The organism is Paeniglutamicibacter sulfureus (genome assembly GCF_030512175.1).
GTDB lineage: Bacteria > Actinomycetota > Actinomycetes > Actinomycetales > Micrococcaceae > Paeniglutamicibacter > Paeniglutamicibacter sulfureus.
Window position 1 is genome coordinate 2,407,752 of sequence record NZ_JAULBL010000002.1, and the last position, 230,686, is coordinate 2,638,437.

At 65.0% G+C, this 230,686-nt stretch carries 205 protein-coding genes, 4 tRNA genes, 1 other RNA gene and 1 riboswitch (2 of these 211 only partly in view); of the genes, 125 read left to right on the forward strand and 85 right to left on the reverse strand.

Going from position 1 to position 230,686, the window contains the following annotated elements; all coding sequences use genetic code 11:
- A protein-coding gene (gene thiC, locus Q2T94_RS17600) for a phosphomethylpyrimidine synthase ThiC (protein ID WP_302266457.1) crosses the window boundary here: on the reverse strand, positions 1–1,618 show its 5' portion. 167 nt of this gene lie to the left of the window's left edge; only the first 1,618 of its 1,785 coding nucleotides appear in the window; it begins with the start codon at positions 1,616–1,618; the stop codon falls past the left edge of the window.
- Positions 1,619–1,630: 12 nt separating this feature from the next.
- Positions 1,631–1,738: riboswitch (TPP riboswitch) on the reverse strand.
- 526 nt (positions 1,739–2,264) lie between these two features.
- On the opposite strand from thiC, the gene rplS reads away from it, so the two are divergent.
- The 15 genes from rplS to Q2T94_RS17675 all read left to right on the forward strand — a co-directional run bounded on the left by rplS (position 2,265) and on the right by Q2T94_RS17675 (position 18,388).
- Positions 2,265–2,624 (forward strand): 50S ribosomal protein L19, encoded by a 360-nt coding sequence (gene rplS / locus Q2T94_RS17605; protein ID WP_264269703.1) that lies wholly within the window; start codon positions 2,265–2,267, stop codon positions 2,622–2,624.
- A gap of 60 nt (positions 2,625–2,684) precedes the next feature.
- Positions 2,685–3,374: a signal peptidase I gene (lepB, locus tag Q2T94_RS17610; RefSeq protein ID WP_302265988.1), complete on the forward strand. Its 690-nt coding sequence runs from the start codon at positions 2,685–2,687 to the stop codon at positions 3,372–3,374.
- Positions 3,375–4,459: 1,085 nt separating this feature from the next.
- Complete coding sequence (locus tag Q2T94_RS17615) at positions 4,460–7,429, forward strand: Ig-like domain-containing protein (protein ID WP_302265989.1); 2,970 nt, start codon at positions 4,460–4,462, stop codon at positions 7,427–7,429.
- Positions 7,430–7,600: 171 nt separating this feature from the next.
- Complete coding sequence (locus Q2T94_RS17620) at positions 7,601–8,146, forward strand: hypothetical protein (protein ID WP_302265990.1); 546 nt, start codon at positions 7,601–7,603, stop codon at positions 8,144–8,146.
- 194 nt (positions 8,147–8,340) lie between these two features.
- Positions 8,341–9,057: a signal peptidase I gene (lepB, locus tag Q2T94_RS17625; protein WP_264269699.1), complete on the forward strand. Its 717-nt coding sequence runs from the start codon at positions 8,341–8,343 to the stop codon at positions 9,055–9,057.
- Positions 9,054–9,794, forward strand: coding sequence for a ribonuclease HII (gene rnhB / locus Q2T94_RS17630; protein ID WP_302265991.1), 741 nt, complete (start codon positions 9,054–9,056; stop codon positions 9,792–9,794). The genes lepB (Q2T94_RS17625) and rnhB overlap by 4 nt, the downstream gene beginning before the upstream one ends.
- Positions 9,791–10,111 carry a DUF2469 domain-containing protein gene (locus tag Q2T94_RS17635; protein WP_217388199.1) on the forward strand — a complete coding sequence of 107 codons (321 nt, stop codon included), beginning with the start codon at positions 9,791–9,793 and terminating at the stop codon, positions 10,109–10,111. The genes rnhB and Q2T94_RS17635 overlap by 4 nt, the downstream gene beginning before the upstream one ends.
- A 508-nt stretch (positions 10,112–10,619) precedes the next feature.
- A complete protein-coding gene (locus Q2T94_RS17640; protein ID WP_302265992.1) occupies positions 10,620–11,825 on the forward strand; it encodes an SH3 domain-containing protein in 1,206 nt (401 codons plus the stop codon).
- A 2-nt stretch (positions 11,826–11,827) separates the two neighbouring features.
- Entirely contained in the window at positions 11,828–12,511 is a 684-nt protein-coding gene (locus Q2T94_RS17645) for a hypothetical protein (RefSeq protein WP_302265993.1), read from the forward strand.
- A 297-nt stretch (positions 12,512–12,808) separates the two neighbouring features.
- A complete protein-coding gene (locus tag Q2T94_RS17650) occupies positions 12,809–14,203 on the forward strand; it encodes an SH3 domain-containing protein (RefSeq protein WP_302265994.1) in 1,395 nt (464 codons plus the stop codon).
- Between the two features lie 2 nt (positions 14,204–14,205).
- On the forward strand, positions 14,206–14,862 hold the full coding sequence (locus tag Q2T94_RS17655) for a hypothetical protein (protein ID WP_302265995.1): 657 nt from the start codon (positions 14,206–14,208) through the stop codon (positions 14,860–14,862).
- Positions 14,863–14,917: 55 nt separating this feature from the next.
- Positions 14,918–15,118: a hypothetical protein gene (locus tag Q2T94_RS17660; protein WP_302265996.1), complete on the forward strand. Its 201-nt coding sequence runs from the start codon at positions 14,918–14,920 to the stop codon at positions 15,116–15,118.
- A 116-nt stretch (positions 15,119–15,234) separates the two neighbouring features.
- Positions 15,235–15,885 carry a hypothetical protein gene (locus Q2T94_RS17665; protein WP_302265997.1) on the forward strand — a complete coding sequence of 217 codons (651 nt, stop codon included), beginning with the start codon at positions 15,235–15,237 and terminating at the stop codon, positions 15,883–15,885.
- Between the two features lie 596 nt (positions 15,886–16,481).
- On the forward strand, positions 16,482–16,841 hold the full coding sequence (locus tag Q2T94_RS17670) for a YraN family protein (RefSeq protein WP_302265998.1): 360 nt from the start codon (positions 16,482–16,484) through the stop codon (positions 16,839–16,841).
- A complete protein-coding gene (locus Q2T94_RS17675) occupies positions 16,838–18,388 on the forward strand; it encodes a YifB family Mg chelatase-like AAA ATPase (RefSeq protein WP_302265999.1) in 1,551 nt (516 codons plus the stop codon). The genes Q2T94_RS17670 and Q2T94_RS17675 overlap by 4 nt, the downstream gene beginning before the upstream one ends.
- Positions 18,389–18,412: 24 nt before the next feature.
- On the opposite strand, the gene Q2T94_RS17680 is transcribed toward Q2T94_RS17675, so the two are convergent.
- From Q2T94_RS17680 to Q2T94_RS17695, 4 genes are all read right to left on the reverse strand, one after another.
- Complete coding sequence (locus Q2T94_RS17680; RefSeq protein ID WP_302266000.1) at positions 18,413–19,075, reverse strand: ABC transporter permease; 663 nt, start codon at positions 19,073–19,075, stop codon at positions 18,413–18,415.
- Positions 19,072–19,809 (reverse strand): ABC transporter permease, encoded by a 738-nt coding sequence (locus Q2T94_RS17685; protein WP_264269690.1) that lies wholly within the window; start codon positions 19,807–19,809, stop codon positions 19,072–19,074. Before Q2T94_RS17685 ends, Q2T94_RS17680 begins: the two co-directional genes overlap by 4 nt.
- Positions 19,806–20,873 (reverse strand): ABC transporter ATP-binding protein, encoded by a 1,068-nt coding sequence (locus Q2T94_RS17690; RefSeq protein ID WP_302266001.1) that lies wholly within the window; start codon positions 20,871–20,873, stop codon positions 19,806–19,808. The genes Q2T94_RS17685 and Q2T94_RS17690 overlap by 4 nt, the downstream gene beginning before the upstream one ends.
- A gap of 139 nt (positions 20,874–21,012) precedes the next feature.
- A complete protein-coding gene (locus Q2T94_RS17695; protein WP_302266002.1) occupies positions 21,013–21,939 on the reverse strand; it encodes an ABC transporter substrate-binding protein in 927 nt (308 codons plus the stop codon).
- 423 nt (positions 21,940–22,362) lie between these two features.
- Here Q2T94_RS17695 and Q2T94_RS17700 point away from each other — a divergent pair, with 423 nt between their 5' ends.
- The 3 genes from Q2T94_RS17700 to Q2T94_RS17710 all read left to right on the forward strand — a co-directional run bounded on the left by Q2T94_RS17700 (position 22,363) and on the right by Q2T94_RS17710 (position 25,336).
- On the forward strand, positions 22,363–23,646 hold the full coding sequence (locus Q2T94_RS17700; protein ID WP_302266003.1) for a DNA-processing protein DprA: 1,284 nt from the start codon (positions 22,363–22,365) through the stop codon (positions 23,644–23,646).
- Positions 23,647–23,800: 154 nt separating this feature from the next.
- Positions 23,801–24,700, forward strand: coding sequence for a tyrosine-type recombinase/integrase (locus tag Q2T94_RS17705; RefSeq protein WP_436836849.1), 900 nt, complete (start codon positions 23,801–23,803; stop codon positions 24,698–24,700).
- 132 nt (positions 24,701–24,832) lie between these two features.
- Positions 24,833–25,336, forward strand: a complete 504-nt coding sequence (locus Q2T94_RS17710; protein ID WP_071215384.1) for a DUF3145 domain-containing protein — start codon at positions 24,833–24,835, stop codon at positions 25,334–25,336.
- A 230-nt stretch (positions 25,337–25,566) separates the two neighbouring features.
- On the opposite strand, the gene Q2T94_RS17715 is transcribed toward Q2T94_RS17710, so the two are convergent.
- The 6 genes from Q2T94_RS17715 to aceE form a co-directional block, all read right to left on the reverse strand.
- Complete coding sequence (locus Q2T94_RS17715; RefSeq protein ID WP_264269686.1) at positions 25,567–26,805, reverse strand: beta-ketoacyl-[acyl-carrier-protein] synthase family protein; 1,239 nt, start codon at positions 26,803–26,805, stop codon at positions 25,567–25,569.
- A gap of 247 nt (positions 26,806–27,052) precedes the next feature.
- Positions 27,053–27,298 (reverse strand): acyl carrier protein, encoded by a 246-nt coding sequence (locus Q2T94_RS17720; RefSeq protein ID WP_217388104.1) that lies wholly within the window; start codon positions 27,296–27,298, stop codon positions 27,053–27,055.
- A 98-nt stretch (positions 27,299–27,396) separates the two neighbouring features.
- Entirely contained in the window at positions 27,397–28,452 is a 1,056-nt protein-coding gene (locus tag Q2T94_RS17725) for a beta-ketoacyl-ACP synthase III (protein WP_302266005.1), read from the reverse strand.
- Positions 28,453–28,466: 14 nt separating this feature from the next.
- On the reverse strand, positions 28,467–29,390 hold the full coding sequence (locus Q2T94_RS17730; RefSeq protein WP_302266006.1) for an ACP S-malonyltransferase: 924 nt from the start codon (positions 29,388–29,390) through the stop codon (positions 28,467–28,469).
- A gap of 77 nt (positions 29,391–29,467) precedes the next feature.
- On the reverse strand, positions 29,468–30,733 hold the full coding sequence (locus Q2T94_RS17735; RefSeq protein WP_264269683.1) for a PucR family transcriptional regulator: 1,266 nt from the start codon (positions 30,731–30,733) through the stop codon (positions 29,468–29,470).
- A 215-nt stretch (positions 30,734–30,948) separates the two neighbouring features.
- Positions 30,949–33,696 carry a pyruvate dehydrogenase (acetyl-transferring), homodimeric type gene (gene aceE, locus Q2T94_RS17740; protein ID WP_264269682.1) on the reverse strand — a complete coding sequence of 916 codons (2,748 nt, stop codon included), beginning with the start codon at positions 33,694–33,696 and terminating at the stop codon, positions 30,949–30,951.
- A gap of 332 nt (positions 33,697–34,028) precedes the next feature.
- Between aceE and Q2T94_RS17745 the strand changes: the two genes are divergently transcribed.
- From Q2T94_RS17745 to lepB (Q2T94_RS17785), 9 genes are all read left to right on the forward strand, one after another.
- Positions 34,029–34,445 carry a DUF3052 domain-containing protein gene (locus Q2T94_RS17745; protein ID WP_372342892.1) on the forward strand — a complete coding sequence of 139 codons (417 nt, stop codon included), beginning with the start codon at positions 34,029–34,031 and terminating at the stop codon, positions 34,443–34,445.
- Between the two features lie 3 nt (positions 34,446–34,448).
- The gene (locus tag Q2T94_RS17750; RefSeq protein ID WP_264269681.1) at positions 34,449–34,940 is read left to right on the forward strand and encodes a redoxin domain-containing protein; all 492 of its coding nucleotides are present in this window, start codon (positions 34,449–34,451) and stop codon (positions 34,938–34,940) included.
- 118 nt (positions 34,941–35,058) lie between these two features.
- A tRNA-Val gene (locus tag Q2T94_RS17755) sits at positions 35,059–35,131 on the forward strand.
- Between the two features lie 710 nt (positions 35,132–35,841).
- Positions 35,842–37,800 carry a hypothetical protein gene (locus Q2T94_RS17760; protein WP_302266007.1) on the forward strand — a complete coding sequence of 653 codons (1,959 nt, stop codon included), beginning with the start codon at positions 35,842–35,844 and terminating at the stop codon, positions 37,798–37,800.
- A gap of 1,259 nt (positions 37,801–39,059) precedes the next feature.
- On the forward strand, positions 39,060–40,049 hold the full coding sequence (locus Q2T94_RS17765; protein WP_302266008.1) for an AfsR/SARP family transcriptional regulator: 990 nt from the start codon (positions 39,060–39,062) through the stop codon (positions 40,047–40,049).
- Positions 40,050–40,189: 140 nt separating this feature from the next.
- Positions 40,190–40,855 (forward strand): response regulator, encoded by a 666-nt coding sequence (locus Q2T94_RS17770; RefSeq protein WP_302266009.1) that lies wholly within the window; start codon positions 40,190–40,192, stop codon positions 40,853–40,855.
- A gap of 193 nt (positions 40,856–41,048) precedes the next feature.
- Positions 41,049–42,209, forward strand: a complete 1,161-nt coding sequence (locus tag Q2T94_RS17775; protein WP_264269677.1) for a sensor histidine kinase — start codon at positions 41,049–41,051, stop codon at positions 42,207–42,209.
- A gap of 437 nt (positions 42,210–42,646) precedes the next feature.
- The gene (locus tag Q2T94_RS17780) at positions 42,647–44,131 is read left to right on the forward strand and encodes a multicopper oxidase family protein (RefSeq protein WP_302266010.1); all 1,485 of its coding nucleotides are present in this window, start codon (positions 42,647–42,649) and stop codon (positions 44,129–44,131) included.
- Positions 44,132–44,166: 35 nt separating this feature from the next.
- Positions 44,167–44,628: a signal peptidase I gene (gene lepB / locus Q2T94_RS17785; protein ID WP_302266011.1), complete on the forward strand. Its 462-nt coding sequence runs from the start codon at positions 44,167–44,169 to the stop codon at positions 44,626–44,628.
- Positions 44,629–44,634: 6 nt separating this feature from the next.
- Here lepB (Q2T94_RS17785) and Q2T94_RS17790 read toward each other — a convergent pair whose 3' ends face one another.
- Positions 44,635–44,967, reverse strand: a complete 333-nt coding sequence (locus Q2T94_RS17790) for a hypothetical protein (protein WP_302266012.1) — start codon at positions 44,965–44,967, stop codon at positions 44,635–44,637.
- Positions 44,968–45,505: 538 nt separating this feature from the next.
- Here Q2T94_RS17790 and argE point away from each other — a divergent pair.
- The 3 genes from argE to Q2T94_RS17805 all read left to right on the forward strand — a co-directional run bounded on the left by argE (position 45,506) and on the right by Q2T94_RS17805 (position 48,267).
- A complete protein-coding gene (gene argE / locus Q2T94_RS17795; protein WP_302266013.1) occupies positions 45,506–46,678 on the forward strand; it encodes an acetylornithine deacetylase in 1,173 nt (390 codons plus the stop codon).
- 50 nt (positions 46,679–46,728) lie between these two features.
- Positions 46,729–48,003, forward strand: coding sequence for an MFS transporter (locus Q2T94_RS17800; RefSeq protein WP_302266014.1), 1,275 nt, complete (start codon positions 46,729–46,731; stop codon positions 48,001–48,003).
- Between the two features lie 191 nt (positions 48,004–48,194).
- A tRNA-Val gene (locus Q2T94_RS17805) sits at positions 48,195–48,267 on the forward strand.
- A 167-nt stretch (positions 48,268–48,434) separates the two neighbouring features.
- Here the strand turns inward: Q2T94_RS17805 and Q2T94_RS17810 are convergent.
- Positions 48,435–48,620: a CsbD family protein gene (locus Q2T94_RS17810; RefSeq protein ID WP_264269670.1), complete on the reverse strand. Its 186-nt coding sequence runs from the start codon at positions 48,618–48,620 to the stop codon at positions 48,435–48,437.
- Positions 48,621–48,914: 294 nt separating this feature from the next.
- On the opposite strand from Q2T94_RS17810, the gene Q2T94_RS17815 reads away from it, so the two are divergent.
- From Q2T94_RS17815 to Q2T94_RS17830, 4 genes are all read left to right on the forward strand, one after another.
- Positions 48,915–49,430, forward strand: a complete 516-nt coding sequence (locus Q2T94_RS17815; protein WP_264269669.1) for a gluconokinase — start codon at positions 48,915–48,917, stop codon at positions 49,428–49,430.
- A 62-nt stretch (positions 49,431–49,492) separates the two neighbouring features.
- Complete coding sequence (locus Q2T94_RS17820; protein ID WP_302266015.1) at positions 49,493–50,896, forward strand: GntP family permease; 1,404 nt, start codon at positions 49,493–49,495, stop codon at positions 50,894–50,896.
- A 40-nt stretch (positions 50,897–50,936) separates the two neighbouring features.
- Entirely contained in the window at positions 50,937–51,710 is a 774-nt protein-coding gene (locus Q2T94_RS17825; protein WP_302266016.1) for an SDR family oxidoreductase, read from the forward strand.
- Positions 51,700–52,737, forward strand: a complete 1,038-nt coding sequence (locus Q2T94_RS17830; protein WP_302266017.1) for a zinc-binding dehydrogenase — start codon at positions 51,700–51,702, stop codon at positions 52,735–52,737. The genes Q2T94_RS17825 and Q2T94_RS17830 overlap by 11 nt, the downstream gene beginning before the upstream one ends.
- 103 nt (positions 52,738–52,840) lie before the next feature.
- On the opposite strand, the gene Q2T94_RS17835 is transcribed toward Q2T94_RS17830, so the two are convergent.
- Positions 52,841–53,566: a FadR/GntR family transcriptional regulator gene (locus Q2T94_RS17835; RefSeq protein WP_302266018.1), complete on the reverse strand. Its 726-nt coding sequence runs from the start codon at positions 53,564–53,566 to the stop codon at positions 52,841–52,843.
- 212 nt (positions 53,567–53,778) lie between these two features.
- Here Q2T94_RS17835 and gnd point away from each other — a divergent pair, with 212 nt between their 5' ends.
- Positions 53,779–55,218: an NADP-dependent phosphogluconate dehydrogenase gene (gene gnd / locus Q2T94_RS17840; RefSeq protein WP_302266019.1), complete on the forward strand. Its 1,440-nt coding sequence runs from the start codon at positions 53,779–53,781 to the stop codon at positions 55,216–55,218.
- A 166-nt stretch (positions 55,219–55,384) separates the two neighbouring features.
- Here the strand turns inward: gnd and epsC are convergent, their stop codons facing one another.
- The 3 genes from epsC to msrA form a co-directional block, all read right to left on the reverse strand.
- Positions 55,385–55,969 (reverse strand): serine O-acetyltransferase EpsC, encoded by a 585-nt coding sequence (gene epsC, locus Q2T94_RS17845; protein WP_264269663.1) that lies wholly within the window; start codon positions 55,967–55,969, stop codon positions 55,385–55,387.
- Positions 55,970–56,096: 127 nt separating this feature from the next.
- Entirely contained in the window at positions 56,097–57,032 is a 936-nt protein-coding gene (cysK, locus tag Q2T94_RS17850; protein ID WP_264269662.1) for a cysteine synthase A, read from the reverse strand.
- A gap of 95 nt (positions 57,033–57,127) precedes the next feature.
- Complete coding sequence (gene msrA, locus Q2T94_RS17855) at positions 57,128–57,670, reverse strand: peptide-methionine (S)-S-oxide reductase MsrA (protein ID WP_302266458.1); 543 nt, start codon at positions 57,668–57,670, stop codon at positions 57,128–57,130.
- Positions 57,671–57,874: 204 nt separating this feature from the next.
- Between msrA and Q2T94_RS17860 the strand changes: the two genes are divergently transcribed.
- The 3 genes from Q2T94_RS17860 (at position 57,875) to Q2T94_RS17870 (ending at position 61,947) form a co-directional block, all read left to right on the forward strand.
- Positions 57,875–59,017: a Nif3-like dinuclear metal center hexameric protein gene (locus tag Q2T94_RS17860; RefSeq protein ID WP_436836838.1), complete on the forward strand. Its 1,143-nt coding sequence runs from the start codon at positions 57,875–57,877 to the stop codon at positions 59,015–59,017.
- Between the two features lie 189 nt (positions 59,018–59,206).
- Positions 59,207–60,985, forward strand: coding sequence for an HNH endonuclease signature motif containing protein (locus Q2T94_RS17865; protein ID WP_302266020.1), 1,779 nt, complete (start codon positions 59,207–59,209; stop codon positions 60,983–60,985).
- A gap of 221 nt (positions 60,986–61,206) precedes the next feature.
- The gene (locus Q2T94_RS17870; RefSeq protein ID WP_302266021.1) at positions 61,207–61,947 is read left to right on the forward strand and encodes a zinc ribbon domain-containing protein; all 741 of its coding nucleotides are present in this window, start codon (positions 61,207–61,209) and stop codon (positions 61,945–61,947) included.
- A 402-nt stretch (positions 61,948–62,349) separates the two neighbouring features.
- Here the strand turns inward: Q2T94_RS17870 and Q2T94_RS17875 are convergent, their stop codons facing one another.
- A complete protein-coding gene (locus Q2T94_RS17875; protein WP_302266022.1) occupies positions 62,350–63,138 on the reverse strand; it encodes a YaaA family protein in 789 nt (262 codons plus the stop codon).
- Between the two features lie 124 nt (positions 63,139–63,262).
- Here Q2T94_RS17875 and rnpB point away from each other — a divergent pair.
- The 5 genes from rnpB to Q2T94_RS17900 all read left to right on the forward strand — a co-directional run bounded on the left by rnpB (position 63,263) and on the right by Q2T94_RS17900 (position 67,125).
- Positions 63,263–63,628: RNase P RNA component class A (gene rnpB / locus Q2T94_RS17880), an RNA gene on the forward strand.
- Positions 63,629–63,899: 271 nt separating this feature from the next.
- Positions 63,900–64,112: a hypothetical protein gene (locus Q2T94_RS17885; protein ID WP_264269657.1), complete on the forward strand. Its 213-nt coding sequence runs from the start codon at positions 63,900–63,902 to the stop codon at positions 64,110–64,112.
- A 65-nt stretch (positions 64,113–64,177) separates the two neighbouring features.
- The gene (locus Q2T94_RS17890; RefSeq protein WP_302266023.1) at positions 64,178–64,495 is read left to right on the forward strand and encodes a hypothetical protein; all 318 of its coding nucleotides are present in this window, start codon (positions 64,178–64,180) and stop codon (positions 64,493–64,495) included.
- The gene (locus tag Q2T94_RS17895) at positions 64,480–65,481 is read left to right on the forward strand and encodes an alpha/beta hydrolase family protein (RefSeq protein WP_302266024.1); all 1,002 of its coding nucleotides are present in this window, start codon (positions 64,480–64,482) and stop codon (positions 65,479–65,481) included. The genes Q2T94_RS17890 and Q2T94_RS17895 overlap by 16 nt, the downstream gene beginning before the upstream one ends.
- A gap of 183 nt (positions 65,482–65,664) precedes the next feature.
- Positions 65,665–67,125: a glyceraldehyde-3-phosphate dehydrogenase gene (locus Q2T94_RS17900; RefSeq protein WP_264269654.1), complete on the forward strand. Its 1,461-nt coding sequence runs from the start codon at positions 65,665–65,667 to the stop codon at positions 67,123–67,125.
- A 128-nt stretch (positions 67,126–67,253) separates the two neighbouring features.
- Here the strand turns inward: Q2T94_RS17900 and def are convergent, their stop codons facing one another.
- The 5 genes from def to Q2T94_RS17925 all read right to left on the reverse strand — a co-directional run bounded on the left by def (position 67,254) and on the right by Q2T94_RS17925 (position 69,437).
- Entirely contained in the window at positions 67,254–67,826 is a 573-nt protein-coding gene (gene def / locus Q2T94_RS17905) for a peptide deformylase (RefSeq protein WP_302266025.1), read from the reverse strand.
- Between the two features lie 72 nt (positions 67,827–67,898).
- Positions 67,899–68,117, reverse strand: a complete 219-nt coding sequence (locus tag Q2T94_RS17910) for a hypothetical protein (RefSeq protein WP_264271223.1) — start codon at positions 68,115–68,117, stop codon at positions 67,899–67,901.
- Positions 68,118–68,290: 173 nt separating this feature from the next.
- Positions 68,291–68,366 (reverse strand) — tRNA-His (locus tag Q2T94_RS17915).
- Between the two features lie 140 nt (positions 68,367–68,506).
- A complete protein-coding gene (gene orn, locus Q2T94_RS17920; protein WP_302266026.1) occupies positions 68,507–69,124 on the reverse strand; it encodes an oligoribonuclease in 618 nt (205 codons plus the stop codon).
- A gap of 106 nt (positions 69,125–69,230) precedes the next feature.
- Entirely contained in the window at positions 69,231–69,437 is a 207-nt protein-coding gene (locus tag Q2T94_RS17925; protein ID WP_302266027.1) for a hypothetical protein, read from the reverse strand.
- Positions 69,438–69,695: 258 nt separating this feature from the next.
- On the opposite strand from Q2T94_RS17925, the gene mptB (Q2T94_RS17930) reads away from it, so the two are divergent.
- From mptB (Q2T94_RS17930) to Q2T94_RS17955, 6 genes are all read left to right on the forward strand, one after another.
- A complete protein-coding gene (mptB, locus tag Q2T94_RS17930; RefSeq protein WP_302266028.1) occupies positions 69,696–71,420 on the forward strand; it encodes a polyprenol phosphomannose-dependent alpha 1,6 mannosyltransferase MptB in 1,725 nt (574 codons plus the stop codon).
- On the forward strand, positions 71,417–73,027 hold the full coding sequence (mptB, locus tag Q2T94_RS17935) for a polyprenol phosphomannose-dependent alpha 1,6 mannosyltransferase MptB (RefSeq protein ID WP_302266029.1): 1,611 nt from the start codon (positions 71,417–71,419) through the stop codon (positions 73,025–73,027). The genes mptB (Q2T94_RS17930) and mptB (Q2T94_RS17935) overlap by 4 nt, the downstream gene beginning before the upstream one ends.
- Before the next feature lie 68 nt (positions 73,028–73,095).
- A complete protein-coding gene (locus tag Q2T94_RS17940; RefSeq protein WP_264271294.1) occupies positions 73,096–74,421 on the forward strand; it encodes a glycosyltransferase family 87 protein in 1,326 nt (441 codons plus the stop codon).
- A gap of 188 nt (positions 74,422–74,609) precedes the next feature.
- Positions 74,610–75,254 (forward strand): DUF6431 domain-containing protein, encoded by a 645-nt coding sequence (locus Q2T94_RS17945; protein ID WP_302263213.1) that lies wholly within the window; start codon positions 74,610–74,612, stop codon positions 75,252–75,254.
- 86 nt (positions 75,255–75,340) lie between these two features.
- Positions 75,341–76,858 carry a DDE-type integrase/transposase/recombinase gene (locus tag Q2T94_RS17950; RefSeq protein ID WP_302263214.1) on the forward strand — a complete coding sequence of 506 codons (1,518 nt, stop codon included), beginning with the start codon at positions 75,341–75,343 and terminating at the stop codon, positions 76,856–76,858.
- Positions 76,855–77,667, forward strand: coding sequence for an ExeA family protein (locus Q2T94_RS17955; protein WP_302263215.1), 813 nt, complete (start codon positions 76,855–76,857; stop codon positions 77,665–77,667). The genes Q2T94_RS17950 and Q2T94_RS17955 overlap by 4 nt, the downstream gene beginning before the upstream one ends.
- 393 nt (positions 77,668–78,060) lie before the next feature.
- On the opposite strand, the gene Q2T94_RS17960 is transcribed toward Q2T94_RS17955, so the two are convergent.
- Together Q2T94_RS17960 and Q2T94_RS17965 are read right to left on the reverse strand one after the other, a co-directional pair.
- Positions 78,061–79,527, reverse strand: coding sequence for a DUF2079 domain-containing protein (locus Q2T94_RS17960; RefSeq protein WP_302266030.1), 1,467 nt, complete (start codon positions 79,525–79,527; stop codon positions 78,061–78,063).
- Positions 79,528–79,573: 46 nt separating this feature from the next.
- A complete protein-coding gene (locus Q2T94_RS17965; protein WP_217388294.1) occupies positions 79,574–80,206 on the reverse strand; it encodes a uracil-DNA glycosylase family protein in 633 nt (210 codons plus the stop codon).
- 480 nt (positions 80,207–80,686) lie between these two features.
- On the opposite strand from Q2T94_RS17965, the gene Q2T94_RS17970 reads away from it, so the two are divergent.
- From Q2T94_RS17970 to Q2T94_RS17985, 4 genes are all read left to right on the forward strand, one after another.
- Positions 80,687–81,493: a DUF2637 domain-containing protein gene (locus Q2T94_RS17970; protein WP_302266031.1), complete on the forward strand. Its 807-nt coding sequence runs from the start codon at positions 80,687–80,689 to the stop codon at positions 81,491–81,493.
- A 205-nt stretch (positions 81,494–81,698) separates the two neighbouring features.
- Positions 81,699–82,964, forward strand: coding sequence for a GTP pyrophosphokinase (locus tag Q2T94_RS17975; RefSeq protein WP_367281558.1), 1,266 nt, complete (start codon positions 81,699–81,701; stop codon positions 82,962–82,964).
- Positions 82,965–83,150: 186 nt separating this feature from the next.
- Positions 83,151–84,752: an ABC-F family ATP-binding cassette domain-containing protein gene (locus tag Q2T94_RS17980; RefSeq protein ID WP_264271230.1), complete on the forward strand. Its 1,602-nt coding sequence runs from the start codon at positions 83,151–83,153 to the stop codon at positions 84,750–84,752.
- Positions 84,753–84,976: 224 nt separating this feature from the next.
- Entirely contained in the window at positions 84,977–85,444 is a 468-nt protein-coding gene (locus Q2T94_RS17985; protein WP_302266032.1) for a GNAT family N-acetyltransferase, read from the forward strand.
- Between the two features lie 16 nt (positions 85,445–85,460).
- Here Q2T94_RS17985 and Q2T94_RS17990 read toward each other — a convergent pair whose 3' ends face one another.
- Genes Q2T94_RS17990 through Q2T94_RS18000 form a run of 3 tightly spaced genes read right to left on the reverse strand, consistent with a single transcriptional unit; the run spans position 85,461 to position 87,310 of the window.
- Positions 85,461–86,393, reverse strand: a complete 933-nt coding sequence (locus Q2T94_RS17990; protein ID WP_302266033.1) for an SURF1 family cytochrome oxidase biogenesis protein — start codon at positions 86,391–86,393, stop codon at positions 85,461–85,463.
- A gap of 6 nt (positions 86,394–86,399) precedes the next feature.
- On the reverse strand, positions 86,400–86,669 hold the full coding sequence (locus tag Q2T94_RS17995; RefSeq protein ID WP_264271233.1) for an acetone carboxylase: 270 nt from the start codon (positions 86,667–86,669) through the stop codon (positions 86,400–86,402).
- Positions 86,666–87,310, reverse strand: coding sequence for a DUF3099 domain-containing protein (locus tag Q2T94_RS18000; protein WP_302266034.1), 645 nt, complete (start codon positions 87,308–87,310; stop codon positions 86,666–86,668). Before Q2T94_RS18000 ends, Q2T94_RS17995 begins: the two co-directional genes overlap by 4 nt.
- Before the next feature lie 293 nt (positions 87,311–87,603).
- On the opposite strand from Q2T94_RS18000, the gene fabG reads away from it, so the two are divergent.
- The 3 genes from fabG to Q2T94_RS18015 all read left to right on the forward strand — a co-directional run bounded on the left by fabG (position 87,604) and on the right by Q2T94_RS18015 (position 90,469).
- Complete coding sequence (gene fabG, locus Q2T94_RS18005) at positions 87,604–88,323, forward strand: 3-oxoacyl-ACP reductase FabG (RefSeq protein ID WP_302266035.1); 720 nt, start codon at positions 87,604–87,606, stop codon at positions 88,321–88,323.
- 541 nt (positions 88,324–88,864) lie between these two features.
- Complete coding sequence (locus Q2T94_RS18010; protein ID WP_302266036.1) at positions 88,865–89,329, forward strand: GatB/YqeY domain-containing protein; 465 nt, start codon at positions 88,865–88,867, stop codon at positions 89,327–89,329.
- Between the two features lie 393 nt (positions 89,330–89,722).
- Positions 89,723–90,469: an SDR family oxidoreductase gene (locus tag Q2T94_RS18015; protein WP_302266037.1), complete on the forward strand. Its 747-nt coding sequence runs from the start codon at positions 89,723–89,725 to the stop codon at positions 90,467–90,469.
- 153 nt (positions 90,470–90,622) lie between these two features.
- Here the strand turns inward: Q2T94_RS18015 and Q2T94_RS18020 are convergent, their stop codons facing one another.
- From Q2T94_RS18020 to serB, 3 genes are all read right to left on the reverse strand, one after another.
- The gene (locus Q2T94_RS18020; RefSeq protein WP_302266038.1) at positions 90,623–90,904 is read right to left on the reverse strand and encodes a hypothetical protein; all 282 of its coding nucleotides are present in this window, start codon (positions 90,902–90,904) and stop codon (positions 90,623–90,625) included.
- A 246-nt stretch (positions 90,905–91,150) separates the two neighbouring features.
- Complete coding sequence (locus Q2T94_RS18025; RefSeq protein WP_302266039.1) at positions 91,151–92,848, reverse strand: VanW family protein; 1,698 nt, start codon at positions 92,846–92,848, stop codon at positions 91,151–91,153.
- A gap of 160 nt (positions 92,849–93,008) precedes the next feature.
- Positions 93,009–93,917 (reverse strand): phosphoserine phosphatase SerB, encoded by a 909-nt coding sequence (serB, locus tag Q2T94_RS18030; protein WP_302266040.1) that lies wholly within the window; start codon positions 93,915–93,917, stop codon positions 93,009–93,011.
- Between the two features lie 202 nt (positions 93,918–94,119).
- Here serB and Q2T94_RS18035 point away from each other — a divergent pair, with 202 nt between their 5' ends.
- The 5 genes from Q2T94_RS18035 (at position 94,120) to lplAB (ending at position 98,244) form a co-directional block, all read left to right on the forward strand.
- On the forward strand, positions 94,120–94,905 hold the full coding sequence (locus Q2T94_RS18035; protein WP_302266041.1) for an ABC transporter ATP-binding protein: 786 nt from the start codon (positions 94,120–94,122) through the stop codon (positions 94,903–94,905).
- 85 nt (positions 94,906–94,990) lie between these two features.
- Positions 94,991–95,794 carry a sulfite exporter TauE/SafE family protein gene (locus Q2T94_RS18040; protein ID WP_264271243.1) on the forward strand — a complete coding sequence of 268 codons (804 nt, stop codon included), beginning with the start codon at positions 94,991–94,993 and terminating at the stop codon, positions 95,792–95,794.
- The gene (locus Q2T94_RS18045) at positions 95,794–96,693 is read left to right on the forward strand and encodes a TrmH family RNA methyltransferase (protein ID WP_302266042.1); all 900 of its coding nucleotides are present in this window, start codon (positions 95,794–95,796) and stop codon (positions 96,691–96,693) included. The genes Q2T94_RS18040 and Q2T94_RS18045 overlap by 1 nt, the downstream gene beginning before the upstream one ends.
- Positions 96,694–96,825: 132 nt before the next feature.
- Positions 96,826–97,083 carry a type B 50S ribosomal protein L31 gene (locus Q2T94_RS18050; RefSeq protein ID WP_264271245.1) on the forward strand — a complete coding sequence of 86 codons (258 nt, stop codon included), beginning with the start codon at positions 96,826–96,828 and terminating at the stop codon, positions 97,081–97,083.
- A gap of 93 nt (positions 97,084–97,176) precedes the next feature.
- Positions 97,177–98,244, forward strand: a complete 1,068-nt coding sequence (gene lplAB, locus Q2T94_RS18055; RefSeq protein WP_302266043.1) for a lipoate-protein ligase LplAB — start codon at positions 97,177–97,179, stop codon at positions 98,242–98,244.
- 70 nt (positions 98,245–98,314) lie between these two features.
- On the opposite strand, the gene mtnN is transcribed toward lplAB, so the two are convergent.
- The 5 genes from mtnN to Q2T94_RS18080 all read right to left on the reverse strand — a co-directional run bounded on the left by mtnN (position 98,315) and on the right by Q2T94_RS18080 (position 102,637).
- Positions 98,315–99,085 (reverse strand): 5'-methylthioadenosine/S-adenosylhomocysteine nucleosidase, encoded by a 771-nt coding sequence (mtnN, locus tag Q2T94_RS18060; RefSeq protein WP_302266044.1) that lies wholly within the window; start codon positions 99,083–99,085, stop codon positions 98,315–98,317.
- The gene (locus Q2T94_RS18065; protein WP_302266045.1) at positions 99,082–99,549 is read right to left on the reverse strand and encodes an S-ribosylhomocysteine lyase; all 468 of its coding nucleotides are present in this window, start codon (positions 99,547–99,549) and stop codon (positions 99,082–99,084) included. Before Q2T94_RS18065 ends, mtnN begins: the two co-directional genes overlap by 4 nt.
- 188 nt (positions 99,550–99,737) lie before the next feature.
- A complete protein-coding gene (locus tag Q2T94_RS18070; RefSeq protein ID WP_302266046.1) occupies positions 99,738–101,111 on the reverse strand; it encodes an NAD-dependent succinate-semialdehyde dehydrogenase in 1,374 nt (457 codons plus the stop codon).
- A 122-nt stretch (positions 101,112–101,233) separates the two neighbouring features.
- On the reverse strand, positions 101,234–101,950 hold the full coding sequence (locus Q2T94_RS18075) for a VOC family protein (protein WP_302266047.1): 717 nt from the start codon (positions 101,948–101,950) through the stop codon (positions 101,234–101,236).
- Between the two features lie 33 nt (positions 101,951–101,983).
- A complete protein-coding gene (locus Q2T94_RS18080; RefSeq protein ID WP_302266048.1) occupies positions 101,984–102,637 on the reverse strand; it encodes a dihydrofolate reductase family protein in 654 nt (217 codons plus the stop codon).
- Between the two features lie 149 nt (positions 102,638–102,786).
- Here Q2T94_RS18080 and Q2T94_RS18085 point away from each other — a divergent pair, with 149 nt between their 5' ends.
- Complete coding sequence (locus Q2T94_RS18085) at positions 102,787–103,218, forward strand: VOC family protein (RefSeq protein WP_264271252.1); 432 nt, start codon at positions 102,787–102,789, stop codon at positions 103,216–103,218.
- A 50-nt stretch (positions 103,219–103,268) separates the two neighbouring features.
- Here the strand turns inward: Q2T94_RS18085 and pepN are convergent, their stop codons facing one another.
- Positions 103,269–105,926, reverse strand: coding sequence for an aminopeptidase N (gene pepN / locus Q2T94_RS18090; protein ID WP_302266049.1), 2,658 nt, complete (start codon positions 105,924–105,926; stop codon positions 103,269–103,271).
- Positions 105,927–106,216: 290 nt separating this feature from the next.
- On the opposite strand from pepN, the gene Q2T94_RS18095 reads away from it, so the two are divergent.
- On the forward strand, positions 106,217–108,655 hold the full coding sequence (locus Q2T94_RS18095) for a PEP/pyruvate-binding domain-containing protein (protein WP_302266050.1): 2,439 nt from the start codon (positions 106,217–106,219) through the stop codon (positions 108,653–108,655).
- A 37-nt stretch (positions 108,656–108,692) separates the two neighbouring features.
- Here Q2T94_RS18095 and Q2T94_RS18100 read toward each other — a convergent pair whose 3' ends face one another.
- The 3 genes from Q2T94_RS18100 to soxR all read right to left on the reverse strand — a co-directional run bounded on the left by Q2T94_RS18100 (position 108,693) and on the right by soxR (position 112,752).
- Positions 108,693–110,207, reverse strand: coding sequence for an SDR family NAD(P)-dependent oxidoreductase (locus Q2T94_RS18100; RefSeq protein WP_264271255.1), 1,515 nt, complete (start codon positions 110,205–110,207; stop codon positions 108,693–108,695).
- Between the two features lie 482 nt (positions 110,208–110,689).
- Entirely contained in the window at positions 110,690–111,499 is an 810-nt protein-coding gene (locus Q2T94_RS18105; RefSeq protein ID WP_302266051.1) for a PspA/IM30 family protein, read from the reverse strand.
- Between the two features lie 770 nt (positions 111,500–112,269).
- Positions 112,270–112,752 (reverse strand): redox-sensitive transcriptional activator SoxR, encoded by a 483-nt coding sequence (soxR, locus tag Q2T94_RS18110; protein WP_302266052.1) that lies wholly within the window; start codon positions 112,750–112,752, stop codon positions 112,270–112,272.
- 54 nt (positions 112,753–112,806) lie between these two features.
- Here soxR and Q2T94_RS18115 point away from each other — a divergent pair, with 54 nt between their 5' ends.
- Complete coding sequence (locus Q2T94_RS18115; protein WP_302266053.1) at positions 112,807–113,592, forward strand: VOC family protein; 786 nt, start codon at positions 112,807–112,809, stop codon at positions 113,590–113,592.
- A gap of 393 nt (positions 113,593–113,985) precedes the next feature.
- On the forward strand, positions 113,986–114,630 hold the full coding sequence (locus Q2T94_RS18120; RefSeq protein ID WP_302266054.1) for a maleylpyruvate isomerase family mycothiol-dependent enzyme: 645 nt from the start codon (positions 113,986–113,988) through the stop codon (positions 114,628–114,630).
- 97 nt (positions 114,631–114,727) lie between these two features.
- Here the strand turns inward: Q2T94_RS18120 and Q2T94_RS18125 are convergent, their stop codons facing one another.
- Together Q2T94_RS18125 and Q2T94_RS18130 are read right to left on the reverse strand one after the other, a co-directional pair.
- On the reverse strand, positions 114,728–116,791 hold the full coding sequence (locus tag Q2T94_RS18125; RefSeq protein ID WP_302266460.1) for an acyl-CoA dehydrogenase family protein: 2,064 nt from the start codon (positions 116,789–116,791) through the stop codon (positions 114,728–114,730).
- A gap of 131 nt (positions 116,792–116,922) precedes the next feature.
- Positions 116,923–117,636, reverse strand: coding sequence for a TetR/AcrR family transcriptional regulator (locus Q2T94_RS18130; protein WP_264271260.1), 714 nt, complete (start codon positions 117,634–117,636; stop codon positions 116,923–116,925).
- 69 nt (positions 117,637–117,705) lie between these two features.
- Between Q2T94_RS18130 and Q2T94_RS18135 the strand changes: the two genes are divergently transcribed.
- From Q2T94_RS18135 to Q2T94_RS18150, 4 genes are all read left to right on the forward strand, one after another.
- Positions 117,706–119,004 (forward strand): acetyl-CoA C-acetyltransferase, encoded by a 1,299-nt coding sequence (locus Q2T94_RS18135; RefSeq protein WP_264271261.1) that lies wholly within the window; start codon positions 117,706–117,708, stop codon positions 119,002–119,004.
- A 2-nt stretch (positions 119,005–119,006) separates the two neighbouring features.
- A complete protein-coding gene (locus Q2T94_RS18140) occupies positions 119,007–120,344 on the forward strand; it encodes a 3-oxoacyl-ACP reductase (RefSeq protein WP_302266055.1) in 1,338 nt (445 codons plus the stop codon).
- Positions 120,341–121,249: a MaoC/PaaZ C-terminal domain-containing protein gene (locus Q2T94_RS18145; RefSeq protein ID WP_302266056.1), complete on the forward strand. Its 909-nt coding sequence runs from the start codon at positions 120,341–120,343 to the stop codon at positions 121,247–121,249. The genes Q2T94_RS18140 and Q2T94_RS18145 overlap by 4 nt, the downstream gene beginning before the upstream one ends.
- Before the next feature lie 89 nt (positions 121,250–121,338).
- Positions 121,339–122,283 carry an alpha/beta hydrolase gene (locus Q2T94_RS18150; RefSeq protein ID WP_302266057.1) on the forward strand — a complete coding sequence of 315 codons (945 nt, stop codon included), beginning with the start codon at positions 121,339–121,341 and terminating at the stop codon, positions 122,281–122,283.
- A 33-nt stretch (positions 122,284–122,316) separates the two neighbouring features.
- Here Q2T94_RS18150 and Q2T94_RS18155 read toward each other — a convergent pair whose 3' ends face one another.
- Positions 122,317–123,537, reverse strand: a complete 1,221-nt coding sequence (locus tag Q2T94_RS18155) for a glycosyltransferase (protein WP_264271265.1) — start codon at positions 123,535–123,537, stop codon at positions 122,317–122,319.
- A 356-nt stretch (positions 123,538–123,893) separates the two neighbouring features.
- Here Q2T94_RS18155 and Q2T94_RS18160 point away from each other — a divergent pair.
- The 3 genes from Q2T94_RS18160 (at position 123,894) to Q2T94_RS18170 (ending at position 126,687) form a co-directional block, all read left to right on the forward strand.
- A tRNA-Leu gene (locus Q2T94_RS18160) sits at positions 123,894–123,976 on the forward strand.
- 165 nt (positions 123,977–124,141) lie between these two features.
- Positions 124,142–125,467, forward strand: coding sequence for a M20/M25/M40 family metallo-hydrolase (locus Q2T94_RS18165; RefSeq protein ID WP_302266058.1), 1,326 nt, complete (start codon positions 124,142–124,144; stop codon positions 125,465–125,467).
- A gap of 95 nt (positions 125,468–125,562) precedes the next feature.
- Positions 125,563–126,687, forward strand: coding sequence for an acyl-CoA dehydrogenase family protein (locus tag Q2T94_RS18170; RefSeq protein WP_302266461.1), 1,125 nt, complete (start codon positions 125,563–125,565; stop codon positions 126,685–126,687).
- A gap of 31 nt (positions 126,688–126,718) precedes the next feature.
- On the opposite strand, the gene Q2T94_RS18175 is transcribed toward Q2T94_RS18170, so the two are convergent.
- Positions 126,719–126,973: a DUF5703 family protein gene (locus tag Q2T94_RS18175; protein WP_372342955.1), complete on the reverse strand. Its 255-nt coding sequence runs from the start codon at positions 126,971–126,973 to the stop codon at positions 126,719–126,721.
- Positions 126,974–127,081: 108 nt separating this feature from the next.
- Between Q2T94_RS18175 and Q2T94_RS18180 the strand changes: the two genes are divergently transcribed.
- The 3 genes from Q2T94_RS18180 to mshC all read left to right on the forward strand — a co-directional run bounded on the left by Q2T94_RS18180 (position 127,082) and on the right by mshC (position 129,583).
- Entirely contained in the window at positions 127,082–127,273 is a 192-nt protein-coding gene (locus tag Q2T94_RS18180) for a hypothetical protein (protein WP_377700389.1), read from the forward strand.
- 97 nt (positions 127,274–127,370) lie between these two features.
- Positions 127,371–128,195: an undecaprenyl-diphosphate phosphatase gene (locus Q2T94_RS18185; RefSeq protein WP_264271268.1), complete on the forward strand. Its 825-nt coding sequence runs from the start codon at positions 127,371–127,373 to the stop codon at positions 128,193–128,195.
- 110 nt (positions 128,196–128,305) lie between these two features.
- The gene (mshC, locus tag Q2T94_RS18190) at positions 128,306–129,583 is read left to right on the forward strand and encodes a cysteine--1-D-myo-inosityl 2-amino-2-deoxy-alpha-D-glucopyranoside ligase (protein WP_302266060.1); all 1,278 of its coding nucleotides are present in this window, start codon (positions 128,306–128,308) and stop codon (positions 129,581–129,583) included.
- A gap of 108 nt (positions 129,584–129,691) precedes the next feature.
- Here mshC and Q2T94_RS18195 read toward each other — a convergent pair whose 3' ends face one another.
- On the reverse strand, positions 129,692–130,642 hold the full coding sequence (locus Q2T94_RS18195) for a PAC2 family protein (protein WP_302266061.1): 951 nt from the start codon (positions 130,640–130,642) through the stop codon (positions 129,692–129,694).
- 73 nt (positions 130,643–130,715) lie between these two features.
- On the opposite strand from Q2T94_RS18195, the gene Q2T94_RS18200 reads away from it, so the two are divergent.
- From Q2T94_RS18200 to Q2T94_RS18285, 18 genes are all read left to right on the forward strand, one after another.
- Complete coding sequence (locus tag Q2T94_RS18200; RefSeq protein WP_302266062.1) at positions 130,716–131,435, forward strand: HAD family hydrolase; 720 nt, start codon at positions 130,716–130,718, stop codon at positions 131,433–131,435.
- Positions 131,432–132,559 carry a site-2 protease family protein gene (locus Q2T94_RS18205; RefSeq protein ID WP_302266063.1) on the forward strand — a complete coding sequence of 376 codons (1,128 nt, stop codon included), beginning with the start codon at positions 131,432–131,434 and terminating at the stop codon, positions 132,557–132,559. Before Q2T94_RS18200 ends, Q2T94_RS18205 begins: the two co-directional genes overlap by 4 nt.
- Positions 132,560–132,621: 62 nt before the next feature.
- The gene (locus Q2T94_RS18210) at positions 132,622–133,716 is read left to right on the forward strand and encodes a tRNA (adenine-N1)-methyltransferase (protein ID WP_264271272.1); all 1,095 of its coding nucleotides are present in this window, start codon (positions 132,622–132,624) and stop codon (positions 133,714–133,716) included.
- A 137-nt stretch (positions 133,717–133,853) separates the two neighbouring features.
- On the forward strand, positions 133,854–135,587 hold the full coding sequence (gene arc, locus Q2T94_RS18215) for a proteasome ATPase (protein WP_264271273.1): 1,734 nt from the start codon (positions 133,854–133,856) through the stop codon (positions 135,585–135,587).
- 14 nt (positions 135,588–135,601) lie between these two features.
- Positions 135,602–137,182, forward strand: coding sequence for a depupylase/deamidase Dop (dop, locus tag Q2T94_RS18220; RefSeq protein WP_302266462.1), 1,581 nt, complete (start codon positions 135,602–135,604; stop codon positions 137,180–137,182).
- Between the two features lie 101 nt (positions 137,183–137,283).
- Positions 137,284–137,469: a ubiquitin-like protein Pup gene (locus tag Q2T94_RS18225; RefSeq protein WP_264271274.1), complete on the forward strand. Its 186-nt coding sequence runs from the start codon at positions 137,284–137,286 to the stop codon at positions 137,467–137,469.
- Positions 137,466–138,263, forward strand: coding sequence for a proteasome subunit beta (prcB, locus tag Q2T94_RS18230; protein ID WP_302266064.1), 798 nt, complete (start codon positions 137,466–137,468; stop codon positions 138,261–138,263). Before Q2T94_RS18225 ends, prcB begins: the two co-directional genes overlap by 4 nt.
- Positions 138,264–138,974: a proteasome subunit alpha gene (gene prcA, locus Q2T94_RS18235; RefSeq protein WP_302266065.1), complete on the forward strand. Its 711-nt coding sequence runs from the start codon at positions 138,264–138,266 to the stop codon at positions 138,972–138,974. It abuts the gene before it with no gap.
- A 6-nt stretch (positions 138,975–138,980) separates the two neighbouring features.
- Positions 138,981–140,348: a Pup--protein ligase gene (gene pafA, locus Q2T94_RS18240; RefSeq protein WP_264271277.1), complete on the forward strand. Its 1,368-nt coding sequence runs from the start codon at positions 138,981–138,983 to the stop codon at positions 140,346–140,348.
- Between the two features lie 138 nt (positions 140,349–140,486).
- Positions 140,487–141,446, forward strand: coding sequence for an FKBP-type peptidyl-prolyl cis-trans isomerase (locus Q2T94_RS18245; protein WP_302266066.1), 960 nt, complete (start codon positions 140,487–140,489; stop codon positions 141,444–141,446).
- Between the two features lie 37 nt (positions 141,447–141,483).
- Positions 141,484–141,879, forward strand: a complete 396-nt coding sequence (locus tag Q2T94_RS18250) for an FKBP-type peptidyl-prolyl cis-trans isomerase (RefSeq protein WP_302266067.1) — start codon at positions 141,484–141,486, stop codon at positions 141,877–141,879.
- 119 nt (positions 141,880–141,998) lie between these two features.
- Positions 141,999–143,954, forward strand: coding sequence for a helix-turn-helix transcriptional regulator (locus Q2T94_RS18255; protein WP_302266068.1), 1,956 nt, complete (start codon positions 141,999–142,001; stop codon positions 143,952–143,954).
- 2 nt (positions 143,955–143,956) lie between these two features.
- On the forward strand, positions 143,957–144,316 hold the full coding sequence (locus Q2T94_RS18260) for a hypothetical protein (RefSeq protein WP_377700394.1): 360 nt from the start codon (positions 143,957–143,959) through the stop codon (positions 144,314–144,316).
- A gap of 35 nt (positions 144,317–144,351) precedes the next feature.
- On the forward strand, positions 144,352–144,576 hold the full coding sequence (gene tatA / locus Q2T94_RS18265) for a Sec-independent protein translocase subunit TatA (protein ID WP_264271282.1): 225 nt from the start codon (positions 144,352–144,354) through the stop codon (positions 144,574–144,576).
- 6 nt (positions 144,577–144,582) lie between these two features.
- Positions 144,583–145,419 (forward strand): twin-arginine translocase subunit TatC, encoded by an 837-nt coding sequence (gene tatC, locus Q2T94_RS18270; protein WP_264271283.1) that lies wholly within the window; start codon positions 144,583–144,585, stop codon positions 145,417–145,419.
- 72 nt (positions 145,420–145,491) lie between these two features.
- Positions 145,492–148,290, forward strand: coding sequence for a DEAD/DEAH box helicase (locus Q2T94_RS18275; protein ID WP_302266463.1), 2,799 nt, complete (start codon positions 145,492–145,494; stop codon positions 148,288–148,290).
- An 82-nt stretch (positions 148,291–148,372) separates the two neighbouring features.
- On the forward strand, positions 148,373–149,992 hold the full coding sequence (locus Q2T94_RS18280) for an amidohydrolase (protein ID WP_302266070.1): 1,620 nt from the start codon (positions 148,373–148,375) through the stop codon (positions 149,990–149,992).
- A gap of 532 nt (positions 149,993–150,524) precedes the next feature.
- Entirely contained in the window at positions 150,525–151,253 is a 729-nt protein-coding gene (locus Q2T94_RS18285) for a polyprenol monophosphomannose synthase (RefSeq protein ID WP_302266071.1), read from the forward strand.
- A gap of 89 nt (positions 151,254–151,342) precedes the next feature.
- Here the strand turns inward: Q2T94_RS18285 and Q2T94_RS18290 are convergent, their stop codons facing one another.
- The 6 genes from Q2T94_RS18290 to zapE form a co-directional block, all read right to left on the reverse strand.
- A complete protein-coding gene (locus Q2T94_RS18290) occupies positions 151,343–151,702 on the reverse strand; it encodes an RNA polymerase-binding protein RbpA (RefSeq protein ID WP_264271286.1) in 360 nt (119 codons plus the stop codon).
- Between the two features lie 180 nt (positions 151,703–151,882).
- Positions 151,883–152,815, reverse strand: coding sequence for an SPFH domain-containing protein (locus Q2T94_RS18295; protein ID WP_264271287.1), 933 nt, complete (start codon positions 152,813–152,815; stop codon positions 151,883–151,885).
- Between the two features lie 58 nt (positions 152,816–152,873).
- A complete protein-coding gene (locus Q2T94_RS18300; protein ID WP_264271288.1) occupies positions 152,874–153,341 on the reverse strand; it encodes an NfeD family protein in 468 nt (155 codons plus the stop codon).
- Positions 153,342–153,498: 157 nt separating this feature from the next.
- Positions 153,499–154,359 carry a methyltransferase domain-containing protein gene (locus Q2T94_RS18305; protein WP_264271289.1) on the reverse strand — a complete coding sequence of 287 codons (861 nt, stop codon included), beginning with the start codon at positions 154,357–154,359 and terminating at the stop codon, positions 153,499–153,501.
- Positions 154,360–154,542: 183 nt separating this feature from the next.
- Complete coding sequence (locus tag Q2T94_RS18310; protein ID WP_302266072.1) at positions 154,543–155,208, reverse strand: peptide deformylase; 666 nt, start codon at positions 155,206–155,208, stop codon at positions 154,543–154,545.
- Positions 155,205–156,413 (reverse strand): cell division protein ZapE, encoded by a 1,209-nt coding sequence (zapE, locus tag Q2T94_RS18315; protein ID WP_302266073.1) that lies wholly within the window; start codon positions 156,411–156,413, stop codon positions 155,205–155,207. The genes Q2T94_RS18310 and zapE overlap by 4 nt, the downstream gene beginning before the upstream one ends.
- Positions 156,414–156,900: 487 nt before the next feature.
- On the opposite strand from zapE, the gene Q2T94_RS18320 reads away from it, so the two are divergent.
- Both Q2T94_RS18320 and Q2T94_RS18325 read left to right on the forward strand, forming a co-directional pair.
- On the forward strand, positions 156,901–157,332 hold the full coding sequence (locus Q2T94_RS18320) for a TnsA-like heteromeric transposase endonuclease subunit (protein WP_302266074.1): 432 nt from the start codon (positions 156,901–156,903) through the stop codon (positions 157,330–157,332).
- A 177-nt stretch (positions 157,333–157,509) separates the two neighbouring features.
- A complete protein-coding gene (locus Q2T94_RS18325) occupies positions 157,510–157,809 on the forward strand; it encodes a GNAT family N-acetyltransferase (protein ID WP_302266075.1) in 300 nt (99 codons plus the stop codon).
- A 152-nt stretch (positions 157,810–157,961) separates the two neighbouring features.
- Here the strand turns inward: Q2T94_RS18325 and Q2T94_RS18330 are convergent, their stop codons facing one another.
- On the reverse strand, positions 157,962–158,459 hold the full coding sequence (locus Q2T94_RS18330; protein ID WP_302266076.1) for a hypothetical protein: 498 nt from the start codon (positions 158,457–158,459) through the stop codon (positions 157,962–157,964).
- A 944-nt stretch (positions 158,460–159,403) separates the two neighbouring features.
- Entirely contained in the window at positions 159,404–159,667 is a 264-nt protein-coding gene (locus Q2T94_RS18335; RefSeq protein WP_302266077.1) for a hypothetical protein, read from the reverse strand.
- Between the two features lie 371 nt (positions 159,668–160,038).
- On the opposite strand from Q2T94_RS18335, the gene Q2T94_RS18340 reads away from it, so the two are divergent.
- The 5 genes from Q2T94_RS18340 (at position 160,039) to Q2T94_RS18360 (ending at position 164,563) form a co-directional block, all read left to right on the forward strand.
- Positions 160,039–160,581, forward strand: coding sequence for a GNAT family N-acetyltransferase (locus Q2T94_RS18340; RefSeq protein WP_302266078.1), 543 nt, complete (start codon positions 160,039–160,041; stop codon positions 160,579–160,581).
- A gap of 161 nt (positions 160,582–160,742) precedes the next feature.
- Entirely contained in the window at positions 160,743–161,342 is a 600-nt protein-coding gene (locus Q2T94_RS18345) for a class I SAM-dependent methyltransferase (RefSeq protein WP_302266079.1), read from the forward strand.
- Positions 161,343–161,713: 371 nt separating this feature from the next.
- A complete protein-coding gene (locus tag Q2T94_RS18350) occupies positions 161,714–162,100 on the forward strand; it encodes an iron chaperone (RefSeq protein ID WP_302266080.1) in 387 nt (128 codons plus the stop codon).
- A 145-nt stretch (positions 162,101–162,245) separates the two neighbouring features.
- Positions 162,246–163,391 carry a glycosyltransferase family 4 protein gene (locus Q2T94_RS18355; RefSeq protein ID WP_302266081.1) on the forward strand — a complete coding sequence of 382 codons (1,146 nt, stop codon included), beginning with the start codon at positions 162,246–162,248 and terminating at the stop codon, positions 163,389–163,391.
- 374 nt (positions 163,392–163,765) lie between these two features.
- The gene (locus Q2T94_RS18360; RefSeq protein WP_302266082.1) at positions 163,766–164,563 is read left to right on the forward strand and encodes an SGNH/GDSL hydrolase family protein; all 798 of its coding nucleotides are present in this window, start codon (positions 163,766–163,768) and stop codon (positions 164,561–164,563) included.
- A 134-nt stretch (positions 164,564–164,697) separates the two neighbouring features.
- Here Q2T94_RS18360 and Q2T94_RS18365 read toward each other — a convergent pair whose 3' ends face one another.
- On the reverse strand, positions 164,698–165,258 hold the full coding sequence (locus tag Q2T94_RS18365; RefSeq protein WP_302266083.1) for a GNAT family N-acetyltransferase: 561 nt from the start codon (positions 165,256–165,258) through the stop codon (positions 164,698–164,700).
- Between the two features lie 451 nt (positions 165,259–165,709).
- Between Q2T94_RS18365 and Q2T94_RS18370 the strand changes: the two genes are divergently transcribed.
- From Q2T94_RS18370 to Q2T94_RS18415, 10 genes are all read left to right on the forward strand, one after another.
- The gene (locus Q2T94_RS18370) at positions 165,710–166,339 is read left to right on the forward strand and encodes a biotin transporter BioY (RefSeq protein ID WP_302266084.1); all 630 of its coding nucleotides are present in this window, start codon (positions 165,710–165,712) and stop codon (positions 166,337–166,339) included.
- Complete coding sequence (locus Q2T94_RS18375) at positions 166,336–167,424, forward strand: class I adenylate-forming enzyme family protein (RefSeq protein ID WP_302266085.1); 1,089 nt, start codon at positions 166,336–166,338, stop codon at positions 167,422–167,424. The genes Q2T94_RS18370 and Q2T94_RS18375 overlap by 4 nt, the downstream gene beginning before the upstream one ends.
- Positions 167,411–168,535 carry a thiolase family protein gene (locus tag Q2T94_RS18380; RefSeq protein WP_302266086.1) on the forward strand — a complete coding sequence of 375 codons (1,125 nt, stop codon included), beginning with the start codon at positions 167,411–167,413 and terminating at the stop codon, positions 168,533–168,535. The genes Q2T94_RS18375 and Q2T94_RS18380 overlap by 14 nt, the downstream gene beginning before the upstream one ends.
- Entirely contained in the window at positions 168,532–169,224 is a 693-nt protein-coding gene (locus tag Q2T94_RS18385; RefSeq protein ID WP_302266087.1) for an energy-coupling factor ABC transporter ATP-binding protein, read from the forward strand. The genes Q2T94_RS18380 and Q2T94_RS18385 overlap by 4 nt, the downstream gene beginning before the upstream one ends.
- Entirely contained in the window at positions 169,218–169,829 is a 612-nt protein-coding gene (locus Q2T94_RS18390) for an energy-coupling factor transporter transmembrane component T (RefSeq protein WP_302266088.1), read from the forward strand. The genes Q2T94_RS18385 and Q2T94_RS18390 overlap by 7 nt, the downstream gene beginning before the upstream one ends.
- Positions 169,826–170,152, forward strand: a complete 327-nt coding sequence (locus Q2T94_RS18395) for a CHY zinc finger protein (RefSeq protein WP_264271752.1) — start codon at positions 169,826–169,828, stop codon at positions 170,150–170,152. Before Q2T94_RS18390 ends, Q2T94_RS18395 begins: the two co-directional genes overlap by 4 nt.
- Before the next feature lie 196 nt (positions 170,153–170,348).
- A complete protein-coding gene (locus Q2T94_RS18400; RefSeq protein ID WP_302266089.1) occupies positions 170,349–170,906 on the forward strand; it encodes a dihydrofolate reductase family protein in 558 nt (185 codons plus the stop codon).
- Positions 170,907–171,088: 182 nt separating this feature from the next.
- A complete protein-coding gene (locus Q2T94_RS18405; protein WP_302266090.1) occupies positions 171,089–173,503 on the forward strand; it encodes a hypothetical protein in 2,415 nt (804 codons plus the stop codon).
- Between the two features lie 67 nt (positions 173,504–173,570).
- The gene (locus Q2T94_RS18410; RefSeq protein WP_302266091.1) at positions 173,571–173,954 is read left to right on the forward strand and encodes a DUF3054 domain-containing protein; all 384 of its coding nucleotides are present in this window, start codon (positions 173,571–173,573) and stop codon (positions 173,952–173,954) included.
- A 57-nt stretch (positions 173,955–174,011) separates the two neighbouring features.
- Complete coding sequence (locus tag Q2T94_RS18415; RefSeq protein WP_264271748.1) at positions 174,012–174,290, forward strand: Lrp/AsnC family transcriptional regulator; 279 nt, start codon at positions 174,012–174,014, stop codon at positions 174,288–174,290.
- 348 nt (positions 174,291–174,638) lie between these two features.
- Here the strand turns inward: Q2T94_RS18415 and trpD are convergent, their stop codons facing one another.
- Entirely contained in the window at positions 174,639–175,691 is a 1,053-nt protein-coding gene (gene trpD / locus Q2T94_RS18420) for an anthranilate phosphoribosyltransferase (protein ID WP_302266092.1), read from the reverse strand.
- A gap of 146 nt (positions 175,692–175,837) precedes the next feature.
- Here trpD and ctaE point away from each other — a divergent pair, with 146 nt between their 5' ends.
- From ctaE to qcrB, 4 genes are all read left to right on the forward strand, one after another.
- The gene (gene ctaE, locus Q2T94_RS18425; RefSeq protein ID WP_336245038.1) at positions 175,838–176,476 is read left to right on the forward strand and encodes an aa3-type cytochrome oxidase subunit III; all 639 of its coding nucleotides are present in this window, start codon (positions 175,838–175,840) and stop codon (positions 176,474–176,476) included.
- A 66-nt stretch (positions 176,477–176,542) separates the two neighbouring features.
- Positions 176,543–177,331, forward strand: a complete 789-nt coding sequence (gene qcrC, locus Q2T94_RS18430) for a cytochrome bc1 complex diheme cytochrome c subunit (RefSeq protein ID WP_264271745.1) — start codon at positions 176,543–176,545, stop codon at positions 177,329–177,331.
- A gap of 68 nt (positions 177,332–177,399) precedes the next feature.
- The gene (qcrA, locus tag Q2T94_RS18435; protein WP_264271763.1) at positions 177,400–178,443 is read left to right on the forward strand and encodes a cytochrome bc1 complex Rieske iron-sulfur subunit; all 1,044 of its coding nucleotides are present in this window, start codon (positions 177,400–177,402) and stop codon (positions 178,441–178,443) included.
- 3 nt (positions 178,444–178,446) lie between these two features.
- On the forward strand, positions 178,447–180,123 hold the full coding sequence (gene qcrB, locus Q2T94_RS18440) for a cytochrome bc1 complex cytochrome b subunit (protein ID WP_264271744.1): 1,677 nt from the start codon (positions 178,447–178,449) through the stop codon (positions 180,121–180,123).
- Positions 180,124–181,717: 1,594 nt separating this feature from the next.
- On the opposite strand, the gene Q2T94_RS18445 is transcribed toward qcrB, so the two are convergent.
- The 6 genes from Q2T94_RS18445 to Q2T94_RS18470 form a co-directional block, all read right to left on the reverse strand.
- A complete protein-coding gene (locus Q2T94_RS18445) occupies positions 181,718–182,503 on the reverse strand; it encodes a GntR family transcriptional regulator (protein ID WP_264271742.1) in 786 nt (261 codons plus the stop codon).
- A gap of 160 nt (positions 182,504–182,663) precedes the next feature.
- Entirely contained in the window at positions 182,664–183,065 is a 402-nt protein-coding gene (locus Q2T94_RS18450; protein WP_264271741.1) for a cytochrome c oxidase subunit 4, read from the reverse strand.
- Positions 183,066–183,067: 2 nt separating this feature from the next.
- Positions 183,068–184,786: an aa3-type cytochrome oxidase subunit I gene (gene ctaD, locus Q2T94_RS18455; protein ID WP_264271740.1), complete on the reverse strand. Its 1,719-nt coding sequence runs from the start codon at positions 184,784–184,786 to the stop codon at positions 183,068–183,070.
- A gap of 6 nt (positions 184,787–184,792) precedes the next feature.
- Positions 184,793–185,668 carry an aa3-type cytochrome oxidase subunit II gene (gene ctaC / locus Q2T94_RS18460; RefSeq protein WP_436836839.1) on the reverse strand — a complete coding sequence of 292 codons (876 nt, stop codon included), beginning with the start codon at positions 185,666–185,668 and terminating at the stop codon, positions 184,793–184,795.
- Positions 185,669–185,873: 205 nt separating this feature from the next.
- The gene (locus tag Q2T94_RS18465) at positions 185,874–186,248 is read right to left on the reverse strand and encodes a HesB/IscA family protein (RefSeq protein WP_264271738.1); all 375 of its coding nucleotides are present in this window, start codon (positions 186,246–186,248) and stop codon (positions 185,874–185,876) included.
- A 108-nt stretch (positions 186,249–186,356) separates the two neighbouring features.
- Positions 186,357–187,766, reverse strand: coding sequence for a dipeptidase (locus tag Q2T94_RS18470; RefSeq protein WP_302266094.1), 1,410 nt, complete (start codon positions 187,764–187,766; stop codon positions 186,357–186,359).
- Positions 187,767–187,836: 70 nt separating this feature from the next.
- Between Q2T94_RS18470 and Q2T94_RS18475 the strand changes: the two genes are divergently transcribed.
- The gene (locus Q2T94_RS18475) at positions 187,837–188,418 is read left to right on the forward strand and encodes a DUF3043 domain-containing protein (protein ID WP_264271736.1); all 582 of its coding nucleotides are present in this window, start codon (positions 187,837–187,839) and stop codon (positions 188,416–188,418) included.
- Positions 188,419–188,617: 199 nt separating this feature from the next.
- On the opposite strand, the gene Q2T94_RS18480 is transcribed toward Q2T94_RS18475, so the two are convergent.
- Positions 188,618–189,709, reverse strand: coding sequence for a quinone-dependent dihydroorotate dehydrogenase (locus Q2T94_RS18480; protein WP_302266095.1), 1,092 nt, complete (start codon positions 189,707–189,709; stop codon positions 188,618–188,620).
- 60 nt (positions 189,710–189,769) lie between these two features.
- Here Q2T94_RS18480 and Q2T94_RS18485 point away from each other — a divergent pair, with 60 nt between their 5' ends.
- Positions 189,770–190,969, forward strand: coding sequence for an alpha/beta hydrolase (locus Q2T94_RS18485; RefSeq protein ID WP_302266096.1), 1,200 nt, complete (start codon positions 189,770–189,772; stop codon positions 190,967–190,969).
- 10 nt (positions 190,970–190,979) lie between these two features.
- Here Q2T94_RS18485 and Q2T94_RS18490 read toward each other — a convergent pair whose 3' ends face one another.
- The 3 genes from Q2T94_RS18490 to leuA all read right to left on the reverse strand — a co-directional run bounded on the left by Q2T94_RS18490 (position 190,980) and on the right by leuA (position 194,381).
- Positions 190,980–191,810, reverse strand: a complete 831-nt coding sequence (locus Q2T94_RS18490) for an isoprenyl transferase (RefSeq protein WP_302266097.1) — start codon at positions 191,808–191,810, stop codon at positions 190,980–190,982.
- Positions 191,807–192,559, reverse strand: a complete 753-nt coding sequence (gene recO / locus Q2T94_RS18495) for a DNA repair protein RecO (protein WP_302266098.1) — start codon at positions 192,557–192,559, stop codon at positions 191,807–191,809. Before recO ends, Q2T94_RS18490 begins: the two co-directional genes overlap by 4 nt.
- A gap of 82 nt (positions 192,560–192,641) precedes the next feature.
- Positions 192,642–194,381 (reverse strand): 2-isopropylmalate synthase, encoded by a 1,740-nt coding sequence (gene leuA / locus Q2T94_RS18500; protein WP_302266099.1) that lies wholly within the window; start codon positions 194,379–194,381, stop codon positions 192,642–192,644.
- A 389-nt stretch (positions 194,382–194,770) separates the two neighbouring features.
- On the opposite strand from leuA, the gene Q2T94_RS18505 reads away from it, so the two are divergent.
- Entirely contained in the window at positions 194,771–195,253 is a 483-nt protein-coding gene (locus tag Q2T94_RS18505) for a Rossmann-fold NAD(P)-binding domain-containing protein (protein ID WP_302266100.1), read from the forward strand.
- A gap of 87 nt (positions 195,254–195,340) precedes the next feature.
- Here Q2T94_RS18505 and era read toward each other — a convergent pair whose 3' ends face one another.
- From era to Q2T94_RS18525, 4 genes are read right to left on the reverse strand one after another with little or no spacing between them, the layout of a single operon-like run.
- Positions 195,341–196,312 carry a GTPase Era gene (era, locus tag Q2T94_RS18510; protein ID WP_372342869.1) on the reverse strand — a complete coding sequence of 324 codons (972 nt, stop codon included), beginning with the start codon at positions 196,310–196,312 and terminating at the stop codon, positions 195,341–195,343.
- Entirely contained in the window at positions 196,309–197,619 is a 1,311-nt protein-coding gene (locus Q2T94_RS18515; protein ID WP_264268924.1) for a hemolysin family protein, read from the reverse strand. The genes era and Q2T94_RS18515 overlap by 4 nt, the downstream gene beginning before the upstream one ends.
- Positions 197,619–198,092, reverse strand: coding sequence for an rRNA maturation RNase YbeY (ybeY, locus tag Q2T94_RS18520; protein ID WP_302266101.1), 474 nt, complete (start codon positions 198,090–198,092; stop codon positions 197,619–197,621). The genes Q2T94_RS18515 and ybeY overlap by 1 nt, the downstream gene beginning before the upstream one ends.
- Positions 198,089–199,204 (reverse strand): PhoH family protein, encoded by a 1,116-nt coding sequence (locus Q2T94_RS18525; RefSeq protein WP_302266102.1) that lies wholly within the window; start codon positions 199,202–199,204, stop codon positions 198,089–198,091. The genes ybeY and Q2T94_RS18525 overlap by 4 nt, the downstream gene beginning before the upstream one ends.
- A gap of 425 nt (positions 199,205–199,629) precedes the next feature.
- On the opposite strand from Q2T94_RS18525, the gene Q2T94_RS18530 reads away from it, so the two are divergent.
- The gene (locus Q2T94_RS18530) at positions 199,630–200,511 is read left to right on the forward strand and encodes a GerMN domain-containing protein (protein WP_302266103.1); all 882 of its coding nucleotides are present in this window, start codon (positions 199,630–199,632) and stop codon (positions 200,509–200,511) included.
- Positions 200,512–200,614: 103 nt separating this feature from the next.
- Here the strand turns inward: Q2T94_RS18530 and Q2T94_RS18535 are convergent, their stop codons facing one another.
- From Q2T94_RS18535 to hrcA, 3 genes are read right to left on the reverse strand one after another with little or no spacing between them, the layout of a single operon-like run.
- Positions 200,615–201,418 carry a 16S rRNA (uracil(1498)-N(3))-methyltransferase gene (locus Q2T94_RS18535; RefSeq protein ID WP_302266104.1) on the reverse strand — a complete coding sequence of 268 codons (804 nt, stop codon included), beginning with the start codon at positions 201,416–201,418 and terminating at the stop codon, positions 200,615–200,617.
- Entirely contained in the window at positions 201,415–202,548 is a 1,134-nt protein-coding gene (gene dnaJ / locus Q2T94_RS18540; RefSeq protein ID WP_302266105.1) for a molecular chaperone DnaJ, read from the reverse strand. Before dnaJ ends, Q2T94_RS18535 begins: the two co-directional genes overlap by 4 nt.
- Before the next feature lie 49 nt (positions 202,549–202,597).
- On the reverse strand, positions 202,598–203,611 hold the full coding sequence (hrcA, locus tag Q2T94_RS18545) for a heat-inducible transcriptional repressor HrcA (RefSeq protein WP_264268930.1): 1,014 nt from the start codon (positions 203,609–203,611) through the stop codon (positions 202,598–202,600).
- Between the two features lie 280 nt (positions 203,612–203,891).
- On the opposite strand from hrcA, the gene Q2T94_RS18550 reads away from it, so the two are divergent.
- Positions 203,892–204,746 (forward strand): DUF3097 family protein, encoded by an 855-nt coding sequence (locus tag Q2T94_RS18550; RefSeq protein WP_302266106.1) that lies wholly within the window; start codon positions 203,892–203,894, stop codon positions 204,744–204,746.
- 200 nt (positions 204,747–204,946) lie between these two features.
- Entirely contained in the window at positions 204,947–205,360 is a 414-nt protein-coding gene (locus tag Q2T94_RS18555; protein ID WP_302266107.1) for a DUF4870 domain-containing protein, read from the forward strand.
- Positions 205,361–205,451: 91 nt separating this feature from the next.
- Here the strand turns inward: Q2T94_RS18555 and hemW are convergent, their stop codons facing one another.
- On the reverse strand, positions 205,452–206,681 hold the full coding sequence (gene hemW, locus Q2T94_RS18560; protein WP_302266108.1) for a radical SAM family heme chaperone HemW: 1,230 nt from the start codon (positions 206,679–206,681) through the stop codon (positions 205,452–205,454).
- Positions 206,682–206,683: 2 nt separating this feature from the next.
- Positions 206,684–208,528 (reverse strand): translation elongation factor 4, encoded by a 1,845-nt coding sequence (gene lepA / locus Q2T94_RS18565; RefSeq protein WP_264268934.1) that lies wholly within the window; start codon positions 208,526–208,528, stop codon positions 206,684–206,686.
- Positions 208,529–208,662: 134 nt separating this feature from the next.
- Between lepA and Q2T94_RS18570 the strand changes: the two genes are divergently transcribed.
- Positions 208,663–209,238 carry a type II toxin-antitoxin system PemK/MazF family toxin gene (locus tag Q2T94_RS18570; RefSeq protein WP_302266109.1) on the forward strand — a complete coding sequence of 192 codons (576 nt, stop codon included), beginning with the start codon at positions 208,663–208,665 and terminating at the stop codon, positions 209,236–209,238.
- Between the two features lie 50 nt (positions 209,239–209,288).
- Here Q2T94_RS18570 and Q2T94_RS18575 read toward each other — a convergent pair whose 3' ends face one another.
- A complete protein-coding gene (locus tag Q2T94_RS18575) occupies positions 209,289–210,317 on the reverse strand; it encodes an AraC family transcriptional regulator (RefSeq protein WP_302266110.1) in 1,029 nt (342 codons plus the stop codon).
- A 226-nt stretch (positions 210,318–210,543) separates the two neighbouring features.
- Between Q2T94_RS18575 and Q2T94_RS18580 the strand changes: the two genes are divergently transcribed.
- Both Q2T94_RS18580 and rpsT read left to right on the forward strand, forming a co-directional pair.
- Complete coding sequence (locus tag Q2T94_RS18580; protein ID WP_302266111.1) at positions 210,544–212,388, forward strand: FAD-dependent oxidoreductase; 1,845 nt, start codon at positions 210,544–210,546, stop codon at positions 212,386–212,388.
- A 315-nt stretch (positions 212,389–212,703) separates the two neighbouring features.
- Positions 212,704–212,964, forward strand: coding sequence for a 30S ribosomal protein S20 (rpsT, locus tag Q2T94_RS18585; protein WP_264268938.1), 261 nt, complete (start codon positions 212,704–212,706; stop codon positions 212,962–212,964).
- Positions 212,965–213,762: 798 nt separating this feature from the next.
- Here rpsT and holA read toward each other — a convergent pair.
- The 3 genes from holA to Q2T94_RS18600 all read right to left on the reverse strand — a co-directional run bounded on the left by holA (position 213,763) and on the right by Q2T94_RS18600 (position 218,346).
- Positions 213,763–214,761 carry a DNA polymerase III subunit delta gene (gene holA, locus Q2T94_RS18590; RefSeq protein WP_302266112.1) on the reverse strand — a complete coding sequence of 333 codons (999 nt, stop codon included), beginning with the start codon at positions 214,759–214,761 and terminating at the stop codon, positions 213,763–213,765.
- Between the two features lie 63 nt (positions 214,762–214,824).
- Positions 214,825–217,383, reverse strand: coding sequence for a ComEC/Rec2 family competence protein (locus tag Q2T94_RS18595; RefSeq protein WP_302266113.1), 2,559 nt, complete (start codon positions 217,381–217,383; stop codon positions 214,825–214,827).
- 759 nt (positions 217,384–218,142) lie between these two features.
- Positions 218,143–218,346: a hypothetical protein gene (locus Q2T94_RS18600; RefSeq protein WP_302266114.1), complete on the reverse strand. Its 204-nt coding sequence runs from the start codon at positions 218,344–218,346 to the stop codon at positions 218,143–218,145.
- Positions 218,347–218,405: 59 nt separating this feature from the next.
- Between Q2T94_RS18600 and Q2T94_RS18605 the strand changes: the two genes are divergently transcribed.
- Positions 218,406–218,630, forward strand: a complete 225-nt coding sequence (locus tag Q2T94_RS18605) for a hypothetical protein (protein WP_302266115.1) — start codon at positions 218,406–218,408, stop codon at positions 218,628–218,630.
- A gap of 445 nt (positions 218,631–219,075) precedes the next feature.
- Here Q2T94_RS18605 and Q2T94_RS18610 read toward each other — a convergent pair whose 3' ends face one another.
- From Q2T94_RS18610 to Q2T94_RS18635, 6 genes are all read right to left on the reverse strand, one after another.
- The gene (locus Q2T94_RS18610; protein ID WP_302266116.1) at positions 219,076–220,281 is read right to left on the reverse strand and encodes a Fic family protein; all 1,206 of its coding nucleotides are present in this window, start codon (positions 220,279–220,281) and stop codon (positions 219,076–219,078) included.
- Between the two features lie 769 nt (positions 220,282–221,050).
- Entirely contained in the window at positions 221,051–221,833 is a 783-nt protein-coding gene (locus Q2T94_RS18615; RefSeq protein WP_302266117.1) for a ComEA family DNA-binding protein, read from the reverse strand.
- A gap of 102 nt (positions 221,834–221,935) precedes the next feature.
- The gene (locus Q2T94_RS18620) at positions 221,936–223,126 is read right to left on the reverse strand and encodes a DegV family protein (RefSeq protein WP_302266118.1); all 1,191 of its coding nucleotides are present in this window, start codon (positions 223,124–223,126) and stop codon (positions 221,936–221,938) included.
- 22 nt (positions 223,127–223,148) lie between these two features.
- The gene (leuS, locus tag Q2T94_RS18625; RefSeq protein WP_302266119.1) at positions 223,149–225,665 is read right to left on the reverse strand and encodes a leucine--tRNA ligase; all 2,517 of its coding nucleotides are present in this window, start codon (positions 225,663–225,665) and stop codon (positions 223,149–223,151) included.
- Positions 225,666–225,926: 261 nt separating this feature from the next.
- Positions 225,927–227,441 (reverse strand): glycerol kinase GlpK, encoded by a 1,515-nt coding sequence (gene glpK / locus Q2T94_RS18630; RefSeq protein WP_302266120.1) that lies wholly within the window; start codon positions 227,439–227,441, stop codon positions 225,927–225,929.
- A 72-nt stretch (positions 227,442–227,513) separates the two neighbouring features.
- Entirely contained in the window at positions 227,514–229,220 is a 1,707-nt protein-coding gene (locus tag Q2T94_RS18635) for a glycerol-3-phosphate dehydrogenase/oxidase (RefSeq protein WP_302266121.1), read from the reverse strand.
- A gap of 197 nt (positions 229,221–229,417) precedes the next feature.
- On the opposite strand from Q2T94_RS18635, the gene Q2T94_RS18640 reads away from it, so the two are divergent.
- Complete coding sequence (locus Q2T94_RS18640) at positions 229,418–230,422, forward strand: alpha/beta fold hydrolase (RefSeq protein WP_302266122.1); 1,005 nt, start codon at positions 229,418–229,420, stop codon at positions 230,420–230,422.
- A gap of 54 nt (positions 230,423–230,476) precedes the next feature.
- On the opposite strand, the gene Q2T94_RS18645 is transcribed toward Q2T94_RS18640, so the two are convergent.
- Positions 230,477–230,686 carry the 3' portion of a primosomal protein N' family DNA-binding protein gene (locus Q2T94_RS18645; protein ID WP_302266123.1) on the reverse strand. The gene runs 1,839 nt beyond the window's last position, so the window shows 210 of its 2,049 coding nt (coding positions 1,840–2,049); its start codon lies beyond the right edge, outside the window — the gene reads right to left on this strand; the stop codon is at positions 230,477–230,479.

Consider the following 230,686-nt stretch of genomic DNA (forward strand, 5'->3'; position numbering starts at 1 on the left):
ACTTCGGCCCGCACATGGAACAGAAGTGCGCGGTCTTGGCCGGTTCTGCGGGCAGGGTCTCGTCGTGGAACGACTCGGCCGTGACCGGGTCCAGCGACAAGGCGAACTGGTCGCGCCAGCGGAACTCGAAGCGTGCCTTGCTCAGCGCGTCGTCGCGTTCGGACGCCCCCGGATGCCCCTTGGCCAGATCCGCGGCGTGGGCTGCGATCTTGTAGGTGATCACGCCGGTCTTCACGTCGTCCTTGTTGGGCAGCCCCAGGTGTTCCTTGGGCGTGACATAGCAGAGCATCGCGGTGCCGTAGCGGGCTATCTCCGTGGCGCCGATGGCGCTGGTGATGTGGTCATAACCGGGCGCAATGTCGGTGACCAACGGACCAAGCGTGTAGAACGGAGCGCCCTCGCACAGCTCCTGCTGGCGCTCCACGTTCTCCCGCACCAGGTGGAAGGGGATGTGCCCGGGGCCCTCGACCATGACCTGCACGTCGTACTTCCAGGCGCGCTTGGTCAGTTCGGCCAGGGTGTCCAGCTCGGCGAACTGCGCTGCGTCGTTGGCGTCGGCGATGGACCCCGGGCGCAGACCGTCACCCAGGGAAAACGCCACGTCGTACTTCGCGAAGATCTCGCACAGCTCGTCGAAGTGGGTGTAGAGGAAATTCTCCTGGTGGTGCGCCAGGCACCAGCCGGCCATGATGGCCCCGCCGCGCGAGACGATGCCGGTCACGCGGTTGGCCGACAGCGGCACATAGCGCAACAGCACGCCGGCGTGGACGGTCATGTAGTCGACGCCCTGTTCGCACTGCTCGATCACGGTGTCGCGGTAGATTTCCCAGGTCAGTGCGTTGGCTTCGCCGTTGACCTTTTCCAGTGCCTGGTAGATCGGGACGGTGCCGATGGGCACCGGGGCGTTGCGGATCAGCCATTCGCGGGTGGTGTGGATGTCATCGCCGGTGGACAGGTCCATCACGGTGTCGGCACCCCACTGGGTGGCCCACTGGAGCTTGTCCACCTCCTCGGCGATGGAGCTGGTGACCGCCGAGTTGCCGATATTGGCATTGATCTTCACCAGGAACGCCTTGCCGATGATCATTGGCTCGGACTCGGGGTGGTTGATGTTTGACGGGATGATGGCCCTGCCCGCAGCGACCTCGCTGCGCACCAGTTCCACGTCGCAGTTCTCGCGCAGCGCCACAAAGCGCATTTCGGGGGTGATGATTCCCCGGCGGGCGTAGTGCATTTGGGTCACGCGTTTTCCGGGTTCCGCGCGCCGCGGCTGGTACCGTGCTCCCTTCCATTCGGCCGATGCCGCTCCTCGACGCAATGCGGACTTGCCGTCATCGAGCAGGTTCCGCTCCCGACCGCCATAGGCCTCGGTGTCCGAACGATCCGCGATCCACTCGCCGCGGAAGGGCGGCAAGCCCACGACCGGGTCACTGCCGGGACCTGCGGTGCGATACACCCGCAGCGGGGCGTTGGCCGTGCCTCCGGGGGATGGCTCCAAGGCGATTTCGGTGACCGGGACCCGGATCCCCGATTCTGCGTCCTCGAGATAAGCCAGGGAATGGGACTTCAGAGACTGGATCTCGGCTGCTTCCGAGGCGTTTTGGACAGGGCTGTGCATTGAAATGGTGTTGCTCAAGGAGTACTCACTTCCTTCGCCGGCATTACCCGGACAGGTTCAACGGTCTCTTGCTGCTTCAGCTCGATCTCAGCCCCTGCAAGGGCACCCGTGTGGTCGTAAGTGAAACTATCACAACATTCAATCCGGCATCGAGTGTGACCTTGCGCACCGGCGCGGTGGGCCCTGGTCCTTTACCGGGCCTCCGCGCTTCTGGTCCCCAAGTGTCGGCGATTACCCCTTCGGGGCCAACCCGGGTGGCTTATCCGGCCTTCTGCGCGGTCAGCGGCAATATTTCCAGTGGAATCTGAACGAGCGGCACCGATTTTATGGGCACAATTCGGCCATGGTGCCGGCGTTCAAGGCGGAGAGCCGAAGCCAATCGAGCTTTGACGGACCTGGCTGTAAGGAAGGAACTTCGCAGCTTGCCCCGGAGTGTGGCAAAATGGATTCTTGGGTCTACTGGGTTCTGCTCCTGCCGCAGGGGGAACGAATCAACAGTCCGACCTACCGCCGATCCGCAAACGGATCGCGGTACCAAGCTCCGGACCGCCACATCTTTCCCTCGACGCCTTCGCGCTTCATGAGGGACAATTACGGTCCGTGTCTAAGGTAGATGACCTGCGGCGTCTGCCTAGGAGATGCATTCATGCGTATTCTCGACTCTGTCGACGCAGCCTCGCTGCGCAGCGATGTCCCGGACTTCCGCGCCGGTGACACCGTCAAGGTTCACGTCAACATCATCGAAGGCAAGAACTCCCGTGTCCAGGTATTCCAGGGCTTCGTCCTTGGTCGCCAGGGCGACGGCGTTCGCGAAACCTTCACCGTTCGCAAGGTCTCCTTCGGCGTCGGCGTAGAGCGTACCTTCCCGGTACACTCCCCGGTTCTGGATAAGGTCGAACTGGTAACCCGTGGCGACGTTCGCCGCGCGAAGCTGTTCTACATGCGCGATCGCCACGGCAAGGCTGCGAAGATCCGCGAAAAGCGCGACTTCCGGTCTGCCAAGTAGCCAGAAAAGCGAGAACCTCTATCCAAGCCGTCCTTCGGATGGCGAGGATGGGGATCCATCGTGGATCAAACTACTGAATCGGAACGTTTTTCCGCTTCGACAAAGCGCCGGTCCCCTTCGAGGGGCTGGCGCTTTGCCGTAGGCGCGCTTGCTGCGGCGGCGGTGATCACCCTTGGCGTTCGCGCCACCGTCGTTGACTTCTTCTACATTGGATCCACTTCCATGGAATCCACATTGAACCCGGGTGAGGGCTTGCTGGTGAACCGGCTCGCCTACAAGGACGCCGAGATCCAACGCGGAGATTTGGTCATCTTCGACGGCCGCGGCTCGTTCCTGCCCTACCAGCGTCCCACTGCCCTGGATTCACTGGCCTGGGCACTGCGCCTGGCCGGAGGTGGTTCGGTCTATGTAAAGCGCGTCATCGGAGTCGGGGGCGACACCGTCAGCTGCTGCGGCCCCGATGGGCGCCTGAGCATCAACGGTGTCCCCGTGGACGAGCCCTATGTCCATGGCGGGGACACACCGAGTGACGTGGAATTCGATGTCCACGTACCAGAGGGTCGTCTCTGGGTCATGGGCGACCATCGCTCGGTATCCGAGGATTCGCGTGCGTTGATGGGCGCGCCAGGTGGCGGCATGATTGACACGGATCGTGTCATTGGCAAGGTGGCCGAAGTGGTGTGGCCACTGGAAAATAAGCGACCCATCGATGGCTCATCCGTATTGGGTGGACTACCCCTCGCCGAATAACCGAACACCACTCCCGCAACACGAAGTGACGGCCGGCAGCCGTCGACTGGCCGTCGGCATCCTGGCAAACCCTCGTTCCGCCCCACCTCCTCGGATGACCAGAATCCTCGGCTTCTCGATGCGCGGCACCATTCACGGAGACGATCAGTCGACCTAATGGGTGTACTCCCCGTGCGATCCGGGACGAACGGGAAGTCTGCGTGCCGGTGGAAACCACAGGCAAGGAACACCCGGAAACGACCGTTGATGTCGCATCGATGCGCTAGGCGGATATCGGCAAACATACCTGCCGAGTAAGAACACTTCGCGACACCGTGTCCGATTGGACTACGAATATAGCCAGGCATCCACCGCGCGAGGCCTGGCCGTGCTGGGCAAGCGAATGAATGCTTCTTTGGGTAAGCGCCGGCTACTTGACTGCCTGCAGGTCACTAGATCTTTCCCCTGCCCACGGCACCCGCATTCTCGGGCAAGGAGCGTTGGAATAATCATGGCCGATCGGCCAAACCGTCTGGCTGGTGCGCGGTAGTCGGTGCTGCCTCGAGCTGGATGGCAACTTCGATTCCCGTCGCCTGGTTGGCGTCAATACTTCGAGATTTCGGGGACATGGAACGGTGCCGTCCAGCAGGTTAGCCGCGTGCATGCGCCCGATTCCCTCAGCCTGTGTCCGGTGTCGAACTTCAAGTATTTCCATAAGGTTTCCATAATTTTCACATTGCGTGTGTCGATGTGAGCCGGCCAGCTTTCCGGCCGTCAGCACAGAAAAATGCACGGATGCCGGGAAATATCCAAAAGTTACGCGGGGAATCGACCGAGTATTGTTCCGGGCGTGTCGCGCCCAGTGACGCCCGTCTCCTTCCTGCCTTGCCGCGGAATCATGCGGAAGTGCAACTGGTTGGTTGACGCATCAATTATTCGAAACGCTGGAGTTTTGGAGCGGCGCTGTTTGTTAGGCGATATGTACAGAGGTTAGGGTTTCATTTTGGTAACACTCATTGCTCGCGGTGTGCCCAATCGGATGTCCCTTGACAGTCGCGGCGCACACAAAAGCGAGGTACCACACCTTGAATTGGGAGACCTCACATATGCACGAATCCTCACGTGCGCTATTGAAGCGCGGCAGCATTGCTGCCGCGACCACGGCGCTGGTGCTAGGGAGCAGCTTCGCTACCGTACCGGCGATCGCCACGACTTCAGTCGCCCCGGAGCCTGCGTCAACGGAGACTTCGGCCGTCACGAGCGCTGAAGCATCACAGGACCAGAGCCAGGCGGCGCTGCCAAGCGGCCTGGAAGCGGCCGTCGAACGCGACCTCGGCATCACCATTGATGAGTTCTACAAGAACGGCGAGCTGAGCTCAGTTGTCGAGTCGCTCTCGAAGGAATTGGGACAGTCGGAACTTGCCGCCGACTTTGCCATCGAGGAGAACAAAATCAAGGTCACGGTGGCTGCGTCATCTCTTGGGGCCGTCACCACGAAACTTGACGAGCTAACCAAGGGCACTGACGTTGAATTGCGCATCGTGACAGAGCCCGAAGCCGAAGCCACGGTCGCGCCCAAAACGGTCGAGACCAAGAAGGCACCGAAGTCGCAGGACCCCACGGCTGCTCCGTCCAAGCTCCCGGTCATTGAGAGCCCGAAGACAGAGGCCACGGCCAAGCCGGAGGTCGTGGCAAAGGCGATGCCCAAGAGCGCCGAGTCGCTGCTCGAGGCATACGTCGAAAGCGTTGACCCGAAGGCCGTTTCCCAGCTTCAAGCGGTCATGAAGACCGGGTCCAACAGCTTTGTCATCCGTACCGGCGGAACCGCCGACGTGGAAGGCAGGAACACATCCGAGACCCCCAAGGCCACGGCCCTGCGGTTCGGCGAGAAGATGACGCCGGAGGAATTCGCCCAGCAATACACCAAGGTCACCATTGAGAAGGCAGAAGGGCCGGCAAAGTCTGCAGCAGCCGGCGATGTGCTCGGCGGCATGGGCTACGGTGCCCGGACAACCGGCACGGCTATCGCGCTGTGCTCGATTGGCTTCAGCGGCTTCAACGCCGACGGTGGCGACGCAGCAATTTCGGCAGGGCACTGTGAGCACGACGGTGACATCACCAAGGTCAACATCATGGAGCACACCGCTCCGAACGAGTTCGAGGGGATCGGCGCGCCCTTGGGAACCTTCGGATTCTCACAGTTCGGCGGACCGGGCAATTCACCGGTGACAGGCTTCGACACTGCAACGAAGATCGAGGACCTGGGCAATGTCGGGACCGACATCTCCGTCATCGACAACATCAACCCGGACCTAACTCTCAAATCCACGGTCACCGACTGGAAGGGTGCCGACGAGCGCGACTCCGGCACCAAGGTGACCGGAGTCGCCAGTGCCGTCATCGGCACCGAAATCTGCAAGTCCGGACGCACCACCGGCTGGACCTGTGGCACCGTGGACGAGGTCGGCATCTTCCTGGTCGGCGGATACAACGGCGCAGACGACGTCCGCGGTGTTCGCGGCTTCGGCATGGCCAACGTGGGCTTGAAGAAAGCCAACGAGGGCGACTCCGGCGGATCGGCCGTTTCCGGCGGCACAGCTGTGGGCGTCACGAGCGCGGTCTCGTCGAACGATGAAGGTCGAGCGTACTTCACCGACATCAAGGACGGGCTGAAGCACGCAAAGGGCTACTCCATCGCCCTGTTCCTCAATGCCCCGGCGGTGGCCTCGCCCTCCAACGGTGCCGACGTCACAGCAGGCTCAACGATCTCCGGCACCGTGGCTGGCGCTCCCTCCGGATCGCACGTCCGGGTCGTCTCCGGCGGCAAGTTGGTCAAGAAGGCCACGGTCACCGCGGGCAAGTTCAGCTTCAAGGTTCCCGAGGACTTCGGCACGTACGACTTCACCCTGCAGACTGTCAACGGATTCAACAAGTCCGTCACCACTGCAGGATCGGTGAACGTCGTGATCGGTGCACCGGTCATCACCACCCCGAAGAACGACGCCACGCTCAACGCACCGGTGTCCACCATCTCGGGAACCGGCGTTGTCGGGGCCACGGTGACACTCGCCGGGGATGCCACGGGCACCGCAACAGTCGCCACAGACGGCACGTGGAGCGTCAAGCTTCCCACCGCGCTGTCTTACGGCGAGTACGCCATTTCGGCCACCCAGGCCAAGGGCGGCGAAACCTCGAAGGCCACCACCAGTTCCTTCAAGGTCCAGCTCGCCGCACCGGCCATCACCGGCCCGGCAAACGGTAAGACCTTCACCGAGGCACAGTCCGTGATTTCGGGAACCGGCGTTGCCGGCGCAACCGTCAAGTTGACCGGTGCCGTCACGCGCGAAGTTGTCGTGGGCAAGGATGGTTCCTGGAGCGTCGAGCTTCAAGAAGGCCTGTCCTACGGATCCCACAGCATCACGGCTGTGCAGAACGTCGGCGAGACCACGTCTACTTCGGTGAAGAGCGACTTCAAGGTCGTACCGGTGGCACCGTCGATCGATTCGCCGACCGATGGCCAAGAGTTCGCCTTCGACAAGGCCCCGAGGACCATCAGCGGTTTCGGCATCAACGGGGCCACGATCAAGGTGAGCCTTGACGGCACCGAACTGTCCTCCGCTGTTGCTGCCAACGGCAACGTCGCAGAAACCGCTAACGCGGCAAGCGGCGAATCCGAGGTTGCCGCAGTCGTGGTCAATGGCGCCTGGACCGTCATGGTCCCGGAGGACCTGGAAGCCGGCGACCACAAGGTCACGGCTGTACAGGTCATTGACGGGGTTGCCTCGGCGGCCATATCGAACACCTTCACCGTTGCCGCGGCACCGAAGCCGGAACCGACCGAAGAGCCAACCGCTTCGCCGGAACCCACGCAGGACTCCGAACCTTCCAAGGCTCCGGTCGTTCCGCAGGGCGAGATCAACGGCAATGACAGCGGCAACGGCGGCAACGGCGGCCTGGCCAACACCGGCGCGAACGCCGTCCTGCCAATTATCGCCGCAGGCGGTGCACTGATGGTTGCAGGCGGGTTCTTCATGCTCTCGCGCCGCAAGAACAACTCCGGACTCCACAGTGCCTAACCACGTGGTCCTCGGCTAGCCGGGACTCGTGAGCGAGGGGGGGTCTTCCGCGGAATTGGTAGTCATTCCGCGGAAGGCCCCTGCTTTTCCCACGCCTCATCCAGCCAACGCCCCGGAACCTCCCTTAGACTCGTCCCACATCAGAAGGTGGTCACTCATTTGAACAACCCCATGGCACGAACCGCACTGGGCGGAGTCGCGCTGGCGGCGGTGCTCCTGCTTTCCGCCTGCGGCAGCGAGACCGGAAGCCCGACCTCCTCCAGCCCGACACCCCCGGCGACACTCAGCGCCACACCGAACGAGAGCCAGGATCCGGATTTGCTCCAACTCAACGAATCACTCAAGGAAACCCTGGGGGACAACTACTCCGAGGGTTGGATCGAGGGGAACAAACTGCACGTTGCAGTCATCGACCAGGCCTCCGCGGCCACCGTCACGGAGGCCGGTGCGGTGGCACACCTGGCGAAGCATTCGGCCGCCGAAATCGAGGCCGCCATCGGCAAGGTCATGTCCTGGCAGCGCGAACAGGGCGGGGACGTCGCCACTGCCATCCACCGCTACCTCCCGTCCGGACGCGACGGCTCCATCACACTCGCCGTCGACTCCGCCCAACTTGCGGGAATCGAGAAGGGGCTCAAAGAAGGCAAGGTCACCGGAGACATCGAGCTGAAGTTTGTGGAATCCGACGGACCGGCAACCCCCGCCAGCTCCGGCTGACAACTCGCGCCCCCAGTGTTCGTGGCGCGCCTTTCGCCCGCCGCAGGCGCGCCACGAACTAACAAGATGCGGAACGCGACGTAGGGTTGTACCTGAGGGACCGTATTTGGGCTTCGGCAGTATTCCGGGGCAGCCAAATCGGAAGCATCCCGCATTGATAGCGAAGACAGAAAATTGAAAGGGCCTTCACCCACGTGAGCCACGCCAGCGACGCAGCCGCAACACCCGATCGACCGCGGAAAAAGCGAAACCCCGTGTGGGCCGCCATCCGCGAAGTCCTGATCATCGTCGTGGTGGCCCTGGTGATATCACTGGTCGTCAAGACATTCTTCTTCCGCGCCTTCTACATCCCCTCCGGCTCCATGGAACAAACGCTGCAGGTCAACGACCGCATCTTCGCCAATCTCATGGCACCGGGTCCGTTCGAGCTCTCGCGCGGCGACGTTGTGGTGTTCCGCGACGAAGAGGGCTGGCTGCCCCCGATCCCTTCCCCGGAGACCAACGCCGTCAGCGATTTCTTCACCTTCGTCGGACTGCTTCCGGACCCGTCCAGCCAACACCTGATCAAGCGGATCATCGGCATGCCCGGAGATACCGTCGAGTGTTGCTCCGCCGACGGCAGACTGAGCATCAACGGCGTGGAAATCACCGAGCCTTACATCTACCCGGGTGACAACCCCTCGGACTCCGAGTTCACCAAGACCGTCCCGGAGGGCAAGATCTGGGTCATGGGCGACCACCGCGGTGCCTCCGCGGACTCCCGCTTCCACGAGGATTTGCAGGACGGCTTCGTCGACCTTTCAGCCGTCGAGGGACGGGCAGCGGTCATCTCCTGGCCGCTGGACCGCCTGGGCGGCATCTCCGGCGAGGACGAGGTCTTCGCCGGCGTCCCTGTGCCGGCGAACCAATGACATCGACTGCACCCACCCTGGAGCATGAACTGGCACTGGCCGCCGCGGGCGGCCACCGGTTCATCGGGGCTGCCGACGAGGTCGGCCGCGGTTCCCTGGCCGGACCCGTCTCCGTTGGTTATGTCGTGATCGACCCGGACGCTTCGCCGCAGCTGCCGGGGGTGCGCGACTCCAAGCTGCTCTCGGCGGCGTTGCGCCACGAATTGGTCCCGACGATCAAGGACTGGGCAGCCTCCTGGGGCGTGGGCCACGCCAGCGCAGCGGAGATCGACGCGCTGGGACTGGTTCCTGCCCTGCGCCTGGCCGGGTTGCGGGCAGCCACCCTCGCGCATGGCGTCCAGGCAGCCGACGCGGTGCTGCTTGACGGAAACCTGGACTGGCTCTCGGCCACCGCACAGCCCACGCTGCTGGATTCCCTGGTTCCCGGTTTCGGAGCCACCCAGGACATCGACGGCCTACAGATTCCTGTGCACACCCTGATCAAGGGCGACTTGCTCGCGCTGTCCATCGCAGCAGCTTCCATCTTGGCCAAGGTCGAACGCGACGCGCTCATGGATGGTTACGATGTGAGCTACCCGGCGTACGGTTGGATACGAAACAAGGGGTATGGCACAGCCGCCCACCGCGCCGGCATCGCCGAGCACGGGGCGTGCGAATACCATCGGAAGACCTGGCAGCTGACACCCAAGGTGCCGGGAATGAACATCGAGTCAGGGGGCGAGGGGAAAACACCATGAGTGCCGAAGACCTGGAGAACTACGAAGCGGAACTCGAGCTACAGCTCTACCGCGAATACAAGGACGTGGCGAACCTCTTTAATTACGTCGTGGAAACCGAGCGGCGTTTTTACCTGGCCAACAACGTTGACCTGAAGACCCGCTCGGCCGACGGCGAGGTCTTCTTCGACCTCACGCTCACCGACGCCTGGGTCTGGGACGTCTACCGCACCGGCCGCTTCGTGCAGTCGGTGCGCATCGTGACGTTCAAGGACGTGAACATCGAGGAACTGAACCGCGTCGATGACCTGTCCATCCCCAAGGAGGGGCTGAACTAGCCGCTGCCGCCACGATCGCCTTGTCCTGGCGGCCTCTGCCCCCGAAGCCATCCCGTCGTGCGCGGGGCGGATTCGGGGGCAGTCTTGTTTCCGGCTCCGGACCGCCCCGCGGACTGCGACGTGCTCGCCCCCCAAGCCCGGCACGCAACTCCCGCCGTGATTCCGCAGGGAGATGGGAAACCGGGTTGGATGCCCGAATTCACGGAGACCTCTTTCCCCGGACCTTCACCCGGCGAATCGCCGTGAAGTCTTCCGGAAAATTCTTCGCGCCATTTTCGGCCGGTCGATCGGACACCGACTCGGGATCCGTCAAAAGATTCCACGTGTAGCGCGTCACCTATCCGGTAATTGCGGACACTTTACCAATAAAGACACATTCGATGGTTGAACTATGGACATCGAGCGGCAACAATAGCGTCTATGCGTCACATCGGTGGTGGGACACGCGCCCTCGTCGGGGCCGCTTCAGCGGCAACGCCCAGAACCGAGAAGGACGAAAACCTACGGGGTGAATCACTTGCAAAAGAAGAAACTCGTCACGGCACTTGCCCTCGCCGTCGCGGTAACCGGAAGCAGTACGGGCTTTTCCGCAGCAACAGTCAATCATGAAGTCGTTGCCGCGCAGGCAGCCACGTTGACGCCACCGACGGAGTTCCATCCCGCCGTGGCAGCCGGCATCGCGGCGAAGAAGGTGAGTCTCAAGAAGGTCAACACCTACAACCTGAACCTGCGGCAGGGCAAGAGCACCGGCACCAGGGTGCTGGTGACGATCCCCAAAAATTCCGCACTCACCGTCACCGAGACCAGTGGAACTTGGAGCAAGACCAACTACAAAGGGAAGACGGGTTGGGTGGCGTCGCGCTACCTGAAGAACGCGCCCGCGGCCAAGGCCCCGGCGAAGCCGCAGAACCAGAAAGTCACCACCTACAACCCGAACCTGCGCCACGGCAAGAGCACCGGTACCAAGGTGCTGGTGGTGATCCCAAGGAACACCACTCTCAAGGTCACGCAGACCAGCGGATCGTGGAGCAAGACCAGCTACAAGGGCAAGACGGGCTGGGTGGCCTCGCGCTACCTGAAGAACGCGTCCTCTTCGACGTCGCCGGCACCCAAGACGACGTACCGCTGGACCACGGCGAACGTGAACGTGCGCAAGGGGCCCGGCACCTCGTACGCCAGCCTGGGCGTGGTGCGTGCCAACGAGCGAGTCACCTACATCAAGACCTCCAAGGGCTGGTCGAACGTGAAATCCTCGAAGGGAACCGGCTGGATCACCAACCGCTACCTGGCCACCGCGGGCCAGCATCCGGTGTCCGTCTACGGGACGCTGCGCAAGGGGCAGTCCGCCTACCACCTGTTGCGCGGGCGAACCGCAAGCGAAACGAAGACCCGGGTGCCCTATTTCAACATGTATCTCAAGCCTGACAAGACCTGGTGGTCGTTCATCATTCCATCCTCGTCGTCCGCCCGTTCGGTGGTCGTGGAGCGCATGGTCATCAAACCGGCCTACTACCATTCGACCTTGGCGAACCTGGACAAGTGGGAACGCTTCGATCCCCGCAAGCCGCTGGCCGACCAGAACTACAACCGCAAACTGGTCACCGACCAGGATGGCAAGAGGTCGTGGGCCTATGTCGGCGCCTCGAAGATCAGCAATTACCTGACCAAGAGCGGGATCCGCGTGACCTCCGGCGACTACTTGAGGAGGTTCTAGCCATGAGGAAGCAGGGCAAGGCCATCACCGCCGTGGCCTCGGTCGCGGTTCTCGTCGGCCTTGGCGCGTGCGGGATCGGGCTGGCGGGCACGGCCAGCGGCGATGCTCTGGAGTCGCCGCCCGATCTTGATGCGGGGCCCGTGGTTGCGGAAACCAACCCCACCGGCGACAAGGTCAAGACGGACAAATTCGACAACGTGGAGAAAGGCCCCGGCGAAAAGGCCGGCCTGGTGCCGACTGGGCCGCCGCCCGGTCATGATGTCGACGCGCGGACCAACAAGAGCTATTTCACCATCGAAGTCACGAACAGTGAAGTGGTGGACCACTGTGACCCCCGTGTCGGCATCGACAAGCTCAAGCCCACGCGCACGGCGTTCCTGGTCCTGGACATCACCGCAACCCTGGACGCCAACATCCCAAAGAACGTCGGCGGAGACGGCGGCGAGCTGTACATGCCGTTGGTGGCGGAGACCTTCTCGGTGGCTGGCTCCAACGGGGCCCCGGACCGCAACGTCACATCGGAAACGGCCTGGGGCTGCTTCGATGACGCCGTGTTGTTGCCTCCGGTGGTCAACCCCGGCCAGAGCGTCACGGGCAAGTTGGTGCTTGACGTGGATGCCGTCACGGGACAGGTCACCTACGACCCCGAGAACAACGGCGGATGGTCGTGGCCGTACGGAGAATAGCCCGGTCAGGACTGAGGGGCCGAGCCGCCCTTTGACCCGAGCTCGGGCGTGAACCTCTCGGCCACCAGGCAGAAGGTTCGATATCCAAAACGCCTTACTCGTCGACTTCGCCGGAGATTTCCCGGTGAAACCCGGATTTCAAACATTCTGACGCTATGATCAAGCGGAAGCATAAAAACTCGATTCGGCGTACGTATGGCGGATCAAGATCCTTCGCACGGGCCACCACCACGGCAGTGCGCAGCATCGAGTGGAACCAGGACCAATGGGGGGATCCGATTGCAGAAAAAGCGAATCATGACGGCGCTGGCACTTGCCGTCGCGGTGACAGGAAGCAGCACCGGCTTTGTATTGCCGGCGGCCGGCCAAGTACACGCTCCGACAACGGGTGCGGCCGGGGCAGCGCCAATGGTCCTGGAGCCAAGCGCGGCTGCGACAGGCATCGCCGCGAAAAAGCTTAACCTGAAGAAGGTGACCACCAATAACCTGAATCTGCGCCAGGGCAAGAGCACCCGGACGAGGGTACTGCTGACGGTCCCGAAGAACACCACCGTCACCGTCACCGAAACCAGCGGCACCTGGAGCAAGACAACCTATAAGGGCAAGACCGGGTGGGTGTCCTCCCGGTACCTCAAGAACGCGCCCGCCGCCCAGAAGACTGCGCCCAAGTCACAGTCGATCGCTCACCGCTACACCACCGGCTTTACCACCCTGCGAAAGACTGCATCCGCCAAGAGCCAGTCGTTGGGTTCCTACCAGCGCCGCGCCAAGGTCGAATTCCTCTCGGCCTCCGGGGCGTGGACCAAGGTCAAGGTTTCAGGCAAGACGGGCTTCATGGAATCCACCCGTCTTTCCAAGACCAATCCCGCCGTGGTCTACCGATGGTTGAAGTCCAAGCAGGTCGTTTACAAGAGCACCAACAACAAGTCCGCAAGGGTCGCCACGGCGGAGAAAAACGCCAAGGTCGAATGGCTGCGCACCGGCACCGGCTGGACCGCCATACGGACCGGGAAGGGCAATGGGTGGGTGCTGACCTCGGCCCTGGCCAACACCGCCATCAAGCCGACTGCCCCCAAAAAACCTACACCCAAGGCCAGCTACCGCTGGACAACGGCGAAGGTGAACATCCGCAAGGGCGCCGGCACTTCGCACAAGAGCCTTGGCTTGGTACCGGCCAACGAGCGAGTCACCTACCTCAAGACCGCCAACGGCTGGTCGAACATCAGGTCTTCCAAGGGCACCGGCTGGATTTCGAACAAGTACCTGGACAAGACCGGCCAGTACTCGTTCGCGGTCTACGGAACGCTGCGCAAGGGGCAATCGGCTTACTACATCCTCAAGGGGAAGACGTCCAGGGAAACCAAGACGACGATCGCCAGCCACAGCATGTATCTGCAGCCGAACAAGACTTGGCTCTCCTACGTCATCCCCAGCAAGAAGGCCTCCGACAAGGTGGTTGTCGAGCGGATGGACATCAAGCCGGCCAGCTACCGGGCCACCGTGGCCAACATGGACAAGTGGGAACGCTTCAACCCCAATAAGCCGCTAGCCGACCAGAACTACAACCGCGTGCTGGTCACCGACAAGGACGGCAAGAAGTCCTGGGCCTACCTGGGATCGAAGAAGATCGGCAAGTACCTGACCAAAAACGGAATCCGCGTAACTTCCGGCGACTATCTGAAGAGGTTCTGACCATGAAAAAGCAGGGCAAGATCGCCACCGGCGTCGTTTCAGGCTTTGCAGCCGTCGGCCTCGCGGCCTGGGGCATAGGGATGGCCGGTGCCGCCAACAGCACGGAGTGGGAGCTCCCCGGCGACCTCGTCGCGGGCCCCGCAATCGCCGAAGTCGATCCGTCCACCGGCTCCGAGGTGAAGACCGACAGGTTCGACAACGTCCAGAAAAAGGCGGGCGAAAAGGCCGGCCTGGTCGATGAAGAGACGAACAAGAACTATTTCACCATCGAGGTCACCAACACCCAGTTGCTGGGCCAGTGCACATCACGCGTGGGGAACCAGAAACTCAAGCCGATGCGCACCAAGTTCCTGGTCCTGGACGTCGAGGCGACCCTGGCAGCCTCCGTCTCCTCGAAGGTCGGTGGCGGGGCACAGGAGCTGTACATGCCGCTGGTCGCCGAGGCGTTCTCGGTGACCACCTCCAGCGGGTCCGCGGACCGCAACGTCACCTCGGAAACGGCCTGGGGCTGCTTCGATGATTCGGTGTTGCTGCCGCCGGTGGTCAACCCAGGCCAAAGCGTCAAGGGCAAGGTCGTCCTCGACGTGGATGCGCTAACCGGGAAGGTCGCCTACGACCCCGAGGACAACGGCGGCTGGTCCTGGCCCTACGGCGGCTAGTCCGGAACCAACTGCCCCAGCGTCCGAGCCAGGCACCAGAAAGAAATCCACGCAAATGACCGAGCAGCCAGGCAAGCCCGACCCCGAGGACCCAAACGGACCGGGGGATGCCCACGGGGAAGAACCCGAACCCAAGGACTTCGGGTTCCTCGCGGGTGGCCACTCTGAGGACAGCTCGCTGTCCTTCGAGTTCGGCGGCGTCGAGCACGACCCGAGGTCGGAAAGCGCGCCTTCGACGCTTCCATCCCCGCCCTGAACGCGGCACTGCTGGACTACGCCCACGCGCTGGAGGACCGCCAGGGACGGATCCCAGATGCCCTGCGCCGGCCAGAGCTGGCACCGGAGCTGTTCGCTGCCTCCCGGGGCGTCCATGTGGCGCTGGCCGAGCTCCTGGCTGCGCACCAGGTGTACACCGGCGAGGGCCTGCCTGAGGTGCCGGCGGATCGGTCCCTCCCGGACGAGGCCCCCGCCCCGGAAGAATGGGCGGCACTGCTCGCCGCCAACGAGTCCACCGAGGATGCCGACGACACGCATTGGCCACGCCCCACCGAGCTCGGTGCAACCGTGGTCCTGGACCGGGTGATCCACCAAACCCCCGCCGAGTTCGTACGGCTGGACACCGCACAGGTCTTCGGCAACGGGGTGCTGCTGATGGTCGACTACGTCAACGTGCGCGGACCGCGCGAAGACGGCCTGATCTGGTTCCGCCGCAGCAACGAACAGCACGGAAACGTCGAGATCTCCCTGCAGCTGGGCAATGCGGCCACGGGCGCGCCGCAGCACTGTGCGCCGCACCGGGCCGACGGGAACGTGGGCCCGCACTGCTACACGCTGAACCACCAATTCTGGATCCATCCCGCACCGGAGGCCGAAGAGCTCACCGGGACCCTCACCGTGCACGACGCGATTGCCGCCGACGGCAGCGCCGAACCCCTGGAGGTCCAGTTCCGGTTGGAGACCTCCGTGCTGCGTGGGGCAGCTGGCCGCATCCGCGCCTTCGAGCCCCGGGAGCCGGGTACGTGAGTCCCGAGCGCTGGGTGCCGGGCACCTTCGCGGCCGGGCCGTTGGCGCAGTGCGGTCAGGTAGAAACGATCACCACGCTGGCGCTGTCCGGTACCTTCGGCTGAGATTCCCACTGCTGTCTTGTTCGGCGACGAACGCAGTTTCGGCGTGGCCGAGCTCAGGAGCGATGCCTTGCGTCGCGGGAACTTCGGGCTTCGTGATTGAACAAGACGATTCCCACCGAAGTGGATTTCGTACTTATCGAGGGATCAGAGGGAAGCTTCCTCGGCGGAGTCTCTCCTGGCTACCGCGGGCTTGGTTCCAGCGGTCCGCAGGAACCTGTAGCTGAAGTAGATGGCTCCTGGCTGCGGCTTGCGGCCACACCGGCATCCTGCCGCTGTGGCCGCAAGCCCCGGGTGAAGACGCATCCCCATCGGTGCCACCCGGGCTACACGGCATGATGTCGCGCTCGCCGAAAGGGGATTCGCGCTTATCCACACCTCTGTCCGGTCGGGCTTCGTTGCCGTGCCAAGGCGCGCACCCTTGAAATCAGGCCGCTCCCGTTCAACCGTCTCCCGACGAGCGACGTGCGGCCCAGAACGGAGAGGAGTCTGCTGATGAGCCATAACCAGGAACTGGGCGCCGCGGGCGAGGAACTTGCCGCGGCCTATCTCGCCGGCGCCGGATACACGGTTCTGGAACGCAATTGGCGCTGCAACTTCGGCGAGCTGGACATCGTCGCCGAAACGGACGGCCAGGTCGTCGGCGTGGAGGTCAAGACGCGCAGCTCGATGGGCTTCGGGCACCCGGCCGAGGCTGTCAACCCGCAGAAGCTGCGCAGGCTCTCACGCCTGGTGCGGCGCTGGTGCGTGACCCACCGCCGCAATCCGCACACCGTGCGCGTGGACGTGGTGGCGATCCTCATGGCGCCGGGGCGCGAACCGGGCATCGAACACCTGATCGGGGTGGAATCGTGAGCCTGGCCCGCACCCTCGGCATCGGCCTGACCGGTCTCAACGGCCAGCTCATCGAGGTGGAAGCCGACGTGGGCAACGGCATCCCCGCCTTCATCCTGCTGGGGCTGCCCGACGCGGCACTCAACGAATCGCGCGAGCGCATCCGCTCCGCTGCCCGCAACTCCGGCATCCCGCTGCCCAACCGCCGCCTCACGGTGAACCTGACGCCCGCGACGCTGCACAAGCGCGGCTCCGGATTCGACCTGGCGATCCTGCTGGCGGCGCTGGCCGCGGACCGGTCCATCGCCCCGGCCCCGGGCGTTGTCTACCTTGCCGAACTCGGGCTTGACGGATCGTTGCGTCCCGTTTCCGGGGTGCTTCCGGCCGTCATGGCGGCCGTGCGGGACGGCTACCCGAACGTCGTGGTCGCCACCGAGAACCAGGCAGAGGCGGAACTGGTTGCCGGGGCCGCGGTACGGTCCTACGCCCACCTGTCCCAGGTGCTTGCCGAATGCGGCGCCGATCCGCTGGATCTCCAGTACCGGGCGCGGCACGACTCGCCCGCGCGGAAGAACGCCGGATGGTCGGCAACCCGAACACCGGCCATGGACCTCTCCGAGGTGGTCGGCCAGGCCCAGGGACGGTACGCGTTGGAGGTGGCAGCAGCCGGCGGCCACCACCTGCTCTTCACCGGGCCTCCCGGGGCCGGGAAGACCATGCTTGCCCAGCGCCTGCCCGGTTTGCTGCCGGACCTTGACGACGCCCAGGCGCTGGAAACCACGGCCGTGCATTCGTTGTCGTCCGGCGGGCGACCCATCAACTCCTTGCTGCGCCGCCCGCCCTTCGAGTCCCCGCACCACAGCGCCTCCATGGTGGCGCTGATCGGCGGAGGCAGCGGCATCCCACGGCCCGGCGCCGCCTCCCGCGCGCATCGAGGCGTGCTTTTCCTGGACGAGGCGCCGGAATTTTCTGCTCCGGCCCTGGACGCGCTGCGCCAGCCGCTGGAATCCGGCGTGCTCACCCTGCACCGGGCAGCCGGCACCGCCAGCTACCCGGCACGATTCCAGCTCCTGCTGGCCGCCAACCCGTGTCCGTGCGGGCGGAACCTGGGTAAGGGCACCGACTGCACCTGTACCCCGATGCAGCGCCGCCGCTACCTGGCCAGGCTCTCGGGTCCGCTGCTGGACCGGATTGACATGCAGCTCTTCGTTCCGCAGCTCTCTGCCCGCGAACTGGCCGGGCGTGGAACCGGCGAATCCTCCGCCGTGGTCGCGGCGCGCGTGGGCGAGGCCCGTGAGGCGGCACGTGATCGGCTCAAGCGCTGGGGTATTGGCACCAACGCGGAAGTGCCCGGATCGATCCTGCGCAACGAGCTGCGACTGCTGACGGCCACCCTGGCCGGACTGAACCGGGCCACGGAGTCGCTGCGGCTCAGTGCACGCGGCTACGACAGGGTGCTGCGCATCGCGTGGTCAATCGCCGACCTGAACTCCCACGCCTGCCCCACGTCGGACGACGTGGATGTGGCCATCCAGCTGCGCCAGCACGGCAAGGGCGACGTGGGATAGCCGCGTTCGCCGAGGAATGCCAACTTATCGGTCGATTGATCGACGGGCAGGGGACACTGCCTTGGCCAGCAGGGCCAGCAATCCGTCGAGCACCAGTGCGAGGCCGGTGACCAGCACGGCACCGACCAGCACCTCGCCGTAGTCGAAGAGGGCCAGCCCGTCGAAGATGTAGCGGCCCAGCCCACCCAAGTTCACGTAGGCGGCGATCGTGGCCGTGGCCACGACCTGCAGGATCGCCCCGCGCATCCCGCCGAGGATCAGCGGCAGCGCCAGGGGAAGTTCGACCTGCAGGATGATCCGCGAATCCTTCATGCCGATGGCCCGCGCTGCATCCACCACCGCGGGCTCGACGTTGGCGACGCCCGCGTATACCCCTGCCAGGATCGGCGGGATCGCGATCAGCACCAGGGCTGCCAGGGGCGGCACCAATCCGATGCCCATCAGGAGCACCAGCAGCGTCATGATGCCCAGCGAGGGAAGCGCCCGCAGCACGTTGGAGGCCGACACCAGGAACACCGTCCCGGTTCCCGTGTGTCCAATGAACAGGCCGACAGGGAATGCGATGACGGCTGCGGCCAGCACCGCGAGAAGGGAATACCAGAGGTGTTCGCCCAGTCGGGCGGGGATACCCGCGTCCCCTGACCAGTTCGCGGCGTCGGCGAAGTAGGAGAGCATCTCGTTGATCATTTGCCCGCCTCCCGGACCGCGGCATCCGGAGCCGCCGGGACGACCGGTTTTTCGCGGCCGTTGGCAGGCCGACGCCTGCCCGTGGACCCTGACGGGGCTGCACCGCTGTGCAGCCAGGGGGTCAGCAGCCGGGCGGCGCCGGCGATGAGGCGGTCAAGGACCAGTGCGAGCGCGAGGATCACAATGATGCCGGCCAGGATCTGGTCGGGGTAGTTGCGCTGGTATCCGGCCACGAACAGCTGGCCCAGCCCGCCGACGCCGATTACGGCACCCACGGACACCAGTGACACGTTTGTCACCGCCGCGACCCGCGTGCCGGCGGCTAGCGGCGCCACGGCCAGCGGCAGATCCACGAACACCCTGCGCCGGGCGCGGGAGTAGCCCAGCGCTTCGGCCGCGTTCAGGACCTCCGGGGCCACCGCGTCCAGCGCGTCAAACACCGTGCGCACCAACAAGGAGGCCGAGTACAGGCTCAGCGCAATGACCACGTTCAACGGGTCAAGGATCTGGGTGCCGATGATCGAGGGAATCACCACGAACAGGGCCAGCGAGGGGATGGTGAAGATCGCGCTGGCCACCGCGGTGATCGCACCCCGGGCGCGCGGCTTGTTCCCGAAGACCAGCCCGAGGGCCAGCGCAACGACCACACCCACCATGGTGGGGACAATGCTGAGGTACAGGTGTTCGAGCGTGAGCGCCCAGGCCTGCCCGGCATTGTCCAGCAGCCACCTCATGCCGGGTTCCGCACGCCGTGGCGCAGGTACGGTGCCAGGTCATCGATGGTCACGCAGGCGGTCGGCACCGAGTCGCCGTTCAGCAACAGTGCCGCCGAGACCGGGGAGGCCAGCACCGCATCAAGTGCCGAGCGCACCGTGTCCCCGCGCCGGACCGCTCCGCCAGCTGCAAACTCCGCCCCCGTGGGATCGATCCATACCGCCCTGCCCTGCGCGGTGTCCAGCCGAAGCTTCCATCCCGGTGCGAGTGTCCCCAGCTCGATCAGGTCGTCGGCGCCGGGGGCGGGAAGCGCGGTGGCCTGCACGTCCTGGAGCGTGGCGAAGGACAGCTGGCGGAAACCGCGGTCCTTGGAGACCATTGAGGCGACAAAGTCGGTGGCCGGCCGCGTGAGGATCTGAAGCGGCGGAGCATATTGGTGAAGAACCCCGCCGGGAGCAAGCACCGCGATTCGGTCGCCCAGGGAAAGTGCTTCGTCGATGTCGTGGGTGACCATCACGATGGTTTTCTTGATCTCCGCCTGGAGGTGCCGGACCTCCTGCTGCAATTCAAGGCGCACGATCGGGTCCACCGCGCTGAAGGGCTCGTCCATGAGCAGGATCGGCGGGTCGGCAGCCAGGGCACGGGCCACGCCTACGCGTTGCTGCTGCCCGCCGGATAGTTGTGCGGGGTAGCGGTTGGCCATCGAAGCGTCCAGCCCCACCCGTTCCATTGCCTCGTATGCCTTGGTGCGGGCCTGGGCCTTGGGGAGTCCCAGCAGGCGCTGGACGGTGGCCACATTGTCCACCACGGTGCGGTGCGGGAACAGGCCTGCATTTTGCAGCACATAGCCGATGCCCAGGCGCAACGTGACGGCCCGGATGTCCGCAACGTCCTGGTCGTCGATGCAGATGCGGCCACTGCTGGGGGTGACCATGCGGTTGATCATGCGCATCGAGGTGGTCTTGCCGCAGCCGCTGGGCCCGACCAGGACGGTAAACGAACCGGTGGGAATTTCCAGGTCCAGGTCGGTCACGGCCTGGGTGCCACCGGGATAGGACTTGGACACTGATTCGAAGGTAATCATTGCTGGTTCTCGGGTCCTATCGGTGGCGGTGCTGCGCGAAAACGGTCAAAAATGGGTTGCTCCCACCGGCGGGAGAGAGCAATTACCCCCGAATCGAACTAGTGTTCTAGTCTTGTCGATTCGGGGGCGTGGTTATGCGTTAGTTGCCCAGCAGTCCCTGGTCTGTAAGCCAAGTGATGGCCGCCTGCTTTGGTTCCACCTTGGCGCTGCCGGAAACCTGCTCGTTGAGCTTGATCAGCTCCTCGGTGCTCAACTTTGCCGAAATTGCATCAAGGGTCTCCACGGCCGTCTCATCGAGCTTGTCCGCGGCGGCCACCGGAACGACCTGCTGCGCAGGGAAGTTGTTCTTGGGATCTTCCAGCACGACCAGGTCGTTGGCCGGGATCGCTGTGCTGGTGGTGAAGATGTTCGCGGCGGTGACCTTGCCGTCGAGCAACGCCTTGACGGTGGCAGGACCGCCGCCATCGGAAATCGGTTCGAACTTGGAGGGCACAAATCCGTAGTTCTTCTCGAGCCCCGGCAGGCCCACGGGACGCTTGTTGAACTCGGGGGGACCGGCCATGACCACCTCGTCGTTGTGTGCCGCAAGGTCCTCGATGGTCGTGAGTGACCACTTGTCGGCGGTGGCACGGGTGACCACCACCGCGTCCTTGTCCTCCGCGGCAGCCGGGGTGAGCATGGTCAGCTTCTTGGCCTCCAGAACCGCAGGAAGGGCCGAAAGGATCGATTCGGGCGAGCTGACATCGGCGTCCTCGTCCAGGGCCAGCAGCAGGTTGCCGGTGTAGTCGGGGATCAGGTCGATGGAACCGTCCTCCAGCGCCGGGATGTAGGCCTCGCGGGTGCCGATGCGGAACTTGGTCTCAACCGTGTACCCCTTGTCCTTCAATGCCTCGGCGTAGAGGTTGCCGATGATCTCGGATTCGGTGAAATCCGCGGAGGACACGACCAGGGTTTGGTCTGTGGCGCCCGATTCATCCGGCGCAGGAGCCGCCGTGGGATTGGAGCATCCGCTGAGAACCAACGAACCGGCCACCACTGACAGGGCGGCGATAAAAGGAAGCTTCATGCGTTTCATGTGTCAGGCCTAGTTCCGTTTCAGTAGTATCTACCGGCGGGTCCGCCTCGGATGCACGTGACCGTCGGTAGGCGGGCTGAACCTATCGTTACCTATTTGGCGTCCGACTAGCAACATCCCGACGCATCCCGCCCACGATATTGTCGAAGCGGCACCGGGCCAGGACCGCCCGCAGAGTGCTTCCACGAGGTTCCTGCCGACTTGCCCACACAGCATTGCAGCCGGATCTAGGTTCCCTGCGTGGTTCCCCAGACCGCGCTTGGACGCCTCCAAGGTTCCTTGGATGGGAGGCACGATGAAGGCAGCACCACAGACGCACCCCCCGGCACCCACGCATCCCCTTCCACGCGCGATACCGGGGACCAAGTGCAAACCCCGCCCGGGAGCATCCAACGAGCCGGAAGCCACGCAGACATGAGCAATGCAGACCCGGAGGTCTTGGCACGCGCCGGCCTCACCCACATCATCGAACCCAACGACCAAACCGGAGCGGCACTCGTGCAGGTCAGCGGAGCGGTGGAAGCGTACCGCATCATCCACGACCACACCGGTCCGGCCCCGGCCCACGAGCAGCAACAGGTCGCCGAACTGCTCGACGCACACGGAGCCAGCCGCGCGAGCCTGCGCCTGGATGCCGGACTCGAACGCTGGCGCCCCCGCGCCGCGCTCGCGGACCCCGAGTCAGACCTCAAGCTCATGTCCACGCTCGGGGGAGGGATCATCCACCCCGGAGACGGGAACTGGCCCCAGGGTTTTGAAGCCCTCGGCCTGGCCGCACCACTGGCCCTCTGGTACCGCGGCACCGGCAACCTCGCCATCCTGCGCGATCCCGCCCGGCTCGCCGCGATCGTCGGATCCCGCGACGCCACCGAATACGGACGCACCGTCACCGCGGAACTGGTCCACGGGCTACGGGCACGCGGGATCTGCATCGTGTCCGGGGGAGCGTATGGCATCGACGCACAGGCTCATCAGGCGGCGCTCGCCGAAGATCCACCCGCCCGCACCCGCCCGGGCGAACCCCTGCTACCTGCCACGATTGCTGTCATGGCAGGGGGATTGAACCGTTTCTACCCGGTCGGCAACGACGACTTGCTCAAGTCCGTCCATCGACAGGGACTGCTCATCGCCGAGGTCGCCCCCGGTGCCACCCCAACGCGCTGGCGGTTCCTTCAACGCAACAGGTTGATCGCCGCGCTATGTGCTGCAACCGTCGTCGCCGAGGCACGCTGGCGCTCCGGGGCGCTGAGCACCGCACGCCACGCGGCGGAAATGGGCCGAGAAGTAGGTGCTATCCCGGGGTCCGTCTTCTCCGCCAACTCCGCAGGCTGCCACCGACTCATCCGGGAGGGCGCGGCCATCCTCGTCACCGACGCCGCCGAGGCACTCGAACTGCTCAAACTCCCCGATCCCGCTCCCGCGGACGTTCAAGCCCAACAGGCAAGCAACGACAGGGAGGAACCCCGGGACTACGACGGGCTGGCGATTCAGGACTTGCTCCTCCTCGACGCCCTGCCCGTACGGTCCCCGCGCACCGCCGACCAGCTGGCGGCGCTCGCCGGACTGGGAATGGGAGCCATCCTCGGAGGACTCTCGCGCCTGTCCACACGCGGACTGGCTGAACGCTCCGGCACCGGATGGATACGCCGCTTTCCCAACGGCAGGGAACCGCAACGCGGAGCTCCGGAACCCCGATGAGACATGCCGGAAGCGCACCGACCGGCGTGGCATCATCGTCCCAGCACGGGGTACGGGAGACAGTAGAGACGTGCCAGAGCCAATCGAACAAACCAACGAAGCCACACGCCTGCCCGCCGAGCTCCAAAGTGCCCGCGACGGCTTCCTGAGATACATGGCCCTGGAGCGCGAACGCAGTGAACACACCTTGCGCGCCTTCGGCAGCGACATCGGCAATCTCTACGCCTACGCCATCCCACGCGGCGCCACGACCTTGGCAGGCCTGGACCTCACCCTCCTACGCGCCTGGCTCATGGCCCTGCAGGAGTCAGGACTCGCCCGCGCCACCCTGGCCCGTCGCTCCGCAACCATCCGCAGCTTCCTCACCTGGGCAGTGCGTGAAGAACTCATCGCCACCAATCCCGCCATCCGGCTGAAATCGCCCAAACGCGAACAACGTCTCCCGCACATCCTTCAGAACAACCAGATCGAACGCATCTTCAAGCCGGTTCCCGTGCCCCAGGGCACACCAGAGGGCAAGGCCCCGGAGCCCACCCGCGAACAGCTCGCGCTCGCCGACCGCGACAAACTCATTCTGGAGTTGCTCTACGCGACCGCCATCCGCGTGGGGGAGCTGGTGTCATTGGACATCAACGATGTCGACCTGGACCGCCGCACCCTACGGGTGATCGGAAAGGGCAACAAGGAACGCACCGTGCCCTTCGGCCAGCCTGCCATGAACGCGGTTGACAACTGGCTGCGGCGGGCCCGACCGGTCTTGCGGACGGACGACTCCGGCCACGCCTTGCTGCTGGGCCGCCGAGGCAAGCGGCTTGACGCCCGACAGGCGCGCCAAGTGGTTTCCGATGCGCTGGCGGCACTGGGTGACACCGCTGCCCGCGGCCCCCACTCACTTCGCCACAGTGCGGCAACGCACCTTTTGGACCGCGGGGCGGACCTGCGCGCGGTCCAGGAGATCCTGGGACATTCCTCGTTGGCCACCACGCAGCTTTACACCCACGTTTCCGTCGAACGGCTGAAGGAGAGCTATCAGCGGGCCCATCCGCGCGCATAATCCGAAGTCATGGTCGAAAGCCGCTGGCCGAACGCCGTATAATCGTGCACAATACTAATCAGGACTTGTTTGACTTCGAATCAGGGTTGTTGACGTTGGGGAAGACGTTCCAACAGCACATCGGAGGAAAGCATGTCTGACGCACTGACCAGGGGCGTACTTTTCGTACACTCGGCCCCCTCAGCGCTGTGCCCGCACATCGAGTGGGCGATCGGTTCCGTTGTCGACCAGCGGACCGATCTGCACTGGACCGAGCAGAGCGCCGCCCCGGGCATGTCCCGGGCGGAAGTCAACTGGACCGGCAAGCCCGGTACCGGTGCTCTTTTGGCGTCCGCACTTCGCGGCTGGGCACACCTGCGCTACGAGGTCACCGAGGAAGCGAGTCCCGGTGTCGACTCGAGCCGTTGGTCCCATACCCCGGAGCTCGGGATCTTCCACGCCACCACCGATGCCGCAGGCAACATCATGGTCAGCGAGGAACGCATCCGCTGGGCTTATGAAAAGGGTGCTGGGGATCCCGCGATTGTCTACCAGGAACTCTCGATTGCCCTCGGCGAGGCCTGGGACGAGGAGCTCGAGCCTTTCCGCTACGCAGCAGAGGGTGCGCCCGTCCGTTGGCTGCACCAGGTCATCTGACCCGTTCTATCCCTGTACCGCCAATGAAGTCATCGACCACTCCTCCTGGTCGATGAGCCAACCGGTGTACTCCTCTACCTGCAGACAAAACGACGCGTAGGGTTTTCACCAGATGAAGTGACGACCGCGAGGTCCGGCTGCAGGCATATACGCAAAGAGCGGTGGCCCGAAGTTCCACGTGAACTTCGGGCCACCGCTCTTTGGTGCCTCAGGCTGCGCCTGCGCGCGTATTAGACGCTTCGGATGGCAACGACGGCATTGTGTCCGCCGAAGCCGAACGAGTTGTTCAGGGCGACGATGGTGCCCTCGGGCAACTCACGCGGCGTGCCGACAACCACGTCCAACGGGATTTCCGGATCCTGGTTTTCCAGGTTGATGGTAACCGGAGCCTTGCGGTGGTACACGGCCAGCACGGCCAAGACCGATTCGACTGCGCCGGAGGCGCCCAGCAGGTGTCCCATCTGCGACTTCGTGGCCGAGACGCATACCTTGTCCAGGTGCGAACCCAGGGCGGCGCGCAGGGCGGTGTACTCGGGCTTGTCGCCCACCGGGGTGGAAGTGGCGTGCGCGTTGACGTGGACCACGTCTTCTGGCTGGATGAGGCCGTCAAACATGGCCGCCTTCAGGGCTCGGGTGGCACCCAGGCCCTGCGGGTCCGGTGCGGTGATGTGGTACGCATCGGCCGTCACCGAGGTGCCTGCCAGTTCGGCGTAGATCGTCGCACCGCGGGCGATGGCATGTTCCTCGGCCTCAAGCACCAAGGCACCGGCGCCTTCGCCCATGACGAAGCCGTCACGGTCGATGTCGTACGGACGCGAAGCATGCTCCGGGTCGTCGTTGCGCTTGGACAAGGCCTGCATGGCGGCAAAGGAAGCCATGGGCATGGGGTGGATGGCTGCTTCGGCTCCGCCGCACATCACCACGTCAGCCTTGCCCGAGCGGATCAGTTCAAGACCGATGTGCATGGCCTCGGTGCCCGAGGCACAGGCGGAAACCGGGGTGTGCGCGCCGGCGCGGGCACCCAGGTCAAGAGACACGGCAGCTGCAGGTCCATTGGGCATCAACATGGGTACTGTCATCGGCAGCACGCGACGCGGGCCCTTTTCCTTCAGGGTGTCCCACGCGTCCAGCAGGGTCCAGACCCCGCCGATGCCGGTGGCGAAGGCCACGGCCAGGCGGTCGTGGTCCATCTCCTCGATGCCCGCGTCCTTCCACGCCTCGCGCGCGGCGACCACGGCGAACTGGGTGGACGGGTCCATGCGCTTCATTTCAACGCGTGAGAGGACCTCGGAGGCCGGGTTGGAGGCCTTGGCGGCAAACTTCACCGGAAGGTTGTAGGTTTCAACCCACTCGTCGGGCAGCAGATGGGCGCCGGAGACACCCTTGAGGGCATTGGCCCACAGGGTCGGAACGTCCCCGCCGATGGGGGTGGTGGCACCAAGGCCGGTGATAACAACTTTGCGAGCCATGTTGAAACTCTCTACTGGTTGGGGGCGAAACGGCTAGCGAGGCTAGCGCGCGATCCAAGCGTCGGACGGTGGCCGAATGGACGGTGTCCGGATTGAATCGGAAATCTGGGGATCGGTGACGAAACCGGTAAAGCTTGTTGGCGTCTCAGGGCCTGCCAACCGGGAAACATGAAGTGAAAACGATGCCTCCCCTTGAAACGTGCTTCCGCGAGGGAACACGCTTCAAGGGGACGCATCACTACTTGGCTTAGACCTGTGCGCCGGCGATGAAGTTCACTGCATCTGCAACGGTCTTGAGGTTCTTGACCTCTTCGTCCGGGATCTTCACGTCGAACTTCTCTTCGGCGTTGACGACGATGGTCATCATCGAGATGGAGTCGATGTCCAGGTCCTCGGTGAAGGACTTGTCCATTTCGACTGCCTCGGTCTCCAGGCCGGTCTCTTCGTTGACGATCTCGGCCAAGCCGGCCAGAATCTCTTCGTTGCTAGCCATGATGGCTCCTTTTCTATGATTGCCGGTACCAAGCCCGACGACTATGCAGACCACAGGTGTGCGGTCCGAATGATGGGTTGTGTCCCTGGAGATAAAGCCTAGGGCAGGACAACGACCTGTGCGCCAAAGACAAGCCCGGCGCCAAACCCAATTTGCAGCGCGAGGCCGCCGGAAAGCTCCGGGTTTTCCTTGAGCATCCGATCCATGGCCATCGGGATCGAGGCCGCGGAGGTGTTACCGGCATTCGCGATGTCGCGGGCGACAACCACGGTTTCCGGAAGCTTCAGTTGCTTCACCATCTCGTCGATGATGCGCATATTTGCCTGGTGCGGGATGAAGGCGACGAGGTCCTCGGAACCGATGCCGGCCTTCTCGAGCGCGAGCTTGGCCATCTTGGCCATCTCCCAGACGGCCCAGCGGAACACGGTCTGCCCGTCCTGGCGAAGGGTCGGCCACAACTGTGCCTCGGTGGCCGCCATCAGGGATGCGCCCTCGGGGGAGGACTCGGCCTGAAGGACCGCATCGCGCAGGTCAAGCTGCGAGTGGGTCATGCTGATGGCGCCCCACTTCGAGCCGTCCGAACCCCAGACCGAGGGTGAGATGCCGGGGATGTCGCTCGGGCCGATGACCACTGCACCGGCGCCGTCGCCCAGCAGGAAGGAGATCGTGCGCTCGTGGTTGTCGATGTAGTCCGACAGCTTCTCGGCACCGATGACCAGCACGTACTCGGCCATGCCGGAGCGAACCAGTGCGTCGCCCTGGGCCACGCCGTAGCAGTAACCGGCGCAGGCGGCGGAAATGTCGAAGGCCGGTGCCGGGGTGGCGCCGATGCGGTCGGCCAGCGCGGCGGCTGCCGACGGGGTGGCATGCGGGAAGGTTACGGTGGAGACGATGACCGCACCAAGCTGGCTGGCCTCGATGCCGGCTGACTTCAGGGCTTCGCGCGCAGCCCCCTCGGCCATGTCCAGTAGCGAGGTGTCAGCCCCGGCGCGGGCGCGGGTCACGATGCCGGTGCGCTGCTGGATCCACTCATCCGAGGAATCGATCCACTGGCACACGTCGTCGTTGGTCACGATGACGTCGGGACGGAAGGAACCCACGCCGTGGATGCGGCTGAATTCGCGCGCGGTGGTTTGGTTCATCACTGCAGTCATGATTCCGGAACTTCCTATGCTTGGGTGTGTTCGAGTACGAAGGCGCGTGCCGCCTCGAGGTCTTCAGGGGACTTCAACGCAAGGGTCGGGATGCCTTTCAGGCCGCGGCGGGCCAGTCCCACCAAGGTTCCTGCCGGCGCAAGTTCGATGATGCCGGTGACTCCCTGTGCGGCGAGCTCCTCCATGCATTTGTCCCAGCGCACCGGACGCGAGACCTGGGCGACCAGCGAGGCAAGGTTCGCTTCGCCACCGGCAACGGCCTGCCCGTCGTAGTTGGACAGCAGCGTGATGGCCGGGTCCTTGGCCTCCAATGTTGCGGAAAGCTCTTGGAGCACCTGCACGGCCGGGGCCATGTGGTGGGTGTGGAAAGCGCCTGCGACCTTGAGCGGAATCACGCGTGCCTTGGCCGGGGGATTGGCTGCAAAGTCCTCGATTTGTTCCAGCGTGCCGGCGGCAACGATCTGGCCGCCTCCATTGGCGTTGGCCGGTGTCAGCCCGGCCGCCAAGATAGCCGCGTTGACCTCTTCGGCGTCTCCGCCCAGGACCGCTGCCATGCCGGTCGGGGTGGCAGCTGCAGCCAAGGCCATGGCGTTTGCGCGCTCGCGCACGAACACCATCGCGTCCTGCTCGCTGAGGGCACCGGCCAGCGCGGTGGCGGTGATCTCGCCGACGGAGTGTCCGGCCAACACGACGTTCGCCGGAAGCTCGTCACCGAAGAGGGCGCGCGCGGCAATGAGGCCTGCGGCAACGATCAGTGGCTGTGCCACCGCGGTGTCCTTGATGGTTTCTTCGTCCGACACGGTCCCGTGGGCGGTCAGGTCACGCTCCGTGATGGCGGAGAGTCCGGCGAGATGTTCGGAAACACCCGGAACCTCGAGCCACGGAGAAAGGAATCCGGGGGTCTGGGAGCCCTGTCCAGGGCACACGATTGCTAGCACTACTCCAGCTTTCCAAAGATGTCGGTCTCGACGGCTGTTTTCGCACACCGACTTGTCGGCGTGCTTTTGTATGAATCCTACAAGGTGGTCGGGCTCTTGCGCGGCACCGATTGCCGCGTTTCGGACAAGATTTCGGTTGTTTCGGCGTCCAGTCGACCCACCACCAACGCGGTTTGCAGCACGAACGCCTCGCGCGGAACCAAGGGATCCCACCCGGTGACGTCGCACACCCTTTTAAGTCTATAGCGCACCGTGTTGGCATGGACGAACAACTCTCGGGCCGTTCCCTCCAGAGAGTGGCCCAGCGACAGATAGCTCGATAGCGTTTCAATCAGGCCGTTTCCAGCTTTGATGAGCGGCTTGTAGATCCCCGAGACCAGCGCCTCGCGCGCCTCGGAGTCGTTGTTCATGACTCGCTCGGGCCAGAGGTCATCGGCATCCACCGGTCGCGGAGCCAGTGGCCAGGCCTTGGCGGCGGCGATGGCGGCGAAGGCTGCCTTGGCGCTGGCGGAGGCTTCCTTGAGCGTCGGGGCCAAGGGACTGTAGACCACCGGTCCTTCGCCGAAAAACGTGGCGAGCCGGTCCAGCCCGGCCCGGTCGGCTTCCACGCCGCCGAGCATCAGGATGGCGCGTTCACCGTGGACACCGACCAGCGAGTCGCGGGCATAGCGGGCTGCCGCGCGGCGGAGTTCACTGACGAATCCCACCTGGGAGGAGGCCGGGGTTGCTCCGATCATCACCAAGATGTTTTCGTGCGACTTCCAGCCCACGGCGGCAATCCTGGAGCGGAGGGAATCCTGGGATTCTCCGCGCATGACGGCATCCACCACCAGTGCCTCGAGCCGCGAGTCCCAGGCACCGCGTGTCTCTGCCGCCCGGGCATACACGTCGGCCGCGGCGAAGGCGACCTCCCGCGAGTAGCGCAGGACCGCCTCGCGCAATTGCGTGTGCTCGGCCTCCGGGGCGATGTCAGGAACCTGGGATTCAACGACCTCGACAATGGTGCGGATCAGTTGGAGGGCCTTTTGCAGGCTGATGGATCGCGTCAGTTCGGTGGGTGCGGCGCCGAAGACGTCGTTGAGCACCCACTGCGGGGAAGTGGTGGGCCGTTCGTACCAGGAGACGAAGGAAGCAATTCCCTTCTGCGCCACCAAGCCCAGCGCCGCGCGCTCTTCGGGCCGCAGTCCCCGGTACCAAGGCAGTGACTGGTCCAGGTGCTTCAGCGCCACCGTGGAGAGCACGCCCAGGTGCTGCTTGAGCCTTTTGAGGGTTTCCGGGCTGGCCTTGGCTTGCCGGAAGGGCCGGATCCGCTGTGCCGGATTCGACGTTTGCTCATCACTCATAGAATGAGCATACGCATCATCACGCCGACGAACTATTTTGTATGTTTCACACAATGACGTTCGACACTTCCGGGGTGCCGAGGCCCGGCGGTGGAGCGCACCGCAGGATCATTCCGGGCAGCCAATACGAGGGCAGACGAAAACGGCGGTGGCGCCGATTTACCCCACGTGTGGGGAAACCGGTGCCACCGCCGTTGATCGGCTACTGCCAGAAGCTAGGCGTCGCCGCCCGCGTTGCCACTGGTGCCGGCGGTGACGTCGTCGAGCTTGTACTTGGCAAAGGCCTGGGCCGGAGCCGAGGCATCGACCTCCCCGCGCTTGGCCAGCATTTGCAGGGTGCGAACAACCACCGAGTGCGCGTCGATCTTGTAGAAGCGACGTGCGGCGGCGCGGGTGTCGGAGAAACCGAACCCGTCGGCGCCCAGGGTGGCGAACTCATTGGGCACGAACTGGCGGATCTGGTCCGGTACGGCCTTCATGTAGTCGGTCACCGCAACGATCGGGCCGGTGGCCCCTGCCAGCTGCTGGGCAACGAACGGCACGCGCGGTTCGGCAGCCGGGTCAAGGAACGACTGCTCCTCGCACTCCAGGCCGTCGCGGCGCAGCTCGTTCCAGGAAGTCACGGACCAGACATCGGCCGACACCCCCCAGTCCTCGGCCAAAATGCGCTGTGCATCAATGGTCCACGGCACCGCCACACCGGAGGCGAGCAGCTGGGCCCGCGGTCCGTCGACGGTGGCCGGGGAGACCTGGTAGATGCCGCCGAGCACGCCGGCAACATCGAGGTTCTCCGGTTCCTTGGGCTGCTGGTAGGGCTCGTTGTAGATCGTGATGTAGTACATCACGTCGGGGTTCTCGTGCTTGCCGCCATACATGCGCTCCAGGCCGGCCTTCATGATGTGACCGATCTCGTACCCATAGGCAGGGTCGTAGGTGATCACGGCAGGGTTGGTGGAGGCAAGGATCGGGGAGTGCCCGTCGGCATGCTGCAGGCCCTCGCCGGTCAGCGTGGTGCGACCTGCGGTGGCGCCCATGATGAACCCGCGGGTCATCTGGTCGCCGGCTGCCCAGAAGGCATCGCCTGTGCGCTGGAAGCCGAACATCGAGTAGAACACGTAGATCGGGATCAACGGTTCGTCGTGCGTGGCGTAGGCGGTGCCCGCGGCGGTGAAGGCGGCAACCGCGCCGGCTTCGTTGATGCCCGGGTGGATCAGCTGCCCGAGCGGAGATTCCTTGTAGGCAAGGACCAGTTCGCGGTCCACCGACAGGTAGTTCTGTCCGTCAGGGTTGTAGATCTTCGCGGTCGGGAAGAACGAGTCCATGCCGAAGGTGCGGGACTCGTCGGGAACGATCGGCACAACGCGCTTGCCGAATTCCTTGTCGCGCATCAGGTCCTTGAGCAGACGCACGAACGCCATGGTGGTGGCGGCCTGCTGCTTGCCCGAACCGCGGGCGGCGACCTCGTAGGCCTTCTCCTCCGGCAGGTGGATTTCCCTGGACTTGGTCCGGCGCGAAGGCACGGCACCGCCCAGGGCCTCGCGGCGTTCCATCATGTACTTGTACTCGGCCGAGTCCTGCTCCGGACGGTAGTACGGAGGCATGTACGGGTCGGCTTCAAGCTGCTCGTCGGTGATCGGGATGCGCAGGTGGTCGCGGAAGGCCTTCAGGTCCCCGAGCGTCATCTTCTTCATCTGGTGCGTGGCGTTGCGGGCCTCGAAGTGGGGGCCCAGGCCGTAGCCCTTGACGGTCTTGGTCAGGATGACCGTCGGCTTGCCCTTGAACTCGGTCGCTGCCTTGTACGCTGCGAAGACCTTGTGGTAATCGTGGCCGCCTCGCTTGAGGTTCCAGATTTCCTCGTCCGTCAGGTTGGCCACCAGTTCCTTGGTCTGCGGTGACTTTCCGAAGAAGTGCTCGCGGACGAAGGCGCCGTTTTCGGCCTTGTAGGTCTGGTAGTCGCCGTCCGGGGTCTGGTTCATGATGTCGACCAGGGAGTTGTCGGTGTCGGCATCGAGCAGGGCATCCCACTCGCGGCCCCAGACAACCTTGATGACATTCCAGCCGGCGCCGCGGAAGAAGGCCTCAAGCTCCTGCATGATCTTGCCGTTGCCGCGAACCGGCCCGTCAAGACGCTGCAGGTTGCAGTTGACCACGAAGGTCAGGTTGTCGAGCTTCTCGTTGGCGGCAAGCTGCAACAGACCGCGCGATTCCGGCTCGTCCATCTCGCCGTCGCCCAGGAAGGCCCAGACGTGCTGGTCGGAGGTGTCCTTGATGCCGCGGTTCTGCAGGTAGCGGTTGGACTGCGCCTGGTAGATCGCGTTCATCGGGCCAATGCCCATGGAGACGGTCGGGAATTCCCAGAAGTCCGGCAGCGAGCGCGGGTGCGGGTAGGACGGCAGTGCATGTCCCTCGCGGGACTTTTCCTGGCGGAACCCGTCCATGTCCTCTTCGCTCAAGCGTCCTTCGAGGAAGGCGCGAGCGTACATGCCGGGGGAGGCGTGGCCCTGGAAGAAAACCTGGTCGCCGCCGCCCGGGTGGCTTTTGCCCCGGAAGAAGTGGTTGAAGCCCACTTCGTACAGGGTCGCTGCTCCGGCGTAGGTGGAGATGTGTCCGCCGACGCCGACCCCGGGGCGCTGCCCGCGGTGCACCATGACGGCGGCATTCCAGCGCATGAAGGCGCGGTAGCGGCGTTCAATCTGTTCATCGCCGGGGAACTCCGGTTCCTGGTCCACCGGGATCGTGTTGACGTAGTCGGTGGTGGTGACCATGGGGACGCCCACGCTCTTGGCGCCAGCGCGCTGGAGCAATGAACGAACAATGTACTGGGCACGCTCGGTGCCCTGGGTTTCGACCAGATCATCGAAGGACTCAATCCATTCGGCGGTCTCCTCCGGATCCCGGTCCGGCAACTGGCTAGTCAAGCCGCTACGGATGTGAGAAATGTGTTCCTCTACAGCCACGTCCATCTTCTCCTCGTTATGGGGTACAGCGGGGACTGCGGGCCGAGCGCTAGATTGCATGCCTCGAACCGCAGTGGCGGTGCAAGCGCCAAAGTTGTGGCCCGTTCCCCAAGGGTGGTTGGTCGCGGACCGCCGATTACACTCTAATGCGCATGGGGACCCAAAACGTATCTGGGCCCTACACATGCGATGATTTGGAGTTAACAGGCAATGCGCCGAGAGACGAAATCAGGTCGAAGTAGTCACTATTTCGGCGTGTTGAAGCCTCTGCGCTTGATGAGAGCGCAAAAAGGGTGTTTGGTTGTAACCAGACGCTTTACAGCAGCAGGAGGAGTGACGTGAGCGACGCCGCACCGGCAAAGCACGAAGCCGCACACAAAATGGGCTTCAAAGACGGGGACCTGATCCAGGAACTCGGGTACGACGACGATGTGGACTTTGATCTGCGCGATTCCCTTGAGGAAGCAGTGGGTTCCGAACTACTGACAGAGGAAGACCACGAGGTTGTGGACGGAATCGTCTATTGGTGGCGCGCCGACGATGGGGATCTTATCGATGCCCTCGTTGATTCGCTGGTCAACCTGGATGAAAAGGGGGTCGTATGGCTCTTGACCCCGAAACCGGGACGAGATGGCCATGTGTCACCCGCCTCGATCCAGGCAGATGCTCCCACCGCAGGCCTCCATGTCACAAACACCGAGGGTGTTTCGGAGGATTGGTCGGCCACTCGACTTGTTGCGCGCCGCAAGAACTAGCGCGTGGAATTATCACATCCGGCAGCGGGGAACATTTCCCCGACGCCTCGGGCCGGTCAAACGGCCCCGGTCTTCGCCCTTCCCAACCAGCACGGTGAACTCATCGAGTCCCGGGCACTGGGCGAGCAGGCCTACTTCCTGGTCTTTTACCCGTTCGCGTTTTCCGCGGTTTGCGGGTCGGAACTTGAAGAGCTGGAACAGGTTCGCGAGGAATTTGCCATACGTAACACCCGCATCATGGGCGTTTCGGTGGATCACAAATACGCATTGCGCACCTACGCGGACCAGGCCCATTTCGGGTTTGATCTGTTGGCCGATTTCTGGCCGCACGGTGCCGTAGCGAAGTGCTATGGCGCATTCAACAACGAGTCCGGCGCGGCAACGCGGCACACGTTCCTCATCCAGAAGGGTCGTGTGGTGGATTCGTTTAGTTCACCCATCCATGAGGCGCGCGCCATCGCGCGCTACCGAGAGGCACTGGACCTACTCACCTAACAGGTGTCGAAGAATTCTTGCGTCTATTCGACAGCTCGGGCGGGTACATTGCCACAGTCATATTCTTGTCACGAACACTTCCGGCGGATCCAAAACCAAACGAATTCAGTAGTGCCAAGGGCCTTTAGCTCAGCTGGTAGAGCGTCACGTTTACACCGTGAATGTCATCGGTTCGATCCCGGTAGGGCCCACTTTAAAAGAGTCATTGCAATATCCATTCGCCAACTCGGCGGAGAGAACGGTTCCCGGTATTTCCGATCCCCGTTGTTACTTCGTTTGCCCTGGCGGAGCCATGGAAGCGACGCGCTTGAGCTGCTCTCCATAGAGGGCGGGGGATTTCCGCGTGCGACCTCAGCCACTCGATAGCCGCGCGCTTCGAGCGACATTGCGGTAGTCCCCGGCGGGTGCGCACGTGGTTCTCGCGCGCGTCCAGACAAAGTCAGTCCACGTGGAAAATCCTCCCACCGCGCTTTCGCGTCGCCACCAGCCTTCGACAAAAGCGACTCCTATCTCATAAGCCCAAGCCGCCTAGGCTTTTCATAGGGTGAGATGGACAGAATCGATTCACGGTCGCACTCGGTAAGCGCAACAGGTGCCACATGCGAAGGCGCAATGAGGCGCGCGATTGCACCGTTAGGGCTCTCCAGCGGATACCCCCCCTATCCGCAGGTCGGGCCTGGCGCCGTTCTCAAAGGGTTGGGCGCAGGCGAGGGTCCCGCTTCCCCAGGCGGGGCCCTCGTTTTCTTGACACCGATTTCCCACTTCGGGGGCATTTCCAGTCGGAAGCCGAGCAGCCACTCCATTCGAAAAGCACGATCGTTCGGTGATTGTGGGCATCAAGGTTTCCCAAGGGTGGGCCATGCACAGTTTGTGTATCTTTTAGCTCGTCCAAGGAGTCGACATGAAATTGAACCATCCCGCATCGTCTGCGCCACGTGCACGCAGCAGGGGATCGCAAAAACCCAGGATCGCGCTGATGGCCATCGGCCTACTGGCACTGGCGACCATTACGCCCGCACAAGCCGCGACCGAAGTTGTGGAGAAGAACCCCGGTGGCATCGTGGCAGTGGGGCCGGTGAATACGGACCACGGCTACCCCAGCTGGTACCAGGACAGCGTCGGCACGCGCGTGGAGTTGTGCCTTGATTTTGAAAACCCATACTGCGGATTCGCCGCCGGGGACATCCCGAACGACGAAGCACCGATCTCGTTCCCAGATAATTTCCCGGAGGAAGCGTTTTACATGCTTGCTTCAACGACATTGGACCTACCGGGCGGCGGACGGGCAGTTCTGGTCCTCGGGCTTGAGGCCGCGTTCGCCAACCAGGTGCAGGCTGGTGACCAGGTAGTCTTCGGACGCCAACGTGTCACAGTGCGAGGGGCAGCTCCAAACACGACCCTGACCTTCAAGCATCCCTATGGTTCAATGACGATCGACACCGACGCTGCCGGTGACGGCAAACTCGTCGAGGACATTTCACCGGCGCAGGGAAACTTCACCACTGCACTGAAGAGCAACATCGGCCCCTTCCTGAGGTGGGATCCGGACACGGCTCCTGCCGCTCCGGAGGGTTACCTCGGCGACCCGGGACAGGAACACACCGTGACGGGAAGCCCCTTTGGCTACAATCAGTTCTCCGTCACCGGTGGTGGGCTGAATTTGTCCACGGACCAATTCTCACTTCAGGGAAAGATTTCCACCAACAAGGGTGTCGAGGGGAAAAAGGCCCTTCTTGAAGGAAACATGATCGATGTATTCGCGTCCAGTGAAGGCACCCAGCTCCAGATAGAAGGCCAAGCGGGCAAGTTCGCAACCACACCCATGGAAACTGATCCGGCAAGCAATCGCTTTTACGCACGTATCAAGTTTGAGGGAGATGCCCCTACCCAAATCAAGATCAGCAACATTGGTGACAAGCCCGTCAGCAATTCCGTCATCGACGTCACCAATCCGCATGGGATCTCGGGCTTGGAGGCCACCTATGACGGCACGATCCTCAACGTTGCCGCGGCCAGCAGGTTCGGCAATGCATTGACCGCCGAAGGCTTGGGGGCCTTGGACCCGGGCGCCACCACCCAAGCCACGCAAAGCGCTGCCTTTGCCGTGTCGGCGCCTCCGGAACGTGTCATCGTCAAGGATTCGACTGGTGCCAAGGCCTCGGTGGATGTCAGCGTTGTGGGCGGTGAAGCGACGCCGGAGGGCCAAGCTCCGATTGCGCCGGCACCTGATCCGGGTCCGGTGCAGGACCCTGCACCGGACCCGGCAGCACCCGCCATTGCACGGGCCACCCCCGAGTCGGCGAGCATCAACTACGGAGGCAGTATCGTGTTGGACGGTTCGACGTCGAGCGGGGCGGACACCTACAAATGGACTCAGGTCTCGGGTATGCCGGTTACGCTCTCGAGCGACACCAGTGCCACGCCGACCGTCACCGTTCCATACTTCGCCAACACCTCGGACACCGCCCCTTCGCCGGTGACAACAACAGAGGTCATCAAGATGCAACTTGTAGTGGGCAAGGAAGACGGCTCGGAGAGCGAGCCGGCAACAGTCGAACTCAACCTCGTCTCCGATAACGTGACGGTAGCCAGCGACGCAAGGCACCGGGTCAACAAGGAATTCAGGTTGACCGGAACCGCCACGCTGTCGGGAGTCACCGGAGCATTGACGCCAGGGTCCAGGGTCATCATCTACAACACCACGCCGGGGGCTCCAGTCGAAAAGATTGGCACGGCTGTGGTGGACGCCACCAACAACTGGCAGTTGAAACTCAAGCCCGGACCAAGTCGACAAGTCACTTCTGTCATGGTCCAATCCACTCGGGGTGGGGTGACCAGCGCCACGGTTTCCGCCAGATAGCGGTAAACAGCGGGCAACAGTGCTTCGCTGCGCACGGAACGTATTACGGACCGTGCGCAGCGAAGCAGCTGTGTGTCCAGCACAGGGCAGCTGGCTTCCCAAGGCGGCGGTAGCATGCGTTCACGGCTTGATCCCGGACTACTGACCGTGGCATCCCGCAACCGAGTCTCCGCAAGCAAGCAAGCAAGCAAGGATGCGTTGCTGGCCTGCCGCCCCCGGTATATTCGTGCCGCAGGCTGATTGCAGTGATTCCGGGCCGCCGGCGGTACGGGACCGGTACCAGGGGCATCGACAACTGGTCCCGGACATGGAACTGCGATCATTGCCAGGGACGACGTGGGTGTCAATTTCGTGGATCCGGAACAAGGGCCACCCCCGGTTTTTTCGATCCAGCCGAGGTCTTCCGGACGACGCCGCCATTGTGGAATGACCACCAGGATTTCGAGGGGTTCAGCAACGTCGATGACGGGAAAGCCCCACCACCACTCGGTGTCCCTCAACCGGCGTGGCGGGAAGATCTGGGGCAGGGACCTGTCGGACGCAGAAGGGCAACTCGAGGTCATGATTGGGCGGCTTTGCAACCGGCGACGTTTGCGCTTTTTATGGGCCAGTCGGTCACTATCGGAGCGCTCCTGAAAACCGCTTCCCAGACACGGTGAATCTAGTTCGGGCGGGAAATCCGATGAGTAACTGATTTGTCCGCGGACAAGCCTAAGGTTCACGCCATGGTCGCGGTCATCTTTGCACGTGAGGACCGGGCGGCTTCACGCTTCCCGGGCAACGTGGAGAATGCCGAAGACTTTGACGTCGAGCCGACGATCCTCTGCGGAATAGGCGACGAGTCGATCCGGGACGGCTCCACGGCCTCCAATCGAATCCGTGGCCCGTACACTCACACCAACGCTGCCGAAGAGCTGTCGCCGGCAAGGCCCTGGACCGCTGGGGAGGTTGGCTCGGCTGGTCAAACATCTGCCCCTCCCGGCGGCCCGGTGGAGGACCGAGTGGACGGGTGGAAGTCCGGTGGCGCTGGTCCTTGCCGTGGCAACCATCGCCTGGCCAAAAACACTTTCCGGGGCAATCTGACATGCCTACAGAGCTGAGGGCCTTGGATCATGCTTGGAAGGACGTGGCGGGCTAGACCGGGCACCCCCCTAAATTAGGGTGTCGAGAACCCCCTCAAGGGGGCTTGTAGTTCAGACGGGACAGAGGAAAATCGTAATTGTTGGACTTGGGGATTTTTCATCTTGGGGAGATAAAAAATGGATACGCTTTTGGGGTTTAGAGGGGATAACCATACCGTTTGGGAAACCGACGGAAAAATCCATGTACAGATCTTGGGGACCCTCAAGGTCCGCATGGGCGATGTCGTATTGGAAGCCGGCGAGGTAGGTGGGCCGAAAGCTCGCCAAATACTGGAAATTCTGCTGTTGCAATTAGGAACTCCGGTCTCCAAGTCACGACTGATCGACATGTTGTGGGAGGGGTCGGCACCGCTTGCGGCAGTTTCAACCCTGGAATCATACGTCTCGGTTCTGCGACGGTGCCTACAGCCAGGACAAGGCAAGAACGGGGTGCTCAGAACCACCACCGGGGGTTACATGCTGGATCCGGAAATGGTCGACCTTGACCTGTCACGCTTTGACAGCCTCATACTCCGAGCCGAAGGTTCCGAACCTAAAATCGCCCTCCCGTTGTTGCGCCAGGCCCTGGCTCTGGCCACCGAACCACTTCTGGGGAGCGAGCTATTGCCTGGGTGGGCCGATGCAGAGCGTTGCGTGCACGCAGCTCGGGTAGCCTCAGCCGGCATACTGGCAGCGCAATTGGCCTTGGAGTTGGGCATGAATCTTGAGGCAATTCGCCTGTCGCAGGAAGTGTTGGATAGGGACAACCTCAACGAGGCGGCATGGACATGCCTGGTCCTAGGATTGGAAGCGGGCGGCAACCCGCTACAGGGTCTGCAAGCGCTCGATGACTGCCGGCGGGTTATGGATCGGGAGCTGGGCTGCTCCCCGGGGCCAGTCCTGCAACAAGCGCAAGAGCGGCTGTTGCGCCTGACCTCGGCAGCTGACGATGACTTCGGACATGTTATTGGTGCATTGCTTTCGATCCAGGAAGTTGTCGCCGGCCATGGCAACAGTGCGTGGCAACATGCGGGAAATGCTGGCAAGGTTCTCGGGTTCAGTCCCCAAGAAGCGGGCAGTGTCATTTTCGGCTACTTGCAACGAGCGCTGGGTGCGGCCTCCGTGTAATCCGGTGGCCGGCTTTTGCCCTCATATCGTCTCGACCCTTGCCACGAACGAACTCATGCGTAGATACTGTCCCTAGGGCCTTTGGCCCAGTGTCAAGCGGCCTTGGGGGGATCGCGCTCATGGGGAGAGCTGTATTGCCAGTGGCAACCGAACAGAGCACCACGACGGGGCAAGCTGCCCGAATCGTGGTGATAGATGACCATCGCACTTTCGCCGAGCTCTTGGCCGCGGCCCTGAATCGGGAGGGTGATCTCGATTGCGTGGGTATGGCCCATGGGGTGCAGGCAGGTGTCGAGCTTTGCTTCGAACTATCTCCGGACCTGGTGATCCTGGATTACCGCTTGCCGGACGGTGATGGCCTTCAGGCGGCCGAGCAGATCCTCGCCCGTGCCCCGGACACGCGCATCGTCATGCTCACCGGCGATCCAAACGTACACGCCATCCAGCGTGCCGCTTCAGTGGGAATTTGCGGATTTCTTCCCAAGGATGGAGCTCTGGACATCCTGTTGGATGTAGTTCGCGGTGTGCGGACCGGGGAATTCGTGGTGGCTCCGGCGCTGCTTTCACGCCTTGATTTTTTGGGACGAAAGACCGTCGGGCCAGGTCCGAGTCTGACTGGTCGCGAGCTTGAGGTGTTGCGGCTCATGGCAGCGGGCCAAGATGTGTCGACGAATGCCCGGGCACTGGGCATCAGCACCCACACTTGCCGCGGCTACGTGAAATCGATCCTTGCGAAACTAGATGCGCATACCCAGTTGGAAGCCGTCGTAGCAGCTACAAAACTGGGTCTGCTGGGGAGCCCCTGAGATGAGGGGATCCGTTGACAGGACGAAGGCCAAAGCCGATACCTCGACCGGGACCCTGGTCGAGGAGGGATCCGCCGTCCGTAGCGCAATCGTCAAATTCTTGGCAACCGGGTTGGTGGTGTTGGCGGTTGTTGCCATCCCGTTCTCCTTCTGGGTCCGGGCAGTGTCCCGTGACCTGGCTCTTGAGGATGCGGTGGAACTCACCCAAAGGCTGGCCGACTACGTCATCAGCCCTGTGTTGGGCGTGGTTCCGGAAGAGCCTGACCCGGAGGTCCTGTCCCGGATTGACACGCGGTTGGCCCCGTGGCTAGCCGACGAATCAATCGTTCGCATCAAGGTGTGGAGCGCGGAGGGAACCATCCTGTATTCAGACAGGAGCGAACTTGCCGGTTCCAAATTCGAACTTGAACCGTGGGCGCGGGAGCTGTTGGCTGGTGGCCCCGGGGTGGCCACCGTGGAAGTGCAGGAGGAAGAAGAAAACCAGTTCGAATCCGGCGACGGCGAACTGGTGGAGGTTTACGTGGCTTCCCGCAGTGCGGGCGGTGTTCCGTTGCTATTCGAGGTGTATTTCGACGACGCTGTCGTGCGCGGTCCCGAGAATCAGTTCCTGCTGGGCATGATCCCTGTTCTGCTGGTCGCTGGCGCGGTTCTGCAGGGCGGGCAATTGATCCCCGGCATCCGGTTGGCCCGACAGGTCCAAAAGCACCAGCGGGAACGCCGTGCCATTCTGCAGCAGGCGATCGACGCTGGAGAACGTGAACGAATGCGGCTGGCCGCCGCGTTGCACGATGACATCATCCAGGATTTGGCTGGCCTAGCCTACGTCTTGGAACCATTGCCCGAGCTGGGACCTAACATTGCGCCGGGGGCGGTGCTGCAAGACACGATTGGGAAGCTTCGAGGGATCACGGCGGAGCTCTATTCCTCTTCGGTCACGGCGGACGAGTTGCCGCGCGCTCTTGGCATTCTCGCCGAGCGCGCCCGCAGCCAGGGAATCCGGACGATCGTCCGAATTGATCACCCCCTGCCATTCGACGACCGGCAATCGACCATGTTCCATCGAATCGCACGGGAGTCAGTGCTGAACGCCATCAAACATTCAGAGGCGAAGAACATGGAACTTCACCTGATGCGACTGGGCCGGAGTTGGGATCTGAATGTCAGCGACGACGGGGTGGGGTTTGGGTCCTCGGATCGGTCCGAGTCGGACCATTTCGGGCTACGTCTGATGGCCGATTTCGCCGAGACGGCGGGCGCACGACTTGAAATTACGAGCACGTTGGACAAGGGCACCAGCATTCGGGTCCGCGTCCCGACAAACGGGGCCTTCGCCAATCGCAGCGTTGACGCCTAAGGTGATCCGGTCCTCCCGAAGATCGTCGGGCAGAACGGTGAACACCCCTTTTACGCGGGTGGCGTCTGACTCGGCTCAGGACAGCGCACAGGAGTATGGCGGAACAACCCCGTGACAGGAACAGCGACCCCGCCATCACGTCGACGAGCAGCGATGGATCCCGCAGCAACCATGGCGTGGACAAGAGGCGAAGTCTCTCGATCGGGCATTCCCAGTCGGCGTCCGAGCCCCTCGTGCATTCATTGGTTTTTCACAAGCTTGTTGGGTCATGCTCGGTGACAGAACCAATGCACGTGCTCGAGTAAGGAACGATCATGCAGCCCTCAAGACGACAAGTCCTGCTGCTAGGTGGAATCGGCGTTCTGGGTGTTGGTGCGGTAGCCACCCCATGGGGAACGGTGGTGGCGAAGTCAGCCAGCCGGCTCAGGGATTCCGACATGCCCAGACCGTATCGGGCTGCTTTTACCCAGCCGCCGGTCTTGCGTCCGTACTCGGTGGGCATCGACCCGGCCGACGGAGCCAAGGTCGAGAACTATGTGGTGACCCAAATGGCGGGAACGGCCAAAATCCTTCCGCGCCTTTCAACACCGATCCTGGGCTACAACGGAATTTTCCCTGGCCCCACCATCGAGGTGGAACGCGGTACCAAGACCACCTTGACGGTTAAGAACAAGCTTCCGGCGACCCACCCCACCCACGGGCACGTGCTTGCCACCTCAACACACCTGCATGGTTCGGCTTCGCTTCCGCAATATGACGGCTACGCCAGCGACGTCACCATGCCTGGTTTCCAAAAAAAGTACTATTTTCCCAATTTCCAGCCGGCACGAACGTTGTGGTATCACGACCACGGCGTGCACTACACGGCCCAGAATGCCTATTCAGGGCTGGCCGCACAGTACCGAATCCACGATCCGCAGGAACGCGGACTGCTTCCGCAGGGAGAATTCGACGTGGGCCTGACCATTACGGATGCCATGTTCGCTGCAAACGGTGCCATGGGATACGACGACAACACACACTCGGGCCTTTGGGGCGATGTCATTCTCGTCAACGGCGTTCCGTGGCCGGTGATGAAAGTGAAACGGCGCATCTACAGGTTTCGGGTGCTCAACGCCAGCATTTCCCGGTCGCTGCGGCTGGCACTCAGTACCAACGACGCCATGACCATGGTGGCCACCGACGGGGGACTAATGCCCGCACCCGTCACCGTCACATCGTGGCGCCACGGCGGCGCAGAGCGGTACGAGGTACTGATCGACTTCTCCAAGTACAAAGTGGGCCAGCGAGTCGAACTGCGCAACCTGTCCAACAAGAACAATGTTGACTACGACAACACCAACAAGGTCATGGCCTTTGATGTAGTGGGCGACCCGGTGGATAAAAGTGACACGACGTGGAACACGGTACCCACCGTACTTGCCCCGAACACTGACGTGATGGGCCTGACCAAGGGGATGGTTGAGCAGAAGCGATACATGCGGGTTGCGCGGGATGACACGACAAACATGTGGACCATCGGGGGATCAAGCTGGGCCGAGGTGATCGCGAGCGGTTACCAGAAAGTTTTCGCCCAGGTAGCGATGGATAGCGTGGAGGAATGGGAAATTGAGAACAAGTCGGGCGGTTGGTTCCACCCGGTACATATCCATCTGGTCGACTTCAAGATCATTAGCCGAAACGGCAAGGCTCCGATGCCGTACGAAGCGGGGCCCAAGGACGTTGTCTACGTGGGGGAGGGCGAGAAGGTGAAGGTACTCATGCGTTTTGGACCACACAAGGGCCGATACATGGTGCACTGCCACAACCTTCCCCACGAGGACCACGACATGATGACGCAATTTCGGGTCGCGCTGAACGCCAATGAGGTCGATGAGCATGATCCGATGACCGCTGCACGCCCGGAATGGGACAACGACTGATGTCCAGACCCGGACTACCAAGGCGCCGCCGTCTCGTGATCCACGCTGCGGCGGCACTTTTTGTAGTGCTGGTCTTGGGTAGGATATTCCTTCTCGAGCCGATCACGATCGCCTCGGACAGTATGAGCCCGCAGGTCAGCGAGGGCGCCCACGCCCTGTTGCTCAAGACCCACGCGACAACGACCAGACCGAACACGGATGACCTAGTGGTATTCAGTGCTCCCGACGATGGAACGATTAGCTTGAAGCGGGTCATTGCCGTGGCGGGGCAGGAAATCGCGATCATCGACGGTGTTGTATATGTTGACGGCGTGCGCCGACTGGAACCCGATATCGACCCCAAAGCCATCGATGCAAGGTATTTCGGGCCGATTCTTGTTGAGCCGAACACGGTATTTGTGCTGGGCGACAATCGGGGCCCCTCGATTGATTCGCGCGACTACGGTGCCGTACCCCTGGGAAATATGCGCGGTCGCATCCTGCACGTGTGGAACTAGCCCGGCCTAGGGATTTGAGTGATGGGCGGTTCCGAGCGCAAGGCGCAGCCGCCCCGGTCCCTCCAGAACCAGCTGTATTGCCTTGTTGGGAATCTCAAAGATGAACGTCACCTGCAAATTTTCGCCCAGCGAGATGATTGCCGACTGCTGGCTGACCCATAGTGGTTCCGCCCTGAAACCGACGATTTCCCCAACGGCGAAGTCTGTTGATTCGAACCGCACGCCTGATGCCTTGCTGGCAGTCAGCTCCAGAAGAACCCGTACGCGATGACCGCCGGAGGCAATCGGCGACTTTAGCGTCGCAACGGGCTCCGGAGGCTTCCAGGAATCCGTTTCCAAGGGGATGATCCCGTGGATCCGCGCCAGACCGCCGTCCAGTGACCCTAGAGCGCCCAACGGCGTGGCGGGCACGTCCGGGGGTCTGAGCAGTCTCGCAGCTCCGACTCCCACCCCGGTCGTTGCCAAGGCCGCCAACGGAACAAGGGCAAAGACAGTGCGTCGCGACGGGCGCCGTTTATCCTGGGCCGGGGGTCCATCCTGATTTATGGCCTGATCGATGCTCATGCCTCGATGGTTGCCGATCAACCATGGGGAAACCCTGATGGACACTTGGCTCGTCCGTCCCCGAGTCATCTGGGCGGGCCTGAAAGTGTTCTCCAGCGTGTCCGTGAATGACTTTGGCGCAAAGCAAGGCAGATTCTTGGCGCCAGACGTGATTCCCGCAACAAGTCGCCATCTGCAAAGCCGAATTGGCCCTCCGGTGTTACCTGCCCGTTCATGCTCAGCAACACCCTGCCCGGAGAATGAGAGACTCTTCGCGGCCCTTTCAGATTTACCATGGGCAATGAGGCCGGCCCCATGAACACCAGGAGAAGCAATGTCACACGCACCCAGCGAAGCGACCATGGCGGAAATCGCGAAGCTGATCGGCTTCGACACCACAAGCCGGGACAGTAACTTGCCCCTGATTGACTACGTTGTCGGGCGCCTTGATGCCCTCGGGATCGATTCATCGCTGGTCCACAACGCCGAGGGCAACAAAGCCAACCTTCTGGCAACCATCCCGGCCGCCGACGGCACCCGCAGCGGAGGCATCGTGCTTTCGGGACACACCGATGTCGTTCCGGTCGACGGCCAAACCTGGAGCAGCGACCCGTTTGTCCCGGAAATCCGGGACGGCAAGCTCTACGCCCGGGGCACCTGTGACATGAAGACCTTTGTCGCCGTGATCATGGCCAAGCTCGAGAGCATCGCCCGGGCAAAGCTGGACGAACCCATTCACCTGGCCTTTTCCTACGACGAGGAAGTAGGTTGCATCGGGGCGGTTGACCTGGTCGCCGCCATCACCGAGGCAGGTTTGAAGCCGCGCGGCTGCATCGTGGGGGAGCCCACCAGCATGCGCGTTGTCCGTGGCCACAAGTCGGTGAACGTCATTCGCGTCGATTTCCATGGCGTCGCAGCCCACTCGTCCCTGACCACCCAGGGCGTCAATGCAATCTCCGCCGCCGCCGAATTCACCGCCTTCGTCGATTCGGCAGCACGGGACTTCGCCCAGGATGGCCCCTTCGACGATGCCTTCATCGTCCCGCATACGACTACGACGGTAAACCAGATCGAGGGCGGCATCGCGGTCAACACGATCCCGGCTGTTTGCACCCTCCACTTCGAGTTCCGCTCGATCGCGGACGACGATCCCATCGAGCTCATCGAGCGTTTCCGCCTCGAGGCCAAGCGCATCGAAACGGCCATGCAGGAGCGGAACCCGGAAGCACATGTTGAATTTGAGGTCCTGGCCAAGACACCGGGTCTGGATACCCCGGAGGAAGCGGGAATCGTCGCCCTGGCAGCCCAGCTGGGCGGCACCGCTAGCCCGGACAAGGCCACCTACGGCACCGAGGCCGGACTGTTCTTCAACGCCGGCATCCCCACGGTGGTGTGCGGTCCCGGCGACATTGCCCAGGCCCATGCCCCGGACGAGTTCATCGCACTTGACCAGATCGTCCAGTGCGAGGCATTCATCGACAACCTGATCGTGGCGCTCAGCGCCTGACCGCGCCGCAGCCCGAGCCCGGTCCTTCACCAACCCCCAAGGAGAAAAACATGGCCAACACCCAAGTGGCCACCCCAGCGCAGCTTTCGGCTGCCAGAAAGGCAGTGGTCAGTTCTTCGATTGGCGCCGCCTTGGAGTGGTTCGACATCATCGTCTACGCGACCTTCGCCGTGGTCATCGCGGAGAACTTCTACCCGGAGTCTGACGGGACCTTCGCCCTTGTGCTCACCTTCGCAACCTTTGCGCTGTCCTACGTCATCAGGCCGCTGGGCGGAATGATCCTGGGCAGCTATGCCGACCGCAAGGGGCGGAAGAATGCACTGACGCTGACACTCATGCTGATGATGGTCGGTACGCTCATCATGGCGGTGGCCCCGACCTACGCCCAGGTAGGCGTGTGGGGTGCGGTGATCATCCTGGTCTCGCGGCTGATCCAGGGCTTCTCCGCCGGCGGCGAGTTCGGCACGGCAACGGCCTTCCTGATTGAAACCGCTCCAAACAAGAAGGCCTTCTACTCGTCGTGGCAGGTCGCCAGCCAGGGCGCATCCATGCTGCTGGCCTCGGCCTTCGGCTATGGCTTGACGCAGTGGCTCTCCGAGGAGGACCTGTACAGCTGGGGCTGGCGGGTACCGTTCTTCGTCGGGCTGCTGATCGGCCCGGTTGGTCTTTACATCCGTGCCAAGCTGGATGAAACCGAGGAGTTCATGCAAAGCGAGAAGGAGCACGCTCCGTTGAAGGCCCTGGTGGTCAACCACTACGGCCGGCTGCTGGCCGGTTCGGCTGTCATCGGCGTCGCCACCATTTCGGTCTACATGATCCTGTACATGCCGACCTTTGCCGTGACCAACCTGGGGATCCCTGCCACCGCTGCTTTTCTTGGCGGCGTCGTTGCGGGTCTTATCGTGCTGATCGGGGTCCCGTTTGTCGGGCATCTTGCAGACAGGGTCGGCCCGGCCAAAGTCATGACCTATGCGGCCGTCGGGGCGCTCTTGCTGGCCTGGCCGTTGTTCCAGCTGATGGTCAGCAACCCGACCGTGCCGGTCATGGTGATTGTCATTGCGCTCCTCGGAGTGATCATGGCCTTCTACTTCGGCCCGATGCCGGCGCTGCTGTCGGCCTTGTTCCCGGCAGCCATCCGCGGAACTGGGCTCGCCGTCACCTACAACGTCGGAGTCACCCTGCTCGGAGGCATCGCGCCCCTCGTGCTCACGTGGCTGTTGAGCATCACGGGTTCCCTGAACGCCCCGAGTCTCTACTACATGGCGATTGCCGTCATTTCCCTCGTGGGTCTCTACTTCGTGCGTAAACGCTACGCGCAGGCGTAGCCAAGGGGGAGGTCGGGCCGCCGGATAGTTCCCTTGGGTACCGTCTGGTGGCCTCGGGCCTGCGCTGGACCGGCTTGTCCGGTTCACGCGATTCGGACGCGCGATTTGCCAAGTCAGGGATGTCTGTATTAGATTATCTTCTTGTTGCAACGCACTCGATCGGAAATATTCCGGGAAAGTGCTTGTTCCAGGGGCCTTTAGCTCAGCTGGTAGAGCGTCACGTTTACACCGTGAATGTCATCGGTTCGATCCCGGTAGGGCCCACACGCAAGATCCCTCGAGGGAATGACGTAAGTCGATTCCCTCGAGGGATCTTTTCGTTAAGCCAAAACATAGCCGGCAATGCGGGCGAACGCTCGAATGCAAAAGTGCTTCGTGGCCCCAGACTTGTCTCGGGGCCACGAAGCACTTGTATTGGGTCGAAGGACTGATTATTTGTCTGTAACGTCCTTGGCAGCATCCTTGACGTGTTCCCCGGCCTGCTTGGCCCTTGCCGCCGCCTGATCCTTGATGCCCTCGGCCTGCAACCGTTCGTTATCCGTTGCGTCGCCAAGTTTTTCCTTGGCTTGGCCGGCGACTTCCTGTGCCTTGTTGCTGATCTTGTCTCCGAGTCCCATGGTGGAATTCCCTTCGTTGATCTTGCCTGGACTCGTTCCACGCTATTAAGTCAACCTTGGCATTAGCTGGGAGCCACGGGGTGTGAACGGAAAGCCAGCTCCGCGGCCTTGGGACCAGGCCCGTGCATCGGCATGTCGGCGCTGATTTTCGCAGACGGAGTACGTTCCGAATGGACTCGGGAAAACACTCGGTTGACACTCGGATGGGCGAGGCCTAGTCTGTATAAATCAGATTTATGTCCGATATCACCATGTTATGTCGGACATTACTTTTGGATCCACGATGGAGTGACGATGAACAGCCTTGCCAACCCGCCCATGATCGTTATGGGAGTTTCTGGATGCGGTAAATCCACGGTGGGCAAGATGCTTGCGGAGGAACTCGGTGCGACGTTCACTGACGGCGACGATCTTCACCCCGCGTCCAACAAGGAAAAGATGGCTGCGGGCCATCCGCTGGATGACGCCGATCGCCAGCCGTGGCTCGCGACCATTGGCCACGCACTTTCCAGAAGTTCCAAAAGCGGCACCCCTGCGATCATCGCGTGTTCCGCACTCAAGCGCAGCTATCGCGACCTGCTGCGTGCCCATGAGCCAGCCACGCTCTTCATCCACCTGCGCGGCCCTGCCGACCTCATCCAGAACCGGCTTGACGAACGCAGCCATGAATACATGCCCTCGACCCTGCTCACCTCGCAATTGAACGCGCTCGAGGCCATCGAAGCTGACGAAGCCGCCATCGAAGTGGACATCAGCCATAGCCCGGAAGACATTGTGGCCCTCGTGGCCAATAACTTGAACTACAAGTAACATCCGGAACCGACCGGTTCCACCCCCATCACCCGACATCCTTATACCTCCGAAGGACAATGATGACCGACGAGTTAGTCATGAACTGGACGCTGGGCACACCTGCGCTCCTCTCCATTGCCGTGGGCGCAATCCTGCTGCTGCTTTTGTTCATTATCAAATGGCGCATCCATGCATTCGTTGCACTCGTGGTCATCTCGCTGCTGACCGCAGTTGCCACCGGCATCCCGGTGGCAGCGGTGATTCCGACCCTCACCGGCGGATTCGGCGGGACGCTGGCCTCCGTCGCACTGCTGGTCGGCCTGGGTGCCATGCTCGGGCGCATGCTCGAGACAAGTGGCGGAGCCGAGGTGCTGACCAATGCGTTGATCAACAAGTTCGGCGAGAAGCGCGCACCGCTGGCGCTGTCCATCGCCTCGCTGCTCTTCGGATTCCCGATCTTCTTCGACGCCGGCCTGGTCGTCATGCTGCCAATCATCTTCACGGTGGCACGCCGCCTGGGTGGCTCCTTCCTGGGCTACGCCTTCCCGGCAGCCACCGCATTCTCCGTCATGCACATCTTCGTGCCGCCGCACCCGGGCCCGGTCGCCGCCTCCGGCCTGCTCGAGGCCAATGTCGGCCTGGTCCTGCTGCTGGGCCTCGTCGTCGCCCTGCCAACCTGGTTCTTCGCAGGCCACCTGTTCGGCAAGTATGTGGGACGGAAGTTCAATATCGCCATCCCGGACATCCTGGCCGGCACCGCCCAGGAGCAGCACGACTTCGCCTCCACGCCGAAGCTGGGTACCGTCGTGACCCTGTTGCTGCTGCCGCTGGTCCTGATCTTCATGAACACCGGCCTGAACACCCTTGCCTCAGCCGAAATCGTGGACAGCCAGGCCCAGTGGGTCCAGATCCTGCGCCTGGTCGGCGAGACGCCGGTCGCCCTGCTGATCACCGTGTTGCTTGGCATGTACCTGCTGGGCTACAAGCAGAACAAGGACAAGACACTCATCGAGACCGTCGTCGACTCGGCACTTGGCCCGGTATGCTCGATCATCCTGATCACCGGCGCCGGCGGCATGTTCGGCGCGGTGCTGCGCGCCAGCGGCATCGGCGACGCGGTTGCCGATTCACTCGACGCCCTCGGCCTGCCGATCATCGTCGCCGGCTTCATCATCGCCGCCGTGGTGCGCGTCGCCCAGGGTTCGGCCACCGTCGCGCTGACCACTGCCGCCGCCATCGTCCAGCCCGTGGTGGTGGGCAACGCAGACCTGAACCAGATTGAGGTCGTGGCCATCGTGCTGGCTCTGGCCGCCGGTTCCGTCTTCGCCGGCCACGTCAACGACTCCGGCTTCTGGTTGGTCAGCCGGTTCTTCGGGATGGACGTCAAGACGACGCTGAAGGTCTGGACCGTGGGCCAGGCGCTGGTCGGCGTGATCGGCTTTGCCATCGCGTACCTGATCTTCGCCGTCGCCGCCGCGTTCTAGTCCCGCAGCTCTTCGAACAACACCCAGGGAAGGAATCCACATGGGCAGCAACCTTTTTGACCTGACCGGGCGCATCGCGCTGGTCACCGGATCCTCGCGCGGCATCGGGAGGGAACTTGCCGCGGGCCTGGCCGACGCCGGGGCCACGATCGTGCTCCACGGCCGCAATGCCGAGACACTGGCGGCCACGGCCGCCGAGTTCGAGTCCCGCTACGGAGCGGACCGCATCTTCTCCTACGCGTTCGACGTGACCGACGCGGACGCCGTGGCCCGGAACATCGAGGCCATCGAGGCCGAGGTCGGACCGCTGCGGATCCTGGTGAACAACGCGGGCATCCAGCACCGCGTGCCGATGCTGGAGCTGGATGTCGCCGACTGGCAGCGCGTGCTCGACACCAACCTGACCAGCGCCTTCCTGGTGGGCCGCGAGGCAGCGCGGGGCATGCTTCAGCGCGGCGAGGGCAAGATCATCAACATCTGCTCCGTGCAGACGGACCTGGCCCGGCCCACCATCTCCGCCTACACCGCGGCCAAGGGCGGGCTGCGCAACCTGACCCGGGCCATGACCGCCGAGTGGGCGTCCGGCGGGCTCCAGGTCAACGGCATCGCCCCGGGCTACATCCACACCGAGATGACCCAGAACCTGGTGGACGATCGAGAGTTCAACTCCTGGATCCTGGGCCGCACCCCGGCCGGACGCTGGGGCACCGTGGCAGACCTGGCCGGCCCCGCCGTGTGGCTGGCCTCGGACGGATCCAACTACGTCAACGGCCAGACCATCTTCATCGACGGGGGAATGACAGTTGTCGTCTAGCACCCCTGCAACCGCCGTGGTGGCCCATGCCGCCGGCGACCTTAGGGTCGAGGCCATCGAGGTCCCCGCGCCGGCTTCGCACCAGGCGCAGATCGCCATCGCCTACGGCGGCATCTGCGGATCGGACCTGCACTACTGGATTCAGGGGGCGGCGGGGGAGTCCATCCTCAAGGCGCCCATGGTCCTGGGCCACGAAATCGTCGGCACGGTCCTCGCCGCGGCCGCCGATGGAACCGGCCCCGCGGCCGGCACCCGCATCGCGGTGCACCCCGCCACCCCCGGCGGCTCCGGCGCACGCTACCCCGTGGAGAGGCCCAACCTCTCCCCGGGCTGCACCTACCTGGGCTCCGCGGCAAGGTACCCGCACACCGAGGGTGCCTTTGCCACAGCGGTGAACCTGCCCTCGCGGATGCTGCGGGAACTGCCGGCGGGGCTTGCGCTGCGCGATGCCGCCTTGGCCGAACCCGCCGCCGTGGCCTGGCACGCTGTCTCCCGCGCCGGCGGGGTTGCCGGCAAGCGGGTCATGGTCATTGGCGCCGGTCCCATCGGCGTGCTGGCCGTTGCGGTGCTCAAGCGGGCAGGTGCCGCTCAAATCATCGCGGTGGACATGTTCGATCGCCCGCTGGAAATCGCCACGGCAGCCGGCGCGACCACCACCTTGAAGGCCGATGACGTCGACGCCATCGCCGAGATCGAGGCCGACGTGGTCATCGAGGCCAGCGGAAACCACCGCGGCTTGGCCTCGGCGGTTCGCGGCACGGTCCGGGGAGGGCGCATCGTCATGGTCGGCCTGCTGCCCTCGGGCGAGCAGCCGGCACTGATCTCGCTGGCCATCACCCGTGAGCTCGAACTGGTCGGTTCCTTCCGCTTCAACGACGAGATCGATGAGGTGCTGGGCGCACTTGCGGACGGCACACTGGACGTCTCGGCCGTCGTCACCCACGAATTCGGTGTCGACCAGGCCCTTGCCGCCTTCGCCGTGGCGAAGGACTCCGCTGTATCCGGTAAGGTCCTGCTGAAGTTCTAACCGCTGCTTTCACGCGGTCAGGTTTCGACATACCGCAAAAAAACATAGGCGCTCCGCCAGACTCCCGTAGGGGATCCGGCGGAGCGCCTTTCGCTTGCGGGTCTTAGGCCTGGGGCTGCGGGAAGAGTCGCGGCCGATCCGCCCACACGCCGCAGATCTCCTGGTTGGTGCGGCGCATGATCAGCTCCATGGATTCCCTCGCCCGGTGTGGCTCGCGGGCGGAAATCGCGTCGGCGACCGCCTGGTGCCAGGCCAGCGCTTCTTCGTGGGGGTGCTCGGGCATCAAGCCAAGTTCGGTGCGTCCCCGCAGCGTCTCGCCGATCGGATTGGCCAGGTTCGCAAACATCTCATTGCCCGAGGCCGCCAACACCAGCGCGTGGAAGCGGATGTCCAGCTCAAGGAAAGAGGCCAGGTCCCCGGAACGGCCGGCATGGCGCATCCGGGCGGCCAGGTTCAGCAGCTCGCCGCAAAATTCCGGCGGCGCGTGCTCTGCCGCGAGTTCGGCTGCCATGGGTTCAACGGCCACGCGCAGCTCGGTCAGGGAGCGCAATTGCGCGCCCTGACCGTCTCCGGCCAGGCGCCAGCGGATGACCAGCGGGTCAAAGGGGTTCCAGTGCTCGGGGGCCAATACCCGGATCCCGACGCGCTTGGTGGAAACCACCAGGCCGGCCGAGGCCAAAACGCGTACGGCCTCGCGAACGACCGACCGGGAGACCCCCAGCTCGCCCTCCAACTCGGATGCCAGGATCACGTCGCCGGCGGGAATGGATCCGTCGACAATGCGGCTTCCGAGATGGTCGACGGCTCGTTGGTGCAGGCTATTGGGCATAAGCCAATCCTATCGGGAATCAACTGCACAAATTTCCCAGTGAACAGGCAAAAAGCCACGTGTTTCCGGGGCAACAAATGGCAACGAGGCGTGTTCTTCTGGCCATGGAGACGCCAGACAAACTAAAGTGGACAGAAGTCACGGAGCCGTGCCCGGCGCTCCTTCGTGCCGGTATTCGCCCGGCCCAGCAAAATCGCAACGATGGAGACTTCATGCCTGCACAGATTGGCGTCACCGGCCTAGCCGTCATGGGCGCAAACCTCGCCCGCAACTTCGCCCGCAACGGATACACCGTGGCGCTGCACAACCGCTCGGTCGCCAAGACCGACGCATTGCTGGCCGCGCACGGCGACGAGGGCGACTTCATCCGCACCGAGACCCTGGCCGAACTCGTCCAGAACCTCGAGACCCCGCGCCGCGTGCTGGTCATGGTCAAGGCCGGCGGCCCCGTCGACTCGGTCATCGATTCGCTTATCCCGCTGCTCGAGGCGGGCGACATCATCATCGACGGCGGCAACTCCAACTTCGTGGACACCCGCCGCCGCGAGGCCGCGCTGGCCGAAAAGGGCCTGCACTTCGTGGGCGTGGGCGTCTCCGGCGGCGAGGAGGGCGCCCTGCTGGGCCCCTCGATCATGCCGGGCGGCTCGAAGCAGTCCTACGACGCCCTGGGCCCGATGCTGGAAAAGATCTCCGCCAAGGCCGTCGACGGCGCTCCGTGCTGCGCCTGGATCTCCACCGACGGCGCCGGGCACTTCGTGAAGATGGTGCACAACGGCATCGAATACGCCGACATGCAGGTCATCGGCGAGGCCTACGATCTGCTGCGCACCGGCGCCGGCATCGAGCCGGCGGCCCAGGCAGCGATCTTCGAGGAATGGAACAAGGGCGAACTCGCCTCCTTCCTCATCGAAATCACCGCCGAGGTGCTGGCCCACACCGATGCCAAGACCGGCAAGCCGCTGGTAGACGTCATCGTTGATAGCGCAGGCCAGAAGGGCACCGGCCGCTGGACCGTGCAGTCGGGCCTGGACCTGGGCTCCCCGATCTCCGCCATTGCCGAATCCGTGTTCGCCCGCGGCCTGTCCTCGCAGCGCGATCAGCGCGCCATCGGCCAGGAAGTCCTTGCCGGCCACGAGGTCGCCGTCGAGCTGGACGAGAACTTCGTTGAAGATGTGCGCCAGGCACTCTTCGCCTCCAAGCTGGTGTCCTACGCCCAGGGCCTGGACATGCTCACCTCCGCGGGCAAGGAATACAACTGGGACCTGAAGCTCGACGAGATCGCCTCGCTGTGGCGCGAAGGCTGCATCATCCGCGCGGCCCTGCTTGCAGACATCACCAAGGCCTACGCAGCGGATGAAAAGCCTGCAAACCTGCTGTTCGCCCCCGCCTTCTCCGAGGCCATCGCCGCTGCCCTTCCGGCCTGGCGCCGTGTGGTGTCCACCGCCGTCCAGCTGGGCGTGCCGGTGCCGGTGTTCTCCGCCTCGCTGGCCTACTACGATGGCCTGCGCCGCAAGCGCCTGCCGGCTGCGCTGACCCAGGGCCTGCGCGACCTCTTCGGTGCGCACACCTACAACCGCATGGACGTTGAGGGGTCGTTCCACACGCAGTGGAGCGGCGACAAGACCGAGATCGAAGCCGAAGACACCCACTAGTCGACACGCGCTTCACCACCACGAGGTGGCGCCACCCGGAATACCGGTGGCACCACCTCGTGGTTTTTTGCGGGCATGTCCGCCGCCCGGAGACGCAAAAAACGGTGCCGGTGCCGCCCCCAAGGGGACCGGCTCCGACACCGCAACTTGTTCGATCAGGCCAGCCCTAGATCCACATGGCCGGATCGATGTATTCGGCCGGATCCACCGCCGGCTTGTGTTCCTCGGCGGTGCGCGGGCGGTTCTTCGCCGGCATGCCGGTGATGATGGAATCCGCCGGGGCATCCTTGACCACCACGGCGTTGGCGCCGATGGCGGAATCCGCGCCGATCACAATCGGGCCCAGCACCTTGGCGCCGGCCCCGATGACCACACGGTCACCGATGGTCGGGTGGCGCTTGACCTTGGCCAGCGAGCGCCCGCCGAGGGTCACCCCGTGGTAGATCATCACGTCGTCGCCGATCTCGGCGGTCTCCCCGATGACCACGCCCATGCCGTGGTCGATGAAGAACCGCCGGCCGATGGTGGCTCCCGGGTGGATCTCGATCCCGGTGAGGAAGCGGCCGGCCTGGGAGAGCAGGCGCGCAGGAAAGCGCGTCCTGGGGTTCTGCCACAGCCGGTGGGTCAGCCGGTGGATCCAGATCGCATGGAGGCCCGAGTACGCCAGGAAGTTCTCGGCCTGCCCGCGGGCGGCGGGATCATGCGCACTTGCCCCGCGCAAGTCTTCGGCTAGTCGGGAAAAGAATCTCAAACCTTGGCCTTTGTTTGTGCGGCGATCCGGCTGTTGGCCGGAAAGCTGCGGGTGAAGCCCGAAGCGGTGCCGGTCGGGGCGTGGGGTTTCCCGCGCGCCCCGACCGACACCGACCGGATCGGCAGTCTTAGCCACGGATGTCGTCGAAAAGCAGCGTGGAGATGTAACGTTCGCCGAAGTCGGGGATCACGGCGACGATGAGCTTGCCGGCGTTTTCCTCGCGCTTGGCGATTTCCAGGGCCCCCCAGACGGCGGCGCCGCCGGAGATGCCGCCGAGGATGCCTTCCTGCGTCCCCAGCGCGCGGGCAATGGCGACCGAGTCGTCGATCGAGGCGTCAAGCACCTCGTCGTAAAGCTCGGTGTCCAGCACCTCGGGGATGAAGTTCGCTCCCAGGCCCTGGATCTTGTGCGGGCCCGGCTTGCCGCCGTTGAGGATCGCAGAATCCTTCGGCTCGACCGCGATGACCTGCAGGCCAGGCTTCTGCTCCTTGAGGAAGCGGCCGGCACCGGTGATGGTGCCGCCGGTGCCGATGCCGGCCACGAAGATGTCGATTTCGCCCTCGGTGTCGTTCCAGATCTCAGGACCGGTGGTCGCTGCATGCACCTCCGGGTTGGCGGCGTTGGCGAACTGCTGCGCCCAGATGGCGTTGTCGGTGGTGGCGACGATTTCCTTGGCCTTTTCCACGGCGCCGCGCATGCCTTCGGAACCCGGGGTCAAGACGATCTCCGCGCCGAAGGCCCGCAGCATCACGCGGCGCTCGGTGCTCATCGTCTCGGGCATGGTCAGCACCACCTTGTAGCCGCGGGCCGCTCCCACCATGGCCAGGGCGATTCCGGTGTTGCCGGAGGTGCCCTCGACGATGGTGCCGCCCGGGCGCAGGTCCCCGGAGGCCTCGGCGGCGTCAACGATGGCAACGCCAATGCGGTCCTTGACCGAGTTGGCCGGGTTGTAGAACTCCAGCTTCACGGCGATGTTGCCCGGCAGCCCGGCACCCAGTCGGTTCAGGCGCACCAGCGGGGTGCGGCCAACAATTTGCGTGACGTCGTTGTAGATCTTCGACATGGTGTCCTTTGTCCTTGGGTGTGGGAGCGGAATGGGCCGTTCAGGCACGGTCCCGTCGGGCAGTGACGCGCCGGGAACCTCAGGTACAAGCCTAGTCAGGACCGCTCGGCGGCGGGTTCCTCGAGCCATGTTGCGTAATATTTCCTGGCCTTGGCCAGTTTCGGGTCGATGATGACCCGGCAGTACCCCTCTTCGGGGAAGCGGTTGTAGTAGTCCTGGTGGATTCCCTCGGCCACGAAAAAGTCACCCGGGACCTCGAAAGCCGTCACCAGCGGATCGGGGTAGAGCTCCCCGAACTTCAGCGCGCTTTCGCGGAAAATCGACTCCTGCGCGGCGTCAAGCGGGTACATCGCCGAGCGGTACTGGGTGCCGACGTCGTAGCCCTGGCGGTTGAGCGTCGTGGGGTCGTGGGTGGTGAAAAACATGTCGAGTATGACCTCGTCCGGAACGACGGCGGGGTCGAATGTTACGGCAACGGCCTCGGCGTGTCCGGTATTTCCGCCGCAGACCGAGCGGTAGTTCGGGGCGGGATCGGAACCGCCGGTGTATCCGGACACCACCGCGTGGACCCCGCGCGTGCGCTGGTAGACGGCATCGAGGCACCAAAAACAGCCGCCGGCCAGCACAAAGGTGGTCAGCTCCTGACCGGCGGGACCCCGGGTCGTGGGAGAAAAGCGGATCGGTGTGCTGGAAATCGAGAAATCGTTCACATCTACACTCAAGCACAGTCACCGCCAATTCATTCCCGCGGTCCCGATGCCGCCGCCTGCTGGTCACGGCACAAGCGCAAATTGCGGTCAGCACATGAGGGCATTCGGGGCCGATCCGGATACGGTAGATGCATGCAGAGCAATAAGCAGCAGCCTCACGGCATGCGTATCGTCTCCGGGCCGGGATCGGCCGACCAGGAAAGCGCCGGCACCGCCCATACGGAGGCAAATCCCGCCGCCCCCGGCGCCGTGGCGGCCGCATCGCCGCCGTCGAGCATGCCCACGACCGCACCCGGCAACGATTCTTCCCTCGATGCCGCCGCGACGGGCACAGGCGCAGCGGGGCAGGTCGTGGCTTCCGGGAACGCCTCGACCGCCGCGCCTGCCCGGTTCGGCACCGAGACCGAAGAACCGGCATCCGGCCAGATGGAAGCCATGCTGTCCACTCCCACCCTCGGACAGGTGCTGGTTGCCGTCGAGGAACTCTGGCCCGCTTCGCTGGCCGAGGAATGGGACACCGTCGGACCCGTGGTCGGGCGCCCCGAACGCGAAGTCAAGCGGATCATGTTCGCCGTCGATCCCACCCTTGAGGTGGTGGCCGACGCGGTTTCCCGCGGCACCGACCTGCTGATCACCCACCACCCGCTGCTGCTGCGCCCGGTCAACTCCGTGGCCGCCACCGGGTTCAAGGGGGAGGCGGTGCACCTGCTCATCGAATCCAGCTGCGCGCTGGTCACCGCCCACACCAACGCGGACTCGGCCATCGGCGGGGTCTCCGACGTGCTGGCCGACATCTTTGGCCTGACCCAGACGCAACCGCTGGCACCCTCTAGGGACGGGCTGCCCGAGGAAGGCATCGGCCGGGTCGGCATGCTGCCCGAACCGCTGCAGTTGCACGAGTTCGCCTCCCGTGTCTTCTCCGCGATGCCCTCGGTGGCCGGCGGAGTGCGCGTGGCCGGGGACCGCTCAGGGATCGTGCGCAAGGTCGCCGTGTGTGGCGGGGCGGGGGATTCGCTCTTCGATGCCGTCCGTGCCGCCGAGGCCGATGTCTACGTGACCGCCGATTTGCGCCACCACCCCGCATCCGAGGCCCGCGAGGCCGCATTGAACGGCAAGCCCTACCTCATCGACGTTTCCCACTTCGCTTCCGAGTGGCTGTGGCTGCCCACCGCAGCCGACGCGCTGAAGAACGTCCTGCACGATTTGGGACACGATGTGGAGGTCGGCGTCTCGGCCATCAACACCGATCCCTGGGACTTCATTCTCACCCCGTAACCGGTCGAGCCCACCCACCTGCCTCGATGCGGTGCGCGCCCACCACACCCGGATTTCCCGGGCAGGGAGCGCGCACCGCATCTTTTGCATCCGCGCCGTTCGTGCCCGCTTGGACGGCCCGCGGGGGTTATCCACAGAACCCATGCCGGCGCTGGCGGGCACCGATGTCCGGGGAGCACCATGGATCCCATGGACACACCGGCCGGCATCATCGACTCGGCCCTCGCCGCACTCGGTGGGGCTTTGGGGACGGGCACCGTAGCATCTGCCGGTCCCGGCACCCTCGTCGATCCACTGCGTCTGTTGGCCGCCGTCGACCTGGTCGCCCGCCGCCTGCTGGAGCAGGGGGCCGCCTCCGCGGCCGGCTCCCCGGTCCGGGCCGCCGCGTTGGCGCAACTGGCCGAACGCCTCTTCCGCACCGGGTCCTACGGGCAGGTCCTGGCCGCCGGCACCTGCGAGGCCGCCGAGGTGCACACCCTTACCGAAGCGCCGCTGGCCGAAACGAACCAGGTGCTGAAAGACGCGGCCGGCTTTGCCGCCGGCACCAGCGGCCTGCCTGCGGATGCAGTGACCGGCCCCGACCGAAAGCCCCTGCATCGCGACACCGCCGAGTTCCTCAAGAACCAACTGCACCTGAGTTATTTCCAGGCCTCCCACCGCGTTAGCACCCACGCCCGGCTCATGGAGCACAAGGGCCCGGGCGGCACCACGCTGCCGCCGACCTTCCCGCAGCTGGGCCGGGCGCTGGCCGGCGGTTCCTCGGACCCAAAGGTCCTGGCCAACACAGCGGCGAAGCTCGTCGCGCTGGCACCGTCGCTGGAGGCGCAACCGGACCCGGAGAAGGCCCGCACCGCGCTGGAGGAGCAAGTTGCCCGCACCCTGCACACCGCCGACGAGGCCGCGGTCGGCAGGCTCCTGAAGCAGGTTGCCATCGACCTTGAACACACCAGCGTCGAGGGACAGGAGGCCGCAAGGGCCCGATTCGAGGGGCTGCGCTTTCGCTGCCACAAACCCGCCGGGTACATCTGGGAGCTCACCACCGATGCCGAGGGCCACGAAATGCTCTGCACCCTGGCCGACGACCTGAACAATCCCCGTACCGCCTCCGGCACTACCGCCACCCCGGAAACCGTCTCCCAGCCGGCACTCTTTGACGAGGCGGCATTCCCGGGCACGGCAAACGGCGCCGAAGCCATTGAACGCGCCGAGCAGGCAGAAGACGCTCCCGAGATTCCCGCCTGGGCCGTCAACCCCGATGTCCCCGCCGGGCAGCGCCCCCGGGCCGGATTCAACGATGTCGGCAAGCCACTGCCATGCGCCAACCCTTACGGCCTGCCCGAGGACGACCGATACCCCGGCGAGACCCGAGACGAAGCCAACGCCAGGCGCCGCGCCCAACGCCTCTCGGGTGCACTTCTCGAGGCCCTGCGCTCCTGGATGGACCCCGCGGCCGCGCAGCCCGGGATGCCGTTGAACTCCCGCGTCGAATTGTTGGTCATGATCGACTATGCCGCGCTCACCGGGGCCCTGGAAACCGCCGGGTTCACCAGCCACGGGCAGTACATCTCCGCCGCCGCCGCCCGCCGCCTGGCCTGCAACGCCGGGATTACCCCGGTGATCATGGGTGGGGAGGGCCAGCCCCTGGATGTGGGCCGACGCAAACGCTTCTTCACCAAGGGCCAGAGGCGCGCCATCGCCGCCCGCGACCGAGGCTGCGCCAACCCCGGCTGTTCCATGCCCGTCCACCGCTGCGAGGCCCACCACATCAAGTCCTTCTCCGAAGGCGGAAAGACACAAGTCAGTAACGGTTTGTTGCTCTGCATCCGGTGCCACACCGCCTTCCACGCGGGGCACTTCGGCATCCGGGTCGTAGCCGGCATTCCACATGTCGTCCTTCCCGCATCGCGCGACCCGCTCCAAAGACCCAGGCGGAACTGGGTCTTCCATCCCGAAGCCGCAGCCGCCTGAAACTCCACTCCCGCCACAAGGCGAGCCTCCCGCGATGCCGTGCCGCCTGCCGCCGCACCTCCCGACCGTGCCCGGACGGAGCCAGCCACGCCATCGACAGATTCCGGCGGGTCACAATCACCACGAAGTTCCCCGACTGACTAGGGTTGTGCCTAGGCGATCACTGATTGCCCAGGCATACCAGGAACGGCAGCGCCACGGCGCGCACAGCGGAGGACACCATGGCAAAGGCAGCACCGGCGGAACAGCTTCGACTCTTGGACGTGGCAGCGCTCGATTCGCAGGCCACCAAGCTCACCCGCCAGATCGCCGAGGCCACCGCTGATGCACAACTTGCCGCGGCCCAGGTTGCCCTCGAGGAGGCCCGAGCCGCACAGGACGAGGTGCAGATCGAGGTCGACGCCGCAGCAGCAGCACTCAAGGAATCCGAGCTGGCCGTGGAAAAAGTCGTGGCCCACATCGGCAAGGACCAGAAGCGCATCGATGTCGGTGCCGGTACGCACCAAGACCTGATGGCGCTGTCCCACGAAATCGACTCGCTCACCGTCCGTCGAAACGACCTTGAAGACACCGAGCTTGAGCTCATGTCGGCTCTCGAGAACGTACAGGAGCGGGCCGCGCAGGCGCAGGCCCATACCGCCACCCTGGCCAGCGAGCACGCGAAGCACCTGGCGCGCCGCGATGCCGCCCTTGCCGCGCTGCAGGACCAGCTTGCCGAATGCAGGGACGCCCGCGCCACGCTGGTGGCCACCTTCGATGAAACTCTTATCACCATCTACGAAAGGCTGCGCACCCGCAACGGCATCGGCGCGGCCCGCCTTTTCCACGGCACCTCCGAGGCCAGCGGCATTGCTCTGTCCGCGGGCGACCTGGGGGAAATCAAGGCTGCGCCGGCCGACGAGCTGGTCTTCTGCCCCGACACCGGAGCCATCTTGGTGCGCAGCGAAGAATGGGGAGCGTAGTCCACCCCGCGGCCCATGTCCGTGAAAGTGCGCCGCGTTCCGGGCGGCTGCATCACACGCAGATCCGGGTCCGCGACATGGCCGCGTTCCGGGGCACTCTCGGCTGACTGTTCGAGGAACTTGGTTACACGGCTTGGGATTCTGAAGGAAGGCACCAGGCGTCAACCACCTGGCCCGCTCAGTCGGATCGCGCCGAAGGGTCGACGCACTCACGTGGCAGGCCCAGTCCAGCGGCTTTGTTTTGCTCTTTGCCGAGGCACACCCGTATGCGGGTGGCCCGGCACGCTACGCGTCCTATCTGAAGGATTCGGCCAGGTTTGAAATGGAGCTGGTTGCCGATATGCCGGGTACCCATGGACCCGACATCGCCGAACCCGACGCGGCAAGTTCCAATCGCGCAAGCTAGTTTCCGACGGCCTTGAAGGCGTGGTCCTCCGGCAGGATGATGTTCAGCTGGTGCGCCTTGCGTGAGGTGCCGGGCACCAGCTCGGCTTCCCAGCGTTCGCGTGCGGCCTCCAGCAATTCCGTAGGCGTCGCGACCTCGGCCCCTCGGGTGAGCAGATGCGATGCCAGTTCGCCACGGGTGTGCTTGGCGAAGTGCGAAACAACCTTGCGCACGCCCCCGCGCAACTGGAACACCGAGACGCTCACGGAGTTTGAAGCCGGCGGCACCCACGCCGCGGCATAAGTGCTGGAACGGCAATCAACAACCAAGTCGTCGCCGGCCCGCGCGTTGAGGACCGGCGTCAGCTTCGGCTTCCACCAACCGGCAAGCTTGCCGATCTCGGGCAGCTTCACCGACATGGACAACCTGTACGCCGGGATCCGGTCGGCAAAACCCACGGCTCCCCAGAGCGCGGAGATCACCAGGATGCTCGCATCAGCTCGCTCACGCGCCGCGGCTTCCAGTCGTTCATAGCCCAGCGCCTCAAAAAGCACGCCGGTGTATACGGTGTGTGCGGCAGCCGCGGGTTCCGTGTGCAATTCGATGTTCCGCGTGACTTCGGCGACCAGCGACTTGCCCACGCCGAGCACCTCGAGCGCGTCGTCGGCACGCGAAACCTCGGCCAGGGCAGCCAACAGCTGGTGGCGATGCGGCTTCAGCTCCGGGAACTGAAGGGCATCGGCATCAAAGGGGTCGCCATCGCCGGCGGGTTCTTTGCCCTCGGAGGGCGGAAGCAAAATCAACACCGGTCAAGCCTAGTCTTCCGGCACCCGAATTCCTGATTCGACTACGCAGCCAACCACCAGATGGCAGTTTGCCGCCTGTCTGGTGCGGAGAGCAGTGCAAAAGCGACTAGACTTGAATGCTGGACGGGATGGCCAGACGATCGCGTGCCACGCAAGTGGCCCGAGGAACGTCCGGGCTCCACAGAACAGGGTGGTGGGTAACGCCCACTCGGGGTAACCCGCAGGCCAGTGCCACAGAAAATAGACCGCCCGCACTTGTGCGGGTAAGGGTGAAACGGTGGTGTAAGAGACCACCAGCGCTCCGGGTGACCGGAGCGGCTCGGTAAACCCCACCCGGAGCAAGGTCAGACAGACTACTGGGTTGTTCGCTCAATGTAGTCGGGTGGACCGCTTGAGGGTGTCGGCAACGGCACTCCTAGATAGATGATCGTCACCGCGATTCGGGTAACCGACCGCGGCACAAAACCCGGCGTATCGGCCATCCCGTCCACCACAATCCCGTGCCTCCCGGGCGACCCGTGGGAAGTCAGGCTCAACAACTGCACCGAGCTTGGCATCAAGGATCGGCCGCGCGCACGCATTTGACCAACCCGAGGGCGACCGCCACGCTGCCGGCCCTCGTGCAGCCTGCTACCCGGACCACTTCCACGCACAGGCGCCGAACCCAGGGCATCCACAACCTGCAAGTTTCGGTTGAGCAGCGGACGACGCCTGACTAGACTGTCTCCTGCAAAACTCGACGCGTACGAAAGGACAACACCGTGCATCAACTGGACTTGATTCGTGCCGCCGCAGAAGACGTGGCCTCCGCCCGCATTCTCCTGAACGAACGAATCGAAGCGCTCGACGCCATCGTGGCGGCCGCCCTGGAACACGACATCCCGATGGCCAAGGTGGCCGAAGCCGCCCAGGTGGAAGGTCTGGACGAGATCCGGAAATCGCCGGTGTCGGCAGATACCGTACTTGTCGCCTGAACACCCCAGGGGGCCGGAGCACACGCCTCGCCCCGGCACCCCTGCCACAGCATTAGACTCAAGGCATGGAGTGGCTATTCTGGCTGATCGGGATACCGGTGCTGTGCATCGGTTTGCTGTGGGCTGCCTCCAAGTTCACCTTTCCCACCGAAGGCGGGGGTGACGGAGCCTCGGGCTTTTTCGATGCCCTGAACGCCTTCTACCAACCCTCCGGCATGGCCGCCCAACAGGCACGGGAGGAACAAAAACGCCAGGTCCTTGAGTCGGCCCAAGGCCAGGACAAGGACCCCCTTGCAGGTTTCCCGCACCAACCACCCGGCCACCCGCATGAGGCGGCCGACGGTTCCGATGATTCGCCACAGGAACCATGGACCCCGCGATAGTACAAAGCGATAAACGAATCGCGCCGCCGGCCACCCCCATCGAAGTCTCGTGCAGCGACGGGCAGATCCTGTACGGACACGTATTTGAACCGAACGGACGGGCCCCCGACACCTCGGACACGGTTCCGGTCAAGGGCATCGTGGTCATTGCCTGCGCTACCGGCGTGACGGCGCGATACTACCGCCGCTACGCCGCCTTTCTGGCGGAGCACGGCTTCAGCGCCATCACCTTCGACTACCGCGGGATCGGCGCCTCCGCACCCGTGTCGCTGCGCGGATTCCGGGCGCGATGGCATGACTGGGGCCTTTATGACATCGATGCGGTCCTCGGCTGGGCCCGGAACCACCACGTGCATCTGCCCCTGCACTTCGTGGGCCACAGCTTTGGCGGGTTCGGCGTCGGGCTTGCGCCCGAATCCCGCCACCTCACCCGCATCCTGACCGTCGGTGCGCAGCATGCACACTGGCGTGACTACGCGACGGGCCACCGCGCACGATTCATCGCCCGATGGCACCTGGTCATGCCGATGTTGACATTGGCCAGCGGATTCTTCCCGGGCAAGCGCAGCGGATGGCTCGAGGACCTGCCCCGGGGAGTCGCACTGGACTGGGCACGCGGCCGCAAGGACTTCACGTTGAATGCACCGCCCGCCTTGCGCAATAGACTCCGCGCCTCCCAACGTGGATTACAGGCACCCATCCTCGCGGTCGCCACCACCGACGACCCGTACGCCTCCGCGCCGGCGATCGCCCGCACCCTGGCCTACACACCGCACGCGCCGTCCACCACACGTTTCCTGGAACCGGGAGCCTACGGCCAGAAGGGCATCGGGCACTTCGGGCTTTTTCACGACATGCACAAGTCCACGTTCTGGCAGCAGACCTTGGTTTGGCTCGAGCACGGCGTTGATCCATGGGCCACGAAGGCGACTCCGTACCGGAGCCCAGGACGCACCCCGGCGTCCGAGACCCCGAAGAGCCAGTAGGTGTGAGAGACCTCACCGACCCGCACCGTGGATCTCCGCGCAGGCATACTAGAATGGTTTCGGGCCCTAGTGCTCCACGGGGGAATGATCCTGCTACCCCCTGAACAACCGTTTCTGCAAAGGTGCTTTTACGGTAACAACCGGCTTGAGGATCGCCAGCCGGCTGATTTGGAAGGATTTTCAGTGACCCAGCAGTCTGTCGAAGCCCTACAGGAATGGAGCGGGCGCGAAGAGCTCGCCGAGGCCATGATCCCGTTGATCGGGCGCCTGTACCGCAACAACAACGTGGTGACCTCCATTTATGGCCGCAAGCTGATCAACCAGTCGGCCATCAACATCCTCAAGGCACACCGCGTGGTCCGCCGCATCGAAGGCGAGGAGCTGCCCCTTGAGCAGACCATGCCGCTGCTGCAGGCCATCGAAACGCTGGACCTCGGGGCCGTCGCCATCGATCTGGGACGCCTGAACAAGAAGTTCACCGAATCCGGCTCCACCGATCTCACCGCTTTCCTCACCGAGGAACTGGGCGAGAAGGTCGGCAAGTCCGGCGCCACCGACGCCGAGCCCACCGACGTGGTCCTCTACGGTTTTGGCCGCATCGGCCGTCTGCTGGCCCGCATCCTCATCGAACGCGGCGGCTACGGGTTGCGCCTGCGCGCCATCGTTGTCCGCAAGGGCTCGGACGACGACATCGTCAAGCGCGCCTCGCTGCTGCGCCGCGACTCCGTCCACGGTCCGTTCGACGGCTCGATCACCGTGGATGAGGAGAACAACACCATCCTCGCCAACGGAACCCTGATCCAGGTCATCTACTCGAATGACCCGACCACCGTCGACTACACCGAATTCGGCATCGACAACGCCATCGTGGTGGACAACACCGGTCGCTGGCGCGACGAGGCAGGCCTCTCCCAGCACCTGCAGGCCAAAGGCGTTTCCCGCGTACTGCTGACCGCACCGGGCAAGGGCAACCTGAAGAACATCGTCCACGGCATCAACCACAAGGACATCACCGCCGAGGACAAGATCGTCACCGCCGCATCGTGCACCACCAATGCGATCACCCCGGTGCTCAAGGCCCTGAACGACCGCTTCGGCGTCATCCACGGCCACGTCGAGACGGTCCACTCGTTCACCAACGACCAGAACCTCATTGACAACTTCCACAAGGGCGAGCGTCGCGGCCGTTCGGCGGCGCTGAACATGGTCATCACCGAGACCGGTGCAGCCAAGGCCGTGGCCAAGGCCCTTCCGGAGCTCGAGGGTAAGCTGACTGGCAACGCCATCCGCGTTCCCACCCCCGATGTCTCGATGGCGATCCTGAACCTCAACCTTGAGACGGAGACGACCAAGGAAGAGCTCAACACCTACCTGCGCGAGGCATCCCTGGGAGCCGAGCTGCACAAGCAGATCGACTTCATCGATTCACCCGAGGTCGTCTCCTCCGACTTCGTCGGCTCGCGCCGCGCCGGCATCGTCGACGGCCTGGCAACCATCGCCACCGGCAAGAACGCCGTTGTCTACGTCTGGTACGACAACGAGTTCGGTTACTCCTGCCAAGTGGTCCGCGTCCTTGAAACCATGGCCGGCACGCACCCGCTGGCGGTTCCGGCCATGGCCGTGACCGAGCCTGCAGCGGTCTAGCTGGTCCTTCCCCAATCGGGGAATAGAAGCGGGCGCTGCCTTCCGGATAACCGGAAGGCAGCGCCCGCTTCTTGCATGGTGCCCGCATCCATGGCTCCCCGGCGAGGGGATGCGGGAACGGGTTTGTCTCAGTGGCCGAAGGGATCCTCGTCGGTTCCCGGCATCCACGTCAGGTTGGGCACGCCCCAGCCCAGTGACTTCTTGGCCTTCTTCCAGCGCCGCGCCCACTTGTCGTTGAGCTTGTCGACGTAGAGGTAGCCGTCAAGGTGGTCGTATTCATGCTGCATGATGCGGGCGAACCAGTCCGTAGCCTCGAAGGAGATCGCGTTCCCGTCGCCGTCAAATCCCTCGACCCGGGCGTAATCGGCGCGCTTGAGCGGGAAGTTCAGCGCGGGGGCCGAGAGGCACCCCTCGATCTCTTCTTCCGGATCCGGGTTGGCCTGCGAGACCTTTGAGAGGGTCAGGCGCGGGTTGACCACCACGCCGCGGGACGGAGCGCCGTCATCGTTCTCGTACGCGTAGGTGAAGATGCGCAGGCCCACGCCGATCTGCGGGGCAGCCAGGCCCACGCCGTTGGCCGCATCCATGGTGTCGTACATGTCGGTGATGAGTTCGCGCAATTCGTCGTTGAACTCGGTGACTTCCTGCGCGCGCGTGTGCAGCACGGGCTCGCCGTAAATGGTGACCGGACGAATACTCAAGGCTTCTCCTAGGGCTTTCAGGGGGATCGGGTAGGGGGGGAGGGGCGGGGGCGGCCCCCGGGACGATGGGCTTCAGGCGTGGGCGAGCAGCGAGGTGCAGATGCCTTCAGGCCTGTGCTTGCTGGTGATTCCGACGACTGTCGGCAGCTGCGCGGCCAGGAGCGCCTGCGCGACCGGGGTCTCCACGATGTGGCCACCGCTTGCGGTGCCTGGGCGCTGATCGACGTGGCCTTCTGGGGGGAACGGAGCTACACCGGGGCTGCCCGCGACCTCCCACGGAGAGCGGGGCATCCGGCGTTCCCCTCTCCCGGTCCAGGTGGCCGGTGGCGATCTCGCGGACGTGACCGTGGTCTTCACCGAAGATCCTGCGTTCCATCTGCTGGTCCGGCCCTCTCTGCCGTGCGACGACGTGAAGTGTGGTGGAATGACAAAAGCCGCTCCGGAAATTTCCGGAGCGGCTTCATTGGGGTGAGTAACGGGGATTGAACCCGCGACCTTCTGGACCACAACCAGACGCTCTGCCGACTGAGCTATACCCACCAAGTTCGCCCTGAGGCTAGCTGCCCTGCCGGTCGGAATCTCTTCCGAACTGCTGGGCAACGAGAACTATCTTACACATACTTTGAGGTTGAGTGCCAACTCGAAAGCCGCCCTTTGGCATGTGTTGTGCACCACAGTTCCTAATCAGCCGGTCTTTGCGCGATGATCCGGGCCGCTGCGGCCTTCGCCGACGCCGAATCCGGCCCCGGAGCTGGGACCATGACGGTGGCCCGGTAGTACTTCAATTCCTCGATGGAGTCCCGGATGTCGCCCAAGGCCCGGTGGTTGCCGGTCTTGGCTGGTGCCTGGAAGAACGCGCGCGGGTACCAGCGGCGGGCCAGCTCCTTGATCGTGGACACGTCCAGGATCCGGTAGTGCAGGTGTTCGGTGACCTCGGGCATGTCCCGGGACAGGAAGTTCTTGTCGGTGCCCACGGAGTTTCCCGCAAGCAGTGCCTTGTTGGCCTCCGGGGCGTGGGAACGGATGTAGTCCATGACCAGCTTTTGAGCCGCGTCCATCTCCAGGCCGGCGTCCAGCTCGGTGATCAGCCCGCTGGCAGTATGCATGTTGCGCACGAAGTCGCCCATTTGCTCCAGGGCGGCGGCGGGGGGCCTGATCACCACGTCGACCCCGTCACCCAGGATGTTGAGCTCGGCGTCCGTCACCAGGACCGCAACTTCGATCAACGCGTCATGTTCCAGGCTCAGGCCCGTCATCTCGCAGTCGATCCACACAATTTTTTCAGCTGATATAGGCACGGACCCCAATTTACCCGATTCCTTCGCGGGCGGACCGCGGTGCGGCCAGCGGGGGGAGCGGATCCGAAGCGCCCCCCTGGCAGCCGCGTCCACCAAGTTGCGATGTTCAGTGCCTGGCGGAGCTGCCCGTGGCGCTCAGTAGCCACAGCATCACGAAGACGACCAGCAGGGTGCCGGCCAAGGCGATCGAGGCGACGGTGCTCATCCCCAACAACGGGGAAGCAACCCCCAGCAGGACCGAAAGGAACGCACCCCAGCCCAGCAGGGAATGGTTGCGCACCGCACTGCCGACACTCTTTGCACGCCTGCCCACGGGTGTTGCCTCACTTCTGTGATCGATCAATGTTCCGACCCCCAGCCTATGCACCATCCGCGCGCACCAACCCGTTAGCCACGCCCGGTGCTCAGCCGGTGGCAGGTGCCGGCGGCAGGGCGCCGCACTTGCCCTGGCCTGCACCCGCCGACGCGCCCGTGGATGCGCCTACCGGTCCGGTCCGACCGAACAATGTGACCTCGCGCGCACCGGGGCCCGCTTCCGGGTCAAACCCAGCGGGCGATGCTAGGATCGGACTTGATTTTTTACGCGGACTTTAGCGCCCGTGGGCGCCGCCGCGACGCGACCGGACAGCCGGTGCGCAAGCCGAAAACACACCTGGTGGATCCAGCCAAGGTACGACGAATCAGGAGCGGGGCGCAGATGAAAGCGGTGCGATCCTCCGCCGGGACCACTAGCCAGGCGGGTCGCGGGCCGCACCTGTCCCCGCTGATCCAAGGCACCATCGGCTCGATCATGATCATGCTGGGATCCTTCGGTGTCGGCTGGCTCGCCAGTGTCTCCCCGCTGAACCGCTACCCGCTGCTGATCGCGATCCGCACCGACTACTGGGGCGTGGTTGCCGGAACCGTGGTGCTGACCCTGGGGTGTTGGATCCTGTTCCGCGCCTGGCTGCGGCTGGGCCAGCAGCTGGCCGGCTGGCCGGAGGGCTCGCTGCGAACCGTGAAGAAGGCCGTGTGGGCCTGGAGCGTCCCGATGTTGATGGCGCTGCCCATCTTCTCCCGCGACGTCTTCGCCTACATTGGCCAGGGACGACTGGTGGCCGCGGGCCAGGACCCATACGTCGATGGCATCTCCACCATGAACAACTGGTTCCAACTCGGCGCCGACATCACCTGGGCCGAGGACGAAACGCCCTACGGCCCCCTCTACCTGAACGTGGAGTTCTGGGTGAACCAGCTGGTGGGCACGAGCCCGGACCTCTCGGTGTTGATCTTCCGCCTGGTCGCATTCACCGGGGTGATCCTGTGCATGGTCTACGTGCCCAAGATCGCGGCGCTGCACAAGGTCTCCGGTGCCAAGGCCACGTGGATCTCGGTGGCCAACCCGCTGTTCCTGATCAGCTTCGTCGCCAGCGCGCACAACGACTCGCTGATGATCGGCCTGGCCCTGGCCGGCACCTACTACGCGGCCACCCGCCGGGGCGTGCTCGGCGTGGTGCTCATTGCCGCATCCATCGGCGTCAAGCCCATCACCCTGGTCCTGTTGCCTTTCATTGGCCTGCTGTGGGCGGGTCCCGACGCCGGATGGTGGAAGAAAATCCGCTACTGGGCCTATACGCTGCTGCTTGTCTTCGTGATCATGGCCGTCATCGGTTGGGCCAACGGCTACGGCTTCGGCTGGCTCAAGGTCATGCTGGGCACCGGCACCGGTGCCGTCATCTTCGCCCCCGTGGGCGCGCTCAACGCCCTGCTCTCCGGGGCGCTGTCGACCATGGGCGTGCCCAGCGACTGGCTGCTGCCGGCACTGAAGCTCATCGGCCGGCTCGCCTCCGTGGGGCTGGTCCTGCTGCTGATCTTCAAGGGCAAGTCCTCGCACCTGATCCAGCGCATGGCCCTGGCCTTCTCCGCGCTCGTGGTGCTCTCTCCAATCATCCAGCCCTGGTACATCCTGTGGCTGCTGCCCTTCTTCGCCATCACCGGCATCCGCGACGACTGGCAGCTGTTGTGGGTCTATGTCACCACCGCCTTCTTCATCGCCTTTGGCGCCGCGGACCAGCTGTTCATCTGGCAGTTCCTCTCCGACCTGGACCCGTGGGTCAAGCACCTGTCCACCGGGATTTCCTGGGCCGCGATGGCGTACCTGGCGTTCGTGGACCCGCGGACCCGGAAGCTCTTTGTCGCGACGCTGCCGACCCGGTTGGGCGGAGGCGCCGGGCCGCTGCGCACCGGGCGCAGGAGTCCCGGCGCCACGGCGAACGGTCCCGGGCCGCGCGAGGATCCCGAGGTGCCCAACCCGTGAGCAACCCCGCCGGGATCCCGGATTTCCCCGACCTTCGAGCCGGCCGACGCTTCGCCGGCACCACCCGCGCCCTCGAGGCGTTGCGTCAGCGCGGTTCCCGCATCCCCTTGCTGGGCCGGCTGACCGGCGGCGGGGAGAACTCCCCGGACATCGCCATCGCCCAGGGCCTGCTGGCATCGATCATGGTGATGGCCGGGTCCTGGGGCGTGGGCTGGATCCCGAGCTCGCAGGAATCCCTGCTGGCCCGCTCCAAGTTCCTGCTTCCGCTGCGCGTTGAGATGCTCGGGGTCATCATCTGCACGCTGCTGCTGGCTTTGGGCTCGATGCTGCTCTTCCGCGCGTGGCTGCGGCTTCGCCAGCGCGCCGGAGAACCGGGCACCGACCCGGTGGCCTCGATCGCCAAGTCCATTTGGGTGTGGTCGATCCCGCTGCTCTTTTCCTTCCCGATCCTCTCCAAGGACGTCTACTCCTACCTGGGCCAGGGGAGGCTCATGCATGCAGGCCTCTCGCCCTACACCGACTGGGTCTCCCAGCTGCCGGGCTGGTTCGCGCAGGGCTCCGACTCCCTGTGGGCCGAATCCACCTCGCCCTACGGTCCGCTCTTCCTGATGTACGCGCGGTTTGTCTATTTCGTCTCCGGCGGCGTGCCCGAATACGGGGTCATGCTCATGCGCCTGGTGGCGGTGGCCGGGGTCGCGTTGTGCGCCTGGGCGGTGGTGGCCCTGGCCAGGCTCACCGGCCGGGATGCGGCATGGCCGCTGTGGATCTCCGTGGCCAACCCGCTGTTCCTGCTGAACATGGTCGGCGGGGTGCACAATGACGGGCTGATGATCGGCGCCACCTTGCTGGGCTTCGTGCTGGTGGCCCGCAAGCGCCACCTGGCCGGCATCCTGGCGGCCGCCGCGGCCATCGCCATCAAGCCCATCGTGGTTCTGGTCCTGCCCTTCCTGGGCCTGGCGATGGTGGCGCGCAACGCACGAATGGGGAGCAAGATCCGCGCCTGGGTGTACACCGGGGCCGTTGCAACCGCGGTGATGGCACTGCTGGGCGCGGCCTCCGGGCTCTGGTTCGGGTGGATCCCGGCGATGGCAGGCGCCGGATCCGCGGCCTTCCCCTACGCCCCGGTCGGGCTGCTGGGCATGCTCGTCGGCTGGCTGGGCTCGCTGGCGGGCGGGGACCTGGACTTCATTGCCGGCATCGTGTTCTCGGTCTTCCGGCTTGCCTCCCTGGCCATCGTGTTCTGGCTGGCGGTCCGCCGCCCGGCCGGGCCGCCGCTGCTCTACGCCGGCTACGGGCTGGGCGCTGCGGTCGTGCTCGCGCCCATCATCCAGCCTTGGTACCTGCTCTGGCTGATCCCGTTCTTCGCCCTGAGCAGGCGCTACCCGGTGAATTGGGAACGCGCCCTGTACATCCTGTGCCTGCTGGTGCTGCTCTCCGGGGTGGTGGACCAGCTGTCCATCGGCCAGTGGTTCTCCCTGCTCTGGGTGCGGCTCTTCGCCGCGGCCATCTGCCTGGCCTACATGGGCTACCTGGTGTTCATCGACCCCAAGACCGCGGCGATCTTCGGCGCGGACCGCCGCCGGCCGCTGCTGCCGGGCAAGAAATAGCCCCTTCGTCCCCGCAAAACCCCCTCCAAAATCCCGAAGACCCCTAGAAATGAGGCAACCGGATCGTGATGCAACCGGTCAAGAACCTGTTCAACGCCCGTGAGGCCACGCGCCCGATCATCATCGGGCTGCTGGTGCTGACCGCAATCGGCGCGTCCATCGCCGTGCTGACCAAGCAGTGGTGCAGGAGCAACGGGTGGCCCGACGCGGAACAGCACCTGCACCTGTGCTACTCGGACTTCACCCAACTCTTCGGCACCCGGGGGATGGCCGACAAGCTCTTCCCGTACTTCACCGGGCTGCCGGCCGAGCAGGCGCTGGAATACCCGGTCCTGCTGGCCATCCTCGCCGGACTCACCGCGCTGGTGATCCCCGGCATCGGCTTCTCGCCCGAGCGCCAGCTGGCCTATTTCGACGTCAATTCCGCGGTGTCCTTCATCTGCTGGGCGGTCGTCGTGGTGGCCGTCGCCTACGCGGCGCGGCACCGCAGCCGGGACGCGATCATGGTGGCGCTGGCCCCCGGGATCATCCTCACGTCCCAGCTGAACTGGGACCTGTTGGCGGTGATGCTGGCGATGACGGGGCTGCTGGCCTTTTCCCGGAAGCACATTGTGTTGGCCGGGGTGTTGCTGGGCCTGGGCGCAGCGGCCAAGTTGTACCCGTTCTTCCTCTTTGGGGCGATCCTGGTGCTGTGCCTGCGCACTGGGCGGATGCGCCACTTCTGGGTGTCCCTGGCCTCCGGAGCGGTGGCCTGGCTGGCCGTCAACGTCCCGTTCATGCTCACCGCGTTCGACGAGTGGTCCCGCTTCTACACCTTCTCCGGGGACCGCCCGGCAGGCAACTCCTCGATGTGGCTCGCCTTCGTCTGGACCGGGATGGACGGCTCGACGATGTCCTACTTGTCCAACGGCCTCTTCGGGCTGGCCTGCCTGGGCATCGCCTGGCTGGGGCTCACCGCCACGCGCCGCCCGCGCCTGGCCCAGCTCGCGTTCCTGATCGTCGCCGCGTTCCTGCTGCTGGGCAAGGTCTACTCTCCGCAGTTCGTGATGTGGCTGATCCCGCTCTACGTGCTGGCACGGCCCAAGTGGCGCGAGTTCCTGGTGTGGCAGGGCATCGAGGTGTTCCACTGGATCTTCGTGTGGCTCTGGAGCGCCAAGTGGGTCTCCGGGCTGAAGTACTTCGGGGATTCCTGGACGATCGAGATCCTCTACGGCCTGGGCATCGTCGCGCACATGGGCATGCTCGTCTACCTTTGCGTCAAGATCATCGGCGACATCCGGAACCCCGAGCGCGACGTGGTGCGCACCGAGGGTCTCGACGATCCGCTGGCAGGGCCGCTGGAAGGGCTTGAGGACAGGTTCGTGCTGGGGAGCAAGACCGCGAACAGCCGATGATGTGTTGAGCGTCGCGTTGTTTGGGGATGAGCCGTCGAGTTCGGTGCCGATGCAAGGTTTCGACTTGTAGGTCTTGATCTTCGGTTATTGGCGGCGGCAAGCTGACGATAACCAAACTTAAGGCAAACGACCCAGCGCCAGATTTCGAAGGCTGCGCCGGGTCGTTCTAACGCGAAAGAGTCGCGCTAATGATCACGGTAAGTTATGCGCCCGCCGCTGTCGAATCTGATCTGCGTGGCGGCCTCCTTTCATGCCCCGAATGCGCCGGGGCATTGCGTCCGTGGGGCCATGCACGGGAACGACGGATCCGCATGGGAACCGCGGGGCCGTCCGTGTCGGTGTTTTGCCCGTTGCGGGCCCGGTGCACCGGATGCCGGATGACTCATGTGCTGTTGCCGGTTGTTCTGGCGGCACGGAAGGCTGATGAGGCTTTGGTGATCGCCGCAGCCATCGAAGCCAAGGCCCTCGAGGGGCTCGGCCACCGCTCCATCGCGGATCGGGTGGGCCGGCCGGTGAGCACGGTGCGTGGTTGGCTGCGGTCTTTCGGCTCTTCCGCCGCGTCCCTGTGTTCTTGGTTTCGGTCTCTGCTGCTCCGGGACGCGTCGGATGCCGCGTCGCTCTGGCCGCAGTCCGCCCGTGGAATTCTTGCCCAGGCCTTGGGGGTTCTGTTGGCCTATGCCCGGGTGGTGGGCGAGCGTTTTGCGGTCCCGGAAGCCAGTGCGGTTCCTTGGCATGCTGCCGCGTTGGCCAGCGCCGGGCCGTGGGTGTTCAGCGGCACCTGGTGGGTGAAAAGGCTTGCAACACCAATTGGCCCTGATAGGGCGGGGTGTTGATGGGCGAAAGTGGGCAACAAGCATGACCTGCGCCCCGGTGCAGGTGGTGCCGATAAATACCGTTTCCCTGAAAGGACACCGCCTTGATGCCACTTGCCCTGATCCCGGAACAGCGTCCGGAAACCTTCGTTGCAGCCGACCCTCCACCGGCAACACCGGCACCGTCCTCGGCTCCGGTGAAAGGACCGGTGAAACGCAGCGAACGCGCCGAGCAGATCGCCCTGTTCCGCTACCAGCTCATCCGGGAAGCAGCCGATGACCAGCTCGGTGCCAAGGCCCGAGGTGTCATGGTGCGCGCACTGGCCATCCAATACCATCCCTGGCCTTTCGGGGGCACCAAGCGGTTCTCCCGGGAAAGTATCGATCGCTGGATCAAGGCCTGGAAGAAGGACGGCTTTGACGGGTTGAAGCCAACCCAACGCGCCCAAGGCCCGATCACCGAGCCCCGGGTGCTGCTGCTGGCCGAGACCTTGAAGCGGGAGAAGCCTCACCGCACTGCCGCCCAAATCAAAAGGATCATCGCCACCACGCTGGGCGATGCACCCTCGGAAACGACGCTGCTGCGCCACTTCCGGTCCCTGGACATTTCCACCGGCGTTCCCGGGGCCGCCACCGGCCGCTTCGAAACCGAGGAATCCAACGAAATCTGGGTGGGAGATGCCCTGCATGGGCCGCGGATCGAGGGACGCAAAACCTATTTGTTCGCGTTCCTCGATGACCATTCCCGGATGGTGGTCGCCTCCCGGTGGGCCTTCGCCGAGGACACCGTCCGCCTGGCCGCGGTGCTGCGTCCGGCCCTGCAAACCCACGGAATACCACGTCAGGTCTATGTCGACAACGGCAGTGCCTTTGCTGACAAGGCACTTCAGCGGGTCACGGCGAAGCTGGGGATCAGGTTGGTTCATTCGGCCCCCTACCGCCCGCAGGGAAGGGGCAAAATTGAGCGGTTCTTCAATACCGTGACCCAGCAATTCCTGGGTGAAATCACCGTCACCAACCAGCCCTCGCTTCCGGGCACCGGGCAGGGATCGGAGATCTCCACCCTGCAAGAACTGAACGCGCTCTTCACCTCCTGGGTGCAGGTTCTCTATCACCGCACCATCCACTCCACCACCGGGCAAACACCGCTTGAGCGCTGGGATGCCAGCTGGGTCAAACGCACCCCGGTACGCAAATCCCCGGACCAGGTCAGTGAGGCATTCCTCTGGTCCGAGAAACGTAAGGTCACCAAGACTGCCACGATCTCCCTGCTGGGCAACACCTACCAGGTGGACCCGGTGCTGGCAGGAACCCGGGTCGAACTCATCTATGATCCCTTCGACCTGGCCGCCCCCATCGCCGTGCACTCCCACCTGGGAGTCCCGGCCGGAACCGCGACCCTGCTTCAGATTCGTCGGCACGTGCACCCGAAGGCCAAGAATGCGGCCGCCGACCGGGACGCCGGAGCCCAAAACGTTTCCACCGGTATCGATTACCTGCGCCTGCTCGAGGACCAACACAAACACACCATGAGCGGGGCTCCGATCAGCTTCGAGAAACTCGCCACCCCGTCCAGAAACACCGACACCGCCAAAGCGCACCACCGCCAGGAGAACACGCCGTGAGCATCACGTCACTGCAAAGCCATTACGGTTTTTCCCGCATGCCCTTCAGCGCGGACATCCCGCCCCAGGCGCTGCATCCGCACCCCGGGCACCGCGAGGCGATCGCCCGGATCCACTGGTGCATCGGCCAACGCCAAATGGGTGTGATCACCGGGGAGGTCGGTGCCGGGAAAACCGTCGCGGTGCGCGCGGCACTGGCCGGGCTCGAGGCCTCCCGCCACCAGGTCATCTATCTTCCGGACCCGACCATCACCATGCGCGGCATCCATGCCACCATCGTTTCGGCCCTGGGCGGCCAGCCATCCTTCTATTCCGGGGTACTGGCCACCCAAACCGCGGCACTGCTGGCCGGGGAGCTGGACGAGCGTTCCCGCCTGCCGGTCGTGGTCATCGACGAGGCGCACCTTTTGAGCAACACCGAGCTGGAATCCCTGCGCATGCTCACCAACACGGCCCTTGATACCGGGTCCCACTTCGCATTGCTGCTCATTGGGCAACCCACGCTGCGCAGGCGCCTGAAGATGGCCGTCCTGGCCGCGCTGGACCAGCGCATCGGCACCCGTTTCACCCTCACCGGCATGAACCTTGCCGACACAGCCAGCTATATCAAAGCGCATCTCGGTTTTGCGGGCAGATCGGACACGCTGTTCTCCGAGGATGCCGTTACCGCCATCCACCAGGCCTCCCGGGGTTACCCGCGAGCGGTGAACAACCTCGCCGTCTCCGCGTTGATCGCCACCTACGCCGGCAACAAGACCATCGTCGACCAGGCCGCGGCGCAATCCGCGATCACCGAAAACAGCGAATAGGAGCCCGGCACCGACGACGACCACGCCGTCAGCAAGACAACGAATGCCCTGCCGAAACCCCTCGGCAGGGCATTTCCATGGGCGGCTCGTCGTCAAACCCGGTGACGCGAAGATCGTCAAACAACGCGACGGTCAACATGATGCCCGGCAACCGGCCGGCGTAATCCCGGTCTGACCCCACGCTGAACCGGCGGGATGGGATCCAGGACAACCTGGCTCCCATCCCGCTTTTGCGTACCCGGGCGGGCGGCCGGCAGCAGGGCCTGCATTCCGGGGGGACTTTTCCCACGACCCGTATATCGTGGGGAAGTGGTGGGCACCGGCCCGGAAAGCGCGCAGGGGCCGCACCGGTCCGGTGCGGCCCCCGTTGGAAGTCCCTGGCTTAAACTGTCGCTAGCGACCCAGGTACTCCGAGCAGACAGCCGCCACGGGGATGTCGCGGTGCAACACCAGCAGCCCTTCGTCGAGAGGAGCCACTTCCTCGAATCCCAGGGCGTGCGCGCGTTCCAGTGCCTGCGGCGGGCTCAGTGGATCCCAGCCGCCGAGTTCCTGCTCGTTGAAGTCGATGATCATCCAGTTGGAGAGCTCGGTGCCGATGTCCCCGTGCATGCCCACATAGGTGCGGGTGGTCAGGTGCGGCACCAGCGTGTCGGCTGCCTCGACGCACACGCCGTCGGGGATCATCGCCACGGCCCGTTCCTTGGCGGCGACCAGTGTGCCGGGTGCCCAGTTTGCGCCGGTGAGCGTGCGGCCCAACGGGAACACCGAATGGAAGAACAACGTGCCGACCAGCGCGAAAGCCAGCAGCCAGGCCGGTGCAATGACCCGGATTTTTTTCCAGCCGAAGCGCTCCATGAGCTTGCCCAGCACGTGCACGGCGGAGAGGATGAGGATCGGGGCCATGATCGCGTCGTATTGGTACACCGGAGCCCAGGTGTTCAGGCGGTCGTTGAACAGCCGGCTCAGCAGCATCGGCGCACCCAGGATGACGTACGGGGAGGCCAGCGGCAACAGGGCCAGCGGCAGGAAGCTCAGCAGCCACAGCGCGACCTTGAGCTCGTGGTCGAACAGGATGGCGATCGACTGGAACGGGTGGGTCAGCAGGAAGAGGATCGCCGCCCCGGCGCTGGCGCCCAGGGCGGTGTACTGCCAGTAGGTGAATTCACCGGCGGGGGAGAAGAGCGGAATCAGGTAGCTGGTGACAGCCACGTAGCCGCCCAGGCCCGCGGCCGCCAGCAGCGCGGCCTTGGCCCACTGCTTGTGGAAGAGCATGACGATGCCGATGGCCACGATGGTGATGCCCATGTCCTCGCGCACCAGCAGCAGCACGGCGGACAGGCCCACAACCAGCCAGTGGCGGGTGCGGTCGAAGGCCCAGATGATCCACGCCATGACCGGCACGCCGAACGCGACCTCGTGGAATTCCCAGTTCACGATCGCCTGGAACGGCCACCACAGCAGCATCGCCGAGGCGGTGAGCAGGGCGCCGAGGTGCCCGAAGCGCGGCCTGGTGAACAGGTAGACGGGGATCGCGGTGGAAATGAGCAGCAGCGTCAGGACGATGCCCAGCATCCGCGGGTCGTTCCAGATCCAGTAGAACGGTGCCAGCAGCGCCAGGATCGGGTGGAAGTGGTCGCCCAGCAGGTTGAAGTCCACGCCCTTGATCGGCACGATCGGTGCCTTGAACATGGCGTATTGCCGGGCGGCCTGGTCGAAGATGCCCAGGTCGTAGCCGCGGGATTCGAAGTTGGCAAAACGCAGGAAAGAGTGTGCAACGTACAACACCCCCGCGAGGACCATTGCCGTTCCCAGTTGCAGTTTCTGGGCGCGGCTCACGGGAGCGGGGGTGTTGTTGGGCATGGACTCGAGTTTATCCGCAAGTCGCTGCGTGGACGATTCGATGGTGTTACTTGGCGGGAGCCAGACCGGTGCGGGCCATCGCGTCGGCGTAGGCCGCGTAGATTTCCTCAAGGTGGGCTTGCTGGCGCTCCGGGGAGCCGGCAAAGGCGCGCCCGTCCAGCGACTTGACCTTGTAGGTCTTGAATCCGCGACGCCACAGCAGCGGGTTCTGGGTCTTGACCAATTGCTCGGAGAGGCGGTGCGCCTCGGTGCCGTGGGCGATCAGGACCGATGCGCGCGGCACGACCTTGAGCAGACGCAGCAGCGGCTTGAGGCCCGAGGTGATCTGCGGCGGGGTGAACTTGCCGTTGGCCTCGCCCGGGGTGTGCCACGGGTGCACGTTCCACGGCAGGATGTACTCGGGACGCAGCCCCAGCTGCCATTGCATGCCCAGCATGCGCGTGGCGGCTTCCTGCGAGCCGGCGTCGATGAATCCGCTCTCATGGGCCACACCGATGTTGGAGTACAGCGAGATGATCCGCGCCTCCTCGATGTTGTGCATCGGATCCACGTAGGAAACGGAGGTGGCGGGTCGAAGCGCGCGGGTCTCGTCCAGAAGACGGTTGACGGGTTCGATCTGCTCCTCGTAGCGGCGTTCCATGAGGGAGTGTTCGACGTGGTCCGGGGCAATGGCTGTCATGAAGGTGAGGTTCTCCTGCTGGTGGTACGGAGACATGGGGCGTCGTTGCGGGCGCGCGTCATCCAAGGGGCGACGCACGTCCATAACCATGTCAATGCTGCTAGAGCGGGGGGAGTGGGATCGAAGTGGTTCCGGTGGCTGTCATGCCCCAAGGTGAACGCAGGGTTGATCCACGCTTAACAATAGCCGCTCGCGGGCCGTTTGGGCAGGCTCGGCCGCCACGAGCCGAGGGTGATGATTGGCACAGATCCCGCATCGGGGCACACAATCGGTGGGCTTACTTGGTGCTTTCTTCATGGCCCGCCGCCTTGACCGCGTGCTTCCCCGCGGGCCGGACCCGGGGCTGCGCGGTCGGACGGCGCGGGTGCAAGCACATAGGATTGACCGTGGTCGGCCACCGGGGGGAACATGCCGTGGCATGCCCGGAGGGCCACCGTTAGCGCATCACCAGACCCACGATCGATTGAGGCATCCAGCCAAATGAATGAAAAGATCCCGAACGAGCCGCACAAGGCCGTCTTGCGCACCGCGGTGGCTGCGACCGTCGTGATTGCCGTCGGCGCATTCGTATTGTCCTTTGCCGCCCTGACCGACCTTGCCCAGCGCTCGGGCATCGACGAAAACCTGGCCTGGATCTGGCCGGTCATCGTTGACGGCATGATCGTGGCCTCCACGGTGGCCATCGTTGCGCTTAACGGCCACGACCGCCGCGCCATGATCTACCCGTGGACGCTGCTCTTCTTCGGCGCCTTCGTCTCCACGGCAGCGAACTCCGTGCACGCAATCCTGACCGTCGGCGCCATGCAGTCCGACATCCCGCCGGTGGTTTCCGCGCTGGTGGCGGCCATGCCGCCGGTCGTCCTGCTGGCGATCACCCACCTCACAGTGCACATGTACCAGAAGAAGGCAGAAGCCGCCGAGCGTCGCGCCATTGCGTCATACGACGAGGAGGCTGTCGAGGCCGAGAAATACGGGCTGGCCTACGACGACGGCTTCCAGGCTGCCATGAGCGATGCACAGGCAGCCGAGGCCGAACGCCTGGTTGCGGCCAAGGAGCAGCTGGCCGAAGCCACCGCACGGGCCCGGGCCGAGGGCCGTGCCGACGCCGGCAAGAGCGCCCCGGGCGCAAAACCGGCCGCGGCCCCGTCCGCCGGAGCGAAGAACCCGGCCGCCGCTGCTTCCAACGCAGCCCAGGCTTTCCCTTCGGGCAAGGCCCAGGCCATGGATGCCAACGGCCCCTCGCCGCTCTACGACGAGGTTGCCCAATCGCTGGATGCCAAGAACTAGGCACCTGCGCCCACCCGCTGAAGCCCGCGGACCGTTGTTCCAGGGATTTGTCCCCCGCCTCAACGGGCCGCGGGCTTTTCCATGCCCTCCCGCAAGAGGGACAAACTTTGGGACCGCTGCCGCGCCGCCACAAATGACGGGAAGCGGCAGTTGATAAGCTGATCCGTGAGCACCCCCGACCAGCCGTTTTTTGTAGGAGGCACGTGTGGGCACCCCCTGGGAAACCCTTGATGATTCGTTGCGCGACCAGGTTCGGGGCAGCGTTGAACGGTATGCCGCTGCCCGCCCGATGCTGGAACATGTCGCCGAGGCCATGCGCACCCGCATCGAGTCCCTCTTTGAAGAAACCGAGAACACCCCGTTGTTCGTCGTCAGCCGGGTCAAGACCGTCGAGTCCTTCCGTGACAAGGCCTCCCGCATGTTGGTGGGGGAGGAGGGGGAAACCCCCGCGCTGGAGTTCCCCAGCCCGCTGCGCGAGATCCACGACCTGGTGGGAGTGCGGGTGATCGTGAAGCTGCCGCATGAGATCCGCGAAGCGGCGAACCTGATCAAGCGCCGCCGCTCCGACTTCGACTGCCGCTCCGACCGGGAGAAGGACATCGGCTCGGTGGAATCGGGAACCTACGGCTATTCGTCCCGCCACCTGATCCTCAAGACCCGCGGAGAGGAGGTCGTGCGCGACTTCCAGGCGAGGCTCGGCGGGGACACCAAGATCACCGGAAACTTCGTCTTCGAGGTGCAGATCCGCACGATCCTTTCCCACGCGTGGAGCGAGATCGAGCACGACATCCGCTTCAAGAACGCCGAGCCGCGCGCCTGGAGTCCGCACATTGACCGGCAGTTCACCGCCACCGCCGCGATGCTCGAGGCGGTGGAAGACCAGTTCTCCGAGTTGCACGAACGCTTCGAGACCGTCACCGGCTTCTGGGATGCCCAGGGCGAGGGAGCAGTGCCGCTGGGAGCGGCGCGCATCCAGTTCATCTGGCAGACGCTGCTGCCGCACGTGGACAGGAAGTCCGATGACGACTGGGGGTGGGCCGCGGAACTGCTCGCCGCCCACGGACTCGCCCGCACCCGCGAATTTGCCGCGCTGCTCCAACCCAACGTGATCACCTCGGTGCGTGCGGCCCTTGACCACCGCTACTCCCCGGGCCCCGACCGCCTGTTGGACGACGTACTGCTGTGGCACTTCGGAACCACCCACATCGATGCCACCAGCGGAGGGGATGCGCACCGGGCCGATTCACTGCGCCGCCGCCTGGTGCAGATGGACGCGTACCGGATCAAGCAGGCCCAGAACACTCCCGTGCCGGCGCCCGCCGCCGAATTGCCTGCATCGGCGGCGCGAGCGGCGTTGGACGAATCCCAGGCCGAGGCGACAGACGATTCGAAGCCCGATTCGAAGGCTGTGCCCAGGTCCGGTGGCGCCAAGGCAGACCAGCAACCTGCCAAGGGCAACGCCAAGCCCTGAGCATCTCAGATCCCCGGCGGCACCGCACATCGTGTGCCGTCGCGGGGGCTCAACTGCGTCGGATGCGGGCCCCCGGTGTGGAGCCGGCGTGAGATTGAACGCATCATCACACCAAAGGGCTTGTCACCCGCGTAGACTGGGTAGGTTGCCCAGCAGGGCCCCAAAACTTTACCGAAAGGTCTCACAGTGATTTCCGTTGCCGATCTGGAGCTGCGCGCCGGCGCACGCCTTCTCATGGAGGGCGTCTCGTTCCGCATCGACAAGGGCGACAAGATCGGCCTCGTCGGGCGAAACGGTGCCGGCAAGACGACGATGACGCGCGTGCTGGCCGGCGAGTCGTTGCCTGCCGGCGGTGCCGTCACCACCACGGGATCCATCGGCTACCTGCCGCAGGACCCGCGGACCCCCAACATGGAGCAACTGGCCCGCGACCGCATCCTCTCGGCCCGTGGCCTGGACATCATCGTCGGCAAGCTCAAGAAATGCCAGGACGACATGGCCTCGGAGGACGAGGCCGTTGCTGCCAAGGCCATGCGCCAGTACGACCGCATCGAGGCCGAATTCATCGCCGGCGGCGGCTATGCCGCCGAGTCGGAGGCCGCGGCGATCTCCAACAACCTGGCCCTGCCCGACCGCTTGCTCAACCAGCCGCTGTCCACCCTGTCCGGTGGCCAGCGCCGACGTGTCGAATTGGCCCGGATCCTCTACGCGGACGCCGAGACGCTGCTGCTCGATGAGCCCACCAACCACCTCGACGCAGACTCCGTCACCTGGCTGCGCGGCTTCCTGGCCAACCACCAGGGCGGCCTGCTGGTGATCTCGCACGACACCTCGCTGCTTGAAGCCACCGTTAACAAGGTCATCCACCTGGATGCCAACCGCGCCACCATGGACGTCTACAACCTGGGCTGGAAGCGCTACCTGGCCCAGCGCGAGACCGATGAGCGGGCCCGCAAGCGCGAGCGCGCCAACACCGAGAAGAAGGCCACCACGCTGCTCGCGCAGGCCAACAAGATGAAGGCCCGGGCCTCGGGTGCTTCGGCCGCGCAGTCCATGCTCAAGCGCGTGGACCGGCTCATGGGCGGGCTGGACGACGTCCGCGTCGCCGACCGCGTCGCGGCCTTGCGCTTCCCGGATCCGGCCCCCTGCGGCAAGACCCCGCTGATGGCCGAGGGTCTGTCGAAATCCTACGGCTCGCTGGAGATCTTCACCGATGTCTCCCTCGCCATCGACCGCGGCTCCAAGGTCGTCATCCTGGGCCTGAACGGCGCCGGCAAGACCACGCTGCTGCGCATGCTCGCCGGGGTCTCCAACCCCGACACCGGCGACCTGATCCCGGGACACGGCCTGAAGATCGGCTACTTCGCCCAGGAGCACGACACCCTGGACGTGGACCGCTCGGTGCTCGAAAACATGCGCTCGGCGGCCCCTAGCCACATGGGAGATGCGGAGGTGCGCGGCATTCTGGGTTCCTTCATGTTCTCCGGCGACGACGTTTCCAAGCCGGCCGGCGTGCTCTCCGGCGGCGAGAAGACCCGTCTGGCCCTGGCCACCATCGTGGCCTCCAGCGCGAACGTGCTGCTGCTCGATGAGCCCACCAACAACCTGGACCCGGCCTCGCGTGCCGAGATCCTCTCCGCGCTGTCCAACTTCTCCGGCGCCGTGGTCATGGTCTCGCACGACGAGGGCGCGGTTGCAGCGTTGAACCCGGACCGTGTGGTGCTGCTGCCCGACGGCGACGAGGACCTCTGGAACGATTCCTACCTGGAACTGGTCACCCTGGCCTAGTCAGGATTCGGCCCGCCTTTCCCGCCCCTGCCAATGGCAGTCATCGGGAGGGCGGGCTTTTTCACGTCCGCGGCCGGGGGAGCGATGCCGCCGACAGTGCCCGAAGCGCATCGATCCCGCCCCACCTTGCGCGCGGAGCCGGGCAGGGGCTAGCTTCGGTGTACCGGACCCGCTCCACCGGGCGGGTCTGCTGCCACCCCCCCTGCACGCCACTGGACGGAACCATGGACCCCACCGACTGGACTATCGGACCCCCTACGAACCCTTCCGAGCTGGTCGCGGCCTCCGAGCTGTTCGATTTCCCGGTCAGCGAGCACGGGGCCAGGGAGTTCCTGGCCATGCCGGGTCACCGGTTGCTGCTGGCAAGAACCGCCGACGGAACCGCCGTCGGCTTCGTTTCCGGCGTCGTCATGCGCCATCCCGACAAGCAACCGGAAATGTTCGTTTACGAGCTGGGCGTCGCGGAGAGCCACAGGCGCCGTGGGATCGCCGCCGCACTGTTGCGCGCACTGGCACTTGAAGCCTTGGCGCTTGGTTGCACGGGTATGTGGACCGGGACCGAAAGGGGGAATGTCGCTGCCCTGGCGACCTATGGGTCCCTGGGTGCCACGGTGGATGACGAATCGGTGTTCATCCAATGGGCAGCGTTGGCAGAGGCCTTCGTCCCGGGAACGACGTCTTTCAGCGCGTAGGGCCGGCGGCGTGGGGCTAGGAGTGGGGACCGGCCACCCCGGCGTCCCGTGCGGCGGCGGCCTTGCGTTCCAGCTCATCGAGGTAGGCATCCTCGGTGGCCTCGTCGGTGGGGCTGCCGTCGCGGCGGACAAGCTTCTTGGGCTTTCTGCGCAACCGGTGCGCCTGGTGCAGCACCGGTTCCTCGCCGCGCAGCGCGGCCGCCGCCCGCTCCTCGCGGTCCTCGCGGTTGATCCTGGCCTGCTGCTTGGCCGCATAGCCGAAGCCGATGAACACCAGCACGCCGAAGGCGAACCACTGGAAGGAATAGGACAGGTGCGGTCCCTCGTCTTCCTCGGGGCGCTGCAGCTGGGTGGGTGCCGCGGCCGGAGCCGGGTCCTCCAGATACATCAGCCCATAGCTGCCGGTGGCCACGGGGTATCCCAGTTGCCGCTCGTAGGTGGCCAGGTCCACCGAGGCCAGCTGCCCCTCGGGTGCCCCGCGGTCCAGCGTCGGCTCGCCGGCCTTGAGCCGGACCTGGACATCCACGGTTCCCGCCGGCGGCGCGGGGATGGCGTCCGGGCGCCCGGAGTTGTCATTGCCGATGGGCAGGAAACCGCGGTCAACGATCACGGTGGTTCCCTCCAGGGTGCGGAAGGGGACCAACACCTCGTAGCCGGGGCGGGAGCCGGAGATCCGGTTGCGCACCACCACCTGGTCATCGGCCAGATAGCTGCCGCGCAGGGCGACGGGCGTCCATTTGCCGTCGTTGGGCAGTTCCTCGAAGAGACCCTGGGCCTGGGCAAACGGGATCGGCTCGGCGTCGTAGTTCAGCTTCACATGGGAGATCTCGGTCAGGGCGCCTTCACGGCGGTCCATCTGCCATTTGCCCAGGAACGTGAAGGTGGTGGCGAACAGGCACACGAGCAGCAGCCAGCCAATCCAGCGGGTGCTTGCCAGGAATCGATACACGCTTCTTCATTCTCCTTGGGTGCTCGAGCCGGGTGCGGCGTCTTCGAGCGGCAGGCGCTGCTTGAAGAGCAGGCGCTCGGTGAGGTAGTTTTCGAGCCAGTCGGCATGATCGGCACAGGCCAACCAGGTTTTCCGTCGTTCCGGAGTGTGGATCTTCGGGTTGTTCCACAGCAATGCAACGGTGGCGTCGGCACGGCAGCCTTTGCGCGAACATTTCGGGGGCCCGGTGGGGCCCTGGGGCAGGCTGGCGCCTCCGAGTGAATCAAAGATGCTCATGCAGTGCCCCCGTGCCGGTGTCGGCCGGCCGCGGGCTGGCCCGGTTCGGTGGGCTGTTCCGCATCTTCCACGAAGCTCCCGTCGATGGTGGTGGGCGCTTCCTGCGGGTAGGGAGCGTCGACAGCCGCCCAGTAGGCGTCCGACCCATCAGGCTGCGCGCTTCCGGAAGCATCCTCCGTGGTGGCGCGCTCTGTAACGGTTTCGCCGAACTCGTCGAATTCGTAGCTTTCACCTGCAGTCCAGGGGCGGGCAGGGGCCGCTCCCGTGGTGGGTTCGCCGAAGGGCGTTGGATGGGTCTGGTCGTTCCCGGTTTCCGGTGCCGCGGTGCCGGACCCAAGCTGGTGCGGGTCATCGCCCGCGAAGTATTCCGCTGCCGGCTGGCGTTTGGTCACGTCCGCACCGCCGTTGGCGATGACGACGGCGACGTAGGGCAAGACGATGGCGGCGGCGAGGAAGGTCCACTGCAGCCACCCGTGCACGAAGAAGGCAGCAATGAAGCAGGCCAGGCGCACGGACATCGAGATCGTGTATTTGAGCACGCGGGAGTGCTGTTCCACGGTGTGGGACTCTTGCGCCTCGGTGATCCGATGGACCGGTTGGCCCTGGTCATGGTGGTGGTGGTTGTGATGTGGCTCGCTCATGGTTCTTCCGTCGATCCGTTAAGCACCATTGTGTCACCGACTCGCGCCGCCTTACGAATCCTTGCCTTGCCCCCAGGGGAAACTCCGTGCCGGGCCCGACCGGGGGCCGTCCGGCAGGGGGGTGTCCCCTTGCCGGGCAATGGTTTTCCGACTCCGGCTCACAGGTTCAGTGCGCACCGGTCGCTTGAAGATGACTCGCTGAACAGCGGGTACAAGACGGGGTTGGCACGGCTCCGGCTAGAATTGGATGCGCATACCCCCTGCCCACCCCAGAACTTCTTTATGGAGGATCCATGTCCGAAACCCCCACCGGCCGCAGCGTGCTGGTCACCGGAGGCAACCGCGGAATTGGCCTGGCCATCGCCCGCGCCTTCGAAGCCAACGGCGACAAGGTCGCCATCACCTACCGCAGCGGGGAGGTCCCCGAGGGGTTGCTGGGCGTTCAGGCCGATGTCACCGACACCGTCTCCATCGATGCAGCGTTCACCGAGGTTGAAGCAGCCCACGGGCCCGTAGAGGTGCTGGTTGCCAACGCCGGTGTCACGCGCGACATGCTCCTGTTGCGCATGAACGAGGACGATTTCACCTCCGTGATCGACACCAACCTCACCGGTGCGTTCCGCGTCATCAAGCGCGCCTCCAAGGGCATGATCAAGATGCGCAAGGGCCGCGTGGTCCTGATTTCCTCGGTCGTCGGCCTCTACGGTTCCCCGGGCCAGATCAACTACGCCGCCTCCAAGTCGGGCCTGGTGGGCATCGCCCGCTCGCTGACCCGCGAATTGGGGTCCCGCGGCATCACCGCCAACGTCGTGGCACCTGGCTTCATCAACACCGACATGACTGCCGCGTTGCCCGAAGCCACGCAGAAGGGTTACCTGGCTTCCATCCCGGCCAACCGCTTCGCTGAGCCCGAGGAAGTGGCCAACGTGGTGCGCTGGATCGCCAGCGACGAAGCTGCGTACATCTCCGGAGCCGTCATCCCCGTCGACGGCGGACTGGGCATGGGCCACTAGCATCATCCAGCATGCCCCTTCCCCGCTCCGGTGAGGGGGGAGGGCTCGTGCGGTCGCCACACATTCTGTGCTGACCGCACGAGCGGGTCCGCGTGTTTGGTGCCCCTTGACGGGGGAGTATCAGCGAGGGCAGCGGAATCCCGATGCCGAGGCAGAACACCCTTTGAAACGCAGCAGGATCGTGCGGCTCTGACCAGCTTCCAACTCCTGGTCGATGGTTGTTGAAAACCGGCCAATTTTATTTATCTAGGTAAATTTTTGAGTTAGTCAATCTCTTGACTGGGTGCGTCATACACGAAGCTCGCCACCGCTACCTTCATGGAAGACGGGATCTTCCATCGTGATTCCGGAAACAGCCCACGGCAGGGGGACCCGTCAGTGCATCGGAAACGCGGAGCGCTGACGCTGCTTTCCCCAACGCGCCGTCCAACCGATGCGACGTGCTCCGGTTCCACGCCATAAACTGGGGGTGACACCGGCAAACGTACGGGTGCAGCCGCACAGCGTACGAGCCGGGCTACGACGGGAAGAAGAAGCCATCATGGAAAGCCTCAAGGACCGCCTCCGCGCGGACATGACCGCGCACCTCAAGGCCGGGAACAAGGTGGAACTCACCACCGTGCGCAACCTCCTGGGTGAGATCAACACCCGCGAAAAGGGCGGCAAGACCCCGCTCGAACTCGACGACGCTGCGGTGATTTCCTTGCTCCAGAAGGAAGCGGCGCGTCGGCGCGAAACTGCCATGACCTACACCGAGGCCGGCCAGCTGGATCGCGCCGCGGCCGAAGAGCAGGAAGCCGCTGTCATCGAAGGCTACCTTCCGGCGGCACTGACCGAGGACGAAGCCAAGGCGATCGTCGCCGACGTCGTCGCCGAATTGCGCGCAGGTGGAACCGAGCTTGGCATGCGCCAGATGGGCACCGTCATGAAGCAGGTCACCGAAAAGGTCGCTGGCCGCTTCGACGGCAAGGCACTAAGCAACATGGTTCGCGCGGAACTGGCCTAATCGTTTCCACGGGGGAGAGCATCCCAAGGGGGGTGCGCCCCCGTGCCGGGGACAGCAGCGTGGACAGTTCCTGCAACTGCTCCGTGGCGCGGTCGGGGCGATGGCCCCAGGCAAACTCACTCGCGGCGTCCGCGCAAGTGGCGGCATAGGCCACCGGAGGACAAGTCGTTGGGCGCCCGCTACCGCGTCCCCGGACCGGGCCAAGGGGCCCCTGGACTAGACTTGTTTGGAGGATTCCTACAACAGTTCACACCCGTGTGGACTGGCAGGATTGAGAAGGCGGAGCGCACGTGTTGTGTGTTCCACCCAAAGACTTTCACCACCAACACCATAAAAGTGCCGAATCCAGTGCGCGCCGCAGCGCCAGGCCCGGCCTTCACTTTAGGAGCAGCATTGAACGATCTTTCAGCCAAGGGCGCCATCGTCACCGGATCCTCCCGCGGTATTGGTGCCGAAGTAGCCAAGATCCTCGCCGCACAGGGTGCCGGCGTGGTCATCAACTATCGCCAGAAGGCGCCGCGCGCCAACAAGATCGTTGCCGGTATCGTTGAGGCCGGCGGCCGCGCCGTGGCCGTGGGCTCCGATCTGACCACCCCTGAGGGACCGGCCGCACTGGTCGACGCCGCGATCGAGAACTTCGGCTCGCTCGACGTGCTGGTGCTCAACGCCTCCGGCGGCATGGAATCGGGCCTCGGTGAGGACTACGCACTGCGCCTGAACCGCGATGCCCAGGTAGCAATGCTCGAGGCGGCCACCGCGAAGATGGCCCCGGGCTCCCGCGTCGTCTTCGTCACCAGCCACCAGGCGCACTTCATCGACCAGGTCGAGACCATGGACGCCTACGAGCCGGTGGCCCGCTCCAAGCGCGCCGGCGAGTTGGCCCTGCGCGAGTTCATCCCGGCGCTTGAGGCCAAGGGCATCAGCTTTGTGGTCGTCTCCGGCGACATGATCGAGGGCACCATCACCGCGACACTGCTGGACCGTGCGGAGCCGGGCGCCATCGAGGCTCGCCGCGCCGCCGCCGGCAAGCTCTACTCCGTGGTGGAGTTCGGCGGCGAGGTTGCCTCCATGGTCACCGCCGATGTTCCCACCGGCCACACTGAGTACGTGGGCGGGGCCGGCGACTTCCTCAAGAAGTAGTCCCGCCGTCCGGCATCTCGCTCGGGCGCCTATGGGAAAACCGTGCATTTCCACCTTCCCCTGCGAAGGCGGAAATGCACGGTTTTCCTGCTTTCCGCCAGAAAGCGTTTCAGGCGACCGGAGGGAAGTCGCGTGCCGCGGGTCCGCGACGAGTCACTTTCGCGTGATCAGGATCCGCACCAAGGAGCGCAGGCCGAAGATGAACCCACCGAGCGCCAAGGTATAGCCAAAAAACTGGTAGAGCCGTAGGTTCTGCGCCAACATGGGGCCGCTCTCGGATACCACCGGCAAGATACTTCCGAGGATCGCGGCGATGGAAATCCCGGCGATGATGCCCTCGTGGACAAGCCCCGTGAGAAAGCCGCGGTCCGTGGGGGAGGCGAACTGTCGGACGTTCACCTGCAAGTTGCCGTTCTCGATCTTTTCGTTCAGCATGGACAGATTCCGCGGCATGCGCTGCAGACTTGAAATGAACCCGATGGCGTTGGAGGCCAGCAGGTGTGCTCACATGTGGCCCACGCGTCCAGACTACGTGACTCGCTGCTCCGCCGACACGGCTGCCAGGCGTCCCGGGCGGGCAGCGGGAATCCGCAGCGATGCGGTGAATGGAAGAAGGCGGCGTTCCCGTCCCCCGGCCGGGGGGATGGGAACGCCGCCTTCATGGATGCCCGTGGGCCAGGGCTAGGGCTTCTTGCCGCAGATGACCTTGTTCCAGGGCTGATAGGTCCAGGACTTGGTTTCAGCCGGGAGCGTCTTGTCCGGTGCGGTGCGCGTGCGAGTGACGTTGATGGAGAAGCCCTTCTTGCCGCCGCGTTCGGGCTTGCAGTTGGCGGCAGGATTGTACTCTGTCCCCGGGTTGGTCAAGTTGTACTTGGCCGAGGACTTGCTGCCCACCTTCCAGTAATCGGTGCTCCACAGTCGCGTGTTGACCTTCCCGCCGCCGACCCACGCCTCGATCATCACGCCGTAGGGGGTGTTGTTCTTCCATGCCATGTCGACCTGGCCCTCCCAGAGGGTGGCCTCGCGTCCGGCCGGGTAGCGTTCAAACCAGCGGCTGTGCGGCTTGTGCGTAATGTCGTCGTACCCGGCCAGGAACCCGGCGTTGTACATCTGCGTGGAGATCTGCGAGAGTCCGCCGCCCACGGCCTCGGTGGCGAAACCGTTGACGACCACGCCGGAACCGAAGTAGCCATTGGCCGTAGTGATCGGGCCCAGCGCCTTCTCCAGCGAGAAGGTTTCCCCGGGCATGACCAGCACGCCGTTAAGCCGCTTGGAACCGGCATAGAGGTTCTTGGTGCGCACGGTGTCCGCAGCCGGGTACGGTGTGGAGAAGTTCACGATGGCTTCCTTCACACCCAGCTTTTTCGCCTCCGCGGTGGTCAACTCCGGGACCGTGGTGGTCAAGGAGACCTTGGCGGTGCGGTTCTTGGCCTTGGAGGCAGCCAGGACCAGCTGGTCCAGGTTCTTCGAGTCGATGGTGGTGCCGTTCTGGGACGGGATGACCTTCGGCGCCCCGCCGGAGAGCACGATCCTGGCGTCCTTGGCCGTGGACTTGAACCCGTCGGCCCCCTTCGCTGCGGCGGCAACCAGTTTCTCGGTGTCCAAGGACATGGTCACGGCATCGCCGGAGACCTTGAACGAGGCGGCGTCGCCTAATTGCTCGGGGGTCAGCGAGGCGGTGGACTTCCCATCGGTGAGCTTGATCGGGCCGGCCACCAGCGGCTTCGCCGTCTCCTCCAGCGCTGTCTCCAGCGTCTTGGCAGAGGTCTTGGGCTCACTCAGCACGGCGGGAAGTTCCAGCGGCTCCGCCGGGTCGAACCAGGATTCCGAGACGACGCCCACGGAATCGTCCACGTTCAGCACCACCCCGGTGACCGGCTTGGTCAGCACGGGCTTTGCGCCGTCGAAAGCCAGCTTGCCTTCGGCGGTCTTAGTTGCGACCTTGGCTGCCAAGGAATCGAGCTCGGCGCGAAGCTTGGCCTCGTCGACGTTGCTGGCCGGTTCAATCTGCAACTCGCCGGTGAAGCGCTCGAGCAGGGTGGCTGGGTTCAAGTCGAAGCCGACGAGTTCGTCCACGGTGCCCTCGAGATCAATCGAGAGACCGGCGGCGGCCGGGTCGAGGGATTCCTCACGGCCGTTGACCTGCACCGGGATTTCCTGCGCGGTGGCAGGGGTGAGCTTCTCCGCCAGGATCTGGCGTGCCGCTTCCGGGGACAGGGAGCCGACGTTCACCCCGTGGACGGTGGTGTTCGCCGGAATCTGCGAGCCTGCGTATGCCGCAGCCCCTGTGTACAGTCCGCCGGCAAGTACGACGCATGCCCCGCCAATGAGCCAACCACGGTGTGACTTGCGTTCGGGGCCGCGCTTTTTGCGTCCCATGTTTTCACTGTGCAAAACGAATCGTTCTCTTCCATCGGGGGCACGGCCGCGAACCGTGTTGGGGGTTGAGGCGTCCCTGTAACAGGGCTTCGCCACCACCTGCCATTCTACCGGTGGCATCCAAACGAAGGACTAAATAACGGGTGATTAGGGAAAATCGTTATGAGATCCCCACCAAGTCGGCGATGATGTCCAGCCGCGGCAGGTCGATCCTGGCATCCGCGGCTTCACGCAACAGCGGCTTGGCGTTGAACGCGACGCCGAGCCCTGCGGCGCCGACCATGTCCAGGTCGTTGGCGCCGTCCCCGGCCGCGATGGTGTGCTCCATGTCGACCCCGAGTTCGCGGGCCCAGGTGCGCAACATGACTTCCTTGTACGCGCGGTCCACCACCTGCCCGTTGACCATGCCGGTGAGCTTCCCGTCGACGATGACCAGGTCGTTGGCGCGGGCAAAGTCCAGACCCAGTTCGGCCGCCAGCGGATCCAGGATCTGGGCGAAGCCGCCGGAAACCACTGCCACGTGGTGGCCAGCCGCCTTGAAGGCGGCGATAAGTTCGGCCGCACCGTCACTGAGCTCCAGGCGCCCGCGCACCGCATCGATCACCTCGGCATCGAGCCCTGCAAGGGTGGCCACCCGGGCATGGAGCGAGGCGGCGAAGTCCAGTTCGCCGCGCATTGCAGCCTCGGTGACGGCCGCGACTTCGGCCTCCCGTCCGGCGTGGGCGGCCAACAACTCGATGACCTCTTGCTTGATCAGGGTGGAGTCCACGTCCATGACCAGCAGCAACTTTTTCGCACGCACAAGTGCGGCAGGCACCACGGCAATGGCGGAAGTGCGCAGCTCGAGATCCTCCGAGCGGGCCAGCAGGTTGTCCAGCGGGTTCACCAGGGCACGAAGCTGGCGCACCGTCCCGGTGACCTCCCAGCGCGCACCGTTGCGACCGGCACGCTCGAAGGACTGCTCCTTGATCACCGCGTGGCCGGCGGCGGCCAGGGTGCGGCGCAGGCCGGCGGGTTCGGCACACGGCGTGGCGGCTGAATGGAAGACGATGAAGGCGGTGGATTGCATTCGCCTATTCTCCCGCGGCCACACGCGCCCGCCCAAAACGTCGCACGCTTTGTTGCGCGGGATCTTGTCCGACATCACACGCCCATTACGGCCCCGGGACGCCGAGCGGGAACGGGGGCAGCGACGCGCCCGGGGCCCGCCAGCGGCATGTCGGGCACCTTCGGTTGGGTCAAAGACGGGTCACTGGCCTAGTGTTTTACCCATGAATGAAGTGCTGGGCCTCGCCGACGTCTCCGTGGTACGCGGACGCAAAGACTTACTGACTGACATCAACTGGCACGTAAAGGAGGGCGAGCGTTGGGTGGTTCTTGGACCCAACGGAGCCGGCAAGACCACGTTGCTGCAGATCGCCGGTGCCCGGATGCACCCCACCCGCGGTGTTGCGGGAGTGCTGGGCGAGGTACTCGGCGCCGTCGACGTCTTCGAGCTGCGCCCGCGCATCGGCCTTTCCTCCGCGGCCCTGGCCAACCACATCCCCGAGCACGAGAACGTGCTCAATGTGGTGCTGACGGCATCGTATGGAATGACCGGACGCTGGCGCGAGGACTACGAGAAACTGGATGAGCGCCGCGCCTTCTCCCTGCTGCACGACTGGGGCATGTCCACCATGATCAACCGGCCGTTCGCTACGCTCTCCGAGGGGGAGCGCAAGCGCGTGCAGATCGCCCGGGCGCTGATGACCGATCCCGAGCTGCTGCTGCTGGACGAACCGGGTGCCGGCCTTGACCTGGCCGGCCGAGAGGACCTCGTGGCACGCCTGACCGAACTGGCCGGCGACGAGGAAGCACCGGCGATGGTGCTGGTCACCCACCACCTCGAGGAAGTCCCCCCGGGATTCACCCACGCGCTGCTGCTGCGCGATGGCCGCGTGGTCTCCGCCGGTCCGATCACGGAGACGCTGACCGAGGAAAACCTCTCGGAGACGTTCAACACGCCGCTGAGCCTGCGCGCCGAGCGCGGGCGCTACAGCGCCGTCGCCAAGCACTAGCCCAAACCCGCGGCAGCACCGCCGCCGCGGCCATTCGGGCCCTGGCGGACAGCAATAGATCATCAACAGGGGAGCGGTTTCCGGCGTGGACTTGTGGCGCGACATCATCATTTTCTTCGCGGGCCTCTGGGCCGGAACCATCAACACCATCGTCGGATCCGGCAGCCTGGTGACCTTCCCGGTTCTCGTGGCTCTCGGATTCGCGCCGGTCAACGCGGTGGTCTCCAACGCCATGGGACTGGTTGCCGGTGGATTCTCCGGCGCCTGGGGCTATCGACGGGAGGCCGCCACCGTCTGGCGGACGATGCTCAAGCTGGTCCCCGTCTCGCTGGTCGGCGGACTCATCGGCGCCTGGCTGCTGCTGCATCTGCCCGACACGGTCTTCGGCTACGTGGCCCCGGTGCTGATCGTGCTGGCGCTGCTGCTGGTGATCTTCCAGCCACGGCTTTCCGCCTGGGCGAAGGGGCGCCAGGCTGCCAGCGTCGGGGTCAATCCGGACGAAGCCGACAGGACCCGCATCGGGCCCACCCTCTACATCCTGGTGTTCCTCATCGGCATCTACGGCGGCTACTTCACCGCCGCCCAGGGCATCTTGCTGATGGCGGTCTTCGGGATCTTCCTGCACGCCTCCCTGCAGCAGTCCAACGCCATCAAGGTGATCCTGTCGCTGGTGGTCAACCTGGTGGCCGCGGTCTCCTACCTGGTCTTCGCCCCCGAACGCATCCACTGGCCAGTGGTGCTGCTGATCGCGGTGGGCTCGCTGATCGGCGGGTTCATCGGCGCGAAGGTCGGGCGCAAGCTCTCCCCGGGCTGGCTGCGCCTGGTCATCGTGGTCCTGGGATTGGTGGCGCTGGCCAACATGGTCGCCAAGCTCATCGTGGGTCCCTGATGCAGGCCAACCACCAAGCCAACGACCAAGCACCCGGCGCGCAGAACGGGTTCGAGGAAGCGGTGCGCGAGGCAGCCGGCGGGGACATTTCCCGGCGGCTGGTCTTCCTGCACTCGGGTGCGGACCCGCGGGTCCATGACTACGCGGGGCTCTCGGACGCCGCCTTGCGCCAGGTCGCCGATCCGGCCAACGGGCGCTACATCGCCGAAGGCTCCAAGGTCCTGCGCCGGGCACTGGCGGCAGGGCACCGCCCGCGATCCTTCTTCATGGCACCGAAGTGGCTTGATTCACTGCGCGACGTGTTGACCGCGCACCCCGGGGTGCCGATCTTCGTGGGATCCGACGCGGTGCTCGAATCCATCACCGGCTTCCACCTGCACCGCGGAGCGCTGGCGGCCATGGACCGCCCCGAACCGCTGGAACTGGAGAAGGTACTCTCCGGGGCCCGGAGGGTCGCGATCCTCGAGGACATCGTCGACCACACCAATCTCGGCGCCATCTTCCGCTCCGCCGCAGCGCTGGGCATCGACGCCGTGCTGATCACCCCGCGCTGCGCCGACCCGCTCTACCGGCGCTCCATCCGGGTGTCCATGGGCGCAGTGTTCCAGGTGCCGTGGGTCCGGCTGGATGCCTGGCCGGATGGGATGCGGGCCGTGGCCGCCGCGGGATTCGAGATCGCCGCCATGGAACTGACCGCCCACGCCCGGGGCATCGATGAGGTGGCCGCCACCGCCCGCGGGAAATTGGCGCTGGTGCTGGGCACCGAGGGTGCAGGGGTCAGCGACGCGGTGCTGGAGCAGGCCGACCTCCACGTCATGATTCCCATGCGCCCGGGCGTCGATTCGCTGAACGTGGCGGCGGCCTGCGCGGTGGCCTTCTGGGAATTGCGCGCTCGCTAGGCGAACCGTCGGCTGAATTGGAAAATCCTTGTCCCGTTCGGCTACACTGGAACGTCGGCTTCGTGATCCCACGGGCCGGTTTGGCACATTCGGTTGCTGGCAAAATCCAGTGACGTGAGCAAAGGTTTTAGCATGAAGGCTGATATTCACCCGCAGTACAACACCATGGTGTTCAACGACCTCGCCTCGGGCGAGAAGTTCCTGACCCGTTCGACGGCCACGAGCAAGAAGACCATCGAGTGGGAAGACGGCAACACCTACCCGGTTATCGACGTCGAAATCTCCGCCGCTTCGCACCCGTTCTACACGGGCAAGCAGCGCATCATGGACTCGGCCGGCCGCGTCGAGCGCTTCAACGCCCGCTTCAAGGGCTTCGGCGGCAAGAAGTAATTCCGCCTTCACGCCTGCACGCGGGATCCTCCACTTCGGAGGGTCCCGTTGCTGTTTAACCTCCGCCACGGCAAGGTGGATAGGATTGATCCCATGACTCACGGCTACACACATCACGGTGAATACAAGGTTGTCGGCGGCAAGTTGGTTGTCGTCGACCTGCTGGTGCAGGACGGGACGATAGCAGCCGCCTCGCTGAACGGGGACTTCTTCCTGGAGCCCGACGAAGCCCTCTTCGACCTGAACCAGGCGCTGGTGGGCCTGCCGGCGACCGTTGAGCACTCGGCGGTGCGTGACGCCGTCACCGCCGGCCTGCGCGAGGGCGCGGTGATGTTCGGCTTCGACGCCGACGCCGTGGCCCGCACGGTGCGCCGCGCCCTGGGCCACGCCACCACCTGGGCCGACCACAGCTGGGAAGTGCTGGGCCCGGACACCATGCCGATCATCGAGAACGTGGCCCTCGACGAGGTGCTGGCCCGCCAGGTCGCCGCCGGCACGCGCGGCCCGACGCTGCGCCTCTGGGACTGGGAAGACTCGGCCGTGGTGATCGGCTCCTTCCAGTCGGTGCGCAACGAGGTCGACGCGCAGGCCGCGGCCGAGCACGGCATCAAGGTCGTCCGGCGCATCAGCGGCGGCGGGGCGATGTTCATGGAGGCGGGAAACTGCATCACCTACTCGCTCTACCTGCCCTCCTCGCTGGTGGACGGCATGAGCTTCGCCGATTCCTACCCGTTCCTGGATGCCTGGGTCATGGAGGCGCTGGCGACGGTGGGCGTCAAGGCGCACTACAAGCCACTGAACGACATTGCCACTGAGGTCGGGAAGATCGGCGGGGCGGCGCAAAAACGACTGGCAGGAGGCGTGGTGCTGCACCACGTGACAATGAGCTATGACATCGACGCGGACAAGATGCTACAGGTGCTGCGCATCGGCCGGGAGAAGATCTCCGACAAGGGCATCACCTCCGCGGCCAAGCGCGTGGACCCGCTGAAGACCCAGGCCAAGCTGTCGCGGGCCGAAATCATGTCGACGATGGCAGACACCTTCGCCCGCCGGTATTCTGCCACCCCGGGGCGGTTGGACACCCCGACGCGGCAGGCCGCACGCGATCTGGCGGAATCGAAGTTCTCCACCGACCAATGGACCGCGCGCGTCCCGTAGCCACGGTGCGGTGCGGGACCCCCGCTCGACGGGGGGTCCCGCACCGGCCTCGTGGACAGGATCCCCGGTGTCAGGCCAGCGCCAGCTCGGTTTCCTTGCGCGGGGTCCCGGAATCCTGCCAGGACCTCAGGAACGCGGCCGTGATCTCGGCAGAGCGCTCGGCGGCGTCATCGACGTGATCCAGGAAGTCCTCATCGGAGGCCGGACCGCAGAGGTCCGAGATTCCCCGGATGGCCAGGAACGGGGCCCCGAAGGAGGCGCAGGTCTGCGCAATCGCCGAGGACTCCATGTCGGTGGCCAACGCTCCGTCGAACTGCTCCTTGATGACGGCCGAACGTTCGTGCCCGACGAACGAGTAGCTGGACACGACCAGCCCGTGGTGCACGGTGGCCACGATTCCGTGCCCCGGGCTCCCGATGTTGCTCGCGTCGAGGAGGAATCGCGGCGCCGGGTAGGAAGCGGGCATGCCGGGCACCTGGCCGAGCTCGTAGCCGAAGGCGCGCGCATCGGCATCGGCATTGATGTTCACCGAACCGATGACGACGTCTCCCACCCGCACCGAATCGCCCAGTCCGCCGGCGCTGCCGGCGCTGATGACCAAGGGCGCGGGGGCGTCGGGGTCTTCCCGGTTGGCCCGCAGCAGTGCCGCGGTGGCGGCGTTACCCGCGTTGACCAGGCCGATGCCGCCCTGGACGAAGAGTGCGTTCAGGCCCTCAAGGGTTCCGCTGCGCTGGATCGAGTTGCCGACGCGGACAGGTTCGCCCACGGAGGTGGCGCGCGCCAGGAACGGGAGGGTTTCCTCCTCCATGGCGGCGATGACCACGACGTCGATGCCGCTCACGCGGTGACCTGCTCCCAGGCGGCGCGCTGCTCCAGGAACGCACGGGCGGCGTCCTGCGCGCCGGCGAGCGAGTGGTTTTCGCCCCAGCCGCACTGGATTTCGTTGGCGGCAGGGACCTCGGTGGCCTGCAGCACGTCGGTGAGGGTGGCCTCGACGAGGTTGGCCACGGACCCGACATCGGGCTCGCCCTGCATGATGAGGTAGTAGCCGGTCTGGCAGCCCATGGGGGAGAAGTCGATGACGGACTCCGAGTGGTTGCGCGATTTTTCGGCGAAGAGGTGCTCCAGGGAGTGGATCGCCTTCATCTCCAGGTGGGCAACGTTGGGCTGGGTGAAGCGCACGTCATACTTGGTAATGACATCTCCCTGCGGGAGCACCTTGCGGTCGGCGACACGCACGTAGGGTGCGGCGACAGTGCGGTGGTCGAGGTTGAAGGACTCAACGTTCATGCGTTCGGGGTTCATGGTTGCGCTTTCCTGCCGGTGTTTCGACGCCGGGCCGGCTTGTGCCCGGTACTTCCACCATCAATTCTAACCGGCGCGCGGCCGGCCCCCGGAATGCCGGATCACCCGCCGACCGAAAGGCAACCCGCCCGGGGCCTGACCCGGCAGGGGGCCGCCGCGTACATGCAGCCCCCCACTCGACGTTCCCGCTAGCCGCGGAAGGTGACCAGCTTGCGGTTCACGAACTCCTCCATGCCGTATTTGCCCAGTTCGCGGCCCACGCCCGAGCGCTTGACCCCGCCGAAGGGGAGTTCGGCGGCCGACCCGCTGGTCTGGTTGATCGAGACCATGCCGACCTCCAGCTGCCTGGCGATGCCATGCGCCCGGTCCATGTCCTCGGTCTGGATTGAGGCCCCCAGCCCGTAGGCCGAGGCGTTGGCCAGGGCCACCGCCTCCTCGTCGCCGGAGACCTTGTAGAGCACGGCCACCGGGCCGAAGAGCTCCTCGGTGTAGGCGCGCATTTGCGGTGTGACATCGGCCAGCACCGTCGGTGCGAAGAACGATCCGGCGCCCTCCAGAACGGATCCGCCGGCCAGGACCGTGGCACCCTTGTCGATGGCGTCCTGCACCTGCGCGGCAAGACCTTCCCGGGCGGCGGCGGAGGACAGCGGGCCAAGGAAGGTCTCCGGGTGCGCCGGGTCCCCGACCTTGATGCCGCTCACCGCGCCGGTGAAGGAATCGACGAACTCGTCGTAGACCAATTCGTCGACGATGATGCGCTTGGCGGCGTTGCAGGCCTGTCCGGTGTTGCCGAAGCGGCCCATCATGGCCTGCTTGGCCGCTCGGGCGACGTTGGCGTCCTCCAGCACCAGGAACGGATCCGAGCCGCCGAGTTCCAGCACGACCTTCTTCAGGTTGCGGCCGGCGATCTCCGCCACGGCGGAGCCTGCGCGTTCGGAGCCGGTGAGCGAGACGCCCTGCACGCGGTCATCGGCGATGATGTCGGCGACCTGCCCGTTGGTGGCGAAGATGTTCACGTAGGCACCCATCGGGGCGCCGGCGTCGGTGAAGATCTGCTCCATGGCCAGCGCGGATTCCGGGCACTGCGGGGCGTGCTTGAGCAGGATCGTATTGCCGTTCATCAGGTTGGGGGCGGCGAAGCGGGCGACCTGGTAATAGGGGAAGTTCCACGGCATGATGCCCAGCAGGACGCCCACGCCCTCCTTGCGGATCAGCGCGGTGCCGCCGGCGGCGACCTCCAGCTCCTCGTCGGCCAGGAACTTCTCGCCGTTGGCCGCGTAGTAGCGGTAAATCGAGACGGTGATGTCGATTTCCTTGCCGGACTGGAAGATCGGCTTGCCCATTTCGCGGGTGATGATTGCGGCCAGTTCGTCGCGGCGTTCCTCGTAGATGTCCGCTACACGGGTCAGCAGGGCGGCACGCGTGGCGATCGGCGTGGTGTTCCAACTGCCGAAGGCGGCATCGGCGCGTGAGAGCGCGGCCTGGATGTCCGCGTCGCCGGCCGTGGGATACGTGGCTTCGAGAATGCCGGTGGCCGGGTTGGTTACTGCGTAAACACTCATGGGAACTCCTTGGGACGGCAGAACGTGGTTACTGGCCACCGTAATCCACGTGTGCCCCCGATCACCAACCGGCCCGCGGGGCGGCGTCATCCCTGGCCGCCGCCCTCCCGGGTGCAGACTGCCTATGGTGCGGGAAGAACGCAGAATTCGTTGCCGGAGGGGTCTTGGTAGACCCGCCAGGGAATGTCTCCCCAGTCCGGGCGCAATTCCCGCCCGCCGCGTGCGCCGATCCCCGCTGCAACCTCGTCGGGATCGTCGGCTGCCTCCAGCCTCACGTCCAGGTGCATCCTGTTCTTCAGCTCCGACTTGGGCGCGGGCTCCTCGCAGAACTCCAACAGCGGTCCGCGCAGGGAGGGGTGCCGCAGGGTCCTCGGCGCCGCGGCGCCGGCGTCGGTCCACCCCGTCAGCCAGGCCCAGAAGCGTGCGTCCCGTTCCGGGTCGGCCGAATCGATGGGAATGGCAGCGATGGGACCGGTGTCGCGGTGCGCGGTCCGGTCGTCCATGACGCAGAACGCGTTTGACTCCGGGTCGCCCAGCACTACCCAGGGGACGTTGCCCTGCCCGATGTCCAGGTGCCTGGCCCCGAGCCGCAGGGCCTCGGCAACCACTGCGTCCCGTGCCGGGCCGCCGAGCACATCCAGGTGCAGGCGCACGGGATCCGCCGGCGGGTCGGGGACTGGTTGAAAGCAGAGGTCCAGATCGGGTCCGCCGGGAATCGAGAGGCGGGTCTCAAACCCCTCCGGGGAGTCGGTGAGCAGCTCGGCGCCGAGCAGGTCCTGCCAGAAAGTGCCGAGGCGCCGCGGATCCACCGCGTCGAAGACGATGTTTTCCAGGTACATGGGCACAAGGTTACAGCAGGCGTTCGGTGTGCCTCAGGAACGCTGCAGGCGCACGTGCATGGCGCCCTCGCCCTGCTCGGATGCGACCAGCCGATAGCCGTCCTCTGCCCAGTTCCCGGTGAAGAGCGGTTCCCCGGCGCCCAGCAGCACCGGTGCGATGGCCAGGTGCAGCTGGTCGACCAGGCCCGCGGCCACCGCCTCGCGCACGGTGTGCACGCCGCCTCCGATGCGCACATCGCCACCGTTCGCGGCCTTCCGCGCGGCCTCGAGTGCGGCACGGATCCCGTCGCTGACGAAGTGGAAGGTGGTGCCGCCGGCCATCGGCAGGGGATCGCGCCCATGGTGCGTGAGCACAAAGACGTCGTGCCCGAAGGGCGGGGACTCGCCCCACCAGCCGCGCCACGAACGCGCGTCGTCGTCCGCGTCCCAGGGGCCGCGGATGGGGCCGAACATGTTCCTGCCCATGACGGTGGAACCGATGCCCTCGTCCCCGGCCCGCAGCCAGGCATCGTCCTTCCCGGTGCTGCCGCCGGGTTGCCCCGTCCTTTGGTGCCAGTAGGCGGTGCCGAAGATCCACTCGTGCAGCTCCTCGCCGCCCACCCCGAGCGGTTCCTTCAATCCCTGGTTGCTGCCGGCGCCGTAGCCGTCGATCGACAGGCCGAAATTGTGGACCCTCACCAATGACATGGTGCGCTCGCTTTCAAGTCGGTGTTCGATGCCGCCGCGGCCGGCTTCGGCGGCACACGGCCCAGAATACGTTCGGGGCAACCGGGCGGCAAGGGCCGGCGGGGAGAAGGCCTCTTGAATCGGGACCCCGTGCGGAATAGCGTGTGCCCATGGACCTCTCAATTCAAATCACCATCGACAGCGACAACCCGCACAAGCAGGCCGTCTGGTGGGCGGAGACGCTCGGCTGGACGGTGGAGCCCAGCGACCCGGACTTCATCCAGCAGATGATCGACGAGGGCCATGCCAGCGAGGACGAAACCCTGATCTTCGACGGCGAGCTGGCTTGGCGGAGCGGGGCGGGAATCTGCCCGCTGGACCAGCTGGGCAAGGTGCCGCGCCAGCGGATCCTCTTCCAGCTGGTACCCGAACCCAAGACCGTGAAGAACCGGATTCACCTGGATCTTGACCTGGGGGACAGGCACGCGGCACGTGAGAAGTTGCTGGACCGCGGGGCGACGTTCCTGCACGAGGCCAGCCAGGGGCCCTTCGCCTGGTACACGCTGGCCGACCCCGAGGGCAACGAGTTCTGCATCCGGTAGGCGCCGGTGCCATTCCTTGCCGCCCCGGCGGCACGGCGGGGGGGTGGAGGCTAGCCGGCGCCGAGACGTTGGCCGGCGCTGAGACGCTGGGCGGCCAAGGCGCGGGAGAGGTAGTCGCGTTCCTCCAAGAGGATGCGCCGCAGCGCCGCCGGGGCGTCCGGATTCCCCGCGAGCCAGCCGTCCACCCGTGCCATGACCGGGTGCACCGCGTCGTCCCCCAGGTCCTGGGCGGCGGGGAAGAGCCCGGCAATCACGCGGGTGGCCATGCCGATGCTCATCGATTCCCAGATCCCGGCCAGCTCCGGCCAGTACTGCACGTAATACCCGTCGAGCAGCTCCCGGGAGCCCAGCTGGAAGCCAGCCGCGATGGCGGAGACCGCCTCGTTTGACAGTGCCGAGCCATCCGCGTCGCGCCCGGTGAGCACCGCGGTGAATGACGCCTTCTTCACGGCGGGCTCCGGACGCGCGGCCAAGGCCAGCAGGCGGCCGGAGGTGGCCACGGCCGAGGGGTGCGCGGCGGCGTCGGCCTCGAGTCGGGCCAGCGCCGACTCGTCCAGCGTGCCGGAGGCGGCCTTGGCCTGCCACAGCGCCCAACGCAGGTCCTCGTCCAGCTCCAGCCCCGGATGTGGCTGCTCTCCGGCCAGCAGCGCGTCGACCAGTGGCCCGGCGACGCCGCCGCGGGCCAGCACTGCCAGTGCGCGGGCGGCGGCGACCTGCTTGTCGCTGCCCGGCTCCGCCCGGCCGAGCCAGTCGGTGATCGCCTCGGCCAGGGCCGCGCGCTCGGCATCGCGCAGCACCGGGGGAAGGTAATGGGTGATGGCCGTGCGGGCTTGGGTCAGCAATTGCGTGAAGACCGCTACCTCGGTGACCGATTCGGCGTGGGAGCGCACAGCGGCCAGGAAATCGGGGGCCGGCAGCTTCGCATCGCGCACCATGTTCCACAGTGCCGCCCAGCAGCTGGCGCGGGCCAGCGGATCGGACAGCGTGCCCAGGTGCGCCAGCAACGTCGCCAGGGAGACCGGATCGAAGTCCACCATCGCGTAGGTGTCATCGCCGTCGTTGGGCAGGATCAAGTCGGGGCGGGCCTCTCCGAGCAGGAAGGGGAGCGCCACGGTGCTTCCGGCCAGCTCCACGCGGTGGGATGCGGTGCGGGCCAGCGCCCCGTCGACCACGTTGAACAGCCCGACGTCCAGTACGTGCGGGTGGGCGATCGGGGTGCCGGTGATCGGGTCGGTGCCCGACTGCGTGAGCGTCGCGGCGGTGATCTTCGAGTCGACGATGTCCAGCTCGATGCCCAGGCGCGGGACCCCGGCGGTCCTGAGCCAGGCGTCGGACCAGGCGCCCATGTCCCGTCCGGAAGCTGCGGCCAGCGCGGAAAGGAAATCGGCCAGGGTGGTGTTGGAGTATTCGTGGGCGCGGAAGTAGGTGCGCGCGGCGTCGCGGAACGCATCGGCCCCCACGTAGGCGGCGAGCTGTTTGAGCACCGCGGCGCCCTTGGCGTAGGTGATGCCGTCGAAGTTCTGCTTCGCGGCCTCCAGGTCGGCGATGTCCGCGACGATGGGGTGGGTGGATGGCAGCTGGTCTGCCACGTAGGCCCAGCCCTTGCGGCGGTTGGCGAAGGCCACCCAGGCGGTGTCGAATTCGGTGGCCTGCGCGTTGGCCAGGGTGCCGATGTAGTCGGCGAAGGACTCCTTGAGCCACAAGTCGTCCCACCAGGCCATGGTCACCAGGTCGCCGAACCACATGTGGACCATCTCGTGCATGATGGTGTTCGCGCGGGCCTCGTGCTGGGACTCGGTGGCGCGCGAGGTGAAGACATAGTGTTCGGTGAAGGTCACCAGCCCGGGGTTCTCCATGGCGCCGAGGTTGTACTCGGGCACGAAGGCGGAGTCGTACTTGCCCCACGGGTACGGGTAGTCGAAGAGCTCGTGGAAGAAGTCCAGCCCTGCCTTCGTCAGCTCCAGGATGTTCGCCGCGTCGAAGTGCGCGGCCAGCGAGGCGCGGCAGGTGGCATTGAGCGGGATGGCCAGTTCGCTGCCGTCGGGCAGCGTGCGGCTGTAGGTGTCGGTGGCCACGAAGTAGGGTCCGGCCAGCACCGTGGTGATGTAGGTGGAAATCGGCAGGGTGGGGGCGAAGTGCGTGGTGGCGGTTCCGTCGCCGTGCTGGTCCACCCGGACGGGGGACTGGTTGGAGGCCACGTGCCAGTGATGCGGGGCGCGCACGATGAAGGTGAACGGCGCCTTGAGGTCTGGTTGTTCGAAGTTGGCGTAGACGCGGCGGGCGTCGGCCGGTTCGAATTGCGTGTAGCAATAGGTCTGGCCGTCGGCCGGGTCGACGTAGCGGTGCAGGCCCTCGCCGCTGCGCGAGTACTTCGCGTGTCCATCGATGACGACGGTGTTCACCTCGCCATCTCCCGCGGCCAGGCCGTGCAGGTAGATGCGCGAGCCGGCGACGGCTTCGGCGGGGTCCACCGGGGCTCCGTTGAGCGTGATCGATTGGACGGATTCGTGGATGAAGTCGATGAAGGTGCCGGTGGTGCCGTGGACCGTGAAGCACAGCGTGGTCAGCGAGCGGTACCCGGTCACCGAGGGGTCCTGCGCCGTCGAAAGGTCCAGGTCCACCTCACAGGAGACCATGCGGAGGGTGCCGGCGCGCCAGGCGGCCTCGTCGCGTGTCAGGTTTTCATTCTGGCCGGGGGTTCTCTGCATGTGATCCACCAGACCATTCAAACATGAAACGAGCGTTTGACAATGCCGGGCCCCGGAGAGCTTCGCACAACGCGGCGGGGCCGGCGCCCACGGACGAACCTGTCTTTTTGCGGTGCCCTCGGCTAGCTTGAACTCAAACCACTGTCCGGGACTCCCCGGTGGCGCCGGGCCCACGCGGAAACCGGAACGGATTGAGGGTATCGGCATGCTCGAAGGACACAGTGAAGCGGCGCGCCACCGCCGGGAAACGCCGGAGGTGGGCGACCTGAAGGATTTCGGGGCCGGGGATCTTGCCGCGGCCGGGGGGGAAGGGCGCGAACCTGGGGGAACTGCTGCGGATCGGGCTGCCGGTCCCGGCGGGTTTCATCATCAGCACCGCAGGGTTTGCGTCGATGCTCGACGACACCGGGCTGCGGTCCGGGATCTCGGCACTGCTCGATGGCGGGGCCGCGGGACACGACATCCGGACGGCGGTTGGCGCCGTCGCGGTTCCGGCCCCGCTTGCCGGGAAGATCATTGCCGCCTACCGCCGGTTGGGCTCCGGTCCCGTGGCCGTGCGCTCCAGCGCCACGGCCGAAGACCTGCCCGGTGCCGCCTTCGCCGGCCAGCAGGACACCTTTCTGAACGTGACGGGGGAGGCTGCGCTCCTCAAGGCGGTGGTGGCGTGCTGGGCCTCGCTCTGGACGGATCGGGCCATTGCGTACCGGGCGCGCCGGGGCATCGACGAGCGGGGTCTGGGGATGGCCGTCGTCGTCCAGGAGATGGTGCCAGCCGAGGTCGCCGGTGTCATGTTCAGCGCCGACCCGGTAACCGGCCGGCGGGACAGGACCGTCCTGGACGCGGCGGCGGGCCTGGGGGAGTCGGTCGTCTCGGGCCTTGTCACGCCCGAGCACTACGTCCTCGATGCCTCCGGACGGTTGCGGGACTGGAGCCCGGGAGGGGCGGAAACCGTCGTTGAGGCCGCATCCGGCGGCGGAACCAGGCAGCAACCGGGCACGGTGTCCGTCGGCCGGATCCTGGGCAAGGCGCGGCTGGCCGAGCTGGCGGGCATCTCCCGCCGGGCGACCGAGCACTTCGGGACACCGCAGGACATGGAATGGGCGGTGTCCGGGGACAAGGTGCTGGTGCTGCAGTCGCGGCCGATGACCGCACTGCCTCCCGAACCGGTGGTGCTGAACCCCCTGCAGCGGCGGGTGGGACCGTTCTTCATCGAGATGTTCCAGGAACGTCCCTATCCGCTGGATGTGTCCGGATGGCTGCGCTTCGGGATCGTGGGGATGCTGCAATCCATGGCCGGAAGCCTCGGGGTCCGCTTCCCCTCCGTGAGCCAAATGCTCCCCGAGGAGGACGGGGTGGTCAGCCGGCTGGTGGTGCCCTCCCCGCGGCCGACGCTGCGGACGCTGGCGGCCCCAGTCTCGGTGATCCGGCGGGCGCGCCGCTTCGATCCGGCTAATTGGCGGGCGGACGCGCGGTTCGCCTCCTTCCTGGCGGACATCGACGAGCTCAATTCCCGGGACCTGGGGCAGCTGGACTGGGCGGCCGTGGTGGCCTTTGCCCGCCGCGCCCTGCGGGCCACCGAGCTGGTCACCCAGCTGCGGGTGTCCTACCTGCCGGGCGCGTTCCTGCCCCAGCTCGGGCTCCGGGCGATGTTGTTGATCCTGGGCAAGCACCGGCTGGCCTCGGCCTTGATCGCCGGTGCCCCTACCCAGACCTCCCGGGGCAACGAGGTGCTGGAGCACCTGGCCGGCCTGGTCCGGAACGACGTGGACCTGGCCCGGGCCTTTGCCGGGCTTTCGCCCCGGGAGCTGCTGGAGCAGTTGTCGGTCGAGCCGGAGTTTGCCGCCTTCGGCAAGGAGTTCGACGACTTCCTCGCCGAGTACGGCCACCGGGAAACCGTCAGCCTGGTGCTCAGCAGCTCCCCGACCTGGATTGATGCCCCCGCCGTCGTGCTCGGGCTGGTGAAGATGCTTCTGGTCGAGCCTCCCGCGACAACCAACCAAACCGGCGAGGCACTCGAGTCCCTGCTGCGCCACCGGGCCCTGCGCGGCCGCCGGTTGCGCACGTGGGCGCTGGGATCCGTGGAAGCCGCCCGGCGGGGGATGGGGTTCCGGGAAGACAGCCACTTTTACGTGACCATGGCACTGCCGCCGCTGCGCCGGGCGCTGCTGGAGCTGGGAGCGCGGCTGTGCTCCGCCGGCGTCCTGGACGAGGCCCACGCGGTGTTCCATCTGCGCTTCGAGGAGCTCGCGTCCATCGACGGTGCCGCCTCCCTGGCACCCGGGGAGGCGGCACGTTGGCACGGCATCGTGCGTGCGCGATCGGCCAAACGGGAAGAACTTGCCGGTGTCCCGCTGTTGGATCTGGATGCGGCGTTCGCCCCGCGCGCCCCGGAGGGCAACGCATTGCTTAGGGGCACCCCGGCAAGCCGGGGCACCGCCACCGGAACCGTGCGCGTCATCCGGGGGCCGGAAGGCTTCGGTGAACTGCGGGCCGGGGAGATTCTGGTTTGCCCGTACACGAACCCCTCATGGACGCCGCTTTTCCAGCGGGCGGCGGCCGTGGTTGTCGATACCGGTGGCCTGGGTTCCCACACGGCCATCGTGGCCCGCGACTACGGCATCCCCGCCGTGATGGGAACCCGCACCGGCACCAAGGTGCTGGCCGACGGGGACCGCGTCACCGTCGACGGGGGCACCGGACGGATCACCGCGGCCGGCGAGGGCCCCTGACACCTCCCCGGAGCCGGCGCCCGGACCATGCGTCTTCCTACCAGGGGGAGGGTTCGTAGTCCTTCAGGAAGCAGCCGTAGAGGTCGATGCCGCGTTCCCCGTCGACGATCGGCTGGTACACCCGGGCCGCGCCGTCGATCAAATCCAGCGGCGCGTGCCAGCCCTCGGCGACCATGCGCACCTTGGAATCGTGCGGCCGCTCGTCGGTGATCCAGCCGGTGTCCACCGCGGTCATCAGGATCCCGTCGGTCTGCAGCATTTCCTCGGCGCTGGTGCGCGTGAGCATGTTCAGCGAGGCCTTGGCCATGTTGGTGTGCGGATGCCCGGCGCCCTTGTAGCGGCGGGAGAACTGCCCCTCCATGGCCGAGACGTTCACGATGTACTTCCGGTGCGCGTCGCTCGCCGCCAGGGCCGGGCGCAGGCGCGAGGCCAGCAGGAAGGGTGCGGTGACGTTGCACAGCTGCACCTCGAGCATTTCCAGCGCGTCGACATCGCCCAGGATCTGCGTCCAGGAGTTCTCGGTGACCACATCGGGCACCAGCCCGCCGGCGTCGATCGCGGTGCCCGCGGCAATGCGTTCCAGCGAGGCGGATCCGGCGGTCATCGCGAGCTCGGCAACCGCTTGCGCGTCGTAGGTGGTGGGGGTGGCGGGGACCAACAGCGCCGAGTCCTCCAGCCTAAAGGCGCTGGCCAGCGCGCGCGGGTGCTCGGACGGGGGATTGGCCTCGCCCCATACCTCGGGGCCGCCGGCGGCGAACTCGAGTTCGGCCGGCAGTGGCTGGTTCTCGGACTCGACCAGGTGCAGGTAGGAGTTCGAGGTGCGGCGCACGGTCTGTGCGGCATTGTTGATCAGGATGTCCAACGGGCCCTCGGCGGCGACGCGGTCGGCCAGCGAGATCACCTGGGAGGGGTCGCGCAGGTCGATGCCGACGATGCGCAGGCGGTGGATCCAGTCCGCGGAGTCCTCCAGCGCGGCGAAGCGGCGGGCGGCATCGCGCGGGAAGCGCGTGGTGATGGTGGTGTGGGCGCCGTCACGCAGCAGACGCAGGGCGATGTGCATGCCGATCTTGGCACGCCCGCCGGTGAGCAGCGCGCGCTTGCCGGTCAAGTCGGCGCGGGCGTCGCGGCGTTCGCGTCCGGCGGCGGCGCACTCCGGGCACAGGTAGTGGTGGAAGGCATCGACCGTGGTGTAGCGCTGCTTGCAGATATAGCAGCCGCGCGGCTTGATGTACTCCCCGGCGGTGTGGTCCTCGGTCGGCGTGCTCAGATCCAGACCCAGTGTTTCGTCATCCAGGCGCTGCGGGGAGCCCGTGGCGGTGCGTTCAACGACGGCGCGGTCGGCGGCGTTGATGGCAGAGCGCTTCTCGTTCTTGCGGTGCCGCTTGGCGGCCTTGAACATCTTTCCCGTGGCCCGGCGCACGGCAACGTGGCGCTCGTCTTCGGCGTCCAGGCGGTGCACCTGGCCCAGCACCTTGAGGGCGGCCTGGAGTTCGGCGTCGGTAAAAATCTCGTCGTTGCCGGCCGCATCGGCCGCAGGATAATTCTCAGTCATGTCGACATCTAGTCTACCGGCAGCTCTCCCCGTGGCCGGAACGCCTGATTTGGCGGGCACGGGGCAAACCGGTGCAGGCGGTGCGGGCCTATGAAACAACTATTAAAGTGGAAGGTGAGCGAGGCAATCAACGGGCACCTGGCTGCGACCCGGTCATTGCGGAACGCCTCTGCGCAGGACCGGGGCTCCGTCCACACCATCTTCAAGGACGGCAACGAACGCGCCAACGCCTTCGCAGAGGCGACCTTGGTATATACCGAAACGCATCAAGTGGTTTCCAACGTTCGACGCCGAAGGTGGCCACGTTGCCGTTTGGTGGAGACGGCCGGACTTCGCCTGCTCGTTATGCTGATGCCGTTTAGGCCAACGCCATTTGTGTATCCGCCGACGATGCCTTTCCGCTACAGGAAACGTGGCGGATACGAATAGGTCGCATCCGCCACAAACGGGTCCCGACATTGGGCCATGGTCTTCGCGAAGGTTTACTGGTTCTTGGCCTTCAGGGCCGCCAGGCGGGCCTCGATTTCCGAGGGGGCCACGGTTTCGTCGATCGCCGGAGCGGCGGTTCCCTGCTCCAGGATGTTGCTTTCGCCCTTCATCGCCGCCAAACGGGCCTCGACCTCGGTGGCCTCACCCAGGTCCTCGAGGGAAGCGAACTGTGCATCGAGGGAGGATGCGGCGAGTTCCGCCGCGCCGCGCACGCGCGACTCATCGGCGCGGATCTTGGATTCGAACCGGTTGATCTCCGAGGTCGGGTCGTTCATGTCCAGGGCCTTGACCGCGTCCATCATCTGGCCCTGGGTCTTGGCGTTGCGGGCGCGTGCCACCAGCTCGTCGCGCTTGGCAACCAGCTCCTGGCGCTTGGTGCCCATGGTGTTCAGCCCGGTCTTGAGCTTCTCCACGATCTCGCGCTGCGAGGCGATGTTCGGTTCGGCGTTGCTTGCCTGCTTCTCGCTGGCCATTTGGCGCTGGATGGCCAGGGTCGCTAGTTTGTTGAACTTCTCGGCATTGGTGCTGTCGCCGGCTGTGGTGAATTCCTCGGCCTTGTTGGAGGCAGCCAATGCCTTCTGGCCCCACTCGCGTGCATCGTTCAGGGCGATCTTGTAGTCGTCCTCCAGCATGCGCAGGTTGCCGATTGTCTGTGCGACGGCGGTTTCGGCCTGGGCGATGTTGTTGGTGTAGTCGCGAACCTGCTGGTCCAGCATCTTCTGCGGATCTTCGAGAGCGTCCAGCGCAGCGTTGGCGTTGGACTTACCGATTCGAAACAGTCGTGAAAAAATTGAGTTCTTCATGGGGTGTATCGCCCTTTCATAAGCCGCGTTGCATCAATTCTATGCGACGGCTTGAACCGGCCCAACCGAAGACCATTGTTGTTCGTCCGACCCCCAGACCACAGAATGTCAGTCCTTTTCCGAACGCGATCATAGATTCCCACAGCCGACCCCGCGATTCTGGTTCCACGAGTGGAAGGATCCCGGGAAGCGCCATCACGCCCAACTATCCCATAGGCCGCCAACCCGAAAACAACTTGCGAAAGTCTTTCCCACGAGCAGCTTTCTTCCCCGTCCGCAGTTTCGCCTCCACAAATTGAGGCCGGCTCGGCCGTGCCCAGCAACGAGGGTCCCGCCTTTCGGAAACGGGACCCTCGCCTGCGCAGCATCCCCACGCGGGATTGCGCCCGACCCAATTGCGCGGGGTGGGGGGAGTCCGCGCATCGAGCCGAACGGTTTAATCGGTGACCCAACCAGCAGTTCGCAAACCGTGACTGGGATTGTTGTCCCTAATCAGACCGTGAAATCAGCATGACCAATGAACCTTGTGAAAAGCTAGTAATGGTGCCACATCCCCTTCTTGAGGGGGTCACTCAAGCCCTCGGTCACGTGGGAAAACAGGTGTCGCCCCCCCCTATTTGAGGGGCACGGCGCTCCCAAGGCAACAACCCCGGCGGACGCAAAACGACCAAAAGCGCATCGGTTGTTGACTGACGCACTGCGGCGCCGCTCGTCAGGAACTGCAAGTCTGGCAACAGCGACAGGGACTTCCTGAGGGCAGGAGACGGCGTTCAACCGTTGGCACCTTTTCCGTCGTCGTCCACGCTCCTTCGAACCCAACGCGAACCCGGGCCTTCAGATGCCGCCTCGTCTTGAGGATTGAAGAGGTGGCACTTCGCGAGGGAGAGGCAACCGCAGCCGATGCAATCGTCAAGTGATCCTTGGAGTTTTTCCAGCTGGCGGATTCTTTGTGCCACCAAGAGCGCCCAGTGCGTGCTGAGTTGATGCCAATCGTCCTGGGTCGGCGCCTTGTCCGAGGGGAGTTCGGCCAGTGCCTCTGCAATCTCCGCCAGGGTGAGACCTACTCGTTGTCCTGCGGCAATGATGGCCAATCGCCGCAGGGTGTAGCGGCCAAAGACGCGCTTGTTGCCGGCCGTTCGTTCAGAGGTGATGAGGTTTCGAGATTCGTAGTACCTCACGGTAGGCACCGAAACTCCTGCCCTGCTCGCAACTTCACCGATAGGCAGCATGCTCTTGGGTTTGGCGGTGCTCATGTGCTCATGTTGTCAGGCCCCCAGCTTGACCTCTAGTTAGCTTTAGCTAGTTCCATGGTGCGTACGCGCCGCCCGCAAACAACCACTGAGATTGAGGCTGCCCAGGAAACAGCTCGACGCGGGAAGTGTCTCCAGCCGATCAACGCATCCTTCTGCCGCACGAATCAAACCGGATTCATTTGGCTGGAGGTTACGGCCCAAGAATCATCTAACTTCAACGGCATGCCGCAGTACCGATTCCCAACGAAAGGCATTTCACAAATGAAAATCCGAAACGTATCCATCACGGTCAGTGACCTCGCGATGGCAGTGCAGTTCTACCGCGACACCCTGCTGCTGCCGGTCGAATGGACGCCCGTCGGCGCAGATGTCGTCATTGGCTCAAGCCGACTATCGATGGCCGCGGGGGATGGTTTTGACGGCGTCCATCACCTCGCATTCGGAATCCTGCCCTCAGAGTTTGAACGGGCGCACGAATGGCTAGCCCGTCGCGTGTCGTTATTCCAGGCGGACGGCTCCGAGATCATCCCTGGCCCGGATGATTGGAATTCCCGCTCCTTGTATTTTCTCGGTCCCGAAGGCATCATCCTGGAATTCATTGCCCGCGCCGCGGACACGTGCACTGATTCCAGCAAGGGTGACAACCCGAGAATCTTGTCGATCAGTGAAGTCGGCCTCGGCGTTGAAGACGTGCTGGACGCCGTGGCAACGCTGTCCGAGGAGTTGGCCATCCCCAACTTTTACGATTGCTCCAGCACCTTCGCATCCATGGGTGGCCATGATGGTCTCCTGATCGTTGTGCACCGGGAGCGGGTGTGGTTCCCCACGGAATCATCGTGACCAGCCCGGGGGTCCCTCACCGTTCAGATCGAGTCACGAGCGAGTAAATCCCGAGTGGATCCCGCCCCAGGAATTTCGATAATCAGCGGGTAGCTTTCCGTCTCCACTAGATGCTCTCTAGTTTGAGCCATGCGGAGTCGATTCGCCCACGACACGATGGTCAATTGAGAATCACGGGAAGGTCGACAGCCGCGCAGCCCCTGTCGGGTGAGGCGGCGTGAAATGGAACGTTGGTTTACCGTGTGGGCTACCTGTTGGGCGTTCCGAAAACCATGGCTTGTCGGTATCGTGCGGCCTCCCGCCAAGGGAGTTCCGCACGTCGCCGCTGGTGCACGGTGCCGACCTGCGCTCCGCTTTCTTGCCAATCCGGCGCACTGCTGCTTTGGTGGTTCCATGACCCCGCGACACAACCCCGAAGTCTGGCCCGTGGTGCACGACGAGAGGCTGGCGTTGCTCCGCGATCTGGAGAACCTGTCGGCAAAACAGTGGGAGACACAGTCATTGTGCCCAGGTTGGGATGTTCACGACGTACTGGCCCATTTGACCGACTCCGCCAAGACCACGAGGTGGGGATTTATCCGGCGCATGGTCCTTGCGGGCTTCGATTTTGACAAGGACAACGCCGTCGGCATCGCCACGCAGCGGTGCGTAGACCCTGCCCAAACCCTGGCCGGGTTCCGCGATGTGCTCGGGCGCACGAGCACCCCGCCTGCGGCACCGGCCACGCGACTGGTCGAGGCGTTCGTGCATGGGGAAGACATTCGTCGTCCGCTGGGTATGCGCGGCGACTATCCGGCTTCCCCTGTCGCCAAGGCCCTGGCCTACCAACTGCGGACGAGCGTCAAGATGGGCGGCGGGAAGGAACGTGCCGCGGGATACACCTTGGTTGCCACCGACACGACCTTCGGGCACGGTGCCGGCCAGGAAGTTCACGGGAAGGCGATCGCCCTGCTCCTGGCGGTCTCGGGGAGGCCCGTTGCCCCCGACGAACTCACCGGTCCGGGAGCCGAAGCGTTCGTGGAAAGAACGCGCGGCTAGACGCAACCTGCAACAAACCCGAAAGGGCGGCGCGGGCCGGGGCAGTTGCTTGCCCGTTGGTCCGCGCCGCCCTCCCGTCGGGAGCGCGTGCCGGCGACTACTTCTTGGCCGCCTCGTGTGCTGCCTTTTTGGCTGCCTTTTCCCTGGCGATCAGCACCTTCTCATCCACGGGGGCATCCGCGCTGGCGCGCAGCCGACGATAATATTCGGCCGCCTCGTCCTGGCGCTCCTGCTCGGACCCGTCGGCGATCTTCGCCCGAAGGTGCTCTGGGCCATAGCCGAAGGCATCGACCAAACCCTGGGCATGTGGGCGCAATCGGTCCAGCAGGATGTTGATGTATCCGGAAAGGGTGCGGGCACGCTGCATCGACAGGCGTCCGTTCATCAGGTACCAGCCGAGGTTCCCCTCGATCAGGGACAGCGCGTATACGTCTCGCAGCCAGGTCAGCACCGTGCGGGTGCCTGCATCCGTGGTCTGGGCCAGGGCCCGGGTGAAGGCTTCCCAGCGCAGCAGTTCGCCATGCGCGCGGGCAGCGGCGATGAGCGCGTCCTGCTTCTCGTTGAAGGCGGCAGCCGCGGTAGCGCGGTCCTTGGTGGAGACCCCGCGCAACGCGTCGGCGATCTCCGCGACCATGGTGTTGATCCGGTCGGTGAGCAGCGCGCGCTGGTTGGCCTCGTCCTTGAAGAAGTTCGCGCTCTTGCGCTCATCCCCGGTGTCCGCGAAGGCCTGGCCAACCGAGCGCAGCCCGGTGCGGTGCAGTGCTACGTTCTCGGCCTGCTTGACGACGTAGCGGGCCAGGACCCCGGCGTCGAGCTTGCGAAATTCCTGCCCGTAGTCGGTGAGCAGTCGCTTTCCGACCAGCTGCAAGAGTACGTTGTTGTCGCCCTCGAAGGTGACGTAGATGTCCAGGTCCGCGCGCAGGGAGGTGAATCGGTTTTCGCCAATGAATCCGGCGCCGCCGCAGGCCTCGCGGGCCTCCTGCAAGGTGTCCAGGGCGTCCCAGGTGCTCAGCGGCTTCAATGCAGCGGCAAGGGTTTCCAGGTCCTGGCGGTCTTCGTCGGTGTCAGTGGTTCCGGAGAACACCCCGTCGAATTTTTCCAGCAGGTCCTCGTGGGCGAATGAAGCGGCGTAGGTGCGGGCCAGTCGGGGGATCAGCCGGCGTTGGTGGCGCTGGTAGTCCATGATCGTTTCCTCCCGGGTATCCGAGGAGGCGTTGAACTGGCGGCGCTGGTTGGCGTAGGTCACCGCGATCTGCAGGGCGATCTTCGAGGCCGCGGTGGCGGCCCCGTCCAGGGAAACGCGGCCCTGGACCAGGGTGCCGAGCATGGTGAAGAAGCGGCGGCCGGGGGAGTGGATCGGCGAGGAATAGGTGCCGTCCGCGGTGACGTCGCCGTAGCGGTTGAGCAGGTTGGTGCGGGGGATGCGCACGTCGGTAAAGTGCAGCCGGCCGTTGTCGATGCCGTTGAGCCCGCCCTTGAGCCCGTCGTCCTCGCCGCCGACTCCGGGCAGGAAACCGTTCTCGTCGCGGATGTCAACGTAGAAGGCATGCACGCCGTGGTTTACCCCGCCGGTGATGAGCTGGGCGAACACGGTTGCCGCCTTGCCATGGACGCCGGCGTTGCCGAGGTATTCCTTCCAGGCCGCCTTGAAGGGCGTGTTGATCACGAATTCCTGCGTGTCCGGGTCGTAGGTGGCGGTGGTGCCGATGGAAGCGACATCCGAGCCGTGCCCGATCTCCGTCATGGCGAAGGCGCCGGGGATTTCCAGGGACATGATGCCCGGCAGCCACTTGTCGTGGTGCTCCTTGGTGCCCAGGTGCAGCACCGCGCAGCCGAACAGCCCCCACTGGACCCCGGCCTTGATCTGCAGGGACGGGTCGGCGGTGACCAGTTCCTCGAAGCTGGCGACGGATCCGCCGTGGTTGTCCTCCCCGCCCAGGCGCTTGGGGAAGGCGCGGTGCACGGCCTTGGCGTTGACCAGCTCGTGCAGCTGGGAGAAGACGCGTTCGCGGTGCTCGTCCATGCCCAGGCCCGGGATGCCGCGCACGGCCTCGGTGCCGGCCAGGGCGCGGGCTTCCTTGCGGATGGCTGCCCAACGGCCCAGCAGCTGTTCGCCGAGGGCCGCCACATCGACGGTGGCGTCTGCGGTGTCAAGGGTCATTTGTTCCTGGGTCACTGGCGTATCTGCCTTTCGGTTGCGCTGCCCTCGCGGTGCGGGGTAACTGTCTTGGGGTTCGTAGTGGTTGGTGCCGGCGTCTGTGTGTGCCGTTGTCGGCGGCCATGTGGTTGCGTTCAGGGTCGTTCTGCTTGCGCCTGGTGGGCCACGCCGTGCGTGAGCCAGTCGGCAATGCTTTGGGCGAGTTCCTCGATGCCGGGCCGTTCCTTGGTCTCCGGTGCGCGCAGCCACAACTCGCCGGCGGCCCGCACCATGCCGATGGAGGCGCGCGGCCAGAGCTCAAGGGCGGGGCTGGCAAGCTGACCGGGGGCGATTCCCATGTAGGCGTGCATGCGTTCGCGCATCATCGAGGTCAGTTCGTCGAAGAAGTCGTTCAGCGCGCCCTCGCGCATCCGGCCACCGGCACCGGCCGGGTCGGTGAGCACGTCGACCGAGGGGCTGGCGGTGACGAAGAAGTAGATGTTGGGCGAGTTCGAGGCCATCTGCAGGTAGGCGAGCATCATGGCATGCAGGGCCTCGCCGTTGCCGTTTGACTTGCGTCCTGCAGCGATGACCCCGGCACGGAAGCGCTGGATGACGAATTCGCCCACTGCGTGGCGCAAGCCGTCCTTGTCGCCGAAGTAGCGGTAGAACACCGGCTTGCTGGTGTTGGCGTGCGCGGCGATGTCCTCCATGGAGGCGTTGGGCCCCAACTCGTGAATTGCACGCCGGGCGAGCTTGATCAGTTCGATGCGGCGGGCCGTGCGGTGTGCGTCCCAGCGTGCCGAGCGGCGGTCGGTGCCGGTATCGCCCTGCTGTGCCATGGGGACTTCGGTGGTTGGGTTCTTCACGTTACCCAGCGTATCAGGTACGCTGGGTATCAGTAACCCATCTCACATCTGCGCCAGGAGCCCCACAGCATGTCCGAACCATTGCAAGCCATTCGTCCGGCCGTCGTCATCGGCGGGAACCGCATCCCCTTCGCACGATCCAACGGCGCCTATTCCAGGGCCAGCAACCAGGACATGCTCACCGCCGCACTTGACGGACTCATCGCACGCTTCGGACTGCAGGGACAGCGCCTGGGCGCCGTCGCCGCCGGTGCGGTGCTCAAGCATTCCAAGGACTTCAACCTGGTGCGCGAATCCGTGCTGGGCACCTCCCTTTCCGCGCAAACCCCCGCCTACGACGTGCAGATGGCCTGCGCCACCGGCATGGAGGCCATCGGCTCGCTGGCCAACAAGATCAAGCTCGGACAGATCGACTCGGCCATCGGCGGCGGCGTGGACACCACTTCCGATGCACCGATCGCCGTCTCCGACGGACTGCGTGCGGTGCTCATGGATATCTCCCGCGCCCGCTCCACCAGCGCCAAGCTCAAGGCACTGTCGAAATTCCGCCCCCGCGACCTGGCGCCGAACGCACCGGGCACCGGCGAGCCACGCACCGGCCTGTCGATGGGCGACCACCAGGCGATCACCACCAAGGCCTGGGACATCAGCCGCGAGGCGCAGGACGAACTCGCCCTGGCCAGCCACAAGAACCTGGCCGCCGCCTACGACAGGAACTTCTTCGACGACCTCATCACCCCCTTCGCCGGGGTCTCCCGGGACAACAACTTGCGCGCAGACTCCACCCTTGAAAAGCTTGCGACCCTGAAACCCGCCTTCGGCAGGAACCTGGGAGCCGCGGCAACCATGACGGCCGGCAACTCGACGCCGCTCACCGACGGCGCCTCCGCGGTGCTGCTGGGCTCCGAGGAGTACGCCCGCGAAAACGACCTGCCGATGCTGGCGAACTTCGTGGACTTCGAGGCCGCCGCCGTGGACTTCGTGCACGGTGCCGAGGGGCTGCTGATGGCCCCTGCCTACGCTGTGGCCCGGATCCTGAAGCGCAACAACCTCACGCTGCAGGACTTCGACTTCTACGAGATCCACGAGGCCTTCGCCGGCACCGTGCTCTCCACGCTGGCCGCCTGGGAAAACGAAGATTTCTGCAAGAACAAGCTGGGCCTTGACGCTCCGCTGGGGTCCATCGACCGAAGCAAGCTCAACGTCAACGGCTCCTCGCTGGCCGCCGGCCACCCCTTTGCCGCCACCGGCGGTCGCATCGTGGCCACCCTGGCGAAGATGCTTCACGAAAAGGGTTCAGGCCGCGGCCTGATCTCCGTGTGCGCCGCGGGCGGGCAGGGCGTCGTGGCGATCCTGGAGGCACGCTGATCATGGCCGACAAGTACCTGGAGCTCGTGAACGCCGGCTTCACCAAGAAGCTCGCCAAGTCCCTGGGCCTGCCTCGCCCCTCGATCCTGCGCCGCCACGTGCCCGGCGCCCCGTTGCTGCCCGGCCCACTGTTGTTGCTGGGCAATTCGCCCTCCACGCAGGAACTCGCCGACACGCTGCTGGGCTGGGGCCTTGACGTGCGCCGGCACGCCGTCGGGGTGTCCACGCTCGGCGGAATCCTCCTGCTGCTCGACGATCTCGTTGCCCCGGAGGGGCTCTCGGCGCCCATGCTCGCGGCCGGGCAGGCGCTGCGCCAGCTCGCCCCCGGCGGACGCGTGGTGGGCATCAGCCGCGCCGCGCTTTCCACCGACGCACCCGCGGTCGCCGCCGTGCGCCAGGGCATCGACGGTGCATTGCGCTCGGTGGGCCGCGAGTTGCGCGGCGGGGCCACCGCCAACGGGGTCGTGCTCGGCGAGGGCGTTGCCCCCGCCGCACCCTCGGCACTGGCGGCCCTGCGCTTCCTGCTCTCGGGCCGCAGCGCCTACGTCAACGGGCAGTTCCTGGCCATCGACTCTGCCGAGGGGAAACTGCCGGAGGACTTCGGCAGGCCACTGGCCGGGAAGGTCGCCGTGGTCACCGGTGCCGCACGCGGCATCGGTGCGGCCATTGCCGCCACGCTGCACCGCGACGGCGCCACCGTGGTGGTGGTCGATGTCCCGGCCGCGGGTGACGCGCTGGCGAAGGTCGCCAACCAGGTCTCCGGCACCGCCTTGCAGTTGGACGTGACCCGCGCGGACGCCGGGGAGAAGATCATCGAGCACGCCCTGGCGCGGCACGGGCACCTGGACATCGTCATTCACAACGCCGGGATCACCCGCGACAAGCTGCTGGCCAACATGGACGCCGCGCGCTGGGATTCGGTCATCGCGGTGAACATCTCCTCGCAGCTGGCCATGAACGCGGCATTCCTCGCCGCCGACCTGCCGGGGCTGCGCATCGTCTCCCTGGCCTCGACCTCCGGCATTGCCGGGAACCGCGGGCAGACCAACTACGCGGCGTCCAAGGCCGGGGTCATCGGCATGGTGCGGGCCTCCGCACCCGCCTTTGCGGCCAAGGGCGGCGGCATCAACGCCGTGGCGCCCGGCTTCATCGAGACCGACATGACCGCCAGGATCCCGGTGGCCACGCGTGCCGTGGCCAGGATGCTCATGCCCTCGCTGATGCAGGGCGGGCTGCCTGTCGATGTCGCAGAGGCCATCGGCTTCCTCGCTTCCGACGCGGCGGCGGGCATCAACGGACGCACCCTTCGGGTGTGCGGGCAGTCGCTGGTGGGGGCATGAGCGCGCACACGCGGGTGGTGCTCGATGCTTCCCCGTCGCTCGGATCGCTCTATGCCAAGGCCGCCGGCGCGCGGCTTACGGCCCTGTTTCCGGGTTCCAAGCCGGCGGGCGGCGCGCTGCCGGAGGTCGAGCACCACCTGGAGGGCTTGCAGGTCGATGCGGCCAAGCTGGTTGCCTACCAGCGGCTGATGGGGGACACGGTGCGCGATGAGCTGCCCAGCGTGTTCGTGCACGGGACGGTGTTCCCGCTGGCAATGTCGGTGATGGTGCGCGAGGACTTCCCGCTGCCGCTGCTGGGCATGGTCCACCTGGCCAACCAGGTCACCCACCTCCGGCCCATATCGCCGGGCGCCACGCTCTGGGCCACCGCCCGTGCCGTGAACCTGCGCGAGCACCGCGCCGGCACCCAGCTTGACCTGGTGGTCGAGGCCGGCGAGGGTGCCGATGTGGTGTGGCGCGGGGTCTCCACCTATCTGGCACGCGGGGTGTGGCCCGGGGCCAGGCCGAGCGCCCCTGCGGCACCGAGGCCGCCGCGGGACAATCCGGAACGCACGGCGTCGTGGAGGCTTGCCGCCGATACGGGGCGCGCCTATGCGGCGGTGCTGGGCGACTACAACCCGATCCACCTCTCGGCGGCCTCGGCCCGGGCACTGGGCATGAATCGCGCGATCGCCCACGGCATGTACCTGGCCGGGCGCGCGCTGGCTTCAGCGGCACCGCACGGTGTCGGCTATGACTGGGGGATCGAGTTCGCCACCCCGGTGTTCCTGCCCTCGAGCGTCGATGTGGCCATCCGGGTCGGCGAGCGTGAAACGACATTCAGCGGGTGGGGTGCGCGCAGCGGCAAGCCGCACTTCAGCGGATCGGTCGCCGCGCACGGGAAGGTGCCGCCCGCCGGGGACTAGGTCAGGCAACACACCGCGGGCCGGGAACTGGTGGGGGGCTTTGTGGAAGACTCGAGTTGTTCCCGGCCCGTCGAAAGGTGCAGCCCGCCATGCAGAAGCGTCGACCAGTCGAGATCGGCATCGAAGACTACGCGGACTTCCTCCCGCCTGGCAGGCGACTGCCGCTTGTTTCCCCGGACTCGACGTGGTGGTTCTGGAAGAACCATCGGGTCCACCTCTCCAGGTTCAGAAATCCGGACGCCGCGGTGCGCTTGCTTGTCGTCCACGGCGCGGGAGCCCATGGCGCAGCGCTTTGGCCCGTCGCCGCCCTTCTGGCCGGCGGCCGGGTCGACATCACCGCCGTCGACCTGCCGCTGTACGGGAGAACCGTCACGGGATCGCGCCACACGGTGGTGTACGAGGATTGGATCGCACTGCTGGTTGACCTGCTGACGGCCGAGGACGACGGACGGCCCGTGGTGCTCTTCGGTGCAAGCATTGGCGGGTTCCTTGCTGTTCAGGCGGCTGCCGCCTCTCACGGCGTCGCCGCGGTCATCGCCACCTGCCTGCTGGATCCGCGGGATCGGGGGACCCAGGCGGCCCTAACGCGCTTCGGGTCCTTCGCGACGCCCTTCATGCCGTTGCTCTCGTTGGTGAGGGGACCCGTGGCCCGGATCCCGGTGAAGATTTCCTGGATTGCCGACCTGGCGCGCATGGGCCGGGACCCCGCGTTGGGGCGCCTCTGCGCCAGGGATCCACGGGGAGGCGGCGCATGGCTGCCGCTGGGGTTCTTCGCTTCCTATCTGCGGCACCCGCACACCCAGGCCCGAACCGTGCCGCTCGAGGTGCACCTCATGCACCCGGAACTCGATCAGTGGACACCGAAGGCACTGAGCGAGCGCACCCTGCGTACCCTGCCCGGCCCCACCGGCAGCCGGGCGTTGCGCGGTTGCGGCCATTTCCCCCTCGAGGAACCCGGGCTGCAGGACCTTCTGGACGGCCTCGAGGAAGTGCTTACCGACGCGGCATCCGGCCAAGACGCGACGCCGGGCTGAGGGACACGCGGTCCCTCGGGACCGCTTCGGGATTCAGCGACCGCCGGCCGGGCGCAGCATCGCACCGGAATAGGAAGACAGCGCGGCGGCGGCCGTTTGTTCCCAGCCGTGCGCCGCGGCGAATTCGGCAGCCTGCCGACCCAGGCGTCGGCGCAGCGGCTCGTCGGTCGCCAGCTTGGCCAGTGCCACGGCCCACGCGGCAGGCTCGGAACCATCGACCAGGATGCCGGTGCGCCCGTCCTGCACGGCATAGGGCAGCCCGCCAACGCGATGGGCCAGCACCGGGGTTCCGCAGGCCTGCGCCTCGAGGGCCACCAGGCCGAAGGATTCGCTGTAGGAAGGCACGGCCACCACGTCCGTGCTGCGGAAGGCCTCGGCCAGATGCGCGGCGGGCATCGGCAGCGAGAAACTCACCAGGTGCTCCACCGCTTCGGCCTCGACGAGCTTTTGCAGGTTCAGCTCCTTGGACCCCGAGCGCGCCCCGATGACCGAGAGCCTCACGTCCAGGTCGGGCCGTTCGCGGGCGAGGATGCCGAGGGCCCGCACCAGGATCTGTGGGCCCTTGAGCTTCTGGATGCGGCCGGCGAAGAGAACGCGCAGCGAATTCGGCGCGCTCCCGGGGTGCTCGCACACCCCGGGGTTGAAGACGCCGAGGTCCACGCCCGGCTCCACCACGTCCAGCGTTTTCGCGTCGGCGCCATAGAGGTGGATCAATTCCTCGACCTCGGCCGGCGTGTTGGCAGTGAGCCGGTCTGCCTGTTCGCACAAGAGCATTTCGCCGCGAATGCGGGCACCGGATTCCTCGGTCTGCGCCGAGATCTTCTTGACCTTCCCCATGGTGTGCATGGTGTGCACCAGCGGAACCTGCCACGCATCGCGCAGGTGCAGCCCGACGATTCCGGAGAGCCAGTAGTGCGAGTGGATCGCGTCGTAGGGGGCAAGCGTGGCGGCATAGTGCCGGATCGCCAGTGCCACGTCGTCCAGGTGCTCGGCGAGTTCCTCCTTGCTGAGCTTGCCGGCGGGTCCTGCCTGCACCTCGTGGCAGGTGAATCCGGGCGCCACCTCGACGGCGCGGGTTTCACCGGCGCCGCGGACAAAGACATCGACACAAACCCCTTGCTCGGCCAGCGCGAGTGACAGATGGCGGATGTACACGTTCATTCCGCCGGCGTCCCCGGACCCCGGCTGTTCCAGCGGAGAGGTGTGCAACGAAATCATCGCGATGCGCTTGGGAGGGGTCGTGGTTGTGGACATCGGTGCTCGGTCGCCTACTAACGCGCTGGTTGGTTCAAGGGTGCTGGCGTGCCGCCACGTGTGGTGATCGGGCTGGCAAACACCATCATCCTACGCAACGCCACTCACCGCAGAGCCTATTGTCCGAACGGGAGAGAATCACGCATTTGTTCCGATCGATATGACCCTGCTCACAAACTACGCGGTGGTGCGGGGTTTTTCGCCCCAACGGGCGCAAATAGCCTTGTAAACCCGGGGTTTTTAGCCAATGGAACCCCCGAATTGAAGTGCGCCCCAAACCCGTGCTAGAGTCTTATCTCGCCGCGGACAACGGAAACAAAGTTCTTCACGAACTTCTTCCGGTGCAGCGGCCACCAGCGAGGGTGGCGGAATGGTAGACGCGCTAGCTTGAGGTGCTAGTCCACGTAAGTGGGTGGGGGTTCAAGTCCCCTCCTTCGCACGGATCAACCCCCGACCAGACGAAAGTCAGGTCGGGGGTTTTCTCGTACCCGAAGGAACACGCTCGTCGACACGGGCCTATCGCAGCCCCTCGCGCGTTGAACACATACCTCGATAGGGTGGAGGCAGATCGACCCACCACCACGAGAGGCAGAAGGATTCCCCCATGTCAGCTGCGCAGAATGCCCCGGTCACCGTCGTCGCCGAGGATGAGGTTGCCGGCATCTGCCAGGCACTGATCCGGATCGACACCACCAACTACGGCAACAACGAGGGCGCGGGGGAGCGCAAGGCCGCCGAATACGTGGCCGAACTCATCGCCGAGGTTGGACTCGAGGCCACGGTGCTGGAATCCGCACAGGGCCGCGCCAACGTCGTCACCCGCATCGAAGGCACCGACAGGTCGCTGCCCGCCCTGATCGTCCACGGCCACCTGGACGTGGTGCCGGCGTTCAAGGACGAATGGTCGGTGGACCCCTTCGGCGCCGAGATCAAGGACGGAATGATCTGGGGCCGCGGGGCCGTGGACATGAAGGACATGGACGCGATGATCCTCGCGGTGATGCGCGAGATGCAGCGCACCGGCACCCGTCCGCGCCGCGATCTTATCTTCGCGTTCTTCGCCGACGAGGAAGCGGGCGGTGACTACGGAGCGCGCTGGATGGTCGATAACCAACCCGAGCTCTTCGAGGGCGCCACCGAGGCCATCAGCGAGGTCGGCGGCTTCTCCGCCACCATCGACGGCAAGCGTGCCTACCTGCTGCAGACAGCCGAAAAGGGCATCGCCTGGCTCAAGCTCACCGCCGCGGGACGCGCCGGGCACGGATCCCAAATCAACGATGAGAACGCGGTGACCCGGCTGGCCGCCGCCATCACCCGCATCGGCGAGCACGACTGGCCGATCTCCTACACCGACACCACGCGCGCCTTCCTTCAGGGCGTCTCGGAGATGACGGGGATCGAATTCACCGACGACAACCCGCAGGTGCTGCTGGCTGAGCTGGGAAACGTGGCGCGCTTTGTCGGCGCCACCCTACAGAACACGGCCAACCCCACGGTGCTCTCCGCCGGCTACAAGCACAACGTGATCCCCGGGGCCGCCGAGGCGCTGCTGGATGTCCGCACCTTGCCGGGCCAGCACGAACTGGTCATGGAGACGCTGCGCACCCTGGCAGGGCCGGACGTCGAGCTCAGCGCGCTGCACCTTGACCGCGCCTTGGAGGTGCCATTCGCCGGGAACCTCGTCGATTCCATGGTGGCGTCGCTGGGGCGCGAGGACCCGGAAGCGGTGGTGCTTCCGTACATGCTCTCCGGCGGCACCGACAACAAGGCACTGTCCCGCCTGGGCATCACCGGCTACGGATTCGCCCCGCTGCGCCTGCCGGCGGAACTGGACTTCACCGGCATGTTCCACGGCGTCGACGAGCGGGTCCCGGTCGATTCGCTGAAGTTCGGCACCCGGGTGTTGCGCGACCTGCTGACCACCTACTGACAACAGCGCAATATGCCCCCGAAGCACCACCATTACCCGAGCGGAAAGCGAAGAACACACGCGTGAAATCCATCAACGAGGTGCTCGGCACCGAGATGCTCGACCGGTTTCGGGCACGGGCTGCCGGCTACGATGCCGAGAACGCCTTCTGCGCCGAGGACTTCGCCGAGCTCACCGACGTCGGCTACCTGCGGGCCATGCTCCCGGAAGCCCGTGGCGGCTTCGGCTGGGGCATGGAAAGAATGACGGCCGCCCAGCGTCTGCTTGGCACCTATGCACCTGCCACGGCTCTGGCGGTGAACATGCACCTGGTCTGGACGGGCGTTGCGACGCTGCTCGCCGCCCGCGGGGATGACCGCCTGGACATGGTCCTGGACTGGGTGCAGGCGGGGGAGGTCATGGCCTTTGGCGTGTCCGAGGCCGGGAACGACGAGGTCCTCTTCGACTCCGTGACCCGGGCGGTGCCCGACGCCGACGGATCGTACTCCTTCACCGGGACCAAGGTCTTCACCTCGCTGGCTCCGGTGTGGACGCGGCTCGGGGTCTTCGGCAAGCACGAGGGAACCGGACAGGCACAGTTGGTCCACGGCTTCCTGCACCGGGACGCCACCGGGATCGAGATCCCGCAGAACTGGAACACCCTGGGCATGCGCGCCACCCAGTCGAACTCCACCGTGCTGACTGGTGCCCGGGTTTCGGCGGAACACATCCACACCAAGCTGCCCGTCGGACCGGTGCCGGACCTGCTGGTGTTCGGCATCTTCGCCTCGTTCCTCTCACTGACCGCCTCGGTCTATGTGGGGCTGGCCGAGCGCGGCATGGAGCTGGCGGCGGCAAACCCGGCCAAGCGCAGCTCGCTGAAATTCGGCGGACGGACCTACGACCAGGACCCCGACATCAGGTGGCAGGTCGCCGATGCGGGCATGCACGTCCTGAAGCTCGACGCGATGCTGCGGATGACCACGCGCGACCTCGACGACCGGGTGGACCACGGGGGATCCTGGTTCCCGCGGCTGGTCACGCTGCGCACCCAGGCCGGGGACGCCGCCCGCTCCTGCATCGACATCGCCGCCAAGGTCTCCGGGGGCGGGCAGTACTTCCGCGGCTCCGAGCTCGAACGGCTCTATCGCGACGCCTTGGCCAGCCTGTATCACCCCTCGGATGCCGAATCGGCACACTCCACCGTGGCTTCCTGGCTGCTGGGCCCGGTCAAGGAGTAAGGCAGCCGATGCAACCTGGGTGCCGCGTGCATCAGCCGCGGATGTTCAGCGTGGGCTTGACGCGCATGACCCGTCGTCGCATCCAGTACTTTTGGCCTCCGCCCTCGTAGAGGCAGGTGCGCACCAATTCCCACTTGCCGTACTCCGAATGCTCGCGCAGGGCTGCGCGTGCCACCGAGCGATGTTCGCCCGGCAGCGCTGCAATCACCAGGTATTCGAAGAGGTGCTCGGGGTCTCCGGGCATCTGGTCCCGGGGTCGGGCTACGGGGATTTTCTTTTCGATCATGACCCTGTCCATAGTGTGGCTTGTGCCTGTAACGTCGAACACATGAGTACAGACCCGCGTGTTGCCCTCAGTGTATTGATCGGTTGCCTCGAAGAACACCTTTCGGCCGTGGCTGCAAAACGCGGCGCCCAGGACGCCTCGATCAGCTCGGCATTCCTGGCCGTGGCCGATGCCTTTGAGGAGTACGAGGACGCACTCTACGAGTCCTACGAGGAGTTCCTCCCGCTGAGCGTGGTGGAGGAAAGCGACGACGACGATCCGTACGACGAAGACAGCCAGGGGGAACCCGTCACCACGTAGCCAGGCCGGCCATAGCGACTCCGACCACAGTATTAAGTTCGACTCATCATGGAGCGCCAATGGGCCTTGGCGTGCCTTGGTGAAGTAGTGTAGGTACGTGAATTGGTTTGAAGCGGCCTTCCTAGGGCTGATCCAGGGTCTGACAGAATTTCTCCCCATCTCCTCCAGCGCCCACTTGCGCATCGTGGGGGAGTTGCTGCCCAATGCGTCCGACCCCGGTGCGGCGTTCACCGCGATCACGCAGCTGGGCACCGAAACCGCGGTGCTGGTGTTCTTCTGGAAGGACATCGTGCGGATCGTCGGCGCCTGGTTCAATGCGCTACGCGGCCGGGTGCCGCACAGCGACCCCGACGCAAAAATGGGCTGGCTGATCATCATCGGCTCCATCCCGATCGCGGTGCTGGGCCTGCTCTTCGAGGAACAGATCGACACCTCCTTCCGCTCGCTGTGGATCGTGGCGACCACCCTGGTGGTCTTCGGCCTGATCCTGGCGGTTGCCGACTACTACGGCAAGCAGAACCGCGAGCTCACCGCGTTGACCCCCAAGCACGGCATCCTCTTCGGCTTCGCCCAGGCGCTGGCCCTGATCCCCGGGGTTTCGCGCTCCGGCGGAACCATCACCGCCGGGCTGTTCATGGGCTACACCCGCGGTGCCGCCGCCCGCTATTCGTTCCTGCTGGCCATCCCCGCGGTCTTCGCCTCCGGGTTGTACAAGCTGGCCAAGTCCTTCAACGAACCCGGCGTGTACTCGCTGCCGCAGACCGGCCTGGCCACGCTCATCGCCTTCGTGGTCGGGTTCGTCATCGTGGGTTGGTTCCTCAAGTACGTTTCCTCGCACAGCTACAGCCTTTTCGTCTGGTACCGCGTGGCCCTGGGCCTGGCCCTGTACCTCCTGCTGGGCTTCGGTGTGATCAACGCCTAGCAAAATCGGACCCCGAAACCCGGAATAACCGCCGGGTCCGTGGACTTGTTCCAAGTAATTGCATTGCGCCCGGCCACGTTCGGGCAAACACCTAAGAGAAAGGACGCCCCGTGCTTGCATGGTCCGCGCCCACCGTCCCGCATGTCCCGGGAAACGCACCGATCCTTGAGGTGCACGACACCGCCACCGGCCGGCTGAAGGGTACCGCCGACGCCGAGATGTCCAACGCGCCGGCGAGCATCTACGTCTGCGGCATCACCCCCTACGACGCCACCCACATGGGGCACGCCGCCACCTACGTCGCCTTCGACCTGCTGCAGCGCACCTGGCGCGATGCCGGGCGCGAGGTCACCTACGTGCAGAACGTCACCGACATCGACGATCCGCTGCTGGAGCGCGCCGCGGCGACCGGCATGGACTGGCAGGTGCTGGCCCAGGAGCAGACCGACCTGTTCCGTGCCGACATGGAAGCACTGAACGTGATCCCGCCCGAGCACTACATCGGCGCAGTGGAATCCATCACCTGGCTGGTCCCGCTCGTGGAGGAACTCGTCGCCAAGGACCTGGCTTACGCGGTGCCGGGCGAAAACGGCGAGCCGGACGGGGACATCTACTTCGACGCCGCCGCCGCGGCCTCCGACGCCTGGGAACTGGGCACCGTGAGCGGCTATGACCGCGAGACCATGCTCGGCTTCTTCGCCGAGCGCGGCGGAGACCCGGAACGGCCGGGCAAGCGCGACGCCCTTGACCCGCTGCTCTGGCGCGTGGCCCGCGCCGGGGAGCCGGAATGGGACGGCGCCTCACTGGGCGCCGGGCGCCCGGGCTGGCACATCGAGTGTTCGGTCATCGCCCGCCGCTTCCTGCCCGCCCCCTTCACCGTGCAGGGCGGGGGATCGGACCTGATCTTCCCGCACCACGAGTTCTCCGCCGGTCACGCGGCCGCGCTGGACTGCAAGGCGCTGGCACAGTCCTACGTGCACACCGGCATGGTGGGCCTGCACGGCGAAAAGATGAGCAAGTCCCTGGGCAACCTGGTGTTGGTTTCCCAACTGCGTGCCGCCGGCGTGGACCCCGTGGCCATCCGCACGGTGTTGCTGGGCCAGCACTACCGCAGCGACTGGTTCTGGACCGATGAACTGCTCACCCAGGCCCAGGACCGGATGGCCCGCTGGCGCAAGCGCATCGGCTCCACCACACTCACCGAGGCCACGGCCGTGGTCACCCGCATCCGTTCCAAGCTGGCCAACGACCTGGACGCCCCCGCGGCCCTGTCCGTGCTCGATGCCTTCGGCGCCCAGGAACCTCTGGAGGACGACGGCTCGCAAGAGGCCGGCGGGCAGCTGCTCGCCGATGCGCTCGATGCACTGCTGGGACTCAAGATCTCCTAGGTCCCCGTCCGCCGGACAACGGCCGCATGATGAAAAACGCGTCCCCCCGCCCTGTCCCCCCTGCGGGGGCCGGGCGGGGGGACGCGTTGGTGTTGAAGCGCCTGGCTGTCAGTCGCTGGACCCGGGCGTGTCGGGGGCCTGGCCGCCGGTTCCCGGTGTGCCGGGACCTTCTTCCCCCGGCGCACCGGGGCGGTGCCTGCGTTTGAGGTAACGCTCGAACTCGCGGGCGATCGCCTCGCCGGTGGCCTCGGGCAGCTCGGTCTCGTCCTGTGCCTGCTCCAGCTGTTGCACGTAGGCGGCGATGTCCGCGTCCCCGGTGGCCAGCGCGTCGACCCCGCGCTCCCACGCCAGGGCGTCCTCGCCGAGTTCATGCAGGTCCAGGGCCAGCGGCAGAAGCTCCTCCACCCGGTGCAGGATGGCCAGTTGCGCCTTGGGAGAGGGCGGCTGCGCAACATAGTGCGGAACCGCCGCCCAGATCGAGAGCGTGGGCAGCCCCGCGGCCTCGGAGAATTGCGCCAGCACCCCCAGGATGCCGGTGGGGCCCTCATAGCTGCCGGGCAGGGCACCCAGGGCCTCGCAGACCTTCGGGTCGTCGGAAGAGACCGCTGCCTGGATCGGCCGGGTGTGCGGCACATCGGCCAACAGCGAACCCAGCGCCATCACGCCCTGCACGTTTTCCTCCTCGGCGCGCGTGAGGATCTCTGTGATGAAGGCCTTCCACCGGTACGTGGGCTCCACGCCGCGCACCAACAGCAGGTCCACTGGGGATTCGGGCAGCGATGCGCGGTAGATGCGGGTGGTGGGCCACTTGACGACGCGCTTGCCGGCGCCGTTGCGGCGCACCTGCGGGCGGGAGAACTGGTAATCGTAGTAGTCGTCGTCGCCGATGCCAGCGACCTTCACGGCGCCGGTGGCCGCCTTGATGTCCTTGATCGCCGAACTGGCAGCGTCACCGGCATCGTTCCATCCCTCGAAGGCGACCACCATGATGGCCGGGCGCACGGGCCCGGGAATCGTGGAGGCGGCCACCAGGGAGGAAAGTGTCACTGGATCATTCATATCTTCGCTCACATCCTCACCCTAGCGCGCGCACCGGTCGCCGGGGCAAGTGCGCACCCACTAGAATTGGGACATGCCAACCCAGAATCCCGACCCCATGCCCGCGCGCCCCGTGAACTCCCGGATCCAGGGAGTCTTGTGGGACATGGACGGAACCCTGCTTGACACCGAACCCTACTGGATGGCCGCCGAGGCGGCTCTGGTGGCCGAATTCGGCGGCCGGTGGAGCGAGGCCCAGGCCTTGGGACTGGTAGGAAACGCCCTGCCCGACGCCGCCGCCGCGCTCCAGCGCGCGGGCGTCGAGTTGCCCGAGCGCGAAATCATCGACAGGCTCACCGTCGAGGTCCTGGCCGGGGTGGCCCGCCGCGTCGACTGGCGCCCCGGCGCCCTCGAATTGCTGGAGGCGCTGCACAGCGCAAACGTCCCCTGCGGACTTGTCACCATGTCCGAGGAACCGCTGGCCGCCCTCGTGCTGGATCAGCTGCCAAAGAAATATTTCGCTTTCCGCGTCACCGGTGACATGGTTTCCCGCGGCAAGCCGCACCCCGACCCGTACCTGCTGGGACTGGAGAAGCTCGGGGACTTGGTGCCGGACCTTGATCCTTCCCGCGTGGTCGGGATCGAGGATTCCGCCCCCGGCATAGCCTCGGCGGCAGCCAGCGGGATCGTAGCGGTGCTCGTTGAGCACATCGCCCCGGTGCCCGACTCTCCGTCCTGGCAGCGCGTCGAGTCGCTGGCCGGCCTCGACGTCGAATCCCTGGGCGCACTGGCGTCCGTCGGGGTGCGCGCATGAGCGAACCTGCCACCAAGCGCGAGGGGATCCCGCTCGGATCGGTCTTCGGGGTCCCGGTGTCCCTGGCCTGGTCCTGGTTCATCATCACCGGCCTGATCGTGATGGTCTTCGGGCCCACCGTGGCCCGCTCCCGCCCCGACCTGGGGGCCGGCGCCTACCTGGTCGCCTTCACCTACGCGGTGCTGCTGGCCTTCTCCGTGCTCATCCATGAGCTCGCGCACGCCCTGACGGCCAAGTCCTTCGGCTGGCCAGGGGCCCGGATCACCCTGAACCTCTGGGGCGGGCACACCCAGTTCTCCTCCTTCAACGCCACTCCGGGCCGCTCGCTCGCGGTGGCCATGGCCGGCCCTGCCGCCAACTTCGTGATCGCCGGGGCAGGCTACCTGTTGCTGCTGCTCGTCCAGCCAACCGGGGTCGTGTTCCTGCTCTGGGACATCCTGATCTGGGCCAACCTGTTGGTGGCGATCTTCAACGTGCTTCCGGGCCTGCCGCTGGACGGCGGGCGCCTGGTCGAATCGGCCGTCTGGCGCTACACCGGTTCCCAGGACCGCGGCACCATCGCCGCCGGCTGGGCCGGGCGGGTGCTGGTGGTGCTGGTCGTGGGCTGGTTTGTCATCGTCCCGCTGACCCGCAACGAACCGCTGGACTTCCAGGTCCTGATCGTGGCGATCCTGGTCGGCGGGTTCATGTGGGTCGGGGCCTCGCAGGGCATCACGCACGCCAAGCTGCGCCTGCGCCTGCCGCTGGTTTCGGTGCGCGCACTGATGGAGCCCGCCACCGCGATCCGCCAGGACTCCACCCTCGCCGAGGTCACCACGCGCCTGGCCAGCCGCGGCGGACGGGTCATCCTCGTCAATGCGGCCGGCAACCCCGTTGCGGTGATCGACGAGGCAACGCTGCACTCCATCGATGCCGCGGTGCTCGCCCAGACCCCCGCGCTCTCCGCCGCCCGCGCCCTGGACCCCGGCGCCGTGGTCAGCGCCAACGCCGACGGCAGGGCATTGATCGGGTACCTGGCCACGCTGCAGGGCAGCGAATACGCGGTCATCGATGAATCCAACCGCGTCGTCGGGCTGCTGAGCCAGGCGCGCATCGTCGCGGCCATCACCGGCAAGCAGCGCTAGGCGCGCTTCACCGGACACCACACTTCACCACCATCCCAGGACCTAAGGACACAGAACCGAGAATGAGCGACATGCCAGCCACCCCCCACGGCGCCCAGAGCCGCCGCGGCCCCTTCCGCCCCGGCGACCGGGTCCAGCTCACCGACCAGAAGCGCCGGATCAGCACCATCACCCTGACCGAGGGCGGGGAGTTCCACACGCACAAGGGAGTCCTCTTCCACGATGCGCTGATCGGCGCCCCGGAGGGCTCCATCGTGGAGAACACCAACGAGGTCCGCTACCAGGCGTTGCGCCCGCTGCTGAAGGACTTCGTGCTCTCCATGCCGCGCGGCGCCACCGTGGTCTACCCCAAGGACGCGGCGCAGATCATCCAGATGGGCGACATCTACCCGGGCGCCCGCGTGGTTGAGGCCGGCGTGGGCTCCGGTGCCCTGTCCATGTCGCTGCTACGTGCGGTGGGCGATGGCGGCTACCTGCACTCCTTCGAGCGCCGCGAGGAGTTCGCGCAGATCGCCCGCGGCAACGTCGACACCGTCTTCGGCGGCCCGCACCCCGCCTGGGACATCACCATCGGGGACTTCCAGGAGAAGGTCCTCGAAACCGAGGAACCCGGCTCCGTGGACCGCGTGGTCCTTGACATGCTCTCGCCCTGGGAATGCGTCGACGCGGTTTCCACCGTGCTGGCCCCCGGCGGGGTCTGGGTCAACTACGTGGCCACCGTGACGCAGATGTCGCGCACCGTCGAGGCGATCCGCGCCACCGGCCTCTACACCGAGCCCGAGTCCTTCGAGACCATGGTCCGCGGTTGGCACGTCGAGGGCCTGGCCGTGCGCCCGGACCACCGCATGGTCGCGCACACCGCCTTCCTGATCACCTGCCGCCGGCTGGCCGACGGAGCGGTGGGCATCCCGGGCGCCAAGCGCGTGAAGGAGCACACCTACTCGGCCGAGGACCTTGCGACCTGGACCCGCTCGGACGAGCCCGATGCCTGGAACCACGAGGCTCTGGGGGAGCGCGGCGTCTCCGCCCGCAAACTGCGCCGCGCCGCCAAGGACGCCAAGTCGATGACCCAGCGCGGCTCGCTGCCCGAAGGCCAGGAACCGGCTGACGACGTGGACGCCAGCGGCGACACCGCCGCGGACGCCAGCGGGCAGTAGCACGACCAGACCCGCCGTGAGGTCGCGGTCACATTTCCGCCATTGGGCCCCGCCCATGCATAGGATGAGAACAGCAGTGGCGTGTGCCGGCTTACCCCGGCACACGTGTTCCTCGAATTATGTGAAACGGGTGGAAAATGGGCGACGAGACAGATCGCACACGGCTGGAGGGCCAGGTCGCGGCCGCCGAGCGGCAGCTGAACGTGGTGCGGGACAAGAACCGCCTGCTCGATCGGCAGCTCGCCTCGGCGGGAGCCAACAACGCCCGCCTGGTCGCCATGCTGGAGCGCACCCGCGAGGAGATCCTGGCCCTGAAATCGGGGCTGGAGAAGGACGGGGACACCCCCTTCAGCCACGGCACCATCGTCGAACTGCATCCGCGCAGCCAACCCGTCCCGGGCGTGGCGATTTCCTCGACCGGCGTGCAATCTGCCGACATCGTCCAGGGCGGCCGCAAGCTGCGCGTGGGCGTGTCCCCGCTGCTGGACTTCGGAAAACTCGCCATCGGCCAGGACGTGCTGCTCAACGAATCCCTGGTCATCGTCGCCGGACTCGGCTACGAGCAGTCAGGTGAACTGGTCACCGTCAAGGAGGTCCTGGCCGACCACCGGGTGGTGGCCATGGGCAGGGCCGATGACCAGCGCGTCATCCGCCTGGCCGAACCGCTGACCGGGGACATCGTGCGGGTCGGGGACGTGCTGACCCTCGATGCGCGGACCGGCCTGGCCCTGGAAAAGGTGCACCTGTCCGACATGCAGTCGCTGGTGCTCGAGGAGGTTCCGGACATCTCCTACGCCGACATCGGCGGGCTGAGCGACCAGATCGAGGCCATCCGCGACGCCGTCGAGCTGCCCTTCCTGCACCCGGACCTCTACCGCGAGCACGGGCTCACCGCGCCCAAGGGCATCCTGCTCTACGGCCCTCCGGGCTGTGGCAAGACGCTGATCGCCAAGGCGGTGGCGCATTCGCTGTCCGAGCGCACCAACGAACGCAACGGCGACACCGGCACGGCCAAGAGCTACTTCCTGAACATCAAGGGCCCCGAGTTGCTGGACAAGTACGTCGGGGAAACCGAACGCCACATCCGGCTGATCTTCTCCCGGGCCCGCGAAAAGGCGGCCGGAGGAAACCCCGTGGTGGTGTTCTTCGACGAGATGGACTCGCTCTTCCGCACCCGCGGCACCGGCGTCTCCTCCGACGTGGAAACCACCATCGTCCCGCAGCTGCTGGCCGAGATCGACGGCGTCGAACGGCTGGACAACGTCATCGTCATCGGCGCCTCCAACCGCGAGGACATGATCGACCCGGCGATCCTGCGCCCGGGGCGCTTGGACGTGAAGATCAAGATCCGCCGTCCCGACGCCCAGGGAGCCGCGGAGATCTTCGCCAAGTACCTCACCTCCGACCTCCCGCTGCACCCGGACGACCTGGCCGAGAACGGAAACGATCCGGCGGCAACAGTGCGCGCGATGATCCAGGCGACCGTCGATGCCATGTACTCCACCGGGGAACAGAACCAGTTCCTCGAGGTCACCTACGCCAACACCGAAACGGAGATCCTCTACTTCAAGGACTTCGCCTCCGGAGCGGTGATCCGCAATGTGGTGGACCGGGCCAAGAAGTCGGCCATCAAGGCGCTGCTCACCGGCCAGGAGCGGGGGTTGCGCATGGACTACCTGCTCGAGGCGGTCGTGGAGGAATTCCACGAGCACGAGGACATGCCCAACACCACCAATCCCGACGACTGGGCGCGGATCTCCGGGCGCAAAGGCGAACGCATCACCTTCATCCGCACCATCGTTGCGGACAAGAACGGGCGCGGGAAGACCCTGCCGGCCCCGGGGTCCGACGAAACGGGGCAGTACCTGTGAGCGTGCACCGGGTCATGGGCCTGGAGACCGAGTACGGAGTGCTGGCCCCCGCGATGCCCGGGGCCAACGCCACCATGCTCTCGGCCCAGGTCATCAACGCCTACGCGGCCACCATCCGGGAGGCGCGCGGGAAGATCGCCGGCACCCACTGGGACTACACCGACGAGACGCCGCTGAACGACGCACGTGGCTTTACCCAGCCGCGTGCCACCGCGGATCCCTCCCAGCTCACCGACCTGGAACCGGAGCTGGATGCCGAGCAGGTGGCCATGGCCGGCGGGGACGTGACCATTGGCTCCACGCTCTACGAGGGCGGGGACAACGACCACGAAGTGCTGATGAACATGGTGCTGGGCAACGGCGCAAGGCTCTACGTCGACCACGCCCACCCGGAATATTCCTCCCCGGAGACCACCAACCCCTTCGACGCGGTGCTCTACGACCAGGCCGGGGACCACGTCGCCCTGGCGGCGGTGCGGCGCATCGAGTCCCTGGCCGGGCTGCCGGATGTGCACCTGTACAAGAACAACACGGACAACAAGTCGGTGTCCTACGGGGCGCACGAAAACTACCTGATGCCCCGGGAGGTGCCCTTCGACTCCATCGCCGCCGGGCTCATCCCGTTCTTCGTCACCCGCCAGGTCATCTGCGCCTCCGGGCGGGTGGGCCGCGGCATGCTGGGCCAATACCCCGGCTTCCAGGTCTCCCAGCGGGCCGACTTCTTCGAGGCGCAGATCGGGCTGGAGACCACGATCCGCCGCCCCATCATCAACACCCGCGACGAGCCGCACGCGCACTGGGAGAAGTACCGCCGGCTGCACGTGATCATCGGGGACGCCAACCTCGGGCAGGTCTCCACGCTGCTGCGCACCGGAACCACCGCGCTGGTGCTGGCGATGATCGAGGCGGGCACCGTCCCGGCGATTGAGCTGCGCGACCCGGTCGCGGCCCTGCAGGCCATCAGCCACGACCCCACGCTGCGCACCAAGGTGGAGCTAGTTGACGGGCGAAAACTCACCGCGCTTGAGATCCAGTGGATCTACGCCCAGGCGGCGGCCGAGCACAGCGGGGCCACCGATGCCGACGACGAGGCGACCGTGGAGATCCAGCGCCGCTGGGAGGAAACCCTGCAGCTGCTGGAAACGGACATCTTCTCCGCTGCCTCCACCGTGGATTGGGTGGCCAAGTACAAGCTCATGACCTCCTACGCGCAGCGCCACGGCGTGGATTTCTCCGACCCTCGGATCGCACTGATGGACCTGCAATGGGCCGACATCCGCCCGGAAAAGGGGCTCTACCACCGGCTGGCGGCGCGCGGGCTGATGGAAACGCTCTATTCCCCGGCGCAGATCGCCCTGGCCGCAACCAACCCGCCGACCGACACCCGCGCCTACTTCCGCGGGCGGGTGCTGAGCCAGTACCCGGAGCACGTGGTGGCAGCGAGCTGGGACTCGGTCTCCTTCACTGTCCCCGGGGCCCGCAAGCTCGAGCGCATCGCGACGCTGGAGCCGCTGCGCGGCACCAAGGCCCTGGTCGGGGACCTGTTGGATGCGCAATTGTCGATTCACGAGTTCATCGCCACGCTGCGGAGCTAAAGCCCCTACCCAGTGGCAAGATGTAGATACCAGCGAAAACAGTGCCGGGCACCGCAGCGACGGGGCCGGACACGTACGACACGGAAAAGAGCGGGACGGCAATGACACAGGAACAGCACTCGGGACAACGCCGCGAGGACACCCAGGCCCAGGAGACCGAGCAGGAAGTTGCCGCAGCGGCCGGCCAGGACGCCGGTGTGGATGACCTTCTCGATGAGATTGACGGGGTGCTGGAGCGCAACGCCGAGGAATTCGTGCGCGGCTTCGTGCAAAAGGGCGGCCAGTGATCGAGCTCGGTCCCGGTCCCTCCTTCGTGGAATACCTGAACCGGGACCGGCCCGACCTGCTGCCCGGTGCCCCGATCCAGTCCCAGGGCGCTTCCGGCGCCGCGGGGCAGGTGCCCCACGGAACCACCATCGTCGCGCTCTCCTACGCCGAGGGCATCGTGATGGCGGGGGACCGGCGCGCGACCATGGGCAACGTCATTGCCAGCCGCCGCATCGAGAAGGTGTTTGAGACCGATAGGTTCTCGGTGGTCGGCATCGCCGGGGCCGCCGGGGTCGCCATCGACATCGCCAAGCTCTTCCGCGTGGAACTGGAGCACTACGAGAAGATCGAGGGCACCCGGCTCTCGCTGGATGGCAAGGCCAACCGCCTGGCCTCGATGATCCGCGCCAACTTGACCTTGGCCATGCAGGGCATGAGCGTGATTCCGCTCTTTGCCGGCTACGACACCCTCGCCGGCACCGGGCGGATCTTCTCCTTCGACATCACCGGCGGGCTCTACGAAGAGGTGGAGCACCACTCGGTCGGCTCCGGGTCCCCGTACGCCCGTGGCGCGCTGAAAAAACTTTGGCAACCGGACATGGATGCGACGGCCGCGGTGCGCGTGGCCGTGGAGGCCCTCTACGACGCAGCCGACGACGACTCGGCCACCGGGGGACCGGATGCGGTGCGCAAGCTATGGCCCGTGGTCTACGCCGTGGACTCCCATGGGGCCCGCCGCGTGGAGGACGCGATCCTCGCCGAGATGGCACGGTCGATCATTGCCACGCGGACCGATGACGGGAAGGAAGCCTAGATGAGCGCGCAATACTACGTTTCGCCCGAGCAACTCATGAAGGACCGGGCGGATTTCGCCCGGAAGGGTATTGCCCGGGGCCGGGCCGTCATCGTGGCCTCCTGCGCCGACGGCATCGCGCTGATCGCGGAGAACCCCTCCGGCTCGCTGCACAAGATCGGTGAGATCTACGACAGGATCGCCTTCGCCGCTGTGGGCAAGTACAACGAATTCGAGTCCCTGCGCCAGGCCGGGGTGCGCTATGCAGACACCCGCGGCTATTCCTACTCCCGCCACGACGTGACGGGCCGCGGCCTGGCCAGCGTCTACGCCCAGTCCCTGGGCGCGGTGTTCACCGCCGAGGCCAAGCCCTTCGAAGTGGAGCTTGCGGTTCTGGAACTGGGCGAAACGCCGGCACTGGACACCTTGTTCTCGCTGAATTTCGACGGGTCGATCGCCGAGCAGCCCGGCCACATCATCATGGGCGGCGACACCCCCGCCATTCGCGAGGCCTGGAACGGATATTGGGCAGGGAAAGACCTGGCCGCCGCCGGGACCGACGAGGTCATCCGCGCCGCCGCCCTGGTGCTGCCGGGGGTTGGGGAAAGCCCCGAGGACGCCCGGTTGTTGGAGGTCGCGGTGCTTGAACGCGTCACGTCCTCGGGTTCGCACCGCCATTTCCGCCGCCTTGACACACCAACCATTGCCCGGTTCCTGGGCGCAGGGAAGTAGACACACATGGACCGCAGGATCTACGGCATCGAGACCGAATACGGGATCAACTACTCCGATCCCGGGGGCCGTCCGCTCACGCCGGAGGAATCGGCACGTTACCTCTTTCGCCGGGTGGTGGCCTGGGGGCGTAGCTCCAACGTGTTCCTCACCAACGGGTCCAGGCTTTACCTCGATGTCGGTTCGCACCCGGAATACGCCACTGCCGAGTGCGACGAGCTCCGCCAGCTGATTGCGCACGACCGGGCAGGGGAGTCAATCCTCAACGACCTGGTGGCCAGCGCGGAGGAGCGCATGGCCGCCGACGGGTTCAACGGCCGGCTGTACCTGTTCAAGAACAACACCGACACCGCCGGGAACTCCTACGGCTGCCACGAGAACTTCCTGATCCCGCGCAAGCTCGAGTTCGCCCGGCTCGCCGAAATCCTGATCCCGTTCCTGGTCACGCGGCAGCTTATCGCCGGGGCCGGCAAGATCGTGAACATCGACGGTGAACCGCTCTACGCCTTCTCCCAGCGCGCGGACCATGTGTGGGAAGGCGTCTCCTCGGCCACCACCCGGTCGCGGCCCATCATCAACACCCGCGACGAGCCGCATGCAGACGCCGAGTACTTCCGGCGTCTGCATGTCATCGTGGGGGACTCGAACATGTCCGAGACAACCCAGCTGGTTAAGCTCGGGGCGACCGACTTGATGCTGCGGATCATCGAGTCGGGGAAGATCATGGAGGACCTGCGGCTGGAAAACCCCATCCGCTCCATCCGCGAGATCTCCCACGATTTCAACGGCACCACCCTGGTCAAGCTCGCCAACGGCAAGCACCTCACCGCGCTCGCGCTCCAGCGCCGCTTCCTGACACTGGCCACCGACTTCGTTGCCCGCGAGGGAGCACACCACGATCAGGTGCCGGCCGTGCTGGATTTGTGGACCCGCACCCTGGATGCGGTGGAATCGGGGAACTTCTCCGGGATCGACACGGAAATCGATTGGGCCATCAAGCACAAGCTGATCAATTCCTATGCCAACCGCCACCAGCTGGACCTGGGTGCCCAGCGCCTGGCGCAGCTGGACCTGACGTACCACGACATCGACACCAAGCGCGGGCTCTTCCATGTGCTGGCGGCCCGGGGCAAGGTGGCTTCTGTGGTGGATCCGGCGGAGATCGCCTTGGCCGTTGACAACCCGCCGCAAAGCACGCGGGCCAAGTTGCGCGGCGATTTCGTCCGGGCCGCCAAGAACGCGGAGCGGGACTTCACCGTTGACTGGGTGCATTTGAAGCTCAACGACCATCCCGGCCAAACGGTGCTCTGCAAGGACCCCTTCGCCAACGAGGACTCCCGCGTGGAGGCACTGATTACGGCCATGGGCGGCTAGCCCCCCATCCGTCCCGTTGCAGCGTCCAATAAGGAGATTCACAGTTTCGGCCTTTAAGCTGGCTTTAGTCAGGTTCGAAAGCTCACCGCACAGCGTGGGTGTTTCCAGTTCCAAAATCCCCAACTGAAAGTTGATTTCGTGCGCAAAGTAATGGCACTCGTTGCAACGGCCTCGTTGCTGCTGGTGACGGCCTGTGGTTCAACCACCGCGGCATCCAGCGGTGACGTTGCGCCGTTGGAATCGATCAAGGTCACCCCCGGTGCGGATGATTCCTCGGATCCGACCGTCACCTTCGACACCCCGCTGGTTGCCACGGCAACCGGCGCCAAGGTCATCGTCGAGGGCAAGGGCGAGGACATCAAGGAAAACCAGAACGTCAAGTTCAAGTCCATCGCCTACAAGGCCGAGGATGCCAGCCTGCTCGGATCGGGCTTTGCCGGGGAACCGGTGACCTTGCCGACCAACGAGGAATTCAAGGCCCAGCTCCCGGCGCTTTATGAAACCCTCCTGCAGGCCAAGGTCGGCTCCTGGGTCGCCATGGTCGAGCCGGCAGCCGAGGCAGCACCCGCCGAAGGTGCTTCGCCCTCTGCAAGCCCCGGCGAGGCAAAGGCCGAAACCGTGGTTGTCCTGAAGGTCGTGGCCAGCGAGCCGATTCCAGAGGCTTCCAAGAAGCTAGGAGCCGATGAGGTCAAGAAGCTCAAGGACGAAGGATCCCTACCTACCTTCGAGATGAAGGATGAGAAGCCGTCCATCACCATCCCGAAGGACAAGGGAGTTCCTGCAGGCTTGGTCGTTGACGTCGTCAAGGAAGGCACCGGCAAGGTCGCCACTGCCACCTCGGACGTGTCAGCCAATTACACCGGCGTCCGCTGGGAAGACGGCAAGCAGTTCGACTCCAGCTATGACCGTGGCGAAGCGTCCGACTTCAATCTCTCCGGCGTCATCCCGGGTTGGACCCAGGGACTGGAGGGCCTGAAGGCCGGTACGCAGGTCATGCTCACCATTCCGACAGATCTGGCCTACGGGGCGGATGCGGCATCCCAGGGGCGACCTGCGGGACCGTTGGTCTTTTTTGTTGAGCTCAAGGAAGTAAAGTAGCTAAAAGCTTTTAGCAACCAACCGAAAGGATTCCACCATGTCTTTTGGACAGCGTGATTACGACCGTACCAAGCCGGAGATTGAATTCCCGGGCACCGATGCCCCGACCGAACTGAAGATCGAGGACATCGCCGTTGGCGATGGCGCCGAGGTCGTTCCGGGCTCAAACATCTCGGCCCACTACGTCGGTGTGGCATGGTCCACCGGCGAGGAGTTCGACTCCTCCTGGGGCCGCGGCGCCCCGCTGGACTTCCGCGCCGGTGTCGGCCAGGTCATCCAGGGGTGGGACCAGGGCCTGATCGGGATGAAGGTCGGCGGCCGCCGCCGCCTGGACATCCCCTCGGAGATGGCCTACGGCTCCCGCGGTGCCGGTGGAGCCATCGGCCCGAACGAAGCACTGATCTTCGTCGTGGACCTGGTGGCTGTCCGCTAAGCACAGCAATTCGCCTTTGGCCGTGTTTTCCCAAGTTAAACGGGGGAGAACACGGCCAAAGGCCGTTAACGCGGCGTTGCATTGGCTCGGCCTTGTCGCCAAAGGGTAATCTTGCGAGCGTGGCTCAAATTAACTCCGGCGGTCCTTCCCGTGCCGAGAAACTCGTCAGTCTTACCTATGCGTTGATCAACACCCCGCATGGATATTCCAAGCGCGAACTGCGCAAGATCGTCGATGACTACCAGTCGCTGAGTGACGCCGCATTTGACCGTAAATTCGACCGGGACAAGAAAGACCTGCGTGAAATGGGCGTGCCGGTAAAAACCCTCGGCACCGGCTCCGAGGAGCGCTACCTGATCACCCCGGCCAGTTATCGGCTGCCCGAAGTGAGTTTCACGACCGAGGAAGCCGCGGTACTGGGCCTTGCTGCACAGTTGTGGAAGGACACCGACCTGGAATCCTCGGCCACCCGAGCCACTGGTCGGCTATCGGCCGGGTTGGAGGACACCGGCCGCGGGGTACGGTTCACGGAGTATGTTCCCCGATTGCATGCCGCCGGACCGGCGTTTGCCGCCTGCCTTGAGGCAGTCTGGGCACGGCAGGTCCTGTCTTTTGAATACCTGGACGCCCAAGGCCGTGCCAGCGATCGCACCGTGGACGCCTGGGGGATCGGTTCGCGCTTCGGCAACTGGTACCTGGTCGGACTGGACCACGACCGCCAGGACGTGCGCATGTTCCGGCTGACCCGCATCCTCAGCGATATCCGCACTGGCCACCAGCATTCTTCTCGCCCCACTGGATTCTCCATGGCGGACACCTTGGGTGGCCTGAATCCAGACATTGCCGGTGAAAAGGCCCGGCTGTCGGTGGCCAAGGATTCCGGCTGGGCGCTTCGTTCCCGGGCAGAATCCATTTCCCCCGGCGATGACCACGATGTACTGGTGGTGCAATTCCACGACCTGCTGGGCCTTTCGGCCGACGTGGCAAAATTGGGTGCCGATGCCAGCGTGCTGGAACCCGCTTCCCTTGCAACGGCCGTGCGCCGCAGGCTCGAGGGGGCACTGGCCGCCCAGCAGGCGCCCGTACCCGCCTACAAGCTCAGCAAACGACGCAATGTCGGGCGCCCTCCGTCCACCGAGGCAGTCGCCCGAAACCTCGACATCATTTCCTATGTGGCCAAGTTCGGTTCACCTACCGTTGAGCAAACGGCCACCCACTTCGGGTTGACTGAAAAGCAGCTTTTGGCCCACCTGCAGACGATCATGATGTGCGGGGTGCCAAACGGGCTGCCCGATGAATTGATCGACGTGGAATGGGAGGCGGGAACCATCAGCATCAACAATGCAGAGGCCCTCAATGCGCCCATCCGGCTCAGCCTTACCGAGGCCGCGACCATGCTGGCCGGTTTGGCATCGCTGCGCGGACTGCCGGACTTCGAACATGCCCACGCGGTCGACTCGGCCTATGGGAAGCTGCAGGCAGCCGCGGTGGGATTCGAAGGACTGGAATCGGTATTGTCCATTGCCTTGCGCTCAACCGAGGAAAGCGAGATCTACGCTGCCTTGGTGCGGGCCATCCGTGAACACCAGACGGTGGAGCTGACGTACTACAGCGCTTCCAGCGACGCACTGGGTGTCAGGCAGGTCGAACCCATTCGTCTCGTGGAGAACGCGGGCCGGCAGTACCTTCGCGCCTTCTCGGTGCCCAACAACGAAATCCGCAGTTTCCGCATCGATAGGATCCAGTCGGCGACGTTCAGCGGCCAGCAGTTCACCTTTGCCCCGGGTCGGCATGACGACCAGGACGATATCTTCTTCACCCCAAGCCCCACCGACGAGTTGGTTGTCCTGGGCTTCGGTCCTCGCCTGGCTTCGCTCGTGGATGAATTCGCCCCGGAGCAGTGGGCCAAGGGCGCGAATGAAAACATCGCGGAGATTCGCATGACTTCCACTTCCACTCTCCCGGGAATGGTGGCCTACCATGGCGGGGACCTGCGAGTTGTTGAACCTGCCCCGCTATGCGCCGAGGTCGAAGCATGGCTCAGTGCGGCAGTGGCCAACTTGGAGGTGAAGTAGTGATGTTCGCATGGTGGTTCTGGGTGTTGCTGTGGATCGTGCTCGCCTTGGGCACGCTGCTATTCCTTGTCCTGGCCGCAATCCGGCTCTTTCGCGGCTTCATGGCGCTGACCCACGAAGTCGGCGATGCCATGGACCGGGTGGGCTCCGCCATGGATGAGGAGGCGCTACCCCGGGATTATCCCGAGGTACCGGAGCGCACGCCGTCTGGAATAGCAGCTCTCTTCCAGGACCGGGATATCGCCAAGGAGGCGCACGCTGCAGGAAAGCTGCGCCGTTCCACCGCGCGCCGCAACGCGCGCATTGAACGCAAAGCCCAGCGCGGACAACCCCAACGCGTAGGCGATTTAGAATTGTTCTGACGTAGACTTAAAACGATTGAAAGGTAGGTTCCCCAATGGGTGGAATCCAAGGATGGCATCTGGTCATCATCGTAATTTTGGCACTCTTGCTGTTCGGTGCCCCGAAGCTTCCGGGTTTGGCCCGCTCTGTTGGCCAGTCCCTGCGTATCTTCAAGTCCGAGGTCCGTCAGATGAAGGACGACGACAAGGCGCCCGAGGCCGGCGAAGAAACCGTCGAGGGCAAGATCGTTGACCCCGACCGTCGTGAGAACAACTCCTAGTCCTTCGTGAGCGAACAAGACGTGGACTCCAAAAAGGGACGGAAGAACAATCCCGAGGGCCGCATGGCCCTCAAGGCCCATCTGGTTGAAGCCCGGAACCGTCTCTTCATTTCACTGATCGCGCTGGTTTTGGGAACGGTCGGCGGATTCTTCCTTTATGACGAGGTCCTCGGGCTGCTCATCTCCCCGGTCCGTGCATACGGCGGGGAAGTCAACTTCACTTCCGTCATGGCACCTTTTGACATCATGCTCAAGACCTCGTTGCTCTTGGGGCTGGTGTTCTCGGCACCGATCTGGATCTACCAGCTCTGGGCATTTATCGTACCGGGGCTGAAGAAGAACGAACGCAACACGGCCATCGGGTTCGCCGCAGCCGCTGCGCCGCTCTTCATCGTGGGCGTAGGCATGGCCTATTGGGTCTTGCCCCATGCCTTGAAGTTCTTCATCTCATTGACCCCGGAGAACGCCCAGTCCTGGTTGACGACCGACACATACCTACCGTTCGTGTTCCGGCTGTTGATCGCCTTCGGGCTGGCCATGCTGGCACCGGTGCTCATGGTCGGGTTGAACCTGGTCGGCGTCCTGAGGGCGAAGTTGATCCTTCGGCATTGGCGCATCACGGTCTTCCTCATTGCCCTCGTGGCCGCCATGGCGGCTCCGGGCGGAGATGCAATCACCATGTTTGCATTGGCCGGTCCATTGTTCGTGACCTTCGCGACGGCAACATTGATTTGCCACCTGAACGACCGCAAGCGAGACAAGAAGCGGGCCCAGCTCGAGGCCGAAAACGCCGCCAGTGCCGGCGAGGGATCCATCATTCCCGATTCGCCGGATCTCCCATAGGGACACCCCCCGTGCCCGGAGTACGGACACGGGCGCACCTACTACCCTCCTGAAAGGGGTCGCAGCGTGAGCATGCCGGCCGAGCGATTTGACGCAGCCAAGAACCAACCCGAGGAGAGCGAAAGCGGGCTCCCCGAGTTCCGGGCCTCACTGGGATTCGACCTCGACCCCTTCCAAGAGGAAGCCTGCCGGGCGGTGGCGTCGGGTTCCGGGGTCCTGGTGGCTGCACCCACCGGCGCGGGAAAAACGGTGGTGGGGGAGTTCGCCATATTCCAGGCGCTTCGCACCGGACGCAAGGCCTTCTACACAACCCCCATCAAGGCGCTCAGCAACCAAAAGTACAGCGACCTCGTGGCCACCTACGGTCCCGAACGCGTTGGTCTGCTCACCGGCGACATGACGATCAACGGCGAGGCCGAGATCGTCGTGATGACCACCGAAGTCCTGCGCAACATGCTGTATGCGGATTCGGACACCCTTGATTCCCTGGGCTACGTCGTCATGGACGAGGTCCACTATTTGGCGGACAAGTTCCGCGGCGCGGTGTGGGAAGAAGTCATCATCCACTTGCGCGAGGATGTCCAGGTCATATCGCTCTCCGCCACGGTTTCCAACGCCGAGGAGTTTGGCGGCTGGCTCGACGCGGTGCGGGGCGATACCCGCATCATCGTCTCGGAGCACCGTCCGATTCCGCTCTTTCAGCACGTGATGGTCGGTGGCCGCCTTGTCGACCTGTTTGCCGAGGATGTTTCGTTCGACCAGGTGGCCGATACCCCGGAACGGGTGGCCGAGGTCAACCCCGAACTCACCAAGATGGCCCACCGGGGTCTCACCGGCTCCCGGGGCCGCGTCCAGCGCGGACGTGGCCGCCGCGGCGGGGGAGGGACCTGGGGAGAGAAGCGCGAGCAGATGGGCACGCGCGTCTCCCGACCGGACATGATCATGGCCCTTGACCATGCCGGGTTGCTTCCGTCGCTGGTCTTCATCTTTTCCCGCAACGGCTGCGACGCCGCCGTTGCCCAGTGCGTCCGCTCGGGGCTTGCGCTGACCACCATCGCGGAGTCCACCGAAATCGAACAGACGATTGACATCGTCGCCCACAAACTGCCGCCGGACGACCTCGAAGTGCTGGGCTTCTGGCCGTGGCGCGAAGGACTCATGCGAGGCTTTGCTGCCCACCATGCGGGCCTTTTGCCAATCTTCAAGGAGGTCGTTGAAGACCTCTTTGTCCGCGGCCTCGTAAAGGCAGTTTTCGCGACCGAGACGCTTGCCTTGGGCGTCAACATGCCTGCCCGGTCGGTGGTCATGGAAAAGCTCGAGAAGTTCAACGGCGAATCCCACGTGTCTGTCACCGCGGGGGAGTACACCCAGCTGACCGGCCGTGCCGGGCGTCGGGGCATCGACGTCGAGGGGCACGCGGTGGTCCTGTGGCAACAGGACACCGATCCGGCGGCCATCGCGGGGCTTGCCTCCAAGCGGACCTACCCGTTGAATTCGAGTTTCCGTCCGACCTACAACATGTCCCTGAACCTCACCTCGCAGTTCGGCCGGGAGCGGGCTCGCGGCATCCTGGAAACCTCATTCGCCCAGTTCCAGGCGGACCGTTCCGTGGTCGGCATGGCTCGCCAAGTACGCTCCCGCGAGGAGTCGCTGGCTGGCTACGCCAAGTCAATGACCTGCCACATGGGGGACTTCAAGGAATACGCCGCCTTGCGCGAGCAATTGTCAGTGGCGGAGAAGGAGGCCTCGAAAACCATTTCGAGGCTGCGCCGCTCGGCAGTCAGCGAATCCCTGGAATCCCTCACGCGCGGGGACATCATCGAAATCCATGGGGCCAGGAAGCTTGGCCGTTGCGTTGTCATTGAGTTGGACAACTCGTGGCACGACCCGCGCCCCACGGTACTGACAGAGGACAAACACATCCGCCGCGTCGGGGTCCAGGACCTCAACGGCCCGGTTGAGGTGATCTCGCAGATCCGGATCCCCAAGGGCTTCACCGGCCGCAGTCCCAAGGAACGCCGGGACCTGGCCGCTTCGCTGCACAACGCACTGGCCGAATCGCGTCCGCCACGCCGCGGCGCCCCGGAGTTCACCTTCAGCGGCAGCGATGAACAGGAAGAGCTCATTGTTCGGCTGCGTGCAGCGCTCAAGGCCCACCCGTGCCATGCCTGCCCGGAGCGCGAGGACCATGCCCGCTGGGGTGAACGCCACTCGAAGCTGCTGCGCGACACCAACAAGCTGCGCGCCCAGATCAGCGGCCGCACCAATACCATTTCAAAGACCTTTGACCGCGTCGCGAAGGTGCTCGAGGACTTCGAGTACCTCGTGCCCGCCTCGGACGACCTGGGCCAGGCCCAAATCACCGATGCCGGTCAGCGGTTGCGGCGCATCTACGGCGAACGCGACCTCCTGACATCCCTGGTCATGGAAACAGGCGCCATGAACGAGATGACCGCCGAGGAACTGGCCGGATTCATTTCCGCCCTGGTTTTCCAGGCGCGACGCGAAGACCACGGCCCCGATCCGCGGATGCCGACCGCTAAGGTTCAAATCGCCTGGGAGACCTCAGTCAACTTGTGGTCGCGCCTCTCCGACGCCGAGGCCAACGCGGGCCTGCCCGAGACCGTAGCCCCGGACTCCGGGTTGATCTGGCCGATCTACAAGTGGGCCCGGGGCTCGGATTTGCGCGAATGCCTCCGCGGCACCGACCTGGCCGGCGGCGATTTCGTGCGGTGGGCCAAACAGGTCATTGACGTGCTTGACCAATTGGCCAAGATCCCGGACCTGAACACCGGACTTGCCCGGTCCTGCAACCAGGCGGTCCAGCGGATCCGCCGCGGGGTCGTCGCATATTCAAACGTGGTGGACTGAGTCCCGCCACCGCGGGACCACTCACGACAGGATTGAAGGACGCCGACACAATGGGCGTGCTTGAGAAAAGTAAAGGTAGACAATGTCTCTTGAGATGTACCGCAATGGTTCCATCTATTCCCCGGCCGATCCCTTTGCCACGGCGATGCTGGTCGAGGATGGGACGGTGGCGTGGATCGGCACCGAGGCAGCGGCAGGCGCCTTGCTAGACGCACGGATGACCGAGATTGATTTGCAGGGGGCCCTCATCACGCCGGCCTTCGTGGACTCGCATGTGCATCTGGCATCGTTGGGTGCCCGCCTCAAGGGCCTGGACCTCGGTGCCGCCCGCAGCGCCACCGAGGTGCTCGCAGCCGTGGACGTGGCCGCGGCCAACACCTCAGGGACCATCCTCGGTGCAGGATGGGACGAGTCGACCTTCGCCTCCGGCACATTGCCCACGTCCGACCAGCTACACCGGGCAGCCCCCGACCGGGAGATCTACCTGGCGAGGGTCGACGTGCACTCCGCACTCATCAGCCCCGCGCTGGCACATCGCGTCGGCCTCGTGCAAGGTCCCGAGTACGTCGATGGGTTGGTACGCGGGACTGCCCACGAACGTGTCCGGTCGGCAGTATTCGCCTACGACCCCACAGCGAACACCGAAAACCGCAATCTTGCCCTTCAGCACCTGGCTGCCACGGGACATGGGACCGTGGTCGAAATGGCCGCCGAGCACATCTCCGGACGCGCCGACCTCGAGGCGCTGCTGGCCCGCACCGACGCCGAGAAGGCTTCCAGCCCCGAGGTCTACGCCTATTGGGGCCAGGCAGTGGGCACCGAGGAGGAAGCCCGCTCTTTGTTGGCATCGTTCAATTCGCCCTCCGTGGTGGGATTGGGCGGCGACCTGAACATCGATGGCTCGATCGGTTCCCGTACAGCGTTGCTGCGCGCCGACTACTCCGATGCCGCGGGGGAGAGGGGCACCTCCTACCTGGATGTTGACAGCATCAGCGCCCATGTTGCCGCATGTTCCCTAGCCGGCATCCAAGCCTCCTTCCACGTGATCGGCGACGCCGGCCTGGACCTCGCACTTGAGGGTTTTGGCAGGGCCGCCGAATCCGTGGGCATTGCCAAGGTGCAGGCCGGCAGGCACCGGTTGGAACACGTTGAAATGGCCGACGACGCCGCACGGGCCCAAATGCTTGCCTTCGCCTTGACGGCTTCTATGCAACCGGGCTTCGACGCAGCATGGGGAGGTCCGGGCCGCCTGTACGAGCAGCGGCTCGGCGGTTCCCGCGCCGCGTCCATGAATGGCATGGGACAGTTCCTGGCTGCCGGGGTTCCCGTCGTGGTCGGGTCGGATGCCCCCGTCACCTCGGTCAGCCCGTGGGCCTCCGTCAAGGCCTGCCTCGAACTCAGTGACCCCCAGGCCCGGATCTCGGCAAGGGCCGCGTTCATGGCGCACACCCGTTCCGGATTCCGTGCCCTCGGCACACCCAACCCCTTCGCCGGCCAACTGGTCAACGGTGCCGACGCCACCTTCGCCATCTGGGATGCCGCAGAGTTGTCGGTGCAGACCCCGGATCTCCGTGTTTCCTCTTGGAGCACCGATGCCCGGGCCGGTACCCCCATGCTGCCGGTGTTGGAAGACGAGTTGCCCAATTGCCTCCGAACAGTCCGGGCAGGCCACGTGCTCTTCGATGCCCTCGGCGTGTCCTAGAATCATCTTCTCCAGCGAGACGGAATTCAGATCTTCCGCCTTGTGGTAGGCCCTGAAATGAAGTAACGCGATTTGAAAGTTTTATTTCCCGGCAAAACGCATGAACCCGCGATTTATAGGTTGACTTGAGCGGATTCATGAAGCCAGTGGTCCGGAAACGGTTGACAGTTAAAAACTGGACGGTAGGCTGGAACCAATGTCTGATCCTTCGATCCGGCTTACCGGCATTCCGGTGTGCAAGAACAAATCGACCCCGTAGGCACTAGATAACACCTGCCCCGCCCCTTGTTGGCGGGAATGGACGGACCGAAGCCCGCGGGGTCGATTTGTGTCTGGCACCATTACCGAGGCGTCTTGCGCATCACACGGCGAGGGTCCGGGATTCGCTGGGACGGTTGCGTATAATTGAGCACTGACCCCCACCTGATCCCCGAAGCCAACCGCCGCGGGTTCCCGACTTGCGGCACGTTGGCGCTCGGCCCAATGCGGCCCTCTTCCGCGGATCATTCCATCAGCAGAAAGGGACTGCCGCGTGCGCGTAGTCACGATCATTCCGACTTACAACGAGCTTGAATCGCTCCCCATCACCGTAGGCCGTTTGCGTGCCGCAGTGCCCGATTCGGACGTGCTGATCGTTGACGACAATTCTCCCGACGGCACCGGCGACCTCGCCGAGAAGATGGCCGCCGAGGACAAGGCAATCCACGTCATGCACCGCACGGGCAAGGCCGGCCTTGGCGCAGCCTACCTGGCAGGTTTTCGCTGCGCCCTGGACGCCGGCTACGACGTGCTCGTGGAAATGGATGCCGACGGCTCCCACAAGCCCGAACAGCTTCCGCTGCTTTTGGCCGAAATCCCCAAGGGCGCGGACCTGGTCATCGGTTCCCGCTGGGTCAAGGGCGGCTCGGTCGTGAACTGGCCGCTGCACCGCAAGTTGATTTCACGCGTGGGCAGCTTCTACTCGAGGACCATGCTCGGGGTGAACCTGCGAGACATCACCGCCGGCTACCGCGCCTTCCGCCGAGAGACCCTCGAGGCCCTCGATTTCAACGCCATCGATTCCGTCGGCTACGGCTTTCAGGTTGATATGACCTTCCGGGTTGCGCAACTGGGCAAGAACATCGTCGAGGTTCCTATCACTTTCGTCGAACGTGAACTGGGCGTCTCAAAGATGAGCGGCAACATCGTCATTGAAGCCATGCTGAACGTGACCAAGTGGGGACTGAGCGCCCGCTGGAAGAAACTCACCAGCCGCAAGTAGTCGCCGGGATGCCGTGAGGGCAACCAGAAATGGCGAGGGCCCGAATGGATGTTCCATTCGGGCCCTCGCCATTTGTATTGCCGGGGTCGTTATCCCTTGAGCGCTGCCTGGGCTGCACCGCGTGTTGCGCGCAACTTGTCCAGGCGATCCTTCAGGATTGTTTCCAGCTCATCAACGGAGCGGCGCTCGAGAAGCATGTCCCAGTGGGTACGCACCGGCTTCTCGTTGGATTCCTCCGGCTCCGCTTCGCCATTGACCAGCTTTGCAAGCTTTCCGGTCTTGGAGGTCCAGGTTGCCGGGATGTCTGCCTCGGCGGCAAAAATCACGAACACCTGCTCGCCGTCTTCGCAACGGTATTCAACGCGCTGGCGCGCTGCTGGCTCGACGCCAGCCTCAGTTTCCATGCTCTGTGCGCCAAGGCGCATTCCTCGCAGGCTGCGATCGCTCATATTGTCTCCCTACTGCGATTACATACGGGTTCGGCTACCGATTTAAACGTCCCGGTCCAGCTCAAAATTCCCGCGGGGCGCAAGTCTCGAAGTTTCCATTATACGGCCACGACGCGGCTTCGGGCGGGCGACCTCGGTTGTGAGGTCGCCCGCCCGATCAATTCCGGCCCGGAAGGGTCGTTACATCAGGGTACTGCTGGGGCTTTCGGGCTTGTTCTCGCCGTCGCCTTCGGTGAAGTTGCCCAGGGCTCCGCCGATTCCCTTGAGCGCCTCGCCAACCTCGCTGGGGATGATCCACAGCTTGTTGGAGGAGCCTTCAGCAATCTTCGGCAAGGTCTGCAGGTACTGGTAGGCCAGCAGCTTCTGGTCCGGCTTGCCTGCGTGGATTGCATCGAAGACCTTCTGGATGGCCTGTGCCTCGCCATCCGCACGAAGGATCGATGCCTTGGCATCACCCTCGGCCTTGAGAATGGATGCCTGGCGCTGGCCTTCGGCTGTCAGGATGGCCGACTGCTTGGTGCCTTCAGCCGTGAGGATCGCGGCGCGGCGGTCACGTTCTGCACGCATCTGCTTCTCCATGGAATCCTGGATCGACAGGGGTGGATCGATGGCCTTGAGCTCGACGCGCGAGACACGGATACCCCACTTGCCGGTGGCCTCGTCCAGGACCCCACGCAGCTGGCCATTGATCTGGTCGCGGCTTGTGAGCGCTTCTTCGAGGTTCAGCCCGCCGACCACGTTACGAAGCGTGGTGGTGGTCAGCTGCTCGACGGCTTGGATGTAGTTGGCGATTTCGTAGGTGGCCGCACGCGGCTCGGTGATCTGGAAGTACACCACGGTGTCAATCGAGACCACAAGGTTGTCTTCGGTGATCACGGGCTGCGGCGGGAAGCTCACGACCTGTTCGCGAAGATCAAGCATGGGAAGCAACCGATCGACAAACGGAATCAAGATCGTCAGCCCGGGAAGTAGCGTGCGGTGGTATTTGCCCAGTCGCTCCACGATCCCGGCTCGCGCCTGCGGCACAATACGCACTGAGCGCAGGAGCACAATGATCACGAAGATTGCCAGTACTACCAGGACGACCGTTAGGCCTAGACCCGATGTTTGCATCTCTTCTCTCTTTCGTAGGGGCGTCATGTTCCGGACGCCGAAAAACTTTTTTGAGTCCTTAGTCCAGACCCGGCAGCTGCTTCCGAAGCGTGATGTAGGCCGTTGCCCCATCGATGCGGACCACCGAACCGTAGGTACCGGGCTGCAGGGCAACCTCGTCCTCGGTGCGGGCAGACCAGGTTTCCCCACCGATCTTGGCCCGCCCGTTCATCCTGGAGGTGGGCTCCAGGACCAGGGCATCTTCGCCAATCAGTCGATCCACATTGGTTCGCAGGGCTTCGGGATCCTTACGCAGATGTCGCAGCGCAATGGGGCGGACCAGCATGATCATGAGCAGGGAAAGGACGGAGAAGACCACGACCTGCAACCAGAATTCGCCGCCCGCCAAGGCGACTCCCACACCACCAAGCGCTCCAACGCCCAACATGATGAAATACAAGTCAAGGGAAATCATTTCGATGATGGCCAGCAAGAGGAAGAGCGCGAGCCAGACCACCCAAGCGTTGTCTATAAGCCACACATACATATTTACCCCTCAAGTCCGGATGCGTTGGATACACACCAACCTCGTACACCATCTTGCCCGATCGGCATGCCAAATCGAATCAGCACAAGGGAGGATGTTCAACCTACGCAACCTCATCATTGCGATGATCGGCGGCACCTCCGCTGAGGTCGCCGGGCTATTGGTTCTTGCGGAATTCCTGGATGCGGAATGCCGCGGTGATGAGCATGGCGTTTCCTGCATCAGCCAACCGGCCACGCAGTTCTTCGGGGTCCAGATGATGACCGGCCGGTCCCATCATGGCCAGCTCGAAAGCTGCGGCCGAATCCAGCACCAACGGTATCCGGACCTCCTCGGTTGCATTGAGCGTGAAGCCGTCGCCCATGGAAGCCACGACTCCGGCAGCCTTGTCCGGGGCGATCGCAAGAAGCCCCAGAAGTTCCGCACCCTCCGCAAGGTGTCCGGGGAGCGGGGTTACGACCAGGGCCGTTCCACCCGGGCGCAATACCCGGGCAAATTCTTTGCCGTTGTGTGGGGAGAAGATGTTCAGCAGCACGTCGAACGACTCGTCCTCCAAGGGAAGTTCACGCCACAGGTCCCACACGAGCGCCAGGGTGTTGGGCACCTTCGCTGCCCGCCGCATTGCATAGCGAGAAATATCCAACGCAACAGCGCTGGCGGAGGAGAACCCGGGAAGCGCTTGAAGCACCTGCCTCAGGTAGTATCCGGTCCCTGCGCCAGCGTCCAGGATCCGCGGTTCCTCGTATCCGCGCAGGGCCTTGCGGGCTCGGAGCCCCAGGGCTTCGGCCAGCGACTCGTAGTGCCCGGCATCAAGGAAGGATGCCCGGGCAGCAACCATCTGCGCCCCGTCTTCCTTGAAGTTCGTTCCCTTGCCGGCCAGCAGGTTGAAATAGCCTTGCTTCGCGGCGTCAAATGCGTGTCCGGCATCGCAGCCGAGCCGGTCGGGCCTCCCGGGTTGCTGCTGCAGACGCAACCCCTCTCGGCAAACGGGACAGCGAAGACCCTCGTCCGGATTCATGAGCTGCTCCAATGGTGTCAATTCTTGGGGGTGGTGATTAGCTGCAACCGGCTCGTTGACCGGTCTTGCGGCGTGGCCTTCTGACCACTGTAGTAGGCGCGGGCGCGCCGCCCGGCCTTCATGGCCGGGCAAGGGAGTCGGGGTAGTGTCCAGTGCCGGGGGAGTGACGGCGTTGGGCCGTCCCTAGAATCCGAGCCCGCTCCTGGCCTCGGCAATACCCGGGTTGGCCCAGCGTGGATATTCGTGGTTGGCGCACAACGAGCGGGTCACGGCCTTGTCGATGTACACGGTGCCATCGAGGTGGTCGGTCTCATGCTGGAATATTCTCGCCTGCCACCCGGAGAATTTCCGTTCATGGGTGGTGCCTTCGGCATCCCGGTACGTGGTGTCGATGTCGGCAGGCCGTTCCACAACTCCCTGGTATCCGTTGAATGACAGGCACCCCTCGTAGAAGCCGACTGTGCGGTCACCGACGGGACGATAACGGGGATTGATGGTTTCGAGATACTCCAGCGGCTCACGTTCCCGGGCGAGGGCGATCTCCGGAACGGATTCGTAAAGGTCTTGCAGAACGGCGATGCGCAGGGGGATGCCCAGCTGCGGGGCTGCGAGTCCGACCCCCGGGGCATCCAGCATGACCGCGCGCATGGTGTCAAGGAAGGCTCGCAACAGAGCGGGTTCCAGCTGGCCGGTGAAGTCCGCCGCGGCCATCCGCAGCACCGGATGCCCCAACTGCACGATGGGTGGAAGAACACCCGCCTCGTGAAGTCGGACCAGTTCCTCGACCCCGGCCCGGATGGCTTCGGTGGACCAGGGGGCGGATGTTGTCGATTCGCCGTTTGGATTCATGAGTGGACGCCCTCCAGCGAAGTGGTAGTTCCCGATATCTGTTCGTTGCCCGTGTCCAGTGCGTTGATGCGGCTGCGTAGTCGGGCCGCCTCGAGTTCGGGCAGGTGGTTGAAGGAGTCAGTGAAGCCATCTTCCACGAACATGTCCAGGCGGACTTGGTGGTCGTAGAGGACGTCAATGACGTTGGCCAGCCGGCGCAGCCCATAGGGCGTCATTCGTTCGGTGCCGGGCACGCCGGAAATGATCCAGTGATCGTGGTCTCGTACCAGCTTCAGGTAGTCCACGGTGGAGGTCAGGGCTTCACAGAGATCTGGGAAGCCAAACCATATCTGCCGCCCGTCAATGCGCAACGCAAGGATTTCATGGCTTGTCGGCGTAAGCCGCACCGTGTCGCCGGCGCAGGGTTCGGTCAACCCCAGGCGCTCGAGGTCACCTGAGTCGGGGGAGCGCAGCAGTGTTCCCATGCTGAATCCGGATCGCTGTGCCGCCTGGCGCTCGATCGCCCTGTAGTCGCGTTGCGCATCGAGTTCGTGCACCGTCATGTTCTCGCGGATGGTCGTTATCGTCGGCAGAACCAGGTGGTGGTAGTACTCGTCCGAGAGGAGTTCCTCCGGCGGGTAGTTCGACGTGGTGATCAACAGGATGCCCCGGTCAATAATGTATTTGACGGTGCGTGCCAGCAACATGGCATCGCCGGGATCGTTGCAGTGGAATTCGTCGAAGCACAGGATCTCCACACCGCCGAGCATGGTCTCGATGGACCGTTCAATGGCGCTGGTGCGTGCCGCCACGCGGTCGGCGCGTCCGCGCGTTTCCCCGAGTGAGTCGGGTTCGTCGATCTGCTCAAGGGCAACCGTGGTGGCCTTGTGGGCTGTTGCATGGAGGTCACGGAAGAAGTCGTGGAAATGCACACGCAGTTTGCGCTCGGTCGGCAGGGCATCGAAGACCGCTCCCAGCAACCAGGTCTTGCCGCGCCCCGGAGGTCCCCAGAGATAGACATGGTTTTTCCCGGGGGAGCGGCCCAGGGGAGACAGATGAGCTGCGGCATTGCCGGACAGCAGGTCGATGGTTTCATACTGCCTGGCATCGAGTTGCAGGTGTTCGGAAGTCGCACGGATTTCGACGGATTGCTTTATGGCGTGCCGGACGTGCCGGGATGCGCCGCGCAGGATGGAACCCTGAACGGGCGACGTTGGGTGTGGCATACCATCGAGTTTCCCTGAATAACTATGCAAGTACCAAAACACGGCACCAGGTAGTTATGTCAAGTGTTTATTATTTGGCCAGGACGCCGGCGGGAGAATGGCCGGTCGGGATAAACCCACGCATATCCCAACGGTACTCGGGACGTTTTCACCAATCCCGGACGCCATCGGTCCGGCGCGCCCGGTCCCAAGGCTCGGGCTCGGGTCGTGCGCCCGGTCACCGGGAGGCACCGCGCGCCAAGCCGACACATGGAGACGCGCTAAACAGTCACTGGACGATGTGTGCGAAATGTTGGATTTCACCACTTCCCCACTAGTATCCAGATCGCCGATAATCTACATTATGTCAACTTAGGTTTCGGGAGCCCCTCTCGTGTTAGTGCAACTCAAAGCAGTCGTTGTCCTGTCTCATTACAGGTGATCTCACTACACCCGAAGCATTCGGGTGTTCTCGGCTAACACTGGGTGCGATGGGACGCGCGCGCTGTTGGCGTCCGACGTTGCAGCCGGGTCCAAGGATCCTGCCGGCTCCCTGGTCTTCAGGGAGCAATTTTCCTCCGTCACAACCAGCGACCTTCTGGCGCGTTGCTGGGCGACCGACTTCGAGAATTCGCCACCGGTCCGCCGCGTTGCCGCCTACAAGGGACAACGAAATTTCTCCGGCCTCTGGTGGCGCGCCTCCATCAACCGGCATGTCGGTTTCGAGTCCTGGCTGGAACGCGACCATCTGATTCGCCTGGATTTTGATGCCACCGTCAAGGGCATTACCTCCCAGCCCTTAAGGATCACGTTTCCGGAGCCACTCCCCCAAACTTGGCATGTTCCCGACTACTTTGTTCGCCGAGCCGACGGCACCGGCGTCGTTGTCGATGTCCGACCCGATGCCAAGGTCAAGGCCGAGGACCAGAAAGTTTTTTGATGCCTCCGCAAACCTCTGCGCCACGGTGGGATGGGATTACCGCCGCTTGGGAGACCTGCCCGGGGTGGGGCGCGCCAACCGCTACTGGATCGCCGGCTATCGGCGTATTTGAACCTCAAACCAGCCAATCGTCGTCTTGAAATCGGGTCAACCTGGATCGGATCGAAAGCAATGGGTATGGGCATCGAGGCCGCATCCAAGATGCACTTGCTCCAGCGATCGTGCGAGGAACTCGGGTGCATTGAAGTGGAGTTCCGGGCGCATTGGCATAATCACCAATCCCGGCGCGCAATCGAACGACTCGGTGCCAAACAAGACGGCATTCTTCGCAATCACACGATCTTCGAGAACGGCACCGTCCCTGACACCGTGGTTTTCTCCATCATCGAATCCGCATGGCCAGCCGTGAAATTCGGGCTTGCCGAAGGGCTTAGCGACTACCAAAGTTGGTCGCCCTCAGCGCCAGGTTGGCAATGAAGAGTATCTCGCAGAGGGTCCCCCTGCGGGCGCCTTGAAATATTTTCCATCAGCAAGCTTTACCCGTACTTGGTACGCGCCTTAAGGATGCCTTAGGGCACGATTCTTGCCGTTCTCTGCGGCGGCCCCAACGACCGACGCTTAGGTCTGGGTTAAGATCCTGCGGACTGCTTATTTCTCTTATTGAGGATGGACAGCACGCCTCTAAAAGCCGCCCAGGCTAAACAGGAGCAGACCAAGATGAAGATCGGTGCGATGATCGGAACGTTCAACGGTCCTTCAACTTCAATTGCGGTTCGTTCGAAGAGGAACAGGTAAGCCAGAATCGGGACCATCGCTCCTGCCGCGGCACCCAGGGCAGCGACGAGCGCTTGACGGTTTCCCGAGGTCGGAAAGTGCTTCTTTCCCTGGATGGCCACTGCCACCGCCGCGCCGATTGCGGGAGGAATCGAAATGACGGCGCCACAAACCGCAGCCCAAAAAAGCATCAGTGGGACGTTGGTCCAGTGCCAGTCTTGCCTGTCCATCAATTCGCCGGAAGGCAGCAAAGGCAATAAGGCGAGCGACCCCAATACAGCTCCTGACAGCACGGCTAGGCCGAGTAGGGGGAAGATTAGCGTGCCGATTTTTTGTGCGGGAAGAGTAGCCATGGGTACAGCTTATGGCGCATCTAAAAAGCACCTCTGACATGTATGTGTCACGCGCGCGGAAGCACACTGGAACTAGGCACGCCCTGAAATCTCTAAATCGTATAGATACGCCAGGTCCATGGATTCGGCCAATGGTTGCGTGAATCATTGTGGGCATCCACCGGGGTTCTTCCTCGAGGCCCAGGAGCCCCCAGCACAGAGTAGGTGCTTTTCGGGCGCGCTTTCGAACTTTCAGGTCGAGAGGTTTTTCAGGCCGCAGCGATCCCGCAACGCCGCCCACGACTTCTGGCATGGTTCCGCGGTAAAGGCAGGGCTACCTAAGTCGGCCATCTCGATAGTGACCGAACCATAGAGCGTTCCTTGGTGGAGACAGAAATCGGGGATGAACGATTGTGCTGTTCCAGGCGCTGCTAACGACAACCTCGGCATTGGAAGTTTGATCCATTGACGACCTACGTGCGGTCCAATGTCCCGCTGGTATTTCTCTCTGGCCGGCGTTTGGACAGCTTAGTCAGTACGAATGTGGCGGCCAGTCCAAGCCCAACCGCAACAGTCCAACGAAACAACATGGGAATATCTGTGAATATATCCAACGCGACGTTTGCGACGAGGGTGGCGACGATACTCGCGATAACTATCAGGTTGGGACGCATGTACTTGAGAGTGTCAGTTCAACCACGTTGCGGTCAACTAGCGCTGCCCCGCAGAGCATTCCCCAACCGGGACGGCAACTGCTATGCATACGACCAGAGGAGAAGACATCGACAGCCCAGACATCTCAGGGCCTCATGTCCATTTCAGCAATGCTTGGAGGGCCATCGTGGTGCGGCCCAGCCCGTACCCCTGCCTCGTGCTTGATCAGTATCGGCGAGAGCCGCAGCACGCCCGACCGTGCATGTGCAGTCACTCAAAGCGATTCGCCAGGGGCAGCAGACGGCGTGTCCCTAGCTGCGGCGGGGTTTCCTCGCCGCTACAGCGTGCCAAAGTACGGTTCCCAGCGCAGGAAGGGCAACCAAGAACACTGCGTCGAGGACGGGAGAATCGAATTGATCGCTGACGCCCAAGAGCACGCAGAAGGCAATGAACAACCCTACAAAGAGCCACTTCACGCGAGAGGACTTCGCGTCTTGACGTGAACTTGAGGTGATCAGCAGGTGTGCCACCGCGATGGAAACGGCAACGAGCGCAATGCTGATGGCGATTTGCATGGATCCCCTTGGAACCTAGTGAAGGTACTTCGCGGAAGTTGTGCATCATCGTCATACTTCTGTCGCTGTTGAGACGCCAAATACTAGTCAGTTGCACTTTTCTAATCGCGAAGATCGAATGAGCCATTGTTCTCCAATCGATAGTAGGACGTCAATGGCTCGTCTCTTGGCGTTCTCAGGAACGGCCAATGACCCAATGGATTTGTCCTGCGCTTGCCTGTGGTTCATGGACATGCTTTTCCGCAGAACAGCATGTCCTGCTCAGTTGATCTGGCGAGGATTTGTCTCCGCTGGATGAACCGAGGCAATCGTGTTCCGTAGAGCGTTCCTTGATTCGGGACAGGTTCCGTCTGTGTAGTTAGAGTCGGAGCATGTCCATCGACTTTGTTCCAATGACACCAGCCGACACCGAAGATCTCATCGGCTTCCTGACCTCAAATCGTTTCCCGTTCCATGTTCAAGCCGCACCTCAGGCCGCGGACATACGGACGAAGATTGAGAATGGCCATTTCTGGAACGAAGATACCCAAGGTTATTGGGTATTGAGGGACGAACATCGTATCGGTATGGCTGTTCTGGAGGATTTGCAAGAAGACGATTCTCCGCTCTTCGACCTGCGCCTGGAGGAAGCCCAACGCGGCAAAGGCGTGGGAGTGGAAGTGCTGCGTGCGCTCTGCGACTTGGTTTTCGAGTCGATGCCGAACATGCTCCGCTTCGAGGGACAAACGCGAGAAGACAACATCGCCATGCGCAAGACCTTCCTCCGCGCAGGCTTCCTCAAGGAAGCGCACTACCGATTGGGATGGCCCACCAAAGACGGCGGACACGTCGCCGCCATTGCCTACTCGATCCTGCGCCAAGACTGGAAAAACGGCACCGTGACCTATTTCGAATGGGAAGACCTCAAGATCTAGTATTCCGTCCCGCCTAGCGTTCCGCTTACGGCGTCCCCTGTCGGGCTTGGTTCTATTTCCTTTTTCTGTTCCTCTGCTAACTATCCGGGACGCTCCTGTCGGGACGACGCTGGAGGCTGTCGCGCCAACGGTCGTGCTAAAGAGTCTCTAGGCTTACTTACATGACTGACTCCCAAGTTCAGCAGGCCTACGCCGCTCGAGCATCCGAGTACACGACCATTCTTGGGGCTATCGATGACATGCACGAGCCGGATCGGAACCGCATAGAGCATTGGGCTCAGCAGATTAGCGGCCGTATCATCGACGCCGGATGCGGACCAGGACATTGGACTGACTTTCTGCATAAACGGGGTGCAGACATCTCAGGCATTGACCTCGTACCCGAATTCATTGAAAGCGCCCGTCTTCGCTTCCCCGATGTGCCATTCCAAGTCTCCTCGCTGCGCGCCCTCGACGAAGCCGATGGAAGCTTGAATGGAGTGCTCGTCTGGTATTCACTGATTCACCTGCCCCCAGCGGACTTGCCGCCCGTTCTCTGTGAGTTAGCCCGCGTTCTTTCGCCTCAAGGGCACCTGCTCGTAGGCTTTTTCGATGGCGAGTCTGCAGAACCGTTCGACCATACTGTTGCGCCGGCGTACTACTGGTCGGTGGCTCAGATGTGTAGCCTGCTGCATGACGCCGGGTTCGACGTGATCGATACAGAAACACGCCAGGATCCAGGCGGCCGGCCCCACGCAGCAATCTCGGCCATTGCCCGATAAGCATGCGGCTTGCGCGACGCGGGAACCGCATCGCACCGGCCGATCAAGTGCCATTCGTGGCCCACACCGCCATTCACGGCCCCTCGAGCGCCCGGATGCGGTGAAAGCGGGCCTCGATCCCACCGGGGTACCGCCACCGAGTTCGTGGTTGACGCAGTCAGAGTTGTCTGGTGAAGATTTCCTCCGGTTGCGGCTGTCGGGGTGTATGAGACTTTGGATTTCAGTGCCTGGACGAGCCGGAGAGCATCGAATCCCTGACCAAGAACGTCGCTGCCGTGCCCCCCTCCGATCGGCGAGCCGGTTTGCCGGCTACATTCCTACCTACCCGACGCCGCAGTTCTGAAGAACCGGTGTCCGAGCGAAGCGGAACGGTGACCGACGATACACTCGTGCTTATGGGTGAAAAAGCGAAGAGTGTCGACGAGTATCTCAATGCACTCGACCCCGCATACCGGGCAGAACTCGAACGGCTCCGCGCGCTCGTAACACAGCTCGTGCCGGACACCGAGGAGACCATAAGTTACGGAATGCCGACCCTCAAATACAGGAATCGGGCACTCGTGTACTTCACCGCATCCAAAAAACATATGAGCTTCTACCCCTCTTCATGGGCGATCGAGGAGCTGAAGGACCAGCTTAAGGATTACAAGACCACCGAACACTCCATCCAGTTCACGCTCGAAAAGACCCTGCCCAGCCGCCTCGTCGCAGATCTTGTTCGCGTACACGTGCGCGAAATCGACTCCAACAGGCAATAAGCCGCTCGCGGCCTATGCCGACCGCCCGCGTGGTCGGCGCTGGGGTGTCGTGAGCACAGCATAGGACGCAGCCGTTCACCCACTCTTCACCGTCGTGTTCCCGAAGTTGGACACGGTGGCAACCTTCAATAGTCATGGTTGAGGCGTGAAGGTTGCCATAGTTGCTGAATCGTTCTTTCCCGAGATGAACGGGGTCACCCATTCGCTGCTGAAAGTCTTGCAGCATCTGGATGCGCGCGGGGACCAGGTCTTGGTCATCGCCCCGTCGACGTTGGAGAATGCGCCTCCTACGATGGAAGGCGCAACCGTCAGGCGGCTGCCCGCCGTTCCCCTCGCCGGTTACCGGAACATCCGGGTTGCCATGGGTGGGGTGCTGCGGGTGAAGACCCTGCTGGCCGAGTTCAATCCCGACGTTGTCCACTTGGCATCCCCCTTTGTCCTGGGCTGGCGTGCCGTCCGGGCCGCGGCGGCTCTGGATATTCCCTCGGTTGCCGTCTACCAAACGGACGTTCCCGGATATGCAGCCCGCTATGGCATGCCATTCCTGGAAAATTGGGCATGGCAAAGGGTGAAACGGATTCACGTAGCTGCCACTAAAACACTCGTTCCCTCGAGCGACTCTCTGCAAAAACTGCAGGGCCACGGCATCCCGAGGTTGGAATTGTGGCGCCGGGGTGTGGATACTGATCGCTTCCACCCTGACAAGCGCAGCCCAGGTTTCCGTGACACAGTAGCGCCACAGGGGCAGAAAATTATTGGCTACGTGGGGCGTCTGGCTCTCGAAAAGCAGGTTGAGGATCTGGCTGTCCTGGCTGGGATCCCCGACACCCGACTGGTCATCGTCGGCGACGGACCGCAGCGGGAAACGCTCGAAGCCCTTCTTCCGGACGCATATTTTACGGGCTTCCTGGGCGGTGAGGAGCTGGCGGCCGCCATGGCCACCTTCGACCTGTTCGTGCATCCGGGCGAACTCGAAACGTTTTGCCAGACCATCCAAGAGGCCATGGCATCAGGGGTCCCCGTCGTTGCCACCGGGCGCGGCGGCCCAGTGGATCTCGTGGATTCCTCCCGGACGGGCTGGCTTTACGCCCCAGGAAATCTGGCCCAGTTGCGTGATTACGCAATGGATCTCATCGGCGATGACGCCAAACGTGCAGCCTTCGCCGCCGCAGCTTTCCAGCAAGTCCAAGGCCGCAGTTGGCAGGTCGTGTGTGAGCAGCTGATGAATCTCTACACTCAGGCCATTGAAGAGCACCCGCGGATTCCGGCAGGCGCGAGAGGAAGCCGATGACAAATTCGGTTGCCGGCGTGGGCAACCTTGGCCCAGCGCTTGCCCCCGCGCTGGCACAAATGCTCCATGAGGACATTGGTTTTGACGCGGATGCAGCTCCGATGGCCTGCCGGGCCAATTGCTCGGGCCGCTCCTACTCCCCCTCCCACGGGCCCGGTGTGGCCACGCAGCTCCAAGGTGCGCACGACGGCGGGCGGCCCCGTTTTGCGACCGATCTTGCGGAGCTGGCTCAAGCCAAGACGCAGGGCCCACGCGTAGGGACGCCACCGTCGGAAGCGACTCACGATCCGAATATCTCGTTTCCGGTGAGTGCGGACGCGGCCCTCCTGCTGCCCCTTGCCTCGAAATCGAGATGGGCAGCCGTTTAATTTCTCATGATTGATCGTGGACCGGGCCGCTATGTTGCCGTGGGAGATTCCTTCACGGAGGGCGTCGGGGATGGCAGCAAGCGGCGCCCCAATGGCGTCCGGGGATGGGCTGACCGGCTGGCCGAGGCTCTCGCCAGCGACAGTCCAGGCTGGGAATATGCGAATCTCGCCATCCGCAGCAAGAGGCTTCGGCACATCATCGCGGAGCAGCTGGAACCCGCCATCGCGATGGAGCCAACGCTCATCACGCTGTATGCCGGCGGCAATGACGTCATGGACCTTGGGACGAAGATCGTTGGCATCTTGGCCGAGTATGAATTCCTGGTCAGTCAGCTGGCGCAGACGGGCGCAACGCTCGTGCTCTTTACCGGTTACGACGTGGAGGTCTCGCCCATTCTGGGGCCCTTGCGCCGCAAGAATCACGCTTACAACGACGGCGTCCGGCTCATCGCCGCAAAGTACGGCGCCGTATTGGTGGATTACGCCTCCTTCAACGCCTATGCGAACTCCCGCATGTGGGGGCCCGACCGGCTACACATGTCCAAGGCCGGGCACAAATACATGGCAGCGAGGGTCCTGGATGTCCTTGAGGTGCCGCACGGCATCACGCACCGGGACAAGCGGAGGGCACCGCGCGGCGTGCGGCAGCGGGCACGGGAACACCGGACGTGGGTCACCGAGTGGGTACTTCCCATGTTCGGGCGAAAGCTACGGGGCACTACGCTGGGCGATACCCTGAGCCCCCGCTGGCCCCATCCTGTGCGGGTGCCACCAAAGAAGGGACTGAAGAAACTGACCCGATAAGGCCGTTCCGGGATGGTGAACCCTTGTCGCTGGTGCGCTACCTGCGCCCCGATCCAGTGGTGCCGGGCTTCCTTGACAGGGCCCTCCCCGTCGCGGCTTAGTTGCGCTCCGGTAAAAGTTCCGCGCGGCGCCGCTCAGTCCCGGGGAAGGCCACCCTTATCCCGGGCTGAGAAATCCCAGGCCGAGCGGAGTATTCCCATGACGACGATGTCCTCATACTTTCCGCGAACCCAGGCGTGCTGGCGCAGACGACCCTCGACCACGAATCCCGCCTTCTCATACGCACGGATCGCGCCGAGGTTCGACTCGATCACCTGCAGGTGGACACGGCGCAAGTTGCAGCGCACGAAGGCAAACTCAACGATCTGTGAGATCGCTGCGGTTCCAATGCCGTTGCCACGTGCTTCGGGAACCAATGCGATCCCGACTTCCGCGTGGCGGGCGAGCTCGTCGAAATCGAAGAGCGAAACACTGCCGACGGCTGCACCGTCCACATCGATCACGAAACTCACGTCCTTGCCTGAATCATCGGCATCGCTCTGCGCAAGCCGGCTTCTGAAGGCTTCCCCAGTCAACGGCGCAGGCGATGCCGCGCTCCGCTCCTCCCAGGTGGCTAGATCGTCGGCAATTCGGAACAAGACGTCAAAGTCGTCTTCGGAACGGGAACGAAGCCTGACGGCTCGCGGGCTGGACATGCTCAGGATCCTATCAATCAACGCCAGCGGCCCGACAGCAATGGCCAAGCCCTGGCCAGTGCTGGATGCCTTGGGCATCCCGGTGGGAAGTGGTGGACACGTAACACTTGCCCCCGTTCCTTCGCCATGACCTCCGACGGGCAGGAGGGGCTACTCCCCCGCCCCGGCCGCGAACGAGCACCGTCTTGACGAGGACAAGAGGCCCCTCTCTTGTGGCGAAGCCAGACAAACTGCATCTATTGCGGATCCATCCGGCACTACCGAAATCCGTGCCTCGCATCCCGGCGCGAGGGCCTCGAATAGCCCGAGGCCACCAACGATGGGCACGGCACCGCGGATGGCGGTTTCACGAAATATGACTTCGATTGCTTTGGCTTTGGCGACGGCATCACTATAGTGAACACTGTTCAATTGAACGCCGTTCAAGCATGAAGCGCGTAAGGAAACTCCCATGACCAATCCTTCCCCCCTCTCGATACGAGGCGGCGCCCGGCAGCTTGACGCCACCGGGCTTGCACGGGTCGCCGTCTTCGCGGCGCTTGTCGCCGTGCTGGGCCTGCCGGGTGGCTTCTCCCTCGCCGGCGGTGTCCCGATCACCGTCCAGACCCTCGGGGTGATGCTCGCCGGCGCCATTCTCGGGCCGCGGCTTGGTGCCCTCTCGATGGCAGTGCTGCTGGCTCTGGTCGCGATCGGCCTGCCCCTGCTTGCCGGCGGCCGTGGCGGCATCGGCGTGTTCTTCGGACCATCGGCCGGCTACCTCATCGGCTGGATCGTCGGCTCGTTCGTCATCGGCCTGATCGTGCATGCGGGCGGACGCAAGCCTGTGCTGTGGCGAACGATCCTCGGCATGCTCGTCGGCGGGATCCTGGTGATCTATGCCGTGGGGATCCCGGTGCAGAGCATGGTGACGCGCCTGCCGCTGGGCGAGACCGCCATGCTGAGCCTCGCATTCCTCCCGGGTGACCTCGTGAAGGCCGTGGCCGCGACGGTCATCGTCATGACGCTGGTCCGGGCCTACCCGCGCGCCTTCAAACGCGTATGGGCCCCCAAGGCGGCACCGGTTCCGGAAAGAGTCCGATGATTGTCCCGGTAAGCGGTGCCGACCCGGGCCTACTCGAGCGCATCCACCGGATCCGTGAGGCAGGGGATGTGCCGCTCGTCGGCGATGCCCGATGGCCGAAGTTGCAGTGGGAGGCCACCGTCGCGGCAGCTGCAGCGGCGGAGCTTCCCGACGGGACGGCCTGGGCGACGCTCACCTCCGGCAGCAGCGGCTCCCCGCGGATCGTGCTGCGCAGTGCCGAGTCGTGGTCGGACTCCTTCGCCGCCGTCGGCGCGTTCCTGGACGCAGGGCCTGGCGACACCGTGGCGCTGCCCGCCCCGCCCTCTTCCTCGCTCACCCTTTTTTCGCTCGCACACTCGCTTTCCGGCGGACCCCGCCCGGTGCTGCGTCCGACACCCGAGGCCGACGTCCTGCATGGTACCCCGCAGGCGCTTCGCGCGGTCCTCGACGCGGGCCCGCACCCGCGGCTGCGCGCGGCATTGATCGGCGGTTCCCACCTGGACCCGGCGCTCCGCCGCCGTGCCGAAGCGGCGGGTATCCGCGTGAGCGCATACTACGGTGCGGCCGAGCTGTCCTTCGTGGCCTGCGACGAGGGCGAGGGCCTGCGCCCGTTCCCCGGCGTCGAACTGGAGATCCGGGACGGGGAACTGTGGGTGCGCTCCCCCTATGTCGCCTCCGGATATGCAGGCGGCTCCGGCCCGCTGCGCCGTGACGGTGCGTGGGCGACGGTCGGCGACCGTGCAGCATGGGACGATGGCCGCCTGCGCCTGCTGGGCCGCGCCGACGAAGCAATCCTGAGCGCCTCCGCGACGATCGTGCCCGAAGAGGTCGAGGCCGTGCTGCGCTCGATTACCGGCGTCCGCGACGCGATCGTGTTCGGCCTGCCGCGCGAGCCCGTCGGAGCCCTGGTTTCCGCGTTGCTGGAACTTGAGGGCGATGCACCCGTTGATGTCCGTCCACATGCCGCGGCCCAGCTGGCCCCGGCGCACCGGCCACGCCGCTGGTTCGCCGGCCAGATCCCGCGCACCGCGTCGGGAAAGCCCGCGCGTGCCGAAGCCGTTCGCCGGGTCCTGGCCGGGGAGGTGCAGCCCCTTGTCATCCGCTAGCGATCCAGTCATCATCGCCGCCCGGCGCAGCCCCGTAGGCACCCGCGGACGCGCCCTGGCGCACCTGCGCGTCGAGGAGCTCGCGGCGCCCGTCATCCGGGCGGCCCTGGAAGACGCCGAAGCGGCGTACGGTTCGCCGATCACCGTGGCCGATGTGATCCTCGGGAACTGCATGGGCCCGGGCGGGAACCCCGGCCGCATTTCCGCGCTGGCGGCAGGACTGGGCCACGGGGTCCCCGGCGCAACCGTGGACCGGCAGTGCGGCAGCGGCCTCGCGGCTCTCCTCGATGCCGCGGCCGCGATCCACGCAGGTGACCGCCGGATACGCGTCGCCGGCGGCGTGGAGAGCGCTTCCACCGCACCCGTGCGCTCGGTGGACGGCATCGCCTACGGCCGTGCGCCATTTACGCCCGCCGGCTTCGAGGACCCGGAGATGACCCGGGCCGCCGAGGACCTCGCCGAACACGACGGCATCCCCCGCGCCCGCCAGGACGCCCATGCCGCGCGCAGCCACTCCCGAGCCCGCGCGGCGGTTTCCGCCGGCCGCTTCGATGCCGAACTCGTGCCGCTGTCCGGGCTCCACTACGACGACGCGATCGGCGGGGCGGAGCGGCTGCTCCCCCGGTTGCCCGCACTCTTCCCCGGCGGCACGCTCACCGCGGGCACCGCCACGCGCATCGGGGACGGCGCCGCCGCCCTGGTACTGGGACCCGCGGGTTGCGCACCCGGGCTCGCGATCCGCGCCTCCGCCGTTTTCGGCTGCGATCCGGCGCTTCCCGGCATCGGGGCCGCCGGCGCCATCCAGGACGCCCTGCACTCGGCGGGATGGAAACTGGCCGATGTCCATGCGCTGGAAATCGTCGAGGCCTTCGCCGCACAGTCCCTGGCCGTGCTGGACCGGATCGGGATCGCGGAGGACGACCCGCGCCTGTGTGCCGATGGCGGCGCGCTGGCGCTCGGCCATCCCTGGGGTGCCAGCGGCGCGATCGCCGTGGTGCGCCTCTTCAGCCGCCTGGTGCGCGCCGGGGCGCCGGCGGGAACCCGCGGGGTCGCCGCGGCATCGATTGGCGGCGGCATGGGCATCGCCGCAGTGCTGGAGGTGGTTCGATGAGCACCACGGCAATCCACCTCAGGGACGTCGGGATGCGTCTGGGCGACGTTGACGTGCTGCAGGATGTTTCCCTCGATCTGGACGCACGCACCGTGGCGGTCATCGGGGAGAACGGCTCGGGCAAGTCCTCGTTCGCCAGGCTGATCGGCGGCCTGGCCACCAGGACCTCGGGCGAGCTGGGCATCCTGGGGATCGACCCGAGCCGCCGGGCCGCCGAGCTGCGCCGGCGCATCGCCGTCGTCTTCAGCAACCCCGACGCGCAGATCATCATGCCCACCGTCGGCGAGGACGTCGCCTTCTCGCTGCGCGCCGACAAGCTCCGCCCTGCAGAGCTTGGGCAACGGGTGGCCACGGCCATGGAACGCTTCGGCCTCGCGCATCTGGCCGAACGGCCCTCCCACGATCTCTCGGGCGGGCAGAAGCAGCTGCTCGCGCTGTGCGGCGCGTTCGTGCGCAACCCGGAGCTGGTGATCGCCGACGAGCCGACCGCCTACCTGGACGCACGCAACGCCCGACGGGTCGCCGACCACCTGTTCGAGGACGTCGGACACCGCCTGGTGCTTGTCACCCACGACCTCGCGCTGGCCGCGCGTTGCGACCAGGCGGTGATGTTCGCCGGCGGACGCATGGTCGGCGTCGGCGAACCCGACGCGATCATCGCCAGGTACGAGGCCGTGCTGCGGTGCTGACGCTCTACAAGCCGGGCACCGGCTGGCTGCACCGCATGCCCGCCGGCCCGAAGCTGCTGCTGGTCCTGGCGGTCGTGCTCGGAGTCTCGCTGCTGCCCTCGCATTGGTCTTCGGCGGCCATCGCCGCGGCGGCGGCCATCGGGGGCTACGCGGTGGCGGGCCTGGGACCCGGATGGTCCGGGATCCTGGAACTCGGCCGCCAGGTCCATGCGATCCGCTGGGTCATCGCGATCACCGCGCTCAGCCAGTTGGTCTTCCTGGGCCCGGAACCCGCGCTCGCCAACGTCGCCCGCCTCACCGCCGCGATAGCGATCGCCGCCCTGCTGGCACTCACCACCCGGGTGACAGCGCTGCTGGATGCCATCGAACGCGGGCTGCACCCGTTGGAACGACTGGGCCTGGACGCGCAGCGGATCGCGCTGCTGCTCACAGTGACGATCAGCACCATCCCGGTGCTGGGCCGCCGGGCGGGCGAGGTGCGCGATGCACAGCGGGCGCGCGGTGCCCGAAACAACCCGCGCACCTTCGTCGTCCCCTTTCTCATCGTGGCGCTCAAGCACGCGGACGAGCTCGGCGATGCGCTCACCGCGCGGGGTGTGCGATGAGCCTGGAGAGGCCGAACGTGCTGGGTCCGGCCGTCGATGGCCAGACGCGCTGCGTCCACTATCGAACCGAGCTCGACGTGATCGCGATCCAGTTCGCGTGCTGCCGCGAGTTCTACCCGTGCCACCTGTGCCACGCGGAGGCGGCCGACCATGATGCGGCGCAGTGGCCGGTGGATTCCCGCGACGAGCCGGCCGTGCTCTGCGGCGTCTGCGGCCACCTATTGGCGATCACCGAGTATCTCGATGTCGACTCGTGCACGCGTTGCGCAGCGACGTTCAACCCGGGATGCAAGCTGCACACGGAGCTGTACTTCCAGAATTGATTCGGTGCAGCAGGATCTGCTGCCCCGACTTTCGGGTGCCGGGCCAGGGCGCGCACTGCCGCGGGCCGCTGCCGTGCGATCAACCCCCCATTGCGCCCGAGGACTGTCCGCGCCCAGGGGTTCCATTGCCCGTGCCGGACTGCGAGCCTTGTTTCATCGGGCATGCACACCGCACATTTCACGAGGAGGGGCCCACATGCGTCGAATCATCAATTCAACCTATGTCTCGCTCGACGGAGTCGTCACCAACCCGCAGCATTGGCCCTCCCTGCCGGACCCGGGCGATGAAAAGGCCACGATCCAGCAGGAGCTCATCGAACAGTGCGACGCGGTGCTGCTGGGGAAGGACACCTACCTGGGTTTTGCCGAGGTCTGGCAGGGACACTCGGGGGACGCGTTCACCGATCGCATCAACACCATGCAGAAGTACGTCGTCTCCACCACCCTTCGGGAAACCACGTGGGACAACACCGCCATCATCGCAAACGACGTCGCCGCCGGCATTGCGCGCATCAAGGTCCAACCGGGCAAGGACATCTTGACCTATGGGTTCGGACGCCTCGCCGGCACGCTCATGGAGCATGGGCTGTTGGATGAGATCCGGCTGTGGATCCACCCGTTTTTCCTGGGCAATGCCCCCGAGGCAGGTCTTTTGATCCACCATACGGACGCGGCCCGGTTGCGGCTGAGCGGTTCACGGACCATGGCCAACGGCACCGTCATCCATTCCTACGCGGTGGAAAACGGTTCATAGCATCAGTTCCAACTGCCGGGATTCATGCAGAATTCCCACGCCCGCCCATCACCAACGTGCCGGATCACTGGATCGTCGATGTGAGATGCGACATGATCCGGCGCGCTCAACAGGAAATCCCACATCTCCGGCTGTTAGTCTCAAGGCCGTCCGAGCCATTTACGACCACCGGAAGACCGACAGTGCACCACGACCCCCAGAGTGATCCGCACCGCCTGACCCGACGCGGGCTGCTGTCCCTGGCGGTATTGGCCGCCGGAGGGGTCGCCCTCTCTCCCCTGCACTCCCCCACCGAGGACCCGGTGGCTGTCCCGAGGCCGCAAACTCCCGCTCCGACCGCAAAGCCGACGCCCAAGCCGACGCCAACGGCCAAGCCCGGCCCCCCGCCGTGGCGCCACCGCGATCCCTTGTTGACGACTCCGCTGAAACGGGCGGCCAACACCCGCGGCGCCATTTCGAGCTTCAAGGGGGCCTTCCCGGCAATGAACGTCAAGGCCGTGGTTCCCCTGCCCGGGCTGACCTCGGCACCGGTCCCCTGGCTTGCCGTGTCAATCGTCGGACCGGTCAACCAACTGCAGATCGTCAACCCCGATGCCGGGGCGCCAATGCACGTGGTGTCGATCCCCGGCAGCCACAACGGCGGGATCGAATCCCTGGTCTGGGACCGGGCCAGCAAGACCCTCTATCTGAGCACCAGTGGCAGCCTACTGTCCTGGAGCCCAACCAGCCCCAGGCAGGTGCGCCGGGTCGCGGTGGTTCCCGGGGCGACGGTGCTCTACGAATTGCGCCTGGATTCGGTCGGAAACGTGTGGGGAGGCACCTATCCAAACGGTGCAACCTTTACCTACACCGCGGCGACCAAGAAGATCCGGGCCCACTCCCGCGTCGCGGCCGACACCGATTACGTCAGACGCGTGGCCATCGGCCCCAACGACCAGGTCTGGGTCGGGACAGGTTCCCGCAACCCGCGGCTATTCACCTTCCCCGCAAGCCACCCCGGGCGCCGCACCGAGGTCCAGCTGCCCGACCCGATGCACAACGGCTTCATCTCCTCCATCGACGTGATCGGAAACCGCGTCGTAGTCACGGCCAGCGACATCACTGCCCAGTTGCTGCTGGACCCGGTCAGCAAGAAGTGGACGGGCAAGGTCGATCGGGTCTGGGGCGCCCGCCGCGCCTCGGCGGAAATCAAGGGCAGCGGGCAGAAGCCGGCCCAGGGCGGTGGGCGCGCTTCGGCCCAGGTCAAGGCCGGCGGGCGCATCTTCAACATCTCCAAGGGAATTCTCTACGCGACGGACACCGCGACGTGGCGGGACACCAAGCTCGGTCCGGTAGGCACCAGTGCACCCCTGGCACTACACGCCACCTCCAAGGCGGTGCTCGTGGCCAGCCAGATCCCCACGGGCCTGCGCCTCGAAACCTTCAACCTCGCCACCGGCAAGATCGACAAGGTGCGCACGGTTTCGCTCACCGACGGGGAATTCACGATCCAGTCGCTCATGGGGCACTCCGATGGAAAGGTGTATGTGGGCGGCTACATGGGTGACGGGCTGGCCGCGGTCAATCCCGACACGGGTGCACGCTGGCACTCCCCCGACGACGAAAGCCTCGTCAACCAGATTGAGGCCATGATCGAATTCGATGCCACGCGCAGCTACATCGGTTCCTACGGCTCGGCGGACATCATCAGCATGGACGGCTCAATGAAGGACAAGCCCGGGGGCTATGTGCGGCTTGAACGGCTGAGCCGCAAATACCACCAGTCCCGTCCGTTCGGCTGGGCCGTGAACTCACGCAACGTGTTCTTCGGCACCGTGCCGGACTACGGGCGGGCCGGCGGCGTGCTGGGAATGATCGATCCCCGCAGCAACAAGATCAGCTGGGTGCTCAACGGCGGCGGTGCCGGATTCGTCCGCGCCCACTCCATCATCGGCCTGGCAGCCGATGAGCGCTATGTCTTCGGGACATCGTCGGTGCGCAACGGCTACGGCATCCCGGACACCAAGGGACCGGCCAAGGTCTTCAAGTTGGAAATCGCCACGAAAAAGAAGGTCTGGGAAACCTCACCAGTCGCTTCTTCCGGTGCCCTCTATGCACCCAAGCTCATCGCCGGGTGGTTGGTGGTGGCCGACGTCGAGGGCCTGAACATCATCGATCCCGCCAACGGCAAACTCGTCCGGCGCCACCGCCTCACCCCGACTCGCAACGCCGCCCACCGCCCGGGATGGGCCAACGCCGACATCGCCCAGGTGGGCGACGGTTCCAAGCTCGTGCACAGCGCGACGGGCACCACCACGGTCGTGGATTTCCGCGCCGGCACCAAGGCGGTCATCGGGACCCCGAAGGGCAAGCAGCGCTTCGGTCCCCGACTGGCAGCCACTCCCTCGGGCAGGGTCTTTGGCTCCACCGAGAAGACTGTGCTGGTCGAACTCGACCTGCTCCCCCGCCCCGCAACGCCCACGCCCGCGCCCCCGAGGCCCTCGAAGGCACGACCACCGAAACCAGCACCAAGGCCGACGCCGTCGAGGGCGCCGCAACCCCCGCCAACACCGACGAGGGCACGGCAACCGAGTCCAACGCCCACACCCTCACCGTAGGGCACTTCCGATGGGTCACACTCACGTTGGGGGCACAACTATGTACTACGCCACGTAGAATAAAAGCATGACCTCTCGTAAGACCTGGATCGCATATTTCGCGATCGATGTGGTCCTTGTCCTGATCTTCGCGTTGAGCGGGCGGGGCTCCCACCAACATTCATTGACCATTCTGGGCGTGCTCCAGACCGCCGCGCCTTTCCTGCTGGCACTGGCCGCACTGACGCTGCTCTCACGCCCCTGGACCAACCACTCGCGCATCTGGCCCACCGGCATCCTCGTATGGCTCGGCACCGTCGCCTTGGGGCTATCCCTGCGCGTGCTGTTTGGCGCCACCGCCGCGGTGCCGTTCATCATTGTCGCAACGATTGTTCTCGGAGTGTTCCTGGTGGGACGCAGGGTAGCCACAAACCTTATAGCGCGCCGCCGCGTGCGCACGCCAACTTCCTGAACTAGGCTCAAATCAAGTTCAGAAAACCACCGCCCATAACCATCTGGAGGTACCCACGTGGTCACTGCATTCGTCATGATCCAAACCGCTTCTGACAGCATTCCCGAGTGCGCCGAAAAGATTTCGGACATCGAAGGCATCTCCGAGGTCTACTCGGTCGCCGGCGACTGGGATCTCATCGCCATCGCCCGGGTCCGCCACCACGAAGAGCTGGCCGAAGTCATCGCCAACAAACTATCCAAGGTTCCAGGCATCACCGGAACCCAAACACATATTGCGTTCCGGGCATATTCAAGCCACGACCTGGATGCTGCGTTCTCCCTCGGTCTCGAATAGCCACACTGCCGGTCCCCAGCTCATGAAAAGTGGCGGGTGTGCCGCTCGCCTCAACGGAGGCAAGCGGCACACCCGCCACTGCATTTAACCACCGCCTTGGACCCGCTCGGGTTTCCGGGCGCGCTCTGCTCGACCTCGGTTGCGGAACCGCACGACCAGCGGTGACCGCCAGAGTCCGCACGCTCCTGCCCAAAAAACCGCACGAGGCCCATCAGCGTCCGAAAAAGACATTCACGGGAGCTGGCCAACAAATCGGGCGCGGGGCCCCTGAAACGGCACTGGCGCGCCTCCCATCCGTACAAGATGGAGGACGCGCCAGGCGGCGTGCGGATCCGCACGCAAGAATTCCTAGGCCGTCGCCTTGACCCATTTCTCCAGGACCAGCCGGGCGGATCCGGAATCGATCGACTCCGCGGCCCTCACGACCGCCTTCCCTAAGCGATCCTGGACGGAGCCGGAGGCATCTTGGTCAAAGGCCACCAACCCGGCCGCGGCGTTGAGCAAGACGGCATCCCGGGCAGGGCCGCGGACACCGTCAAGCACGTCGCGCACCACCTGCGCGTTGTGCTGGGCGTCTCCCCCGCGCAGGTCGTCGAGCGTCACCCGTGCCATGCCGAGGTCCCGCGCATCGAAGCGCGACTCGGTGACCGTGCCGTCACGGACTTCCCAGACCCTGTTGTCGGCGGTCGTGGTCAGTTCGTCCAGTCCATCCTCGCCTCGGAAGACCAACGCACGAACTCCCCGCGCGGCCAGCACCCCTGCCATCAGCGGAGCCATGCGCAGGTCCGCGCAGCCAATCGCGGATGCAGTCGGCCCGGAGGGGTTGGTCAACGGCCCCATGAAGTTGAATGCCGTCGGCACCCCCAGCTCGCGCCTGGGCACTGCGGCGTTCCGCATTGAGGGGTGGAAGATGTTCGCGAAACAGAAAGTGATGTTCGCGGTGTCCAAGACAGCGTTCAGGTTTTCGATGGGAACGTCGAGTCGCACACCCAGGGCCTCGAGCACATCGGCGGAGCCCGAGGACGAAGAGGAGGCACGGTTCCCGTGCTTCACGATTCGGGCCCCTGCCCCGGCACACACCAGGGACGACATCGTGGAGATGTTTATGGTGTTCTGTCGGTCACCCCCGGTGCCCACGATGTCCAGGCGTTCGCCCTCGACGACCAGCGGCCTGGCATTGGCGATCATCGCCTCCACCAGGCCGGTGAGTTCGGCAACGGTCTCACCCTTGGATCTGAGCGCAACAAGGAAACCGGCCACCTGCGCATCGCTGGCATTGCCCGTCATCACCTCGCCCATGGCCCAATACGCTTGGTCCCTGTCGAGATCGCCGCGGGCGATCAGCGCAGAGAGGATTGATGGCCATGTGGGGAACTTTGGGTCCGTTCGAATCGTTGACACGCCACTAGGTTATCTACGAATCGTAGAAAGTCTGAAATGTTAATCCCGCGTGTTTCCGCGGCTGTAGGCGTGAAGCGGTGAAATTTCCCGCCACGCGGGGCTCAATGCATTGGTGTCAGAGGTACTTTTATAGACATAATGGCTCTGTGACAACTGCGACTCATGCCCTAATTGCCCCGGCGCATCCTGCGCCGAACCGTCCCAACATGGTGTCGGTAGGAACTGTCGTCTGGCTTGCCAGCGAGCTGATGTTCTTTGCCGCGCTTTTCGCCATGTACTTCACACTCCGCGCTGCATCGCCGGAAATGTGGGCGACCGAAACCGAGAAACTCAACGTTCCGTTCGCACTTATCAACACGATCATCCTGGTCTCGAGCTCGTTCTCCTGCCAGTTGGGTGTCTTCCGTGCCGAGGATCTTAAGCCTCGCCGCACCGGCGGACTGTTCAACTTGAAGGAATGGGGAATGGTTGAATGGTTCGTCCTGACCTTCATCCTCGGTGCCATCTTTGTTTCCGTTCAGGCCTACGAATACACCGAGCTCATTGCTCACGGCATTGCCTTGAACTCCAACGCCTACGGTTCCGTGTTCTACATGACCACCGGATTCCACGGCTTGCACGTGGCCGGCGGACTCATCGCCTTCCTGCTGATCATCGGACGTGCGCTTATTGCACGTAAGTTCGGTCACTACGAGGCAACCGGTGCGATTGTCGTGTCTTACTACTGGCACTTCGTCGACGTCGTGTGGATCGCCTTGTTCGCGATCATCTACTTCCTGAAGTAGCGCAACCAACAACGTTGCCTACTTCGGCAACTTCCCCGTTCTAAAAAATAAGTGAGGAACCAGCAAGTGAAGGCTCTTTCGCAAAGGCGCCGCCATCCACTCGCCGCCGTCGCACTGCTGTTGATGGGCCTGCTCATCACTGGAGGCCTGTACATGGCCGCCGGCAGCGTCAACGAGGCCAAGGCGGCTACAGGATTCAGCGCAAGTGACATCGAGGAGGGCAACAAGCTCTTCGTCGCCAACTGCGCTACCTGCCACGGTTTGAATGCAGAAGGATCCGCTGACGGTCCTTCGCTGATTGGCGTAGGCGCCGCTGCAGTCGACTTCCAGGTCGGAACCGGCCGTATGCCGATGCAGATGCAGGGGCCCCAGGCTCAGGCCAAGCCGGTACAGTTCGATGACGCCCAGATCTCCCAGCTCTCCGCATATGTGGCCAGCCTGGGTGCCGGACCGGCAATCCCGTCCGAGGACATGCTTGATACATCCCATGGCAACTCTGCCGCAGGCGGTACGGTTTTCCGCGTGAATTGCGCAATGTGTCACAACGCCGCCGCTGCCGGCGGCGCACTTACGCGCGGCAAGTTTGCCCCGGCCCTGGCCGGTGTATCCGAGAAGCACATCTACGAAGCCATGGTTACTGGCCCGCAGAACATGCCCGTCTTCAACGACTCGAACATCACTCCCGAAGAGAAGCGTGACGTGATCACCTTCCTGAAGGAAGTCGAAGCCCAGGGTTCGCCGGGCGGCGCCAAGCTCGGTTCGCTGGGTCCGGTCGCTGAAGGTCTCTTCATCTGGACCGCTGGTTTGGGCATCATCATTGCCTTCACCATCTGGCTCACCTCGCGTCCTTCCTAGGTCGCTGGCGGCCCGTGCCGCCACATCACTACGTACTAATGAATCTTGAGAAAAGGATGAGAGACAACATGGGCGACCATAGTCACGGCAGTCCGGACGACTCGGGCACCGTTGCTAAGGCTGGCACGGGAACCCTGGAGAAATTCCAGGATCCCGGCCTTCCGCCGCATCGGAAGCGCTTGGCAGATACCGACCCGCATGCAGAGAAGCGAGCAGAGCGTCAGGTAGCGCTGCTGTTTATCATCTCCATCGTCGGAACACTGTCGTTCTTTATTGCTTACTTCGTTCTCGGACGTCCGGAAAACATCTCGGAAATCCGCGTACAGAACGCGATGCTCGGCCTTGGCACCACTTTTGCCATGCTCGGCATCGGTATCGGTATTGTCCACTGGGCAAAGACCCTGATGCCGGACCACGAGATTTCCGAAATGCGTCACGAGATCACCGCTGAGGCTGATCGCAAGGACGCCGAGGAGATCATCAACCAGGTGATCGAAGAGACGGGCATCAAGCGCCGTCCATTGATTCGAAACACCCTCATCGGCGCCATGGCATTGGCTCCGATTCCCGCGATCTTCATGTTCCGCGACCTCGACCGTTCCGGCAAGAACGCCGGCGAAATGGTCGAGCAGCTGCGCCACACGATGTGGGACACGGACGTTCGCCTGACCCGCGATCCCTCCGGAACCCCCATCAAGGCATCGGATGTGCAGATTGGTTCGGCTTTCCACGTCATTCCCGAGGGACTTGACGAAGCCGAGGACATGCTCAACGAGAAGGCCAAGGCCGTTGTCTTGCTGATGCGCCTGGATCCATCGAAGATGCAGGTCTCCGAGGGACGCGAAGACTGGCACGTGGACGGCATCGTTGCCTACTCCAAGATCTGCACGCACGTCGGTTGCCCCGTGGCCCTCTACGAGCAGCAGACGCACCACTTGCTGTGCCCGTGCCACCAGTCGACCTTTGACCTCACGCAGGAATGCAAGGTCATCTTCGGCCCGGCCGGACGCGCGCTGCCTCAGCTGCCAATCACGGTTGACTCCAATGGCTTCCTGGTCGCCCAGAGCGATTTCCAGGAGCCTGTTGGACCGAGCTACTGGGAGCGTGGCTAATCCATGAGCACCACAACTGAGTACACTCCGAAGACTTCCACCGGACGCATTGCCAACTTCGTCGACCAGCGTGTCGGCGGATCGGTGATCGTCAAGGAATTCGGTCGCAAGATCTTCCCGGACCACTGGTCCTTCATGTTCGGCGAGGTGGCACTGTACACCTTCGTCCTGCTGTTGATCTCCGGAACGTTCCTGACGTTCTTCTTCGATCCGTCGATGGCACACGTCATCTACAACGGTTCGTACAACCCGCTCAAGGGCATCGGCATGTCCGCCGCATACTCCACGTCGCTGGATATTTCCTTCGACGTGCGTGGCGGTCTGTTCATGCGCCAGGTCCACCACTGGTCGGCGATCCTGTTCGTTGCCGCCGTGTCGGTCCACATGCTTCGCGTGTTCTTCACCGGTGCGTTCCGCAAGCCGCGCGAACTGAACTGGGTTGTCGGCGGCGTGCTGCTGATCCTGGCGATGGCTGCCGGCTTCACCGGTTACTCCCTCCCCGATGACTTGCTCTCCGGCAACGGCCTGCGCATCATCGACGGCGTCATCAAGTCGATCCCGCTGGTGGGCACCTACATTTCGCTCTTCCTCTTCGGTGGCGAATTCCCGGGCACGGTCATCATTCCGCGCCTGTACTCCCTGCACATCATGATTGTTCCGGCGCTCCTGCTGCTCATGGTCGGCATCCACCTGTTCATGGTGGTCGTGCACAAGCACACCCAGTACCCCGGCCCGGGCCGCACCAACGACAATGTCGTGGGCTTCCCTGTGGGTCCGGTCTACGCTGCCAAGGCAGGCGGGTTCTTCTTCATCGTCTTCGGCATCGTGGCTGCGATCTCCGGATTGCTGACCATCAACCCGATCTGGAACTACGGCCCGTATGACCCCTCGCCGGTCTCCGCCGGCACCCAGCCTGACTGGTACATCGGCTTCGTCGATGGCGCCCTGCGACTGATGCCGGGCGTGTTGGGCAACTTCTCCTTCGAGTGGCTCATCCCGTTCCCGTGGGGTACCAACACCCTGACGCTGAACGTCCTGATTCCGGCTCTTATCCCTGCCGGCATCATGTTCACGATCATGTTCGCATGGCCGTGGATCGAAAGCTGGGTCACCAAGGACAAGCGCGAACACCACCTGTTGGATCGCCCGCGCAACGCCCCGTTCCGTACGGGCATGGGTGTTGCAGGTGTCGTTTCCTACTGCGTGATGTGGGCAGCGGCCTCCTCCGACTTGATCGCCACCCACTTCCACGTGTCGTTGAACGACGTCACTTACTGGTTGCGAGTGCTGTTCTTCCTCGGCCCGATCCTCGGCTTCATCGTGGCCCGCCGCATCGCACTGTCGCTGCAGCGCAAGGACCGCGAGATCGTATTGCACGGTCGCGAAACCGGAATCATCGAAATGTCGCCGGAAGGCACCTTCTCGGAGCGCCACGAGGCGCTGGATGTCTACAAGCTGCACCAGCTGGTCAACTACGAGGACCGCAAGGTCATTCCGGCCCAGCCGAACGCGGCCGGCCACATCAGCGGCAGCGAAAAGCGCCGCGGCGCCCTGTCCAAGTTCTTCTTCGAGGATCGCGTAGCCCCGGTTACGCCTTCCGAGTTGGCAGCAGTGCATGCCGAACATGGACACGGACCGGCAGAAATCGAAGGTTCCTCCACGGAATCCATCGAAAAGTAGTATCTGCCAGGACTTCATCCTGACTGCGGGGCCCACCATTTGGTGGGCCCCGCAGTGTTTAACCCGCAGTTGCCCAGCCCGTCGCCGCCGGCGACAAGCTCCGCGGGACCGCAAGGCCTTCCCCCGTCCGCCAGCCGTCGGCCCGTTACTCGCGCCCGACAACAGGGCAGTCACCGACGCCACGCGCAGAAGCGTGGCCAACGTCGTAAGCCCGGAATCGGGCATACACGGGCCGATCCCGGTGCAACAATGGATGTGGGCATGCGGCGGTATATGCCACCGTTGAAATCGGCCACTCACGTCGCCGTGCTGCCAGCCCCCAGACGGCAACTCTACGATTCCAGGTGGACACCATGGAAAAGGCAAGCATCCGCTACATCGTCGATGACGTTTCCTCAGCCGTCAATTTCTACGTAGACCTTCTCGATTTCAGCGTGGACCTGTACACGTGAATATTTGACTCTTTGAGAGCCACCAATATTGCCGTTCGGAGCCACCCCGCCAAAACGCGAGTATTCTCCTTCAGAGCCATCAGTAACTCCTTTGAGAGCCGTCAATAGTGCGCATGGGGACCGTCCAGGGAAACGTGAAAATGCTCGATTGGAACCATTTGACCGTCAACGGGTGGCTGGCCCCACGACGCGAGTCGGCCCGTCCTCGACCGACTGCCCCGATTTCTCGGGAAAACTATCTACTCGGCTGATCGCGCGAAGCTCTGGAAGTGCCCTGCGGACTCCATTCTGCCGACGATCGGTGGGCTGTTGCCGGCAGCGCGCTACCGGGAAGCGTCTCTGCAAGCGGATCGAGCCCCTAGGAACGCCGCTGCGGCTCAACCTCACCGGTGTTCTGCAGGCGGTATCCGTAGAATGACTGCTGACATCGGCCCGGCTTGGCGGCCATGTCCAAGTGATCATGGACCAGATCATCCACAACACCACTTGGAGCGAAACCGGAACGTACAATTTCCGCGAAAAGATCGGTGCCGTTCAGCCCGGAACGGATCCGTTGCAGGCCGGAGGCTCCCGCCCGGGGAGCTACTGGCTCTCAACGGCAATTGTTGGCTCTGAAAGGTAATATCCGGTGGCTCTCGAATCTCTGGATATTCACACGGGCCCGGGCTTCGCGATCCTGGGACGGGGGGCCTTGCGGCTGATGCTCAGCGCCCCGGGCGGCACGGATGAACACGGTGTCCCGGGCGGCGCTGGCCAGGCCATGCCGGACGGCGCGATGCCCGCACCCGGAGGATGGAATCGCTTTTCACTGCTGGTGGAGGACCTCACCGCTGAAATGGAACGGCTCGTGGCCGCAGGCGTGCCACTGCGCTCGAATGTGATCACCGGTGCCGGCGGCAGGCAGTTGCTGCTGGAAGACCCCTCGGGGAACCTGTGGAACTCTTTGAACCGTCTTCGACAGCGGCTTCCGGCACTACACCGGAACAGCCCGCACCCTAGACGGTCCCGCTCCCCCGAGGCGTTCGTCGGCCGCACCAACACAGCGCTCCGCGCACCGGCATGTCGTGCCGATGTTGCCAGGTTCATGCGCACGGCGTCTTGGACGCCCTCCAGGCCGCTGGGAGGCGTTCCCGGGCGCTGGACTACCGCACGGTGCTGTAGCGCGGACTGCGGGTCCCCTGGCGCTGCAGCGGGACAAAGAGCTTGTAGCGGTCGGAGCGATAGAGGGAGATCGAATAGTCGACGAGCACCTCACCGACAAATGCGTATCGGGTGATACGCAGCAAGGGGAAACCCACCTCGACCTTCAGGAGCCCGGCGTGCTCGCTGGTCGCCGCCGTGCTTTCGATCTGGTCCTCGCCCCACTCCAGCACCAAGCCGTAGCGTTCATTCAGCGACTGGTACAGGGAAATGGGCGGGGGGTCGTTGAGGAACCCGGGTACCAACGCGCTGGGCATGAAGTTCTCATCGAGGCTCATCGGCTTGCCATCGGCCAGCAGGAGACGGCTGAAGCGGATCACGGGCTCGCCCTCGTCGATCTCCATGTGGCGCGACAGGCTGCTGGTAGCCGGCGACTCCTCGAAGCGCAGCACATGCGCATCGGGGACCATGCCGCGTCGGATCATTTCCTCGCTGTAGGAGTTCAAGCGGATCTGCAGGTCCAGCTTGGGGTGCGCCACGAACGTCCCGACGCCGACCACCCGCTTGAGCACCTGGTCCTCGACCAGCGAGTCGATGGCCTGCCGCAGGGTCTTGCGGGCCACACCGAATTCCTCGGCCAGCTCGCGCTCGGGTGGAAGCCGGTATCCGGGCTGACAGACCGTGGTTGCGTGGGTACGAAGGATCTCGCGAATCTGCCGGTACTTGCTCACGGGTGAATCGCCATCGATCAGGCCATGCACCTTGGGCTGCGGCGCGTAGGGTTTCACATTTGCTCCAGTGTCGGTGGGCCGGCTTCCGGCCCCTCTGGTTTCCATTCTCCCGCATTCCTGGGCCATGGCGCTTAAAAAGCGGAAGCGGTGCTTCTCTCCCCGCGAGGGGAAAGAAGCACCGCTTCCGCCGATGCACTTCGGGTGTTACATGCCCGGGTTAGTGGGCGTGGTCACCGCGGCTGTACTCGTAGACCCAGCCAACCAGGCCGATGATCGTGAGGCCAACGCCGATGTACAGGACCCAGAAGCCCAGGGCCAAACCGGCAAAGCCGATCGCGGCACCCGTACCAAGTGCCAGCGGCCACCAGCTCCACGGGGAGAAGAGGCCAACGGTGCCGGCGTTCTCGTGGATCTCGCCGTCAAGACGGTCCTCGGGACGGGGACCAACGCGACGGGAAGTGTGCAGCAGGTACCAGCCGATCATGATGCACATGCCCGAGAGCATGAACAACGCCAGGTAGCCTACGTGTTCTTCCCAGTTGGTCATGATGCCGTACACGATCGCAACCGGGGTGAAGAAGAAGATGCCGCCCAGGAAGAGCCAAGTTTCAATTTTCATCTCTACAGGTCCTTCTGGTCTGCCGGGCCGAAGATCTTGGCCACCGGGGTCTCCGGGGTCGAGCGGGCGCTCAGTTCCGGGTGGTGGAGGTCAAGAGCCGGACGCTCGGAGCGGATACGCGGAATCGAGTGGAAGTTGTGGCGCGGCGGCGGGCAGGAAGTTGCCCACTCCAGCGATGCACCAAAGCCCCACGGATCATCCACGGTAACCTTCTTGGCGTTGCGGTGCGTGGTCCAGACGTTCCAGAAGAACGGGATCATCGACATGCCAAGGATGAAGGCGAACACGGTGGAGAACTGGTTCATGGTGGTGAACCCGTCTTCCGGCATGTAGTCGGCGTAACGTCGCGGCATGCCGATGACGCCCAGCCAGTGCTGGATCAGGAACGTACCGTGGAAGCCCACGAACAGCATCCAGAAGTGGATCTTGCCAAGGCGCTCGTTGAGCATCTTGCCGGTCCACTTCGGCCACCAGAAGTAGAAGCCTGCGAACATCGCGAAGACCACGGTTCCGAAGACCACGTAGTGGAAGTGTGCCACCACGAAGTAGGTGTCCGAGACGTGGAAGTCCAGCGGCGGAGCCGCGAGGATGATGCCGGTCAGGCCACCGAAGAGGAACGTCACCATGAAGCCGATGCTCCAGAGCATCGGGGTCTCGAAGGTGATCGAGCCCCGCCACATGGTGCCGATCCAGTTGAAGAACTTCACGCCGGTCGGAACCGCGATCAGCATGGTCATGAAGCCGAAGAACGGAAGCATGACGGAGCCGGTGACGTACATGTGGTGGGCCCACACGGACACGGACAGCGCAGCGATCGAGATCGTTGCGAAGACCAGGCCCTTGTAGCCGAAGATCGGCTTGCGGGAGAAGACCGGGAAGATCTCGGAGACGATGCCGAAGAACGGCAGCGCAATGATGTAGACCTCCGGGTGTCCGAAGAACCAGAAGAGGTGCTGCCAGAGGACGGCACCGCCAGCTTCCGGGTCAAAGACGTGCGCCCCGAACCGGCGGTCCGCGCCGAGCGCGAACAGTGCTGCTGCCAGCGGCGGGAATGCCATCAAGACCAGGATCGAGGTGATCAGCGCGTTCCAGGTGAAGATGGACATGCGCCACATGGTCATGCCCGGTGCACGCAGGCAGATGATGGTGGTGATGAAGTTGACGGCGCCAAGGATGGTGCCGAAGCCCGAGAGCGCGAGGCCGAAGACCCAGAGGTCTCCACCCACGCCGGGGCTGAAGGTGGTGTTCGACAGCGGCGCGTATGCGAACCAGCCGAAGGACGCCGCACCCTGCGGGGTCAGGTAACCTGCCAGCGCAATGGTGGAACCGAAGGAGAAGAACCAGAAGGCCAGCGCGTTCAGGCGCGGGAAGGCCACGTCGGGTGCGCCGATCTGCAGCGGCATCATGACGTTGGTGAACCCTGCAAAGAGCGGGGTTGCAAACATCAGCAACATGATGGTGCCGTGCATGGTGAACAGCTGGTTGTACTGTTCCTTGGTCTGCAGGATCTGCATGCCCGGTTCAAACAGCTCGGCACGGATGACCAGGGCCATCACGCCACCGATGCAGAAGAAGACGAACGAGGTGATCAGGTACATGTACCCGATCGTCTTGTGGTCGGTGGAGGTGATCCAGTTGACGAAGATCCGTCCCTTGGAAATCGGTACCACGCGCGGTGCGAGGGTCTTGACCTCATCGGTTGCGTATTCGTAAGTAGTCACGATGGATTACTCCCCTTCCGATGCGTGGGCCGAAACCTGGTTGACCTCGCCCGGCTTGCGGTCCTGTTCCTCACCGATGTGGCCGTCCTTCAAAGTGGCCAGGTGGTTCAGGAATTCGGCTTCGGACACTACCTGCACGTTGAAGAGCATCTCCGAGTGGTATTCACCGCAGAGCTCCGCGCACTTGCCGTCGAATCGTCCTTCGACCTGCGGCGTGAGGTAGATGTAGTTGGTCTTGCCCGGAATCATGTCGAGTTTCTGCAGGAATGCAGGAACCCAGAACGAGTGGATGACGTCGCGGCTGTTCAACTCGAGCGTGACGGATTTTCCAACAGGGAGGTACAGGGTGGGCAGAGTTTCCTCGACGCCCTCTTCACCGGTCAGGTGTGCCTGAACGGTGGCATCGTACTTTTCCTGGCCCTGGTAGGTGTAGTTGTAGTCCCATGCCCACTGCTTGGCACGGACATCGACCACGAGCTCGGAATCCACCTCGGTGTTGATTGCCTTCTCGGTGCTGTCTGAGAACGTGAAGAACGTCAGGACAAGTACGAGCGGCACGGCCGTGTAGAAAATTTCGATTGGCAAGTTGTAGCTGAGCTGGCGCGGGAAGCCAGTGTCATTCTTGCGGCGGCGGTAGGCGATGATGCACCAAAGCATCAGGCCCCACGTCAAGATACCGATCAAAAGTACGGTAATCCACGAGTTGACCCAGAGATCCTGGATCATACCGGTGTGGTTGGTGGTGTCACGTTCGACGTTTGGGAGCCAACCTCGCTGGACTTCCGCTGAACATCCCGTCAACAACAACGCGCCGGCGCCAGCAATCGCCATGACTTTGGCTCTGCCTTTGCGGCGGCTGCTGGTTCGGTCTTGCGAACTCACAGACGGCCCTTCCTCTTTGTTGGTGCTGAATGAGTCTTCGACACCCAGCGGCCGGACTCAAGTGAATCAACGCTGATGAGGTCGAAGAAAACCATAGTTTTACTACTTATCGTAGAGCTTACCCTCTCGGGCATGCGAATGCCGACCAAAACACCGCCCAGGGACGAAGATGTCTCAACGTATGGGCGGTGCATTTGGTTCCGACTTAGTGGAAGGAATCTCCACAGGCGCAAGAGCCCCCGGCGGACGGGTTGTCGATGGTGAAACCCTGCTTGGAGATGGTGTCTTCGAAGTCAATCGAAGCGCCGTCCAGGTAGGGAACGCTCATCTTGTCGACAATGACCTCAACGCCGTCGTAGTCCTTTACGGCGTCGCCCTCCAGCAGGCGCTCGTCGAAGTAGAGCTGGTAAATCAGGCCCGAACATCCCCCTGGCTGAACGGCGACGCGCAACCGAAGATCGGTGCGGCCTTCCTGTTCAAGCAGTGAACGGACCTTTTCTGCTGCGACCTCCGACAGCTTGACCTCGTGGCTCGGAAGCTCGGTCGGGTCTGCGGTGGTCTCGTTGGCTGCAGTTGTCATGCGTGATCCTCCATATACTGCTCACTTGGGCTACGCCTCAAGCGCGGCCCCTCACCTTCAATGGTACGACGAGACCGCACGTACTGGCGCAGCGACGCCGCCCGGACCTTATAGCCCGTGGTTGTTCAAGCGTGCCAAGAGCAGCGCCTCGGCCAAAATTGCGTGACGGAAATCGCCCAGGTGCAGCGACTCATTGGCCGAATGCGCGCGGGAATCCGGGTCTTCGACGCCGGTCACGAGGATCTGCGCGGCGGGGAAGATCTCGAGCAGGTCGGAGATGAATGGAATGGATCCGCCGATGCCGGTTTCAACCGCCGGAACTCCCCACGCTTCCCCCAGCGCCCACAGGCTAGCTTGCGCGGCCGGGGCCGAGGTGTCGGTGGAAAAGGACTGCCCGGCCTCGTCGGCTTCAAAGGTCACTTGGGCTCCGCGCAGGTCCTGGCCCATGATGTGCGCGCGCAGCGCGGCAACCGCCGACTCCGGGTCCTGCCCGGGGGCGATGCGCAGGCTCAGCTTGAATCGCGTGGAAGGCAACAAGGTGTTTGAAGAAATCGCAACCGAGGGGATGTCCATCCCGATGATCGAAAGGGCCGGCTTGTTCCAGAGCCTGTCGGCAATGTTGCCGCTGCCCGCCAACTTGACCGAGTCCAGCACCGAGGAATCCGCCCGGAACGAGTCCTCGGGGTAGTCGACGACCGCACGCTCGTGGGAGACCAGGCCCTCGATGGCCACGTTGCCCTCGGCGTCATGGAAAGTGGAAATCAAGCGAGCTGCCAGGGTGGGAGCATCGAGCAGCGGCCCGCCAAACATGCCCGAGTGCACCGCATGGGCCAGGGCGCGGACTTCAACCACTCCCCCGACCATGCCACGCAGGGATGTGGTCAGCGCCGGGACCCCCACCTTCCAATTGCTGGAGTCGGCGACCACGATGACGTCCGCCTCCAGGCGATCGCGGTGGGTCTCCAGGAACCGGCGGAAACTGGGCGAACCGGCCTCTTCTTCGCCTTCGAGGAAGAAGGTGACACCCAGGCCGAAGTCGGCAACGCTGTCCAGCACCGCGCGCAGGGCGGCAATGTGCACCATGATGCCGGCCTTGTCATCGGCCGCTCCGCGACCATACAGCCGGCCATCGATCTCGGTGGCTTCAAAGGGCTTGGTGTCCCACAGGTCCTCATCGCCCGGAGGCTGCACATCGTGGTGCGCATAGAGAAGGATGGTCGGCTTGCCGTCGCGGGCCGGGCGATTGGCCACGATAGCGGGGCCCCCGGGCACTCCTGCTGGGGTGGGAACGCGGAGGATTTCGACATTTTCCATGCCGGCTTCGCGCACCAGCTGCGCCACTGCCTCGGCGCTTCGGTCCAGTTGGTCGGGGTCGAATGATTCCCAGGCGATGCCGGGGATGGCCACCAGCCTGCCGAGTTCGGAGACGATGCGATTGAAATCGGTATCTACGTGTGCGCTCAGGGACTCGCGATCCACGCCGAATGATGCCGGGGCGGCGGTGTTCTTGGTAGTCATGGGAAAAAGCCTACAACCGCGCCGTGCGCCGAATGACGATGGCGTGCCGGGTGCAAGCTAGACTGGAAAGGTGTTTGGACGCAAGAAAGATCAGGCAGCTTCCGTAGAAGCGCCCACAGAAGAGACCACAAAGCCCGCCGGCAAAAATGCCCCGACCCCAAAGCGCAGTGCGCAGCAGGCGCAAAACCAGCGCCCGTTGGTACCCACCGACCGCAAGCTTGCGCGCGCGGCCGAGCGCAACCAGCGCCTGGAGGCCCAGAACCGCATGCGGTTGGCCAATGAGACCGGCGACGAGCGCTTCATGGCAGCCCGTGACCAGGGACCGCAGAAGCGCTTTACCCGCGACTACGTGGACCGCCGCTTCATGGTCGGCGAATACCTGATGTTTGCCGTCTTCGCTTTCCTGATCGTTTCGCTGACCCTCTCGAGGTTCCCGGCGGTCCAGGTTTACATCACCTTTGCACTGTGGATCCTGGTGGCACTCGTTGCCGTCGACGCCTTCATCATGTCGCGCGGACTGAAGAAGGGGCTGATTGCCCGCTTTGGCTCGGTCGAACGCGGCGTGACCTACTACGGCATCATGCGCGGACTTCAGTTCCGCAAGTTGCGCCTGCCCAAGCCGCAGGTGCGTCGCGGCGAGGATCCGCGCTAACAATACGCACACGCGTTCAAGATTCCACACCAAGGCGTGTGGCACCCCCGGGGAATGGATTCCCGGCAGGGCGCCACACGCCTTTTCGCTGTCCGGGATCGGGTGGAAGAGCACCCTCGCTCCCCCGCCCGTCGGCCCAAGCGAAGTCGGGGCCCCTTCGCCGATTGATCGGTGAAGGGGCCCCGCTCGGCGCATGCGCCTACTTCCTGGCCAGGGACCTGCCCTGGGCCTGTGCCTTTGCCAGTGCCTTGTTGATGCCGCGGACCCATAGCGGCCCCTCGTAGAGGAACGCGGTGTAGCCCTGGACCAGGTCCGCGCCGGCCTCGAGGCGCTCGATGACATCGTCCCCGGTGCTGACCCCGCCCACGGAGATGATCGCCATTTCAGCCGGGACCTTTTCGCGCAGCACCCGCAGAACCGCCAGCGAGCGGGCCTTCAACGGTGCGCCGCTGAGTCCGCCGGCCCCGATCTCGGCAACCTTGAACGCGTCGGAGACCAGCGGTTCGCGGGCAATGGTGGTGTTGGTGGCAATGATGCCGTCAAGCCCCAGCTCGGTGGCCAACGTGGCGACGTCGGCAATGTCGTCGTCGTTGAGGTCGGGGGCGATCTTGACCAGCAGCGGGACGTGGCGTCCGGCGACGCGGTCGGCCTCGGCGCCAACCGCGCTCAGCAGCGGCCGCAGCGTCTCGACGCCCTGCAACAGGCGCAGCCCGGGGGTGTTGGGCGATGACACGTTGACCACCAGGTAGTCGGCGTGGGCGGCCAGTTCGCGGGTGGAGACCAGGTAGTCGGAGACGGCGTCATCGAGTTCCACGGTCTTGGTCTTGCCGATGTTCACGCCGATGACCGGGCGGCCGGCGCCAAAGCGGGTGCCCAGGCGCAGCCGTGCGGCACGGATGCGGGGGGCCACCGCGCGCGCCCCGTCATTGTTGAACCCCATGCGGTTGATGACCGCCTTGTCCTCCACGAGGCGGAAAAGCCGGGGCTTCTCGTTGCCCGGCTGGGCGACACCGGTGATGGTTCCGACCTCCACATGGCCAAAGCCAAGGTCGGCCAGGGCAGGAATGCCTGCCCCCTCCTTGTCGAAGCCCGCCGCCAGGCCGAAGGGCGAGGGGAAGTCGATCCCCATCACGGTGCGGCGCAGCGCAGGGTCCGGGGCACACAGCTTCCGCGCGATGACAGACACCCCGAATTTCTCTGCCAACCGGAGGGCGTCGAAGGAAAAGTGGTGAGCCTTTTCGGGGTCCATCTTCGTGAAAACAAGACGGAAAATCGTGGGATATATGCGCATGACTCCTAGTCTTCCCGCATCCACGGCTCCAAACAACTTCAAGTTGGTTATGCTCAACACATGTCGCACGCCTCCTCCCTCGGCTCCGGACCCGCACCACCGCTTCCGGACGATCCCAGCGCAACGTGGCCGGAGTACAGCGCAACCACCCTGCCGGGCACCTGGGAGCCGGACATCCTGGGCGAGGGCTTCAGCTACACCACCCTGCCCCTGGGCGAGGACGACGAAGGCGAGCTGTGCGCCACCCTGGTGCGCCACCTGCGTCCGACCCCTGCACCCGCGCATGCACGTCCCGCCCTTGGCTCCCGGTTGCGCAGCGCACTGGGCGCACTGTGGCCCGGACCGTTGGCACCGGAAGCATCCACCGACGGCACGTCGGCGACGGCAGGGCGGCACGTCGGCTTCGTGCTGGCCGTCCACGGCTGGAGCGACTACTTCTACAACGCCGAGCTGGCCCGGTATTGGAGCGATCGTGGCTACGCGTTCTACGCGCTGGACCTGCGCCGCTACGGTCGCAGCCTGCGCGCACACCACCTGAACCCCGGATTCACCGCGTCCCTGAACGAGTACGACGCGGACCTGGACGCGGCGCTGGAGATGATCCGTTCCGTCGAAGGCGCGGACGCGACGGGCATCTGCCTGGCGCATTCCACCGGCGGGCTGGTGACAAGCCTGTGGGTCAACCGGCACCCGGAGGCCTTCGACGCGTTGATCCTGAACAGTCCGTGGCTGGAGATGCAGGGCAGCTACCTGGTGCGCTACGCCGCCCAGGGCGTGGTCGAGCCCATTGCCCGACTACGGCCCCGGGCCAAGCTGCACCTGCCGGAATTGGACAACTACTGGCGCTCGCTGTCCCGACAGGGCAATGGCTCCTGGGATCTGCATCCACGCTGGCGCCCGCCGATTGCCTTCCCGACGACCGCCGGCTGGATCACCGCGGTGATGGCCGGGCACCGGGAAGTGGCCAGGGGCCTGGACATCAAGGTCCCGGTGTTGGTGCTGACCTCGAAGTCAACGCACCTGGGCACCAGCTTCGACGAGGCCATGTTGCACAACGACAGTGTCATCGAGGTCAACGTGGTGCGCGAGCGTTCCCTGAAACTGGGCAGCGAGGTCACCAACGCGATCCTCCACGGGGCCATGCACGACGTGTTCTCGTCCCTGCCCGAGCCGAGGGCTGCAGCCTATGCGGCGATGGACCGCTGGGGCGCCGGCTACCTGCCGGAGCCCGGGGCGCGCGCCGACGACGGGCAACGCTGAGCGCGTTCTCTCAGGCGTTGGCGGCCGCGTCCCCGGCAATGGCCGGCTTGTCCACCGCTCCCCCGTACCGGCGGTCGCGGCTGGCGTATTCGCGCACCGCATCCCACAGGGTCGTGCGGTCGACGTCGGGCCACAACTCGTCGATGAACACCATTTCCGCATAGGCGGACTGCCAGAGCAGGAAGTTGGATGTGCGCTGCTCGCCGCTGGTGCGCAGGAACAGGTCGACATCCGGCATCTCGGGCTCGTCCAGGTGCCTGGCCACCGTCTTCTCCGAGATTTGCGAGGGCTTCAGCGTCCCGGCGGCGACCTGTTCGGCGATCGCCTTCACCGCATCGGCGATCTCGGCCCGCCCGCCGTAGTTCACGCACATGGTCATTTGGCAGGTCTGGTTGGCGGCGGTGAGTTTCTCGGCGGCCTTGAGCTCGTTGACCACTGTTCGCCAGAGCCGCGGCTCGCGTCCGGCCCAGCGGATGCGCACGCCCCATTCGTTGAGGGTGTCGCGCTGGCGGCGCAGCACGTCGCGGGAGAAGCCCATCAGGAAGCGAACCTCCTCGGGGCTGCGCTTCCAGTTCTCTGTGGAAAAGGCATACACCGAGACGTACTTGATGCCCATTTGCACAGCCCCGGCGATGACGTCCAGCAGCGCGGCCTCGCCGGCGCGGTGACCCTCGGTGCGCGGCAGCCCGCGCGCATTGGCCCAGCGGCCGTTGCCATCCATCACGATGGCCACGTGCTGCGGGATGAGCTCGGGCTGGATGTAGGGCATGGGCGCGTCCTGCGGCCGCAGCGCCGGAACGCTGGGCCCGGGCTTGCCGGTGATCTTGGGGGCTTTGCTCATTGTCGCTCCACGAGTTTGAGGGATTTTACTGCTCGTTCAAGGTGCCATTGCAGGTAGTTGGCCACCACTGCCGCGCCCTGGGCGCGGGTGGCCCCGTCCGCCGCGTCGATCACTGCCCAGTCGCCCTCGAGCAGGGCTGCAAGCAGGGAAACCGTAGCCGGTGACGGGGACATTGATCCGGCGGGCCGGCAGTCATGGCAGACCACCCCGCCCAGCGGGATGTTGATGGCCTGGTGGGGGCCCACCGCGCCGCAGCGGACGCAATGGGTAAAGCTGGGCGCCCAGCCGGCGGTGGCCAGCGCGCGCAGCAGGTAGGAGTCCAGCACGGTGCCGGATTCGTGCCCGCCGCGGGCCAGGGTGGCCAACGCGCCGTGCAGCAGGCGGTATTGCGGGGCTATGGATTCGGCGTCGGCGTCGGTGAGGCGCTCGGCGGTCTCCAGCATTGCGGCCCCGGCGGTGTACGCGGAGTAGTCGGCCACCAGCGCCTGGCCGTAGGGGTGGCGCAGCTGGGCCTGGATGATGGTGTGCAGCGAGCGTCCGGCAACGATCTGGGCGTCGACCTCCATGAACGGCTCGAGCGTGGCACCCAGCTTGGAACTGGTGCGCCGCACACCCTTGGCCACCGCGCGCACCACCCCGAGCTCGGGGCTCAGCAGGGTGATGATTCGGTCGGCCTCGCCGAGCTTGTGGGTGCGCAAGACGATGCCGCGGGTGCGGTAGCTCTTTGCTGCAAAGGTTGAACGTGACACGTAGTCCATGATCCCAGAGAAATGCGGCGGCGGGTGCATCCTCCGGGGTTTCCGAAGGTGCACCCGCCGCCGCTTGGCATGCCTAGGCCTGGTCGCGCACCGCGCGGTTGACCGCGGAGATGACTGCCTTCAGCGAGGACATGGTGGTGTTGGTATCCATGCCGACGCCCCAGAGCACGCGCTCGCCCACGGCGGCCTCGACGTACGCGGCGGCGGCGGCGTTGCCGCCCTCGGACAGGGCGTGCTCGGTGAAGTCCAGCACGCGCACGTCCACGCCCTCGTTGCCCAGGATGTTGACCAGTGCGTTGATCGGGCCGTTGCCGGCCGCGGTGCGGCGGTGCGGGACCCCGTCGATGAGCAGCGTGGCGGTCAGCGCGAAGCTTCCGTCCTCGGCGGTCTCGGCGGTGGCCGAACCCAGCTTGAAGCGGCCCCACTCCTGCGCGTCCGAGCCCTCGGTGACCGGCAGGTACTCGTCCTGGAACACGTTCCAGATCTCGGCTGCCGAGATTTCCCCGCCTTCGCCGTCGGTCTTGCGCTGGATGACCCCGGAGAACTCGATCTGCGCGCGGCGCGGCAGATCCAGCGAGTGCTCGTTCTTCAGCAGGTAGGCGACCCCGCCCTTGCCGGACTGCGAGTTCACGCGGATCACTGCCTCGTAGGAGCGTCCGATGTCCTTCGGGTCGATCGGCAGGTACGGCACGCCCCAGGTGATCTCGTCCACGGTCTTGCCGGCCGCCTTCGCGTCCGCCTCCATGGACTCGAAGCCCTTCTTGATGGCGTCCTGGTGGGAGCCGGAGAATGCGGTGAAGACCAGGTCGCCACCGTAGGGGGAACGCTCGGCAACGGGCAGCTGGTTGCAGTATTCGACGGTGCGGCGGATTTCGTCCATGTCGGAGAAGTCGAGCATCGGATCGATGCCCTGGCCGAAGAGGTTCATGCCCAGGGTGACGAGGTCGACGTTGCCGGTGCGCTCCCCGTTGCCGAAGAGGCAGCCCTCGATGCGGTCCGCGCCGGCCAGGTAGCCGAGCTCTGCGGCGGCGACGCCGGTGCCGCGGTCGTTGTGCGGGTGCAGGGACAGCACGATCGAGTCGCGGTTGGCCAGGTTGCGGTGCATCCACTCGATGGAGTCGGCGTACACGTTGGGGGTGGCCATCTCCACGGTTGCCGGCAGGTTCAGGATCATCTTGTTTTCCGGGGAGGCCTCCAGGACCTCGGCCACGGCGTCGGAGATGCGCTTGGCGAACTCCAGCTCGGTGCCGGTGAAGGATTCCGGTGAGTATTCGTAGGTGATCTTGGTGCCGACCAACTGCTCCTCGTACTTCTTGCAAAGGCGCGCGCCGGTCAGGGCGATGTCGACGATGCCGTCCTGGTCCTGGTTGAAGACCACGCGGCGCTGGAGCACCGAGGTGGAGTTGTACAGGTGCACGATGGCCTGCTTGCAACCCTCGAGCGCCTCGTAGGTGCGCTCAATCAGGTGTTCGCGGGACTGGGTGAGGACCTGGATGGTCACGTCGTCCGGGATGCCGCGCTCGATGAGCTGGCGGACGAAGTCGAAGTCGGTCTGCGAGGCCGAGGGGAACCCCACCTCGATTTCCTTGAAGCCCATCTTCACCAGCAGGTCAAACATCTTGTGCTTGCGCTCGGGGCTCATCGGGTCGATCAGCGCCTGGTTGCCGTCGCGCAGGTCAACTGCGCACCAGCGCGGGGCGGTGGTGATGTACTTGTCCGGCCAAGTGCGGTCAGGCAGGGAGACGTGGATCTGGTCCTGGAACGGCACATACTTGTGGACGGGCATTCCGGAGGGCTTTTGCAGGTTCAGCATTTCAAGGGGCCTTTTCTTTGATGGTGAGAAAGTGAGCCGGGACAGTGGGTGACTCCGCAGCGAGGGGTCGGCCGAAGGACGCGTTAGAGTCCTGTTTGGTTCTCGCCGCGGCGGCTTAGTAGAAGTAGTCCGAAATGCATTAATCCAACATATCACCGCACGAACACCGAATGTGAGTTGACGGATAAATGTGTCAAATGCCGGACACCGGGTGGCCTGGCGCTGCCGCTTCGCTGCCCTGTGGGCCATCGCGGCCAATGACCCGGTGGACGGCGAACCGCCGAGGGAAGAGCAGGCTGGCCAGTGTGTTCCCGGTGCGCCCGCCGGTGCCGCACTGTCCAGCAGGGCGGGGGGGGGTCCTGCGTGCCCACGAGCTGCGGTTGCCTCCCGTGACGGAATCTGTCGGCCGTGCGGTTGACATTCCTGACCCGGGACGGCGCGCAGGGCGTGTTTTCGGTTCGGTGGACCGGCTGCTGGAATTGTGTCCCGAGCATCCGTACGACGACGTCGTCGCGCGGGTCGTCATGCCTGGATGGCACCACGGACGGACCGTGCTGGTTGGGGACGCGTGCGCTGCGGTGTCGCGGCTTGCGGGCCAAGGCGGCTCGCTGGCCATTGCCGGGGCCCTGCTGGGTGACGTGCTGGGCCCGGTGGACTCGGCGGCGGGGATCGGCCAGGCCCTGGCGGCATTCGAGCGACGGTGGAAACCCCTCGTGGACGTGGCGCAAGCCTCCGGGAGGCGGGCCGCCTCGTCGTTCCTTCCCGCCAACAGGACCGGCCGGCTACTGCGCCGGTGGATCATCCGGGCCACTCACCTGCCAGGGATTGACAGGCTGGTGGCGCGGATGATCGTGGGCCGGATCGCCAGGTAGGCCGCGCCTGCCCACGCAACGGCCCCGTGCACGGTCCCCCGAAAGGGTGGCTGCGCGCGGGGCCGAATATCCAGGTGGGCTGCAGGACTAGAAGCCGAGCTTGCCCAGCTGCTTGGGGTCGCGCTGCCATTCCTTGGCGATTTTCACGTGCAGGTCAAGGTAGACCCGGGTGCCAAGCAGCGCCTCGATGGCCTTGCGCGAACGCGTTCCCACGTCGCGCAGCCGTGCCCCGCCCTTGCCGATGACGATGGCCTTCTGGCTGGAGCGCTCGACGTACAGGTTCACCCGCACATCCAGCAACGGGCTGTCCTCCGGGCGTCCCTCGCGGGGAACCATTTCCTCCACGACCACGGCCAGGGAGTGCGGCAGCTCGTCGCGCACGCCCTCCAGGGCGGCCTCGCGGATCAGCTCGGAAACCATCTTCGCTTCCGGCTCGTCCGTCAGCTCCCCGTCCGGGTACAACGGCGGGGACAGCGGCATCTGCGCCACCAACACGTCGGCAACCTCGGAGACCTGGAAGTCCCCGGTGGCGGACACCGGGACCACTGCTGCCCAGCCGCTTTCGCCCAGGGTTTCGACGCCCAGCTGGGTGACTGCCATCAGCTGGGCCATCAGCGCGGCGCGGTCAACGGTGTCGGCCTTGGTCACGATCGCAACGATGGGCTTTTTCTGCAGCTGTGCCAACTGGGCGGCGATGAACCTGTCGCCCGGGCCGATCTTCTCGTTGGCCGGCAGGCAGAAGCCGATCGCGTCGACCTCGGAGAGGGTGTCGGCAACCAAGTCGTTCAGGCGCTGGCCCAGCAGCGTGCGCGGGCGGTGCAGGCCCGGGGTGTCGACCAGGATCAGCTGCGAATCCTCACGGTGCACGATGCCGCGGATGGTGTGGCGGGTGGTCTGCGGCTTCGAGGAGGTGATGGCCACCTTCTGCCCCACCAGCGCGTTGGTCAGCGTCGACTTGCCCGCATTGGGGCGGCCCACGAAGGAAGTGAATCCGGCGCGGAAGTCCTCGGGCCAGCCTCCGGTGGGCAGCATCTGTGGCTTCTTGATGTTCCGGCTCATGATTGCTCCTTGTGATGCCCTGCATCTTTGGCGGCGGATTGTTCGCCGGTCGTGGGTGGTGTTGTTTCCTTGCGCACCAGGATCTTGCCGATCCGGTTGCGTCGGCCGCTCAGTGAGAGGACCTTCATTTCGATGCCTTCGAACGTGGCGTGGGATCCGAGCACCGGCACCGATTCGAGCACCTTTCCCAGCAGTCCGCCCACCGAGTCGACTTCGTCCTCGTCGATGTCGATGTCGAAAAGCTCCCCGAGTTCGTCGATGGAGGTATGGGCGCGCACCACGAAGCTGCCATCGCCCACCTCCTCGATGTCGACCTTTTGCCGATCGTACTCGTCGTCGATCTCGCCAACGATTTCCTCGATGAGGTCCTCGAGGGTGACCAGGCCGGCCGTTCCGCCGTATTCGTCGATGACAATGGCCATGTGGGTGGATTCCTGCTGCAGCTCGGGCAGCAGTTCGGCCACGGACTTGGACTCCGGCACGTAGCGTGCCCTGCGCGCCAGATCCTCGACCTTGTCGGTGCTCTCCGGGCTCAGGTGCAGCTTGTAGGCCACGTCCTTGAGGTAGACGATGCCAAGGATGTCATCGGTGTCCTCCCCGATGACCGGGACGCGCGAGCAACCCGAGGCCAGGAACAAGTCCATCGCGGCCTTCAGGCCTTCGCCCTTGTCGATGGTCTTCATCTCGGTGCGCGGCACCATGACAGAACGGACGTAGGTGTCGTCCAGGTCGAAGACCGAGTTGATGATTTCCGCCGTCTCGTCCTCCAGCGCGTCACCCTCCGTGGCCCTGTCGACAAGATCGCGCAGGCGTTCCTTGGACAGGAAGCCATCCTCCTCGGCGACCGAGCGCGGGCTCATGGCCTGGCCGATGCCCACCAGCCAGGTCGGGATGGGCCCGAGTACCACGCGCAGGAAGCGGATCAACGGCGCGGTGTAGCGCACGACGGTGTCGGCGTGGCTGCGTCCCAGGCGTCGCGGAGACACCCCGACCAGCACGAAGCTGACCGCCGCCATGGTGACGGTGGCCAACAGCCCGGCCAGCCAGATGTTGCCGAGGCGGTCCAGGTAGAGGATGGCGACTGCCACCGCGGAGGCGGTCTCGAACCAGATCCGCCAGAAGCGCACCGCGTGCGTGTGGCTTTGGGAATCGGCGAGGATGTTCGCCAGGTGCGGCGAGGCGTAGTCGTTGCGCAGGGCTTCGGCCTGCTGCCGCGAAAGGTAGAGATAGGCCGATTCGGCGGCCGTGAGCAGCGCGGCGCTGAGGATGAAGACCAGCGCACTGAGCGCGAGAATGACCGCGGTCACTAGTCCATCGTCTCCCGGGGAGCCGGGCGGCCCAGGAAGTCCTCGAGCAGTTGGCGCTGGAGGGAGAACATGATCTCCTTTTCCTCCGGCTCGGCGTGGTCGAAGCCCAGCAGGTGCAGCATGCCGTGGGTGGTCAGCAGCAGGATCTCGTCCTCCACGGAGTGCCCCTGGGCCTGGGCCTGGGCGGTGGCGACCTGCGGGCAAATCACGATGTCACCGAGCATGCCTGCCTCCGTGGGCGAGCCGGGGACGCCGGGGCGCAGCTCGTCCATGGGGAAGCTCATCACGTCGGTGGGGCCTTCGAGGTCCATCCACTCCACGTGCAGCGCGCTCATGGGCTCTTCATCGAGCAGGATGATGGAGACGTCCGTTTCCGGGTGCACATAGAGTTCCGCCAGGATATGGCGTCCCAGCGCGCTGACGCGCTCCAGGTCCGCCGCAACCGCGGATTCGTTGTTGACCTCTACGCTCATGGGGATTGCTCCTGGTTTTCGGGCGCGGGGCCCTGCTGTTTCTTTTCGGCCGCGTGTTCGGGGTTCTTCGAGGTGCCGGCGCGACGGCGGGCACGCGCCTGGGACCGGTTGAAATTGGGGTCCTGGCGCACCGTCCAGCGTTCGTAGGCGCCGACGATGGCACCCACCAGCCGGTGACGGACCACGTCGCTGGCGTCCAGTTCACAGAAGGCGATGTCGTCAACGCCCTCGAGGATCTCGGTGACCACACGCAGCCCGGACTTGGTGCCGCCGGGAAGGTCGACCTGGGTGATATCCCCGGTCACGACGATCTTGGACCCGAAGCCGAGCCGCGTGAGGAACATCTTCATCTGCTCGGGCGTGGTGTTCTGCGCCTCGTCCAGGATGATGAAGGCGTCGTTGAGCGTGCGACCGCGCATGTAGGCCAGGGGCGCGACCTCGATGGTGCCGGCGGCCAGGAGCCTGGGCATCGAGTCGGGCTCGATCATGTCGTGCAGCGCATCGTAGAGCGGGCGCAGGTAGGGGTCGATCTTGTCGGTGAGCGTGCCGGGCAGGAAGCCGAGCTTCTCCCCCGCCTCGACGGCCGGGCGGGTCAGGATGATGCGGCTGACTTCCTTGGCCTGCAGCGCGGCGACCGCCTTGGCCATGGCCAGGTACGTCTTGCCGGTGCCGGCGGGGCCGATGCCGAAGATGACGGTGTTCTCGTCGATCGCGTCGACGTAGCTCTTCTGGTTCACGGTCTTGGGGCGGATGGCCTTGCCGCGGCCCGAGAGGATCTTCAGGCCCAGCACCGATTGGGCGTCGTCGGCGCCGGTGCTTTCCAGCATGCGCACCAATTGCTCAATGGTCTGGGCGGAAATGCGGGTGCCGTTTCCAGCCAGCGTGCGGGCCTCGGAAATCACGCGCAGGGCCTTGTGGGCCTGGACCGCGTCGCCGCTGACCTTCAGCTCGTTGCCGCGGACGTGCAATTCCGCCAGCGGATAGGCTCCCGTGATCACGCGCAGCAGCTCATCGTGCGCACCGAGCGTGGCGACCATTTGGTCCGAACTGTCGAACTGGACCAGGGCGTCGGTTCCCCGGGGCTGGCCCACTTGGTTCAATTGTTGGTCCATATGACTGTTGAAGCCTCCGCATTCCGTGCCGGCGAATGGCGCCTGCGGTCGTTCCGCGGCCAGGGTTCCCTGCACTTATCCAATCCTATCGTGGATGGAAGCGTCGGGACTTGGAAGTGCCGACCAGGACTACCCGTGTGGCGGCACGGGCGTGCGGCCAAGAAACCATATAGCGAATGGTTTGCAAATTGGGAAGGCAACGATTGGGGCACAACTTGCATCGATACATATCAATCAGGCAACAGTCCACGCGAATCGCGGATTTCCCGCCCTACCGGTCGTCAACCTATGCCAAGCTGGGGAAGGACCCACGGCAATCCCCCGCCATGCCGGTCCAGCCATTCGCCCCAGATTCCTGCAGAGAGCCCAGTATTCCGATGTCCCGTTCCAGCCGGTCCCCCCGTTCCCGCCTTGCGGTGCTGGGGATGACTGTGGCACTTGGTGCCCTGGCCGCGTGCGGGCTGGGCGTACCGGGCGAGCGGTATTCCATGCCGAAAGCGGCAACCAGCGTGCAGTCTCCTGCGCCGTTGCCGAGCGTGGAGATGGAATCACTGAACACCACCGCACACATCCCGGTGTATTGGTTGGCGGAAAACGACGGAACCGTCTCCCTGTACCGGGAGTTCGTTCGCGTCAAGGAGGCGGCCGATCCCATCGCCGACTCGGTGCGCTACATGCTCTCCCAAGAGCCGGCGGACCCCCGCTATTTCAGCGCCTGGCGCCCCAGCTCGTCCGTCGGCGCCTCAATCGGCCCCGACAACGTCATCACCTTGGACCTTTCGGCCAAGGCCTTCGGCTCGGACGTCGATGAGGGACTGGCCGAACGTTCCATCGCCCAATTGGTGTTCACGGCCACCGCGGCCGCGTCGAACGCCGGAATCCTCACCGAGGGACTGGAACCCACCGTGCGGATCCTCGTCGACGGCGAAACCGGCTACGAGGCCTTTGACCACATCACCCTGGACCACGACTTCGGGCGCGACACCGCGCTGGCCGCGCCGCTGTGGATCATCGACCCACAATTCGGATCCACACAGAAGGCCGGCCAGGTCACCTTCCACGGCGTGAGCGCGATGTTCTCCGGCGGCGAATTCTGGGAAATCACCCGCCGCGGCGAATCCGGCGACGAGGACACCGTTGTGGCCTCCGGTGCACTGCACACCGGCGGCGATGCGCTGGGACACAACGAATTTTCCTTCAGCTATGTGCTGGCCCCCGGCGAATACACGTTCACGGCCTGGGGCGTCGACGCGCAGACCGGCGGCCGCTCCGGCACCGAGTCCAAGGACTTCACCGTCAAGCACTAGGCCTTGCACCCCTGGCGCTTGGCGGGAACCCCACCAGCACAAAAAGATCCCCCTGTTCCCCGCCGGAAAAATTCCAGCGGGGAACGGGGGAATCCTTGGTGTCCTAGAGCTGGCCCAGCAGGTGCCGGGTGAGCACCAGTGCGGCAGGGCCGGCCGTGGAGGCGCGAAGCACATGGCTTCCCAGCAGGGCCACCTTGGCTCCGGCCGCGGTGAAGCGGTCGAGCTCGGCATCGGAGATCCCGCCCTCGGGTCCCACCACCAGTTGGATCTCCTGTCGCGTCCCGGATTCGTCCGGCACCGGCACGGGGGCGGCTTCCAGCCACCCGGCAACCACGGCCGCGAGGGACTCGGTGCCGCGTTCGTGCAGGACGACCACCAGGGCAGGAACCGGGCCCGAGACCCGTTCGGCGATGTCCCGGGCAAGCTCTGCACTATTGAGCATCGGGCGCACCTCGGGCAGGAAGGTGCGGCGGGACTGCTTGAGCGCGGCGAGCACCGTGCCCTCCCATTTGGCGAGGGCCTTGGCGGCCTTCGCGTCGTTCCAGCGCACGATGGCCCGGTCCGACTGCCAGGGACGCACCGCGTCGATGCCCAGTTCGACGGCGGACTCCACCGCCTGCAAATCCCTGTCCCCCTTGGCCAGCGCCTGCACCAGGGTGATGGCCACCGGCTGCAGCGCCTCGGCTTCGAGGGCGCGCACCGTTGCGACAAGTGCCGCCTTCTGCGTCGCGGTGACCTCGGCGACCGCCCGCACCCCCGAGCCGTCGACCAGGTCGATCATTTCGCCCACGCGGACGCGCTTGACCGTCACCGCATGGTGGCCCTCGGGGCCGTCCAGCTGCAGCTCGGCGTCTACCCGCGCATCCTTGAGCTCACCGGGCGACAGGAAGAAGCACTGGTTGCTCATGCGCCCAGGTTGCCCAGCTTCCCGCGCAGCCGCGAGAACATTCCGCCGCTGTTTTCCATGCGCCCCTCGGCGAATTCCTCGCCGCGGAGCTTGGCCAGCTGCTGAAGCAGCTCACGCTGTTCGGAGTCGATCTTGGTGGGGGTCTCCACCTGCAGGTGGACGATGATGTCCCCGCGCTTGCCGCCGCGCAGGCGCGGGACGCCCAAGCCCGGAAGCCGAACGGTGTCCCCTGTCTGCGCGCCGGATTCGACCTCGATGACCTGGGAGCCGTCGAAGGTCTCCAGGTCCAGGTCCGCGCCGAGGGCGGCGGCCGTCATCGGCACGTTCATGCGCGCGTGCAGGTCAACGCCGTCGCGTTCGAAGATCTTGTGCCGGCGGACCTCGATCTCGACGTAAAGATCGCCGTTCGGTCCGCCGCCCGGGCCGGCCTCGCCCTGGCTGGCCAGGTGGATGCGGGTGCCGCTGGCAACGCCGGCGGGAACCTTGAGCTGCTTGGAAATGCGTTCGCGGATGCGGCCCTGGCCATTGCAGTCGATGCAGGGGTCGGGGATGGTGGTGCCGAAGCCGCGGCAGGCGGCACAGGTCTCAACCGTCATCATCTGGCCCAGGAACGAGCGCACCGGGCGCTGGACCTGTCCGGCACCGTGGCAGATGGTGCAGGTGACCGGGGAGGTGCCCGGACGGCAGCAGCTGCCCTCGCAGGTCGGGCAGGTGACTGCCGTTTCCATCTCCAGCGGGTAGACGGTCCCGGCCACCGCGTCGGCCAGGTCGATGGTGGCGGTGATCAACGCGTCGCGGCCGCGCTGGGTGCGCGAAGCAGGACCCTGGGCTCCGCCGCCGCCGAAGAACTGCTCGAAGATGTCACCGAAGCCACCCCCGCCGAATCCTCCGCCGCCGCCGAAGCCGGTCTGGCCGTTGCCGTTCTCGTTGCCCGTGGCATCGTAGTTGGCGCGCTTGTCCGCATCGGAGAGCACCTCGTAGGCGCGGGTGACCAGCTTGAACTTCTCGCTCGCGTCCTCGCCGGGGTTCACGTCCGGGTGGAGCTTACGGGCCAACTTGCGGTAGGCCTTCTTGATTTCCTCGCCGGTGGCGTCCTTGCTGACGCCCAGGACTTCGTAATGGGTGCTCACAGTGCTCGCTGTGTCCTTTCGTACTTCAAGAAATATGTTACGACCCGCATTAGCCGGCCAGGATTCGGGAAAGATATCGGGCGACGGCGCGAACCGCGGCCATCGAGGTGGGATAGTTCATCCGCGTCGGACCCAGCACGCCGATCATGGCCTGTTCGCCGGGACCGTATCCGGTGGCGACCACCGAGGCCTCGGTCAGGGCGCCGTATTGGTTTTCCGTGCCGATCCCCACGGCAATGCCATGGGCGTCCTGTTCGAGCTCGGAGAAGAGGCGCAAAAGCACCACCTGTTCCTCGAGCGCCTCCAGCACCGGGGTGATGCTCAGCGGAAAATCCAGGTTGGCGCGGGCCAGGTTCGCGGTGCCGGCGGTGAGGATCCTGTCCACCGAGGAATTGCGCGCCAGGGCGCCAAGGGCCTCGGCCAACGCACGGACCGCCGGTGCCAGGCGCGGCTCGACGAGTTCCGGGACGCCTTGGGCGAGCCGGACGACGTCGGATATCGGCTTGGCGTCCAGGACGGAGAGAAGCACCGCGCGCAGTTGCTGCAGGTCCGACTCCCCCAAGGAGGGCGGGAGCAGGATCACGCGCTGTTCGACCTTGCCGCTGGAGGCGATGAGCACCACCAGAGTCTGCCCGCCGCCCAGTCCCACCAATTCGATGTGGCGAACGGTGGCGTTCGAATAGTGCGGCACCTGGATCAGGGCAACCTGCCGGGTGATGCTGGCCAGCAGCCTCACGGTGTTTTCCAGCACGTCGTTGACGTCGTGGGATCCCTCGAGCAGCGCCGCGATGGCGCGTCGTTCCGCGCCCGAGAGCGGCTTGATGTCCCCGATTTGGTCAACGAAGTGCCGGTAGCCCTTTTCGGTGGGGATCCGCCCGGAGGAGGTATGCGGGGCCACGATGAGCCCTTCCTCCTCCAGCGATGCCATGTCGTTGCGGATCGTGGCGGCGGAGACGCCCAAATCGTGGCGATCGAGCAGGGCACGCGAACCAACGGGCTCCCGTGACTGCACGTAGTCCTCAACGATGGCTCGAAGGACTTCGAGCCTACGTGGTTCGGTCATTCTCACCTCTCCCAGCAAGCCGGATCACCATGGTCCCGGGGGCAGTGTCCACACCCCCGGCCGCGCACCGAGGCCCGACGGCAGGCATTGGCACTCGACACGTTCAACTGCTAAGTCTAATACCTTTCGCATCCCTTGTTAGCATGGTTTGGTCCGTGACCGCGATGCCGCGTTCGACACATCAGCCAGTGGGAGGGCGGAACGCTGCCCGGCCCCTGGCAAACGAATCCGCTGCGTACATGGGTCCGGGACCTGTTGACCACTAGCTGAAAGTGACACGATGAGCTACCACGGCTGGGGCGCCCAGGACATCAGCGCCCCCAGGAAACGCACACTGCGCAAGGTCCCGCTGGCCCGCGGCCTGCTGCTGGAGGACGTGGAAAGCGGATGGGTCGGCGAGGTGGTTCGCACCGAAAAATCCGGCGGCATGCGCGTGATGGTTCTCGAGGACCGCCACGGACGCACCAAGTCCTTCCGCGCCGGCTTCGGCTTCCTGCTCGAGGGTGAGCCGGTGGAAATCATCGAACCCGCCGCCGCTCCCCCGGCTCCCCAGGGAACCGCACGCAGCGCCTCCGGCTCGCGCATGGTCACCGACCTGAAGGCACGCACGGCGCGTGCCAGCCGCGTCTGGGTCGAGGGCAAGCACGATGCCCAGCTGGTCGAGAAGGTATGGGGCCACGACCTGCGCGTGGAGGGCATCGTCGTCGAACCGCTGCACGGCGTCGACGACCTTGCCGGTGCCATCCGTGCCTTCGCGCCCTCCCCGCAGCGCAAGCTCGGCATCCTGGTCGACCACCTCGTGGCAGGAACCAAGGAGGCAAGGATCGCCGCCGAGGCGATGCGCGTTCCCGGCGCTGCCGGCAACGTACTGATCGTCGGGCACCCCTACGTCGATGTGTGGCAGGCCATCCGCCCCTCCGTGCTGAAGATCAAGGCGTGGCCGGTCGTGCCGCGCGGCACCGACTGGAAGACCGGCATCCTCAAGGGGCTGGGGTGGCCGCACCAGGAGCAGATCGATGTCGCCCAGGGCTGGGAGAGGATCCTGGGCCAGGTGCGCTCCTACGCCGATCTGGAGCCGTCGCTGCTGGGCCGGGTCGAGGAAGTCATCGACTTCCTGACCGCCGGGGACCACTGACCCGCCCACCCGCACGTGAGGTTGATCACCGCGTCGACGCGAACGGGCACGTGGGACCATCGGGGATAACGCGGAATCCCGGCCAAATCCGCCAGCTGGTCCCAATTGCGCAACGAACGGCATTTCGTGTTCGCCGGTGTCACCCGATTGGGGATAAACTGGCCAACGGTTCAACCAACCCAACGAAGAGGACATCAGCAGTGGTAAACGAGGCACGAAATGCTCCCGGCGGCGACAGCCAGTCGGATCGATTCGAAGGTTCCTCGGCCGCGCCCCTGCCCCTGACCCCCTCCGAGGACCGCCAATGGGCCACGATCGCCCACTTCGGCGCGATCCTGGGCTGCATTCCCTCCTTGGTCATTTACGCGGTCTTCCGGGCGCGCGGCCCGTTCACTGCCCAGGAATCCAGGGAAGCGCTGAACTTCACCTTCCCGCTGACCGTCCTGGCCATCGTGCTGCACTTGTTCTCGATGATCCCCGGGATTGGCTGGATCTTCGCGATCCTGGTGGTGGCCATCTGGCTCTTCCTGACCATCAGCGGAGTGCGTGCGGGAATCAACGTCAACAAGTCCCGCCCCTACCGCTACGGATTGAACCTGCGCCTCTTCCGGTAGCAGCGAAACGTCCAAAAAAGGAAGGTGTGGTCGAAAGCCCCTCGGGGTTTCCGACCACACCTTCCTTGGTGTCCTGCCAAATCGCCCGGGACTAGAAATCCAGCAAACGCCGCAGCACGGCATCGGCCAGCAGCCGGCCCTGCAGGGTGAGTACGACCCTCTTGGCGAACGCCGCCTCGGGCACCACCAATCCATCGGCGATCAGCCCGGCAATGGCCGTGCGGCCCGCAGGCTCAAGGTCCGCGGTGTCCATTCCATCCACGATGCGGGTCAGCAGCATGGCCTTCTCCAGGTAACGCGCCTCGGCGTCAGGTGTTTCCCGTCCTGCCGCCGGCGAGGTGCCGGCGTCGATGCGCTGCTGGTAGGCGGCCGGATGCTTCACGTTCCACCAGCGCAGCCCGCCCACGTGTGAGTGCGCGCCGGGGCCCGCTCCCCACCAGTCGCCGCCCTGCCAATAGGCAAGGTTGTGCAGGCAACGCGTGGATTCGTCCTTGGACCAGTTGCTGACCTCGTACCATTTGTAGCCGGCGGCGGCAAAGAGCTCGTCGGCGATCAGGTATTTGTCGGCGTGGTCGTCGTCGTCGATGTTGGCGACTTCACCGCGGCGGATCTGCCCGGCCAGCCGGGTGCCCTCCTCGATGATCAGCGCATAGGCCGAAATGTGGTCGGGATCGTAGGACAAGGCCGTGGCCACGCTGGTGCGCCAGTCCTCGACCGACTCCCCCGGGGTGCCGTAGATCAAGTCGACGCTGACCTGCAGGCCGGCGTCCTTGGCCCACTGCACGGCTTGGCCAACCCGCGCGGGGTCATGGGTGCGGTCAAGGGTCTTCAGGACGTGCGGGACCGCCGACTGCATGCCGATGGACACGCGGGTGAACCCGCCGTCGGCCAGCAGCTGCAGGGATTCGGGCGTCACCGAATCCGGGTTGGCCTCGGTGGTGACCTCGGCGTCGGGCGCCAGGTCCCATTGGGTGCGGATTTCGGCCAGCACCCGGACCAGGTCCTCGGCGGGCAGCAACGTGGGGGTTCCGCCGCCGAAAAAGACGGTGGAGACCTCGCGGCGCGGCACGCCCGATTCCTCCAGGGCCTTCGCGCCAAAGGCGATTTCCGCGGAGACCGCCTCGGCGTAGGTGTCCTGGCTGGAGCCGGATCCCAGCTCGTGGGCCGTGTAGGTGTTGAAGTCGCAGTAACCGCAGCGCACCGCGCAGAACGGAATGTGGACGTAGACCGAAAAACTCCGGTCCACGGCGCCCTCGGCGCAGGTTGCCGGAAGCAACCCGTCCGACGGCGCCGGGTCCCCGAGGGGCAAGGCAGAAGGCATTGCTACTTCTTCTTGGGCTCGTCGGATGACAGGGCGACGATGAAGGCTTCCTGGGGAACCTCCACGCGGCCGACCATCTTCATCCGCTTCTTGCCGGCCTTCTGCTTTTCCAGCAGCTTGCGCTTGCGGCTGATGTCACCGCCGTAGCACTTGGCCAAAACGTCCTTGCGGATGGCGCGGATGGACTCACGGGCAATGATGCGTGAACCGATGGCTGCCTGGATCGGCACCTCGAATTGCTGGCGCGGAATCAGTTCCCGCAGCTTTTGGGTCATCATGAGCCCGTAGGCGTAGGCCTTGTCGCGGTGCGTGACGGCGGAAAATGCGTCGACCTGTTCGCCCTGGAGCAGGATGTCGACCTTGACCAGGTCGGAGACCTGTTCGCCGTCGGCCTTCCAGTCCAGCGAGGCGTAGCCGCGGGTCTTTGACTTCAGCACGTCGAAGAAGTCGAAGACGATTTCCGCCAGCGGAAGCCAGTAGCGGATCTCCACGCGTTCCTCGGAAAGGTAGTCCATGCCGCGCATGACACCACGGCGGGACTGGCACAGTTCCATGATGGCGCCGACGAATTCGTTCGGGGCCAGGATCGTGCCGGCCACCATCGGCTCGTGGACCTCGAGGATCTTCCCGTCGGGGAACTCGCTCGGGTTGGTCACGGTGCGCAGCTTCTTGTCATCGGTCATGACCTCGTACACCACGTTGGGTGCGGTGGAGATCAAGTCAAGGTTGAACTCGGCCTCGAGGCGCTCACGGGTGATTTCCAGGTGCAACAGGCCCAGGAAGCCCACACGGAAACCGAAGCCCAGGGCCACGGAGGTCTCCGGGACGTAGGTCAGCGCGGCGTCGTTGAGCTGCAGCTTGTCCAGTGCATCGCGCAGGGCCGGGTAGTCAGAACCGTCGATCGGGTACAGGCCGGAGAACACCATGGGCTTCGGGTCCTGGTAGCCGCCCAGGGACTTTTCGGCCGGCTTGGCGAAGTTGGTGACGGTGTCGCCGACCTTTGACTGGCGCACGTCCTTCACGCCGGTGATCAGGTAGCCCACCTCGCCGACGCCCAGGCCCTTGCTGGGCTTTGGCTCCGGGGAGGAAACACCGATTTCGAGCAGATCGTAGACGGTGCCGGTGGACATCATCTGGACCTTCTCGCGCGGCGAGAGGTTGCCGTCGACGACCCTGACATAGGTGACAACGCCGCGGTAGGTGTCGTACACGGAGTCGAAGATCATGGCCCGGGCCGGGGCGTTCGGATCGCCGACCGGTGCCGGCAGGTCGCGGACGACCTTGTCCAGCAGCGCCTCGACGCCCATGCCGGTCTTGCCCGAAACCTGCAGGATGTCCTCCGGGTCGCAGCCGATGAGCTTGGAGATCTCGGCGGCGTACTTCTCGGGCTGCGCTGCCGGAAGGTCGATCTTGTTGAGCACGGGAATGATCGTCATGTCATTCTCCATGGCCAGGTAAAGGTTCGCCAGCGTCTGGGCCTCGATGCCCTGGGCGGCGTCAACCAGCAGGATGGCGCCTTCGCAGGCGGCCAGCGAACGCGAGACCTCATAGGTGAAGTCGACGTGACCGGGGGTGTCGATCATGTTCAGCGCGTAGGACTGTCCGTCGACCTCCCACGGCATGCGAACGGCCTGGGACTTGATGGTGATGCCGCGCTCGCGCTCGATGTCCATCCGGTCCAGGTACTGGGCCTTCATATCGCGTGAGGAGACGACTCCGGTGAGCTGCAACATCCGGTCGGCCAGGGTCGACTTGCCGTGGTCGATGTGGGCGATGATGCAGAAGTTTCTGATGATCGCCGGATCAGTCGCGGCAGGCACCGGTGCGGTGCGGGCCATGGGTGACACGTAAGGGACCTCGCTAATGGGGGACGAAAATGTTCAGGGGGGTGCGAAATACTTCGCACAGGCCATTCTCCCATGCTTGGGGCACGGTGTCGCATTGCGACTCAGGAGCATGCCCGAACTGGTAGTTTGACCACATGAAGTTCAACACCGCCTCCATCCTCAGGCTCCTGGGCCGCGCACTCGAATCAGCCCTCAGGGGCGCGGCAAGGCAGCAGCGCAGCACCGGCCGCCCGGCCGGCAATCGCCCCGGCTCCACCTCGACCCGCAGGCGGGACCCGGCCCCGTCTCCGGCCTCGGGCGAGACCGCCAGCTGGGAGTTCGGCGGCTACCCCGGGGACTTCCGGGGTGCGGTAAACGCAGCGTATTCCCCGCGCGCCGACGGACGCCCGGACCCTGGTGAAGTCGTATGGGCCTGGGTTCCCTACGAGGAGGACCACACGCAGGGCAAGGACCGCCCGGTGTTGTTGGTCGGGCGCGACGGCCAGTATCTGCTGGCGTTGATGCTCACCTCCAAGGACCGCAACAACGGGCAGGCCCAGGACCGCGACTATGTGGACATCGGCACCGGTGCCTGGGATCGGCAGGGCCGTCCCAGCGAGGTGAAATTGGATCGGGTCATTCGCCTGCACGAGGCGGGAATCCGTCGCGAGGGCGCGATCCTGGGCCAGCAGGCCTTTAACCGAGTCGCCGAACGACTCGCCGCGGCCTGATTCAACTTCACCGCGAACCGGCGGCAAGATCCGTTGCCTGACCTACCCCCTTAGGTGCCCCACAGCGCCTCGCGGCGAGAAGCCAACGGCGTGATGCCGTAATGGGACTTGAAGGCGCGCGTGAAATAGCTTTGCGACGCGAAGCCGACCTGCAGTGCCACCGCCCCGACCGGCACCGATTGCCTGGCCGGGTCGGTCAGGATGCCGCGGGCCAACTCCAGGCGCCGCTCCCTGATGTAGCTGCCGGATGGCTCTCCCGCTTCTAAGAAGATGCGCGAGAGGTGCCGCTCACTGATGCCGATGGCAGCAGCTATCTTGGCCGTCCCGAGTTCCGGGTCGCACAAATGGTCTTCGATATGGGCATGCGCCGCAGCCAGGTACCCGGCACCGGTCTCCCTGCTTCCTCCTGATACCAGGATCTGGAGCAGGTCCAGGGCGGAGCCTTCGGGACACGGCCGATTCCCTGGCTGCCCGGAGAGTGTGGAGCTAACCAGTCCGGCCAGCGCGCGCATCTGCTGATTTGACGCCGCCCCCTGGCTGAAATCGATGATCCGGGGCTTGAGCAGCGGCTGTCCCGCGGAAAGTTCCAGGTATTCTTCACGCGGGATGGTCAGGACCATTTCCTTCAGTCCCTTGCTGAAACCGCGCATGAACGGGCGGTCCGCGTCGCAGATGATGGCCTGGCCGGGCCTCACGATCTCGTGGCCATCGCGATGGTAGAAGAGCGCCTCCCCGCGAAGCGTGAAGAAGACGGCTATCGCATCCGTGGGATTCCGCCGGATGAAACGTTCGCTGCGTTCCACGACTTGGGCGCTGCCGGTGACGCCGCCAAACCTGAGCGAGCCGTAGCCCAGGCTGACTTCCCTGGCCTCAAGCGGCTCCTCATCAATGGTCCTGATGTCCAGGGGAATAAGCGCCTTGGCGTTGTGGTGCTCCCACAACTCAATCCGATTCGTTGCCGGAATGCCGTTGGTGCTGAAGCGCAGTTGCTTGGCCGGCCTGGATCCGGGCGCAACTGCGCGGTCTTGTCCCTGCTCGGCAACGGATGCCCGTTCGGCATCATCTTGGTTGTGGCCCATGGAGCCACAATTGTATCCGGAATCACAACGGACCAAAAGACGCTACCCCGCCACCGGCCTCCAAGGGTGTCCGAGGGGTTTTGCACTCAGCGGACATCTTTTACAACTGTGCGGCCAGCAAAGCGAAGGGCCACCCACCGTGGGCATGTGAGCTGCAACACTCGTGGCATACCCAGCTCCACCCGCCCCGGGCAGTGAGCACCAGTCCAAGTAAGAGAGGCACGCAATGCCTGTTTTCAACGATGGAATCACCGATACCGTTTCTCCGGAGACCGCGAACGTGGTCCAGACCGACGTCCTGATCGTCGGATCCGGTCCGGCCGGCAGCTCGGCCGCACTGTTCCTGGCCAACCAGGGCATCCCGAACATCATGATCACCAAGTACCGCTGGACAGCCAACACCCCGCGGGCGCACATCACCAACCAGCGCACCATGGAGGTGCTGCGCGATGCAGGCATTGAGGACCAGGTCCTGGCCGAGGCGACACCTCACGAGCTGATGGGCGACACCGTCTACTGCGAGTCCATGGCCGGCGAGGAAATCGGGCGCCGGCCCACCTGGGGGCTGCGCCCGGACCGCCGGGCCGACTACGAACTGGCCTCCCCGTCCATGCCCTGCGACATCCCGCAGACACTGCTGGAACCGATCATGCTGAAGAACGCCACCATGCGCGGCACCCAGACGCAGTTCTCCACCGAGTACCTGGGACACACCCAGGACAGCGAGGGCGTAAGCGTGCAGGTACTGAACCGGCTCACCGGCCACGAGTACACGATCCGCGCCAAGTACCTCATTGGCGCCGACGGCGCCCGCTCGAAGGTCGCCACCGACATCGACCTGCCCATGGAAGGCGCCATGGACATCGGCGGTTCCATGAACATCACCTTCAAGGCGGACCTCGCCCACCTGGCTGCCCACCGTCCGTCGATCCTCTACTGGGTCTTCAACCCGGGCTCCAACATCGGCGGCTTGGGCGCCGGACTGATCCGCATGGTCAGGCCGTGGAACGAGTGGCTGATCTGTTGGGGGTTCGACATCAACGGGGAACCCCCGGTGCTCGACAACGACGAAGCGATCAGGGTCATCCGCAACCTGGTGGGCATCGACGACCTCGAGGTCGAGATCCTGGGCTACTCGCTGTGGGGAAACAACGAGCAATACGCCACGCACCTGCAGAAGGGCCGCGTCTTCTGCGCGGGAGACGCCATCCACAAGCACCCGCCGAGCCACGGATTGGGTTCCAACACGTCCATCCAGGACGCGTACAACCTGTCCTGGAAACTGGCGGCAGTACTCAAGGGCCAGGCCGGCGAGGAGCTGCTGGAGACCTATTCGGCTGAACGGGCACCGGTCGCCAAGCAGATCGTCACCCGCGCCAACGACTCCGGACGCGAGTACAAGCCGATCTTCGATGCCCTGGGAGTCACGGATGCGGCAACGGACGAGGAGTTCATCGAGAAGCTCAAGTTGCGCAAGGAGAACTCCCCCGAAGGCGCGGCACGCCGCAAGGCGCTCCGGGAGGCCCTGGACAACAAGGACTACGAATTCAACGCCCAGGGCACGGAGATCGGCCAGTTCTACGAATCGAGCGCCGTGGTTTCCGACGGCGGCACACGCCCGGAGCCAACGGAAGACCCGATGCTCCACCACCAGAAGTCCACCTATCCGGGACTGCGCCTGCCGCATGCCTGGATCGGAGACAGGGACCGGAAGTTCTCCACCCACGACATCGCCAAGGGCACCCAGTTCACGCTATTCACCGGCATCACCGGACAGGCATGGGCGGATGCGGCGGTCAAGCTCGGCTCCCGGCTGGGCATCGATCTGGTAGCCGTGGTCATCGGCGAGGGCCTCGAGGTGCAGGACCTCTACGGAGACTGGCTGCACCAACGAGAAGTCGAGGAAGACGGCGTTATCTTGGTCCGCCCTGACAAGCACATCGGCTGGAGGTCGCATCGCATGGTTGAAGACCCGCAGGCCGCGCTCTTCGAGGTGCTGTCCTCGATCCTGGGGCGTCCGGCCACCGACACCGGCATATCGATGGAGGACCTGATGGAACTTGCCCTCTAAATAACCGGCAGCTTCTGTGGCACGAACGGCCCCTGACTTCACGGTCAGGGGCCGTTCGTCGTCCATGCGGGGCAACTCCATACATGGCCAAACCTGCGAACCCCGCTTCGCCACGGCAGAAGTAGCTCACAGTCACGGCGGGCGGTAACGACTCGTGATGGCCATCCGAACCTGCTAGTATTATTTCTTGTGTGTCCGCGCAGGTCGACGGGCACTTCTCCCGGGTCGCCATAGGTATCCCCACGCCGCTCAGTCAATGGCCCGGAAGATATCCCTCACCGACCATACAAGCGATGAGCAAGAGAGTTTAATACAGTGGCTAATATCAAGTCCCAGAAGAAGCGCATTCTCACCAACGAGAAGTCGCGCCAGCGCAATGCTGCCGTCAAGTCCGAGCTTCGCACCGCAATCCGCGCAGTGAACACTGCCGTTGCAGCCGAAGACAAGGATGCAGCATCAGCAGCACTCGTTGCAGCTGGTCGCAAGATCGACAAGGCCGCCACGAAGGGTGTGCTGCACAAGAACAACGCAGCCAACCACAAGTCGGCCATCTCCAAGAAGGTTAACGCCCTCTAAGGATTGCTTCACTGAATCGTCAGGCTCCTTTTCCTCCATATCTAGGGGAAAGGGAGCCTTTCGTGTTTAACCACTCATATGGTTCTTCGAAGCCGGGGATCACAGGGGGGCCATGGGAAGCTCCTGCAGTATTCCCGGCCGGGCGATTTTTGTATCACAATGATTGCCGGTACCAGCCGATGCTCCGAATCGACCATGATGACGCCACTGACGTTCTCAGGGAACCTGCACCGGCATGTACCTCGTTGGACCAGGACACGTGGACCAGAACTGGCCGCCTTCGGCAGGTTCCGAATGGATGGCCATAATACTGACGATCGGTGCGGCTGACGGGCGTGCAGCCATCATTCGAATGGCGGTGACATTGCCCGGCCTTACGTTGCCATGCAGGTCCGAATCTTGCGGCATGTAGGGGTAGGACTGCGGAACTTTCCATTTGCCGTCGTCAGATCTCTGGACGGGTTGTGGAGTGCACTCGTCCCCGAAGCAGGCAGCAACCGAGTCCGGCTCGCTGGTAAATTCAAGTTCAACGTCGCCCAGATCCGCGTACCCCACTGCCGGGCACTCGAGACCGGGTCGCACTACAACCAAAACAAGAGCGATGAGAACCCCAAACACGCCAACGGCAAGCACGAATTTCCACCGCCGTTTCATGTGTCGATCCTAGCGTCCCAACCCGCGTATGGCTTGCCCCTTGGATTGGGGTTTGGAAATGGCCGTGGGCATTCCGGTGGTGAGGCCACGTGCAAACTGTCTTGATCGTTTTCGGCCGGCGCCGCGTGGCGTTACCTGCCGTAACTAGCGGCGCGCCGCCAACGAAATCTGGGTAACGGCCCGCTCAACGGCGTATTCCGGGTCACGCGAGGCGCCCTTGACCTGCGAATCCGCCTCTGCCACCAGCCGGATGCAACGGGCAAGGTCATCGACGTTCCAATGCCGAGCTTGCTCCTGGGCCTGCTGGACCTGCCAGGGCGGCATGCCCAGTTCACTGGCAAGCTGCCCGGACGACTTGCGCGCCCCCGCGACCTTCGCGACTTGGCGCAGCTTCATGGCCAGCGTGGCGACAATCGGCACCGGATCGGTGCCCGTGGCCAAGGCGTGGCGCAGCGTGCTCAGCGCGATGTCCGCCCGACCGGCCAGCGCGGCATCGGCGACCTTGAACCCCGTGGCCTCCACGCGACCGCCGTAGTATTTGTCCACCATGTCCTGGTCGATGGCGCCGGTGGTGTCTTGCAGGAGCTGTGAGCAGGCTGCGGCCAGTTCGGACAGGTCGCTGCCCAGGGCGGCAACCAGGGCGCGTGCGCCTTCGGCGCTTAGCTTGCGCTTGGCCGTCCGAAACTCCTGGGTGACGAAGTCGATCTTTTCCGCGTCCTTTTTCAACGGCTGGCAATCAACGACCACCGCGCCGGCGGCCTTGAGTGCGTCAAGCAGTTTCTTGCCGCGCACTCCCCCTCCGTGGTGCATGATCAAGGTGACCTCAGGTGCCGGGGCTTTCGCGTAGGCGAGTGTGTCGTTGAGGAAATCCTCGTTCATGGTGGCCAGCCCGCGGACCTCAATGAGCTTGGTTTCACTGAAGAGCGACGGGCTGGACGCCAGCAGCATTTCCCCGCGCTCGTAGCTGTTGGCTTCAAAGCGGGTCAGTTCGATCTCGGCACCCCCACGCAAGGTGTTGCGCACGGTTTCGAAGGCCCTGGTGGCAAGCAGCTCCTCGGAGCCCTGCAGCAGGATCAACGGGGCGGGCGCCACTGACCGCCATGAAATGCCCGCATTCTTGGATGTGCCTCGTGGCGCTGCCATGATCGACCCTTACATAGTGTTTAACGAACCCCATCGATCTTATCTCCAACGCCAAATGCTTCATCATTCCCCACCCTTTGACGGTCCCCGTGTCGACGTCCGTTCCGCTGTCGGACCCAATGACGAGACCCGAAGCGACTTCCCGTCCCAGCCAACGATGATGGTGCCCCGCAGGTCGGTGCGGAAGACTGCCACGTGGTTCTCCTCGAGTGCCTGCAGGGCCTCATCCGAGGGGTGCCCATAGGTGTTGTCTGCACCCACGCTGATCAATGCCAGAGCCGGACGGACGGTTGGCGCCGTGCGCACGCCACCGTTCTCGGCACCATGGTGCGACACCTTCAAGATGTCGGCGTGTCCGATCAGCCCCTTGTCGATCAGCTGGTCCATGGCCTCATCTTCCATGTCCCCGGTTGCCAGGATGGAAATGCGCCGCTGCAAACCGTCCGCCTCTATCTCGAAGCGGACGACCAGGGACGCGTCGTTTTCTCCCGTGAACACACCGTCCGGGATCGGGCCCAGGACCTTCCAGGCCACGGGGCCTGCGGCTCCGGTCGCCCCCGATCCAAGCTGGCTGGCGGTCACCAGGCTGCCTCGGGAGTCGGTCAGGTGCGGAGGATCCGCGGGGTCGTCAGCAGCCGAGTAGTAGATCTTGTCAACCGGTCGCCGGTCGCCGACCCCCGCAATCCCGCCGTCGTGGTCGGCATGGCGATGTGTGATGAACAGGGCAGCGACCCGCGTGACGCGCATCCGCTTCAGGCAAGCGGCGATGTCTTCGGCTGTTTTGCCCGTGTCAACCACCACCGCCCCGGCATCCCCGGCGTTGATCAGCAACCCGTCGCCCTGGCCTACGTCGCAGGACACCACCATCCAGTCGACGGCCGGTGCCGGTACCAGTGCGGTGAGCGGCAGCAGCAGCCCGAGCAACAACCCCGTCACCACGCCCTGCGCCGCCAGCCTCGTGCGTGATTGCCAGGATCCTGCGGCGGGATGCACGTGACCCAGGGCAAGCAGGGTGCCCAAGACAATTCCCCAGGCCAGCAAGACGCCCGCCACCCCGACCGGCCATGGCCGCAGCGCCCCCGGGAGAGCGGCAATCCAGGTTCCCACGAGGCCCACCACCATGGTGGGCATGCCAGCGACCCACACCAGCGCCATTCCCACCAGCGGGAACACCATCAGGACGACCACGGCGAGCGTCCCTGCCACCGTGATGAGGGAAATGAACGGTGAAACCAGGAGGTTTGCCGGCACCGAGTACAGCGAGAAGGCCGGGCTAAGCGCCACCAGCACCGGCAGGCAGGCGATCTGCGAGGCCAAGGCAATGGCCGTTCCATCGGACACGATGGACGGCACCCACCGATTCAACCGTGCCGCCATCGGCCTGCCGATGATCACGATGCCGGCAGTGGCCAGGACCGAAAGCTGGAATGCCGGCTCACCGGCCAACCACGGATCGATGGCCAGCAGCACCACCACGGCCAGCGTCAGGGCCGCCAAGGCATTCCCGCCGCGGGACGCGTGCAGGCCCACGGCCGCAATGGTGCCCATCACCGCTGCGCGCAACACGCTGGGTTCGTAGCCCACCAGGAACACGAAGCCGAGCAATGCCGCCAGGCCCAAGCCCAGCGTGGGCAACCGACCCAATCCCAGCAAACGGCCGACGGATATGACAAAGCCAAGCACCATCGCACAGTTTGCCCCGCTGACAGCACTGAGGTGGGACAGTCCGGCAACCTTCATTGCTTCCGATAGTTCCTCGTCCGCCCCGCTGCGGTCACCAAACACCATGCCCGGAAGCAGCGCCCGGGCCGGTTGTGGAAGTGCCTCGCTGGCACCGACGAAGCGTTCCCGCATTCCCTGGAAAACGTCCGGCGCCGGCGGGTTGCCGAGGGGCAAGAGATCGGCGGAGGCATTGAGCCAGAAGCGTTGCCTGTCCCCTGGTTCGCTGTTCGAAACCGTGGCGAGCACTTCAACGGTGCTGCCGCCGCGCAGCGGAATGTCCGGTGCCCGGGATTCGGGGTAGCTGAGCCGCACCGGTACCCCCGAGATTCGCCAACTGCCGTTGCCGGCGACCACCAGAGCACGCGCGTCGACGGTGAATTGCCGGTGGGGCCGGGCATCTTCGGAGAACTTGTCAGTTTGCAACGATGCCCGCGGGGCCTCTGCGAACGACAACTGGATGCGAACCGGCGAACCAGCGCGGGCTGCCTGTTCAAGCGAGTCAGGGTTCGTGCCCGCCCCGGTCAAGAACAATTGCGTGAAGACCAGGGCCGCGGCGGCACAGCCAAGGGCGGGTGCGGCAAAACTGGGGGTCGCGGCCGGGCCCAGCCGCCCATGCCGCGGGCGCAACAACGCCAGCAGACCTGCACCGGCCACCAACCACAAACCGACCGCCCAAAATACCTGGTGCAGCTGCCCCAGCTGCACCCCGCCCAACGCCGCCACCCACGCCCCGGCCAACGCCCAGCACCCGCGCAGGTCTACGCGGCCGGGCTCCAGATCCGACTCCCCCTTCGAACGCCGGGATAAGGCTGCATGCATCAGGTCCGCGAGCCCGCCCATGGCGAGTGCCGCGTGCCATTTGCTTTCTGCGGCGTGATCACGCCGCGCGTAGGGGCCCATGCCCTCCAGTGCACACGATTCCGCTGCCGTGCGTTCAGCGTCGGCGCCCGACTGTGGAGAAACACGCCCGATGATCTGGAGAACGAGAAGAGGGGCGCCGGCCGGTTCCCGCACTCCCGGGGTTGGCCGGTCCGATGGGCGATTAAGGTGATTCTGCCGGGCGTTAGCAACTTAAGGAAAAAGTCACATGAGTAGCACTACGGAACAGAATGCTCCCGAGTCACGGAGTCGCCGGATCGACACGCGATTCAGTCCCAGACCTGTCCCGTTCGTTGCGCCCAGGGTAGGACGTCGTCCTTGAACGCGAAATTCGAGTACAGCGTCTCCGCATCCGGTCGTTCATCCCGGCCCCGGAGAGGGAGATCGACTTCTCATACTCGGCACCGAAGATTTCAGAGCTCGTGAGGTTCGGGTACCCCAGCTGTGTCCGATCCCGACCTGCTCGGTGCCCCGCAGGAACGGACCGATTGCATCCCTGGCTGGAAGCTCGCCAACTGCCGCCCAGCGTCCAAGCCAAGTTCCGGATCGTTGGCTTCGCCCAGGCGGACATTCAATCCGCCCCCGCGCTGATCCTCTCCCGTGAAGAGCCCGTCCTTGTAAACGAACGCCACCATGCCCGGCACTTCTTCCACCAGGTACCTCGAGAATTCCTGGGTTCCACCGCCAAGATCAAGCGCCGGAAAACTGCATTGCCAAGGCACCACCGACAAGAATTACTGAAAATGTCCCAGAGCTATTTCGGGATCGCGTGTAGCTTGTTCAAGTCGTCTTGCTGGTGGCGGACCCATCTTCTTTTCCAACTGTATCTCCGCTGACCGCACTGAGGTGGGACAGGCCCGCGACCTTCATCGCCTCGCCCAGCGACTCGTCCGTCCCGCTGCGGTCCCCGAACACCACGCCCGGAAGCAGCGCCCGTGCTGGCTGGGGCAAGGCCACGGCCGCGCCGACAAAACGTTCCGGCATGACCTGGAACACCCCCCGGGGCCGGCGGGCTGCCCACCGACACCAGGTCGGAGGAGGCGTTGAGCCAGAAACGTTGCCTGTCCCCCGGTTCGCTCGCCGAGACGGTGGCCTGCACCGCCACGGTGCTGCCTCCGGCCAGCGGGATTCTCGGGGTCCGCGATTCGGGCAGCGCCCGCCTGTGGAGAACAACGTTGCATTCCGGGATTCGGAGGAGGATGAAGAACGACATCGGCACTGCTGTCGAGGCGAACCTTCGGCTCGGTGTGGATGGTACGCCGACATAGTGGCTCGTTTCGGAAATGCGGACGCTCATATAGGCGCTCGGCGGCAAAGATGCTGGTCGGCATCCCCATTGAGTACTGCATCGAACCTCAGCGCTAGTAATTGTCCCGGGCATCCGAATCCCAGGGATAATCGAGCATCCAGCGTTGCCAGCAATGCCTGTTGGTCGTAGCCCAGGTTCATCGGTGGTTCAGATCCAGGCGGTCGGTCATCGAAGCAGAGTCCGCAGTCGGCCTCCAGGGCTTCTTCGGCACTGCCCCTGGGGCTTCCGCGTCGGGACACCAGTTTGGACGCGGGCAAAGGTTGGGCCCGATGTGCGGTAGATGCGCCTAGGCGCGGCCCACGCTTCGGTTCCCATGCTCCAGGACTCAATGTGTTCCCCGAGATAACTGGCAGATAAGGGCATGTCTAGATCTTTCTGCGAGTGTCGAACGGGCTTTGCGACTCTCAGCCGCGGCGGCGCCTGGCCCGTGCGCCGAACGCATCGAGTGCGGCGAGGATCTCCGGCGCCTGCCAGACACGGTTCCTGCGGCCGGTGTTGGTCTGAGTGAGCACCTCGGCGTCGACCAGCCGGTCGATGGCTTTCTGGGCCGCGACGTCGCTGATCTGCAACTCACCGGCCAGGGTCTTTGCGTTCACCACGGGTTGGCGGAGCAGGTAGCTCTTCGCCTTGTGCACGGATGAGTCGCTTCGGGCCATGATCAAGTCGTCCCAGCGCGCAGCTGCGTCTTGGATGTCTCTCACGAGTACACGGCCGTTCCGGATCGCGGCAAAGGATGCCTCGGCCACGGCGGTGACGATGGCGCTTGTGTTCCCGGCCCGATACTCGGTCAGCGCTCGGAAGTAGGCATCCGTGTCGTAGAGGAGCCCGGCCGAGACGGGCACGGTGACATTGCGGGTCAGGCCGCCGTGGCGGAGCATGCCCTGCAGGAGTGCCCGTCCGGTCCGGCCATTGCCGTCGGGGAAGGGATGGATGGTCTCGAATTGCGCGTGCGCAATCGCCGCCTGGATGAGCACCGGCACGTCCGTGCGCCGGGCGAATGCGACAACGTCGGCCATCAGGCTGGAAACGCGGGTGTGGTGGGGCGGCACAAACGCTGCGGCGTGCGGCGAAATGCTGCCGCCGCCGATCCATACCTGTTCGTTGCGCCAATAACCGACATATTCGGGCGCAGTGTCCCGCAGCAACGCATCGTGCATCGCGATGATCGAGTGCTCATCCAAATGGTCGGACAGCGCGATGGCCGCGGTCATGGCGCGAACGTTTGCGACGACCAAGCGCGCGTTCCCGGACTTCGACTCACCGATCTCCGCGAGGGCCACCTGCTTGGCGCTGGAGGTGAGGTTCTCCACTTCCGAGCTGGAAGCAGACTCGCTTCGCAGCAGGATGGATGCAAACGGGGCGGCCATCGTTCCGGCCTCGGCGTCGAATCGGGCGAGTTCCTGGCTCGCATCATCGGCCAGGGCGATCACCTCGGCGGGCAGAGCAACTGGTGCTGCAGCGATGAGCGGCGGGACGGCGGCCCGGTAGTCGCCGCGGGCCTGGAGCTTGGCCCTACGTGAGGCGACTTCGTTCCCGGCGCGCACCCACGGGCGTGCTTCGTATCCGGTCGCCGGCCAGACGCCGGACTGCTGCTTATCTATGGTCACCATCCAAACATACCAAAGGCTATGCATTTAGCCTTTGGTATGGACGACGCTTGACAACGTTATCAAAGTCGAAACAGCCACACACCCACCGCACAGAACACTTGGTGCAGCTGCAATCCTCCCAGTGCCGCAACTCAGGCACCGGCCAACGCCCAGCACTCGCGGAGATCAACCCGACCGGGCTCGGTATCCGGCTCCGCTTTCGGCCGCCGGGCCATTCGGGCGCGTAAAGCATCCGCCAGCTCGACACGTGCCGGACTTAGATATTATCCGCCACTCGATTCGTTGCACCGATAGCCTCGGCCGCATTGCGACAGCCCACGAGTTGCCGGTCCGCCGAACATGGGCCGCCCGGCCCGACGCGTTGAGGGAAGCCTTCCGCTCGCCCGCCGTCCACGAGCGACAAGCTCCAGCGGGTTGCCGGCACGCTGGGCACCCCCCTGCGCTTGAGCGCGAAATTTCCGGCCAACACCGTCAAGGCCACGGTCACAATGCGTGGTGGACGGCCGTCGGTGCACCACGTGCCCAGACAGTACGTGACGAGCGCGCGCTCCGTAAGGTCGAATTTCCCGGCCCGCACGAAGGCCCCCTGTGGGCAACTCCTGGCCACAGAAGGGAGTTGCTGGACTTCCTGGCCAGGCAGACCAAGGGAACGCAGACCCTCAACTTCCCGGCTGTGCCGGAGCCAAGGGCGGGCATCCCCTTCCGGCCGTCCTTCAGTGACCAAGCAGCCCGGTGACCCTGCCTCCGACATGGCCACGGCCCGGGAAACTCATTCAAAGACCACGTGTTCGCGCAGGTTCCCCATCAGGGCCGGACCAATGCCGCTCACGGCATCAAGTTCGCTGAGGTTCTTGAACGGGCCGTTGGCCTGACGGAATTCCAGGATCCTGCCCGCCAGCGAGGGACCGATGCCCGGCAGCTCCTCCAATTGCGCCTGCTCCGCGGTGTTCACATTGATTTTCCCCGGCGGCGCGCCTGGCCCGCCCGCACCCTCCGAACGGCCGGAATCCAGAGCCCCGGGCACCGAAACCTGCCCGGTCTCGCCACGGCGCGGGATGCGGATTTGTTCGCCATCACGGATCTGTGCCGCCAAGTTGATCGCCTCCGGAGCGGCATCCTTCGCCAGCCCGCCGGCCAGATCCACCGCCTCGAGCACCCTGGATCCCAGCGGCAGGGAGTACACCCCGGGTTTCTTCACGGCTCCAACCAAGTGGACCACGGCGCTCGCACCGCTTCCCGGCGGGCCGGTGGTGCCCGGTTTCGGAGGTCCTTGCTCCGTCTCCGGGGTCTCCCGTGGTTCCGGTGGCGGATCTTGGGCACCCGGCTCCGCCGCGGGATCCGTCTGGCCGCTCTCCGCCACTTCCAAGGGGATGGACTCGGCACCGCTTGGAGCACGCGGCGGCGGGTTGAACAGCAACGAAACCAAGATCCAGGTCAGGGCTCCGAGGATCAGGACAATCGCGGCGGACCTGCCAATGAGCACGCGCAGGCGACCCGGGACCGGAGCCAGGTTGCTCCGTTCGGCATGATCCACCCACTCGTGCGAGCCCATGTCCTCCAGTGCACACGACCCCCGGTGCCGTGCGGGACGGGAACCGCCGGGTTGTGGAGAACCACGGCCCGCGGCAGCCCAAGGTCTGAGGCGGAGAATGCGCTAAGGGGTTCCGGAAGCCTCGGGATTGGCCGGCTCGTCCGGTGACGCCGAGGTTGGCGTGACGGGCGTACCCTGGGCCGAGGGCGAGGCTGTGCGGCGGCGCGATTCCCGCCGCGGCTCAATGTTGCGGGGCCTAGGCACCGGTTTCGCTTTTGGTTCGGGCCTTGGTTTCGGTTCCGCTTTTGTCTTGGGCTCGTGCCGCGTGGGCCCGGGCACCGGGGGTGCGATGCCACCGGAAATCGCCACGGCCAGCACGCCGGCCCCGGTGTGGGCGCCAAGCACTGCGGGGACCGGGACCGCCAGCACTTCCAACAGCGAGGCCCCGGCTAGTTCCTGCACGATCTCCTCGGCGGCGTCCTGGTTCCCGAAGTAGTGCACCGCCAGGCGTGCTTCGGGCCCCCGGGCGGCCGCCTCGTCGCGGGCAATGGCCACCAGTCGGGCCAGCGTGCGCGAATGGGTGCGCACCTTTTCGTGGGCGACGATCTGCCCGTCGCGCACCGAAAGGATCGGCTTGACGTTCAGCAGCGTGCCCAGCACCGAGGCCAGGGTGCCGATGCGCCCGCCGCGGCGCAGCTGCTCCAGTGAGGGGACGGCGAAGTACACGTGGTTTTCGGCGGCGCGGTTGGCCACTGCCTCGAGCTCGGCCAGCGGCGCACCTGCGGCGGCAAGTTCCACGACGTCCATCACCGTGAAGCCCTCTGCCAGGGCCACGGTGAGTGAATCGACGACGGTGACGGGTACCGGCGAGGACTCGGCCGCCAGGCGTGCGGCGTCCACCGTCCCGGAGAGCGCCGAGGAAAGGTGGATGGAAATGATTTCCTTCACCCCGGCATCGGCGAGTTCCCGGTAGGCGCGCAGCATCTGTCCCGGCGCCGGGCGCGAGGTGCGCACCGCTTTGCCCATCGCCAGGCCCAGGGCCAGTTCGGTGGGCACATCGTCGGTGCCCTCGGAGAAGATCTGCTCGTCGACCATCACCGGCATGGGCACCACGCGCAGGAAACGCGCATGCTGCCGCACCCAGTCCTCCGGCAGCGCCGCGGCGGAGTCGCTGACCACGCCCACCGGAACCAGCCCCCGGGCGGGGCGGGCACGGTGGGCGGGATCCGCAACGCGCTGCTTCCAGAGCCGCCCCATCCAACCGCCGGTGCGGGTGGGCCGCTGCGGATTGGGGGGTGGCTGGGAGGCGTCCATATCTGTAGGCTACCTGCCGCCCCTAGGAGGCAGGAACCACGTTCACCAGTTTCGGTGCACGCACGATGACCTTGTTGATGGCAGCGCCGTCAAGGTAGCGGACGACCGCCTCGTCGGCCAGGGCCAGGGCCTCGAGTTCCTCGGCGGTGATGTCGACCGAGACCTCCAAGCGTGCCCGGACCTTGCCCTTGATCTGTACGACGGCGGTGACGGTGTCCTGGACCAGCAGGGCCTCGTCGACCGCCGGCCAGCCGGCGTTGGCGACCGAGGGCTCGTGGCCCAGCGCCGCCCACATGTCCTCGGCCGTGTACGGGGCGAAGAGCGAGAGGATGACGGCCACGGCCTCCGCTGCCTCGCGGACCGCCGGATCCGACGCGCCGGCGCCGGAGTCGATGGTCTTGCGGGTCGCGTTGACCAGCTCCATCAGCTTGGCGACGACGACGTTGAACTTGCCGCCCTCGAGCATGCCGGCCGCCTCGTGCACCGACTTGTGGGTGACCTGGCGCAGCGCCTTGTCGCCGCTGGCCGGGTCGGTTCCCGGGGTGCTGTCGACGTCCTGGGCCATGCGCCAGGCTCGGGCCAGGAACTTCGCCGAGCCGCCCGGGGAGACATCGGCCCAGTCCACGTCGTCCTCCGGCGGGGAGGCGAAGATCATGGTCAGGCGCACGGCGTCGACGCCGAACTTGTCCAGCTGCTCGCCCAGGTCCACGCCGTTGCCCAGCGACTTGCTCATGGCCTTGCCGCCGTTGAGCACCTGGCCCTGGTTCAGCAGCGCACTGAAGGGTTCCTTCACGTCGATCAGGCCCAGGTCGAAGATGACCTTGGTGAAGAAGCGCGAGTAGAGCAGGTGCAGGATGGCGTGCTCGACCCCGCCGACGTACTGTCCCACCGGCATCCAGTCGCGCACGGCCTTCGGGTCGAACGGTCCCTCGGTGTAGTGCGGGGAGACGAAGCGCAGGAAGTACCAGGAGGAGTCCACGAAGGTGTCCATGGTGTCGGTGTCGCGCTTGGCGGCGGCCCCGCACTTCGGGCAGGGAACGTTGACCCAGTCCTCGGCCGCGGCCAGGGGGGACGTGCCCTTCGGGGCGAGCTGTTCGCCGCGCAGGTCATCGGGCAGGCGCACCGGCAGCTGGTCGTCGGGAACCGGGACCTCGCCGCAGTGTGCGCAGTGGATGATCGGGATCGGGGTGCCCCAGAAGCGCTGGCGGCTCAGCAGCCAGTCGCGCAGGCGGAAGTTGACGAACTTCTCGCCGGTTCCGGCAGCCTCGACGATCTCGATGGCGCGGGCGATGCCCTCGGCCTTGGGCAGGCCGTCCAGCTCGCCGGAGTTCACCAGGGTTCCCTCGCCGGCGGTGGCGACACCGGTCTCGGCCGGGTCCTCTTCGCCGGTGTCAAGCACCACGCGCACCGGCAGGTCGAAGGTGCGGGCGAAGTCAAGGTCGCGCTGGTCGTGCGCCGGGACGGCCATGATCGCGCCGGTTCCGTAGTCGGCCAGCACGTAGTCCGCGGCCCAGACCGGCAGCTTCTCGCCGTTGAGCGGGTTGGTGGCGTAGCGGCCGGTGAACACGCCGGTCTTCTCGCGCTCGGTGGCCTGGCGCTCGATCTCGCTCAGCGCCTTGACCTGCTCCTGGTAGGCCTCCAGTGCCTCGCGGTGTTCCTCGGTGACCAGTTCGTTCGCCAGCTCGGCGTCGGCGGCGACCACGAAGAACGTGGCGCCGTGCAGGGTGTCCGGGCGGGTGGTGAAGACAGTGGTCTTGTGGGCTTCCTTGCCGCCGGCGGCCTCGATGACGAAGTCGACGTGGGCGCCCTCCGAGCGGCCGATCCAGTTCTTCTGCATGGCCAGCACGCGCTCGGGCCAGTGGCCCTTGAGCTCTTCCATGTCATCGAGCAGGCGGTCGGCGTAGTCGGTGATCTTGAAGTACCACTGGTTCAGCGATTTCTTGGTGACGACGGTTCCGCAGCGTTCGCAGGCGCCGTTGACGACCTGCTCGTTGGCCAGCACGGTCTGGTCGGTGGGGCACCAGTTCACCGGGTGGTTCTTGCGGTAGGCCAGGCCCTTTTCGTAGAAGCGGGTAAACAGCCACTGGGTCCAGCGGTAGTATTCCGGGTCCGAGGTGTGGATGCGGCGGTCCCAGTCGGCGGAGATCGCATAGCGCTTGAAGCTGGCGGCCTGCGTGTCGATGTTCTTGTAGGTCCACTCGGCGGGGTGGGCGTTGCGCTTGATGGCAGCGTTCTCGGCCGGCAGCCCGAAGGAGTCCCAGCCGATCGGGTGCATCACGTCATAGCCCTGCTGGCGCCAGTAGCGGGAGACGACATCTCCCATGGCGAAGGCCTCGGCGTGGCCCATGTGCAGGTCGCCGGAGGGGTAGGGAAACATGTCAAGCACATAGCGGCGTTCGGCGCTGCCGTCGTCCTTGGGCGTGAAGACCCCGAGTTTGTCCCACACCGGGGCCCACTTGGCTTCCATCTCCTGGAAGCTGTAGGCCGCTGCGGCGGACTCGTTGTCAGCGGTTTCGGTGCCGGTCGGCTGGGTGCTCACTATCGGGTTTCGCCTTCTTCTGTTCATGCGCCTGTGGGTGGAACGTGGCTGTCCTGCTGGTTGCTGGCGTGCATCGGCGGCGTAGGCCCCCTGACACACAAAAGCCCCTTGCATGCAAGGGGCGGCCGCATGGGGGGTGTTTATCCCATGCGGCTAACTTAGCAAGAGCACTGCGTTCATGCCCCATATTCTACCCCACAAGGCGCCGGTCCCGCGGGCGCGCCGGAGGCACGCCCGCCCCCGGGGGCCGTCCGCAGTGGCCTACAGCACGTCCTGATCGACCCAGTCGAAGGTGCGGGTGACGGCCTTCTTCCACAGGCGCAACTGCCGATCGCGCTCCGCCGGTTCCATGGCCGGCTCCCATCTCTTGTCCTCGGACCAGTTGGCGCCCAGCTCCCCGAGGTCCTTCCAGAAGCCGACGGCCAGCCCGGCGGCGTAGGCGGCCCCCAGCGCGGTGGTCTCGGTGACCTTGGGGCGGATCACCGGAACCCCGAGCAGGTCCGCCTGGAATTGCATCAGCGCGTCGTTGGCGACCATGCCGCCATCGACCTTGAGTTCGGTGAGCGGGACCCCGGAATCGGCGTTCACGGCATCCAGCACTTCCCGGGTCTGGAAGGCGGTGGATTCCAGCGCCGCCCGGGCAATGTGGTTCTTGTTGGCGTAGCGGGTCAGCCCCACGATGGCCCCGCGCGCGTCCGCACGCCAGTAGGGGGCGAAGAGCCCGGAGAATGCGGGCACGATGTACACCCCGCCGTTGTCCTCCACGCTGGCTGCCAGTTCCTCGACCTCCGCGGCGGTGGAGATCATCCCGATGTTGTCGCGCAGCCACTGCACCAGCGAACCGGCCACGGCGATCGACCCTTCCAGCGCATAGACCGGTGCGGCGTCGCCCAGCTTGTAGCCCATGGTGGTCAGCAGGCCGTTCCCGGAGCGGACGATTTCCGTCCCGGTGTTGAAGATCAGGAAGCAGCCGGTGCCGTAGGTGTTCTTGGCCTCCCCTGCCTCGAAGGCAGCCTGCCCGAACGTGGCCGCCTGCTGGTCGCCCAGGATCCCGGCGATCGGCACCTCGCGCAGAAGCTGCGAGGTGTGCACGGTTCCGTAGACCTCGGAGGAGGACTTGATGGCGGGCATCATGCAGACCGGCACCCCGAAGTCGGCCAGGATCCCCCGGTCCCACTCCAGCTTCTCCAGGTCCATGAACAGCGTGCGCGAGGCGTTGGTGACGTCGGTGATGTGCACCCCGCCATCGGTGCCGCCGGTCAGGTTCCAGGTCACCCAGGTGTCCGTGGTGCCAAAGAGCAGGTTCCCCGCCTCCGCTTCCTGGCGGGCGCCCTCCACGTTGTCCAGGATCCATTTGACCTTGGTGCCGGAGAAGTAGGGTGCCAGCGGCAGGCCCACGCGTTCCTTGTACCGGTCCACTCCCCCGTCGGCGGCCAGTTCCTCGACGATGCCCTGGGTGCGGGTGTCCTGCCAGACGATGGCGTGGTGGATGGGCTTGCCGGTGCGCCTGTCCCACACCACGGTGGTTTCGCGCTGGTTGGTGATGCCCACGGCGGCAATGTCGTGCCGGGTGAGGTTGGCTTCGGCCAGTGCGATGCCGATGACCTTGCGGACGTTGTTCCAGATCTCCACGGCATCGTGCTCAACCCAACCCGCGTGCGGGAAGATCTGCCGGTGTTCCATCTGCCCCGTGGAGACCACGGTGCCGGCATGGTCGAAGACGATGGCCCGGGAACTGGTGGTGCCCTGGTCGATCGCGATGACGTACTTGTTCATGTCGGTGCCTTTCAAAGGTGCCGTTCAGGGGGGTCGCGCTCGACGGCGGAAAGCGTCGTGCGGTGCGCGGTGTCAGGCGTTGCTCAGGGCCACATGCGCCCCGTGCTCCTCGGTGAGCACGCGCCGGCAGTCATCGACCTGCGCTGCGGTATCGGCTGCGTCCCAGCCGAGCACCGGCGCCAGCGCCTCGGCCACCTGGGCCAGCAGCGACTCGGTCACCCGTCCCCGGAAGGCCAGCGAGGTGCGGCGGATGAACACGTCGGCCAGCGTCCCGACCTGCTCGTGCGTGCCCAGGTAGCGCACCTCGGCCGCGGAGAGTTCCGGACACCCGGGCAGCGTCGGGTCGTGGGGGCCGATGTGCTCCAGCACGGCGTCGGCACGGGTGCCGTAGCGCTGCAGCAGCACCTCGAGCCGCGCCCGCGGCGCCAGTGCGGCGCGCTGGGCGAACCAGGCCTCCAGTTCCGCCGGGGTCTTGGGGTAGTCCTTTCCCCCGCCGATGGGAAGCATGCGGTTGCCGGGGGCCGGGGAGACCCCGAGTTCGGCCAGCACCTTGTTGCCCAGCGCCTTGCCCAGCGCGCGGAACGTCGTCCACTTCCCGCCGACCAGACAAAGCATCGGGGTGCCCCCGGCCAGCCGCGAATGCTCGATCCGGTAGTCCCGTGAGACGAATCCGGGGGCGGTGTTCTCATGGCTCGGCAGCGGGCGCACCCCGGAGAACCTGTAGACGATCTGCTCCTCACCGACCTTGATGGAGGGGAAGACGTGGCCGATCAGCTCGAAGAAGTACGCGACTTCCGCATCGGTGCAGCGCGCCGGTTCCCCCATGTCCGCATCGATGTCAGTGGTGCCCACCAGCACCCGGTCCCCCAGCGGGTAGATCAGCACGATGCGCCCGTCGGAGTGCTCGAAGAAGATCTCCCGCCCGTCGCAGGCGGCCAGCAGCTCGGGGTGGTCCAGCACGATGTGGCTGCCCTTGGTCCCGCCCATGAAACGGCTCGGGGTGCCGATCACCGCATTGGTCTCATCCACCCAGGCCCCGGTGGCGTTGACGATGACCTGGGCGTCGAAGTCGAACTCCTCCCCGGTGAGCTCGTCGCGCAAGTGCGCCCCGCGCTCGCCGTGCCCGATGAGGGTCACATAGTTGCTGGCCCTCGCGTGCGGGTTTGCCTCCAGCCCGTCGCGCAGCACGTCCAGGGTGAGCCGCTCGGGATTGTGCACCGAGGCGTCGAAGTAGGTGGCTGTGTACTTCACGTCGGTCCGCAGCTTCGGGAGCACCGCGAGGGAGGCCTTGGCCCCGCGGAACCGGTGCCAGGGGGTGTTGCGGCCAATGGCCCCGGCGAACAAGTCGTACATGACCAAGCCGATCTTGATCAGCAGCGCCCCGCGTTCGGCCCGCAGCCCGGGTCGGTGGGTCACGAAGCGCAACGGGGCGGCCAGGAGCCCGGAGAAGGTGGAGAAGATCGGGACGGTGGTGCGCAGCGGCTTGACGTAGTGCGGCGCGATCTCCAGCAGCGTGTTGCGTTCCCGCACCGCCTCGTGGACCAGGCGGAATTCGCCGTTTTCCAGGTAGCGGATGCCGCCGTGGATCATGTGCGAGGAGGCGCCCGAGGCACCTTGGCAGTAGTCGCCGCGTTCCACCAGCGCCACGTCGACCCCCTGCAGCGCCAGGTAGCGGAAGGTCGCCACGCCATTGATGCCACCGCCCACGATGAGCACCTTGGCTCCGGGCCGGGCGCGCAGTGCCGCCAGTTGGGATCGGTGGGACGCTGCGGCTTCCACGGTGGGGCCATCCTTCGGTGTTGCAGTGGGCGTAAAGCGTGCTTCACATGGTCTTGTCGACATTACCGGGGCACCGGCGCGACCGCATAGCCCCGCGGGTGAAGCGTAGGCGAATCGTTGCCGAACCGGAGCCGCACATGTGCCCGTTTCCGCGCGCATTCACCCGTTCAGCCCCGCGCAGCGGATAGGCTGGAGGCATGCTCCCGATCCCGCCGCATGCCTCGCGCCGCGCCCTGAAAAGCATCCACCACATCCACGGCTCGGAGGTTTCCAGCTGGATGTACCCGGCCCTGGGCCCCTGCCGCGGCGTCATCCTGGCGGTTCACGGCTTCCGCGGCGACCACCACGGCCTGGCCCGCATCATCGGCCAGCTGCCTCACTACGCGATCATCGTGCCTGACCTGCCCGGCTTCGGCGCCTCGACACCCTTCACCGGGGATCCGAACGCAGTTTCCGCCGCGGCGGCTCCGCGCCACGACGTGGCAGGCTACGGCGAGGTCATCGGCGCGCTGCGCGGGCAGTTGGGGCTGGGCCCGGAGACCATCCTGCTGGGGCACTCCTTCGGCACCATCGTCGCGGCAACGTACCTGGCGCGGCACCCGGGTTCCTTTGCACAATTGGTGCTCATCAACCCGATCTGCGAGCCCGCGCTGGAGGGCAGCCAGGCGGCGATGTCCCGGGCCGCCGGGGCGTACTACGCCGCCGGGGAAAGGCTGCCGGCCGCAGCGGGCGAGGCGCTGCTGCGCTCGCGCCTGGTCACCGACATCATGTCGCTGGCCATGCTCAAGTCCAGGGATCCGGCGATGCGCTCCTATGTCGTTGACCAGCACCGGCGCTACTTCTCCGGTTTCACCTCGCGCAGCACCCTGCGCGAGGCCTATGGCGCCTCGATCACCGCGACGGTGCGCGACGTCGCGGCCCGCATCAACGAGCCCACGCTGCTGGTGGTCGGAGAGCACGACGAACTGGGATCGATCCGCGCCCAGCGCGCGCTCGCCCGCAGCTTCCCGCGGGCCCGGATGCGGGTCATTGGCGATGTCGGGCACTTGATCCACTACGAAAAGGCGGCCGAGGCCGCATCGCTCATCGAGGACTTCCTGGCCTCCGAGCACCCGTGGGCGCCGCAAGGCATGCCGCGCACCACGTACCGTGACCGGACCGCGGGTGTGGCGACAGGCAACCACGCACTGCACAAGAACTAGGGCCCGGGCGAACGTCGCGGCACGCCGGCATCTGCCACCGGATCGACCACGGGATCAGAGGATCCCGTCCGGGTCGATGCGAAGGGAGACGACGGGCTCCTTCGCCGCGCTGAAAGTGGCGCGCAGGGCGCGCAGGGCAGCAGTGACCGCGGGGCCCTGGGCGTAGGAGAAGAACAGCAGCCAACGGTGTTCTCCCTCCCCCAGCAGCACCGGCCCGTGCCGGCGCACCTCATCGCCCACCTCCAGCGCCGCCATGAACTTGTC

Coding starts and splice junctions, on each gene's coding strand:
- Q2T94_RS17715 (WP_264269686.1), bottom strand. CDS start 26,805: ATGGCTCGCAAAGTTGTTATCACCGGCCTTGGTGCCACCACCCCCATC.
- Q2T94_RS18295 (WP_264271287.1), bottom strand. CDS start 152,815: ATGCAAACATCGGGTCTAGGCCTAACGGTCGTCCTGGTAGTACTGGCA.
- Q2T94_RS18000 (WP_302266034.1), bottom strand. CDS start 87,310: ATGAGCGAGCCACATCACAACCACCACCACCATGACCAGGGCCAACCG.
- arc (WP_264271273.1), top strand. CDS start 133,854: ATGGGCGACGAGACAGATCGCACACGGCTGGAGGGCCAGGTCGCGGCC.
- Q2T94_RS17765 (WP_302266008.1), top strand. CDS start 39,060: ATGGATACGCTTTTGGGGTTTAGAGGGGATAACCATACCGTTTGGGAA.
- Q2T94_RS18325 (WP_302266075.1), top strand. CDS start 157,510: ATGGGCATCGAGGCCGCATCCAAGATGCACTTGCTCCAGCGATCGTGC.
- Q2T94_RS17780 (WP_302266010.1), top strand. CDS start 42,647: ATGCCCAGACCGTATCGGGCTGCTTTTACCCAGCCGCCGGTCTTGCGT.
- rnhB (WP_302265991.1), top strand. CDS start 9,054: ATGACATCGACTGCACCCACCCTGGAGCATGAACTGGCACTGGCCGCC.
- Q2T94_RS17690 (WP_302266001.1), bottom strand. CDS start 20,873: ATGATTACCTTCGAATCAGTGTCCAAGTCCTATCCCGGTGGCACCCAG.
- Q2T94_RS17815 (WP_264269669.1), top strand. CDS start 48,915: ATGAACAGCCTTGCCAACCCGCCCATGATCGTTATGGGAGTTTCTGGA.
- Q2T94_RS18175 (WP_372342955.1), bottom strand. CDS start 126,973: ATGATCGAAAAGAAAATCCCCGTAGCCCGACCCCGGGACCAGATGCCC.
- ybeY (WP_302266101.1), bottom strand. CDS start 198,092: ATGAGCGTAGAGGTCAACAACGAATCCGCGGTTGCGGCGGACCTGGAG.
- Q2T94_RS17950 (WP_302263214.1), top strand. CDS start 75,341: ATGCCACTTGCCCTGATCCCGGAACAGCGTCCGGAAACCTTCGTTGCA.
- Q2T94_RS18250 (WP_302266067.1), top strand. CDS start 141,484: ATGTCTTTTGGACAGCGTGATTACGACCGTACCAAGCCGGAGATTGAA.
- Q2T94_RS18280 (WP_302266070.1), top strand. CDS start 148,373: ATGTCTCTTGAGATGTACCGCAATGGTTCCATCTATTCCCCGGCCGAT.
- qcrB (WP_264271744.1), top strand. CDS start 178,447: ATGAGCACCACAACTGAGTACACTCCGAAGACTTCCACCGGACGCATT.
- Q2T94_RS17800 (WP_302266014.1), top strand. CDS start 46,729: ATGGCCAACACCCAAGTGGCCACCCCAGCGCAGCTTTCGGCTGCCAGA.
- holA (WP_302266112.1), bottom strand. CDS start 214,761: ATGGCAGCGCCACGAGGCACATCCAAGAATGCGGGCATTTCATGGCGG.
- Q2T94_RS18465 (WP_264271738.1), bottom strand. CDS start 186,248: ATGACAACTGCAGCCAACGAGACCACCGCAGACCCGACCGAGCTTCCG.
- Q2T94_RS17660 (WP_302265996.1), top strand. CDS start 14,918: ATGACCGAGCAGCCAGGCAAGCCCGACCCCGAGGACCCAAACGGACCG.
- Q2T94_RS17635 (WP_217388199.1), top strand. CDS start 9,791: ATGAGTGCCGAAGACCTGGAGAACTACGAAGCGGAACTCGAGCTACAG.
- tatA (WP_264271282.1), top strand. CDS start 144,352: ATGGGTGGAATCCAAGGATGGCATCTGGTCATCATCGTAATTTTGGCA.
- Q2T94_RS18600 (WP_302266114.1), bottom strand. CDS start 218,346: ATGCCGGAACGTTTTGTCGGCGCGGCCGTGGCCTTGCCCCAGCCAGCA.
- Q2T94_RS17970 (WP_302266031.1), top strand. CDS start 80,687: ATGAATGAAAAGATCCCGAACGAGCCGCACAAGGCCGTCTTGCGCACC.
- cysK (WP_264269662.1), bottom strand. CDS start 57,032: ATGTCGAAGATCTACAACGACGTCACGCAAATTGTTGGCCGCACCCCG.
- Q2T94_RS18125 (WP_302266460.1), bottom strand. CDS start 116,791: ATGACCCTTGACACCGCAGACGCCACCGTCGATGTGGCGGCCCTCGGC.
- leuA (WP_302266099.1), bottom strand. CDS start 194,381: ATGCTGAACCTGCAAAAGCCCTCCGGAATGCCCGTCCACAAGTATGTG.
- Q2T94_RS18470 (WP_302266094.1), bottom strand. CDS start 187,766: ATGACTACCAAGAACACCGCCGCCCCGGCATCATTCGGCGTGGATCGC.
- Q2T94_RS18050 (WP_264271245.1), top strand. CDS start 96,826: ATGAAGGCTGATATTCACCCGCAGTACAACACCATGGTGTTCAACGAC.
- Q2T94_RS18490 (WP_302266097.1), bottom strand. CDS start 191,810: ATGAGCAAAGCCCCCAAGATCACCGGCAAGCCCGGGCCCAGCGTTCCG.
- Q2T94_RS17760 (WP_302266007.1), top strand. CDS start 35,842: ATGAAATTGAACCATCCCGCATCGTCTGCGCCACGTGCACGCAGCAGG.
- Q2T94_RS17700 (WP_302266003.1), top strand. CDS start 22,363: ATGAGCAATGCAGACCCGGAGGTCTTGGCACGCGCCGGCCTCACCCAC.
- Q2T94_RS18115 (WP_302266053.1), top strand. CDS start 112,807: ATGGTGCGTACGCGCCGCCCGCAAACAACCACTGAGATTGAGGCTGCC.
- Q2T94_RS17620 (WP_302265990.1), top strand. CDS start 7,601: ATGGCACGAACCGCACTGGGCGGAGTCGCGCTGGCGGCGGTGCTCCTG.
- Q2T94_RS17995 (WP_264271233.1), bottom strand. CDS start 86,669: ATGAGCATCTTTGATTCACTCGGAGGCGCCAGCCTGCCCCAGGGCCCC.
- Q2T94_RS17825 (WP_302266016.1), top strand. CDS start 50,937: ATGGGCAGCAACCTTTTTGACCTGACCGGGCGCATCGCGCTGGTCACC.
- hrcA (WP_264268930.1), bottom strand. CDS start 203,611: ATGACCGAACCACGTAGGCTCGAAGTCCTTCGAGCCATCGTTGAGGAC.
- Q2T94_RS18330 (WP_302266076.1), bottom strand. CDS start 158,459: ATGGCTACTCTTCCCGCACAAAAAATCGGCACGCTAATCTTCCCCCTA.
- Q2T94_RS17645 (WP_302265993.1), top strand. CDS start 11,828: ATGAGGAAGCAGGGCAAGGCCATCACCGCCGTGGCCTCGGTCGCGGTT.
- Q2T94_RS18620 (WP_302266118.1), bottom strand. CDS start 223,126: ATGGACGCCTCCCAGCCACCCCCCAATCCGCAGCGGCCCACCCGCACC.
- Q2T94_RS18480 (WP_302266095.1), bottom strand. CDS start 189,709: ATGCGCATATATCCCACGATTTTCCGTCTTGTTTTCACGAAGATGGAC.
- Q2T94_RS17685 (WP_264269690.1), bottom strand. CDS start 19,809: ATGAGGTGGCTGCTGGACAATGCCGGGCAGGCCTGGGCGCTCACGCTC.
- Q2T94_RS17965 (WP_217388294.1), bottom strand. CDS start 80,206: ATGACAGCCATTGCCCCGGACCACGTCGAACACTCCCTCATGGAACGC.
- Q2T94_RS18275 (WP_302266463.1), top strand. CDS start 145,492: ATGCCGGCCGAGCGATTTGACGCAGCCAAGAACCAACCCGAGGAGAGC.
- Q2T94_RS18170 (WP_302266461.1), top strand. CDS start 125,563: ATGCTCGACCGGTTTCGGGCACGGGCTGCCGGCTACGATGCCGAGAAC.
- Q2T94_RS18580 (WP_302266111.1), top strand. CDS start 210,544: ATGCCTGTTTTCAACGATGGAATCACCGATACCGTTTCTCCGGAGACC.
- Q2T94_RS17960 (WP_302266030.1), bottom strand. CDS start 79,527: ATGCCCAACAACACCCCCGCTCCCGTGAGCCGCGCCCAGAAACTGCAA.
- Q2T94_RS18305 (WP_264271289.1), bottom strand. CDS start 154,359: ATGAATCCGGACGAGGGTCTTCGCTGTCCCGTTTGCCGAGAGGGGTTG.
- Q2T94_RS18395 (WP_264271752.1), top strand. CDS start 169,826: ATGAGCCTGGAGAGGCCGAACGTGCTGGGTCCGGCCGTCGATGGCCAG.
- Q2T94_RS17695 (WP_302266002.1), bottom strand. CDS start 21,939: ATGAAGCTTCCTTTTATCGCCGCCCTGTCAGTGGTGGCCGGTTCGTTG.
- soxR (WP_302266052.1), bottom strand. CDS start 112,752: ATGAGCACCGCCAAACCCAAGAGCATGCTGCCTATCGGTGAAGTTGCG.
- Q2T94_RS18535 (WP_302266104.1), bottom strand. CDS start 201,418: ATGAGCAACCAGTGCTTCTTCCTGTCGCCCGGTGAGCTCAAGGATGCG.
- Q2T94_RS18570 (WP_302266109.1), top strand. CDS start 208,663: ATGAAGTTCAACACCGCCTCCATCCTCAGGCTCCTGGGCCGCGCACTC.
- Q2T94_RS18135 (WP_264271261.1), top strand. CDS start 117,706: ATGTCCGAACCATTGCAAGCCATTCGTCCGGCCGTCGTCATCGGCGGG.
- Q2T94_RS17655 (WP_302265995.1), top strand. CDS start 14,206: ATGAAAAAGCAGGGCAAGATCGCCACCGGCGTCGTTTCAGGCTTTGCA.
- Q2T94_RS18080 (WP_302266048.1), bottom strand. CDS start 102,637: ATGTCATTGGTGAGGGTCCACAATTTCGGCCTGTCGATCGACGGCTAC.
- Q2T94_RS18485 (WP_302266096.1), top strand. CDS start 189,770: ATGTCGCACGCCTCCTCCCTCGGCTCCGGACCCGCACCACCGCTTCCG.
- Q2T94_RS17870 (WP_302266021.1), top strand. CDS start 61,207: ATGGCAAAGGCAGCACCGGCGGAACAGCTTCGACTCTTGGACGTGGCA.
- Q2T94_RS17835 (WP_302266018.1), bottom strand. CDS start 53,566: ATGCCCAATAGCCTGCACCAACGAGCCGTCGACCATCTCGGAAGCCGC.
- rplS (WP_264269703.1), top strand. CDS start 2,265: ATGCGTATTCTCGACTCTGTCGACGCAGCCTCGCTGCGCAGCGATGTC.
- Q2T94_RS17985 (WP_302266032.1), top strand. CDS start 84,977: ATGGACCCCACCGACTGGACTATCGGACCCCCTACGAACCCTTCCGAG.
- Q2T94_RS18200 (WP_302266062.1), top strand. CDS start 130,716: ATGCCAACCCAGAATCCCGACCCCATGCCCGCGCGCCCCGTGAACTCC.
- Q2T94_RS18085 (WP_264271252.1), top strand. CDS start 102,787: ATGGACCTCTCAATTCAAATCACCATCGACAGCGACAACCCGCACAAG.
- Q2T94_RS17865 (WP_302266020.1), top strand. CDS start 59,207: ATGGACACACCGGCCGGCATCATCGACTCGGCCCTCGCCGCACTCGGT.
- Q2T94_RS17680 (WP_302266000.1), bottom strand. CDS start 19,075: ATGATCAACGAGATGCTCTCCTACTTCGCCGACGCCGCGAACTGGTCA.
- Q2T94_RS18225 (WP_264271274.1), top strand. CDS start 137,284: ATGACACAGGAACAGCACTCGGGACAACGCCGCGAGGACACCCAGGCC.
- prcA (WP_302266065.1), top strand. CDS start 138,264: ATGAGCGCGCAATACTACGTTTCGCCCGAGCAACTCATGAAGGACCGG.
- Q2T94_RS18615 (WP_302266117.1), bottom strand. CDS start 221,833: ATGGGCTCGCACGAGTGGGTGGATCATGCCGAACGGAGCAACCTGGCT.
- dop (WP_302266462.1), top strand. CDS start 135,602: ATGGGCCTGGAGACCGAGTACGGAGTGCTGGCCCCCGCGATGCCCGGG.
- Q2T94_RS18595 (WP_302266113.1), bottom strand. CDS start 217,383: ATGGGCCCCTACGCGCGGCGTGATCACGCCGCAGAAAGCAAATGGCAC.
- Q2T94_RS17615 (WP_302265989.1), top strand. CDS start 4,460: ATGCACGAATCCTCACGTGCGCTATTGAAGCGCGGCAGCATTGCTGCC.
- era (WP_372342869.1), bottom strand. CDS start 196,312: ATGAGCCGGAACATCAAGAAGCCACAGATGCTGCCCACCGGAGGCTGG.
- serB (WP_302266040.1), bottom strand. CDS start 93,917: ATGCAATCCACCGCCTTCATCGTCTTCCATTCAGCCGCCACGCCGTGT.
- gnd (WP_302266019.1), top strand. CDS start 53,779: ATGCCTGCACAGATTGGCGTCACCGGCCTAGCCGTCATGGGCGCAAAC.
- Q2T94_RS18075 (WP_302266047.1), bottom strand. CDS start 101,950: ATGTACCTGGAAAACATCGTCTTCGACGCGGTGGATCCGCGGCGCCTC.
- Q2T94_RS17910 (WP_264271223.1), bottom strand. CDS start 68,117: ATGCCCCGCTCTCCGTGGGAGGTCGCGGGCAGCCCCGGTGTAGCTCCG.
- Q2T94_RS18070 (WP_302266046.1), bottom strand. CDS start 101,111: ATGAGTGTTTACGCAGTAACCAACCCGGCCACCGGCATTCTCGAAGCC.
- Q2T94_RS18335 (WP_302266077.1), bottom strand. CDS start 159,667: ATGCAAATCGCCATCAGCATTGCGCTCGTTGCCGTTTCCATCGCGGTG.
- zapE (WP_302266073.1), bottom strand. CDS start 156,413: ATGCCACACCCAACGTCGCCCGTTCAGGGTTCCATCCTGCGCGGCGCA.
- Q2T94_RS18300 (WP_264271288.1), bottom strand. CDS start 153,341: ATGTATGTGTGGCTTATAGACAACGCTTGGGTGGTCTGGCTCGCGCTC.
- Q2T94_RS18165 (WP_302266058.1), top strand. CDS start 124,142: ATGTCAGCTGCGCAGAATGCCCCGGTCACCGTCGTCGCCGAGGATGAG.
- Q2T94_RS18610 (WP_302266116.1), bottom strand. CDS start 220,281: ATGGTGACCATAGATAAGCAGCAGTCCGGCGTCTGGCCGGCGACCGGA.
- Q2T94_RS17820 (WP_302266015.1), top strand. CDS start 49,493: ATGACCGACGAGTTAGTCATGAACTGGACGCTGGGCACACCTGCGCTC.
- pafA (WP_264271277.1), top strand. CDS start 138,981: ATGGACCGCAGGATCTACGGCATCGAGACCGAATACGGGATCAACTAC.
- Q2T94_RS18145 (WP_302266056.1), top strand. CDS start 120,341: ATGAGCGCGCACACGCGGGTGGTGCTCGATGCTTCCCCGTCGCTCGGA.
- Q2T94_RS18400 (WP_302266089.1), top strand. CDS start 170,349: ATGCGTCGAATCATCAATTCAACCTATGTCTCGCTCGACGGAGTCGTC.
- Q2T94_RS18345 (WP_302266079.1), top strand. CDS start 160,743: ATGACTGACTCCCAAGTTCAGCAGGCCTACGCCGCTCGAGCATCCGAG.
- Q2T94_RS18045 (WP_302266042.1), top strand. CDS start 95,794: ATGCAGGCCAACCACCAAGCCAACGACCAAGCACCCGGCGCGCAGAAC.
- Q2T94_RS17810 (WP_264269670.1), bottom strand. CDS start 48,620: ATGGGACTCGGAGACAAGATCAGCAACAAGGCACAGGAAGTCGCCGGC.
- Q2T94_RS18100 (WP_264271255.1), bottom strand. CDS start 110,207: ATGACTGAGAATTATCCTGCGGCCGATGCGGCCGGCAACGACGAGATT.
- Q2T94_RS18375 (WP_302266085.1), top strand. CDS start 166,336: ATGATTGTCCCGGTAAGCGGTGCCGACCCGGGCCTACTCGAGCGCATC.
- Q2T94_RS18020 (WP_302266038.1), bottom strand. CDS start 90,904: ATGCTGAACGAAAAGATCGAGAACGGCAACTTGCAGGTGAACGTCCGA.
- Q2T94_RS17725 (WP_302266005.1), bottom strand. CDS start 28,452: ATGACTGCAGTGATGAACCAAACCACCGCGCGCGAATTCAGCCGCATC.
- fabG (WP_302266035.1), top strand. CDS start 87,604: ATGTCCGAAACCCCCACCGGCCGCAGCGTGCTGGTCACCGGAGGCAAC.
- Q2T94_RS18155 (WP_264271265.1), bottom strand. CDS start 123,537: ATGTCCACAACCACGACCCCTCCCAAGCGCATCGCGATGATTTCGTTG.
- Q2T94_RS18450 (WP_264271741.1), bottom strand. CDS start 183,065: ATGAAAATTGAAACTTGGCTCTTCCTGGGCGGCATCTTCTTCTTCACC.
- Q2T94_RS17940 (WP_264271294.1), top strand. CDS start 73,096: ATGCAACCGGTCAAGAACCTGTTCAACGCCCGTGAGGCCACGCGCCCG.
- Q2T94_RS17650 (WP_302265994.1), top strand. CDS start 12,809: ATGACGGCGCTGGCACTTGCCGTCGCGGTGACAGGAAGCAGCACCGGC.
- Q2T94_RS18370 (WP_302266084.1), top strand. CDS start 165,710: ATGACCAATCCTTCCCCCCTCTCGATACGAGGCGGCGCCCGGCAGCTT.
- Q2T94_RS18120 (WP_302266054.1), top strand. CDS start 113,986: ATGACCCCGCGACACAACCCCGAAGTCTGGCCCGTGGTGCACGACGAG.
- pepN (WP_302266049.1), bottom strand. CDS start 105,926: ATGCAGAGAACCCCCGGCCAGAATGAAAACCTGACACGCGACGAGGCC.
- Q2T94_RS18195 (WP_302266061.1), bottom strand. CDS start 130,642: ATGAATGATCCAGTGACACTTTCCTCCCTGGTGGCCGCCTCCACGATT.
- Q2T94_RS18140 (WP_302266055.1), top strand. CDS start 119,007: ATGGCCGACAAGTACCTGGAGCTCGTGAACGCCGGCTTCACCAAGAAG.
- Q2T94_RS17670 (WP_302265998.1), top strand. CDS start 16,482: ATGAGCCATAACCAGGAACTGGGCGCCGCGGGCGAGGAACTTGCCGCG.
- Q2T94_RS18575 (WP_302266110.1), bottom strand. CDS start 210,317: ATGGGCCACAACCAAGATGATGCCGAACGGGCATCCGTTGCCGAGCAG.
- Q2T94_RS18150 (WP_302266057.1), top strand. CDS start 121,339: ATGCAGAAGCGTCGACCAGTCGAGATCGGCATCGAAGACTACGCGGAC.
- Q2T94_RS17720 (WP_217388104.1), bottom strand. CDS start 27,298: ATGGCTAGCAACGAAGAGATTCTGGCCGGCTTGGCCGAGATCGTCAAC.
- Q2T94_RS18340 (WP_302266078.1), top strand. CDS start 160,039: ATGTCCATCGACTTTGTTCCAATGACACCAGCCGACACCGAAGATCTC.
- Q2T94_RS18010 (WP_302266036.1), top strand. CDS start 88,865: ATGGAAAGCCTCAAGGACCGCCTCCGCGCGGACATGACCGCGCACCTC.
- qcrA (WP_264271763.1), top strand. CDS start 177,400: ATGGGCGACCATAGTCACGGCAGTCCGGACGACTCGGGCACCGTTGCT.
- aceE (WP_264269682.1), bottom strand. CDS start 33,696: ATGGACGTGGCTGTAGAGGAACACATTTCTCACATCCGTAGCGGCTTG.
- Q2T94_RS17710 (WP_071215384.1), top strand. CDS start 24,833: ATGTCTGACGCACTGACCAGGGGCGTACTTTTCGTACACTCGGCCCCC.
- Q2T94_RS18310 (WP_302266072.1), bottom strand. CDS start 155,208: ATGAATCCAAACGGCGAATCGACAACATCCGCCCCCTGGTCCACCGAA.
- Q2T94_RS18260 (WP_377700394.1), top strand. CDS start 143,957: ATGTTCGCATGGTGGTTCTGGGTGTTGCTGTGGATCGTGCTCGCCTTG.
- Q2T94_RS17735 (WP_264269683.1), bottom strand. CDS start 30,733: ATGAGTGATGAGCAAACGTCGAATCCGGCACAGCGGATCCGGCCCTTC.
- Q2T94_RS18360 (WP_302266082.1), top strand. CDS start 163,766: ATGATTGATCGTGGACCGGGCCGCTATGTTGCCGTGGGAGATTCCTTC.
- Q2T94_RS18105 (WP_302266051.1), bottom strand. CDS start 111,499: ATGAAGAACTCAATTTTTTCACGACTGTTTCGAATCGGTAAGTCCAAC.
- Q2T94_RS18530 (WP_302266103.1), top strand. CDS start 199,630: ATGACTGTGGCACTTGGTGCCCTGGCCGCGTGCGGGCTGGGCGTACCG.
- argE (WP_302266013.1), top strand. CDS start 45,506: ATGTCACACGCACCCAGCGAAGCGACCATGGCGGAAATCGCGAAGCTG.
- Q2T94_RS18365 (WP_302266083.1), bottom strand. CDS start 165,258: ATGTCCAGCCCGCGAGCCGTCAGGCTTCGTTCCCGTTCCGAAGACGAC.
- Q2T94_RS18525 (WP_302266102.1), bottom strand. CDS start 199,204: ATGGACCAACAATTGAACCAAGTGGGCCAGCCCCGGGGAACCGACGCC.
- Q2T94_RS18035 (WP_302266041.1), top strand. CDS start 94,120: ATGAATGAAGTGCTGGGCCTCGCCGACGTCTCCGTGGTACGCGGACGC.
- Q2T94_RS18410 (WP_302266091.1), top strand. CDS start 173,571: ATGACCTCTCGTAAGACCTGGATCGCATATTTCGCGATCGATGTGGTC.
- Q2T94_RS18550 (WP_302266106.1), top strand. CDS start 203,892: ATGAGCTACCACGGCTGGGGCGCCCAGGACATCAGCGCCCCCAGGAAA.
- Q2T94_RS18065 (WP_302266045.1), bottom strand. CDS start 99,549: ATGAACCCCGAACGCATGAACGTTGAGTCCTTCAACCTCGACCACCGC.
- lplAB (WP_302266043.1), top strand. CDS start 97,177: ATGACTCACGGCTACACACATCACGGTGAATACAAGGTTGTCGGCGGC.
- Q2T94_RS18210 (WP_264271272.1), top strand. CDS start 132,622: ATGAGCGACATGCCAGCCACCCCCCACGGCGCCCAGAGCCGCCGCGGC.
- Q2T94_RS17860 (WP_436836838.1), top strand. CDS start 57,875: ATGCAGAGCAATAAGCAGCAGCCTCACGGCATGCGTATCGTCTCCGGG.
- Q2T94_RS18290 (WP_264271286.1), bottom strand. CDS start 151,702: ATGAGCGATCGCAGCCTGCGAGGAATGCGCCTTGGCGCACAGAGCATG.
- glpK (WP_302266120.1), bottom strand. CDS start 227,441: ATGAACAAGTACGTCATCGCGATCGACCAGGGCACCACCAGTTCCCGG.
- Q2T94_RS17705 (WP_436836849.1), top strand. CDS start 23,801: ATGGCCCTGGAGCGCGAACGCAGTGAACACACCTTGCGCGCCTTCGGC.
- hemW (WP_302266108.1), bottom strand. CDS start 206,681: ATGCCTTCTGCCTTGCCCCTCGGGGACCCGGCGCCGTCGGACGGGTTG.
- Q2T94_RS18025 (WP_302266039.1), bottom strand. CDS start 92,848: ATGGGACGCAAAAAGCGCGGCCCCGAACGCAAGTCACACCGTGGTTGG.
- Q2T94_RS17895 (WP_302266024.1), top strand. CDS start 64,480: ATGGACCCCGCGATAGTACAAAGCGATAAACGAATCGCGCCGCCGGCC.
- Q2T94_RS17890 (WP_302266023.1), top strand. CDS start 64,178: ATGGAGTGGCTATTCTGGCTGATCGGGATACCGGTGCTGTGCATCGGT.
- Q2T94_RS18640 (WP_302266122.1), top strand. CDS start 229,418: ATGCTCCCGATCCCGCCGCATGCCTCGCGCCGCGCCCTGAAAAGCATC.
- Q2T94_RS17945 (WP_302263213.1), top strand. CDS start 74,610: ATGATCACGGTAAGTTATGCGCCCGCCGCTGTCGAATCTGATCTGCGT.
- Q2T94_RS18205 (WP_302266063.1), top strand. CDS start 131,432: ATGAGCGAACCTGCCACCAAGCGCGAGGGGATCCCGCTCGGATCGGTC.
- Q2T94_RS18385 (WP_302266087.1), top strand. CDS start 168,532: ATGAGCACCACGGCAATCCACCTCAGGGACGTCGGGATGCGTCTGGGC.